The sequence below is a fragment of the Mesorhizobium sp. M0016 genome (assembly GCF_040324035.1).
Taxonomy (GTDB): domain Bacteria; phylum Pseudomonadota; class Alphaproteobacteria; order Rhizobiales; family Rhizobiaceae; genus Mesorhizobium.
Genome location: NZ_JAMYVM010000004.1, coordinates 54960 through 252500 on the forward strand (window position 1 = coordinate 54960; position 197541 = coordinate 252500).

The following is a 197541-nucleotide window of genomic DNA, read 5'->3' on the forward strand; positions in this document are numbered from 1 at the left end:
TTCGAGGAAGGTTCGGTCGCCGGTGCTGATAAACGCCTCGACCGGCGTTCCCGGGTAAAGCTGCTCGGCTTTCACGCCCTGCGGCAGCGTGTCGGTGATCTTCAGCCTGGCGCGGAAATACGCCTCATGCGTGGTTTCATCGATCAGCCGGTCGGCGGAAATTTGCGTCACCGTAGCCGGGACCTCAGGGGTGAGGCGCGCGTTCAGGGCGGACAGCCTGAGCTTCGCCGGCTGGCCGACGCGAACCAGGTCCACGTCTTTCGGCCGCAGCTTCGCGTCGACGATGAGGCCCGACGCGGTCGGCAGGATCTCCATGATCTTCTGCCCCGGCGCAATCACGCTGCCTTTGGAGTTGTAGATCGAGGATACCACGATGCCGGCTGCCGGCGCCTTGATCGTCGTGCGCCCCAGCACCGCCTCGGCTGCGGTGATCTGTTCGCCGATGTCGGCCAGGCTGGTGCGAACCTCGTCGAGCTTGGTCAGCGCGTCCTCGACGCGCTGCGTGGTCGCGCGCTCGACCTGCGCCTGGGCTTCGACGATCTGCGTCTTGGTCGCTGCGATATCCGCCTCCAGCGCGCCGGCCTGGCCGACCAGATCGGCCTCGCTGCGCAGAAGCTGCGAATATTCGCTGCGGTTGGTGAGACCCTTGTCGAGCAGGCCGGTCTTGATGCCGAGTTCCTTCTTCACGATCTCGGCCTGTTGCTGGATGGCGAGTTTCTGCGCCTCCAGTCCCAGCGCCGACTCACGATGCATGGCGACGCGCTGCGCCAGGATCGACTGCTCGGAGCGGAACCGGGCGAGCCTGGCCTCGAACTCCTTCTGCTGTTCGCGCACCAGATTGTCGAAATCGCGCTGGAACGGCGCGGGTGCTGCTTCGGCGATCGGCGCCAGCCTGTCCGATCCGTCGCGCTCGGCCTCAAGTCGCGCGGCACTTGCCCTGAGCGCGATCGTCTGTCTGGTCAGCCGGTTGAGGTCGGTCTCGGCCGCCCTGCGGTCGAGCAGGACCAGCGGTTCGCCTTGTTGCACGCGGTCGCCTTCATGCACCAGCAACTGCTCGATGATGCCGCCCTCGGGGTGCTGGATGAGGATGTTGCCGCCCGTCGCCGAGATCGTGCCGGAGGTGATCACCGCGCCGGAGAGCGGCGCGTTCGCCGCCCAATAGCCGAAGCAGCCGACGAAGAGCGCTATGGCCACGTAGCCGACGACGGCCATGCGGCGGAAGTCGGTGCGCGGTCGACCTTCGAAGGCGAGGCTCTGCTGCATCATCGTCTATGACCCGAAGCGGACGCTGTGCGGGCGCACGGTCGGCACGAACGAGCCTGTCACCACCGCGCTCCCGGCCTTGCCGGCCGCCGGTTGCCTCAGCACCTCGCTCGCAGGGCCGAAAGCTTCGACCATGCCGTTGCGCAGGACCATGACGCGGTCGCAGGCCGCGGCGATCGAAGGGCGATGCGTGATGACGACTGTCGTGACGCTTACACTTCGCGCGGCCGAAAGCATCCCTTCGAGCGCCGCCTCCCCACTGCCGTCGAGATGGGCGTTGGGCTCGTCCAGCACCAGCATGCGTGGCTTGCCGTAGAAGGCGCGCGCCAGCCCTATCCGCTGGCGCTCGCCGCCCGACAGCACGGTATGCGACGGGCCTATCATGGTCTGATAGCCGTCGCGCAGCGTGAGAATCAGCTCATGCGCCTCGGCGCGCCTGGCCGCTTCGACGATCGCGGCGTCATCGGCGTCGGGTTCGAAGCGGGCGACATTTTGCGCGATCGATCCCGGGAAAAGCTCCACCTCCTGCGCGAGATAGCCGATATGCCTGCCAAGCTGGGTTTCGTCCCAGCTCCTCAGGTCGGCGCCGTCGACCCTGACCGCGCCGCCGGTCGGCTGCAGCGCGCCCACAAGCAATTTCGCCAGCGTCGATTTGCCGGCCCCGCTCGGGCCGACGATCGCCACCGCTTCGCCGGCGCCGATGGCAAAATTCAACCGCTTGAGGATGGGCTCCGTGCCGAAAGCCGCAGTCGGCGCGATGAAGAACAGATCCTGCACCGAAATCGCGCCCAATGGATCGGGCAGTGCGAGCTTGCGCCCCTGTGCTGGTTGCGCCGCAAGGGCGGTGTCCAGCCGCTTCCAGCATCGCTTGGCGTCGACGATCTGCCGCCAGGATCCGATCAGCTGGTCGAGCGGCTGCAGCGCGCGCGACGACACCAGCGACGAAGCGAAGATCATGCCGGCGGTCATCTGCCCTTGTAGCACCAGCCACGCGCCGGCGCCGAGGATCGCCAGTTGCAGCATCATGCGCAGCGCCCGCGACGTCGCGCTGAAGATCGCATTGGCGCTTCCGGAACGGTCATGCAGGGTCAGCGCCTCAGCAACGTGTTGTCCCCAGACCGCGGCGGCATTTTGCACCATGCCCATGGCGCGCAGCGTGTCGGTGTTGCGGGCGAAGGCCTGCTCCGCCTGGCTGGCCACCGCCGAGCGTTCCGCCGACATGGCATCGTTCCTGCCGATGGCAAGCTGGTTGGCCACAACCAGGAGAAACAGCAGCACGGCGCCGGCGAGCGTCAGCCAGAACAGGACGGGATGGATGAAATAGAGCAAGGCCAGGAAGACGGGCGCAAACGGCAGGTCGAACAACACCGCCACGCCGCGCGACCTGATGAAGGCGCAAGTCGTGGCAAGGTCGTTCAGCGGCGACAGCCCGCTGCCGGCATGTCTGGCGCCAAGCGAGGCGGCGAATGTCCGCGCGCCCAGTTTCTGGTCGACGGTGGCCGCAACACGTTGCACGTAGATGGCGCGGACCGCGTCCAGCAGGCCGAGGAAGGCGAGCGCGAGGACCGCCATGGCCGAGAGATAAAGGAGCGTCTCGACGCTGGAGGACGGCAACACCCGGTCATAGACCTGCAGCAGATAGAGCGGGATCACCAGGAGCAGGATGTTGATCAGCAACGAAAAGATGCCGATATCGGCGATGCCGCGCAGGAAAACCGGGCGCAAGCCGATGGCCGCATCCCTGAGTGGCGCGCGGTCCCGTGACATCTAGACCGCGTGCTCGGCTGTCGTGCTCAGATGGCTCTGCTGCAAATCGTTCAGCGTATAGGCGTGGATATAGTCGATCTTCATTTGCGCGGGCGTCGCCAGATGGTCGGGCGGCGCGCCGGCTTGACCGCCGACCGCAAGGTCGACCAGCATATACATGGGCTTGTTCATATCGGACGGCGTCGCCGCTTCCGCGACCTGGACGCCATCATAGGTCCAGACCAGCTTGTCCGGCGTCCACAACAGGCCATAGGTGTGATAGCCGTCGGTGTTGGAGACATTCACCGTCGACCCGACCGTGGTGTGGGTTCCCGTCTCATTTGTGTGCGCGGTCATGAGAAGCGCATTCGGGTTCTGCCCATACATTTCGATCACGTCGAGTTCCGGGGGCCATGAACCGTCTTCGGGCAGAAGCCAGAAGGCCGGCCACGCGCCGGCGTTTTCCGGGAGATCGGCCCGCATTTCGAAATAGCCATAGGTCTGCGAGAAGGTGTCGTGCGTCGTCAGTATGCCGGAAGTGTATTCGTAATTGTTGATCAGCGGCTTGATGTCGTCGGGCGCATGCGCCGCGGTTATGGTGAGCACGCCGCTTGCGACGCTGAACGGATGGACCGAGCTGGTCGGCGCATAATTGGCGTCGATATACCATTGCAGCTCGCCGTTCTGGGGCTGCGAGCTGCCGTTCTGCGCCCCCCACCAGAAATTGGAATCCCAGATGCCGCTCTGGCCGTTCCACAGCCTCAGCGTGTTGAAATCGTCGTTGAAGGACAGCGTCATGCCGGTCTTGTCGATCGGCAGCTCGAACTGCCCGGGCTGAAACTTGTCGATCGTGGTGTTGTGAAACACCAGCACCTCGCTCGAGCCGAGGTTCAGCTGCACGTTCGATCCCACCTGGACCATATTGGCGTGGACGGCCTCGAACGAGGTGAAAGCATAGCCGTTGAGGCGCACCGTGTCGGTCGCGCCGAAATCGGAGATCAGGTCGCTGCCATTGCCCTTGGTGATGATGAAGGTGTCGGCGCCGGCGCCGCCGATCAGGACGTCATTGCCCTTGCCGCCGTCCAGCGTCTGGCTGCCAGCGCCGCCCGTTATGATGTTGTCCTGACCATTGCCGAAGGCATAGTGGCCGTCGCCGGTGACGACGAGGTTCTCGAAATTCGCGGGCAGCTTGTAGCTCATCCAGGTATCGATCGTGTCGACGCCCGCGCCGTAGTTCTCGACCGCTTTGTTGATCGTCGAATAGAGATGGTAATAGTCGTCGCCCGCCCCGCCATACATGGTGACCTTGACGTTGGTGTCGCCCCAGAAGGAATCGTTGCCCGAGGTGCCGTAGCGGTAAGGCGCGCCTCCAGTCGCCGAGAACCAATGGGTGGAAGCGCCGGTATACGGAAGTGGAATGCCTTTGGCGTTGAGGACTGTGGTCATTCCGACACTCCTTGCGCGTGCTGCCTTGGTCGTTCGACAACCTTCGAGCGACCATTTCGGATCAACTCTTAAATTGATCCGTCGTTCAAGGGAATCATTCTATAGTACACCAAGGAGATCGTCGCCCATCATTTAATAGATAATGCCGAAGGCGTTAAGCTGATCCTAATACAACTTTGTAGGAGAGACTTACAATTTTAATAAATTGTGAGATCCGGGCCGAAAAGTTAGGCAACCTGTCAATGATGCATGCAATTTGACGCGACACGACCGCCTGCCTGAGGCGGCGGTCGAAGTCGCGGGCGGATGGCCGCGGGCAAAGGGCTCAAGAAAATTTGACAGGCTATGTCGGACCGGGTGAGGTTCACCCGTCCTTGGGGCATCGAACAACGAAACCACAAAGGATACCGAAGAGATGCCAAGCACCGTACGTTTGCACCGCGTTCTGACGACCAGCCCGGAGAAGGTCTACCGCGCATTCACAGAAGCCGACGCGCTGGCGAAATGGCTTCCGCCGAACGGCTTCACTTGCACGGTACACAGCTTCGACGCGAAAGTCGGTGGCGCCTTCAAGATGTCGTTCCGAAACTTCACGACGGGCGGCAGCCATTCCTTCGGCGGCGAATATCTCGAACTCGTTCCCGGCGAGCGCCTGCGCTACACCGACAGGTTCGACGACCCCAATTTGCCCGGCCAGATCGAAGTGACCGTGCTCCTGAAGAAAGTGTCGGTCGGCACGGAACTCGACATCACGCAGGCCGGCATTCCGGACGTTATTCCGGCTGAAGCCTGCTATCTCGGCTGGCAGGAGTCGCTGCGCAATCTGGCAAAGCTCGTCGAACCCGAGATCAATCAGTAGAGCCCATCGGATCGGCGGCGCCGCCCAGCCAGTCCGCGCCGCCGACAATGCCGAGCCGAGGACTCATCCCTCACGGCCCGGTGCAGATCGGCAACGGTTGCGGCGGCGGTGGCGGGTTGTCCTTGGCGTATTGCGCGATGATCGGCTCAAGGCTCTTTCGCGGCCAGAATTTCGGCTTGCCGATCTCCTTCAGGCAGGACGCATTCCAATAGGCGCCCGATTTACCAACGGCGGTGATGTCGCGCGATTCCGGGTAGATATAGAGCGTCGTCGGATTGCCCTTCACCATCGAAATGATCTGGTCGGCGTCGGACGGCGACCAGCTGGTGCAGCCATTGCTGCGGCCGCCAGCATAATCCACCAGCTTGCCGTATGGCACGAAGCCGTCATGGTCGGCATAGGAGCTGTTCGGGTTTTTGCGCAGGCACATGCCGCGCAACAGCCGCGCCGCGTGGCCACCGATCACCCGCTGCCTGGCATTCGCCGTCTCTCCCTCACCGTCGAACTGGATGAAGGTGCGCAGCAGCGCCTGGTCCTTTTTTGCGCCGATGCGGTAAAAACCCTTGAATGAGGTCTTTGCCTCGCCGGTCATATAGGCGCCGCCGGTCGTCAAGGACGAGTCCAGGGCATTGCCGAAGTTTTTCGCGCAGCGTTTGCCGTTGGAGAAATCGACCACGCCCTTCAGATTGCGGCCGCCGCCATGGCCCGACGAGATCGCCCTGAACGACTGCTTGGCCTCGCAAATGACGTAGTAGCGCCGCCCTAGCACGCCATTGCCGAGATCGCCGGGGCGCGTCGCATCCATGGCGAAATAGCAGCCATTGTGGACCGGGCCTTGCGCGACCTTTTTCAGGTAAAGCGCGCGCGCCCGCTCCAGCACCACTTGCGAAATCTCGCCGTCGTCATTGCCGACATGGGCCTGCAGCCAAGCCGGTATATCGGAGGACGCGGCAAAAGACCGGGCAGACATCGTCAAGGCGATGCCGGCGATGGCGAGGAGGCCAAAGACAAAGACAGCCAGAGATTTCAACCGCACCGGACAACCCTCCCGCCCGAACCGTTCTGCGATTCTCGGAAACCCATCATAAATCGTCGCGCGCCGATCGGCGAAACACATCTTGTTCAGAACCGCGCAAGCAAGTCAGGTAGCTGCCTGTTCGCCTTTCAGAGCGCCAGGCTGCCCTGTTCCGCCTCCGCGGCATTGGGGTCGCCCGGCGCCGTCGCCCAGGCGAGCTCGACCAGCGTCACCGTGCGGCGGCCGGTGCCGTCGAGCTGGCAGACGATGAGGCCCTGCTCCTCGATATAGGTGAGCAGCCGCCGGGCGCGCCGCAGCGAATGCGAGCCGTAGGCGCGCGCGATCGCCGCGTCGCTCGGGCACGGCCAGCCCTCCTTGGCGGCGCGGGCGATCATCATGAACACGCCCTGCATGTCCTCGGGCAGCAGCGAGGCGCGCACGGAAACGTCCTGCCAGGCGTCATCGCCTGCCATGTCTGCGCCGAGCCCGGCGCGGGCACGCGTCAGCATGCGACGGAATTCTGAGAGGTCCGGCACCACCGAAGCGAGGCCTTCGATGCGGCAGCGGACGACGAACTCCTGATAAAGCACGCCGATGACGCGGAAACCCGCATCGGGCTGCGCCAGGATGGCGCGCAGGACACGGTCCACCCGCTCTCGCCGCTCGGCCATATCCTCGGCGCTTACCGCCGGTTCCGCAGGTTCCGGGCGGATCTCCATCGCCGCCGATTTGGCCGCCATCAGCTGGTCGAGCAGCTCCGGCGACGCCATCCGGCGCGGCGCGCGCATCGTCTCGGGCGGCGGCGCCGCCAGGATGATGGCGCGCGCGTCTTCAAGCGCTGTTTCCGGCATTGCCATCAGCCGCGGCGTACCGTTGCGCGGGCTGGTCTCGGTCTGGCCGATGCGCACGCCCAGCGGACGGCGCGACAGCGCTGGGCCCAACGCCATGAAGTGCCCGCGCTCCAGGTCTCGAAACGCCTCGGCCTGACGCCGTTCCATGCCCAGAAGGTCGGCGGCGCGCGCCATGTCGATATCGAGGAAGGTACGGCCCATGAGGAAATTGGACGCCTCCGCCGCGACATTCTTGGCGAGCTTTGCCAGCCGCTGCGTGGCGATGATGCCGGCAAGGCCGCGCTTGCGGCCGCGGCACATCAAATTGGTCATGGCGCCGAGCGAGAGCTTTCGCGCCTCGTCGGACACTTCGCCGGCCACGGCGGGCGCGAACAGCTGCGCTTCGTCGACCACCACCAGCATCGGATACCAATGCTCGCGGGCAACCTCGAACAACCCGCCGAGAAAGGCAGCGGCGCGCCGCATCTGGTTCTCGGCATCGAGCCCTTCGAGATTGAGCACCGTGGAGACGCGGTGGATGCGCGCCCGCTCGCCGGCTGCTTGCAGGCCACGCTCCGTATGCTCCTCGGCATCGATGACCAGATGGCCGTAATGGTCGCCCAGCGAGACGAAATCGCCTTCCGGGTCGATGATGGTCTGCTGCACCCAGGGCGCGCTCTGCTCCAGGAGCCGGCGCAAAAGGTGCGATTTGCCGGAGCCGGAATTGCCTTGCACCAGAAGCCGGGTCGCCAGCAGCTCCTCAAGGTCGAGCGCCGCCGGCGCACCCGCCGTCGTCTGTCCCATCTCGATGGCTACGGTCATGTCACGACTCTCCTTGCGGACAGGGCTTATCAACCCGGCCGCGAGCCGTCGAGCGCGCCATGGCAACTCGCCCGCTGTTCCACACCTATGCTGCCAAAGCGCCACACATCAGCCCATCTGCCCAAAGGGAAGCACATCAAGCGGAGTTGACCGGCGGCAGAAGCGGCGCGTCCAGCCCGTCGAAGGGATCGCGCCAGGCATCGATGGCTTCGAGCCGGCGATACCAACCCAGAACAGAGGGATAGTCCGCCAGCGGCAGGCCGGCTGCATCGTTGAACGGCAAAAACGTCGCCATACGGAGATCGGCATAGGAGAGCGACTTGCCCACAAGCCATGGCCGCTTGGCGAGCTCCGCCTCGAGAATCGCTGCCGCGATGCGGAACTCCGCCAGCCCCTCCTCGACCTTGCCCTGGTCGACGGGCCCAATCCCGTAGCGCTGCTTGGTTCCGCGCTCGAAATGCACGATGTCGCAGGCCCGGACGAAATTCTCCTTGCCCCAGCTCAGCCAGCGGATCATGTCGGGTTGGTCATCGCCGCCGCGCCAGAAATCCGAACCCGCTTCGCGCGACAGAAGGCAGGCTATGGCGTCTGCTTCCCACAGGCTGCCGCCCGGCCATGCCAATATCGGCAGGGTAAGATTGGGATTGAGCTGACGAAACCGCTCAGCCTGCCCGGGCGCCATGGGTGCCGCAAACTCACACTCGACCTTGGCCTGCAGATGACGTGCAGTTGCAACCGCGAGGCGCGGATTGGGATTGCGGCTGAAGTACAGTTTCATGTCCCGTCCTGGACGCTGTGGGCTCGATCCTATCAAACACGCAAACGTGCCCTCCAGGCAATCTGGTCGGACCACGATTCCGCTGGCACACGCCGTCGTTCGGCGTATTATTTCCTTCGGGAGAGGGTTCTTGGCAGGAGGAAGCCATGAACGTAGTGCCGAGCGTACCTGTCATCGACGTGACAACCCAGAACCTTGTTTCCTCTGCGCTTTCCAGATTCCGCGCCGGCGATACCGTCTCGACCAGGGCGGCGCTCGACGCCATCCGCCGCATGGATCCAACCTGTGTCGACAGCGACGACGATCTCGTCGAACTCGTCGTCATGGCGGCAATTGGTAAGACCATGGCGGTTGTGTTCGACCACCGCTCCCGCTAGCCCTGTTGGACGAACCTGTCCCGTTCAACTCGCTTGAGCTCGAGTGGGTTCGGTTGGCGAGCTTTTACAGCTGCAGCCCGGAAGCGGACGTCTTCGTGCGCGAAGGCCGGCAATAGCATAAGCGGGTAAACCTCAGATCCCCAAGGGATGTGGCATGTAGCCGACGAAGCCGCCGATCTTCCAGTGGCCCGCCACCTTCCTGCAAAAATACAGCGTCTGCCATTTCAGCTTGTCGACGCTGCCATCGGCCTTGGCCACCGAGCCGTTGAACTTCTTGTGCAGCACGGCGCGGTCGCCATCGACATCGATGTCGCGCATGTTGGTGACGCGAAACAGCGCCTCGCGCAGCGGCTCGGCGAATCTGGCCGCCGCCGTCTCCTTGGCCTGGCGCAGCCATTCGTCGCGATAGACGGCAAGGCTCGGGAATTGCAGACGCCAGGCGTCGGCATCGCTGAGGAAATGCGCATGCATGCCGAAGAAGCTGTCGGCGAGGAAATCATCCTCGACCATCGACCAGTCCTGACCGATAAAGGCGTCGATGTCGCGCCGCACCAACATTTCCCAGAGCGCGTGGCGATCGGCATCGCCCTCTGGAAACGGGTTCTTGTCGAAGGTCATTGAAATCTCCTGTCGGGAAAATGCGACGCGCAAGATGCTGGCGAGCCTGCGATAAAGCAACACGCGTTTGGAAAAATGCTGCTTTCCAAAAAGCCCCCTATGAGGATCACCGGGACAGGCGTAGAGCGGTCGTCGAAAACGGGGCGCGGCCCGCCATTCTGAACAGGAGTTTCCTTTGCCTAAAGAGTGTTTTGGAACATCCCACGTGCCGCTGTCGCCGGCCGTGCGCGCCGGGGATTTCGTCTACATCTCAGGCCAGGTGCCGGTCGACAGCGACCGCATCGTGGTCAAGGGCGGCATCACCGAGCAGACCGAGCAGGTGCTGCAGAATGTGAAGGCGGCACTCGCGCTGGCCGGTTGCACCATGGACGATGTCGTCAAGACCACGGTCTGGCTCGAGGACGCGCGCGACTTCGGCGCCTTCAATGCCGTCTACGCCAAGCACTTCCCGAAGAATCCGCCGGCCCGCACCACGGTCGAATCGCGGCTGATGATCGACATCAAGATCGAGGTCGAAGCCGTCGCCTACCGGCCGGTTTGACCAGCCGGGGCATGATCCCGAAAAGTGGAGACGGGGTTTTCTCGGACAAACGGAAACCGTTTTGTCCAGAGATCATGCCCCAAAACGAAGAGAGGCAGGCGCCGATGCAGTTCGATCTCCTGATCAAGGGCGGCCGCCTGATCGATCCGGCCTCGGGCCTGGACGCGCCGCGCGATGTCGCCGTTGCGGGCGGACGCATCGTGGCCATCGAGGCGGCGATCGATGCCGAGCACGCCACCAAGATAGTCGACGCTCGTGATTGCATCGTCACGCCCGGCCTCATCGATTTGCATAGCCATGTCTATTGGGGCGGCACCTCGCTGGGCGTCGACGCCGACCGGCTGGCGGCCAAGAGCGGCACCACGACCTTCATCGATGCCGGCAGCGCCGGCGCCGGCAATTTTCTGGGCTTTCGCCGCCATGTCATCGAGCGCTCGAAGGTGCGCATCCTGGCCTATGTCAACATCTCCTTTGCCGGCATATTCGGCTTCTCGCAAAGCGTCTCTGTCGGCGAATGCAGCGATCTCAGGCTCTGCGAGCCACGCGAGACGGTGGCCGCGGTGCGCGAGCACGCCGGTGTCGTCGTCGGCGTAAAAGTGCGCTCCGGCAAGCATGCCGGCGGCACCAGCGGCATCGCGCCGGTGGACCTCGCGCTGGAAGCCGCCGACCGGGCCGGCCTGCCGCTGATGGCGCATATAGACGAGCCGCCGCCCGGCCGTTCCGAGGTGCTGCCGCGCCTGCGCAAGGGTGACATCCTCACGCACTGTTTTCGCCCGTTCCCCAACGCGCCGGTCTTCGCCTCCGGCGCGGTGCGGCCGGACATGCGGCTGGCCCGCGAACGCGGCGTCATCTTCGACATCGGCCACGGCATGGGATCGTTCGACTTCGCCGTGGCGAAAGCGATGCTGGCCGAGGGCCTCGCGCCCGACGTCATCTCCAGCGACGTGCATCTCTATTGCGTCGACGGTCCGGCCTTCGACATACTGGTCTGCATGTCGAAGCTAATGGCGCTGGGCATGCCGCTGGTCGAGGTGCTGCGCGCCGCCACGCAAAGGCCAGCCGAGGCGATCGCCAGGCCGGAGCTTGGGACGCTGAAAGTTGGCGGTGTCGGCGATGTCGCGGTGCTGAGACTGCGCCCCGGGCGCTTTACCTTCGTCGATGCGGTCGGTGCGGCGCTGATCGCGGATCAGCGGCTGGTCTCAGAAGGCATTGTTATCGGCGGTGTCTGGTGGCCGAACGAAGCGCCCGACCACAACGAGACCGAGCGCTTCGCGCCGCATGCGGCACATACGCATGTCGAGGTCGCGGCACGGCATTTCGGGCGTGGATAATCTCCCTCCTTGAGGGGGAGATGGCCGGCAGGCCAGAGGGGGTCGGTTCGACCGGACGCGACCTTCCTTGCCGAGAATGAAGGTCAGCGCTCCACGCGTGGCGACCCCCTCTGTCGCCTTCGGCGACATCTCCCCCTCGAGGGGGGAGGAGATCGCTAGCGCCCTGCGTTACTCACCGCCCCAAACACCGGCGTCGCAATCCCTTCCATCCGCGCCTTGATCTGCAGCGCCACATATTTCGAGTAAAACCGCGACAGCGCCAGATTGCCGCCGTGGAACCACAGCGCGTCCTGCGCCGTCGGCTTCCACATGTTGCGCAGCTCGCCTTGCCAAGGACCGGGATCGCCCTTGACGCCGGAGCCGAGGCCCCAGCATGGCCCGACCTTGTCGGCGACCTCGCGCGAGACGATGGCCGCCACGGTCTCGTTCATCGACTGGTAGCCGGTACAGGCGACGATCGCATCGACGGCCAGCTCGCTGCGGTCGTCGAACAGGATGCCGGTCGGCGTCAATGAACTGATGCCGACGCCGCTCTTCACTTTGATCTCGCCATTGATGATCAGTTCGCAGGCGCCGACATCGATGTAGTAGCCGGAGCCGGTGCGGTAGGCCTTCATCAACAGCCCGGTCTCGTCCTCCCCGAAATCGATGGCGAAGCCGGCGGCGCGTAGCTGGTCGTAGAAGTCTGCGTCGCGTGCCTTGATCACCTCGTAAAGATCCCGCTGGCCCTTGGGTACAAGCGCGAACGGCGTGGACGCGACGATCAGGTCGGCCTTGTCGGTGCTGATGCCGCGCGCCAAAGCCTTTTCCGAGAAGATCTCGAAGCCGACTTCCATCAGAGTGTCGGATTTCACCACTGTCGTCGGCGACCGCTGGATCATGGTGACGTCTGCGCCGCTCTCCCAGAGGTCGACGCTGACATCGTGCCCCGAGCTTGCCGCGCCGATGACAGCGACACGTCTGCCGCGGAATTTCTCGCCGCTTGCATACTGGCTGGAATGCAGGAGTTCGCCCTTGAAGGTCTCGGCGCCGGGCAGCGCGATCTGGCGTGGCGGGCCATAGGCGCCGGTGGCAAAGACAATGTGCTTCGGCTTCAGCGTGATCTGCCGGCCGACGCGGTCGACCACCACAGTCCACACCTTCTCGGCCTCGTCATAGCTGGCGCTGAGGCATTTGGTGGCGACCCAGTAGTTGAGCTCCATCACCCTGGTGTACATCTCCAGCCAGTCGCCCATCTTGTCCTTGGGCGTGAACACCGGCCAGTTCTCCGGGAACGGAATGTAGGGCAGATGGTCGTACCAGACCGGATCGTGGAGCACGAGCGAGCGATAACGGTTGCGCCAGGAATCGCCGGGGCGCGCATTTTTCTCGATGATGATGGTGGGCACACCGAGCTGCCTCAGCCGCGCGCCGAGCATGATGCCGCCCTGCCCGCCGCCGATCACCAGGCAATAGGGCTGCTCGGTGGCGCCGAGGTCGCGCGTCTCGCGCGCCCGCGCCTCCGCCCAGGTTTCGCGCTTCGGATCGGCCTTGTGACGGATACCAAGCGGCCGCGCCGGTCCCTTTTGTTCCTCGAACCCCTTGAGCTCACGCACCGCCGTGAACAAGGTCCGGCAGCGGCCGTCCGTAAGGCGCACAATCCCTTCGCCCCGCGCGACCGCCGTTTCGAACGTGAACCAGGCCTCGACGGTGCCCTCATCCGAGGTCGCCTCGCCGGACAGCGTCCAGTGTGAGGGCTTCGTTTCCGCCAGCGTCGCTTGCAGCATGTCGCGGATCTCATCGCGGCCTTCCATCGTGGTGATGTTCCAGGTGAAAGCCAGCAGATCGCGCCAGTAGCAATCCTCGACGAACAGGTTGGCGGCCGCCTCGGCGTCATCAGCTTCCAGCGCCCGTGCAAGCGCGCAAAGCCATGTCGCCGCCTGTTTCGATGGTGCCATGTCGAGCATCTGTTTTTCCCTCGTTTTGCGTTCCCATTGTTTCGAAAGACGGAGCCGCCGCAAGAGGGGTCGCGATATCATGGCGTCGGTTTCTAGCGGCCCGGAACGGAGCCATCTCCCGGAAATCTTTATAGGAATTTTATATCTTTCCTCCCGGCCCCGTCTCGAACCTTTATGGCGATCGGGTCCATATTCCATCTCGAGCAAAACGCTGCGGACGCCGTGACCCCAGAGTTACGGCGGGCCGTTCTCATGGAATTTCTGGCTCGCCAGTCGCTGGCGCCAAATACAAGCAGAAGCAAGGACCAACACAAATGGACATCGTCGTCATCGGGATCGAGGTTTTGTTCTTCGGTCTTTCCCTCGCCTACATCAAAGCTTGCGACGCTCTTTAAGCGGAAGGATCGCACCATGCTTGTCGATTACATCCTCGGTGGCGGCGTGACCTTGTTCCTGCTCGTCTACCTGACATACGCCCTCGTTCGCCCAGAACGCTTCTGAAGCAAGGCACGGAAACCCATGACACTCAACGGATGGATACAGATCCTGGTTTATTGCGGGATCGTCGTTTTGCTGGTGAAGCCGCTCGGCGGCTACATGTACCGCGTCTTCAATGGCGATCGCACCTTTCTCTCGCCCATACTCGGGCCCGTTGAGCGCGGCCTCTACCGCATTTCGGGAACCAGCGAGCGCGAGGAGCAGCACTGGACGACCTACGCGGCAGGAATCATCTTCTTCAGCCTTGCCAGCTTCCTGGTGCTGTACTTTCTGCAACGCCTGCAGGGCGTCCTGCCTTACAATCCGGCCGGGATGGCATCGGTCGAACCCAATCTCGCCTTCAACACTGCCGTCAGCTTCGTCACCAACACCAACTGGCAGAATTACGGCGGCGAAAGCACGTTGTCCTACCTCGTGCAGATGGCCGGCCTGACTGTTCAGAACTTCATGTCCGCCGCCGTCGGCATTGCCATTGCGGTGGCGCTGATCCGCGGCTTCGCCCGCGCCTCGGCCAAATCGATCGGCAATTTCTGGGTCGATATGACCCGCTGCACGCTCTACATCCTGCTGCCGCTCAGCATCGTGCTCACCCTTGTCTATGTCTGGCTCGGCATGCCGCAGACGCTCGGGCCTTATGTCGACGCCACCACGCTGGAGGGCGCCAAGCAGACGCTCGCCCTTGGGCCGGTCGCCTCGCAGGTCGCCATCAAGATGCTCGGCACCAATGGCGGCGGCTTCTTCAACGCCAATGCCGCGCATCCTTTCGAAAACCCCGACGCCATCTCCAACATGATCCAGATGGTGACGATCTTCGCGCTGGGTGCTGCACTCACCAACGTCTTCGGCCGCATGGTCGGCAACCAGCGCCAGGGCTGGGCGATCCTGGCCACGATGGGTGTGCTGTTCATCGCTGGCGTCGTTATCTGCTACTGGGCGGAAGCCGCGGGCAATCCGCTGGTCCATGCGTTGGGCGTCGACGGCGCCAACATGGAAGGCAAGGAGAGCCGCTTCGGCATTGCCGCTTCGGCACTATTCGCCGTCATCACCACGGCTGCGAGCTGCGGTGCGGTGAACGCCATGCATGACTCGTTCACAGCACTTGGCGGCCTGATCCCGATGCTCAACATGCAGCTCGGCGAAGTCATCGTCGGCGGCGTCGGCGCCGGCTTCTACGGCATCGTCATGTTCATCGTCATCACCGTGTTCGTCGCCGGCCTGATGGTTGGCCGCACGCCCGAATATCTCGGCAAGAAGATCGAGGCCAAGGAGGTCAAGATGGCAATGCTCGCCATCCTCGCTCTGCCGTTGGTCATGCTGGTCTTCACGGCAATAGCGGTCGTGCTGCCAAGCGCCGTCGCCTCGATGGCCAATGGCGGTCCGCATGGCTTCTCCGAGGTTCTTTATGCCTACACTTCGGCGGCGGCCAACAACGGCTCGGCCTTTGGCGGCCTTTCCGGCAACACGCCCTGGTACAACGTCACGCTCGGCATCTCCATGTGGGTGGGTCGCTTCTTCGTCATCATTCCAGCGCTTGCCATTGCCGGCTCGCTAGCGACGAAGAAGACGGTTCCGGCTTCCGCCGGCACCTTCCCGACCGACGGCCCGCTGTTCGTCGGCCTGCTCGTCGGCGTCATCCTGATCGTCGTCGGCCTGACCTTCTTCCCGGCACTGGCGATCGGACCGATCGTCGAGCACCTGGCTGCCATCAACGGCCAGACATTCTGAGGCTTGTCATGTCCTGGTTCTACCCAAAACGCATGAAGGCCCGGCCGCGAGCCGGCCCACGAGCCGGCAATGAGGGGGAGGAAACGCCCCCTCCCTTCCCCGGCGTGTCCACCTTCCTCGGCATTGCGGCAGTCATGATCGTGATCTGGCTGCTGGCCTATGGTCCGCCGCCCCTCTTTTCGGCATCCGATCGGTCGGTGCCGGCCAACAGTTCAGATACTGGAGCCACCAAATGAGCCAGTCCAAATCCGCGAGCATCATGGATGCCCGCATCCTGTGGCCGGCCATCGGCGGCGCCTTCAGGAAACTCGACCCCCGCACGCTGGTCAGGAACCCGGTGATGTTCGTCGTCGCCATCGTCTCGCTTCTTACCACGGTCCTGTTCGTCAAGGATCTCGCCACCGGCGGCGGCGATTTCGGCTTTACGCTGCAGATCATCATCTGGCTGTGGTTCACCGTGCTGTTCGCCAACTTCGCCGAGGCCGTCGCCGAAGGCCGCGGCAAGGCGCAGGCCGATTCGCTGCGCAAGGCGCGCACCGAAACCCAGGCCAAGCTGCTTGCCGGCGAAGACCGCTCCAGGTTCAAGCTGGTGCCCGGCACCAGCCTGAAGGTTGGCGACATCGTGCTGGTCGAAGCCGGCGACATCATCCCGTCCGACGGTGAAGTGATCGAAGGCGTGGCCTCGGTCAACGAGGCGGCAATCACCGGCGAGTCCGCACCCGTCATTCGCGAATCCGGCGGCGACCGTTCGGCGGTCACCGGCGGCACGCAGGTTCTGTCCGACTGGATTCGCGTGCGCATATCAGCCGCCTCCGGCCACACCTTCCTCGACCGCATGATCTCGCTGGTCGAGGGTGCCTCGCGCCAGAAGACGCCCAACGAGATCGCGCTCAACATCCTGCTCCTCGGCATGACGCTGATCTTCGTGCTGGCCACCGCCACGATCCCGAGCTTTGCCTCCTATTCCGGCGGCTATATCCCGGTGACGGTGCTGGTCGCGCTGTTCGTCACCTTGATCCCGACCACCATCGGCGCCCTGCTGTCGGCCATCGGCATTGCCGGCATGGACCGCCTGGTGCGCTTCAACGTGCTGGCCATGTCCGGCCGTGCCGTCGAAGCGGCGGGCGACGTCGATACGCTTTTGCTCGATAAGACCGGCACCATCACGCTCGGCAACCGCCAGGCCACCGAATTCCGCCCGGTCAAGGGCGTCACCGAACAGGAACTGGCCGATGCCGCGCAGCTCGCCTCGCTCGCCGACGAGACGCCTGAGGGACGCTCGATCGTCGTGCTGGCCAAGGAGAAATACGCCATCCGCGCCCGTGACATGGCAACCTTGCATGCCAGCTTCGTGCCCTTCACCGCGCAGACCCGGATGAGCGGCGTCGACATCGATGGCTCGTCGGTGCGCAAGGGCGCCGTCGATTCGGTTCTCGCCTATGTCAGCCAGTCGACATCGGCCACTCACGGCACGCGCCCCGGCAGCGACACCGTCAAGGATCTCCAGGCGATCGCCGACGAGATCGCCAAGTCGGGCGGCACGCCGCTGGCCGTCGAGCGTGACGGCCGCCTGCTCGGCGTCGTCCACCTCAAGGACATCGTCAAGGGTGGTATCCGCGAGCGCTTTGCCGAACTGCGCAAAATGGGCATCCGCACCGTGATGATCACCGGCGACAATCCGATGACTGCGGCGGCGATCGCAGCCGAAGCCGGCGTCGACGATTTCCTCGCCCAGGCCACGCCCGAGGACAAGCTGAAGCTGATCCGCGACGAACAGGCCAAGGGCAAGCTGGTCGCCATGTGCGGTGACGGCACCAACGACGCGCCGGCCTTGGCGCAGGCCGACGTCGGCGTCGCCATGAACACCGGCACGGTTGCCGCCCGCGAGGCCGGCAACATGATCGACCTCGATAGTGACCCGACCAAGCTGATCGAGATCGTCGAGATCGGCAAGGCGCTGCTGATGACGCGCGGCTCGCTGACGACCTTCTCGATCGCCAACGACGTCGCCAAATACTTCGCCATCATCCCGGCCATGTTTGCCGTCTTCTACGTTGCGCCGGGACATACAATCGGCCCCCTGCAAGCGCTCAACATCATGCACTTGGCGACGCCGCAGAGCGCCATCCTGTCGGCCATCATCTTCAACGCGCTGATCATCATCGCTCTGATCCCGCTGTCGCTGAAAGGCGTCAAATACCGCGCCATCGGCGCCGGCGCGCTGCTCAGCCGCAACCTGCTGGTCTACGGCCTCGGCGGCATCATCGTTCCCTTCGCCGGCATCAAGGCGATCGACATGATCGTCACCGGCCTCGGCCTCGCTTAAGGAAATACGTCCATGCTCACTCAGATAAGACCCGCTGTTATCATGATCGTCTTTTTCACCGTTTTGACCGGCCTGATCTATCCCCTGGGCATGACCGGCATCGCCCAGGCGCTGTTTCCGCACCAGGCCAATGGCAGCTTGATCGAGAAAAACGGCACGGTCATCGGCTCCGAACTGATCGGCCAGGGCTTTGCCGACGACAAGTATTTCCATGGCCGCCCCTCGGCTGCCGGCGACGGATACAACGCCGCAGCGTCCAGCGGCTCCAATCTCGGTCCAACCAACCCCAAGCTGATCGACCGCATCAAGGGCGATGTTGCAAAGCTGAAGGCGGAGAACCCGAACCGGCCGGTGCCGATGGATCTGGTGACGACGTCCGGCAGCGGCCTCGATCCCGCCATCAGCCCGGACGCCGCCTATTTCCAGGTCGCTCGGGTGGCTAAGGCCAGGGGCTTCGACGAAGCCAAGGTCAAGGCGCTTGTCGACAGCCATGTCGAAGGCCGCGAACTCGGCTTCCTCGGCGAGCCGGTCGTCAATGTGCTGGCGCTCAACCTGGCACTGGACGATACCAAGCAGTGAGAGACAATCTCTGAAGCCAGGGGCCGGGGATCGACACGATCCTCGGCGCCGTTCATGATCGAGCCTGATGCCGGACGCCAGAAGCAACGATACCAGACCCTCTCCGGACGCGCTGCTCGAGCATGCGGAACGGGAAGAGCGCGGCCGTCTGCGGATATTTCTCGGCGCTGCCCCCGGCGTCGGCAAGACCTATGAAATGCTGATGGCCGGCCGCGCCAGGCTGGCTGACGGCGTCGACGTAGTGGTCGGCGTCGTGGAGACCCACGGCCGCAAGGAAACACTGGCGCTGGTCGAAGGCTACGAGGTGATCCCGCGCCAGAAGGTCGACTACAGAGGCCGCGTGCTGGACGAGATGGACATCGATGCCATTCTCGCCCGCCGGCCGGCGCTGGTGCTCGTCGACGAACTCGCCCACACCAATGCGCCCGGCAGCCGCCACCCCAAGCGCTATCTCGACGTCCAGGAAATCCTGACGCGCGGCATCGATGTCTACACCACGCTCAACATCCAGCATGTCGAGAGCCTGAATGACGTGGTGGCGCAGATCACCCGGGTCAGGGTGCGCGAAACGGTCCCGGACTCCATCATCGACCAGGCCGATGACATCGAGATCATCGACCTCACGCCCGACGACCTGATCAAGCGGCTGAAAGAGGGCAAGGTCTATTTCCCCAACACTGCCCAGCGCGCAGTCGAAAACTATTTCTCGCCGGGCAATCTGACCGCGCTTCGGGAATTGGCGCTGCGCCGCACCGCCCAGCGCGTCGACGAGCAGTTGCTCAACCACATGCAGTCGCACGCGATTCCCGGCCCTTGGGCGGCGGGCGAAAGGGTGCTCGTCTGCGTCGATGCGCGTCCGGGCGGAGCGTCTCGTGTCCGCTATGCGCGCCGGCTGGCCGACCGGCTGCGCGCACCGTGGACGGCGCTGCATGTCGACACGCCGCGTTCGGCCGCCATGTCGGAGGAAGACAAGGACCGGCTGGCCACGCTCTTGCGCCTGGCCGAGCAGCTCGGCGCCGAGGTGACGACCATTCCGGGCCAGAACGTCGCCCAGGACATCGTCCGCCACGCCACAGTGAACAATTTCACCCATATCGTCGTCGGCAGGCCGACCCGCTCGCGCTGGCGCGAACTGATCGAGGGTTCGCTCACCTACGATCTGATCCGCAATGCCGGCGATATCAGCGTCCATGTCATTTCAGGAACGGAGCGCGACAACGAGGCCACGTCGAGGGTCAAGGCGGCGGCCGAGCAGACGCCATTTCAAATCTGGCCTTATCTTTTCTCGACCGTCTATGTCGCCGGCGCGCTTGCCGTCAGCGCCGTCCTCGATCAGTTCCTCGACGTTCGCAACCTTGCCAGCGTGCTGCTGCTGGCGGTGCTGACATCGGCAGTGACCTTTGGCCTGTGGCCGGCGCTGTACGCCTGTTTCCTCAGCGCCATTGCCTTCAACTTCTTCTTTCTCGAGCCGCGCTACACGATGACGATCCGCGATCCGGAGAGCATCGTTGCCTTCGCCGTCTTCCTCGTCGTTGCCGTCATCGCCAGCAATCTGACGGCGCGTGTGCAGCGTCAGGCAGCCGCCGCCCGTTCACGCGCCCGGGCGACCGAGGACATCTACCTCTTTTCCAAGAAACTCGCCGGCGCGGGCACGCTCGACGACGTTTTGTGGGCCACCGCGTTCCAGATCGCCTCGATGCTGAAGCTGCGCGTGGTGCTGCTTTTGCCGGAAGAAGGCACGATCACCGTCAAGGCCGGTTATCCCCCCGACGACACGCTGGCCGAGGCCGACATCGCGGCTGCACGCTGGGCTTGGGAACACAACCGGGCTGCCGGCCGTGGCGCCGATACCCTGCCCGGGGCAAAACGGCTCTACCTGCCCTTGCGGACCGGCCGTACCGCCATCGGCGTCGTCGGCCTCGACAATGACAAGCAGGGGCCGCTGTTGACGCCCGAGCAACAGCGCCTGCTCGACGCGCTGGCCGACCAGGCGGCGGTTGCCATCGAGCGCATCCAGCTGGTCGCCGATGTCGATCGCGCCAGGCTGGCGGCCGAGGCCGACCGCTTGCGCTCGGCACTGCTGACGTCGATCTCGCATGATCTGAAGACGCCGCTGGCGGCCATCATGGGCGCGGCCGGCACGCTCAGGGAATTTGCGCCGGCACTGCCCGAGAACGATCGGGCCGAGCTGCTGACCACCGTGCTCGACGAGTCCGAACGGCTGAACCGCTTCATTGCCAATCTGCTCGACATGACCAAGATTGAATCCGGCGCCATGGAGCCGAATTTTGCTCTCCACTATGTCGGCGATGTCGTCGGCTCGGCCTTGCAGCGGGCGCGCAAGATCACTGCCGGGCACAAGACCGAGGTTGATATTCCGGCCGACCTGCCGATGCTGAAGCTTGATCCCGTGCTGTTCGAACAAATGCTGTTCAATCTGCTCGACAATGCCGCGAAATACGCGCCACAGGGATCGACAATCCGGCTGCAGGGCTGGGCCGACAATGGCTCCGTCGCGCTGCAGATCATGGATGAGGGACCGGGCATTCCGTCCGCCGACCTGGAGCGCGTCTTCGACAGCTTCTACCGGGTGCGCAAGCGCGATCAGGTCCAGGCCGGCACCGGGCTCGGCCTGTCAATCTGCCGGGGCTTCATCGAGGCGATGGGCGGCACGATCATGGCGGCGAACCGCAGCGATCGCCCGGGCGCAGTCTTCACAATCCGCATGCCGAGGTTGGTACAATCGTCCGATACGGACGTATCAGGTGTGGACGAGCAAGCATCTGGTGATCCGGCATGACAAATTCCAACGTCAGCATACTGGTCGTCGATGACGAGCCGCCGATCCGCAAACTGCTGCGCGTCGGCCTCGGCAGCCAGGGTTATGCGGTCAGCGAAGCGCCCAACGCCAACGCTGCGATCGAACTCGTCGATGCACAAAAGCCGGATCTGATCCTGCTCGATCTCGGCCTGCCCGGCATGGGCGGCCTCGACCTCCTGCGCAAATGGCGCGGCGACGGCCTCGACGTGCCCGTGGTCATCCTGTCCAGCCGCACCGACGAAGCCGGCATCGTCGCGGCGCTCGAACTCGGCGCTGACGACTACATCACCAAGCCGTTCGGCATGAACGAGCTGGTCGCCCGCATCCGCGTCGCGCTGCGCCACAAATTCCACCAGCAGGGCGAAAAGCCGGTGTTCCACACCGGCGATCTCAGCGTCGACCTGGTCAAGCGCATCGTCAAGGTCGAAGGCAAGGAGATAAAGCTCTCCCCCAAGGAGTACGACATATTGCGCATTATGGTGCAGCATGCCGGCAAGGTGCTGACCCACCATTTCCTTCTGAAGCAGGTGTGGGGCGATTCGACCGACGTGCAGTATCTCAGGGTCTATGTCCGCCAGCTCCGGCAGAAGATCGAAAAATCACCCGACCAGCCGCGCTACATCACCACCGAGACCGGCGTGGGGTACCGGCTGCGCGAGGTTGAGTAGCCGCGCGCTCGCTGCTCAGTCCGCCGAGAGTTCCGCGGTCCGTGCCAGTGCGCCGCCGAATCCGTTGAGCGGGATGGTGAAACTCACCGCTTGACCGGTGTCGGCCGCGAAGGCGTCGATCTTCAGCGTGGTGGCTGCCTTGAGCAGCGGCGTGACGCTGGCATCGAACGCCACCGGCACCAGGCAGCCGACGGCCTGGCAGGTGTTGAACGGCAGGCTGCCTTCCAGCTTCTGGTCGTCGATGGTCAGGCTGACGCCTTTGGCGAGCGCCAGGCCGAACGGCAGCGCCAGCGTTCCGGCGGCATCCTCGCCGCTCTTGCTCGACAGCTCGATGGCCAGCAGGCGCTGGTTGGACTGCTTGTTGAACTGCTGATGCGACAGGCTGCAAACCTTGGCCGTGCCGGTTACCTGGCAATTGACCGTCCAGTCGCCATGTGTCTCGGACAGCGCCGAGGCGCCGCCAGGCAATGTCGGGCCGGCAGCAGGGGCGGGCGCTGCGGCGGCAGGCGCCGCCTTGTCGGTCTTGGTTTGCGCCGCGACTGCCACCGGGCCAAGAATACAGATGCTGCCCAGTAGCGCCGCGAAATATACTTGCCTGCTTTTCATCAATATGCTCCCGATTGTGCCTCGAGTCAGCCGCGATTGAGCCCGAGATCCGCGCCCGATAGAGCGGTCAATCGATCTTTTCTGTCAAGTGCGGCAGGCCGCATCCTCAGGGATTTCGCCAACCCGTGGCAGATCGGCCAATGGCAGACCGGCCCATGGCAGATCGAGACGAACGCCCTATATAGAGAGGAGGTTATATCTGTACGGGAATGAACTGATGTCGACGCTTCGCCTATCGACAGTTCTCATGTCGGCAATGCTGGCGGCGGCAACGCTCGCCGGCATCATGCAATCTGCTGCGGCTCAGTCCGTCAATCCCAGCGCCAACCGGCTGATCCAGCAGAACCAGCTGCAGCAATTGCGCAACAGCCTGCAGCGGCAGCAGTTCCAGCAACAGCAGCAGCAATATCGCGAGCAGGACCGTCGGATCGTGCCGCAGCCGCGCCCCGAAGTGCCCGTCGTCCGGCAAGCTTGTCCGATTCAGATCGTCAACAACCAGATTGTGCGTGTTTGCCGTTGATATCGGTCGCCTGCGATTTACTTAGTCGACTTATTTACTAAAAATGCCATTGCCTCGCGGGCATATCAGGGGTTTGCAGGCGGCGTGCGGCTGTGCGCCCGCCCACCGGATTTCAGCACATGGCGACGACGAAGAAAAAGGCGGTACGCAAGGCAAGGCGAGGCGAACGCATTCGCCAGGTCGCCGCCATTCCCTTTCGTCTGGACGTTTCAGGCAATTTCGAAGTGATGCTGGTGACGTCGCGAGCGACGAAGCGCTTTATCGTGCCCAAGGGCTGGCCGATGAAAGGAAAGAGCGGGCGCAAGGCCGCCACCATCGAGGCGCGCGAAGAAGCCGGCGTGCTCGGCAAGACCCGCAAGGCGCCTGCCGGCAGCTATTCCTACTGGAAACGGCTGGAGCACAATTTTGTGCGCGTCGACGTCGTCGTCTATCTGTTGGAGGTGTCCGAGGAACTGGCCAACTGGCAGGAGGCCAAGAGCCGCCAGCGGGCATGGCTCAAGCCGCAGGACGCGGCGTTGCTCATCGATGAGCCGGATCTCTCGACGCTGATGGCCAACCTGGCGCCGCCTCAGCCGGCAGTGCCGGACCCGGCCTGACCAACCTCACTTGCCCTCGTCCCCTTCAGCGGGACCCTCATCCCCCTCAGCGGGAAATGGCCGCAGCGGCGTGCCCGTATAGGCCCACAGCCATTCGCGCGGCAGCGGCCCTTTGTTGCGCTCGCTTTGCTGCGACTGTTCCCATGCATGCGCCAGGATGCCGACCGAGCGCGAGAGCACGAACAGGCCGCGCGTCAACGGCGGCGGAAAGCCGAGCTCGCCATAGATGACGGCGGTGGCGCCGTCGATGTTGAGCGGTATTTTCTTCCCCTTGCGCCGTGCCACCTCTGATTCGACGGCCTCGGCGATGTCGGCAAAGCGTCCGCTGACGACGCCGCGCGCGGCAAACTCGCGCGTCACTGCGATCAGGCGCGGCGCGCGCGGATCGACCGGGTGGAAGCGATGGCCAAATCCCGGCACATAGCCTTTCTCCTCGGCGAAGAAACGGTCGAGCCGTGCGGCTACGGCTTGGTCCAGCGCAACACCCTGGTCAAGTGCCACGGCAATGTCGCCATAGAAGGACAGCGCCTGTTCGCCGGCGCCGCCATGCACGTCACCCAGCACGTTGACGGCGGACGCCATGGCGCTGTTGATGCCGACGCCGCAGGTGATGGCCATGCGTGCAATGGCGATCGACGGCGCCTGCGGCCCGTGGTCGACGGCCGCCCCCAGCGCAATGCCGAGCAGCGCCGCCTGCTCCTTGCTCGGCAATTCGCCGCGCAGCATCAGCCAGATCGTTGCCGGGAAGCTGACGCGGCCGATCAGCTCCTGGATTTCATAGCCGCGCAGCCGGATGATGCCGGGGCTCATCTCGATGATGCCGGTCTGCCACCACTCCTCGCCGCGCTCGCGGCCGGTTTTTCTCTCGCTCACGCGCTTCTCCTGGCGCGCGGCGGCAGGGTGGAAAAAACCTCGTCCATATGCTCACCCAGCACCGGTGGCGGCAGGACCGGCAAGGGTGCCGCGCCATCGACCATGAAGCCGCCGCGCACCACGGTCAGCGGCTGCGCCATGCCGGGCAGACCCTGGAAACGCGTGGTCATGTCGCGCTCGACGACCTGGCGCTCGCCAAGCACTTGGGGGATCGTCAGCACCCGGCCCGCCGGCACGCCGGCGCGGTTGAATTTTTCCTCCCAGGCTGCGGCCGAGGCGCTCGCCAAAGCCGTCTCGATCAGCACCTTCAGCACAGCGCGGTTCTGCTTGCGCGTCTCGCGCTCGGCAAAGCGCGGATCGTCGGCCAGTTCCGGCTGGCCGATCAGCCGGCAAAGCGTGACGAACTGCTCCTGCTTGTTGGCGGCGATGTTGAGCAGGCCGTCGCCGGTGCGAAACGCGCCGGAGGGCGCAGCCGTCATGTTCTCATTGCCCATCGGCTGCGGCTCGACGCCGGCGGTCAGATAGTTGGACACCGGCCAGCCCAGCGCCGACAGCGTGCATTCGAGCATCGAGACATCGAGAAACGCGCCCTCGCCCGAGGTCTTCTGCTTGACCAGCGCCGCGGCAATGGCGAAGGCCCCGACCAGCCCGCCCAGCGTGTCGGCGACGGGATAGCCGACCCGCAAGGGTGCTGTCTCCGGCGTGCCGGTGATGCTCATGATGCCGGACAGCCCCTGGATGATCTGGTCGTAGGCCGGATTGTCGCGCATCGGCCCGCTCTGGCCGAAACCGGATATGGCGCAATAGACGAGACCGGGGCGGACCGCTTTCAGCACCTCATAGCCGAGACCCAGCCGCCCCATCACGCCCGGTCGAAAATTCTCGACCAGCGCGTCGGCCGAGGCGACGAGATCGAGGAAGCGTTCGCGGTCGGCTTCGCTCTTGAGATCCAGCACCACCGATCGCTTGCCGGCATTCTGCGCCAGGAACGACGCGCCCATGCCCGCATTGTTGAGCGCCGGCGAGGCGCCGAGCTGGCGCGCCAGATCGCCGCCTTGCGGCGTCTCGACCTTGATGACATCGGCGCCGAGCAGCGCCAGCTGGTAGGCACAATAAGGGCCCGCCAGCACATTGGTCAGGTCGAGGATGCGGATGCCGGCAAGCAGATCGGTCATGATGCTCCAGGTTGCTCAGGCATCGCCCGGCACATGCTCCGGCCCGCGCCGGCGCCGATGCTCGATGAAGGCCCAGATATGCGGCCCGGCGAGACCGATGAAGGCGAGGATCAGCAGCACCAGCGACAGCTTGTGGGTGTAGAACACCGACCAGTCGCCGTTCGAGATCGTCATCGCCCGGCGGAACTGCGTTTCGGCGAGCGGCCCCAGGATCATGCCGATGATGACCGGCGCTGTCGGGAAATCGAAGCGCCGCATCAGGAAGCCGGCGGCCCCCAGGAGATAGAGGATGACGAGGTCGATCGGCGATTGCGAGATGCCGTAGGTGCCGACGGTGGCGAACACCAGGATGCCGGCATAGAGCTGCGGCGCCGGGATTTTCAACAGCCGTACCCACAGCCCGATCAGCGGCAGGTTGAGGACGACCAGGATGACGTTGGCGATGAACAGGCTGGCGATCAGGCCCCAGACCAGATCGGCCTGCGTCGTCAACAGCAGCGGTCCCGGATTGATGCCGTAGCTCTGGAAGGCCGACAGCATGATTGCGGCGGTCGCCGAGGTCGGCAGGCCAAGGGTGAGCATCGGCACCAGCACGCCGGCGGCAGACGCATTGTTGGCGGCTTCCGGTCCGGCAACGCCCTCGATGGCGCCGACCGTGCCGAACTCCTCCTTGTGCTTCGACAGCTTCTTTTCGATGGCATAGGACAGGAAGGTCGGGATCTCGGCGCCGCCGGCAGGCATGGCGCCGATCGGGAAGCCGATAAAAGCGCCGCGCAGCCATGGCTTCCACGATCGTCCCCATTCGGCCGCTGTCATGTAGAGCGAGCCCTTGAGCGGCACGATCTCGTCCTTGCCGGCATAGCGGCGCGAGGCCATGTAGAGCGTCTCGCCGACGGCAAACAGGCCGACCGCGGCAATGATGACATCGACGCCATCGAGCAGTTCGTTCATGCCGAAGGTGAAGCGCGGCTGTCCCGTCTGCAGGTCGACGCCGATCATGCCGATGACGAAGCCGATGAACAGGCTGGTGAGGCCGCGCACGGAGGACGAGCCGAGCACCGCCGAAACCGTGATGAAGGCGAGCACCATCAGCGAGAAATATTCGGCCGGACCAAAGGCCAGCGCGAACTTCACCACCACCGGCGCCAGGAAGGCGACGCCCATCGTGCCGATGGTGCCGGCGACGAAGGAGCCGATCGCCGAGGTCGCCAGTGCCGCGCCGCCGCGACCCGAGCGGGCCATCCTGTTGCCTTCCAGCGCGGTGACGATGGTGGCGCTTTCGCCCGGCGTGTTGAGCAGGATCGAGGTCGTCGAGCCGCCATACATGGCGCCGTAATAGATGCCGGCAAACAGGATGAAGGACGCCTCCGGCGCCACCTGGTAGGTGATCGGCAGCAGCAGCGCGATGGTCAGCGCCGGCCCGAGGCCGGGCAGCACGCCGATGGCCGTGCCGAGCGTGGTGCCGACCAGGCACCACAGCAGGTTCATCGGCGAGAAAGCGACGGAAAATCCGTGGGCGAGATGGCCGAGCGTCTCCATGGCGTCAGCCCCTCGCAGTGGCGATGATCGCGTCGATCACCGTGTTCAGCTGGTTTTCGATGAAGCCGGCGCCAATGTTGACGCCGAGCGCCCTGGCAAAGCCGAAATAGGCGGCAAGCGCCAGGATCAGGCCGGTCAGCGCATCGCGCAGCGTGTGCTTGCTGCCGAAGCCATAACAGACGAGCACGAACATGATGACCGAGGCGGCGGTGAAGCCGAGCGGCTGGATCAGCACCAGATTGGCGACCAGGCCGGCAACGACGATGCCCATGGCCTTCCAGTCGGTCGGCGTTTCCTTTTCCTCCTGCGGCTGCCAGCCGCCGCGCAGCGCGGCGACGATGAGCAGCAGCGAAAGCACGATCATGCCGGTCATGGTGATGTAGGGAAAGACGGTCGGCCCGACCTTGGAATAGAGCGGCGAAACCGGGATCGCCAGGGTCTGCCACGCCACGGCCGCAGCACAGGCGAGAAGCCCGATGCCGATCAACAATTCGGGCATGGCAAGGCGCGGGGGCGCCGGCTGCTGGTCGCTGGTGCTCATCGATGTCCTCCCGAGATGGCCGGCATCCTCCCGCCGGCCGCATCCGCAGTTTCACTCCCAGCGCATGATATGTCCATGCCGCAGGCGAATGTCGGAAGGGGCGGCCGTGGCCGCCCCTGAAGACATCAGGCGAGGCCGAGATCCTTGAGGATCGCGGTGATACGGGCGGTGTCGTCGACGAGGAATTTCGCATAATCGTCGCCGGTCAGAAGGATGGGCGTCCAGTTGCGGTTCTTGCATTCGGCTGCCCAGGCATCGCTCTTGGCCATGGTCTCGATCATCGTGACCATCGCCGCCTTGTCGGCGTCGGAGACGCCGGGCGGTGCGAAGACGCCGCGCCAGTTGAACAGTTCGACGTCGATGCCGGCTTCCTTCATCGTCGGTGCGTCGATGCCGTCCTGGCGCTTGTCGGCGGAGATCGCCAACAGCCGAAGCGCGCCCGCCTTGACCTGCTCGGAGAACTCGCCGAAGCCGGAAATGCCGGCCGCAACCTGGTTGCCGAGCAGCGCCGACAGCGCCTCGCCACCGCCGGCGAAAGGCACATAGGAGAGGTTGGTTGCCGGAACGCCGACCGTCTTGGCGATCAGCCCGAACAGGATGTGGTCGGAGCCACCGGCCGAGCCGCCGGCCACCGGAACCTTGGTCGGATCCGCTTTGAGCGCGGCGACGAAATCTCCGGCCGTCTTGAACGGCGAATCCGCCGGCACCACCAGCGCCTCGAACTCGCCGGTGAGGCGAGCGATGGGCGTCACTTCGGAGAGGTTGTTGGCCGATTTGTTGGCGATGATGGCGCCGACCATGACCATGCCGGCCACCATCAGCGAATTGCCCTTGCCCTTCCACTGGCTGATGAACTGCGGCAGGCCGACAGTACCGCCGGCGCCGCCGACATTGGTGATCTGCGAGCCGGAGATCAGTTTTTCACTGCGCAGCACCTGGTCGATGGTGCGCCCCGTCTGGTCCCAGCCGCCGCCGGGCGCGGCCGGCACGAAGATCTGGATCTGCGGTGCATCCTGAGCGAGGGCGGGCGTCAAATGCGTTGCAACGAATCCGGCAGCGCCTGCGGCCGCGGTGCTCATCAAAAATCTGCGTCTGTTCAGCATGGGATTCCTCCAAATCACGACACCTCCTCCGGTGCCTGCCAGAAACGTAGCCTGAAAACAGACCCGCTCGGCAAAAATTCATGCCGATTTCGGTACGTTCTGTCAACAGGAACGCTGTTCTACTAGACAGAACCATGGATGTGCGGCACAATCGCTTCGGCCGGCCTTTGTTCGAGCAGGTAAACTGGAATGAAACTGTTCGTGAGATGACCGAAGCGCGATCCCAGCCGTTGCCGGCCGATGGTGTTGCCGCGCTCGACCGCGCGATCGCCATTCTCGACGCGTTCGCGACCGCCGACCGCTCGCTCAGCCTGGCCGAGATCGCGGCGCGCACCGGGCTCTACAAAAGCACCATTTTGAGGCTGGCGAACTCATTGCTGCGCGGGCAGTTGCTGGAGCGGCTCGACGATGGCCGCTACCGCATCGGACCCGCCACCTTCCGGCTTGGCGCGCTTTACCAGCGCTCGGTCGTGGCGGTCGACATCCTGCTGCCGATCATGCGCGATCTTGCCGAACGCAGCTGGGAAAGCGTGGCGTTCTATGTCCGCTCGGGCGACGCCCGCACCTGTCTCTACCGCGTCGAATCCAAGCACCCGATCCGCTACACGATCCGGGAAGGCGACCTGCTGCCGTTGCTCACCGGCTCGGGCGGCCGCGTGCTGGCAGCGTTTTCAGGCCAGCCGGGCGAACCATACGAGACCATCCGCAAGGCCTGCCACTATCTGTCGATCGGCGACCGCGACCCTGAGACGGCGGGCGTCTCGGTGCCGGTGTTCGGACCGGGCCGCGTTCTGCTCGGCGCCTTGACGCTCGCCGGCCCGTCGACACGCGTCGACACGGCGTTCCTGCGCCGCATGACACCGGACCTGCTGGAGGCCGCCGCTCGCGCCACCCGCGCCTTCGGCGAGGATGCCTCGATGCTGGAGCAGGCAGCGCGCCTAGCCGGCGCTGAAACCGTGATCGGCCTCAGTTCGCCTTGACCAGCACCACACGGCGGTTCTTGGCGCGGCCGGTTTCGCCGTCATTGCTGGCGACGGGCGCCATCATGCCGGCGCCGGCGGCGGTCAGCCGGCCGCCATCGATGCCGTATTTCGAGACCAGCGCCGCCTTCACCGACTGCGCCCGCCGCGACGACAGATCGATATTGTAGTCGAACGCGCCCTGGTTGTCGGTATGACCGACGACGATCACCGCCATGCCGGGCTCGTTGGTCAGAAGCGTCGAGATCTCCTTCAGCGTCGGTTCCGATTCCGGCTTGATGTCGGCCTTGTCGGTGTCGAAGAAGATGCCGTAGAGCGAGATGGAGCCGGTGGCCGACAGCGAATCCGCCATCTTGGCCGCTTCGACCACCACCATCTTCTTGTCGCGCGCCTTGGGCTCCAGCACCTGAACGACGGCGATGGTGCGGCCGTTGAGTTCCTTGCAGTAGAGGTCGTCGATCAGCGAATAGGCCTGAACCGTGACATAGGCGTCGCCGCCGTCCTGCGGCAGCTTGGCGGCGAAGAAGCGCTGGTCGTTGATACCGGTGGTTACCGCACAGGCGCCATTGGAAAAGGCCGCGTCCTTGACGTCGCTTTCATGGAAGAAATACATCATCAGGCTCATGTCGCCGCCGCCACCGCTCGACGACCGGTCGGCGGCGCCGCCGCACTCTTCCTTCTTGCATTCGAACAGGACTTCGCCGCCGGCGGCCGCGATCACATCCTGGTAGTTGCGCAGCACTTCGAGCGGGGAGCGCTCGGCCGGCAGCACATAGGCGATGCGGGTCAGCGCGCCTTCGACCTCAGCCTTCTTGTCCGGCGCGAACACACGGTTGTTCATCGTGTCACGGGCATCCGGATCGGCGCTCGGCTTCAGCGGCGACAGCGGCACTGTAAAATCGGTATAGGCGAATTTTTCGTAGGAGACGATGAACGACCCCTCGTAGCGCTTGGCCAGATGATTGTCGGCACCGCCCTCGATGTCGGCGGTCGGCACCGTCGCATCGGCGCCCGCCAGTTGCACGGCCGCCAGGAGCAGCAGCCCCGCCCAGAAAAGCTTCAGAAATATCGCATTGATCGCACCCATGGTCGGCTCCCCCAAAGAGCAATTCCAGGAAAAGTGTGAGCGGTTTTCCCACAGGAATTGCGTAGCTAGATTAGAATAGCCAACCCTGGCAGAACGTGGAAATTGCGTCGATGAAGCGCTTCACACCCGCCGTTCGAGCAGGATCGTCAGCCCGTCGTGATAGGTGGTTTCCAGGACCTTGGTGTAGCCGCACTTTGCCGCAACGTTCAACGAGCCGGTGTTTTCCGGATCGATGATGCAGACGGTTCTCGCGCCGGCAAAGGTTTCGTCGCCCCAGGCCAGGGCCCTTCTGACGACTTCGCTGGCAAGACCCTTGCCATGCGCTTGCGGCGCCAGCGCCCAGCCGGCTTCCGGAATGCCCTCGAGCGACGGCTCGATGTCGCGCTTCAGGTCGTGGAATCCGGCTTCGCCGATGAAGCGACCGCTGGCCTTGTCCTCGACCGCCCAGAAGCCGTAGCCGAGCAGCGACCACAGGCCGGCATGCCGCAGGAACCGCATCCAGCTTTCCTCCCGCGTCCGCGGCTTGCCGCCTATGAAACGGGTGGTGACGGGGTCGGCCCACATGACGGCATAGTCGTCGAAATCTTCGATCCGGTGCGCCCGCATGATGGTCCGTTCCGTTTCGAGAACCGGGACGCCGGCTGTTTTTGGACTGCCCATGAAACTCTGCCTCCGTTGACGGTCAGCGCTTAGCAAACCAGCGCGCCCGGACAAGGGCCAAGCCGGATCATCATTCAGCCAGGGAAGCTTCCGAACGGCCCGGCGCGACCAGGCGGTCGAAGCGAACAGCGTCGGCTTACTTTCAGCCGTGCCAGACCATCTTCATGTAGAGCCCACCGCGCCGCAATTCGTCCAGCATCTGGTCGAGCCGCTTCTGCCTGGTGTCGCTGCGTTTGGCGCGGGCGACCCAGCCGAGATAATCGTTCTTCTGGTAGTCCGGCCGCGCCTCGTAGGCCGCTGTCAGTCCTTTTTCGGTCAGGGCGATGCGGATGTCGTCCGGCATCGGGTTCAGGGCGCGCTTCAGTCCGGTCATTTCAGAAAACCCCAGCTGTCAGGATGGCGACGCCGATGGTCCAACCCAGGTCCGCCTCTGGGAATTCTGCCGAACGATGCTACCTTTCGCAACCGGTCCGGCAAGGGCCGGTCTCGATACCGCCAATGGGAGGAGAACGCCATGGACACCACCGATCTCGTGCTTGCCATTTTCCATCATCTGCTGGTGTTGTCGCTGGCCGGCATCATCGGCGCCGAATTTGTCCTGATCCGCGGCGACCTCTCCGCCGCCACGCTCAAGCGGCTTGCCGGCATCGACCGCCATTATGGCATCATCGCCATGCTGATCATCATCATCGGCATCTGCCGCGTCATCTACGGCCTGAAGGGCTGGGAATTCTACGTCTACAACTGGGTGTTCTGGGCCAAGATGGCGGCATTCGGCATCGTTGGCCTGCTGTCGATCATCCCGACCATCCGCTTCATCTCCTGGAACCGGCAAGCCAGTGCAAATCCCGGCTTTCAGGTGCCGGTTGCGGAACTCGCCTCGGTGAAGACCTATGTGCGCGCCGAAGCCTTCATCTTCCTGCTGATCCCGATCTTCGCGGCGGCGATGGCGCGCGGCTACGGTTATTGAAGCAACGCCAACACCAAACCCATCTCCTCCGGGCATACTCCCCACTGATCGCCATGGTTGCGCACGACTGTATTTTGCAGTTTGCGTCAGGCGACAATCTGTTAGCTTGCCTTTGTTGCACCCTCGCTGCCTGACCTGCACAGCGATCGGAGATTGATATCCTGGGAGGAGAATTACGATGAGGAAAATTGTAGCCGCCCTGGCCGCCGCCGCGGCCGTCACGCTTTATTCGTTCACCGCCAGCGCACAGACCTATCCCGAGCGCACCATCACCGTCGTCGTGCCGTTTGCGGCCGGCGGTCCGACCGACACGGTTACGCGGCTCGTCGCCGAAGCCATGTCGAAGGATCTCGGCCAGCAGATCATCGTCGAAAATGTCGGCGGCGCCGGCGGCACGCTGGGCGCCGGCCGCGTCGCCAACGCCGACCCGGATGGCTACACGCTGCTCCTCCATCACATCGGCATGGCGACCAGCGCGACCCTCTACAGAAAACTCGCCTACGACACGCTGAACGCCTTCGAGTATGTCGGCCTCGTCACCGAGGTGCCGATGGCCATCGTCGCCCGCAAGGACCTGGAGCCGGCCGACCTGAAAGGGCTGGTCGAATACGCCAAGACCAACAAGGACACCATCACCGTCGCCAATGCCGGCATCGGCGCTGCCTCGCATCTGTGCGGCATGCTGTTCATGAGCGCCATCGGCACGCCGCTGGTCACCGTGCCCTACAAGGGCACCGGTCCGGCCATGACCGACCTTCTCGGCGGCCAGGTCGACATTATGTGCGACCAGACCACCAACACCACCAAGCAGATCCAGGGCGGCACGATCAAGGCCTATGCCGTCACCACGCCGGAGCGCCTCGACGTGCTGAAGGACGTGCCGACGACCATCGAAGCCGGCCTGCCCGCGGTGCAGGTCGGCATCTGGCACGGCCTCTATGCGCCGAAGGGCACGCCGGCCGAGATCACCGGCCGACTGTCGAAATCGCTCCAGGTCGCGCTGAAGGACCCCAACGTCATCGCCCGCTTCGCCGAACTCGGCACCAAGCCGTCGTCCGAGGCCGACGCGACGCCGGCAGCGCTGAAGGCCAAGCTGGAAGGCGAGATCATGCGCTGGAAGCCGATCATCGAAGCCGCCGGCCAATACGCCGACTGAGGCTTGAACGGGGCGCTGCCGGCGCCCCGTTTTCGCTTCGACGTCCGTTTTCACATTTGCAACGGCAAGCCCGTTGCAAGGGTCAGGGGAGGACCGCCATGAAACCTTTCGCCATCGACAGGGCAAACGGCCTGTGCGCCGCGCTGTTCATCTTTTTCGGCGCCTTTTTCGCGATACAATCGCTCGGCCTCGAAATCGGCACCGCCTTCCGCATGGGACCGGGCTATTTCCCGCTGGTGCTGGCGATCGTGCTGATCGTGCTCGGCGCCATCATCCTCGTCCAGGCGGTGCGCGTCGAGGGCGAGCCGATCGGCCCCATTGCGTGGCGCGGCATGCTGTTCATCCTGCCGGCGCCGATCTTTTTCGGCATGACCGTGCGCGGCCTCGGCTTCGTCCCGTCGATCTTCCTGACGGCGCTGATCGCCTCTTTTGCCAGCGCCCGCATGAAGCCGCTGACGGCACTTCTGCTGTCGGCCGGCCTGACGCTGTTTTCGGTGCTGGTCTTCAGCTACGCGCTCGGGCTGCCATTCCAGCGCTTCGGCCCCTGGTTGCCCCAATGGCTGGCATTGTGAGGCGCTGAGATGGACCTCCTCAGGAACCTCGAACTCGGCTTTTCGACGGCCACCACGCCGGCCAATCTGGGTTTTTGCCTCATCGGCGTTCTGCTCGGCACGCTGATCGGCGTCCTGCCCGGCATCGGCGCCACCGCAACCATCGCCATGCTGCTGCCGATCACCTTCCAGATCGGCGACCCGGTCTCGTCCCTCATCATGCTGGCCGGCATCTACTACGGCGCCCAGTATGGCGGTTCGACCACCGCCATTCTCATCAACATGCCCGGCGAATCCTCCTCGGCCGTGACCGCCATCGACGGCTACCAGATGGCCAGGAACGGTCGCGCCGGGGCGGCTCTGGCGATCGCCGCGATCGGCTCGTTCTTCGCCGGCACGGTGTCGACCTTCCTGGTCGCCGTCTTTGCCCCGCCGCTGACGGCAATAGCCCTGCAATTCGGCGCGGCCGAATATTTTTCGCTGATGATCGTCGGCCTCGTCTCGTCCATCGCTCTCGCCCATGGCTCGATCGTCAAGGCGCTGGCGATGGTCGTGCTCGGCCTGCTGCTCGGCATTGTCGGCACCGACATCTACACCGGCACGCCGCGCTTCACGCTCGGCATCCGCGAATATGCCGACGGGCTGAACTTCGTGGCGGTGGCGGTCGGCGTCTTCGGCGTCGCCGAGATCCTGCGCAATCTCGAAAACGAGCACGAGCGCTCGGTGATGATCAAAAAAGTCTCCGGCCTGATGCCGACCCGCGACGACTTCAAGGCGATGGCAGCACCCATCGTGCGCGGCACGATCATCGGTTCGGCGCTCGGCATCCTGCCCGGCGGCGGCGCGGTGCTTGCCGCCTTTGCCTCCTACACGGTCGAAAAGCGCGTGTCGAAACACCCGGAGGAGTTCGGCAAGGGCGCCATCGCCGGCGTCGCCGGACCGGAATCGGCCAACAATGCCGGCGCCCAGACCTCCTTCATTCCGATGCTGACGCTGGGCATTCCGGCCAATCCGGTCATGGCGCTGATGATCGGCGCCATGATAATCCAGGGCATCGTGCCCGGCCCCAATGTCGCGATCGAGCAGCCGGCGCTGTTCTGGGGCATCATCGCCTCGATGTGGATCGGCAATCTGATGCTGATCGTGCTGAACCTGCCGCTGATCGGGCTATGGGTGAAGCTGCTGACGATCCCCTATTATGTGCTCTTCCCGATCATCATGGCGTTCTGCTCGATCGGCGTTTACAGCGTCAACACCAACGCCTTCGATCTCTACGCGGTCGCATTCTTCGGCCTGCTCGGCTACATCCTGACCAAGCTGCGTTGCGAACCCGCACCCCTGCTGCTCGGCTTCGTGCTCGGCCCGCTGCTCGAGGAAAACCTGCGCCGCGCCATGATCCTGTCGCGCGGCGACCCCTCGACCTTCGTGACGCGGCCGATCAGCGCCGGCCTGCTGCTCGTCGCACTGGCCGTGCTCGTCGTCGTCTTCCTGCCGTCGGTCAAGAAGAAGCGCGAAGAGGTGTTCGTGGAGGAAAGCTAGTTGTCGGGACGCCGGGCGCCGCGATTTCCACGAGCGGCGCCGGCACGTCTGTCGTCTTCACCTCGGCCTTGCAGAGATCGGCGATGACGCAGGCCGGGCAATCGGGCTTGCGCGCCTTGCAGACATAGCGGCCATGCAGGATCAGCCAGTGATGCGCATGGCGCATATACTCGTCCGGGATGATCCGCAGCAGCCCTTGCTCGACCTGTTCGGGCGTCTTGCCTGGCGCCAGGCCGAGGCGGTTGCCGATGCGGAAAATATGGGTGTCGACCGCCATCGTGTGCTGGCCGAACGCCATGTTGAGCACGACATTGGCGGTCTTGCGCCCGACCCCCGGCAGCTTGACCAACTCATCGCGCTCGCTGGGCACCTCGCCGCCGTAATCGCGTATCAGCGCCTCCGAGAGCGCCACGACATTCTTGGCCTTGTTGCGCCAGAGTCCGATGGTGCGGATGTACTCGCCAACCCTGGCTCCGCCCAGCGCCAGCATCTTTTCAGGTGTGTCGGCGACCTTGAACAACGCCCGCGTCGCCTTGTTGACGCCGGCATCGGTCGCCTGCGCCGACAGCACCACGGCCACCAGCAGCGTGAAGGCGTTGACGTGCTCGAGCTCGCCCTTCGGCTCGGGCCGCTGCACCGAAAACCGCCGGAAGATCTCATGCACCTCGGCGGCGCTGTAGAGCGAACGGAGCCGCGCCGGCCGCGGTCGCGGCTTGGCATTCGAGCCGTCGCGCCGCCCGGGCGGCAGTTCACTTTTGGATAGGGAAAGATTTTTGGACTTGGGGCTGGCCATTTCCCTCCTATAATATCCTGGGATGAGCGACACAAACGCCTCGTTTCAGGCCGACGAGCCATTCTTCCAGGCGCTGCTGACACCGCACCGCTCGCTGGGCCGCACCGGCTTTGCCGTGCTGATGGGCGCGCTGCTGTTCGGCTGGGTGGTGACCGGGGCGTTTTTCCTGTCGCGCGGCGCCTGGCCGGTGTTCGGCTTCTTCGGCCTCGACGTCATCGCCGTCTACATCGCCTTCCGCGCCAACTATCGTGCCGCCCGTGCCCGCGAGGAAGTGTCGGTGTCGCGCACCAGCCTCGACATCCGCAAGACGGCGCCCTCGGGAAAGTCGGAAGCGCATCGCTTCAACCCGTTCTGGGCGCGCTTTTCCGTCGCTCGCCATGCCGAGATCGGCATCACCAGGATGACGGTGGAAGCACAAGGACAGAATGTGCCGATCGGGTCATTCCTGGACCCTGACTCCCGCGAGAGTTTTGCCACTGCATTTTCACGTGCTCTGACAAAAGCCAGGACGCGTTAGAGTCGGCGCGTCAGAACCGGTAGCGTAAAATCCTGCCGACCTTGCGCAATGCGGGAATGTGTCTCCAGAGCCCGATGAACAGTTTTGCGGACCAGCTCATATGCGCTGTGCGTTCCGCGCTGTAGGCCGAGATATCGTCGACAAAGCGCAGCTTCGGAACGGCACGCTCCAGTACCTGCGGGTCGTCGATCGCCCAGTGAACCTCGGCGCCCGTCGCCCTGATGGTCGGATTGAGGCGCAGCATCTTCAGGCCGAAGTGGCTGTAGGCGTCGAACATCAGCTCGCCGCCGGCAAGATGCGCGACAAGGCGTGACAGCAGCCGTGGCCCCTCCTCTACCGGGAGATAAGGCGTCAACCCCTCCATCACCAAGACGGCCGGACGATTGCTCGGCACTTCTGCCAGCCAGTCTGGGTCGGTTACCGAAGAGCCGACGAGGTGGTAGTGGTCCCGGGACGGGTAAAGCTTGCGCCGGAGCGCGATGACATCCGGAAAATCGACATCGAACCACTCCACGCCTTCGGGTGGATCGACACGGAAAATGCGCGTATCGAGCCCGCAGCCGAGATGCAGCACGATGGCGCCGGGATTTCTGGCGATGAAGTCCTGAACGCGGACATCATACGTCTTGGCCCGGATCGCCAGGCCGATGCCGAGATTGGTGTCGACCTTGAGGCGCGAGAAATCATAGTCGATCTTGCGCACGGCCTCGTCGGCGAAGCGATCCCCGAGCAGCGAATGCGGCAGCCGGCTTTCCAGTGCCTTGCCATAAAGCGTCATCAGCAAGGTCTCCCTTGCTCCGCTCAGATTCACCCTTTCGCCGGCCATTGGCATCTCCCGGGGCGCAATCCAGTATTTATCTGGGAACAGGCGGCAACAAGGCAAGTTTCGGGTGGTTGCAAGGGGCGGAAAGACCGATATTCGCGGTCAAGGAGATATTGCCATGAACGCCCAGATGACCATGAATACGCAGATGAAACCGACAGCGATCCTGCAGCACGACATCACCCCCAACGGCAGCGACTACGAGGTCGTGCGCCACGCCATCGAGAAGATCAGCCTCGACTATCGCGACCAGCCCTCGCTGGAAGCCTTGGCCGCTGATGTCGGCGAGACACCCACGGGCCTGCAAAAGCTGTTCACCCGCTGGGCCGGCCTGTCGCCAAAAGCCTTCCTGCAGGCGGTCACCCTCGACCATGCCCGCAAACTGCTCGATTCCGGCATGCCGCTCCTCGAAACATCGTTCGAACTCGGCATGTCCGGCCCCGGCCGGCTGCACGATTTGTTCGTCACCCACGAGGCGATGTCGCCGGGCGACTACAAGACGCGCGGCGCTGGCCTGACCATCCGCTACGGCTACCACATCTCGCCCTTCGGCATCGCCCTGATCATGGTCACCGACCGTGGCCTTGCGGGGCTCGCCTTCAACGATCCGGGCGGCGAGCGGGCGGCTTTCGCCGACATGTCGGGCCGCTGGCCGAACGCCACCTATGTCGAGGACATGAGCGCCACCCAGCCCTATGCGGCGCGCATCTTCGATCCGACATTGTGGCGCGCCGACCAGCCGCTGCGCGTGGTGATGATCGGCTCCGACTTCCAGCTGCGCGTCTGGGACGCGCTGCTCAGGATCCCGATGGGCAAGGCCTGCACTTATTCTTCGATCGCCTCCAGGATCGGCGCGCCAAACGCCAGCCGGGCGGTGGGGGCGGCGGTCGGCGCCAACCCATTGTCCTTCGTCGTCCCTTGCCATCGGGCGCTGGGCAAGTCCGGCGCACTCACCGGCTACCACTGGGGCCTGACCCGCAAACGCGCCATCCTCGGTTGGGAAGCGGGCCAGACCGCGTCCTGAAGCTGCCCGCATCAAACAACACCGGCGAAATCCCTTCGCCGGTGTTTTTCTTTTTGCGAGCTCCCGGCGCAAAACATCCGCACGCTCTGGCAAGCCGCCGGCTTACAGGTTAGCTTCCCGGCATTCCGCAGGAGGCTTTCTTGATCATCGTTGTCGGCTCGATCAACCTCGACCTTATCGCCAATGTCGACCGCCTGCCTTCGCCGGGCGAGACGGTCCGCGGCTCCGGCTTCACCACCGCGCCCGGCGGCAAGGGCGCCAACCAGGCGCTGGCTGCGGCGCGCGCCGGCGCCAAGGTGCGCATGGTCGGCGCCGTCGGCAAGGACAATTTCGCAACCGAAGCCCTCGCTTTGCTCGTGGCCGGCAAGGTCGATCTCTCCGGCGTCGGCCAGAGCTTCGCCTCCACTGGCACGGCGCTGATCCTCGTCGGCGCCGATGGCGAGAATGTCATCGCCGTCGTGCCGGGCGCCAATGATTCGGTGCTGCCCGGCGATCTCGCCAAGGCTTTCCTTGCGAAGGGCGACGTCGTCCTGCTGCAGCACGAGATCCCGTTGCAGACTGTCGATGCAGCGCTCGACGCCGCACGCGCCGCCGCCGCGGTCACCGTGCTCAACACCGCGCCGTTCCGTAGCGAGGCGGCAGCGTTGCTCGGCAAGGCCGACTACGCCGTCGCCAACGAAACCGAATTCGACCTTTACGGCGAGGCGCTGTCGCTGAAAGGCCGCGACCGCCCGGCGCGCATGCGCGACTTCGCCCGCAAGACCGGCCGCACCATCGTCGTCACGCTCGGCGGCGACGGCGTGCTGGCGGCGACCCCGGAGGATTTCCTGACCGTGCCGGCGCTGAAGATCACGCCGGTCGACACCGTCGGGGCCGGCGATACTTTTTGCGGTTATCTCGCCGCCGGGCTGGCGTCCAACCTGCCGCTGGAGCAGGCTCTCACCCGCGCCGCCGCTGCCGGCTCGCTCGCCTGCCTGAAGCCCGGCGCCCAGCCGGCCATCCCGCTGGCGGCGGATGTCGACACCGCCCTGCGCAACAACGCCGGATGACAGCCCTGCGCCCCGCAACGAAGCACGCCATGCCCCCCGCCGGCGACATCTGCCGGATGTCCGCTGTCGACCTGGCCGAGGCGATCCGGCTGCGCCGCCTGTCCGTGCGCGAGTTGGTCGCCGCATTCCTCGACCGCATCGACGCGGTAAACCCGCTGGTCAATGCCATCGTCTCGTTGCGCGAGCGCTCCGACATCCTGCGCGAGGCCGACGCGGCGGACGCGCATCTAGCGCAAGGCGGGCCGGCCGGCTCGCTGTTTGGCCTGCCGATGGCGATAAAAGACCTCGCCATGACGCGCGGCTTGACGACCAGTTTCGGCTCGCCGATCTTCGCCGATTTCGTGCCGCAGGAGGATGATTTCTTCGTCGAGCGCATCCGCAAGGCCGGCGGCATCATCATCGGCAAGACCAACGTTCCCGAATTCGGGCTGGGATCCAACACCTACAATAATGTTTTCGGACCGACGCTGAACGCGTTCGATCCGGCGCTGACCGCCGGCGGCTCGAGCGGCGGCGCAGCGGTCGCCCTTGCGCTCGACATGGTCCCGGTCGCCGACGGCAGCGATTTCGGCGGCTCGCTCCGCAATCCGGCGGCGTGGAACAATGTCTTTGGCTTCCGCCCGTCGCAGGGGCTTGTCCCCGGTGGGCCGGACCTCGAAGTCTTTCATGCCCAGATGGGCATCGACGGGCCGATGGGCCGCAGCATCAGCGACATGGCGCTGCTGCTCGATGTGCAGGCGGGCTACCACCCGCACGCGCCGCTGTCTTGGGAGAAACCCGGCTCGTTCCTCGAAGGGCTGGCAACGCCGGCAAGCGGCGGCCGCGTCGGCTGGCTCGGTGATCTCGGCGGTCACCTGCCGGTAGAGCCTGGCATCCTCGATCTGTGCGAGGCCGCACTCGGCCGCTTCGCGGAGGCATCCTTCCTGACCGAGCCCTTGCTGCCGGATTTCGATTTCGAGGCACTGTGGCAAGCCTTCGTGACGCTGCGGCAGGCGAGCAGCGGCTCGGCGCTGAAAGTCCATTATGACGACCCGCACAAGCGCGCCCTGCTGAAGCCGGAAGCCGTCTGGGAGGTGGAGAACGCCATGCGGCTGACGGCGCCGCAGATCCGCGCGGCCTCGGTCATCCGCACCTCCTGGCACCGGACGCTGCTGTCGCTGTTCGAGCACTTCGATCTCATCGCGCTGCCGACGGCGCAGGTCTTTCCTTTCGAAGTCTGCACGCATTGGCCAAGTGAGGTCGCCGGACGGACGATGGACAGCTACCATCGCTGGATGCAGGTTTCGGCCTTCGCCACGCTCGGCGGCTGTCCGGCGCTCAACGTGCCCGTCGGCTTCGACGACAAAGGCCGCCCCTTGGGCATGCAGCTGATCGGCCGGCCGCGCGGCGACCTCGCCGTGCTCAGGGCCGGAGCGGCCTATGAGGCGACCCTGCCTTGGCAGGTGGGGGCGTCCTGACGCGAGGGGCGGCACGATCTGCGACCGGCTTGCACCAGCCCCGCCGCCATGCATTGATTGCAGCCAGCCGCCTAAGCGCATCCTCGAGGAAATCTCCATGTCGCTGGAACTCTACGCCGCCTATGTCCTTGCCTGCATCGTCATCATCCTGGTGCCCGGTCCGACTGTCACGCTGATCATCGCCAACAGCATCCGCCATGGCTACCGCGCCGGCCTTGCCAATGTCGCCGGCACGCAGGCTGGGCTCGCCGTGATGATCGCCATTGTCGGCATCGGCCTCAACACGCTGATATCGGGCATGGGCCACTGGTTCGAATGGGTACGCCTGATCGGCGCCGCCTATCTGATCTGGATGGGGGTGCAGATGTTCCGCGCCAAGGGCACGCTGAACGGCGACGGCACGGCGAGAAAGCCGCGTGGCGGCTTCTTCCTGCAGGGTCTGCTGGTGGCGCTCAGCAACCCCAAGACCCTGGTGTTCTTCGGCGCCTTCTTCCCGCAATTTATCGCCCCGCAGGGCAATTACACGCTACAGATCGTCGTCATGGGCCTCACCGCGATGATCTTTGCCGCCGTCTCGGATTCCACCTATGCGCTCGCCGCCAGCCGCGCCGGCCGCCTGCTCTCGGCAAGCCGCATTAAGCTGATGTCCAGGATCAGCGGCAGCTTTCTGGTCGGCGGCGGCCTGTGGCTAGCTTTTTCGAAGGCGAAGTAACAACCGTGGACGGTCGTTTCCAACGGCAGAATGAGCCCGTACGTGAAGGCTGATTGAAAGTCAGTCTCCACGCCACCACATGACTTTGTGCTGGGGATTCTTTCAAATGTCATGGACTTATAGGGATTTGAAAAGGAACGCGCCCGGCGTGGTCCTGATCGTCGCCATGTTCGCGATGATGGTTCCTTCGGCGCTCTACAAATGGACGAATGACGCGAGCCCTATCCGGTCAGTCGAGCCAATCCACGCAACGGTCAAAAGCGCCCAATCGGACCACGACCACACCCTTTATCTGGTTTCGCTCGAAAGCGGTTCGTCCATTCTTGTCGATGACGACCGGCCGCATCTGATCGGCGCGACGGCAAACATGGAGCGCGTCACGCGCGAGAATGGAATGGTCTTCTATCGATTTGCAAAGTGAACGGCGGCGGCGCCTTCCTTCTCCCCCTGTGGGAGAAGGTGGATCGGCGCGATAGCGCCGAGACGGATGAGGGGTGTTCCAGCGGAGTGAGACGTGGGCGTTCCCTGGAACACCCCACATCCGTCGCCTTCGGCGACGCCGCCCGGGGGCGAGCCACTTGTCTCGCCCCGTCCCTTCGGAACCCACAATGGGAGAAAGGAAAGACAGAGCTAAAGCCGCCCCAGCCTCTCCACCAGCAGCGCAAAAAAGGCGTCATGGTCGATGTCGCGCATCACCATGGCGTTCTTCGGCCGCTTGGTCACGCCCCACCAGTCGATGACGGTCATGCCCATGGTGAGCTCGGAGGTGGTTTCCACGGTGACGTTGCAGTTGCGGCCCTTGAACAGCTCCGGCTTCAACAGATAGGCGATGACGCACGGGTCGTGCAGCGGGCCGCCATCGGTGCCGTATTTCTCCTCGTCGAAGCGCTCGAAGAACTCCAGCATCTCGGCCGTCGCGGTGCCGACCCGGGTGCCGAGCTGGCGGATGGCCTGCGTGCGCTTGGCCGTGGTCAGCGCCTTGTGGGTGACGTCGAGCGGCATCATGACGATCGGAATGCCGGATTTGAACACCAGGTCGGCGGCTTGCGGATCGACATAGATGTTGAATTCTGCGGTCGGCGTGACATTGCCGCCTTCGAAGAAACCGCCGCCCATCAGTACGATTTCCTTGATGCGCGGCGCGATCTTCGGCTCACGGATCAGCGCCAGCGCGACATTGGTGAGCGGGCCGAGCGCGCACAGCGTGATCGTGCCGGCCTCTTCCTTCATCAGCGTCTCGACGATGAAGTCGACCGCATACTGGCCCTGCAGCTTCATCTTCGGATCGGGCAGTTGCGGGCCGTTGAGGCCGGTCTTGCCATGCACTTCCTCGGCGGTGACCAGCTCGCGCGCCAACGGGCGGATGGCGCCTGCATAGACCTTGATGTCGGGCCGGCCGGCCAGTTCGCAGATTTTCCTGGCGTTCTTTTCGGTCAATTTCAGCGGCACGTTGCCGGCAACAGCAGAGATGCCGACGATCTCCAGCTCGGCGCTGCCGAGCGCCAGCAATATGGCGACGGCATCGTCCTGGCCGGGATCCGTGTCGATGATGATCTTGCGGGTCTGGGGCATTTCATTTCCTTATGCGGGGGAGTCTTTTTGGCGGGGGTGTTCGGCGGCTTGAACTTGGCCGCGGCGCGGACCATATCAAGACCATCGGGAAAAATGCCATCCGGGTTTTTCCAGTTTATGTCGCTCCAAAGAGGACAGTGTAACATGAGCCGAATGACGCCCTTCTCCAGCCCGCTTCTCCTTGGTTTCGATGCCATGGAAAAGACCCTGGAACGACTGGCGAAATCCGGTGACAGTTATCCTCCCTACAACATCGAGCGCCTCAGCGGTGCTGACGGCAAGGCCGAAAGGCTGCGCATTACGCTGGCTGTCGCGGGTTTCGCCGAAAGCGATCTCGATGTCACCACGGAGGAAAACCAGTTGGTCGTGCGCGGCCGTCAAACCGACGACACCGAGCGCGAATTCCTCCACCGCGGCATCGCCGCGCGCCAGTTCCAGCGCTGTTTCGTGCTGGCAGACGGCATGCGGGTGATCGCAGCGGAACTGAAGAACGGCCTTTTGTCGATCGATCTCGATCGGCCGGATACCGAACGGCTGGTACGGAAAATAAATATATCGGTGAAAGACTGATCTTTACCGATGGCTCTCATGCGGGATGGCCTTGAGCGGCGTCCTCGCGCCAAGGAGGCTTGAAATGACCAGAACTGACGAAACCATCACCATGACCAGCGGCGAATTCGCCCATCTCGGCGAAGGCTCGGTCGCTTATCTCCGCAAGGTCTCGAGCGACGAGCTGCTCGGGCGCTTCCCCAACCTCGGCGAAATAGCGCCTGGTATGGTCCTGTGGGCCCTGTTTGCCGCCAACGGCCAGCCGATCCTGCTTTCGGATGCGAAAGACCGGGCTTTGGCCGGCGCCATGGAAAACGACCTGACCACTGTCGCCATTCACTAAGGCGACTGCTGGCGGTTGAAATGGAGAGGGCCGCCTTCGGCGGCCCCTGGAAGACTTAAATCCGAAGAACTTCAGGCGGCGTGCGAGGCCTGCGTGTCCGAAAGCAGCGCGTGGATGGCGACCGCGTCGCGCGTGCCTCTGATCTTGGCCACCGTGTCGGCGTCGCGCAAAACCCTGGCGATGCGCGACAGTGCCTTGAGGTGATCGGCGCCGGCGCCTTCCGGGGCCAGCAGCAAAAACACCAGATCGACCGGCTGGTCATCCAAGGCCTCGAAATCGACCGGCGTCTCCAGACGGGCAAAGACGCCGGCGATGCGCTTCACCCCGGCGAGCTTGCCGTGCGGAATGGCGATGCCGTTGCCGACGCCGGTGGAGCCCAGCCGTTCGCGCTGCAGGATGGTGTCGAACACTTCGCGCTCCGGAATGCCGGAAATCGCCGCCGCTCTCTCGGACAGCAACTGCAGAAGCTGCTTTTTGGAGTTCGCCTTCAACGCCGGCAAGATCGCCGGAACGTTGAGAAGATCGCTCAGATCCATATTTGAAATCCCTTATTCGCCTGCCGTCGCCAGTCCTCGCCCCTCGCGCGGCTGGCTATTATCCCTGTGCGACCATTGTCGTCACCTGTGCGACCATTGTCGTTGTCGTCACGCCTGTGCGACTTTGGTCGTCGACGGGTCGATCCAGCCGATATTTCCGTCCGGCCGCCGATAGACGATGTTGAGGTGGTCGTTTCCGGCGTTGCGGAAGACGAAAACCGGGCTGTCCTTGGTGTCGAGTTCGATGACCGCCGACGCCACCGACATGGTCTGCAGCGTCATGGTTGATTCGGCGACGATGGCCGGGGCGTAGTCCTCCGGAATGTCCTCATCGTCATCGGTCAGCGGCGCCATCACCGTATAGGCGATGTCGGTGATTTCGCCATTTCCATTGCCTGAATTGTGCGATTTCAGACGGCGTTTGTAGCGCCGCAACCTGGTTTCGAGGCGGTCCGCGGCCGCCTCGAAGGCAAGTGTCGGATCCTGGGAATCGCCGGTTGCCTGCAGCGAAGCGCCGGAATCCAGCCTGATCATGCAATCGGCCGAGTAACGCGACCCCGATTTGATGACCGTGACGTGCCCTGAAAAACCGCGATCGAAATATTTTCCAATCGCCTCGCCGACACGATCGGTAATGCGCGTACGCAGCGCATCGCCGATATCCATGTGTTTACCCGATATGCGCAATTTCATCTGAAAACTGACCTTCCTTGCTCAGGCTTCAAACTGGCCAGAGTTTATACTCGTGATCCGTGCGCACAAGCTTTGCGGCGTCAACTCGCGCCGATTTTAGATCCGAACTTTCCGGTTGATCACAATCCGCCTTATTGGCCGTCCCGTGGCCTTCATCGTGACGGACCATCCGCATGCGGGCCGCGAGCCCGTCTCATGCGGGCGGGCTTCTAGACACTTCATTGCAGCTTGTCAATTAATGCATGTCGCCCAGAAGTGCGCTGCGGTTCTGGGACAACGACATGCATCAAAACAAAGACTTAAAGCGCGTCGTATGAATCCGTTTCAGCGCGATGTCGCTTTAAGGTCGGAAAGTTGTGGAATCCAGCCATAGCAAAAGCCTTGCCGGGCAAGCAGACCTAGCGCCCCGCGCTCGCCAGAGCGCGCTTTTCACGCCGCCGCTGCACCGACGAGGGAATATTCATACCCTCCCGGTACTTGGCCACCGTGCGCCGGGCAATATCGACGCCGCTTTCCTTCAACATGTCGACGATTGCGTCATCGGACAGCACATCGGCGGGCTTTTCCTCGTCGATCAGCTGCTTGATGCGGTCGCGCACCGCTTCCGAGGAATGCGCATCACCGCCGCCCGACGCCGCGATCGAAGCCGTGAAGAAATAACGCAGCTCGAACACGCCACGCGGCGTCAGCATGTATTTGTTGGCCGTCACCCGGCTGACGGTCGATTCATGCATGCCGATGGCATCGGCCACCGTGCGCAGGTTGAGCGGCCTGAGCTGACGCACGCCATGGACGAGAAAAGCGTCCTGCTGGCGCACGATTTCCGACGCCACTTTCAGGATCGTCTTTGCCCGCTGGTCGAGACTGCGCGTCAGCCAGTTGGCATTCTGCAGGCATTCGGCCAGGAAATCCTTCTCCGCCTGATTCTTCGCATGCGGCGAGACCTGGGCGAAATAGATGTGATCGACAAGCACGCGCGGCAGCGTCTCGGCATTGAGCTCGACCGTCCAGCTGCCGTCATTGGCGGCGCGGACTTCGACATCGGCGACGATGGCGTCGCTGGCGCCGCCCGAAAACGCCATGCCCGGGCGCGGGTCGAGCGCGCGGATTTCGGCCAGCATGTCGAGGAGATCCTCCTCATCGACCCCGCAAAGCCGCTTCAGCGTCTGGAAATCGCGCCGCGCCAACAGTTCGAGGTTGCCGACCAGCATCTTCATCGCCGGATCGAGACGATCGCGCATGGCAAGCTGCAGCGACAGGCATTCGGCAAGGTCGCGCGCAAACAGGCCGACCGGCTCGAATGTGTGGCAGGCTGCCAGCACGTTGGCCACCGTCGCCTGATCGGCGCCGAGCCGTTTGGCGATCTCGGCGGGATCGGCGCGCAGATAGCCGGCCTCGTCCAGGCCGTCGGCCAGTTCGGCTGCGAGCAGCCTTGCGGCCGGATCGGCAAAGGCAAGCGCGATCTGCTCGCCGACATGCTGGCGCAGCGTGATCGCCGCGGCGGCCATGTCGCCGACGTCGAAGCCTTCGGAAGAACCGGACGAACTATTGCCGGTGGCCGACTTCCACTGCGCCGTCAGGTCCGGACCGAGCCGCTCGCTGGTGCCGGGATCGTCGGGGAACAGATTTTCCAGCGAGCTGTCGAGCTTGTCGGAGATCGCTTCGGCGCTCCACGCCGTCTCGTTTTCGAACCAGTCGCCATCGGCGGCAGGCTCAGGAGCGGCATCGCCCTTCTGCACCTGGTCGCTTGCGGCGTCATCCTGGGGCTCGGCGCGCTCCAGCAGCGGATTGCGCTCGATCTCGTCGTCGATGAAGTGGTCGAGCTCGACATGGGTGAGCTGCAACAGCCTGATCGACTGCATCAGCTGCGGCGTCATCACCAGCGACTGGGATTGTCGTAGCTGTAGTTTCGCCGCCAACGCCATGGTTCGGTTTCAAACGCCCTTCTGCACCCGGAAGCCTACACATCAGAAGCTGCCGGAAAATGAATTTTTCCGACCTTCCATAGAAACTGGCCCGGCTTTTGCTTGTCAAGGCGAACGATGGCAAAAGGCCCCTACCGAAGCATTATCTCACGCAAAATCGGAGAAAAAAGCCCGGCGGGGCGGCAAAAATCACGTCAGGAAACAAATTTCACGCTCAGAGCGTGAAACCTTCGCCGAGGTAGAGCCGGCGCACATCGGGGTTCGCCACCACCTCGTCGGCACGGCCATGAGTCAGCACCTGGCCGGCATGGATGATGTAGGCGCGGTCGATGAGGCCGAGCGTTTCGCGCACATTGTGGTCGGTAATCAGCACGCCGATGCCGCGCGCCGTTAGATGACGAACCAGCTGCTGGATGTCGGCGACGGCAATCGGGTCGATGCCGGCGAACGGCTCGTCGAGCAGCATGTAGGCCGGGCGCGTCGCCAAAGCTCGGGCGATCTCAAGACGCCGCCGCTCGCCACCCGACAGCGACATGGACGGCGACTTCCGCAGATGGCTGATGTGAAATTCCTCGAGCAGTTCGTCGAGATTGCGCTCGCGCACCTTGCGGTCCTTCTCAACCACTTCGAGCACGGCGCGGATGTTCTGCTCGACATTCAGGCCGCGGAAGATCGAGGCTTCCTGCGGCAAATAGCCGATGCCGAGGCGGGCGCGGCGGTACATCGGCATCGAGGTGACGTCGAAACCGTCGATCTCGATCGTGCCCTCATCGACCGGTACCAAGCCGGTGACCATGTAGAAACAGGTGGTCTTGCCGGCGCCGTTCGGCCCGAGCAGCCCGACAGCCTCGCCGGCGCGCACGCCGATGGTGACACCGCTGACCACCTTGCGGCCCTTGTAGCTCTTGGTCAGACCCTTGGCGATCAGGGTGCCCTTGAACTTCGAGGAATCAACGGTGACTGTGGCCGGTGCTGCAAGTTTACTGGCCGCCCGTCCCGGAAGGCGGGTCAGCAGCGAAGACACGCCAGTCATTCGGGCTTCGGGGCCTCGGATTTCGGTGGCGGCGTCATCGACATGATGACGCGCCCGCCGCAGCCATCGACCTGAGCAAGGCCGCTTTTCATCTGCACGGTGAGCTTGCAGCCCTTGAGGACGTTGGGTCCTTGGGACAAGACGACCTCCTTGCCCGACAGAACAAGCACCTGCGTCTTCATGTCGAACGTGGCGTTGTCGCCGGTGGCGATCTGGTCATTCGACTTGATGTAGACTTTGTTCTTGACCACCAGATGGTCGATATTGGCCGAACCGGTCATCGCCGAAGCGCCGGCGGCAGCACCTTTGGCGGCGTTGGGGCCCTTGACGTAGTAGACCTCCATGCTGCCGGCCTTGAGCAGCGTTGGCCCTTGCGTGACGGTGACGTTGCCGCTGAACAGCGCCATGCTGTCGGCCTGGCGGACCTCAAGTTTGTCGCTCTCGATCTGGATCGGCTGGTCGCCCGACAGTTTGAGCCCGGACTGGCTGCTGGCGCTGGACTGAGCCCAGGACGGCGCCATACCCAGCAACAGCAAGGCCGAAGCTGCGGCGACAAGCCGTGCCGAATTACTGGGACGCATTCGTTTCTCCGCTCTTTGCCTCTGCCGCCTTCATAGTGGCCGGATCGATGTGAACGCTTACCTTTTTCTCGAAAACGATGACCTTGCCATTGTCTTCGACCGACATTGAACCCGCGGTGATCCGCGAGCCGTTACGGCTGACATCGACCGCATCACCTGTCTTCATAGAGCCTTTGCCCATATCGAGGAAGACCGATTTGAAGATGGCAGCGACGCCGTCGGTGGTGGTGACGGTAACGTCGCTGGTCATGTCCATCGTGTTGGCGTTTCTGTTGTAGATCCCGCGCTTGGCGTCGACGGTCGCCACATTGTCGGCCGTCAGCGGCAATTTGGCATGGATGCCTTCGAGTTCGATGATGTCCTGCTTGCCGACATCCTGGATGGCGCGCAAGGCCGTCAGCGAATAGGGCAGCTTGTCCTTGGTGAAGCCGTTGAGCTTCGGATTGGCCATCACCAGCTTGCCATCCGCGAAAGCGGTGCCGTCTGCCTGTATCGAAATGTTGATCGGCGCCGCCAGATAGGAATAGACCGGAAACGCAACCGCGATCCCGGCGGCAAGCACCGGCACGGCAAACTTAAGCACGCGCACGCGGCGCGAGTGGCGCTGGGCGCGGTCGAAGGCGTCGCCGCGCGTGCCCGCTGGCGCCGTGGGCGCCAAGGCCGCATCGGCATTGGTCGGTTCGTTCGATCGCGCAAGCATGACTGACTTCTAATAAACCCTTGTCCGCCAAAACACCTGCTATAGGTGGGTTGCCGGCCCCCGCAAGCAAGCACAAGCGGAGGAAAACCGCAAAAATGTGACGGCCGCTGTTTTACAGACGGAACTCAGGCGACACAATTTCGTCACTTCATAGCAGAAACGAACGCGCCGCGTCATTTTTTCCTGAAATGCCTCCGTCGTGAAGGTCGCTTCGTCGCAGGCTCTTGAGGAAGAGGTAGCCGGGCGCGGACGCTTGCTTTAAAAGCATCGCTTCCCACCGACTGTGAGGCAGACCATGGCACTGAGAGCCGACGACCTGATCGACCGCCGCCGCTTGCGGCGCAAGCTGACCTTCTGGCGCGGTGCCGCCATTGCCATCGTGGCCCTTGGGGTGATTGCGCTTGCAAGCTGGTTCTATGGGGGCGACCTCGGCGGTTCTTCCGTCGACCACATCGCCAAGGTCAGGATCGAAGGCACCATCACCGAGGACGAGGAACTGATCAAGCGGCTGGAAACCATCCGCACATCCTCGCAGGTCAAGGGCGTCATCCTGGCGATCGATTCGCCCGGCGGCACCACGGTCGGCGGCGAATCGATCTACGAGGAGGTGCGCAAGCTTGCCGCCGACAAGCCGGTGGTGGCCGAGGTCGGCACGCTGGCCGCATCGGCCGGCTACATGATCGCCAGTGCCAGCGACCATATCGTTGCCCGCAAGACGTCGATCGTCGGCTCGATCGGTGTGCTCATCCAGTATCCCGATGTCAGCGGTCTGATGGACAAGGTCGGCATCAAGCTCGAGGAAGTGAAATCCTCGCCGCTGAAGGCATCGCCCTCGCCCTTCAAGCCGACCAATGAAGACGAGCGAGCCATGGTCCGCAAGCTCATCCTCGACAGCTATGACTGGTTCGTCGGCATCGTCGCCGAGCGCCGCAAAATGACCCGCGATCAGGCACTGGCCCTTGCCGACGGCTCGATCTTCACCGGCCGCCAGGGCCTTGCCAACGGTCTGATCGACGCTGTCGGCGGCGAGAGCGTGGCGATCGACTGGCTGGCGACCAAGGGTGTCGACGCCAAGCTCAAGGTGGTGGAATGGAAGGACACCGAGCGGCGTGGCGGCTTCCTGTTCTCGAAAGCAATAGCGCGCAGCGTCGGCAGCGCGCTCGGCATGTCGGAGGCCGGCGGCGACGTGCTTCACGAAATTGGCGCGGATCGCTTGTTTCTTGACGGTCTCGTTTCCGTCTGGCACCCTTGATCTGCCGGTTGGGGCGAGTAAAAAAGCAAATAAAATCATCCTGATAATTTGACCGCAGCGCTTTCACGGGGACCTTTCTGATGATCAAATCCGAGCTTGTGCAGATCATTGCCACGCGCAACCCGCATCTTTTCCTGCGCGACGTCGAAAACATCGTGGGAGCGATCTTCGACGAGATCACCGATGCCCTAGCGGAAGGCAATCGGGTCGAGTTGCGCGGCTTCGGCGCTTTTTCGGTGAAGAATCGCCCTGCCCGCACCGGCCGCAACCCGCGCACCGGCGAATCCGTCGAGGTCGAGGAGAAGTGGGTGCCGTTCTTCAAGACCGGAAAGGAATTGCGTGAAAGGCTGAATGGCGGCAAGTAGGCGCGGACCACGCGCCGACCTTATCAAGGCCTGCCTTCTCCAGGGAATTTCTATGTTGAACCGCTTCATACTTATCGTGGTCTTCGTGCCGCTCGCCGTCATCCTGATTGCGCTGGCCGTCGCCAACCGCGAGCTGGTCGCCTTCACGCTCGACCCGTTCAACCCCGGCAATCCGAAACTGACGCTGACCTTGCCGCTGTTCATCTTCCTGTTCGTGGCGCTCGCCATCGGCATGGTCGTCGGCAGCCTGGCGACCTGGGTCAAGCAGGGCCGCTACCGCAAGCTGGCGCGCCAGCGCGGGGTCGAGGCCGAGAATTTGCGCCAGGCGGTCAGCCGGGTACCCGCCGCACCGCAAGGCTCGGGCCAGGGTCCGGCGCTGCCGAAGCCAACGGCCTGAAGCCGAAGCTTTTGTCTTCGCGGAGTTTTGCATGCTGACCATTTCGGCCGACGCTGTCGACCAGGCGCTGACCTTTCCCGGGCTGGTCGAGACATTGCGCGCGGCCTTCCGCGAGGGTGCTGTGCAACCCGTCCGCCATCATCACGGAGTCGAACGGCCCGACGGTGCCACTTCCACGCTGCTGTTGATGCCGGCGTGGACCGACTTCCATGCGGCCGGCACGTCGGTCGGCGGTCATATCGGCGTCAAGATCGTCACCGTATCGCCCGACAACAACGCCATCGGCAAACCGGCGGTGATGGGGCTCTATCTCCTGCTCAACGGCGCCACCGGTGAGCCCGAAGCGCTGATCGACGGCCAACGGCTGACACAGTGGCGCACCGCTTGCGCCTCGGCGCTGGCCGTCTCCTATCTCGCCCGCGAGGACGCATCGCGGCTTCTGGTGGTCGGCGCCGGCGCGCTGTCGCCGTTCCTCGCCAAGGCGCACTCCGCGGTGCGGCCGATCAAGACCATCCGCATCTGGAACCGCACGCCCGCCAATGCCGAAAAGGTCGCGGCTGATTTGCGCGCGGACGGTTTCAACGCCGAGGCCGCAAGCGATCTCGACGCCGAACTCGCCGAGGCCGACATCGTCTCATCGGCGACGATCACGACGACGCCGCTGGTCAAGGGTGCGCTGCTCAAGCCGGGCGCGCATGTCGATCTGGTCGGCGGCTTCACGCCGACCATGCGCGAAAGCGATGACGACGCGATCGCGCGCGCCCGCGCCTATGTCGACACCCGCGCCGGCGCCACAAAGGAAGCCGGCGACATCGTCCAGCCGCTCGCCTCCGGCGTGCTGAAGCCGGAAGCCATCGTCGCCGATCTGCATGAGCTGGCGCGCGGGGAAAAACAGGGCCGGCAGAGCCCCACTGAGGTCACGCTGTTCAAGTCGGTCGGCGCCGCGCTTGAGGACCTTGCCGCCGGCATTGCCGTCTACAACGCGCTCAAGCAGTAGCGTCTGCGCCGGTTCTGCGATCGAAGTTCCTGATCGCTTCCGCGCCGACCGGGGTGAAGAAGTTCACCAGATTGCCATCGGGATCGCGCAGCAGCAGCGACCGGTTACCCCATGGCATCGTCGTCGGCGTCTGAACGAAATCGCCGATGATTTTCGCCAGCCTGCTGTACTCAGCATCAACATCACCGACGCGAAACTCGACGATCGCTGAGCGATTGGCGGACGGCTGCGCCACATCAGTTCCGAACAGGGCCAGCGTGCGGGTGCTGCCGATCGCCAATGTGCAGGACGACGTTGCCAGTTCGGCGAAGTCGTCTGTCAACCAGGTTGCGGTAAGCCCGGTGATCGTCTCGTAGAATGCCACCAAGGGCTTCATCTGGTCGGTAATGATGCGGATCCTGGGCAAGCGCGTCGCTATCTGAAGACAATCGCTTGTCGCACAAGGCTGCTGACAACTTGGTGTCAGCAGCCTTGTCACGGTGTGCCTTGCCCATCCGGCGGCTGGATGCTTCAGCCTGCCTTCATGGCCTTCGCGCCCATCGCCTCGGCGATCAGCGCGAAATCATGCGCCGTAATTTCGAACAGGCCAAAGCGCAGTTGATAACCCCAGTTCGATTTGCCCGCGGTGAAGTCGAGCTGCTCGAGCAGCGGCTTGATCGGCGCCTCCTCGGCCTTGGCCCATTCGACATCCCTGCGGAACGGCGTGAAGCCACCGCCCATGTCGCCCTGGTAAGGCTCGCCTTCGCGCACGGTGCCGATTGCCGTGAAAGCCTGCAGGCCGTCCTTCTCGCGCAGAATTGTGGTCGGCGAGTAGTAGATGATGCCGTCGCCGGGCTTGATGCGGCGCAAAGGTGCCGCCTTGCCGTGGTTGACCTGCATGAAGCCGGCCTCGCGGCCGCGCCGGACATGTTCGGCGGAAGCGACCGCGATCCAGTGTGCACTCATTGCTGTTCCCCATTGGCCTGTTCTCCATCGTTCAGCCAGTAGACGCGCAGCCGGTGCTTGTCGGGATCGAGCGCAACGAAGGTGCGGCCGAAGTCCATGTCGGTCGGCGTCTGCAGGATGGTCAAGCCGCGTCCTGCCCAGTCCGTGTAGGCGGCGTCCACCGCATCAGGCCGGTCCAACGCGAAGACGAGCTCCGCACCGCCGCCCGCCGCTGCGGCCGCCGGCTCCACGGTGTGGCGCGACCACAGGCCGAGCTTGAACCCATTGTCGAGCACGAACAGCACGAAGGTCGGCGACGTCTCCACCGGCTGGCGTCCCAGCAGCGCACCGTAGAAGGCGCCGCTCCGCTCCGGGCTGTCGACATAAAGGATGACGAAATTGGGGGTGTTCATGTCTGCTCTCCAGGTTTCGATTGGAGGAGCATAGGTGACCCCACTGTCAGATTCTGGCAGCAGCGTCTTGTGGGCGCGTGGAAAGGAGCATTAAGCGCCAGGCTGGCGCTCCGGTGCGTCCAGCGTCGCGCGCCATTCCTTCAGCAGCGCCTGCCGACGACGCGGATAGCGGATATCTGTGGTGTTGAGCCCCGACATCCGGTCGGCGCGAAAATGTCTGAAATCCTGCCGCGTCTCGCACCAGGCCACCACCACCCGCACCTTGTCGAAAAAGCCGAGCGCGAATGGCCAGATCAAGCGCTCGGAGGCGGCGCCGCCGGCGTCGCGGTAAAGAAAGCCGAGTTTTCTCTCGTTGCGGATCGCCTGGCGCACCAGGCCAAGGTCGATGCTTTCGACAGCATCGCCGTGCGGCCCGACCAAAAGCGCGGTCGCATCGAGGTCCTCACGCAGATCGTCCGGCAGCACAGCGGCGATCTTGGCCAGCGCGTCGGTGGCGGCGGCCGACAGCCGCTTGTCCGGTTGTCTGGCAACCCAACGCGATCCCAGAACGATGGCCTCGATCTCCTCGTCGGTGAACATCAGTGGCGGCAGCATGAAGCCGGGTTTCAGCACATAGCCCAGCCCAGCCTCGCCCTCGATCGGCGCGCCTTGCCCCTGCAGCGTGGCAATGTCGCGGTAGAGCGTTCGGATCGAAACGTCCATCTCGCCGGCAAGCGTGCGACCGCTCACCAGCCGGCGATGCCGGCGCAGGATCTGGATCAGGTCGAGCAGGCGTTCGGAACGGGACATGATTCGAGATTTGCCTGTTTCCTCAGCGAGGTCCACCACCTCAGACATTCGCACGCTCGACCATTTTGTTTGCGCAGCCGGTGACCCTATGCCAAAAGCGGCCTGCCGCCTCCGGAGACGCTCCTGCTTGAAGTCTTTTCGCGACAAACGCCGCGACAACCGTCCGCCCGCAAAAGGCAGGACCGAACATGCGCGGCCACAGCCGGAGACCGTACCAATCCGACCCGAAGCCAGACAGCAACGCCACGAAACAAAACCGGACGACCGGTCTGATCCGAAGCCCGCCCCCCGTGTCCTGGCGCGTCGCGAAGGCATCCTGCCCACTGAGCGCCTGCCGGTGATCCTCGAAGTGGCGCCCAATCAGGATTATGCACTGCTCGACAGCGGTGCCGGCGAGAAGCTCGAACAATACGGCCCCTACCGCATCGTGCGGCCCGAGGGACAGGCGATCTGGCAAAAGGCCTTACCGGCCAGGGACTGGGACCGCGCCGACGCCATCTTCACCGGCGACACCGACGAGGAAGGCATCGGCCGCTGGCGGTTCCCGAAGGTACCGCTGGGCGAGACCTGGCCGATGAAGCATGACGGCATCGACTATCTCGGCCGCTTCACCTCGTTTCGCCATGTCGGCGTCTTCCCCGAGCAGGCTTCGCACTGGGACCATATGGCCAGCCTGATCGCGGCGGCCAAGCGCCCGATCAAGGTGCTGAACCTGTTCGGCTATACCGGGCTCGCGTCTCTGGTGGCCGCCCGCGCCGGCGCCGAGGTCACCCATGTCGATGCCTCCAAGAAGGCGGTCGGCTGGGCGCGCGAAAACCAGGAAATGGCCGGTCTCGGCAGCAAGCCGATCCGCTGGATCGTCGACGATGCAGTGAAATTCGCCGAGCGCGAAGAGCGCCGCGGCAGCCGCTACGACATCATCCTGTTCGACCCGCCTGCCTATGGCCGCGGACCCAAGGGCGAGGTCTGGCAGTTGTTCGAGGACCTGCCCGGCCTGACCGACCTTTGCCGCGCGATCCTGACGCCGAAACCGGTCGCCATAGTGCTGACCGCCTATTCCATCCGCGCCTCCTTCTTCGCCATCCATGCCTTGATGCGCGACACCTTTGCCGGCATGGGCGGCACGGTTGAATCAGGCGAACTGATCATCCGCGAGCAGTCCGCCGGGCGGGCGCTGTCGACATCGCTGTTTTCGCGCTGGGTGGCCTGAATGCCCCGGAGACCTGAATGCCCGGGAGTCCCGAATGAATGAGCGGCACGCCGGCGCGCCCGGGCAGGTCAAGGAAGTCACCAGCCTTGCCAATCCGCTGATCAAGGACATCAAGGCGCTCGCCCAGAAGAAATTCCGCGACCAGCAGAACGCCTTCATGGCCGAAGGGCTGAAGCTGGTCATCGACGCCCTCGACCTCGGCTGGTCGATCAGGACGCTGGTTTTCGCCAAGGCCGGACGCGGCAATGCGGCGGTCGAAAAGGTGGCGGCGCGCACGGTTGCCGCCGGCGGCACCGTGCTCGAAGTGTCCGAAAAAGTGCTGGTCGCCATCACCCGCCGTGACAATCCGCAAATGGTGGTCGGCGTCTTCCGGCAAAAACTGCTGCCGCTAAGAGACATCCGCGCTCACGACGGCGACGTCTGGGTGGCGCTCGACCGGGTGCGCGATCCCGGCAATCTCGGCACCGTCATCCGCACCGTCGATGCCGTCGGCGCCAAGGGCGTCATCCTGGTCGGCGAGACTACCGATCCTTTTTCTGTCGAGACCGTGCGCGCCACCATGGGCTCGATCTTCGCCGTGCCGGTGACCAAGGCGACGCCGGAAGCATTTCTGGCTTGGCGAAACAGCTTCTCGGGCCTGGTGGTCGGCACCCATCTGAAGGGTGCGGTCGACTACCGCTCGGTCGATTTCTCCCGAGGACCGGTGCTCTTGATGATGGGCAATGAGCAGCAGGGCCTGCCCGACAATCTGGCGGAAAGCTGCGACCGGCTGCTGCGGATTCCGCAGGCCGGCCGCGCCGATTCGCTCAATTTGGCGGTCGCCACCGGAATCATGCTGTTCGAGATCCGGCGCGGCGCTCTGAAACTTGCCCCCGAGGACGCCACATCGTGAAATCATGGTCTCCCTATGCGCTGCTGGTGGTGGTGGCAATCGCGCTCGACCAGTGGATAAAGCATCTGATCGAGACCGGCCTCGCCTTTCAGGAAAAGCTCGACCTGATGCCGTTCCTGGCGCTGTTTCGCACCTACAATACCGGTATTGCCTTTTCGATGTTCTCGTCTTTCGGCGACACCGGCCTGGTCGTCATCGCGGTCGTCGTCGTCGCCTTCGTGCTTTATCTGGCAACGCGTACGCCATCCGGCCATGTGCTGGCCCGCATCGGCTTTGCCCTGATCATCGGCGGCGCGATCGGCAATCTGATCGACCGCGCCGTCTACGGCCACGTCATCGACTATATATTGTTCCACACGCCGGTATGGTCCTTCGCCGTCTTCAACCTCGCCGATGCCTTCATTTCGGCCGGCGCGGCGCTGGTCGTCTTCGACGAGTTCATCGGCTGGCGGCGCGAGGCCAAGCCGCAAGGCCCAGAAGCCTGACGGCCCGACTCTTTTGACCAATTGACCTCGCCGGACGGTCGCCGCACAGTTCGGCCAGAGCCAGCCTTTGCGAAGCCGAGGAGAAGAGATGCCTGAAACCTTCAAAGCCATCCTCGTTTCGCGCGACGCCGAAAAGAAGCAGTCGGTCGAGATCGTCGATTTCGGCGAAGCCGATCTGATGGAAGGCGACGTAACCGTCGCGGTCGAGGCGACGACGGTCAACTACAAGGACGGGCTGGCCATCACTGGGAAAGCGCCAGTGATCCGCCGCTGGCCGCTGGTGCCGGGCATCGATTTCGCCGGAACCGTCCTCTCCTCATCGCATGCCGACTGGCGCAAGGGCGACAAGGTCATCCTCAATGGCTGGGGCGTCGGCGAGACGCATTTCGGCGCCTATGCCGGGCGCGCCCGCGTCAACGGCGGCTGGCTGGTGCCGTTGCCCGACGGCATCAGCGCGCACGATGCGATGGCGGTCGGCACCGCCGGCTATACGGCCATGCTCAGCGTCATGGCGCTGGAGCGGCACGGCATCCTGCCGGATCGCGGCCCGGTGGTGGTGACGGGTGCAGCCGGCGGCGTTGGGTCGGTCGCAGTCTCGATCCTGTCCAGCCTTGGCTATCACGTCATCGCCTCGACCGGCCGCAACGCCGAAAGCTCCTATCTGATCGACCTCGGTGCCGCCGAAGTGATTTCGCGCGAGGAACTCTCCCAGCCGGCCAAGCCGCTGGCCAAGGAGCGCTGGGCCGGCGGCATCGATGCCGTCGGCAGCCACACGCTGGCCAATGTGCTGTCGATGACCGCCTATGGCGGCGCGGTCGCCGCCTGCGGCCTGGCGAGTGGCATGGATCTGCCGTCGAGCGTCGCCCCGTTCATCCTGCGCGGCGTCTCGCTGCTCGGCATCGATTCAGTGATGGCGCCAAAGGCTGTGCGGCTGGAAGCCTGGCGCCGCATCGGCAGCGATCTTGATCTCAAGAAGCTCGCCGGCCTGTCGACGACCATCGGCTTCGACGGCATCATCACCGCCGCCCACGACATCGTCGAGGGCAAGATCAGGGGGCGCATGGTCGTGGATATGTGAGGCCCCGAAGCCACCAGAACGGGCGGCAAAAATGCATGACCGCTAAAATTCGAACGATCCGCCGCGCTTTTCCATAATCTCTATCTGGCAAGGAGTTCCGCATGATCGCGGAGTCCGCCAGGAAAGAGAAGAGCCGCGCCGAAAGCATCGACGGGCCGAACCCGGCGACGCCCAAGCGGCAGCATGTTGCCGCGCCGCCGCTGGCGCCGGATTTGCCGCGCCCCACGTCCGAGGGCCTGCCGTTCCTGACGGTGGTCGCCAGTGTCGTGCTGGCGGGCCTCTCCCACCTCACCGGTGCGCCGATCTTCATCACCCTCGGCCTGCTGGCGACAGGCCTTGCCGGCGTCGCCATGCACCTGCGCAACCGCCGCACCGTCCACCGCGCGACGGCCTTGCTCGACGAAACCGCCGCGCGCAGCCGCGCCGAGATCGAGACGCTGGCCGACCGCATGTGGGAGATGCAGGAGAGCGAGGAGCGTTTTCGCGGGCTGATCGATGCGCTCGGCGATCTCGTCGTCCACCGCGACCGCGACGGCCACATCGTCTATGCCAACATGGTTTTCGCCGGCCTCGTCGGAACCGATCAGCGCGACCTTGCCGGCAGGACTCTGGCCGACCTCGGCATCGATGTCGGTATCGTTCCCGACGCCGCCTTTTCGGATCACGAATGCCTGAGTTCCACCGACGTCTCCATCCGCACGCCGAACGGTCCGCGCTGGTTCTCGTGGATCGAACTGTCGGTGCGCGACAAGGATAGCGGCGCCGTCTCGCACCGGGCGATTGCCCGTGACATCACCGCCCGCAAGCGCGCCGAATCCTCGTTGATCACCGCGCGCGAGCGCGCCGAATATGCCAGCCAGGCCAAGTCGCGCTTCCTCGCCACCGTCAGCCATGAGATCCGCACGCCGATGAACGGCATCATGGGCATGGCCAAGCTACTGGCCGACACCAATCTGTCGCCCGAGCAGCGCACCTATGTCGGCGCCGTCTCGACCTCGGCCAGCGCGCTTTTGGCGCTCATCGAAGACCTGCTCGACTATTCCAAGATCGAGGCCGGCCGCTTCGACCCGGAACCGCAGCCGACATCGTTGCGTGAAATTGCCGACAACATCATCGAACTGATGGCGGCGAAAGCCTTCGCCAAGAACATCGGCCTCGGCTGTCATGTCGAGCCCGACGTGCCACAGATGATCATGGCCGATCCGGGAAGAGTCAGGCAGGTGCTGCTCAACCTGATCGGCAATGCGATCAAGTTCACCGACACCGGCGGCGTGCTGGTTTCGGTTGCACGGGCCCGCACCGAGACCAGCGACCGCATCTGCTTCACCGTCGCCGACACCGGCCCTGGCCTGCGCGAAGAGGATATGGAGCGCATCTTCGAGGAGTTCGAACAGTCCGACGGCACCTCGACCCGCACCCATGGCGGCGCCGGCCTCGGTCTGGCCATATCGAGGCGCCTGGTCGCCGCCATGGGCGGTGCCATTTCGGTGTCGAGCCGGCTTGGCGAGGGATCGGAATTCGTCTTCGAGATCCCGGCCGCAGGAGCAACCGAAGCACCGCAGAACCGGCAGAACATCCTGGCCGGCCGGCGCGCCGTGATCGTGTCGAAGAACGCCGTCGAGGCCGACGCCATCGCCCGCACCATCCGCGCCCATGGCGGCGCCGTCGAGGTCGCCGCAACCGCTTCCCAGGCGACGCCCTTCGCCGAACATTGCGATGTGCTGTTGATCGACGCGGCCCTGGAGGACGGCGACGGCAGACTGCTCAAGCGCCTGCGCCAGAGTGGCTTTGCCGATTGCGAGGCGATCACGCTGATCGCGCCGACCGACCGCGGCATGCTTGGCGAATTCCGCACCAGCGGCTACGCCACCTTCTTGGCGAGGCCGGTGCGCGGCGAAACCCTGCTGCGCGTGCTGCTGACCAGTCATGCCCCTGCCTTGCCGCCGCCCAAGCCGGAAAAGACCGGCGCGTCCTCGCTTCGTGCCCATGGCGGGCGCCAGCAAGGTTTGTCGGTGCTGATCGCCGAAGACAACGACATCAACGCCATGCTTGCCCGCGCCACGCTTTTGAAGGCGGGACATCGCGTGAAAGTGGTCGGCAATGGCAAGGCCGCGGTCGAGGCGGTGACCGAAGCCGGGCTGAAAAATCGCTTCGATGTGGTGCTGATGGATTTGCACATGCCGGTTATGGACGGGCTGGACGCGATCGCCGCCATCCGCCGCCACGAGGAGGAAATGGCTGTGCCGCCGGTTCCGATCATGGTGCTTTCGGCCGACAGCCAGGAAAAGACCCGCCACGCCGTGCTCGCCCATGGCGCCAGCGGCTTTGTCACCAAGCCGCTCGATCCCGACGCGCTGGTCCATGCCGTCGAGGGCCAGGTGGCCGCCTGAATTCATGTCGCTCAAAAGTGGCCCCGGTTTTGAGAAGACGACATGCACAAAACAAAGACTTGAAGCGCGTCGCGTGAATCGTCCCAGCGCGACGCGCTTCAAGGCGACGCTGGCGCAATCCTCGCGTCACGTAGGTAGCCGAATGAGGGTTTTCGCCAGCCGACGAAGTATTGCCCGTCGCGCCGTATCACGGTACTGTCACAATCCTGTTGCACCTACACCGTATCCCCGTGCCAAGAGGGATGGCTCGAAGGAGAATCACTCGTGCATACAGTTATGCCGGAATGTGACACTCGGCCCAGCGCAGGCGGCGCTTTGCTCGCCGCGCGGAACGCCGATGCCGTCGCAACAGGCGCACCGCTGGGCCGTATCGGCAATCTCGAAGTGCGGCTTGCCCGCAATGAGGCCGAAATCGCCGCCGCCCAGGAAGTGCGCTACCGGGTGTTTTATGACGAGCTTGGCGCCAGGAAGGACCTGTTCCAGGCGCAGGACCGGCGCGACGCCGACCGCTTCGACCCGCTGTGCGACCATCTCCTCGTGCTGGACACTTCGATCTCCGGCCCCGAGCATCGCCGCATCGTCGGCACTTACCGCCTGCTGCGGCAAGAGATTGCGGCGACCGCCGGCGGCTTCTATTCCGAAGGCGAGTTCGAACTGACCAAGCTGATCGCCCGCCATCCCGGCCAGCGCTTCCTTGAGCTCGGCCGCTCCTGCGTGCTGCCGGAATACCGCTCGAAGCGCACCATCGAGGCGCTGTGGCAAGGCATCTGGGCCTACATCAACCACTATGAGATCGGCGTGATGACCGGTTGTGCCTCGTTCCCTGGCACGGTGCCGGCTGCGCATGCCGAGGCGCTCACCTACCTTGCCCATCACTGCCGGACCAACTCCGCCTGGGATGTGCGGGCGGTCTCCGGCCGCTATTGCTCGATGGATCTGATGCCGATCGAGGCAGTCAACGCCAAGGCGGCGATCGCGGCCATGCCGCCGCTGGTCAAGGGCTATCTGCGCGTCGGCGCCCGCATCGGCGACGGCTGCGTCATCGACCGTGAGTTCTCCACCGTCGATGTGTTCGTGGTGATGCCGGTCAAGGAAATCGGCGCCCGCTACGTCAACTATTATGGCGGGGAAGCGCAGCGCTTTGCGGCGTGAGGCAGTAGGCAGTAGGCAGTAGGCAGTAGGCAGTAGTGAAGGCTGCCGGGATTCCTGACCACTGACTACTCCCTACTCACTAATCCCCTCCCTACGGAATATCCTCCGGTCGCCGTCCCGGGCGGCTCTTGTAGGACGGAAAGGTCCAGCCGAATTTCAGCGCGCCGCCGCGCACCAGGAAAGCCGCGACGAAGCCGGCAATATCCGAGGCGAGCGGCGGCAGGCCGGCAAGATCGCAAAGTGTGTAGAGGCCGGCGCCCGCGAGTGCGGCGGTGACGTAGATTTCGGGCCTGAGCAGCACCGATGGCTCGCCGGCCAGCAGATCGCGCAGGATGCCGCCAAATGTGGCGGTCAACACGCCCATAACAACGGAGACGACCGGCGAGCCGGTGATGGCCAGCCCCTTGGCCGCGCCCATTACGGAAAAGGCCGCCAATCCGATGGCGTCGAGCCAGAGCAGCCATTTCCAGCGGGATTCGACGCGGTGGGCGATGAAGAAGACCAGCACCGCAACCGCCGCGCAAACCAGCACATAGCCGGAGTTGGCGACCCAAAAGACGGGCAGGTTGAGGATGACGTCGCGAAGCGTGCCGCCGCCAATGCCGGTGACGCTGGCCAGAAACAGGAAGCCGATAATGTCGAGCTGCTTGCGCGAAGCCGCCAACGCCCCGGTCGCGGCAAAGACGGCGACGCCGGCATAGTCGAGGAGGTCGATGGGTGTCAGGGACATGAGGTAGTAGGGATTGGGAATTAGGGAAAGTATGAATAACACGAAGCCGCGCGATTGATACGCCTGCCTATTCCCTATTCCCTATTCCCTATTCCCTACTGCCTACCCTACTCACGCATCCTTCTCGGCCTGCTCGTTCACCGGCCCCGGCTCGACCGGCGCTTCGGTGGCCGCGATCTTGGGGCCGCCCTTGGCGACCCCGACCATGGCCGGCCGCAGCACGCGCTCGCCGATCGAATAGCCCGGCTGCACGACCTGGACGACGGTGTTGGCCGGCACATCGGGATTGGGCACTTCGAACATCGCCTGGTGGAAATTCGGGTCGAACTTCTCACCTTCCGGTTCGAGCTTCTTCACCCCATGCCGTTCCAGAGTCGACAGCATGGCGCGCTCGGTGATCTCGACGCCGTCGATCAGCGCCTTGAAGCCGGCATCTCCGGCCGCTTTCGCCTCGGCGGGGATAGCGTCGAGCGCGCGGCGCAGATTGTCCGACACCGACAGCATGTCGCGGGCGAAATTGGCCACCGCATAGGCGCGCGCATCATGCACGTCGCGGGCGGTGCGGCGGCGCAGATTCTCCATCTCGGCCGCGACGCGCAGCGCGCGGTCCTTCAGCTCCTCGTTTTCCTTCAGCAGCCGCACCAGCGCTTCATAGTCGCCGTCGATGCCGCCTTGCGTGCGCTCGGCCTCGGCCGTTTCGATATCCTCGGGCGCGCGTTCGTCTTTTGTCTGGTCGCTCATCGCCATTTCCCGTCATTCGAATGGTTTGGATTTGCGCCCGATATCGAGGTTTGGCGGCCAAAAATCAAGGGGCAAGCCCAGGAGGACGCCCCACAGCAGGCAATGTTGCGGGCTGCCCGTCGGACTTGGTGCGGGGCGCAAGGACGTTCAAAATTAATTCAAACTTTACCGTAACGGCAGCCTTTGCTTGCCAATACCCCGCTATGGGGAACCATTCAAAGCTTGGAGGAGTTTTGAAACCGACACAGGATTTGAGACAATGGACCGCAATACTGGCAACAGAAGCGAAGAGCTCGCCGCCGACATCAGGCGCCAGTTCGGCACCGAGGCGACGACGCGCTTCTTGCGCACCTTGCCGGCCTTCCGCACCGAGGCCGACATTCCCGCCCGTTTCCGGGACCTGCTCGACCGGCTGGACGGCATAGAAGCCAGCATGGCCGGCGGCCAACGCCGTCAATAGCGATGCTATCGCGCGACAATTACGCGCAGTAATTTTGCGTGAGCTTTTCCTTGCGGCAGCGGGACGCCCCGCCTATGCTTCCTGATGAACATGATTTCCCCCGAGACGGCCGCCAACAGCAAGCGCGCCTGGTTGAAGATCCTGGCGCGCTACAAGAAGCCCGACCGGCGACGCAGCACCCTCGAACTCGCCATCACCCTCATTCCTTTCGTTACGCTGTGGGCGCTGTCTTCGGCAGCCTATTCCTATGGCCACTGGTGGGGCTTGATCCTGATCCTTCCGGCCGCCGGTTTTCTGGTGCGGATCTTTATGATCCAGCACGATTGCGGCCACGGCTCCTTCTTCGCCAACCGCACTGCCGACGACTGGATCGGCCGCGCGCTCGGCGTGCTGACGCTGACCCCTTACGATTGCTGGCGGCGCGCGCACGCCACCCATCACGCCAGCGCCGGCAATCTAGACGAGCGGGGAATGGGCGACATCAGGACGTTAACGGTTGCTGAATACCGGCAACTGTCTTGGCGGGGACGCCTTGCCTATCGTCTCTACCGCCATCCCCTGGTGATGTTCGGCCTCGGGCCGATCTGGCTGTTCATCTTCGAGCAGAGGCTGCCCGTCGGCATGATGCGCGGCGGCCTGACGCCCTGGGTGTCGTCGATGACCACCAATCTCGGGATCGCGGTCGCGGCAGCGCTGCTTATCTGGCTGGTCGGCCCCGGCGCTTTCCTGATCGTCCATTTGCCGATCGTGATCCTGGCCGGATCGGCCGGAATCTGGCTGTTCTACGTCCAGCACCAGTTCGAGGAGACGGAATGGGCGAACGACGAAGAGTGGGAATTCCAGCGTGCCGCCCTGCACGGCTCGTCCTATTACGATTTGCCGCCGGTGCTGAACTGGTTCACCGGCAATATCGGCGTCCATCACGTGCACCATCTCTCGGCCAAGGTGCCGGGGTACCGGCTGCAGGAAGTGCTGCGCGACTATCCGGAATTGCGCGGCATCGGCCGCGTCACGCTTCTCGACAGCCTGCGCTGCGTAAAGCTGGCGCTATGGGACGAGAATCGCCGCAAGCTGATCTCGTTTCGCGAAGCGCGGGCCTTGGCCTAAAAGCAATCCCAGCAAAGTGTGATGCGGTTTTCCCGGGAAAAGCGCGCAGCGCTTTCCCTCGGGATCGCATAAAACAAGAAACAAACCGCCGCACCAAAGGCGCGGCTGCATCTCCCAGAAGATATGCTCAGGTGGCCTTGCGCTCCTCGCGCATCAGGACCTTGCAGCCCTGATCACGTCAGCCGCCTTTTCGGCGATCATGATGGTCGCTGCATTGGTGTTGCCGCCGATCAGCGCGGCTTCCTCCCTGGCGGATACTTCCGTCCGGACAGCCAAGAGATCACAGTCTTTGTAAAGACAGGCGAAATTACCGCTGCGTCAGCTGTTGCGAACGCGCCGCCAGGAGTATTTCGGCCCCTTCGGCTCCGACGCTTCGGTCGGCTGATAGTAAAGGCCCAGCCCGCCTGTGCGGCCTTCTTCGAGGCGCTTCAGCAGAACCGGGTTGGAGATCTCGAACTCGTCGAAGCCGAGGCGCAGCATATGCGGCAGCTGGTCGACGAGCACCTGGCCCGTGGCGCGGACCGCGCCCTCGAAATGGTAGCGGCTGCGCAGCAATTCGCCCTTGGAAAACGAGCGGCCGTCGCTGAAGGCCGGGAAGGCCAGCGCCACCAGCGACAGCTGGTCGAGCAGATCCACAATCTTTTCCAGCTGGTCGCCGGGCTGCAGCGCGACGCCAAGCCGCTCCTTGGCCGAGCGCCGCACTTCGGCATCGAGGCCGAGAAATGCCTGCAACGGCAGGATGAAGCGGCCATTGCCCGCCAGTGCATCCGCACTTTCGGCATGTGTCCACTCGTCCTCGCGAAAACCCGTCCGGGTCCAGAGGCGGGTCTCCGCTGTCGTCGGTTCAGTCATCGAAAATTCCTAAAAGCCCCAAAATCGAAGTCCGCGAAAGCCGGTCCACACGGCCTCCGGGCGGAAGCCGCCGTTGCAGGCCAGCCTCACCTGAATATCACCATAGCTTAAAGGGATGCGTCGGTCAGCGATACTTCCAGTCCCGACAGATGGATGCCGCACTCGGTCTTGGCATGACCGGCCCAGCGTCCGCTTCGCGCATCCTCGCCCGGCTGCACCGGCTGCGTGCATGGGAAGCAGCCGATCGACAGATAGCCGTACGCAACCAGCGGATTTTCGCGCAGCGCATGCGCGCGCATGTAGTCAGCCTGGTCGGATGTCGTCCAGTGCGCCAGCGGATTGACGCGTACGCGCGGGCCGACCGCCTCGAACACCGGCAGCGCGGCTCGCGTCGCCGCCTGGAAGCGCTTGCGGCCGGTCAGCCAGGCCCGGAAGGGGGCGACGCCGCGCGCCAGCGGCTCGACCTTGCGCACGTCGCAGCAGGCATCGGTATTGCTCTGGTGCAGATTGCCGGTCGGATCGACCCGCTCGAGCGCCGCGTCTTCGGGCTTGATCACCCTGATGTTGGTCAGCCCGAAATCGGCGACCAGCGCATCGCGATAGCCCAGCGTCTCCTCGAAATGCTTGCCGGTGTCCAGGAAGATGACCGGCAGCGTGCGGTCGACCTTGGCGATCATATGCAGCAGGACGGCGGAATCCGCGCCGAAGGACGACACGGCGGCGATCTCGTCATGAAACAATTCGCTCGCCGCGCGTTCGATGATGTCGAGCGGGCTCAGATGTCCATACAGCGCGTCGAAGCCCGCCGCTTTGGCGGCGATGCTGTCGTCGACGTCGACGATGCGGTCAAGCGGCCTTGGTTTCGCCAGCATAGAGCGCCTCCTTGAACGGCGCGGGACCGACACGGCGGTAGGCGTCGATAAAACGTTCACTGGGACCGAGCCGAAGGCCGAGATAGGTGTCGACGATCTGCTCGATGGCGTCCGTGATCTCTTCCGAAGAGAAGCCGCGGCCGATGATTTCGCCAACCGAGGTGTTCTCGTCGGCCGATCCGCCAAGCGTCACCTGGTAGAGTTCGGAGCCTTTCTTCTCGACGCCGAGGATACCGATATGGCCGACATGGTGATGTCCGCAGGCATTGATGCAGCCGGAAATCTTCAGCTTCAATTCGCCGATCTCGCGCTGCCGCTCCAGCGAGGCGAAGCGAAGCGAAATCTCCTGCGCGATCGGGATCGAGCGCGCTGTCGCCAGCGCGCAATAATCGAGGCCAGGGCACGCGATGATGTCGCTGATCAGGTTGGAATTGGCCGTCGCGAGGCCAATGTCGACCAAAGCGTCGTAGACCGCTTTCAAATCGGCGCGCGCCACATGCGGCAGGATCAGGTTCTGCTCATGGCTGACGCGCAGTTCGTCGAACGCGTATTTCTCGGCGATGTCGGCGACCGCTTCCATCTGGCTGTCGGTGGCATCGCCCGGCACTTCGCCGATACCTTTCAGCGAAATCGTCACCGCGGCATAGTCGGGATGGCGATGCGTCACGACATTCTGGTCGAGCCAATCCGAGAAGCTTTTGGAATCGAGCCGCGCCAGCTTGATCGCCGCGTCGCCTTCCGGCCGGGCGGTCAGTGCCGGCGGCGCGAAATAGGCGTCGATGGCACGGATGTCGGCTTCCGGCAGCTTCAGCTCGGCGTCCTTCAGCTCCTGCCATTCGGCCTCGACCTGGCGGGTGATTTCCTCGACGCCGGTCTCGTGGACGAGGATCTTGATGCGCGCCTTGTACTTGTTGTCGCGGCGGCCATAGAGGTTGTACACGCGCAGGATCGCCGTGCAGTAGGACAGCAGGTCGGCTTCCGGCAGGAAGTCGCGGATCTTGCGCGCCACCATCGGCGTGCGGCCCTGGCCGCCACCGACATAGACGGCAAAGCCGAGCTCGCCGGCGGCGTTCTTCTTCAGATGCAGACCGATATCATGCGTCTGGATGGCGGCGCGGTCGCGCTCGGCCCCGGTCACCGCGATCTTGAACTTGCGCGGCAGGAACGAGAATTCCGGATGCACAGACGACCATTGCCGCAGGATCTCGGCATAGGGGCGCGGATCAGCGACCTCGTCGGCGGCGGCGCCGGCAAAGTGATCGGCGGTGACGTTGCGGATGCAATTGCCGCTGGTCTGGATGGCATGCATCTCGACGCTGGCGAGATCGGCCAGGATCGCCGGAATGTCGGACAGCGCCGGCCAGTTGAACTGGATGTTCTGGCGCGTGGTGAAGTGGCCGTAGCCCTTGTCGTATTTGCGCGCGATGTGGCCGAGCATGCGCAGTTGCGCGCTGTTCAGCGTGCCATAGGGCACCGCGATGCGCAGCATGTAGGCGTGCAGCTGCAGGTAGACGCCGTTCATCAGCCGCAGCGGCCGGAACTGATCCTCGGTGATCTCGCCGGACAGCCGGCGTTCGACCTGGTCGCTGAACTCGGCGACGCGGGCCTGGACAAAATCGTGGTCGAACTCATCGTAGCGGTACATGTTTCGTCTTTCAGGGCGCGTCCGCCCGTATTTTGTTACGCTGCCCGCGCAGCCTGCTTGCCCAGATCTTCCCGGATGGTCGGGCCGGCGGCGCGGATCTTTTCGCGCAGCCGCATCGGCACGACGATGCCATTGACGACTTCAGCGTCGATCAGATTGACGTCGACAACCTGATTGTTGGCGTTGGCCTTGGCGCCGATTGCTTCCAGCCTGTCCTCTGCCGCTTGGTCATGGGCAAGGTCGGCATGGTCGACCGTCTCGGCCCAGCCACCATCGGCGTACCAGACGGCGATGCCGTCGGAGAGGCGGTTTGCGGTCAGTATCTTCATGGCTCGACCTCTGCGTCGGCCGCGTTGGCGGCGCCCTCATAGTTATGTGCCGCGAGCGGCTCGGAACGTTCAAAGTTGGCGCCGGCAACCGCGTCGCCGATGATGGTCATCACCGGACCGGCCAGATCGGCGCGCGCTTCCAGCGACGGCAAATCGGCCAGCGTGCCGTGGAAACGGCGGCGGTTCTGCAAGCTGGCATTCTCGACCACGGCAACCGCCGTGTCCGGCGACAGGCCGGCCTCGATCAGTCGTCCGGCGACTTCGGCGGCGACCGAGCGGCCCATATAGACGGCGACGGTGGCGCCGGAAATGGCGAGCTTGGCCCAATCCGGCAGCGAATTGCCCTTCAGATCATGGCCGGTGGTGAACACCATCGACGAGGAGACGCCGCGCAGCGTCAGCGGCAGCTCGAAGTCGGCGGCGGCGGCAAAGGCGGCGGTGACGCCGGGGACGACATCATAGGCGATGCCGGCATCGCGCAGTGCGGCCATCTCCTCGCCGGCGCGGCCGAACACGAGCGGGTCGCCCGACTTCAGCCGCACGACGCGCTTGCCCTGCCTGCCGAGATCGACCAGCAGCGCATTGATCTCGGCCTGGCTCTTGGTGTGGCATCCCTTGCGCTTTCCGACCGGCAGCCGCTCGGCGTCGCGGCGGCCCATGGCGACGATCGCCTCCGGCACCAGCGCGTCATAGACGATGACGTCGGCTTCCATCAAAAGCCGATGCGCGCGCAGCGTCAGAAGATCCTCAGCACCTGGCCCGGCGCCAACCAACGCGATATGGCCCGAAGCCGGAGCCTTCGACAGCAACAGATCGGCGGCGGCGTCATGCGCCTGCGAAAGCTCGCCGGCTTCGACGGCGCGCGCCGGTGCACCCTGGAAAAAACTGCTCCAGAACTGGCGGCGGGCGTTGCCTTTCGGCAGCAGCTTTTCGGCGGCACCCCGGAACGAGGCGGCAAGCGCTGCCAGCGGCCCGAGCGACGGCGACAGCATGCGGTCGATGCGGCTGCGCAGCATCTGCGCCAGCACCGGACCCGCGCCTTCCGTGCCGATGGCGATGGCGACCGGGGCGCGGTTGACCAGCGCCGGGGTGAAGAAATCGCATAGCTCCGGCCGGTCGACGGCATTGACCGGAATGCCAAGGCGGCGCGCATCGTGGGCGACGCGGCGGTCGAGCGTCTCGTCGCCGCTGGCGGCAAACACCAGGACCGCGCCTTCGAGATGCGCGGCGTCGTAGGGGGCGTCGATACGGATGGCGCCGGTCGTGGCGATGAAGCTCAGCAATTCGGCGTCGGCAACATCGGCAATGATGCGAAGCACAGCACTCGACTGATCAAGTAGCCGCGCCTTGGCCAACGCTTCGCCTCCGCCGCCGACGATGGCCACGGCTTCGCCTTCGACCCGCATGAAGACCGGGAACGCGGTGAGCTTGGGATTGGTGTGCGGCATGACGAACAGATTCCGGAACAATTCGGCAGTTTTAGGCGCGGACGCGAAAAAGCTGAAGGAACCCACTCGCGCATCCCCTGACGGGAGGCAATCGGTTTTCCGCAAGCCAAAGGGCCAAGAGAAAAATATTCCACATCCGCATATCAGGCGGATTCAAGCTGCTGCCGCAGGCCTTGTTCTGCGGCTCTTTTATCCGGCAGGCGGCCAAGCTGCAAAATTGTTTTTTCTAAATTCTACTAATTTAGTAGATTAAAGCCGTCACCTCGGACATTGCTCCGATGGACGTTAGATCGGGCTGGATATGGCTGCGTGCGATCTCGGCGAACGAAGTGGAACGTTCCCGCTTCGCCACGCGTTCTGCCCCTGCCGTAACAGACAATCGTCGGCTGGATTTGAACCTTCAAGCAGGAGCCCGCAAATGAGCAAGATCAACCTGAAACATGGCCTTCTGGTCATGGTGGCCGATGGCGAGAAAGCGCTGTTCCTGAAGAACGAGGGCGACAATCTCTATCCGCACCTGCAGCTCTTCCAGGAGATGAACCAGGACAATCCGGCAACGCGCGAACAAGGCAGCGACAGTCCCGGCCGCTACAATGACGGCCCCTCCGTGCATCGCAGCGCGGTTGAGGAAACCGACTGGCACCGGCAGGGCAAGGAACGCTTTGCCGAAGAGATCGCGGACCGGCTCTACAAGCTCGCCCATCACGGCATCTTCGACGACATCGTGCTGGTCGCGCCGCCGCTGGTGCTCGGCACCATGCGCAAGAAATTGCACAAGGAAGTCACCGACAAGGTGCAGGCGGAGATCCCAAAGACACTGACCAACCGCCCGCTGATCGACATCGAGGCCATGCTGCAGCAGGCAGCCTGACGCTATCTCATAGATCATTCGCGCGCGCAGCGTTTTCGCTGCGCGCGCCTTTCGTTTTTCGGCGCCTCTGGCCACCAATTTACGTCTCGCGGGTTGCGTCGCCCGCACCCCCTCCACCATATTGCAAAGGCGGCGGCTGCGGGCGGCGCACACCCGACATTTCCCGAAAGGCGCTCCATAGACAATGCCGCATGACACGCCCCTTATCGCCACCATCGTCGCCGGTCTGGGGCTGGCATTCATCTTCGGGGCGCTCGCCAACCGTTTTCGCATCCCGCCGCTGGTCGGCTATCTCGTCGCCGGCGTGCTGGTTGGACCGAACACGCCGGGTTTCGTCGCCGATGCCGGTCTTGCCAATGAGCTGGCCGAAATCGGCGTCATCCTGCTCATGTTCGGCGTCGGCCTGCATTTCTCGCTGAAGGATCTTCTCTCCGTCCGCGCCATCGCCGTACCCGGCGCCATCGTCCAGATCGGCTTTGCCACCGCGCTGGGCGCCGGCCTTGCCTGGATGCTCGGCTGGTCGATGGGCGCAGGCCTCGTCTTCGGCCTAGCGCTTTCCGTCGCGTCCACAGTGGTGCTGTTGCGCGCGTTGCAGGAGCGACGGCTGATCGAGACCGAGCGCGGCCGCATCGCCGTCGGCTGGCTGATCGTCGAGGACCTCGCCATGGTGCTGGCGCTGGTGCTTTTGCCGGCGTTGGCCGGCGTGCTCGGCGGCCAGCCGCAGGTCGATGACCATGCGAGCCTTTTGTCGCTGCCGGCCAGCTTCGGCATCTGGGGCGTCGTCGGCCTCACGCTGGCCAAGGTCGTCGCCTTCGTCATCGTCATGCTGGTGGTTGGCCGCCGCGTCATTCCGTGGATCCTGCATTACGTCGCCCATACCGGCTCGCGCGAACTGTTCCGGCTGGCGGTGCTGGCGATCGCGCTCGGCGTCGCCTTCGGCGCCGCCAAACTGTTCGGCGTCTCGCTGGCGCTCGGTGCCTTCTTCGCCGGCATGATCATGAGCGAATCCGAGCTCAGCCACCGCGCGGCGGAGGAATCACTGCCGCTGCGCGACGCCTTCTCGGTGCTGTTCTTCGTCTCAGTCGGCATGCTGTTCGATCCGTTCAGCCTGATGAGCAATGGCTGGCCGATCCTGGCGACGCTGGCCATCATCGTCATCGGCAAGTCGCTGGCCGCCTTCGTCATCGTCATCGCCTTCCGCTATCCGCTGGGAACCGCCTTGATGATCTCGGCCAGCCTCGCGCAGATCGGCGAATTCTCCTTCATCCTGGCGGAGCTCGGCGTCGGGCTGAAGCTGTTGCCGCAACAGGGACGCGACCTGATCCTGGCAGGCGCCATCCTGTCGATCCTGGCCAATCCGCTGATGTTCCTCGCCCTCGACTGGATGAAGCCATGGCTGGACGCGCGCGCCGCCAAGGCAGCACCACCGGAAGAGGCCAAGCCGGTCGGCCCGGCGACGCAGCCCGGACAAGTGGCCTCGGTGGCCGCCGCGGCAAAAGAGGATGGCCCACCGCCACGCACAACGCTTTCGGGCCACACCATCCTGATCGGCTACGGCCGCGTCGGCAGCCTGGTCGGCGCGGCGCTGAAACAGGCATCGCTGTCCTTCCTGGTCATCGAGGACGCCGACAAGACGCTGGCGAGGCTGAGAGACGACGGCGTCGAAATCGTCTCCGGCAACGCGGCCAATGCAGGTGTATTCGCCGCCGCCAATCCGCAGGGCGCCAGGCGATTGATCCTTGCCATCCCCAACGCGTTCGAGGCCGGGCAGATCGTGCTCAGGGCACGCGCCGCGAATCCCGGCATCAACGTCATAGCGAGGGCCCATTCCGATGCCGAGGTCGAGCATCTCAAAGGCCTCGGCGCCGACACCGTCATCATGGGCGAACGCGAGATCGCCCGCGGCATCGTGCAAGAAGTGCTGGAGCAAAAGCCGATGCCGCGCCCCGAAGCCATTGAGCCCTCCCCGGCCTGAGGCTTGCCACAGGCGCATCGATCATCCAACGAAGGCGGAGCCGCCATTGTGCGCGACGCTGGCGAGATACTTTGCCGGCGGCTTGCCAAGCGCCTTCTTGAACATGGTGATGAAGGCGGTGACGGAGGCGTAGCCGAGATCGCCCGAAACCTGCTGGACACTCGCACCGGAGGCCAGCTCCCTTATGGCGACGATCAGATGCAATTGCTGGCGCCAGCGGCCGAAGCTCAGGCCGGTTTCCTTCACCACCAGACGGGCAAGACTGCTTTCACTCAGCGCGACGCGATTGGCCCACTCGGCAAGCGTGCTGCGGTCGGCCGGGTCTTGCGCCAGCGCCTCGGCGATCCGCCGCAAGCGCGGCTCGGCGGAGATCGGCAGATGCAATAGCTGAACCGGCATGCGCGGCAGTTCGGAGAGCAGGATCGTGGTCAGCAGCACGTCCCTCGCCTCATCCTCCTCCACGCGATCGGCCAGCTCGATGATCAGTTCGCGCAACAATGGCGAGATCGACAGCGTGCAGCAGCGGTCCGGCAGATCGGCGGCTCCCGGCTCGATATAGACGAAGAAAATCCGCGCATTGGCGGTGGCGATATTGCTGTGTCCCATGCCACCGGGAATCCACACCCCGCAATGCGGCGGCACCATCCACAGACCGCTGGGCACGCGGCAGGTGACGCCACCGCCGAGCGCGAAGACGAGCTGGCCCTTCCGATGCCAATGGGTCGCCACTTCCGCTTTGGTTTCGGTGACATCGACGCGAACCGCAATTGCAGGAGCGATCACATCATCGACGTCGAAATTGGCCCAGGGGTAGCGGAGAGGCTGTCTCATGATTGACGGCTTTTAGCGACTATTCGCCATGATAGCTAAATTCTTTGATCCGGGAAGTCGATAGGCTCTGGTTCGTGGCTGGCATTTCACAAACCGGCAGGAAGGCTTCCCATGCGCGCCCTCGTCATCTCTCCCGACAGCCCCACCGGACTGACGTTTGCCGAGGCCAACGAACCTCAACCCCTCGCCAACGAAGCGCTTGTCTGCGTCCACGCAACCTCGTTGAACCGCGGCGAACTGCGCCTGCTCACCATACGCCCAAAAGGCTGGATACCTGGCCAGGACGTGGTTGGAGTAATCAAGCGGGCGGCAGCCGATGGCTCCGGGCCTGCCGTCGGCGCCCGGGTTGTGGCTTTGGTGGACGAGGCCGGCTGGGCCGAACGGGTCGCCGTTCCGACCGACCGTCTCGCAGTCATCCCGGACGAGGTCAGCTTCGGGTCCGCCGCCACGCTTCCGGTCGCGGGCACGACGGCGCTCAGGGTCTTGCGCCATGGCGGCGACCTCGCGGGACAGCAGGTGTTGATCACCGGCGCCAGCGGCGCGGTCGGCGGTTTCCAGATCCAGATCGCCCGCGAGCAAGGCGCCGCGGTGACTGCAATCGCCGCCGCCCGGCACGCCGAGGATCTCCGCGGTCTTGGTGCTCACGAAGTCGTCGAGTCGATCGAACTGGCCGAAGGGCCATTCTCTCTGATCACCGAGTCGGTCGGCGGCCAAAGCCTCGCCCATGCCATCGAACGCGTCGCCCCCGGCGGCACCATCGTCATGTTCGGTTCGAGCAGCGGCGAACTCACGCCGGTTGGTTTCAGACAATTCGTTCCAGGCCATGAGGGAGCGAGGCTTCAGACTTTCGCCTACTACACATCCGGTCCAGCCATTGGCGCGGACATCGCCTCGCTGCTCGCTCTGGTCGCGGCTGGCCGGCTGGAAACCCGCGTGTCCATGACCGTGCCGTGGACAGACATCGCCCAGGCTCTGGACGCCCTGCGACAGCGCAGCTTCAGCGGCAAGGCTGTTCTCACCATCGCCGAATGAGCAGTCTGTCAGCGCTCAGACGTGCTGGCCGCCATTGATGTGGATTTCCGAGCCCGTCACATAGGACGCCTGCTGCGAGCACAGGAAGAAGATGATGTCGGCGACTTCCGAGGTGGCGCCAAGGCGCCTGAGTGGGATCGTCTCGACGATCTTGTCGGTGCCAGGCGACAGGATCGCGGTGTCGATCTCGCCCGGCGCAATCGCATTGACGCGGATGCCGTGCGGGCCGAAATCATGCGCCATCTCGCGCGTCAGCGAGCCGAGTGCCGCCTTCGAGGTCGCATAGGCGGTGCCGGCGAAAGGATGCACGCGCGTGCCGGCGATCGAGGTGACGTTGACGATCGAACCTTTTGCTGCCGCAAGCTCCTTGAAGAGACCACGCGCGAGCATGATCGGCGCGAAGAAATTTACCTGGAACACATCGCGCCAGACATGCATCGGCGTGTCGATCGAATCCATGCGGCTGTTGCCGTCCTTGAGCTTCGGCGAAATGCCGGCATTGTTGACCAGCGCGTGTAATTGCCCGCCATGCGCTTCCAGCCGGTGACGGATCTCCGAGACGGCGATGCCGACATCCTCCTGGTCGGCGAGATCGACCTTGATGTGGTCCTCCGGGCCGGCCGGCCACGGGCAATCCTCGGCAAAAGCCTGGCGCGAACAGGTGATGACCCGCCAGCCCTCACGCGAAAAGCGCTTGACCGTGGCATGGCCGATGCCGCGGCTGGCTCCGGTCAGCACGATGGTTTTTCTGATGTCGGTCTCAGCCATGTCTGTCACTCCGGCCGGAGATGTAGCCGAATGCCGCGAAGGTGGCGAGAGGCCGAATTGTCACCGCAGCTCTCATATGAGGAACGGATTGCCAGCTCGCATTTGATTCGAAGCTAGAATGACGAGCCGCTCAGCCGCCGCCGAGAATATCCAGGATTGAGGTTTTCCGCTTCTTGGTCGGGCCGCCGACGCTGCCCGGCGGTACCGGATGCTTGATCGAGGCCGTGGTGCCGCCGTCGCCCGGCATGTCGAAACCGTCGGCATCGACGGTTTCGGCCGGACGGCGGACCGGTGCTTGTGCGGGTACAGCAGCAGGTGCCGGCGCGGCAGCAGGCTCAGAACGGCTGACGGCCACGGCAGGCAACGGCGCTGCCTGATTGTTATCGACTGACGGAATATCGTCGGGCACGATGGTATCTGGAGGCGTCGATTTCCAGGTCCCGGGCAGCGGCCTGACCGGCACGCCTTCATGCGCCGCCACCATGAATTCGTGCCAGGCCTGTGCCGGCAACGCGCCACCGGTGACCTTCTTCATCGGCGTGCCGTCATCATTGCCGAACCATACGCCGGTGGTGAGGTTTGCGGTGTAACCGACGAACCAGGCGTCGCGCGAATTCTGGCTGGTTCCGGTCTTGCCGGCAGACGGCCAGGCGAAGGCCGCCTTCTTCGCCGTGCCGATCTCGACCGTGCCAGTCATCATCGAGTTCATCATGCCGACAATGTTCTGCTTGACGACGCGCGGCGCGCTGCCGCCATTGTCGTCATAGAGCACCTTCCCTTCGGTCGTGGTGATGCGGCGGATGAAATGGATGTCGGGCTTGTAGCCGCCATTGGCGAACGGCACATAGGCCGATGTCAGCTCCAGTGGCGTCACTTCCGAAGTGCCGAGCGCGATCGAGGTGTTGGCGATCAGATCGGACTGGATGCCCATGCGGTGCGCCGCCTCGACCACCGCGTCGGGGCCGACCTCCATGGTCAGCTGGGCCGCGACAGAATTCAGCGATTTCGCCAGCGCGGTCGCCAGCGTCACCTTGCCGAAATATTTGCCGCCATAATTGTCGGGCGTCCACTTGCCGATCCTGATCGGTGCGTCGTTGCGCACGCTGTCGGGCGTGCGGCCGGCTTCCAGCGCGGCCATATAGACGAACGGCTTGAACGCCGAGCCCGGTTGACGGCGTGCTTCGGAAGCACGGTCGAACTGGCTGGTCGAATAGTCGTAGCCGCCGACCATGGCGCGCACGGCGCCGGAATTGTCGATCGACACCAGCGCGCCCTGGCTGACATTGAGCTTCTTGCCGCTCTCATCGATCAGCCGGCGGATCGACTGTTCAGCGAGCTTCTGCAGGTTGAGGTCGACGGTGGTGTCGACGACGATGTCGCTGCGCACGTCGCCGATCAGGTCGGGCAGCTCTTCCATGATGGTGTCGGCGACGTAGTTTTCCGAACCGGTCCAATAGGACGGCGCGCGCGTTGCCGGCGCGCTCATCGCCGAGGCCAGTTCCTTGGCGCTGATCTTGCCTTCGTCGCGCATGGCGGCCAGCACCAGCTGCGAGCGCTCCTCCGCCGCCTTCGGATCCCGCGCCGGCGACAGCCGCGACGGCGCCTTCAAGAGGCCGGCGAGAAGGGCCGCCTCCGAAAGTGTGACATCGCGCGCGCTCTTGCCGAAATAGCGGCGCGAGGCCGCCTCGACGCCATAGGCGCCCGAGCCGAAATAGACCCGGTTGAGGTACATTTCGAGGATCTGGTCCTTGGTATGCTTGTGCTCCAGCCACAGCGCCAGCAGTACCTCCTGCACCTTGCGCTCCAGCGTGCGGTCGGGCTTCAGGAACAGGTTCTTGGCCAGCTGCTGGGTCAGCGTCGAGCCGCCCTGCGAGAAACGGCGGCCCAGAACGTTGGTCACCATGGCGCGCGACAGGCCGATCGGGTCGATGCCGAAATGCGAATAGAAGCGGCGGTCCTCGATGGCGATGACGGCTTCGGGAATGTAAGGCGACATTTCGTGCAGGCCGACCGCCTCGCCGCCGCTCATGCCGCGGTTGGCAAGCAGTTGCCCGTCGACCGAGACGATCTTGATGTTGGGGGCACGGTCGGGGATCGACCAGGTGGTCGCCGCCGGCATCTTGGCGCCGTAATAGACGACGATGCCGGCCACCGCGATGCCGCCCCAGATGCAGAGCACGAAGCACCAGTAGAACATCCGGGCCATGACGCCGAACAGCCCGCGCCGGGCTTTGCCGCGCCGGCCGCGCGAGGATGATTTTGCTCTGGAGGTTTTGCGCGCCGTGGAGGATTTGCGATTGCCCGGCACGACGCGATCCTCCTCGTTCACCGAGAAACCGGCCGCGGATTTCGCCTTTGGCGATCCCTCGAAGCTGGGTTCGATGCGACTGTCTCTGCGGTTCGCCATGCGTTGCGCTGTCTTCCCGGTGTCAATGGCGCTCGGGTTGGAGGGTAGATGCGGCGGTTTAAGGGCGCGTTAAAGCAGGGTTTATGCACCCTTCTGAAATTCCTTAAGAATTTCTAAAATCCGCTGCCGCCAACTGGGTCCGAAAGCCGCATCCTCGCGGCCTGTCTGCCGCAAAAGGCAGAGGCCCTGGCTACCCCGAATATTTCAATTCTGCTGGATCGAAATGCCCTTGTCGTCGATCTTCAGTTCGACGCCCTTGGGCTTGGTCTGTTCGTGATAGACATATGCACCGAGCGCGATGACCACGACAACGAGCGCGCCGACAAGGAGATAGAGAGTGTTCTGTTTCACGGCGCGCTCCTTTGGCAGCAATTCCAGGAAAGCACAGGCTTTCTCCTGAGGAATTGCGTTGAATGAAAACTTAGAGCGTCAAGCTCGCTTCAGAACCTTGACCAGCACCAGCAGGATGACAGCGCCGATCGTGGCGTTGATGATGGCAGCCAGAATGCCGCCGCCGATTGCGAAGCCCAGCCTTGGAAACAGCCAGCCGGCGATCAGGGCGCCGATAATGCCGACGACGATGTTGCCGATGAGGCCGAAGCCGAAGCCCGAGACGATGAGGCCGGCGAGCCAGCCGGCAATGGCGCCGATTATGATGAAGATGAGAAGGCTTGCGATGCCCATGACGCGTTCCTCCAGGAAGAGAGGCTACGGAGCGGAAGGCCCCGAATCGGCCTCGATATCAACGACTTCAGGCTATGCGAAAGCAGTTGCACCCGCCAGCGGCGCTCATTGATCGTCGTCATCGTCGCTGGAGACTGGCCGCCAGCTGGTCGGGTCGACCTTTTTCTGGGTATCGCTGTCGGTGTAGACCCACCAGGCGCCGTCGCGATATTGCCCGACGGATTCGCTGACGACGCCGGCGCCGTCCTTCCACAGAACAGTGACCTTGGATCCATCCGTCGGGGCGGTCGCTATCGGTTTGCGGTCTGCCACGTCATCCCCCTCATTGAGTCGACAGAACGCCACGACGCGTGTCTGGTTGCAAGGCTGCCGGAAGCGTTATCCGAAGGCCATCAGCTGTGGGCAAAAATATCCTCTTCGTCCCAACCCATCAAATCGAGCTTGGCACGCGTCGGCAGGAAGCGGAAGCAGGCGTCGGCTTCCTTGGTGCGCCCGTCCCGCGCCAGGCGTCCAGCCAGCACCTCGCGCAGACGGTGCAGATAGAGAACGTCGGAAGCGGCATATTCGAGCTGTTCGGGCGACAGGGTCTCGGCCGCCCAGTCCGACGATTGCTGCGCCTTCGACAGGCCGACGCCAAGCAGTTCGAAGCAGATGTCCTTCAAGCCGTGCCGGTCGGTATAGGTGCGGGTCAGCCGCGAGGCGATCTTGGTGCAGAACACCGGCTCCGGCATGACGCCGAAGGCATTGTACAGCACGGCGAGGTCGAAACGGCCGTAGTGGAACAGTTTCGATATGCCGCGGTTGCGGAGCAGGCTGACGAGGTTCGGCGCTTTCTTCTGGCCGGGCGCGATCTGGATCACGTCGGCCGAGCCATCGCCGGGCGAGATCTGCACCACGCAAAGCCGGTCGCGGTGCGGGTTCAACCCCAGCGTCTCGGTATCGATGGCCACCGCGTCGACATTGTAGTGGGCGAGGTCGGGCAGATCGTTCTTGTGGAAGCGGATGTCGGGCATAGTTGTCTCCGGATCGCGGCGTAACTCGTCCTCGCCGCGATCCGCTGAAAAATCAACAAGAAAACTTCCCAGCCTCCTCAGCGCGTCAGCGCATCGAGAATGCGCGCCCAGGAGCGCTGGCCCTTGTGGAAGGAGGTCAGCTCGTATTTCTCGTTGGGCGAGTGGATGCGGTCGTCGTCGAGCCCGAACCCGACCAGCAGCGATTCCATGCCGAGATAGGTCTGGAAGTCGCCGACCACCGGTATCGAGCCTCCGCTGCCGGTCGTCACCGCTGGCTTCGGCCATTCATCCGACAGCGCAGTCTTGGCCTTGGCCAGGAATGGCGAGTCGTAGGAAAGCTGAATTGCCGGCCCGCCGCCATGCGGGTGGAATTCGACCGAACAGTCCCTGGGAATGCGCGCCTTGACGAATTCCCGGAACGCGGCGCGGATCTTCTCGGGGTCCTGCTTGTGGACGAGGCGGAAGGAGATTTTCGACGACGCTTCCGCCGCGATCACCGTCTTGAACCCCTTGCCGGTGTAGCCGCCGATGATGCCGTTGAACTCGGCCGTCGGCCGCGCCCAGGTCAGTTCCATCACCGAGCGGCCTTTTTCGCCCGACGGGATCGAGAGGCCGATCGGTCCGAGGAAGGTTTCGGCGGTCTCGCCCAGAGTTTCCCATGATTTCAGGATCTGCGACGGCGTTTCCTCGACCCCGTCATAGAAGCCGGGAATGGTGATGTGGCCGTTCTCGTCATGGATGTCGGCGAGGATTTTCGCCAGGATGCGGATCGGGTTGGCGGCGGCGCCGCCATAGAGGCCCGAATGCAGGTCGCGATCGGCGGCCTTGACGGTGACCTCCTCGCCGACCATTCCGCGCAGCGAAACGCAGATCGACGGCGTTTCGCGGTCCCACATGCCGGTGTCGCAGACCAGAGCGAAATCGGCCTTGAGCTCATCGGCATTGGCCTCGAGGAACGGCTTCAGCGACGGCGAACCGGACTCCTCCTCGCCCTCGAACAGGATGGTGATGCGGCAGGGCAGATTGCCATGCACCTGCTTCCAGGCGCGGCAGGCCTCGACGAAGGTCATCAGCTGCCCCTTGTCGTCGGCCGAGCCACGGCCGGTGATTACCTTGTGACCGGGCTCGATCTCCTTGACCGCCGGCGCAAACGGGTCGTTCTCCCAAAGCTCGATCGGATCGACCGGCTGCACGTCGTAATGGCCATAAAACAGCACATGCGGCGAACCGGCGGGGCCTTCATGGTGCGCAACCACCATCGGGTGTCCCGGCGTGTCGCGCACCGAAGCGTCGAAGCCGATCAGCTTGAGGTCCGCCACCAGCCATTCGGCGGCCTTGCGGCAGTCGGCGGCATAGTCTGAATCGGTGGAGATCGACTTGATGCGGAGCAGGCCGAACAGGCGCTCCAGGCTCTGGTCGAGATTTTTGTCGAGACGGTCGAGGACGGAGGAAATGGTGGACATTACTGCGGGCCTTTCTTTTCGGTGCCGGGACCGTAAAGGCAGCGCATCAAAACGAAAAGCCCGCGATCGTTGGACCACGGACCGTAAACACTTGTCAGAAGGCAAAAAAGAACCGCCGTGGTGGAGGGGAACCACGGCGGTCTTTTACTCGAAACGATGCGGCAGCCCGGAGAGGGGGGATAGGCTGCCGCAATTGTCCGGGATAGGCGGGGGACGGGCCTTGCTCCGGACTCGGCGAAAACTGCCGATGACCTTTATTTGTGTCTCGGATCGTGGCGTTTCAAGGGCACAAAAATTACACTTTTGTAACATAGCCGTGAGCGCCGAGGCAAACAGCAGCAGGACCTATCGGCAGGCAGGCTCTGTCAGCATGTCGCCGCAACACCTGTTGGAAGCCCGCCTTTGCCATGGACCGCGCCGTCCTGCCGCGCTATCCCTGCCGGCATGAAAAAAGGCGACCATCTCTTCCTTATCGACGGCTCCGGCTACATCTTTCGCGCCTATCATGCGCTGCCGCCGCTGACCCGCAAATCCGATGGGCTGCCGGTCGGCGCGGTCTCCGGCTTCTGCAACATGTTGTGGAAGCTGATGCAGGACGCCCGCAACACCGATGTAGGCATCGTGCCGACGCATTTAGCGGTCATTTTCGATTATTCGTCGAAAACCTTCCGCAATGATCTTTACCCGGAATACAAGGCCAACCGCAACGCACCGCCCGAAGACCTGATCCCGCAATTCGGTCTGATCCGCCAGGCAACCGTGGCCTTCAACCTGCCTTGCATCGAGATCGAAGGCTACGAGGCCGACGACCTCATCGCCACCTATGCCAGGCTGGCGTGCGAGGCCGGCGGCGACACCACTATCATCTCCTCTGACAAGGATCTGATGCAGCTGGTCGGACCCACGGTCGGCATGTACGACCCGATGAAGGACCGCCAGATCGGCATCCCCGAAGTCATCGAGAAATGGGGCGTGCCGCCGGAAAAGATGATAGACCTGCAGGCGCTGACCGGCGACTCCGTCGACAATGTGCCGGGCGTACCCGGCATCGGGCCGAAAACGGCGGCGCAGCTTCTGGAACAGTTCGGCGACCTTGACGGGCTGCTCGCCCGGGCCAGCGAGATCAAGCAGGACAAGAGGCGCGAATCCATCATCGCCAATGCCGACAAGGCGCGCATATCGCGCCAGCTGGTGACGCTGAAGAACGACGTGCCGGTGACCGACGGGCTCGACGATTTCGTGCTGCATGCGCCGGATGGGCCGAAGCTGATCGGCTTTCTCAAAACCATGGAATTCACCTCGCTGACCCGGCGCGTTGCTGAAGCGACCAGCACCGAAGCCGGCGATGTGCAGGCTGTCGCCGTCACCGTCGAGCGCGCCGACACCGCGCACGGCCCCGATGTCGGTTCCGGCATAGCGGCGCCTGCGGCAACACAGGATGAAGCCAAAACCGAAACCGCCAGGGCCGGCGACGCCCCTTCGCTGCTTGCCGCACTTCGCCTGGAAACGGCCGCTGCGGCCAAAATCGATCCCGCCGCCTATGTCGCCATCCGCGACACGGCGACGCTCAAGACCTGGCTGGCCCAAGCCAAGGAGACCGGGATCGTCGCCTTCGACACCGAAACCACGTCTTCCGATCCGATGCTGGCCGACCTCATCGGTTTCTCCCTGGCGATCGGCCCCGGCCGCGCCGCCTATGTGCCGCTCGCCCACAAGAGCGGCGCCGGCGACCTGCTCGGCGGCGGCACGCTGGAGAACCAGATTCCGGTCCGCGAGGCGCTGGCGCTGCTGAAGCCGCTGCTGGAAGACAAATCGGTGCTCAAGATCGCCCAGGACGCCAAATACGACATCGTCGTCATGAGCCGCCACGGCATCGATATCGCACCCTTCGACGACACGATGTTGATTTCCTATGTGCTCGACGCCGGCACCGGCCACCACACTTTGTCCTCGATTGCCGACAAATGGCTCGGCCATGCCACGACGCCGCTCAAGGACCTCGCCGGTTCAGGCAGAAGCTCGGTCGGGTTCGAGCAGGTCGACATCGACCGGGCGACCGCCTACGCCGCCGGCCATGCCGACGTAGCGCTGCGGCTATGGGAGGTGCTGAAGCCGCGGCTGGCCGCCAAGGGCCTGGTCTCGGTCTATGAGCGGCTGGAGCGTCCGCTGGTGCCGGTTCTGGCGCGTATGGAGCAGCGCGGCATCTCGGTCGACCGCCAGATTCTGTCGCGGCTCTCCGGCGAGCTGGCGCAAGGCGCGGCACGGCTGGAAGAGGAAATCTACGGCCTTGTCGGCGAGCGCATCAACATCGGGTCGCCAAAGCAACTCGGCGACATCCTGTTCGGCCGCATGGGCCTGCCCGGCGGCTCCAAGACCAAGACCGGGCAATGGTCGACCTCCGCGCAGCTTCTGGAAGACCTCGCCGCCGAAGGCCACGAACTGCCGCGCAAGATCGTCGACTGGCGTCAGCTGACCAAGCTGAAATCGACCTACACCGACGCGCTGCCCGGTTTCATCCATCCCGACACCAGGCGCGTGCACACATCGTATGCGCTGGCCGCAACGACGACGGGCCGGCTGTCCTCCTCCGATCCCAATCTGCAGAACATCCCGGTGCGCACCGCGGAGGGACGCAAGATCAGGACGGCCTTCATCGCCGACAAGGGCCAGAAACTGGTCTCGGCCGACTACAGCCAGATCGAACTGCGCGTGCTTGCCCACGTCGCCGAAATCCCGCAGTTGAAGCAGGCCTTCGCCGATGGCGCCGACATCCACGCCATCACCGCCTCGGAAATGTTCAACGTGCCGGTCGAAGGCATGCCTTCCGAAGTGCGCCGCCGCGCCAAGGCAATCAATTTCGGCATCATCTACGGCATCTCGGCCTTTGGGCTGGCCAACCAGCTGTCGATCCCGCGCGAGGAGGCCGGCGCCTACATCAAGAAATACTTCGAGCGTTTCCCCGGCATCCGCGACTATATCGAGGCAACAAAAGCCTATGCCCGCGAGCATGGCTTCGTCGAAACCATCTTCGGCCGCCGCATCCACTATCCTGAGATCCGGTCGTCAAACCCGTCGATCCGTGCCTTCAACGAGCGCGCCTCGATCAACGCCAGGCTGCAAGGCACCGCTGCCGATATCATCCGCCGCGCCATGGTGCATATGGACGAGGCGCTGGAAAAGGCCGGCCTGTCCGCCCGCATGCTCTTGCAGGTGCATGACGAATTGATCTTCGAGACGGTTGAAGCGGAAGTCGAGGCGACGATCCCCGTGGTGCGCAGGGTGATGGAGAACGCGCCGATGCCGGCCATCTCGATGTCGGTGCCGCTGCATGTCGATGCCCGCGCAGCGAACAACTGGGACGAGGCGCATTGAAGGTGCGATGATTGTCTTTGTCACCGGAGACCTGCTGGCCGCCCAGGAAAGCTATATCGCTCAAGGCGTGGCAGAGGGCAATCAAGAGGGCCTTGGCACCGGACTTGCGCTGAAGATTTCGAAAAAGTGGCCGAATGTGCAGGCTGCGTTCAAGAAATATGCTCGGACCGGCAGGTTTATTGGGGGTCATATCTGGACATTGGAGCCAGACGGCAATCAGCCGGGCTTCATTTATCTGGCAACCCAGCCAGATATGTATCACGCCACGCTTCCCTATTTACGGAAAGCAGTTCGCGGGCTTGTGAAATGGGCCGACAAAAACCGGGTAGAATCCATCGCCTTGCCAAAAATCGGGTCTGGCCTTGGCAAATTATCTTGGCTCGACGAGGTGAAACCCCTGCTTATGGAGCAGCTAACACCTGGGCCTACGCGGTACGTCGTCTATGAGACATTCTTGAACGAATTCGAGAATAGCGCACCGCCTCGGCTCAAGTAGGAAGCAAGCTAAGCCGCTTCAGCCAGGCACTTGGCACACGTCCCCCGAAACTCGATGACCGCCTTCTTCGCAGCAAACCCGGTCGAGCGCACCCATTCGTCCAGCCGGTGGCCGACGTCATGGTCGGACATCTCCATCACCTGCCCGCATGTGTCGCAGATAGCGAAGGCTGTCATCGAATGCGTATGGTCGTGCGGTTCGGCGCAGGCGACGAAGGAGTTGAGGCTTTCCAACCGGTGCACGAAGCCTGACTTCACCAGGCTGTCGAGCGCCCGGTAAACCTGTAGCGGCGCGCGGAAACCGCGCTCGCGCAGCTGGTCGAGAAGCGTATAGGCGCTGAGCGGTCCGCTGGCGGCCTCAAGCTTCTCGAGCACGCTCAGCTGATTCTTCGTCAGCACATCCCTTGCCGCCATGATCCCGTTTTCCGATCGTTTAGAGCATGATGCCGAAAAGTGTGGAGCGGTTCTCGGACGACATCATGTTCTATCTGTTTGATCCAGCGCCGCTCGCAAATCATTTCTGCCATGCGACGGTCTCAATTCCCTTGAGATAGCGACGAAGCAGGCATTTTGCCACTGTTTCCGTTATCGCCATCGACACCATGACCACCACCGCCGATTGACGGCACCGACCACATTCAAAATACTGACAAAATTCGCAACGAAAGGTGCCGCACTTGCAAATTCGATCGGGCTTGGGGAAGCAATTATGATCAAACTGACACGACGGACGCTGCTCGTCGGCACGTCGGCGCTTGTGGCTGCCGGTACGGTTTCGTTCCGCGCTCTCGCCGCCTCGCGCACCTATCACGCGCTGCTGGTTGCCTGCACCGACTATCCGAACCTGCCGCAGAAGAACTGGCTGATCGGGCCGAAGAACGATGCCGGCCTAGTGCGCGACTATCTCCTGAAGAACACGCCCGATCCGGTGAAGTTCTCGGCCGAGAACGTGATCCTGCTCGCCAAGGACGTCGAAGGCGCCAACGGCCCGCCGACGCATGCGGCGATCAAGGCCGCTCTTGCCGACCTCGCCGGCAAGGTGCAACGCGACGATTTCGTCTATCTGCATCTGTCGGGCCACGGCGCCCAGCAGCCGCAAGCCAAGGCCGGTGACGAGACCGACGGCCTCGACGAGATTTTCCTGCCGTCCGATATCGACAAATGGATCAACCGCGAAGAGGGCGTGCCGAACGCGCTGGTCGACAACGAGGTCGGCGCCGCACTCGACGCCATCCGCGACAAGGGCGCCTTTGTCTGGGTGGTGTTCGACTGCTGCCATTCCGGCACCGCGACGCGCGCCGCGGAAGTCGATGACGAACTGGAGCGCAAGGTCGAGTTCGCCGACCTCGTCGGCGGCGACGACGCGGCGAGAGCAGCCGCGGTGAAGGCCTATGACGACATCTCGGCAAGCGCATCGCGCGGTTTCGACGAGAATGGCGGCCGCAAGCCGGCCTTCAACCTGACGCCGACCGGCGCAGAGCCGATCGCCAGGGGCAAGCTGGTCGCCTTCTATGCCGCGCAGACGGTCGAGACGACGCCGGAAATGCCGCTGCCCAAGGGCACGCCCGACGCGCCGCGCTTCGGCCTGTTCACCTTCACCATCCTGTCGAAATTGGCCGAGAACCCCAACGTCACCTATCGCCAGCTCGGCCAGGCCGTGCTGCAGCAATATTCGGCCGACGGCCGCACAAGGCCGACGCCCCTGTTCGAGGGCGAACTGGACGCCCGCGTGTTCGGCACCGACAAGACCGACGCCGTCATGCAATGGCCGATTGCCGTCAAGGACGGCGATGTCGCGATCGGCGCCGGGCTGCTGCAGGGTCTGACCCCCGGCAGCAAGCTCGCCATTTTGCCTTCGGCGCTGTCGAAGCTCTCCGACGCCGTCGGCTATCTCGAAGTGAAATTGGCAAAAAACCTCGAAAGCCAGCTCGCACCGGTCGAATTCGACGGCAAGCCGGCGCTTGCGCCGACGGCGGTGCCCGCCGGCGCCTATGCGCGCGTTGCCGAACTCGCAGTCGACTACAAGCTGCTGGTGGCAAAGCCGGCGCCGACCGCAGGGCTCGATAAAGAAACCGAGCTGGTCAATTCGGTTCTGGACGAATTGGTGGCGAAGCCGAAGTCCGGCTTCCACATCGCGCTGGTCGAGCCCGGCAAGAGCGCCGATCTGCGGCTTGCGGTGCTGCGCGAAAAATCCATGGACGGCGCTGCCGCCAACGCCAGCGACGAACCGGCGCTGTGGTTCCTGCCGGCGTCCGGCGACATCAGCCTGAAGGACGGCAGCAAGCCGCCGCGCATCGTCATCCATCAGGATGGCCGCGACAAGCTTGCGGAAAACACAGCCAAGACCCTGACCACGATCTTCCGCGCCACCGGCCTGTCGCGGCTCGCCGCGGCGTCCGACTACCGGCCGGACGAGGTCAGCGTCCAGTTCCTGATCAAGCGCCAGGACAGCGATGCGCTGGAGCCGATCGAATCGTCAACGGTGCCGCGCGTTTCGCCGGGCGATCAGGTACACATTGCGGCCAAGAACGGGTCCGACGAGTTCGTCGACATCAACGTGCTGTATATCGGCAGCGACTATTCGATCGCCCACATCGTCGCCGAGCGGCTGGCGCCGATCAACCAGCAGGCCGACCAGGGCCTGAAGGAAGGGCTGCTCGCCTTCACCGACACCAGCTTCGGCATGGAGCGCATGATTGCCGTGCTGACCGAGGCGCCGCCGCAAAGCGAGAAAGAGGATCTGAGCTTTCTTGCCCAGGAAGGCGTGCGCGCCGTGACGCGTGCCGCATCGGGAACGCCTGGTTTTTCCGACATGCTGGCCGACATCGGCATGGCACCGGCAACGCGCTCCGTGATGCGGCTTGCCGACGAGAGCGGTCCCAAAGGCGCGGTGATGATCTTCCCGATGGAGACGGTGCCCCGCGCCTGACCTGACATCGCTTCGCCGGCTCTTGCCGGCGTGATATATGAACATTCCCGGCTCGCGACACTTCTATGCGCCGCGGCTGAATGCAACAGATGAGGACATCAGTGACTATCCCCGTGCTCTCCTGGCGTGCAGCGACGGCCGGCCTTGCCGGAAGCCTGTTGCTGGTTGCCAGCGCCTCGGCGGACGAGAATTGCGGCCTGTGCGCCAAGCAGATCGTCACCAACTCCGAGCTCGCCACCTGCTTTCTCGACCAGTACGACCAGATCGCCAAGACCGGCAACACGGCCGTTGTCGTCGATCTCTCCAGCTGCGCCTCGCGCGGCGTGGTCGAGCCCTTGCCGTCACCCAGCAAGGCGGCTGCCGAACCGGACGTGCAGTTCATGATTTCGCGCACGCAGCTCGATTGCCTGAAAAAGAAGCTGGAGACACCCGGCATCGTGCTCGATCCCACCGCCATCATCCGACTGGACAGCTGCGGATGAAAAAGCCGGGGGGCACTGCAACGCAAAAATCGCCAGCCACATCGGCGCCTCCGCCGGCCAAGAAGCCGGCGACCTTGCCCGAAACCACCGAAGGCTTTCCGTGGCCGAGCAGTCACGAGATCAAGAAGGAAGCCAACCCCTTCACCGACCGCGACTGGCGCATGCTGATCTACGCCTGGTCGGGTCTCGCCGTGCGCCTGGCGATCATCTTCACCTTGGCCTTCTCGGTCTTCCAGTTTCTCGCAAACCAGGAACAGAAGCGCGTCGAGCAGACGATGTCGCTGGTCGAGCTTTGGGAAAGCAAGGATTTTCAGCAGGCGCAGCGCGCGCTCAAGGAGCGCCTCTCGTCGCTCAACGCCAAATACGACAATCTGCTCAGCGCCACGCCGTCGCCAACCGAGGAACAGGTTTTCCGGCAACGCATCGGCATCGAGGCGATGACTGCCGGCGGCGGCACCATGCCGATCGCCGATTTCAACGACAATTTCGACCGCATCGTCTATTTCCTCAATCGTCTCTCCATCTGCGTCGAGGGCAAGCTCTGTTCGCGCGATGTCGCCGATGCCTATTTCCGCGACTATGCGGTGTCGTTCTGGAGCTATTTTGCCGGCTACATCGAAAAAGAACGCAAGGCCGGTTCCGCCAATTATGCCCAGGCGATCGAGAATTATGTGCGTCACGGGTCGCCGCCGTCCGCCGACTCCAAATAGCGGCGCAACAAGGTGCCGGTCAGCTCCCATGCCCTGCGTGCTTTCCGGTGGCTGGTCATGCTCGGTCTTCTGGCGCTGGCGTCGGTCGCCCGTGCCGAGGACCTCGATTTCCATCTCGATCTCAACACCGGCGGCCACAGCGCCAGGGTCACCGACCTTGCCTTCACGCCGGACGGCGAGGAACTGGTCTCCGCATCTGACGACAAGACCATCCGCATCTGGGACTGGCAGAGCGGGGTGACGCTCCGCACCATTCGCGGCTATCTTGGCAATGGCAATGACGGCAAGGTCTTTGCGATTGCCGTGTCGCCGGACGGCAAGACGATCGCCGCCGGCGGTTATTTCGGCGCCGGCATCGGCGACAAGCCCCCTTATGGCGATATCAGGCTGTTCGATTTCGCCACCGGCAAGATCAAAACCGTGCTCAAGGCCGCCGACTATGCCATCTATGATGTCGCCTTTTCACCCCACGGAAACACGCTCGCCGCCGGCGGTGGCGATGGTTTCGTCTACCTCTGGCGGGCGGACGACAAATCCGCGTCGGGCTGGACGCTGGCGGAAAAACTCGATGCCGATTCCTGGCGTGTGGAAAAGCTCGCCTTCGCCGCTGCGGGAACCCGGCTGGCAGCGACGACCACCGACAATGGCATCCGGCTCTGGGACGTCGCCAAGTCAGAGGAAATCGCTTTGCCCGCCGAGGCCGAACCGCTGCGCGATGTCGGCGTCGCCGCACTCGCCGTGTCATTGGATGGCAGCCTGTTCGCCACCGGCAGCAAGGACGGCGACGTCCAGCTCTGGCAGGCCAGCACCGGCAAATTCGTCCGCGCCATGCCGAAGCAGGATTTCCAGATCGGCGCTCTGAGCTTCGCCACGGGTTCGCGGCTTGTGGCGTCATGCAGCTATCGCTGCGCCGACAAGCATCGCTCGGTGGTCTGGAATACCGACAGCGGCGAGCAACTGCTCGACTATAACGGCCATGACGGCACGGTCTTTGCTGGCGCCGGCAATGCCGACGGCTCGCTGGTGGCGACAGCCGGCGGCACCCGCAACGCCATCCAGGTCTGGAACCCCATGACCGGCGAGCGCAAGGCGCTGCTGCAAGGGGTCGGCGAACCGGTGACGGCGATCGGGATCGATGCGGCGAGCAGCTCCATCGCTTGGGGCAACACCAACCCCTGCCCTGAACGCGTGTCCTGTCCCGAGCTGCAGGGCACGCTGGACAAGGTGCTGGCGCTACCGACGGCCGAGCGGTTCTTCGAGGACCCGGTGGCGTTTGCGGAACAGGGCGCCTATGCCCGCGCGGCACTCGCACAGGGTGAGTGGTCGCTCCGTGCTGCCCCCGGCGGCAAGGACGGCCTGGAGAATGCCGTGCTCGAAATCGCGAGCGGCGGAAAGGTGATGCACAGCATCGAGAATGCCGCCACCAATGGCTTCGTCCATTCGGCTTACACGCTGATCGGCAATGGGCTTGGCCTGATCACCGGCGGCAGCGACGGCACGCTGTTGGAATACAAAACCGCGACCGCCGAGCTATCGGGTGAATTCACCGGCCACACCGGCGAGATCAACGCCATGGTTGCCGCCGAGAAGGAAGGGCTGTTGGTCACCGGCAGCGCCGACCAGACCGTGCGGCTGTGGAATTTGAAGACACACAAACTGATAGTGTCGATGTTCTTCGCCGGCTCCGAATGGATCGCCTGGATGCCGCAGGGCTACTATTATTCCTCCGCCGACGGCGACAAGTTGATAGGCTGGCACGTCAATCAGGGTCGCGACCACGAAGGGCGTTTCATCAGCGCCGGCCAGCTGAAAAAATATCTCTGGAGCCCGGAAATGGTGCGCCGGGCCATCATCCTGCGCAGCGCCGAACAGGCGGTTCAGGAAATGCGCCCCGGCGTCGACCGCCAGCTGGAAAAGCTGCTCGAGCGCAAACCGCCGGAATTCGGCATCAAGCTTGCCGCCGACCAGAGCAACGTCCGCGAGGGCTATGTCGCCGTCGAGATTTCGGGCGCGCAGGAAGCCGGCGCCGATGTCGCCGGATTTTCGATCCTGTCGAACAGCCGCAATGTCGGCAATGTCACGGCGCGCTCGGCCGATGGCGGCAAGAGCACCATCGTCGAAGTGCCGGTCGAGAATGGCGAAAATACCATTCGCATCACCGGCACCAACGAGTTCGGCTATCTGACCGAGCGCAGTGTCACAGCACTTGGCAGGAAAACCGAAAAGCCCGCCAACAAGGGCAAGCTCTACGTCGCCGTGATCGGCGTCGACAAATATCCTTTCCTCACCGATGCATGCGCCGGCCACGCCTGCGATCTGCGCTATCCCGTCGATGACGCCACCGAATTCCTCAAGGTGATCTCGCAGAAATCCGCGCCCTTGTTTTCGGCGATGGAGACGCTGGTTCTGGTCAACCGCGAAGCGCTGGATGAGGCGCCCGATTCCGGCAAGGACGTGTTCAAGGTCGCCAGCGCCGACACCATCCTGGAACCGGATTCCGACACGATCAACGACCAGCTCGCCGACTTTCTCGACAGACCCGGCGAGAACGACACCACCATCATTTTCGTCGCCGGTCACGGCATCAACATCGACGAAGATTATTATTTCATCCCCACGGACGGCCGCAAACAGGATGCCGACCGCTGGAAGCGCTCCTCGCTGGTCGACTGGGGCGACATCCAGAAATCGGTTGAGCGGGCCAAGGGCATGCGCTTCATGCTGCTCGACACCTGCCACGCCGCCAACGCCTTCAACCCGCGCCTGGAAAAAGACGCGCAGGACGCACGCATCGTCGTCTTCTCGGCCACCGCTGCCAACAACACCGCCGCCGAACTGCCCGAGCTCGGCCATGGCGTCTTCACCTATTCGATCCTCGAAGGCCTGCGCGGCCGGGCCAAGACCTCCGACGGCGGCGTGACGCTGTTCGGCCTCGCCGACTACATCTCGCGCGAAGTGCTGCGGCTGACCGCGTCCAAGCAGAAGCCGTTCTACTATGTCGGCGGCGTGGAGAACATTGTGCTGGCTGAGCCGTGAGAGGTCGGCACCCAGGCACCCGCCTCTGGCCTGCCGGCCATCTCCCCCGCAAGGGGGGAGATCAGTCTCTTCATTGCTGGAGATCTATTTTCAAGGTTGGTGATTGGCGAAAGTCGAGGCGACATCCAATCTCCCCCCTTGCGGGGGAGATGTCCGGCAGGACAGCGGGGGGTGCCTGGGCACGGACCAGCATTCTGATCTTTGCCACCGCCTTGCTTATCCTCTCAGTGCTTCAAGCGTCTGCCGCCCCCATCACCTGCCCGCCCGGCGACACAAACTTCCCGTCCTTCTACTCCGACCCCACACTCTTCACCGACGCCATCGCCGCCGTCGCCAGAATCGAGCCGTCCAACCAACGCCTCACCGGCATCACAGTCCCCCACCACCTGCTCGTCGCAGATCTCGTCGCACTCGGTTTCCACGCCGCGTCCGGCTTCCGCTACAAGCGCATCGTCATCCTGTCGCCGGACCATTTCCATAAGACGCAGAAACTCTTCGCCACCACGACGCGCGGCTTCGACACTGTGCTTGGCCCGGTCCTGGCCGACACGGCAGCCCTGCGCCTTATCCAGGCGAACAGCGAGATGGTCGAGGACTCCTGCCTCTTCGCCAAGGAGCACGGCGTTCAAGCCATGCTGCCCTTCCTGCACCATTATTTTCCCGAGGCAACCATCGTGCCGGTGGCGATGTCGGTCAAGGCGAAGCGCGGCGACTGGGACCGGCTGGCGCAGGCGCTGAAAGCGATCGTCGACAAGGACACGCTGATCGTCGAATCCACCGATTTCTCACATTATCTGCCGCAGCACGAAGCCAGGCGTTTCGACCAGCAGACGCTGAACATGCTCGCCGCCGGTTCGCTCGACGGCATCACGGCGCTGCGCCAGCCGGATCACGCCGATTCGGTCGGTGCGCTCTATATCCAGACCAGGCTGCAGCGCGAACTGTTCGGTGCTGCGCCGCTGGTCGTCGCCAACGAGAACTCGCAGGCGCATTCAAGCGACTATGTCGAGCGCACCACCAGCTATGTCGTGGCGCTGTTCGGCGCCTTCGGCCCCGGCATCAACAATCCTGCCCGTCCCGACGACAAGCTCTACTATTTCGCGGGCGACGTGAATTTCGGCCGCGCCATGAAGAAGATCCTGGTCCGCGACGGTGTTGCCGAGAAGATCGTCGAAAGCGTGCTGGCCCTGACCCGCTCGCGGCCGCTGATCGTCAATCTCGAAGGCGTGATCCTGCCCAACGTCCCTGAGGCGATCGACGACATGACGCTGGCCATGCCCGCAGACCTCGCCATCGACATGCTCAAGAAATTGCATGTCGCCGCTGTCAGCCTCGCCAACAATCACGCCTACGACCTCGGCCCGTCAGGCTATGCCGAGACGCTGGCCGCACTCGATGCGGCCGGCATCGCCCATTTCGGCCAGGGCGAGACGCTGGCGCTTGCCGATCTCGACTTGGTCGGGCTGACCGACATCGATACCAACGGCTCCAGGAACACCGACCTTCTGACGCCTGCTTTGCTCGACCGGCTGCTGCACGACAATGCCGAGCGGCCGGTGATTGCCTTCGTCCATTGGGGCCGCGAGTACAAGACGGAGCCGTCGCCGCACGAGGAGATGCTTGCCGACCAGATGCGGCTGCGCGGTGTCACGGCAATCGTCGGCGGTCATCCACATGTATCGAGCGAGGCGATCCTGCCGCTCGGCGGTGGCGATGTTGCGGAGATCTATTCGCTCGGCAATTTCCTGTTCGACCAGAAAGCCGAACGATCGTCCGGGTCGATGCTGGAACTCAGGGTGTTCAGCCAGGGCACGATCTTTGCCCGGCTGATCCCGCTGCCCAATTTTTTCGAGATGGGCTCGAAATGACGCGATTCCCGAAAGGACGTGACAGGACCTCAACAGCCTTGCAGATCTTCCGGCAGATAGCAGACCGCCGGCTTGGTGCTGGTTTCGAACAGCGACTGCTTCGGCCTGAAATAGAAGAACGTGGCCGGCTTGCTCTCCCGTGTGCTGCCATCGGCGAAATGGGCGGCGATGCTGAAGCGATGGATCGACGACATTGACGACCACATTTTCAGCCGTGCCGTGTAGGCGCTGAGATGCTTATTGCCGCGCACCGGCATGGGGATGCTGTAATCGGTCTTGCCGATCGGAAATTCGATGTTCTGGTAGCGCAGCGCTTCGGGCGACGCGCCGCCGCCATCGCCGCATTCGGCGAGCGATTCTGGAACCTCGATGCTGACCAGCGAGACGATGACGCGAAACGGCTCGCTCTGTTGGTAGATAGCGCCCTGTTCGTCCGCCCAGGAATAATCGAGCTTGCCAATCCCGGTCACGCTCATTTTCTCGACGCTGCCGCTGATGTAATCGACAACGTCGCCGAACTTGACCTTGTTGGCCACCTGGGCGCGGCAGACATCCAGGCTGTCCCTTGACGGGCAAGTGAAGCGCTCGGTCTCGAGCGTGGTTGTGTCGACGCCGGCTTCAATCAGCACGTTCTTGATCGAGACGTCGACGCCGTCGCCGAAAGTGCCGATGTCCTTCGTGAACGTGCGGCTCGGCTCGCCGGTCGCGTTGTCCTCCTCGTCGGTCCTGGTGAACTGGATCGACATCTTCATGTCTTTCACGTCGCCCCAGCCATTGTTGACGATCGAGAAGTCGGGGCGGAAGCCGACGCAGCCATAATGCTCGCTGATCGACAGCATCGGCTTGCGGTAGGCCTCGCTCGCGGCCACCTTCATTTCCAGGCTGTCGATCTTGACCCTCGACTGGTCGGTGGTCTTGAGGTCGACTTCGGCGAAGGCCGGCGCCGTCTCCCAGTCCATGCCTTCATAGACATTGCCGGTACGAATCTCTCCGGTGCCGTTCCAGGCATCATTGTACTGGTCCGACACCGGATAGATCGCGATGTCTTCGTCGCGCACCAGATGCTGGTACTGCATGTCGGCCTGCTGCGTCATGCGCTGGTCGACGGCAATGCCGATCTCGACCTTGTCGGCGGAACCGCCGCCGGTCTGCGCCTTGAGCAACCCGCCCACTCTGGCATCTGCCAGCACGTCGGGGCGCGCACCGCCGATCTCCTTGCCCATCGCCCATTGCGACCAGTAGACGGTGCCGCCGGGCAACCGGGTGCGGCCCTTGCCATCCTTCAGCCCATCGGCAAAAGAGCCGACGAATATCTTGCCTGTCTTCGTCTCCAGCCTGCCCTCGCCATTCGGCACACCGGCCCTGAATTGCCCTTCATAGCGATTGCCGTCGGCATCGACATGGATCGCATGGCCGTCGAGCTGGCCGGCGACCCAATGGCCGTCGAGAATCTCGCCCGAACGCAGCTCCAGCCGGCCTTGTCCTTCGGGGCGGCCATTCCTGATCTCGCCGAAATAGCTGGAATAGATCGTCTTGGGGTCGTAGCTCGCCGAGCCGCGTACGCGCCAGACCAGCCTGCCCTTGCCGTTGACGGTGCCGTCGGCTGCGACGGTGCGGTCCGGCGACACGCCGGCTGCCGGCTCCCAGGTGAAATCAAGACCCAATTCCGGGTGGGAATCCCAGACCCGTACATTCTTGCGCAGCACCGAACGTGTTTCGCTTTGATAGAGGATTTGCACCCGCTCGGCCCAGGCGCCATCGGGTGCGGCACCGCCTTGATCGGCCATAGCGGAAAAGCATGTCAGTGCGGCCAGCATGGATGCAGCCGCCATCGCTTTGACCCCGAAGATCATTCTTGCCCGCGCCATCTTACCCAACCCCTTGGATCGCCTAGCGTAAGCACCGCTGCAACACAGTGCAAGAGAGGTGTTTCGATACAAAAAAAACCGGCGGCAGGAACGTCCCGCCGCCGGTTTGGTAGTGCTGGTTATCGCCGCTGTTTGCCGGCGAAAGATCATTCAGCCTTATTTGTACAGGCTGTTGATCCACGCCACGTTGGCGGCGTTCAGGCGCACCGCAGTGTTGGCGTTGGGGCTTTCGGCCACGTTCACGCCGGTGACGACGCGCTGCTTGGCGCCATTATCATAGGCGTAGACCGAGCTGCCGCTCGATCCCGGATAGGTGTCGCAGTCGTACTGGAAATACTCCGCGCCGACGTTTTCGGCTTTCACTTCGCAGGTCGCCTTCCACATCGTTCCCATCGGCTTGTCGCCGGGGTAGCCAACGATGTTTGCGGTGAAATCGCCGAGGTTCTCATAGTTGGCATAACCCAGCCAGCCGAGATTGGTGCCGACATCCTGCTTCAGCGTGATGATGCCGAGATCCCACGGAATGACCGAGCCGTAGTAACCCTGATAATTGTCGATGAAGCCCTGCAAGATATAGACGCTCTCGTAGCTGAAAGCGCCAAACGGTGCATCGTCGGCGGTGTTGCCGTTGAGCGACGGCACGAAGATGACGTCGTCGAGCCAAGCCTTGTCTTCATTGCTGTAGAGGCAATGCGCCGCGGTGAGCACCGTGCGCGGACCGATCAGGGTTCCCGAGCAGCTGCCGTAACCGCTCTTGGCTTTGCCTTCGATATAGCCGATCGCGGTGAACGGGTACGTCTTGGTGTTCTTGATCTGCTCGCGGTCGTCGGCCCCGAACACCTGGCGGCCGGCTTCGTCGCCGCCCGTCAGCCCGGTCTTGTTGGCCGCTGGTGCGTTAGCGGGCGCATTCAGTTCCTTGATGACAAGGTCCTTCAGCGTCTCGCCGGCATCGATCTTGATGTCCTTGCCATCGGCGGAACGTCCGACGATGCCATAGGATTTGACCGCCGTGCCCTCGTCGGTCAGCGGCGCTGCCCGGCTGGCTTCATCTTCGATCAGTTTCGGCGGCGCGATCGGCTTTGCACGGCCGGGCTGGTAGTCGCCCGTTCCGAGATCGCGCATGCTTTCGCCATTGCCGGCATTCGCTGAGCCGGGATCGGCGGCGAAGGCAGGCATCGTCCACAGTGCGGTGGATAGCAGTGCGGACGCAATGATAGTGCTTGTCAGTTTCGTCATGGTGAGACTCTCCCAAAAGTCAGCAAGGAGTGGAGCAAAATACAGAAATATTGTCGAGATCGTGGTGGAGTTAAAAAATTAGTTTGGTTACCCGCCCGTATCGGATCATCGGTCCGGGCGGCCTCGTTAAAGCCCTCCGCCAAACGCACCCGCGTCGATATACTGCCTAAAATAATCCAACATTGGCAATGACAAATCGCTTCCACGTAGCCCGTGGGGGGCTATAGGGTTTGGGTGGGCTCTGCCCGATGGGGCACGATTAGCAAAAGTCGTATTTCGGTTTTATGACCGCGCGGATGTCGTTCGTTCTGGCAGAAGGCGATCGAGGTACCGGTACCGCTTCTGTTGGTTATGCGTCATGGCGGCATGGCTCGGCATTTTTCATCTCAGGAGGGTTTCAAGGTGAACATTATCCATCGGTTCAGGCCGCTTGCCGCTGCATCGCTGCTGGGCATCGCGGCCGCTTTCCCCGCCGTCAACGCGCTCTATGCAGCCGACGACGCCGCCAGGCCGGAAGCGGCGGTCTCGCCGATGCAGCGCGTCGCCGAATCCCGGGACAAGGCCAAGGCCGAGAATCCCGACGGGGCCGACCGCGTCTATGGCGGCAAGGAAGCCGACAAAGGGGCCTATCCGTTCCAGGTGGCGCTGCTGACCAGCGCCCGGCTGGACCCCAGCCCGGCCTCGCAGCCGAACGCGCAATTCTGCGGCGGCAGCCTGATTGCTCCGCAATGGGTGCTGACGGCGGCGCACTGCCTCAACGACAAGGGCCGGCCGATTTCGCCCGACACGGTGACCGTGCTGACCGGCGCCACCGATCTTACCGAAGGCAAGCGCTACAAGGTGGTCGAGGTCATCGTCAACGAGGGCTACAGCGAACAGACGCTGGACAATGATCTCGGCCTGCTCCGGCTGGCGGAGCCCGCCGATGCGCCGGTCATCAAGATCACCAATGAGCCGACGCCAGACAGCGGCAAGACCACGGTCATCGGCTGGGGCAAGATGCAGGACGGCACCTTCCCGACCGCGCTGATGGTGGCCGATCTCGATCTCGAGCCGAGCGCTGCCTGCAACAGCGGCATCAAGTCGATCTATGCGCATGACCTGAAGGCGGCACTTGGCGATCTCTCGCATCGGATGCGTTATTCGGAAAAGGGCATCGATGCCGCCGCCAATGCGATCGCCGCCGATATGTCGGATCCGCTGACCAAGAACATGATCTGCGCCGGCACCGACAGCGGCGAACGCGACGCCTGCAACGGCGACAGCGGCGGTCCGCTGTTCATGACCGGCGCCAACGGTCCGGTCCAGGTCGGCGTCGTCTCCTGGGGCGAAGGTCCGTCCGACGGCACCGCCGCTTGCGGCCACAAGAATGCCTATGGCATCTACACGCGATTGGCCAACTATACGGGTTGGATCGAAGCCAAGATGAAGACCCCGGCTCCCGCAGCCGCGGCGGCGCCCAAGGCCGGTCTCGGCACGGCCAAGAAGCCCTGAACTGGCCCGAAGCTTGATAAACGCAAAACGGCGGGATCTTTCCCGCCGTTTTGATTCATGTCCGGTGCCGGCTGTTCCGCTTACTTCCGCGGCGGGCCTTTGCGCTCGGCCGACGCCGCCCACAGATTGATGTCGGACTCGCGTGCGTAAGTGTCGATTTCGGCGAGCTCGGCATCGCTGAACTCGAGCACCTTGAGCGCGCCGACGCAGTCCTCGACCTGTTCGGGCCGGCTGGCGCCGATCAGCGCCGAGGTGACCCGGCCCTTGCGCAGCACCCAGGCTAGCGCCATCTGCGCCAGCGTCTGGCCACGCTTGCCGGCGATCGCGTTCAGCGCCTGGATGTTAGCGATGGTCTTTTCGTTGATGAAGGCGGGCCGCAGCGACTTGCCTTGGCTGGCGCGGCTACCCTCGGGGATGCCGCCGAGATATTTGTCGGTCAGCATGCCTTGCGCCAGCGGCGAGAACACGATCGATCCGACACCGAGCCCTTCCAGCGTATCGAGCAGTCCGTCCTCTTCGACCCAGCGGTTGAGCATCGAATAGCTCGGCTGATGGATGATGCAGGGCGTACCGAGCTGCTTCAATATGTCGGCGGCCTCGCGCGTGCGCTGCGAATTGTAGGACGAGATGCCGGCATAGAGCGCCTTGCCGGAACGCACCGCATGGTCGAGAGCGCCCATCGTTTCCTCAAGCGGCGTATCCGGATCGAAGCGGTGCGAATAGAAGATGTCGACATAGTCGAGCCCCATCCGCTTCAGGCTCTGGTCGAGGCTCGCCAGCACATATTTGCGGCTGCCCCATTCGCCATAAGGCCCTGCCCACATCTCATAGCCCGCCTTGGTCGAGATGATCAGCTCGTCCCGATAGCCGGCGAAGTCGGTGCGCAATATCTCGCCGAAGGCGATCTCGGCCGAGCCGGGCGGCGGGCCGTAATTGTTGGCGAGATCGAAATGGGTGATGCCGAGATCGAAGGCCTTGCGCGCGATCGCCTGCTTGGTGTTGTGCGGCGTGTCGTTGCCGAAATTGTGCCACAGGCCGAGCGAGATCGCCGGCAGTTTCAGGCCGGATCGCCCACATCTGTTGTAGAGCATTTTCTCATAGCGGTGTTCAGCCGGCTGCCAGCGCATGGGTACAGATCCTGGATTGTATGGGTGTCGGCGCGAGCGCGCCGACACCCTTCTACCTCATTTCTGCTTCGCCAACAGTCCTTTTGCGTCCTTGACGCCGAGTGCAGCCGGCCGCTCGCAGCTGGTCTGCATGGCGACGAACTTGCCGGTCTCGCCCGACCGCAACAGGCCGGTCATGACATCGACGGCATGCAGCGCGAGCTCCATCGAGCAACGATGCGGCCGGCCCTCGGCGATCGCCAGCGCCATGTCGGCAAGGCCTGCGGTGCGGTAGTTGGCCATCATGCCCTGGCCGTGCATTTCGTTGGGCACGCCGAACGGATGCTGCCATTTCGGCAGTTTCTTCACCGGTTTTGCCGCCTTGGTTATGCGCACGTCGCCACCGAAGAAATTCGGATCCGGCACGAACACCGTGCCCGTCTCGCCATAGAGTTCCATCGGCGCGTGACCATGCGCCCAGACGTCCCAGCTGGTGTTGAGCGTGATCACGGCGCCGTTCTCGAACTCCAGCAGGCCGTGGATCGTCGTCGGCGTGTTCACCGGGATTTTTTCGCCCGCGCGCGGTTTCGACGAGATCGTGCGTTCCTTGGCAGGCGTCGTCGCGAAGGCCGCCACCTGCTTCACCGGCCCGATCAGCTGGATCAGGTTGGTGATGTAGTAGGGCCCGATGTCGAGCACCGGCCCGGCGCCCGGCTGGAAGAAGAAATCGGGATTGGGGTGCCAGTGCTCCATGCCGTGGCCCATCACATGACAGGTGCCGCTGGTGATCTTGCCGAGCGCGCCGGTGTCGATGAGGTTGCGCACCAGCTGGTGCGCGCCGCCGAGGAAAGTGTCCGGAGCCGAACCGATGCGCAGCCCTTTCTTCTCGGCCCGGCTCTTGAGGTCGAGGCCTTCCTTGACCGACAGCACGAACGGCTTTTCCGAATAGACGTGCTTGCCGGCATCGAGGATCTGCTTCGACACCCCGTAGTGCACCGCCGGGATGGTGAGGTTGACGACGATGTCGATCTCGTCATCCTTGAGCAGTTCTTCGACGGTCTCGGCGCGCAGCTTGAACTCCTTCGCCCGTGCCTTGGCCGCGTCCATGTTGATGTCGGCGCAGGCGCGCATCTCAATGCCGCGAAACAGCGGCGCCAGCGAGAAATACGCTTTCGAGATGTTGCCGCAGCCGATGACGCCGATACCCAGTTTCTTTGCCATGATGATTGTTCCTAGTAAGCCTTGACGGATGCGAGCGAGCGGCTGGCGAAGCGCTCGATATCGTTGGGGTTGTCCTGTTCCATGACGTAATATTTGGCCGCGCTCTTCGCCCGAAGTGTCTTGATCAGGCCGGCCCAGTCGATGGTGCCGTGGCCGACATCCGCCCAGCCGTCCTCGTCAAGGCCTTCGCCTGACTTGGCCATGTCCTTGACATGGACGGCGCTGATGCGCTTGCCGTGCTTTTCGATCCACGGCAGCGGATCAACGCCACCGCGGACTACCCAGGCGACGTCCATCTCCCAGCCGATGTCGGGCGCAGCCGACAGGATGTGATCCTGCGGCACCGAGCCGTCGGCGAGTGTCTTGAACTCGAAATCATGGTTGTGCCAGGCAAAGCCGTAGCCGGCTTTTTTTGCGGTCTCGCCGACCTTGGCCAGACGCTCGCCAAAGCCGCGCCAGCCGGCAGCGTCGGCCGGCCGCTGCTCGGCCAGCAGATAGGGACAGATGACGAGCGTGATGCCGAGTGCGTCGGCTGTTTTGCGTACCCCGTCGAAATCATTCTCCAGCGCATCGATCGAGAAATGTCCGGTCGGCATCGAAAGCCCGTTCTTGTCGAGTTCGGCGCGGAACGCCGTGGGGTCGTCATAGACGCCGCCGAAACCTTCGACTTCCTTGTAGCCGAGCTTGCCGAGCATTTTCAGGATGCCGTCCCACGGCTGGAAATTGCGGGCGCTGTAGAGTTGGAATGACCAGTTCATCGTCTCTGTCCGTTTCTTGGGTGGTTAAGGCTTGGGGATGTTTTCGGGGGATCGTTTCGGTCGTTCTTGGGAGGATGGTTTGCGGATGATTCTAGAGGGTCACAGGCGATTGCCGGTCGCAGCGTCGAACAGCGAGGCGCGCGCCGGATCGAAACCGAACTGGATCGGATCGCCGCTGCGCAGCGTCCGTTCCGCTTCGACGCGGAAGGAGAAGTTGCGGCCGGCAAGCTTGGTCCACACCAGCGTGTCGGAACCCATCGGCTCAACGATCTCGACCGAACCGCCGGCGGAAAACGGCATCGACTTCGCCGCGTCACCGAAAGCGATATGTTCAGGCCGGATGCCCAGCACGCAAGCGCCGGCCGGGCGCTCCGTGCCGTCAAAGGTATAGCGATCGAGCGGCACCGAAACACCGTCGGTCCTGAACACTGGAGCAGCACTGGCCTCCAGCTCCCCTTCGAGGAAATTCATCGCCGGCGAGCCGAGGAAGCCGGCGACAAACCGGTTGACCGGCCGGTTATAGATCGTCTGCGGCGCGTCAAGCTGCTGGATGACGCCGCCGCGCATGACCGCGATACGGTCGGCCAGCGTCATCGCCTCGATCTGGTCGTGGGTGACGTAGATCATGGTGTTCTGCAGCTTGCGATGCAGAAGCTTGATTTCGACGCGCAGTTCCGAGCGCAGCTTGGCGTCGAGATTGGATAGTGGCTCGTCGAAAAGGAAGACGTCGACGTCGCGCACCAGCGCCCGCCCGATCGCCACGCGCTGGCGTTGGCCGCCGGACAAGGCCGCGGGCTTGCGCTGCAAAAGCGGCTCGATCTGCAGGATCTCGGCGGCGCGGGCGATGCGCTTGGCGATCTCGTCCCTGGGCACGCCGGCAACGCGCAGGCCGAACGACAGGTTCTTCTCCACCGTCATTTGCGGATAAAGCGCATAGGACTGGAACACCATGCCGATGCCGCGATCCTTGGGCTCTTCCCAGGTGACGTTCTTGCCCTTGATGAAGATGCGGCCTTCGGAAATATCGAGCAGCCCGGCGATGCAGTTGAGCAAGGTCGACTTGCCGCAGCCCGAGGGACCGAGCAGCACGATGAACTCGCCCTCTGCGACCTCGAGATTGAGGGTCTGCAGCACCGATACAGAGCCGAAATTCAGGGACAGGTCCTGGATCGAAACGCTGGTGCCGTTGGCTGCCGTCATCGCCATCACCCTTTCACCGCACCGGCGGCGATGCCGCGCACGAAAAGCTTGCCGGAAATGAAGTAGACGATGAGTGGCACAAGGCCGGTCAGGATGGTGGCGGCCATGTTGACGTTGTACTCCTTCACGCCTTGCACCGAATTCACGATGTTGTTGAGCTGCACCGTCATCGGATAGGTGTCGGGGCGGGTGTAGACGACGCCGAACAGGAAGTCGTTCCAGATGCCGGTCACCTGCAGGATGATGGCGACGACGAAGATCGGCAGCGACATCGGCGCCATGATCCGCAGGAAGATGCCCCAGAAGCCGGCGCCGTCGACCCGTGCCGCCCTGAACAGCTCTTCCGGCATCGAGGCAAAATAGTTGCGGAACAAAAGCGTGAGGATCGGCATGCCGAAGATGGAATGGACGATCACCAGGCCGCTGAGGCTGCCGTAGAGGCCGATCTCGCGCAGGATGATGACGATCGGATAGATCATCACCTGATAGGGGATGAAGGCGCCGACGATCAGGATGACGAAGAATGTGTCGGCGCCCTTGAAGCGCCAGTTGGCCAGCGCATAGCCGTTCACCGAGGCGATCGCGATCGACAGCAGCACTGACGGCACAGTGATGCGCACCGAATTCCAGAAGCCGCGCGAAAGCCCGTCGCAATTGAGGCCGGTGCAGGCCGTCGCCCACGCCTTCACCCACGGTTCGAACGTGATTTCGAGCGGCGGCGAGAAGATATTGCCCATCCGTATCTCGGGCATGCCCTTAAGCGAGGTGACCACCATCACATAGAGCGGCAGCAGATAGTAGACTGCCACCACGATCAGCGTGCCATAGAGGAAGATGTTGCGGCGCGAGAAGACATGCCGCGGCTTCGGCCCGCGCGGCCCCGAGGCTTCGCGCTCGGCGGCACCCGCGCTGGCGGGCAAAGGGACGGCCGGGTCAGCCACGCTTCCTGCCTCCGAATTCAAGGTAGGCCCACGGCACGACGACGATCACCACCGAGAGCAGCATCATGGTCGAGGCGGCAAAGCCCTGGCCAAGATTCTGTGCGAAGAACATGTAGTCGTAAACATATTTGGCCGGCACTTCGGAGGCGATTCCGGGGCCGCCGCTGGTCTGGGCGACAACGAGGTCGTAGACCTTGACGATGCCCGACGCGATGATGACCAGCGTGGTGATGAAAACCGGCCGCATCATCGGGATGACGATGAACAGATAGGTCTTCCACATCGGGATCCCGTCTACCCGCGCCGCCTTCCAGATGTCCTCGTCGATGCCGCGCAGGCCGGCCAGCATCAAGCACATGATGAGCCCGGTGCCTTGCCACAGCGCCGCAATCGAAATGCCGTAGATGACGATGCTGGAATTGTATAGCGGGTCGAAGTTGAAGCTCGTCCAGCCGAGGTCCCGCACCACATGCTGGATGCCGAAATCCGGATTGAGCAGCCACTGCCAGACCAGGCCGGTGACGATGAAGGAAAGCGCGAACGGATAGAGGAAGATGGTGCGGAACGTGTCCTCGAAACGGATCTTCTGGTCGAGAAGCGCTGCAAGCAGGAAGCCGATGACCAGTGAGAACACCAGCGAGATCGCGCCGTAGATCAAAAGGTTCTCGATCGAGATCAGCCAGCGCGGCGTCACCCACAGCCGGTAATACTGATCGAGCCCGGCGAAATTCAGCCGTGGCAGCAGCTTCGAATTGGTGAAGGAATAGAACACCGTCCAGACGGTGCCGCCGACGAAAACCACCGACGCGGTGAGGATCATCGGGATCGAGGCGACCTTCGCATTGAGGTTGCGGAACAGCGGGTTGGGGCGTTCGCTCTTGCTCATCTCGTCAGCCGGCTGGGTAAGGGCGGTGCTATCCCGGCCCTGCTTTCGCAAGACCGGGAGCGAGGTGTATTGCCTCCAACGTCAGTCTGCCGAAGCGATGAGGTCGGCGAAGCGTTTCTGCGCGTCTTCGATGGTCAGGTCCGGCTTGGCGAAGAATTCGGCGAAGAGATCTTCCTTCTGCTTCTGGGTGTCCTGCGAAAGCAGTTGGTCAGTCCACGGGATGACGGCGCCCTTGGCGAGGATCGCCAGACCCTTCTTCATGCAGTCGTTCGCCGCATTGAGATCGACGTCACCGCGCACCGGCAGCGAGCCCTTCTTGAGATTGAAGGCGACCTGAGTCTTAGGGTCGAGCAGCGTCTCTGCCAACACCTCCTGCGCCTTGGACTTGTCGGCATCCTTGAGCAGCGGGAAATAGAAGGCGTCGCCGCCGGTGGCGATCACTTCGTTCAGACCGAGGCCCGGCAGGCAGGCATAGTCCTTGCCGGCGACCTTGCCGGCAACCTGGAACTCGCCTTGCGCCCAGTCACCCATGATCTGGCCACCGGCCTTGCCGGTGATGACGAGATTGGTTGCCTGGTTCCAGTCCTGCACATTGGTGTTCTTCGCCATCTTGCGGGCATCGTCGGCGGCCTTGAAGACCTTGGCGATCTCGGGCCCGGCGGCGAACTTGGCATCCTTGTCCTTGTAGACCTTAAGGAACGCGTCGGTGCCGCCGACCGCCGCCAGCAGCACGTCGAAGGCGCCGGAAGATTGCCAGGCCTGTCCGCCGACAGCGAGCGGGATGATGCCCGCCTTTTCCAGGGCGGGCGCTGCCGCCACGAATTCATTCCAGTCCTTCGGCAGCGGCACGCCGGCCTTCTCGAAGGCTTCGTTCGACAGCCACAACCACTGCCAGGAGTGGATATTGACCGGCACGCAATAGATCTTGCCGTCGATGGTGCAGCTGTCGAGCAGGCTCTTCGGCCGCACGATTTCCGTCCACTTGCCCTTGGTGGCGACATCGGTGAGGTCGCGCATCAGGCCGGCCTGCACCAGTTCTTCGGCCTGCCGGCCGTGATTGAACTGGGTGGCGCCCATCGGATCGCCGCCGGTGATGCGGCTGATCATGATCGGCCGTGCCGTGCCGCCGGATCCGGCAATGGCGCCGTCGACCCAGTGATTGCCGGTCGCGTCAAAAGCCTTCGCGAATTCCGCAACCGCCGCCGCCTCGCCGCCCGATGTCCACCAATGGGTCACTTCCAGGTCGGTGGCGGCCGCCGGGCCGGCAAGCTGAAGCGCGGCCGTCGCGGCAAGGGCAGCGGTCAAAAGTCTATAGCGCATTTCGGTTCCTCCCAGAATCTGAAACGTTACAGATTTTCGATACGGCAATTATGCGGTGCGTGCAACCCCTGAGATAAACGCGCTCGAATGTTTTTTCGAGGCGCGAACAAATTCGTTGCGTGCGAACCGGCAAACTGCGCGCAAAACCGGGTGCTGCGCTGCAAAATCATGCTGCAGCGCAAGAAAACCGTCTCGAACCTGATTGTCGCGCTACGTTTCTGGCCGCCAAAACCCTGCCAAAACCATGGCTTGAGAGGCCCACGCGCTGCGATGTTGGAAATCTGTAACGTTTCAGTATATTGAGGCCTGACTGCGAAGAACCGTGCCACATCGTCATCGAAGCGATTGTCGGCTGGTCCGGCGGCTGCTATGCGCCTGACGGGGCGGGACGAATGGACAGGGACCAGACGGACAAGGACGACGAGGCGTCGGCGCATGAGCGGCCGACGCTGAAGACGCTTGCCTTCATGACCGGGCTCGGCGTCACCACCGTCTCGCGCGCGCTCAAGGATGCACCCGAGATCGGCGCCGAGACCAGGCGGCGGGTTCAACTCGTCGCGAGGCAGATCGGCTACCGGCCGAACCGCGCCGGCGTGCGCCTGCGGACCGGCAAGACCAATGTTATCAGCCTCGTGCTCAATACCGAGCGCGAGATCATGAGCTTTGTCTCGGACATCATCTACGGCGTCTCGGAGGTCATTGCCGACACACCCTATCACCTGATCGTCACGCCCTACTCGCGCTCGCAGGATCCGCTGGACCCGGTAAAGTATCTGGTCGAGTCCGGCTCGGCCGATGGCGTCATCATCTCACGCACGCAGCCCAACGATCCGCGCGCCCGCTACATGCTGGAGCGCGGCATACCCTTTGCCACGCATGGCCGCACCGACATGGGGCTTGTCCACCCCTATCACGACTTCGACAATTACGCCTTCGCCGCCGAAGCGGTGCGCCATCTGGCCGGCGTCGGCCGGCGCCGGCTGGCGCTGGTAGCGCCGCCGGTCGGGCTCACCTATTACGACCACACGGTCAATGGCTTTGCCGACGCACTGAGCGAGGTCGACGCCAGCGAAGTGCCGTTCAACGCTGTTTCGATCGACCAGTCGATCGATCAGATCAGGACGCGGACCGCGCAGTTGATGCGCCGCGACGTCAGGCCGGACGGTTTCGTCAGCAGCGCCGCCGCAGCAACGCTGGCCATCGTCGCCGGCATCGAGGATGCCGGCCTGAAACTCGGCCGCGACGTCGATGTCGTGTCCAAGCAATCGTCGGAACTGCTGCATCTGTTCCGCCGGGAGTTGCTGATCGTCAACGAAGATTTCCGCCTCGCCGGCACCGAGCTTGCCCGCGCCGTGCTGGGCTGGATAGGCGGCGCGGCACCTGGCTCTTTGCAGACTGTGGTCAAGCCAGGCGACGTCGTCGCGTATCAGGGCTGACTGGCACGACCTGAGAGGTCCGCCTCACCTGACCCTATCCGGCCGCTCCACTTCCCCATGGCCCATGGAAAGCGCCCTGCTCGCCGATGCGCTCGAAGCCATGCGCGCCGAAGAAGTCGCGCTGCGCCTGGATCAGGTTCGAGGTGCCGCGGCCCTGGCGGTAGCTGTCGAAATAGGCAAGTGCCGACGCCAGTGCAGGCACCGGCGAGCCTGCTTCCGATGCCTTGGCAACGGTGCGCCTAAGCGACGGATGCGCCTCCTGCATCATGGTGGTGAAAGCCGGCGCCATCAAAAGGTTGGTGGACGCGCCGCCCGAGCCGAAGGCTTCCGCCATGGTGTCGAGCATCTGCGAGCGGATGATACAGCCGGCACGCCAGATCTTGGCGATGGTCGGCATCGGCAGGTTCCAATTGAACTCCTTCGAGGCGGCGCTCATCACCGCGAAACCTTGTGCATAGGCGGCGATCTTGCCGGCGAGCAGCGCCAGCTCCAGGTCTTTCAGAAGTGCCGCCTTGTCGCCGGAGATCTTGGTGACGCCGATATTGCCATAGGCTTTTTCGGCCGCCTGCCGCTCATCCTTGATCGAGGACAGCACGCGGGCCGCCACCGCCGCCTCGATGGCCGTCGCCGGAATGCCGAGCTGCTGCGCCTCGATGACAGACCATTTGCCGGTGCCCTTCTGGCCGGCACGGTCGAGGATGATGTCGACCACCGGCTTGCCGGTCTTTGCATCGTCGGCGGCCAGCACCTTGGCCGTGATCTCGATCAGATACGAATCGAGCCGGCCCTTGTTCCAGGTTTCAAAGACGGTGCCGATCTCCTTCGGCCCCATGCCGAGGCCGTCGCGCAGGATGCCATAGATCTCGGCGATCATCTGCATGTCGGCATATTCTATGCCGTTGTGGATGGTTTTGACGAAATGCCCGGCGCCGTCGGTCCCTAGCCACGCAGCGCACGGTTCGTCCTTGAACTTGGCCGAGATCGCGGTCAGCACGCGTTCGACGCGCTTCCAGGATTCTTCGGTGCCGCCGACCATAATCGACGGCCCATGGCGCGCACCTTCCTCGCCACCGGATACGCCCATGCCGATGAAGGTAAGGCCCGAACCGGACAGTTCCGAAAAGCGCCGCATCGTGTCGCGGAAATTGGCGTTGCCGGCATCGATGACGATGTCGTTGGCCGACAGCACGCCGCGCAGCGCTTCGATCTGCTCGTCGACCGGCTTGCCGGCCAGCACCATGATGATGACCGGGCGCGGCGGCTTGATCGCGGCTGCCAGTTCTTCCAGGCTGTAGCAGGGCACCACCATGTCCCTGAGCGAACCGGCGCCTTCGAGGAAGGCATCGGTGCGCGCCCTGGTGCGGTTGAAGACGGCGATGCGGTGCCCGTGCTCGGCAATGTTGAGCGCGAGGTTGGAGCCCATTGTGCCAAGGCCGATCAGGCCGATTTCGGCTTTTTCCATCGTTTCTTCCCTGCTTCGGATTTTGTTGAGGCCGCGTTTTCCGGGATGCCCATTTTTCGGCGAGATGATTGACGGGCCTTTCGCGCCACGTCAACCGCCTCGCCGAATTGCGTTGCGTCGGCGTTGTGTCAGACCGAGTCAGGAAGGGTCCGTTGGTGACCAGGCGCCGCCTTGCCGATCGAACATATGACGTTAGGTTGAACTTATGGCAGTCAAACGGATGGACAATGTCGGAATCGTCGTCGATGACCTCGACGAGACGATTGCTTTCTTTCGCGAGCTCGGCCTCGAACTGGAAGGGCGGGCGACGATCGAAGGCGAGTGGGCCGGACGTGTCACCGGGCTCGGCGATCAGCACGTCGAGATTGCCATGATGCGCTCACCGGATGGCCATAGCCGGCTCGAGCTCTCCCGCTTCCTCACGCCGACTGTCGTCGCCGATCACCGCAACGCCCCGGTCAACGCCCTGGGCTACCTGCGCGTCATGTTTACCGTGGACGACATCGACGACACGCTGGAAAGGCTCCGCAAGCGTGGCGCGCAGCTGGTCGGTGAAGTCGTCCGTTACCAGGAGGTGTATCGGCTCTGCTACATCCGCGGGCCGGAAGGGCATCTCATCGGGTTAGCCCAGGAACTCGGCTGAGCGAGTTGAGAGCCCGACGCGGCTTTCCGGGAGCCAAGTTGCGCTCAGGCGTCGGGTACTATTCTCTTACCAGGGACGAGGAGTGCAGCTCTCCGCGCGGTATGTAGCCAGGACTGCGTCCATGGCCGTGCTGTATTCGGGAAAGCTTGGAATGAGCCCCAATTCGATGGCCTGGGCGACGCATAAATCGCCGGCAGCGGAGGAATTTGCCTGAAAGAGGCAATTTTTCAACTTTGTCATTGAAGCCGGAGGAGGAGGGTTGATTGAACTATAAATGATCGAGCCTGAACGAATGGATACAACCTTGACATCGTCCTTATTCCATCGAGCAGGGTCAAAGATATAATTGAGATTGCTTTTGCCGTCAGGGTGTTTTGCCGCACCGTAGATGGCAATGACAGTCACATTGGCATCATGCGCATCGCCTTTCATATCCGAATCCGTGGCCGGCATCTTGAGCCCGAGCTCGAGCTCATAGGCAAGCTCCGACAGGGCTTCGCCATCGCCTTCTCGCGCCAAGGGCCAAAGTACCGCCCATTGCTTTTTACATTGCTCTTTGGCGTAGGAATCTCGGGCAAACTTCAGGCGCTCCTCACGGGTCAAACTCGGCTGCGTCAAGCTTTTTTTACCTGTGAGATCGCACCCGCCGACAAGAAAGAAGACCAGAAGACCGCAACATACTTTCGCTATAGACCGAGCTGATACGACGGCTGATCGAATTGTTTTTTGCCACAAAGAGTGCACCGTCAGAGGCATCGCTCGATCCCGAACATATCAATGCACCAGTAAAAGCCAATGAACCGCACAAGGCGACTCGTAGCTTATGCGGAAAACGAAAGCATAGCCATTTGGTATATTAGTCGGCGCGGATATCGATCGGCGCTTCGATCTTTATCACTTCGAAATCCGAAACCAGAATATCGAGCCGCGCCGTCCAGCGGCCTGGAATCGGAATGACGAGATTATCGACCCGCCAAGTGCCGTCGCCTGGCTTGGTCGCCGGACGCTTGATCGGCTCGATCCCCGAATCGGGCTTGGACAGCACCAGCGACACTTCCTTGGCGTCGAGCGGGCCGAAATCGCCATCCATGATGACGATGGAGGCGGTGACCTCCCCGGTATGGCCGGGCGTGATGTCGATGTCGGCCATCGCCTTCATAGTGTGGATATGGGTCGACGTCGGTTGTGCCGCGGCGATTGCCAGGGCCCGTGGCGGCGGCGTGAAGCGCCAGCCGGCGGCAACGCCGAAGATCAGGAGCACGATCAGCATTTCGACTGAGATCGAGCGGCTAAGCCGTCGCCGCACTTCCGTCGCTCCGGCCTCGGCCAAGGCGGTGAGCCGCCATCGATTGACCGCCGCCAGCGTGAACAGAAACACCAGCAGCGCCAGCTTGATCAGCAGCAGCCGGCCATAGGCGGTGTTGACCAGTGCCGCCGGTGTCTGCACCTGGATGATGGCGAGCACCACACCGGCGGCGGCAAGCACTACCACCACGGGCATGATCGCGCGCGAAAACCGCCGCAGGAACGCCCCGGCTTCCACCGATTGGCTGCTCAACGCCAGGCCGAGCGGCAGCAGTGCTCCAGCCCAGAAAGCGATGCCGGCGCCATGCAGGAACACCATAGGCCGCGTCAGCCATTGCGGTTCGGCTGCACTGGCATGGCCGCTGGCGGCAAGGGCTGCACCCACACCGGCCAGCCCGGCGAGCGCCAACGGCCTGGCGCCAGCACGCGATCCGACCAACGACAGCAGGCCAAGCCCGAGCGCCGCCAGCGAAATCAGCACCGTCCAGCCGAAGCTGGTGCCAAGCGCCGTCCGCCAGACCACCGGTTGCGCCAGCCGGGCGAGTGGCGCGCCCAGCGCGTCCAGCCCCTGGAACCCGAGCGACAGGGGTGCTGCGACCAGCCCGCACAGGATGGCGGCAATGACGAAGCGCTGGCCTGAGCGCTGGCCTTGCGCCAGCCATGTCAGCGCGAAGGCGCCGCCAATGCCGAGGAAAAGCCCGATGTAGAGAAGAACCTTGCCGGTCCAGATCGCTGACCGCAAATCTATATCGACAGCTTCCCCCACCGCCGGCGCCGCACTTGGCGCGCCAACGGAAAACAGCACCGAGCCGCCGACCGGATGGCCATCGGCGGAAATCACCCGCCAGCTCAAGACATGGGTGCCCGGCCCGAGCTTTTGTGGATTGCCGATCTCAACCGTTTGGTCGCTCAACCGAAACGAGGTCAAAGCGACAGGCGTACCGTCGGGCCGCACCAAGGTCAGCACCAGCGGCGACACAGGCTCGCTGAAGGTCAGCGAAAATTGCGTCGGCGCTCGCTCCAGAACCGCGCCGTCGGCAGGCTCGGCCTTGATCAGCGCCGCATGGGCAAAGGCCTGGTTTGGCGTGGCAAGGACGGCAAGCAGCAGGATCGCGGCCAGCAGGCCGAAGCACCTGCCGGCTGTCCGTTCTATCCGCTGAAAACAGGCCACGTTCATGCCATCCACCAAAACAGTGGCGCGCCGCTTCGAAGCAGCGCGCCGCCAATGCATCATTTCTTCGGCAGCAGGTTGAGGCCGGGCGCCGGATCTTCCAGCGCATCCTCATCCTGACCAGCCGCCGGAATCTCTATCCAACGCGTGGTGGCCCCATCGCATTCCTGCACCACCGGAAAATAGAGTTTTTGCCCGGCCGGCAGATCGGCGGCCAACGTGCCGCGGAAGACGAACTCGTCATAAAATTCATCCGGCAGGCTGCCGCCGCTCCAGTCGACTTCCTTGACGCCCGAGGTCACCGCCTCGCCATAGAGCTGGTAGGATTTCTCGTACTTGCCTTTCTTGACCTGCAGCGTCCAGCCGGGCTTGGGCATCGGCTTCACCCCGATCACCCCTTCCGGGATCTGCACGCGCACGGCAATCGTCGCCTTGCCTTCGCAGCCATGCGGCACGCGCAGCACGGCCTTGTAGGTCGAACCGACCGGCGCTTCCTGGGTTTCGAGCGTGATATGGCCGAAGGCAGCGCTTGTCCCCAGGACAAGGAATGCAGCGGCCGGCAAAAGATACTTGTTCATGATGGTCCCTCTCGAAAAATCGGTTGGCAAATTGATTGGTCAGTCGTTGTCTTCGAGGGGTGGCGCGCTGCCTATGGCTTGCACGGCAAACTCGACGGTCACGGTTCCGGCCTTCTCGAAAGTCAGCGTGGCGGCAAACATCTGGCCTTCTTTAGGCGGCTGCTTCAAATCCATGAACATCACGTGGTAGGCGCCAGGACCCAGCGTGATCTTGCCGCCCGCCGGAATGTCCAGGGCGCCACTGACCGGGCGCATGGTCATGACGCCATCCTTCACCCCCATTTCATGCAGTTCGGCCTTCCCCGAAATGTCGGAGGAAATCGACAGCAGCCGGTCTGGTGCGCTGCCCTTGTTGACGATGGTGAAATAGCCGCCGGCAACCTTGGCGCCGGCTGGCGTGGCACGGGACCAGGGATGCTCGATCTCGATGTCACCGGCCTTGAACTCATGCGCAAGGACGGAATGGGCGCCGACGAACAACAGTGCAAAGGCAAAGAGGGCGCTGCCGAGACGCTGCTCGATAGTGGTGAAGATAGGGGTGCTGCGGCGCAACGCGCCGGCATGACGAAAACGGGACATGGGTAGGCTCCATGAATATGAGGTCGCGCCTTTGTCCGGCTGCGAACGAGTTTATCATTGGATGATTATCGCCCGCGCGGGTTACGCCAAGCGAGCGGCGGTTTTTCAGCCCGCAAGCGGCGGGGCGCGCGGATTGGCCGGAGAGCGCTCACGCGTAACGTCGGGATGCCTGACTGCCGGCGGAAGAAACGCGACTGTTTCAAAAGACAGGCTCACCGGCGCCACGCCGACGCCTGCCGGCGGCGCATAGGCGACGGAGGCCATGCTGCAGCCGAGCATGCAGCATGCCGGCATGTGCGGCTGGTGCGGATCGCCGCCGGGAAGCTGGACCGCCCCCTCATGTGTACAGATGACGTTGCCGAAAACGTCGAGTTGCGAGGCATCCGGCGCAATGCCGAAAGCAAACACGCCGAGCGTCGACTGGAGCAGCAGCACACAGGCCGCGACAAAGGCGGCCATCATGCTCCATCTCTTACGCCGGAAGTCCAAAGACCTGCCTCTTCACGCAGCAACGCTTGGATATCTAGCACGCGGCATGTCGGCGGAAAATCGCCAAATCATCGCTGCGGCAACGCGGCGCGTTAAGAAGCAATCCGACCGATTTCCGGGATCGACGTCAACAGCGTGTGGCGTGCCGACTTCAGATGCTTGCGGCAGGCGGCGTCGACCTTGCCGAGATCGCGCGATTTCAGCGCCGCGATGTAGGCGAGATGCTCGCTCACCGCGACTTCGTTGCGCTCGCGCTCCTGCGCCTTGTTCCACTGGTAGTGGTAGTGAAAGATCATGGCGATGACGTCGTAGAAATCGACGATGAAGCGGTTGTGCGACGCCCGGTGGATCAGCCGGTGGAAGCGCTCGTCTAGCTCCGAGAATTCGTTGAAGCGGATGGCGATTTCGCTGGCCAGAAGCCGGTGCTCGTCTTCCAGCCGGTCGAGATCCGCCCAGACCGGACTATCCCCAGGCAAGGCGGCAAAGGCCGCCGCCGAGCGTATCTCGAACATCTCGCGGATTTCAGTGAGTTCGAGCGCAAAGGCTCGCGTAAACCCCTTCAGCACCCAGTGGCTGTTGCGCCGCTTCTCGATCAGGCCGAAGCGGGAGAAGCGGATCAGGAACTCGCGCACGCTGGTGGTGCCGACGCCGATCTCGCGCGCCAGTTCGAGCTCGTTGATCTGCATGCCGGCCTCTGCACCGCCGGCCAGCAACCTGCGCATAAACGACCGCTCGATGATCTGGGCCAGTGTGTCTGTCTCCTCCTCGGGGAAGAAATCATCCGGCTTCGGCGTCCTGAGCACTGTCTTGCTGCGTTTGTTCCACGCGATCAGCCCGGTCTCTTCCATGCGCGCCAGAATGGTGCGCACGGTGGTCCGGCTGACGCCGAGCAAAGTGCCCAGTTCCGGCTCCGACGGCAGGCTCTGCGTCTCATCGAGCAGCCGCAGACCCCTGTTGTAAGCGTCCTTGTAGACGTTGTTGCTTTTCGACATCCCTGCCCCGTTGCGCGCCGGCGCTTGCTGTGGCTGGCTTGAAGCGCGATATCACATATGTCCTGGCGCTCACCCGGCAAAGCAAAACGCTCTGCGTGTCAGACGCCGCTCCCCACAAGCCAAGCGTCCATCGGACGCATGGTCTCCTCCTGAAAAAACAATTGACGCACAAATGTTTTTTCACGATAAAAGACATTATATGTAAACAGACGCGTGTCAATCCGCGCATCCCCAGGAACAGACCCAGGAAACTGCCCGTGAACGCCTCGAACAGCATTCTTCTGTCCCCCGCCGACAATGTCGCGGTCGCCAATGGCCGCATCGAGATCGGCACCCCTCTGCCCGGCGGCGCCGTCGCCACGGCCTTGATCGAGCCCGGCCACAAGGTGGCGATCAAGCCTATCGCCGCCGGCGAGGCGGTGGTCAAGTATGCCCAGGCCATCGGCCGCGCCACCCAGGACATCGCGCCCGGCGACCACGTCCATTCGCACAATCTGGTCTTCGAGTCCGGCCGTCTGCCGGTCGTGCCGCCGAGCGAAGCGGAGCATGCCACCGAAGCTGACCGCGCCCGGACATTCATGGGCTATCGTCGCGCCGATGGCCGTGCCGGCACGCGCAACTTCATCGGCATCATCGCCAGCGTCAATTGCTCGGCCACCGTCTGCCACGCCATTGCCGACGAGGCCAACCGCGTGCTGTTGCCGAAATATCCGGGGATCGACGGCTTCGTCCCGATCGTCCATGGCCAGGGCTGCGGCATGAGCGGCACCGGCGACGGCATGATGGTGCTACACCGCACGCTCGCCGGTTACACCCGCCATCCGAATTTCGGCGGCGCGTTGATGGTCGGCCTCGGCTGCGAGGTCAACCAGCTCACCCTTTACGGCCAGAAGGGTGCGGCGGCGGGAAAACGCCATTTCAACATCCAGGACGCCGGCGGTTCGCGCAAATCGGTCGCAAAGGCGATGGGCGTGCTCGCCGAAATCGCCGAGGAAGTCGGCCAGTATCAGCGCGAGCCGATCCCGGTCTCGGAGATCGTCGTCGGCCTGCAATGCGGCGGTTCCGACGGCATGTCGGGCATCACCGCCAATCCCGCGCTGGGAGCGGCGGTCGACATCCTGGCCGGCGTCGGCGGCATCGGCATCCTGTCGGAGACGACGGAGATCTATGGCGCCGAACATCTGCTCGCCTATCGCGCGGCAACGCCGGAGATCGCCAAGAAGCTCGACGGTTTCGTCAAATGGTGGGAGGACCATGTCGCCAAGCACGGCGCCTCGATCGACAACAACCCCTCGCCCGGCAACAAGCGCGGTGGCCTGACCACCATCCTGGAAAAGTCGCTGGGCGCCGTGGCCAAAGGCGGCCAGACTCCGCTCAACGGCGTCTTCGGTTATGCCGAAAAGGTCACCGGCAGTGGCCTGGTGTTCATGGACACGCCCGGTTACGACCCGGTCTCGGCGACCGGTCAGGTGGCGGGCGGCGCCAACATCATCGTCTTCACCACCGGCCGCGGCTCCTGCTTCGGCTGCCGGCCCACGCCGTCGATCAAGGTCGCCACCAACTCGACCATGTACCACCAGATGGAAGAGGACATGGACGTCAATTGCGGCGTCATCGCTTCGGGTGAGAAGACCATCGCCGGCATGGGCCGGGAACTCTTCGAACTCATCGTCGAGACGGCATCGGGCCGCAAGACCAAGAGCGAGGCGTTCGGCTACGGCGACAACGAGTTCGTGCCGTGGCACCTCGGCGCGACGCTCTAACCACCGACGAAAAAAAACGGGCTGCAACGACGGCTCACAAGGGGAGGCTTTGGATGGACAAACGCCGCATCGGCACGACTGCGCTCGAGGTAACCGAGATAAGCTTCGGCGGGGCGGCGATCGGCGGGCTCTACCGGGCCTGTCCGCGCGAAGCGGCGATGGAGACGCTGCAGACAGCCTGGGATGCCGGCCTGCGCTATTTCGACACCGCGCCCTTCTATGGCTTCGGCCTGTCGGAGCGGCGGACCGGCGACTTCCTGCGCTACAAGCCGCGGGATTCCTATGTGCTGTCGACCAAGGTCGGACGGCTGTTCCGCCCGGTGCCGGAAGACCAGGTTCCCGATCATTCCTATGTCGACCCGCTGCCCTTCGCGCTCGACTACGACTACTCGTATGACGGCATCATGCGCTCGGTCGAGTTCTCCTATGCCCGGCTCGGGCTGAACCGGATAGACATCCTGTTTGTGCACGACATCGGCACCTACACACATGGCGTCGAGAAGACGAAGCTGCACTTTCGCCAGCTGATGGACGGCGGCTTGAAGGCGCTGGACGAGCTTAAAACGTCGGGTGTAATTTCCGCCTATGGGCTCGGCGTCAACGAGGTGCAGATCTGCCTCGACGTGCTGCGCGAAGCACCGCTCGACTGCATCCTGCTGGCCAGCCGCTATTCGCTGCTCGACCGCTCGGCTGAAGCCGAGTTGCTGCCGCTGTGTCGTGAGCGACAGACTTCGCTGATCATCGGCGGCGTCTTCAACTCCGGCATCCTGGCGACCGGACCGGTGCACGGTGCGCATTTCGACTATCTGCCGGCGACGCAGGACATACTCGAGCGTGTAGGCGCGATGGAGAAAATCGCTGATGAGGGCGGATATCCGCTGGCGGCGGCTGCATTGCAGTTTCCGCTGCAGGAGCCTGTCGTGGCCAGCGTGCTGACCGGAACGGCCAAGCCCGCCAACCTGACGCGCAACCTCGACCTGTTCGACATCCAGGTGCCGCAAGCGGAATTCGCCCGCTACGCTCCCTACACCATCGTGCAGGAGCTCGGCTGACGAAACGCCACGATCACGGTTCTCAAGAAGGAATGAATATTCCATATTGACTCGACGGTGGAATTAATATTCCATGATGATCAAGGAGGATCGGGAGCGTCTGGACGTGGCACTGAGGATCGGCAGGGAGGTTTCCCCGCCAAGCCATGCGCAGGCCGATATGAAACACCGCTTGCGTCGGCCGGACCGATGCACTATCAATAGCGGCAACTGTTTTTTATTGATAAAGTTCTGTTTGGGCCGCGCCTATCCAAATGGAGCTTCCGTAACCTTCACCGGGCGATCTAGGGAGGATTCCTAATGAAATTCGTGACCAGCATTCTCAACCGCCGCTCACTGATGGCACTAGCTGCCGCCTCGATGCTTGCCGGCACGCTGCACACGGCGCCGGCTTCGGCGGCGGAAGTGACCATTCCGATCATCGTCAAGGACACCACGTCCTTCTACTGGCAGATCGTCCTGGCCGGCGCCCGCAAGGCCGGCAAGGATCTCGGCGTCAACGTACCCGAACTCGGCGCCCAGGCTGAAACCGACGTCAACGGCCAGGTCTCGATCCTCGAGAATGCCGTCGCCGGCAACCCGGCCGCGATCGTCATCGCGCCGACCGAATTCAAGGCGCTCGGCAAGCCGATCGATGAAGCGGCCAGCAAGGTCAAGGTCATCGGCATCGACTCCGGCGCCGACTCCAAGGCGTTCACCTCGTTCCTGACCACCGACAATGTGCAGGGCGGACGCGTCGCCGCTGACGGTCTTGCAGCAGCCATCGGCGAAGCCAATGGCGGCAAGATCGAGGGCGACGTCGCCCTGATCACCAACGCGCCGGGCGCCGGTTCGCTGGAGCAGCGCAAGCAGGGCTTCACCGAGCAGCTGGCCGCGAAATATCCGGGGCTCAAGCTCGTCGCGGACAAATATGCCGACGGCCAGGCAACGACCGGTCTCAACATCGCCACCGACCTGATCACCGCCAACCCGAACCTCAAGGGCATCTTCGCGTCCAACCTGATCATGGCGCAGGGCGTCGGTCAGGCTGTCGCCGAGAATAACCTTGGCGGCAAGCTGGCGCTGGTCGGCTTTGACAGCGACGAGAAGCTGATCAAGTTCCTCAATGACGGCGTCATTTCCGCGCTCGTCGTCCAGGATCCGTACCGGATGGGCTATGACGGCATCAAGACCGCGCTCGCCGCCTCGAAGGGCGAGAAGGTCGAGGCCAATGTCGACACCGGCGCCAACCTGGTGACCAAGGCAAACATGAAAGACCCCAAGATCGACGCCCTGCTCAACCCGAAGCTCTGAGCCCGTCAGGCAAAAATCGTTTCCGGGGCCTCGCGCCCCGGAAACACCGGATACAAGCTTGAATATCCACCGGCTTGAATCACCTCGACGATGTGGCTGACTGCATCGCGACGTGCCAATCGTAAGGCCAATCTGGGAGGATTGTCATGACGCCCACGGCGCAGGAACTGCACCCGGCCCCAACGCTAGCGCCCGGCAGGACGATCCTCGAACTGCACGGGCTGGAAAAACGCTATCCCGGCACGCATGCGCTGAAGCCCGTTCACCTTGCCTTCAAGGCAGGTGAGATCCACGCCATCGTCGGCGAGAACGGCGCCGGCAAATCCACCCTGATCAAGCTTCTGACCGGCGTCATGCCGCGCACCTCCGGCGATGTCATCTGGGAGGGCAAACCGGCAGCGCTGGCAACCCCGCACGAGGCGATGGCGCTGGGCATCAACGCCGTGCATCAGGAGGTCGTGCTCTGTCGCCATCTCACCGTCGCCGCCAACATGTTCCTCGGCGAGGAGAACTCGCGCTTCGGCATCCTGCAGCAGCGCGCCATGGTCAAGGAAGCGCAGAAGATCATCGACGGTCTCGGCTTCGATCTGCCGGCGCATGTCATGCTGGGTGACCTCACCATCGGCCAGCAGCAGCTGATCGCCGCCGCCCGCGCCACCGTGCGCGGCACCAAGTTCCTGATTTTCGACGAGCCGACCGCCTATCTCACCCGCAAGGAAGCCGACCAGCTGTTCACGCTGATCCGCAGGCTCAAGGGCGAAGGCGTCACCATCATCTACATCAGCCATCGCATGGAAGAGGTGTTCGAACTCGCCGATCGCGTCTCGGTGCTGCGCGACGGCACGCTGGTCGGCACCCGCAACATTGCCGAGACCAATGACGCCGAGCTGGTCAAGATGATGATCAATCGCTCGATCGAGCAAGTCTACCACAAGGAGCATTTCACCCCCGGTGCCGTGATCGTTGAAGCGAAAAACCTGTCGGGCAAGGGCTTCGAAGACGTCTCGATGACAGTGCGTGCCGGCGAGATCGTCGGGCTCTATGGCCTGATCGGCGCCGGCCGCAGCGAGTTTGTCACCACGCTTTATGGCCGCCACAAGAAGTCGGCCGGCCAGATCCGCTGGCAAGGCAAACCGGTGCTGATCAATTCCGAGCACGACGCGATCAAGCTCGGCATGGCGCTGGCGCCGGAAAGCCGCCGCGACCAGGGCCTGTGCCTGAACCTGCCGGTCGGCCTCAACCTCAACCTGCCGATCTACAAGCGCATCTCCAACAACCTGCTGATTTCGAACACGAAGGAAAAGGCTGAAGCCGATCGCCAGATCGCCGGCCTCCGCATCAAAACGCAAACACGCGGCGCCCTGGCCTCCAGCCTGTCCGGCGGCAACCAGCAGAAGATCGTCATCGGCAAATGGCTGGCGCACGGCGCTAAGCTGTTCATCTTCGACGAGCCTACGGTCGGCGTCGATGTCGGTACCAAGGCCGAGATCTACCGCCTGTTCGGGGAACTGTTGTCCAAGGGCGCCGGCATCATCCTGATCTCGTCCTATCTGCCCGAGGTTTATGAGCTCGCCGATACGCTGCACGTGTTCCGGCGCGGCAAACTGGTCGCCAGCCATGGCTTTCGCGCCGCCAGCCACGAAGACGTGCTGACGCAGGCGATCGGCTGACAAAACAAGAAACGGGAGGAACCATGAGCATCGAAACCGTCGCGATCGAAAAACCGAAACGGAACTACAACGTCCTGTTCGGGCTGACGCTTCTGGCGTTGCTGGTTCTGCTCTGGATCGTGCTGTCGGTGGCGACGCCGAGCTTCGCCTCCTCCAACAACATCGCCAATCTTTTGCGGCAGGGCTCGATGATCGCCATCATGGCGGTCGGCCAGACCTTCGTCATCATCACCGGCGGCATTGACCTCTCGGTCGGCGCCGTGGTCGGCTTCGCCACCGTCATTGTCGCCATGATGATTAATGCCGGCTTCCCGATCTGGGTCGCCATTCTGGTGACGCTGCTGGTCGGTGTTGCCATCGGCCTGTTCCATGGCTTCGGCATCGTCAAGATGGGCCTGCCGCCCTTCATCATCACGCTGGCGACGCTGACCTCGTTGCGCGGCATCGGCCTGTTGATGACCAACGGCAACTCGATCAACATCAACAGCGACAGCTTCACCGCGTTCTCGCGCAGTTCCTTTGTCGGCATCCCCAATCTGTTCTGGATGGTGATCCTGGTCGGTATCCCGGCCTACATCTTCCTGCACCACAGCCGCTGGGGCCGCTATCTCTTCTCTGTGGGATCCAATGCCGAGGCCTCGCGCCTCTCGGGCGTCAATGTCCAGCGCACCATCTACATGGCCTACACGCTGTCGGGCCTATGCGCGGCCTTCGTCGGCGTGCTGCTGGCGGCGCGCATCGGCATCGGCAACCCGACCCAGGCCGAAGGTTGGGAGTTGCAGGCGATCGCCTCATCGGTGATCGGCGGCACCTCGCTGTTCGGCGCCGTCGGCTCGGTGCATGGCCCACTGCTCGGCGCCTTCATCCTGGCCACCATCAACAACGGCGCCAATCTGCTCAACGTCAACTCGTTCTGGCAGCGCATCATCACCGGCGCGCTGATCATAATCATCGTCTATTTCGACGGGCTGCGCCGTCGCGGCAAGTAATTCTCCCTGACCTTCTGCGCCGGCCTGCTTAACAACGGACCGGCGCCTTTTTTGAGAAACACTGGAATTGCCGAATGAAAGCTGTTGTCTGCCGCTCGCCCGGCGAGCTTGTCCTGGAAGACCGGCCGGCGCCAGGAGCGCCGCCTGCCGGCTGGGCGCTGGTCGCCGTCAGCCATGTCGGCATCTGCGGCACCGACTACCACATCTTCGAAGGCAAGCACCCGTTCCTTGCCTATCCCCGCATCATGGGCCATGAAGTGTCGGGCACCGTCGTCGAGACCGGCGAAGATGTCGACCTTGCCGTGGGCGAGCCCGTCATCATCAATCCCTATCTCGCTTGCGGAAAATGCATCGCCTGCCGGCACGGCAAGCCGAATTGCTGCGTCAGGATCGAAGTGCTTGGCGTCCATCGCGACGGCGCCATGGCCGAGCAGATCCTGGTGCCGGCGCAGAATCTTTATCCGGCAAACGGCTTGTCGCTGGCCGATGCGGCGGCGGTGGAATTCCTCGCCATCGGCGCGCATGGCGTGCGGCGCGCTCGCGCCGAACCAGGCGCCCGCACGCTGGTCATCGGCGCCGGGCCGATCGGCCTTGGCGCAGCGCTGTTTGCGCGCATCGCCGGGCTCGATGTCAGCCTGCTCGACATGAGCACGGAGCGGCTGGATTTTGCAAAAGGCGAACTCGGCTTCGCCACGCTCGACGGCTCACAAAAAGCGGCAGCCGAACTGGTGCGCGAGGCAACCGGCGGCGAAGGGTTCGACATCGTCTTCGACGCCACCGGCAACACCGCCTCGGTGCAGTCGGCCTTCGCCCATGTCGCGCATGGCGGCACGCTCGTGCTGGTCAGCGTCGTCAAGGATGACATCGTCTTTTCCGACCCGGAATTCCACAAGCGCGAAATGACATTGATCGGCAGCCGCAACGCGCTGAAAGTCGATTTCGACCACGTCGCCGCCTCGATCCGCAACGGCGCCGTGCCGCTGGCAAAACTCGTCACCCACCGCACCACGCTGGCCGGCACGCCGGATGATCTCACCCGCTGGGCGCATGAGAAATCGGGGTTGATCAAGGCTGTGATCGAGGTGGGGTAAGACATCCGAAAAATTTGGTGGAGCGATAAGTGCCGAGTTAAGGCAGATCGCATACCTCGGCGATTTGCGAAAAGGCCCGTCGCTTCCTCATCCACGGGCGGAGCAAGGAGCGAAGCGACGCGGCGCAGACCCGAGGTTTCATTCGGTGACGTCTGCGCTAGAATCCAGCGGTGCAAAAAGAGGCGTCCATTCGCATCTCCTACCTGCACCGCTGCGGCGCGCGACAGTCGCGGCATGGGTCCTCGAGTCTCCGCGTCCGCTGCGCCCGTGGATGAGGGAAGTGAGCGGCTAAGCCGCCCGCTTCCACCCATCCCTGATATGCCTGTATCCCTCGCGATAAACTGCCTCCGGCGTCTCGGAAAAATCCCGCCACACCTTGGTCGCCGCCGCCAGATCCTTCAGCGACCTGCCAAACGCCTCGATCGTCAGCCAGTCGTCATAGCCGCTCTTGCGGATGGCCGCGAAAGTCTCTTTCCACGGAATGTTCCCGCGCCCCGGCACGCCGCGATCGTTCTCCGAAATGTGGATGTGCACGACATTCCGCCGGTGCTTCATGTAGGCGCCGATCGGGTCGGCTTCCTCGATATTGGCGTGGAAGGTGTCGTACATCGCCTTGATGTGCGGCCGGTCGATGGCATCGACGTGCTCGGACAGATCGGCCATCGTGTTCAGCAGATAGCACTCGAAACGGTTGAGCGCCTCCAACCCGATGGTAACGTTCCGCTTGCCGGCATGATCGCCAATGGCGCGTTGCGAGGCGATCGAGCGCTTCTTCTCGGCAGCGGTCGGCCCGCTGCCGGAGAAGGCCCCGAGCGTCGAATGCAGCGGCCCGCTCAGCGTACTCGCGCCGAGCGCCTGGGCGCAATCGATCGCCCATTTCATGTAGCCGATGCCGGCCTTGCGGGTCGCGGCATCCGGCGAAATCAGATTCATCGCCGGGTCGCCCATCGCCGTAACAGCCGTGCGCTCCAACCCGATGCGGTCGAGCAAATCGCCAAGGTTCTTGTAGTCCTCTGGCGTGCCTGAGAAGATCGGTATCTCGACGCCGTCGAAGCCGGTCGCCTTGATGTCGCGCAGCAACGGCTCGTGTTTCTTAGACACGGAAGTCGTCCACAAAAACATGCACATGCCGATTTTCATCGACAGCCCCTCCCCGTTTGACGGCGCGCGCTGGTTTCTTTCGCACCTCGCACCATGCGCCCTCATTCGGCCGCTTCGCGGCCACCTTCTCCCCGAAGGGAGAAGAGACTTGGCGCCGGCGCTCCCTAAAGTTTCGTCCACGCCCCGTTCTTCTTCGATGACTTCACGCAGGCCTCGATGAACGCCATACCTTCGACGCCGTCCTGGATGGTCGGGAACACCACGTCCTTGCCCGGCTTGCCGCCCTTCTTGCGTGCCGCGCGGATCGCCCGCGCCGCCTCCTGGTAGATGTTGGCGAAGCCTTCGAGATAGCCTTCCGGATGGCCAGACGGAACGCGGCTGACGCGTCCCGCAACTGGCAGCGCGCCGGCGCCGTTGCGGGTGAGCAGCTGCTTGGGCTGGCCAAACGGCGTGTACCAGAGATAGTTCGGATCGGCCTGCACCCATTCCAGCCCGCCTTTAGAGCCATAGATGCGCAGCTTCAGCCCGTTCTCGTGGCCCGGCGCCACCTGGCTCGCCCAGATCATGCCCTTGGCCGGATGCACCTTGCCGACCGGCTTGAAGCGCAGCATGACATTGACATTGTCGTCGAGCAGTCGCCCCGGCACGAAAGCGTCGAGATCGGCCGACAGGGAATCGAGCTCCAGACCCGAGACGAAGCGCGCCAGATTGTAGGCATGCGTGCCGATGTCGCCGAGCGCGCCGCCCGCGCCCGCCTGCTTGGGGTCGGAGCGCCACGCCGCCTGCTTCTGGCCGGTGGCGGCAAGATCCTCGGTCAGCCAGTCCTGCGGGTACTCGGACTGAACGATGCGGATGTCGCCAAGCTGCCCCTTGGCCACCATCTCGCGCGCCTGCCGGATCATCGGATAGGCAGTGTAATTGTGCGTCAGCACGAACACCTTGCCGGTCTTTTCAACCACGGCCGCGAGCTTCTTGGCCTCGGCCAAAGTCGTCGCCAGCGGCTTGTCGCAGATGACGTGGATGCCCGCCTCGAGGAAGACCTTGGCCGCCGGCACGTGCACATTGTTGGGGGTGACGATCGCCACCGCCTCGATGCCGTCCGGGCGCTTGGCCTCGGCCTTGGCCATCTCGGCATAGGAGGCGTAGCTGCGCGCCGGGTCGAGACCGAGTTCGGCGGCGGAAGCCTTGGCGCGCTCGGGATTGGCCGACAGGGCGCCGGCCACCAGCACGAAGTCATTGTCCATGCGCGCCGCGATCCGGTGCACCGCGCCGATGAAGGCGCCTTGGCCGCCGCCGACCATACCATAGCGGATCGGGCCGCCCCCCGCTTCCGACTTCGATGCGCCGACCATGTCTTTCTCCTGCTTGTGTCAAATACCCATCATGGCGCGCAGCATCTTCTTGTCGGTGGTGCCGCCGGCGAAATCATCAAAGGCCTTTTCCGTCACCCGGATAATGTGGTGCTGGATGAAGGGCGCGCCTTCGGCCGCGCCGTCCTCCGGATGCTTGAGGCAACACTCCCACTCCAGCACCGCCCAGGAATCGTAGCCATACTGGGTAAGCTTGGAGAAGATGCCGCCGAAATCGACCTGCCCGTCGCCAAGCGAACGGAATCGCCCCGCGCGATTGGTCCAGCTCTGATAGCCGGAATAGACGCCTTGCCGCCCCGTCGGATTGAACTCGGCATCCTTGGCATGGAAGGCCTTTATCCGCTCGTGATAGATGTCGATGAATTCGAGATAGTCGAGCTGCTGCAAAAGGAAATGCGATGGGTCGTAGTTGATGTTGCAGCGCTTGTGGCCGCCAACCGCATCGAGGAACATTTCGAAGGTGGCGCCGTCGAAGATGTCCTCGCCGGGATGGATCTCATAGCCGACGTCGACGCCGTTCTCGTCATAGACGTCGAGGATCGGCTTCCAGCGCTTGCCGAGTTCGGCAAAGGCCTCCTCGATCAGCCCGGCCGGCCGCTGTGGCCAGGGATAGAGATACGGGAAGGCCAGAGCGCCGGAAAACGTCACCGAGGTTTTCAGGCCAAGATTCTTCGAGGCCTTGGCGCCGAACTCCATCTGTTCGACCGCCCATTTCTGCCTGGCCTTGGGGTTGTTGTGCACCGCAGGCGGTGCAAAGCCGTCGAACTGGGCATCATAGGCCGGGTGCACCGCCACCAGCTGCCCTTGAAGATGCGTCGACAGTTCGGTGATCTCGACGCCGGCATCCGAGCAGATGCCTTTCACCTCGTCGCAATAGGTCTTGGAAGATGCCGCCTTCTTGAGGTCGAACAGGCGTGCATCCCAGGTCGGGATCTGCACGCCCTTGTAACCGAGACCGGCCGCCCATTTGGTGATCGAGGCCAGCGAATTGAACGGCGCGGTATCCCCCGCGAACTGCGCCAGAAACAGCCCCGGACCCTTCATTGTCGACGGCATCGGCATCCTCCCAATTCATTTTTCCAAGGACCAAGCATAGCGCCTGATGAAAGCAGGGCCAGCCTCTTTGGTCTCTTTCGACGTGCATTCTCGTATCGGCATTCTGGTATTACCAAATACCGAAAATGGGTCAAGCCATTTGACTCACGCGCAAAGCTGCCAGGGCATTCCATTTTTGGCGATATATACCAGCATAATCAATACGGTACACAGATGCCGATATCGCATGGCGGCGGTTCTTGCCGCGCGACAAAAATTGCTGTAGACCTCCATTAGGGCCCAATTGGTCGAACCAGTTGCGCAAAAACGCTGGAGCGCCTTGGGGAGGAAACACGCGACGCGCCTTGTGGGGCGCATCGCAGGCGAACTGGCACAGACGAATTCTGGGAAGGATAGACCATGCATCTTTCGACGCACAACTGGATGCGCGCGGAACCGTTGGAGGTGACGCTGAAGCGCATCAAGAAATTCGGCTACGAGTCGATCGAGATTTCCGGCGAGCCCGAGCAATACAAGACCAAGGAGACCCGCGCGCTGCTGAAAGAATACGGCATCCGCTGCTGGGGGTCGGTGACGCTGATGCTGGGCGAACGCAACCTTGCCGCCAGGGACCAGGGCCAGCGCGAACGCTCGGTGCAGTACGTCAAGGACGTGCTGACCATGGTCAGCGAACTTGATGGCGAGATCATAACGCTGGTGCCCGCGACCGTCGGCAAAGTGGTACCGGACGGCACCGAGGAAGAGGAATGGAAGTGGGTGGTCGACGCCACCCGCGAATGCTTCACCCATGCCAAGAAGGTCAGCGTCAAGATCGCGGTCGAGCCGCTCAACCGCTTCGAGACCTATCTGTTCAACCGCGGCGCGCAGGCGTTGGCCCTGGCCGATGCGGTCAGCCCCGAATGCGGCGTCTGCCTCGACGCCTATCACATCCATATGGAAGAATTTAACGTCCATGACGCGATCCGTCAGGTCGGCAAACGGCTGTTCGACTTCCACGTCGCCGACAACAACCGCTTTGCCGCCGGCCTTGGCCAGATTGATTGGCCACGGATCGTGCAGACGCTGAAGGAAGTCGGCTATGACGGCGCGCTGACCAACGAATTCGTCGCGCCCGTCGACCGCACACCCGCCGCGCCCTATCCCGACATGGTCGACCGGAATCCGGTCGACATTTCTCCCGAACAGCTGAAGTTCATCCAGGATCACGGCTCCAGCGTGCTGACGGAGAAATTCTACACCGACCAGATGCGCATCACGGCCGAAACGCTGCTGCCGCTGATCAAGTAGCCGATCGGGATGCGCATCAAAACGGTCCAGGCGTGGTGGGTCCGCGTGCCGATTGAGGCCGCGAAGCAGCATCGCAGCGACTTTGGCCAGGTGACGACGTTCGACGCCGCCATCCTGCGCATTGAGACTGACGACGGGCTGATCGGCTGGGGCGAGGGCAAGAACGCCGCCGGCAGCGCCGGCAGCTATGGTGCGCTGGTCTACATGCTGAATCACGAGGTCGGGCCGCAGCTGATCGGCCGCGACCCCGCCGACATCGGCATGATCTGGGAGATGCTCTACAACGGCGTGCGCCATGACAGTGCCGCGCGCGCTGGCCATGCCATGCCGCAGCTGGCGCGGCGCGGCATGAGCATTGCGGCAATCAGCGCCGTCGATATCGCGCTCTGGGATATTCTGGGCAAGTCGTTGGGACAGCCGGTGTGGCGGCTCATCGGCGGCCGCAAGCTCGACCGCATGCCGGCCTACGCCTCCGGCGGCTGGGCTGCCGCCGACGCTATCGGCGAGCAGCTCAAATCCTACATCGCCAAAGGCGGCTTCAAGGCGCTGAAGATGCGCGTCGGCGCCATGGACGGCGCCCCGCACATTTCCGCCGCCCGCGTCCGCGCCGCACGGCAGGCGCTCGGTCCTGACGTCGAGTTGATGGTCGACGCGCACGGCACCTATACGGTGGCCGAGGCCAAGCGCTTCATCAGCCTGGCCAGCGATCTCGACCTCGCCTGGTTCGAGGAGCCTGTTATCGCCGACGACAAGGCTGGTATGGCCGAGGTGCGCGCCTCGGGTTCGATCCCGATCGCCACCGGCGAAAGCGAAGCGACGCGCTACGCCTTCCGCGATCTCGCGGTGCTGAAATCCGCCGATATCTTCCAGCCGGATCCGGCCTTTTGCGGCGGTATCAGCGAGGCGATGAAGATCGGCACCATCGCCAGTGCCTTCAATCTGCGCTTTGCCCCGCATCTGTGGGCCGGCGCCCCATGCTTCTTCGCCGGCCTGCATGTTTGTGCGGCCTCGCCTGCCAGTTTTACCGTCGAATATTCGCTCGGCGCCAACCCGATGATCCACGATCTTATCGAAGAGACTGTCGAAGCAAGGGACGGTATGATAGCGATCCCTGAAAAGCCGGGTCTGGGATTCACCATTTCGGAGCGGTTCCTGGAGGCGCACGCGCAACGCGGTTGACGATGAAAGAAAAGAACCTTCTCGCCGAGCTCGCCGCCTATCTCTTCGCCCATTCGGACAAGGAGACCGGCCGCACGCCTTCGGAGCGCGAACTGGCGGAGCATTTCGTCGTCAGCCGCGGCCAGATCCGCGAGGCGCTGGCCATTCTGGAGGCCATGCGCATCGTCGAGCGCCGCGCCAAATCCGGCATTTATGTCGACACCAGGCAGGCCAGTGTAGAAGCCTTGGCTCTTTTTGCCCGCGCGGGCCTGCCGCTCGATCCGGTGCAGATCTACGAGACCGTCGAACTGCGCAAGATCCACGAGATCAAGGCCGCCGAACTTGCCTGTTCGCGTGCCACCGAAGAGAATTTCGAACGCCTGCGGGAGATCCTGAAAGCCTCGGAGGAGTGCATCGCCGCCGGCGAAGGCCTCGCCAAGGAAGACCGCGAATTCCACCTCGAAATCGTGCGGGCGACCAAGAACGGCGTCTTCCACAATATCTGCAGTGTCTATTACCTGATGGGCGAGCAGCGGCTGCCGATCTACTTCAACGATCCCGAGCGCTCAGTGCGCTCGCATGCCGAGCATATCCAGATCTACGAGGCGCTGCTGCGTCGCGACGGCAATCTCGCCCAGGCGCTGATGAGCGCCCACCTGCAAGGCGCGGAAAGCTACTGGAAGGGGATCATCGAGGGCCGGGAGGCGCAAGCGCAAAGCCTGGCACTTGAGAAGGTCTAGTGCAATTCCAGGAAAGGTGTGAAACGGTTTTTCTGGGAAAAGCGCGCGGCGCTTTCCTTTGAGAATTGCGACTAGCGAGAGCCCCATGCCCAGAATCCTGTCGACGCACACGCTGCACCCGCGTGCCTCCGCCATGCTGGCGGGCGCCGGCGAACTCGTCGTCGCCTCAGCGCTCGATGCGGCAACGCTGACGGCCGAGGCGAAGCATGCCGACGTCATCATCGTTCGCGCACCGCTGCCGCCGTCGCTGTTCGAAAACGCCACGAAACTCAGAGCAGCGGTCCGCCACGGTGCCGGGCTCGACATGGTGCCGATGGAGGCCGCGGCCGCGGCCGGCGTGCTGGTCGCCAACGTGCCGGCGGTCAATGCGCGTTCGGTCGCCGAATATGTGATGTTCGCGGCCCTTGCCCTGCTTCGGCGCTTCCGTTCGGTAGACCGCGACTTGCGCGCCAAGGGCTGGAGTGCCGGCCGCGACCACGCCAGACATGCCAGCGAGCTTGCCGGCAAGACCATCGGCATCATCGGCTTCGGCGCCATCGGTCAGGCGGTCGCCCATATCGCCGCGCACGGCTTCGGCCTCGACGTCGTGGCGACGACCCGCAGCATGCAGCCGGCACCCGACAGGATCGGCTTCCTGTCGATCGATGCGCTGATCGAACAAAGCGACATCATCGTGCTCTGCTGCCCGCTGACGCCGGAAACGCGCGGCCTGATCAGCCGCGAACGCATTGCCCGCATGAAGCCGGACGCGCTTTTGATCAACATTTCGCGCGGACCGGTGATCGACGACGAGGCGCTGATCGAGGCCTTGCGCCAAGACCGGATCGGCGGCGCCGCACTCGACGTCTTTGCCACGCAGCCGCTGCCGGCAAACCATCCCTATTTCGGTTTCGACAATGTTATCGTCACCCCGCATATGGCGGGGATTACCGAGCAATCGATGATGCGCATGGGCGTGGGCGCGGCCGGCGAGACCTTGCTGGTGCTGGCCAACCGGCTGCCTGTCAATCTGCGCAATCCCGACGTGGTCGAGCATTACCGCAGACGGTTCCCGGCGGACGCGTGAACCATGTCCGGTTTTCGCTTCGCATCTCTGGTTCTCGCAGTGTCGTCGATCGTGGCCTTACCTTCGCTCGCGGCGGCACAAAGCAGCGATTATGTCTATTGCAGCAATGGGATCGTCTGCATGATGGCGCCCTGCCCGTCAGGCAATGCGCTGGATCTGACCACCGGCAATGTCGTTAAAGGCGTGGAGCTCAACACTACGGAATTGCCGCCGCTGGACAGATCGGCACCTGACCTCTCCGACAAGCTTTATGCTGGAAAACTCGTCGTCCGAGGATCGATCCAGCATCGCGGCCAGCCGAACGATCCGCCGATGCTGGTCGTTACCAAAATCGAACGCTCCTCCTCCAAGAAAAGCGAGCGCAAGCGCTGCGCGGCACGTTGACTGCCGACCTACGGCTCGCTGCCTCGGAGCAGCCGCTCGACTTCAGCCGCGATGCGCAGCAGATGGTGGTCGTGGCCATTGCGCGCCACCAGCATCAGTCCGGCCGGCAGCGTCATGCCGGGCATCGGCAGCGAGATCGCGCAGAGGTCGAACTGGTTGGCGACCTGGGTATTGCGCAGCAGCAGACCTTCGGTGCGTTCACGCAGAGCCGTATCCTCGGCCATCGAAACGATAGTCGGCGCTGTCACCGGCGTGGTCGGCAGAGCTAGCACATCGACCGAACCCAACCGCTCGTCCATGGCTATGCACAGTGCCGCGCGACGACGCATTGCCCTGATATAAACCGGCGTCGGTATGGCCGCCGCCCGCGACAGCGGCCCGCTGACATGGGGATCGACCGGCACCGATGCGCCCGTCGCCAGCCAGTCGGCATGGATTTCAGAACCTTCCATGGCCGCGATCGAGCCGCGTTTGGTGGCCAGGCGCAGATCGGCAATGAGGTCGTCGATCGAAATGTCCGTGAGCCACGCGCCTGCCTGCTCGATCCCGGCAAGGCTGCGATCGAACGCGGCGGCAATCTCCGTTTCCGTGTCTTCGAAAAGCAGGCCGCGCGGAATGCCGACACGAAGCCCGGCAAGCGCTAACGGCAGGTGCAGTTGCGGCATCTGTTCGCCCGTCATCGCGGCGTCAGCCAGGGCACACGCAGCAACACTCAGCGCCAGCGGCCCGATCGAATCCAGCGTCGCGGAAAGGGGATAGGCACCAGTCAGCGGCACGCGCCGCGCCGTCGGCTTGAAACCGACGACGCCGTTCAGCGATGCCGGGATGCGCACCGAACCGCCGGTGTCGGAGCCGATGGAAATGTCGCTCGTCCCCTCGCCAACGGACACGGCGGCGCCCGACGACGAACCGCCTGGAATGCGGCTGGTGTCGGCGGCATTGCCCGGTGTGCCGTAGTGCATGTTGTCGCCGATAGCGGTGAAGGCGAATTCGGTCATGTTGGTCTTGCCGATGATGACGGCGCCGGCCTGGCGCAGACGGCTGACGACCGCAGCGTCGTGCCGACGGGGCGCGGTGTCCCTCAGCATCAGCGACCCGGCCGTGGTCGGCTCGCCGGCGACATCGAACAGATCCTTGATCGACACGATGGTGCCGTCGAGCGGCCCGAGCGATACGCCGGCCTTCTTGCGCGCATCGGTGGCCTCGGCCGCTGCGCGCGCCGCCTCGGCATAGAGTTTGGTGAACACCTTCTCGCCTGCCGCGCAACTGGCAAGACGTGACAGGATGATCTCGAGACGATCGCGGATTGATTGCATGTCGATGTCGGATTCCGTCAAGGTGGAGCGTCTTTAAGGCATATGGGCCGCTAGGTCAGCGGAAGGAATAGCCCGGACAGCGTGCCTTTGCACCTGCCAGCGATAGGAAGGGACTGATGCTGTACAAAGGCAGCTGCCACTGCGGCAAGGTTGCGTTCGAATTCAAGGCGCAGCTGACCGGCGCCGTGCGGTGCAATTGTTCGATCTGCTCGCGCAAGGGCGCGCTGTTGGCCGCCATCCCGCATGACAGCCTGACGGTGCTGGCGTGGGGCGACGATCTCGGCACCTACACATTCGGCAATCATGCAATGGCGCATCGCTTCTGCCGCACCTGCGGCATCCATCCCTTTGCCGAGGATGTCAGTCAGGGCAGCGAACGCAGCGCCTACATCAACCTCAACTGCGTCGCCGATTTCGATCCCACCGGCCTGCCGGTCTTCGACTTCGACGGCCGCGCGGTCTGACCCTACGGTGGCCTCTCACCACAAAAGCAACGCCCCGAAAACCTTGATAGTTCTCGGGCCCGCTGCTTCAGCCAAGGATGGCTATCGGCTATTCGACGCGCTTAGGGCCGCGCGCGAACACAACGATCGCCGCCAGCAAGGTCGCAGCGCCACAATAGGCGAAGGCGCTGGCCACACCGGCATTGTCGACCACCAGGCCGCCGAAGACAGCGCGTTTCTGGCGCTCGCCGTTTCTTGCGTCTTTCCCGCTCGCGCCTTTGCCCTCGAGGACAGCTATCTCCCGGCCGACAAGATCCCCTATGTCGCCGAAGTGCCAGACCAGCCGCATCGCCTTGGCCCGTTGTGGGGTGACCGGGCCAAAGGCCCGGCGGGCACCTTGCTGAAAGTTCCCGGCAACTGGCGCGCGCCGGTTCATGCGCACACCGCCGACTATCGCGCGGTGGTCATCAAGGGACTGTGGGCGCATTGGCAAATGGACGGCGGCGAAGCGACGAAGGTCGAATTGCCGCCGGGATCCTACTGGACCCAGAAGGCCAACGAGATGCACGACGACGCCTGCCTCTCAGAGACGGAGTGCGTGATCCTGCTGATCAACGATACGCCTTACGAGACCTACTTCCAGAAATAGTCAGGCGGCGCCGTCGTTCGACCGCAACTAGCTGGCGTGCCGCAAGCTCACGCCGCTGCCCTTGTCGAACAGCACCACCTTGTCCTGATTCCAGGCAAAGCGCACCGGCTGCTCGATCTGGACATCGGTTCTGGCCGGCACCGTGGCGCGCAGCGTCGTGTCGCCGACCCGCAGAGTCAGGATCTTTTCCACGCCATGGTTCTCGACATCGTGGACGCGTGCCTCGACCGGCGCACCGCTTTCAAGATACACATCCTCAGGTCGAATACCGAAGACGAGCGGGCGACCGTCGGTCGCACCGCCCGCCTTGGCACCCCCAGAGAAAGGCAGTTCGAAATTTAGCGGCGCCATCACCGCGCGGCCGTTGACCAGCTTGCCATCGATCAGGTTCATCGGCGGCGAGCCGACGAAGCTGGCCACATAGGTATCGCGCGGATTGTTATAGATCTCGTGCGGCGTGCCGGTCTGGATGATGCGGCCATGGTTGAGCACGCCCACCTTGTCGCCCATCGACATCGCCTTGATCTGGTCGTGGGTGACGAACAGGAAGGTGGCGCCAAGCTGGATCTGCAGGTTCTTCAGTTCCGTGCGCAGCGCCTCGCGCAGTTTGGCGTCGAGCGCCGACAGCGGTTCGTCCATCAGGAACACGCGCGGCTTGCGCACGATGGCGCGGCCGATCGAAACGCGCTGCATCTCGCCGCCGGACAGACGATCGGTCTTGCGGTCGAGCAGATGTTCGATCCTGAGTGTTTTGGCGGCGCGGTCGACACGATCCTTGATCTCGGCGTCGGGTCCTCCGGTCAAGCCGGAGGATGACAGCGTGAGAGTTGAGAGGGCGACGCACACCGACCGTCGCGGACGGGCGCGAGCGCGACCTGCCGGATAGCGTCAGCTGCTGATCATCGCGCTGTCTTGTTGAGAGCGGTGACGATCAGCGCGAGAATCACCGCCGCGGCGGCGATTTCCCACACGAAAGCCTGCTTGTAGAAAGGCGGCGTGGCGAGCTGCGCCTTGCCGGCGAGAGTGTTGGGGTCCGGTGGATTGAGGAAGAAGACGCCGTAGAGATGCGCCGCCGTGATCGATACCAGCAGCGCAATGCAGAAGACCAGCGCCACGACCAGCGCTACGGTCACCACACTGCGCACCTTGACGCCCGGCTGGGCCAACGGCAGCAGGTTGTTGATGAGCCCGGCAAGCACCACGAGACCGCTGCCGACCGCGTACAGGCCGATGGAAAAGGGTTGAAAGATCAGCACCAGCGCCAAGACGCCGAGGCCAATGATGAAGAGCTCGAGGCGGAACGCGCCGGCGCGGCTCATGCCGGAAGAACTGTCGCTCATGACCGCACCGCCTTTCCGGCGCCATCGAAGACATGGGTTTGCCTGGGATCGGGGCGTAGATTCAGCGCCTCGCCGACCTTGACCCACTGGCTTCTCGTCACCACGACGCGGATGTCGGCGCCTGCCGCCGTGCGGGCATGAATAAGGGTTTCGGCGCCCATGGGCTCGATGAGCTCGGCTCTGGCGGAGATGGTGCCACGGTCCCCCGTATCGGTCACGGTGAAAGCACGGGGGCGGACACCGATCGTCACCTTGCCGGGCTGCAGGCGCGCGACCGCCGCGTCCGTGCGGATCGCCAGACTAATGCCGGCAACGGTCATGTCCGCCGTGCCATCGGCGAAGGCCTTGAGGTCGGCCTCGAGAAGATTCATCTGCGGCGTGCCGATGAAGCTCGCCACGAAAGCATTGGCGGGCTTGGCAAATACCTCGTGCGGTGAGCCGACTTGCTCGATCAGGCCGTCCTTCATGATGGCGATGCGGTTGGCCATGGTGAGCGCTTCGAGCTGGTCATGGGTCACGATCACGGTCGCTTTGGAGAGGCCCTGCAGCACTTCCTTGATCTGGCCACGCATGGTTTGGCGCAGTTCGACATCGAGACGCGACAAGGGCTCGTCGAAGAGGAAGCAATTGGGGTCGCGGACGATGGCGCGGGCCATGGCGGCGCGCTGCTTTTCGCCCTCGGATATCTGGTTCGGCAGCCGGTCGAGAACGTGCTCCAAGTGAAGGATCGCGGCGACGCGGTTGACGCGGGCAGTCCGCTCAGCCCCGGAAATGCCGTCATGATAGAGCGGGAAGGCGATGTTCTCGGCGATCGATGCCGACGGGTAGAGCGCGTAGAACTGGAACACCATGGCGATGTTGCGCTTTTCGGGCGGCAGTTTGTTCATCACCTTGCCGGCGACGACGACCTCGCCGTCAGTGACGCTTTCCAGCCCGGCGATGACGCGTAAGGTCGTCGTCTTGCCACAGCCGGACGGGCCGAGAAGGCAGACGACCTCACCGGCGGCCACCGACAGGTCAACGTCCTTGACCGCGGTGAAGGAGCCGAAGCGCTTGGTGACTTTGCGGAGTTCGATGGTTGACATCTCAGCGCTTCACCGTGCCGAAGGTAACACCGCGCAACAGATGGTTTTGCAAGAAGAAGGTGACCAGGAAGACTGGGACGAGGAACAGGGTTTCGATGGCGGCAAGCAAAGTCCAGTCGGTGCCGCGTCCACCCGACGACACGGCCTGGTTCATGGCGACCGGGACCGTCCTCGTGTCAGGCCCCGAGAGCAAGAGGGCGAAGAGGAACTCGTTCCAGGTGAGGATCAGGCCGAACACGAACGTGGCGGCGAGCCCGGCAATGACCTGGGGCAGGCAAATCTTGAAGAACACCCGCATTCCGGACGATCCGTCGAGGCGGGCGGCATCCTCGACGTCTGGCGACAATTCATCGAAGAAGCTCTTCATCATCCAGATGGTGAAGGCCAAGTTGAAGGCGGTGTAGAGCATGATGATGCCGAGATACGAGCCCGACAGGCCCACTACGCGGAACATCAGGATCACCGGAATGATCACCACAATCGCCGGCAGCATGCGCGTGGTCAGGATGATGAACAGGTAGGTGTCATTGCCTTTCAGCGGATAGCGCGAGAAGCCGAAGGCCGCCAGGGTGCCGATGACCAGCGCCAGCAGCACCGAAGCCGAGGCGATGAAGATCGAGTTGAAGAAATAACGGTCGAATCCTGTCGCTTCCGGGGCACCGCCCGACGTCATCGAGCGAGAAAAGACGGACCCAAAATTTTCGAGCGTGGGCTTGAACACAAAATGATCCGGAATCAAGCCGAACAGCGACGTGGGCGACAGCGTCGGAGGCACCAGAAGCGCGTCGCCCTGCGGTTTGAAGGCGGTGAATATGATGAACAGCACCGGCAGAAAATAGATAAAGGCGACGACGGCCACGGCGAGCGTCCGCCCCCAGCCGGCCTCGTCTACTCCGCTGGCCCTGCGGAAGCCGAGCTTTCCCAATATCGATTCGGTCACGGGTTAGGCTCCCTGCGTACGGCGGTTTGCGAGGTACAGGTAGAGGTTGGTGAGAACGATCACCATGAACAGCATCAGATAGGAGATCGACGCGCCCTCACTCGTCTTGTTCTGCTCGTTGGCGATGCGGATCAAGTGATAGGAGATCGTCAGCGTGTCGTTGCCGCCCTTGGTGAGGAGGATGACGAGATCCGCCAGCTTGAATGCCTCGATGGTGCGGAAGAGAAGGGCCAACATCAGAAGGCCGCGGATGTAGGGGAAGGTGATCATCCAGAATTGCCGCCAGCTGGAAATACGGTCGATGGCAGCGGCCTCGTAAAGGTATTTCGGCACCGAGACGAGGCCCGCCAGCACAAGGAGCATGACGAAGGGCGACCACATCCATGCGTCGGCGAAAACGATTCCCGCCACGGCACCGACTTTGTTGCTCATCAGGATGAACTGGTTGCCGGAGATGGAATTGATGACGTAGCTGAGAATCCCGAATGTCGGGTCATAGTAGTAGGTGAAGAACACGCCAGAGGCGACAACCGAAAGCATCATCGGTGTCAGCACCAGGATCAACAAATACTTGCGCAGCGGAAATTGCTTGGCGAACAGGATGGCCAGCAGAAAGCCGACGATCATCTGCGCGGAGACGGTGAACACGACGAACATGGCGGTATTGATCAGCGCGCCCCAAGTCGCGTGAGCAGCGAGATCGTTGGTAAGGATCCGGATGTAGTTCCCGAGTCCGACGAAGCGGATCGTCTGCTGGTTTGCCTGGTAGGCGAAGAACGAAAGGCCCAGCGACCACAGCAGGGGGAAGATATTCATCACAAACAGAACGGCGATTGCCGGAGCGACCAGCAAGGCGCCGAAGTAGTGGCGGCGATACGCGTTGACGGTAAATGCGGCCGCGACCAACGCCACCGCGGCGCCCACCACCCAGAAGGAGACAGCCGCAGGCAAGCCCGCCATTGATATGGCCGACACGACGACAGCGACAGCAATGGCGAGTTTCCAGTTGTGGGCAACAACCGCGGTAAGGCGTGGTGTCAGCAGCGTGCTTGAAACAGCGGTCATGAGAGTCCGAAATATGGAGCGCCTGAAGTGGCAATGACGGGGAGCGGCTTTTGCCCGCTCCCCGCAGCTATGTCGGAAGGTTACTGGATAAGACCATCGTTCTTCAGGAGGTCCTCCTGGAACTTGGCGATGTTATCCAAGGTGGTCTTGGCGTCCTGCTTGCCAGTGATGGCTAGGTCGTACTGGTCCTGCTGCTGGGTGAGCAGTTCGAAGAACTGCGGCACGTGCCACATGTCCTTCTGCCAGTCGAGCGAGTTCGCCCAGGCGCGGTCCCACGGACGATAGGTCACATACTTCGGATCGCTGTAGACCGACTTGATCGCGGACTGGCCGCCGCCGGCGGCGAACTGGTGCTGGATATCAGGCGAGAGCCACCACTTCACGAAGCCAACCGCTTCCTTGATTTGCTCAGGCGTCGTCCAGGTGGTGAGAACGAAAGGCTGTCCGCCGATCTGTGACGTACGATTCACCTTGCCGTCGGCACCGCGCAGGCCTGGCGCCAATCCGAACACCAGCTTGTCGGCAACCTTCGACGTCTTGGGATCGAGCGAGGCTTCGGCGAGACCGATCCAGTCGATGTTCATGGCCACCTTGCCTTCACGGAACAACTGGTCCGAGACGAAGATGTCCATGGTGCCGGTCTTGACCACCGGCGGCATGAACTTCAGCAATTTGAGGAAATGCTCCATGCCCTCGATGGACTTCGGGGAGTTTACGACGCCTTCGGCATGTCCGGTCGGGGCCTTGGTTTCATCCCAGATGCCGCCGCCATGCTCCCAGACGAACGTGTGGACCGAGCTCGTCGAGAAGTCGTAGCCTTTGCCTGCCTGATAGGCGATGCCATAGAAATCGTCATCCAGCACCTGGCCGGCGAGCTTGTCGCCCTTCTTGCGCTGGAAGAATTCGCCAACATGCTCGAACGTGTTCCAGTCCATGGCGTCGATTTCTTCGCCGGTGCAGGGCAGCTTCTCATTGTACTTCGCCTTGTAGGCGGCCTGCTCGTCGTTGTTGCAGAGCACGTCCTTGCGGCCGTAGGTGACCAGCACGTCCGGGAACTGCGGGAAGCCGTAGTAGTTCGGCGTGCTGTTGGGATAGGTCGAGTAGGCGTTGAGCACGGCGGGATGCATCGACTCCATCGTCGCCTTGAGTTCCGGGTCGGCATCGATGAGATCGTTGATCTTGCGGAAGTAGCCGCCTTCGACGAAGGCGCCCAGCCACTGCGAGTCCGACACGATGAAGTTGTACTTCTTTTCGCCCGAGGTCAACGAGGCGTTGACGCGGGTGTAGAAATCCGGCCACGGAATGAAGTCCACATCGAGCTTCACAGTATTGCCAGACTTCGGCTTGTACTGCTCGTCGAAGAACTTCTTCATAATGCGGGTCGGGGGCCAATCCGGCACCGCCATCGTCAACGTCACTTCTTCGGCAGAGGCATAGGTCACGCCTCCCACCAGTAGTGTGGCAGCGAAGCTTGCGGCTGTCGCTAGCCCTTTCAGTTTGGTCATCGCCGTCATTCGCGTTTCCTCCCTTGGTTAACCGGATTGCTTCTCGCCGTTCGAGTCAGGTCATTGCCTGGCCGCTCGCGGCGCGGAAGACGTGGATTTTCCTGTTATCGATGGCGATCGATGCCGAATCGCCGGTCCTGATGGTGGCGGCGATCGCTTCCGGCAGCACCATGCGCAACATCTCGCCGCCGGCCTCGACCGAGACGATCGTTATGTCGCCGAGCGGTTCGACCAGATGCACCTTCGAGGCAACCCCGGCTTCGCCCTTGGCGGCGAGCCGAATGTCGCTCGGGCGAATGCCGATCAGCGCGGCCTCGTTGGCATCGGCAGTCTTTGGCGCCGTCGCCGGAACCAGAGTCCCGAGCGGCGTGTCGAAAGATCTGGTGTCGGCGCGCACCGAGGCCGTGAACAGATTCATGTGCGGCGAGCCGATCTTGCTGGCGACATAGGTATTGATCGGCTGCTCGTAAAGCTCGTCTGGCGTGCCGATCTGGACGATGCCCCCATCGCGCATGACGGCGATCGTCTCGCCCATCGAGAGAGCCTCGAGCTCGTCGGGCGTGGCATAGATCACGGTCATGCCGAACTGGCGGTGCAGCCGCTTCAGCTCGGCGCGCGTCTCGTGCCGAAGCTTGGCGTCGAGATTGGTGAGCGGCTCATCGAGCAGAAGAATCTTTGGCCGGCGGATCAGGGAGCGGCCGAGCGCGACGCGCTGCTGCTCTCCGCCGGACAGGGTTGCCGGCTTGGCCTTCAGGCGGTGTGTCAGCTTCAGGATCTCGGCGGTCTCTTTCACCCGCTTGTCAATCTCGGCGCGCGCGGCTTTCTCCTCGCGCAGCGGGTAGGCGAGATTGTCATAGACCGTGAGGTGGGGGTAAAGCGCGAAAGACTGGAAGACCATCGAGATGCCTCGGCCGGCGATCGGCGCATGGGCCATGTCGCGGCCGCCGATCTCAAGCGTGCCGGAGTCGGCCTGGACGAGGCCGGCGATAGTGCGCAGCGTCGTCGTCTTGCCAACGGAGCTCGGCCCGAAGAGTACGAAGAAGCGGCCTTCGTCGACGGCGAAGCTCAGGTCGTTGATGGCGCGCACGGATCCATAGGCCTTGCTGAGCCCATCGAGGCGCAGCGCAATCCCCTTGCCGTCACTGGCGCGAGGCGACGTCTGCGTCACGATGCGCCACCTCGTGCGGACGGAACACGCGCCATCCGTATGATTCTCCTCGCCCTGCCGAAATGGACTGCGGCTGTCATTCTCGATCCGCCTTTTCTTTCCTGATCTGGTATTACCAATTTTGGATAGCCGTCAAGCTCTTTCTTGGATCACCACCGGACCTTGTATAACCGGATTTTTCACGTATCCGACTGTTTTCCCTGAATTTTCCTACTCGTTGATATAGGAGAGCCTTGTTTCGGCACTGCCATCCCGGTTAACACCAATAGTGGGCATCCAAATCTGGTCGAACCAGATTGGCGCTATTTCGCCAATGCCGCTGTCGGGGCCGCATCGATTTCAGCCGTTGATTCCGCCACCGCGGCGCGCACAAGGGCGCCCGCCGCCCATTGCGCGACCGACCGCATGCCGCGGCTATCGAGCTCCCATATATCCTTCAGCACGATCAGCACTTCGACGCCGAACATCATCGACAGCGCCTGTGCCAGTCGCTTGAACTCGCGCGGCGGCAGCCGGCCCTTGAGCGGTGCGATGGCGTCCTTCAGCAGCTGGACGCGATGTCCGCGCGTGAATTGCGGTTCGCCGTCCAACGTGCCCGCCTGCCGCTGCGCCCATTGGTCGAGCGACAGTTTCAGCGCCGCCTTGAAAGTTGCCTCGAAAGCCTCGATGCGCGGCATGGCGGTGTCGAACAGTTCGGCGACGCGGCGCCCGGCATCGGTGGACGTCGATTGCCAGGTCAGGATCGGCCCAAGCCCCTCGTCGACCACCGCCTGCACCAGGGCTGCCTGGCTTGGGAAATAGCGATAGGCGGTTGCGCGCGACACTTGCGCCGCCTCCGCGACTTCGCTGACAGACGGGGTGACGCCCGCCTGCATCAGCCGCGTCGCCGTCTCCAGCATCAGCCGTTTTGTGCGGGCCCGCGGGCCGCGTTCGGCAGCCTCGTTGGCGTCGTCGTTCCCAGCGGCTTGTTGACGTGAGACTTCCATGTCAATACGATACGCGCGTCTCAAAAAATTGCAATGACCTTTGCCTACCGAAAGGCCGGCAAAGGGCGACAGGCGGCCCGGCGCCGGTCGGCCGGTGACGGGAGAAACGCGATGAAGCGCATCTACGTGGTGGGCACAGCCGACACCAAGGGCGAGGAACTTGCCTTCCTGGCCGATGCTATTGCCGCCACCGGCAGTTCGGTTGCCCGTGTCGACATCGGAACGCGCGGCGCCACCGTGCCGGTCGATATCCCGGCCAGCGAGGTCGCGGCGCATCATCCGGATGGAGCCAGTGGCGTGCTCGGCATCGATGATCGCGGCACGGCAGTGGCCGGCATGGGCGCCGCCTTCACCAGTTTCATTCAGTCGCGCGACGACATATCAGGCGTGATCGGCATTGGCGGCGGCGGCGGCACGTCGATCATCACTGCCGGCATGCGCGCGCTGCCGCTTGGGCTGCCCAAGATCATGGTCTCGACGCTCGCCTCCGGCGACACCGCGCCCTATGTCGACGTCTCCGACATCATCATGATGCCATCGGTCACCGATATGGCGGGACTGAACCGGCTGTCACGCGTCGTGCTGCACAATGCGGCGCAGGCAATCGCCGGCATGGCCGCCAGGCCGGCGCCGACTGCCACCGGCAAGCCGGCACTCGGGCTCACCATGTTCGGCGTCACCACGCCTTGCGTGACCGCCATCGCCGACCAGCTGCGCGCCAACTACGACTGCATGGTCTTCCACGCCACCGGAACCGGCGGCCGCTCGATGGAGAAGCTCGCGGACTCGGGCCTGCTCGCCGGCGTCATCGACATCACCACGACGGAAGTCTGCGACCTGTTATTCGGCGGCGTGCTGCCGGCGTCGGAGGACCGCTTCGGCGCCATCGCCCGCACCAAGCTGCCCTATGTAGGCTCGGTCGGCGCGCTGGACATGGTCAATTTCTGGGCGCCGCCGACCATTCCCGAGAAGTTTAGGGGCCGGCTGTTCTACGAGCACAATCCCAACGTCACACTGATGCGCACCACGGTGGACGAATGCCGCGGTATAGGCGAGTGGATCGGCACCAGGCTCGCTCGCTGCGAGGGCCCTGTGCATTTCCTGATCCCCGAAAAAGGCGTCTCGGCACTCGACATCGAGGGCGGCGCCTTCTTCGACCCCGAAGCCGACGCCGTGCTGTTCGATGCCGTCGAGCGCACCATCAAGCCGAACGCCGCGCGCCGGGTCACACGCCTGCCGTTGCACATCAACGATCCGGAATTTGCCAAAGCCGCAACCGCGGCCTTCCTCGACATCGCCAGATAGTGAGAGCCAACAAATGCCCGCAATACCGCGCAAGGACATATTGAAGAAGTTCAAGGCGATGATCACCGACGGCGTGCCCATCGTCGGCGGCGGCGCCGGCACCGGCCTGTCGGCGAAGGCCGAGGAAGCCGGCGGCATCGACCTCATCATCATCTACAATTCCGGCCGCTACCGCATGGCCGGGCGCGGCTCGGCTGCCGGCCTGCTCGCCTATGGCAACGCCAACGAGATCGTCAAGGAAATGGCCTACGAGGTGCTGCCGGTGGTCAAAAAGACGCCGGTGCTGGCCGGTGTCAACGGCACCGATCCCTTCGTCATCATGCCGCTGCTGCTTGCCGAGCTGAAGACGATGGGCTTTTCCGGCGTGCAGAATTTCCCGACCATCGGCCTGTTCGATGGCAGCATGCGCCAGAGTTTTGAGGAAACCGGCATGGGCTTCGGGCTGGAGGTCGACATGATCGCCGAGGCGCACAAGCTCGATCTTCTGACCACGCCCTATGTCTTCAACCCCTACGAGGCGCGCGCCATGACAAAAGCCGGCGCCGACATCGTCGTTGCCCATATGGGAGTGACGACCGGCGGCTCGATCGGAGCCACGTCGGCCAAGTCGCTCGACGACTGCGTGGTCGAGATCGACGCCATCGCCAACGCGGCGCGATCGGTGCGCAAGGATGTCATCCTGCTTTGCCATGGCGGACCGATCTCCATGCCGGACGACGCGAGATACATCCTCGACCGCTGCAAGGGCCTGCATGGCTTTTATGGCGCGAGTTCGATGGAACGGCTGCCGGCTGAAGCCGCGATCGCCAGGCAGACGGCGGATTTCAAGGCCGTCACGCTGCACGACCAGAAGAAAAAGAAGGGATGAGATCATGACCGACAAGAGCAAGGTATTCGTATACCCGAAGGACGTGAGCGCCTTCGGCTTTGACTGGGGCAAGCTGTCGCTGACAGTCGCGCCGGAAGTAAATGGCGCGACGCGCTTTTCCGGCGGCGTCGTCGACCTGCCGTCAGGCAAGGGCCACACGCGCCACAACCATCCCGGCGCGGAAGAGATCATCTTCGTCATCTCAGGCAATGGCGAGCAGATGGTGGAGGACGAGGAGGGCAATCCGGTCGTCGCCAAGGTCGGCCCCGGCTGCACCATCTATGTGCCGGAAAGCCGTTTCCATTCGACACTGAACACGGGCGATGGGCCGATGCAGCTCTTCGTCGTCTATTCGCCGGCCGGACCCGAACTGGTGCTGCGGGAGTTGCCGGATTTCAGGTTGATCCCGGCGGGGAAGTAATCGCGAAAGGCCCCCTTCATCCGGCCGCTTCGCGGCCACCTTCTCCCCGAGGGGAGAAGAGGCAGAAGCCAGCGCCGGCGCAAACTCCTCTCCCCTCGGGGAGAGGTCGGATAGCCCCGAATTGCCCTTCGCAATTCGGATGGCAATCCGGGTGAGGGGGTAGCGCCGAGCTAGGCTATCCCACCTCTATTCCACCCCCGCGCCCGATCCCCAAACATTACATATCCCGTATCCGTCACCGCCAACGTGTCCTCCAACTTGATGAACCCCCGCGTCGGGTGAAGCATGGTCGTCTCCACCGACAGCACCATGTTTGTCTCCAGCGGCTTGGCGGCATAGGTGCCTTCATAGGTCACCGGATGGTTGGTCATCAGGAACGGAGCCTCATGCGTGATCAGGCCCATGCCGTGGGCGAAGAAATCGGTATAGGGCGCGACCTTTGATTTCTTCAGAACGCCCTCGGCATGCGAAATCATGTCGCCGCCGATGGTGCCCGCCTTGACCTTCGAGAACGCCGCCTGCTGGACAATCTCGACCTCGGCCAGGAGATCTTCCAGCTCGGCATCCGGTTCGCCGAGAATGCCCATGCGGCAGAGGTCGCCGATATAGCCGTGATAATTGCCGCCGGAATCGATCGACAGCACCTCGCCCTTGTTCCACGCCTGCGGTGACGCCGCGCGGTTGTGGCTGGCACCCAGCGTCAGCAGGCAGTATTCGAAATGCGCGCCGCGATTGGTTTCCTCGCGCCTGAGCTGCTCGATCATCTCGGCCTTGGTCGTGCCTTCATGCGCCCACTGGATGGTCGCCAGCATGGAATCCGTGATCAGCTCGGAGGCAATACGCAGCTTTTCCAGCTCGGCGTCCGTCTTGATGGCGCGCATGCTCTCCAGCATGTCGGTCGCGTCGATCAGCCTGGCATCCGGTAACGCCCTGCGGATCAGCGCATAGGCGTCCGACGGCAGGAAGGCCGGCTCGATGCCGATGCGGGCGCCTGCGTTGCCGATCTTGCTGATGTGCTCGACCGCAAGATTGGCAGCATCGAGCGTGCCCCAGCAGGCGGCATGCAGCGTCGGCGTCCAGAACGGGCTGTTCTGGTGCTCGGCGCCTTCCATGCGGTTGCCGATGTAGGCGGCATGACCGGGCCCGCCCTTTTCATAGAGGACGATAGGCAGGTAACGGCTATGGCCGATCGCATCCATGGCGGCAAAGAAGATGAACTTGTAACCGCCGAGCAGATACTGCGTGTTGTGCTTGGACGTCGCGAGCAGAACATCGATACCGGCCTCTTCCATCAGCCGGTCGACCCTCGCCTGGTCGAACGGGATATTGCTGACGGCGCTCTTGCCCGGGGCAATGTTCATCTTTCTCTCCCTGATATCAGTGGGATCGCCGGCCGTACTGCGTCCAATCCCTTGGCTTCGATCAAATCTGCACCATTTCGTTAACTCTGGTCCAGCCAGAAACAGGTTAGATTGCTTCGGCAGGCTGTCACCACTCGTCATTGCTGCACACTAAGGCAATCTGGTCCTACCAGAACACCAGAATGAAAGGGCCACCTCTAAAACTGGTCCAGCGGACGAAAATTTCAAAGCCAAGCAAGGATGCGCCAATTCCGTCTCTGGCGAAACCCTTGGCAAGGGTCATAATCGCCGCGAGGATGCTGGCGGGTGCGGCCAGCTTCGAGGGGTGCGCCCATCTGGTCGCGGAGAGGACGGAGGTTGATCATGTCGGATATTTCCAGACGCACGCTGCTTGGCGGCTCAGTTTTACTGCTGGCCTCCACCGCCATGCCCACATTCAGCTGGGCGCAGACGCCGAAGAAGGGCGGCCGCCTCGTGCTTGCCGCCGATTCCGAGCCGCGCAACCTCAATCCGGCCATCGTCGCCTCCAACGGCGTCTTCTTCATCTCCAGCAAGATCGTCGAAACGCTGGCCGAAGCCTCGTTCAAAGGCAAGGACGGACTGGAACCCCGCCTTGCGCTCTCCTGGGAAGGTGCTGCCGATGGGCTGTCGGTGACCTTCAAACTGCGCGACGGCGTCAAATGGCATGACGGCGAGCCGTTCACCTCGGCCGACGTCGCCTTCTCCGCGCTGCAGATCTGGAAGCCGCTGCAGAATCTCGGCCGCACCGTGTTCAAGGATCTGGCCAGCGTCGACACCCCTGACGATCTGACCGCCGTCTTCAAATTCGCCAAGCCAACGCCGTTCCAGCTGATCCGCAATGCGCTGCCGGCGCTGTCAAGCGTGGTGCCGAAGCACATCTACGAGGTCGGCAAGATCGAGGACAACCCGGCCAACAATGCACCCATCGGCACCGGGCCGTTCAAGTTCGGCGAATACAAGGCCGGCCAGTATTACAAGCTGACCAGGAATGCGGATTACTGGGCCAAGGACGAGCCGTATCTCGACGAGATCATCTATCAGGTGCTGCCGGACCGCACGTCCGCCGCGGCCGCACTCGAGGCCGAAGAGATCCAGCTCGCCGCCTTCTCCGCCGTGCCACTGGCCGACCTCGACCGCATCTCCAAGGTGCCGGGCCTGAAGGTCATCTCCAAGGGCTATGAGGGGCTGACCTATCAACTCGTCGTCGAGATCAACCATCGCCGCAAGGAACTGGCCGACGTGAAGGTGCGCCAGGCGATCGCGCATGCCATCGACAAGGACTTCGTCGTCAAGACGGTGTTCCTCGGCTATGCCGCCACCGCCACCGGCCCGGTGCCGAAGAACGATCCGCAATTCTACACTGCCGACGTGCCGATCTATCCATTCGACGTCGCCAAGGCCAACGCCTTGCTCGACGACGCGGGGTACAAGCGCGCCGATGACGGCAAGCGTTTTGCGCTGAAACTCCTGCCGGCACCCTATTTCAACGAGACGAAGCAGTTCGGCCACTATCTGCGCCAGGCGCTGGCGGCAATCGGCATCGACGCCGTGATCGTCAACAACGACTCGGCCGCGCACATCAAGGCCGTCTACACCGACCACGCCTTCGACCTCGCCGTCGGCCCGCCGGTGTTCCGCGGCGACCCGGCGATCTCGACCACCATCCTGGTGCAGAGCGGCATTCCCGACGGCGTGCCGTTCTCCAACCAGGGCGGCTACAAGAACGCCGCGCTCGACGCGCTGATCGCCAAGGCTTCGGAGACGCTGGATACGTCAGCGCGCACCGACCTCTACAAGGAATTCCAGAAACAGGTCGCGGCGGACCTGCCGCTGATCAACGTCGCCGAATGGAGCTTCATCAGCGTCGCGCGCGATACCGTGGGCAACATCGCCAACAACCCGCGATGGGCGGTGTCGAACTGGGCGGACACCTATCTGGAATCGTGACACATTTGCGCGGATGAAAGTTCGCAAAGAAATTGGTGTGAAGGCATGGCGTAGGGCCGCGTTTCGTCACACCCCCCTCTGTCCTGCCGGACATCTCCCCCGCAAGGGGGGAGATCAGCAGCTTCGCTGTCGCGTACATTCGGCATCGAAGATTGGCGAAGGCAGAGGCGACATCCAATCTCCCCCCTTGCGGGGGAGATGTCCGGCAGGACAGAGGGGGGTGCCTAGACACCGCACCTCTCCCGACTGGCGCAGCGCTATGCCTTTCCCATGACCCGCGCCCTCACCCTCATCCGCCGTCGCCTCGTCGGCAGCATCTTCGTGCTGCTGATCGTCATCATCGGCACATTCCTCCTCCTGGAAGCTGCGCCCGGTGACGCGGTCGACGCCTACATCGTCTCGACCGGCGGCGACGCCGGCATGATCGAATTGCTGCGTCATCGCTGGGGCCTCGACCAGTCCGAGCTGACACGGCTCGCGAACTATCTCTGGGCGCTGCTGCATTTCGACCTCGGCCAGTCCGTTACCTTCTCGCGGCCAATTCGCGATGTTATCCTGGAACGCCTGCCGACGACACTGCTCCTGATGGTGACCGCCACCGCGCTCTCCTTCGGTTTGGGCTCGGCGCTCGGCATCTACGCCGGCGCCAGACCCGGCAGCTTTCGCGACCGCTTCCTGTCGATCGGCTCGCTGGCGCTTTATGCCGTGCCGGGTTTCTGGCTTGGCCTGGTGCTGATCGTCGTCTTTGCCGTCGACCTGCGCTGGCTGCCGATCGGCGGCATCGAGACGCTCGCCTCGGACAAGACCGGGCTTGCCCGCGCCACCGATATCGCCGTCCACCTCGTCCTGCCGGTTTCCGCGCTCGGCTTCATCTATCTCGCGCTCTATCTGCGCATGATGCGCGCCGGCATGGGCGAGGCGTGGCGGCAGGATTTTGTGCTCGCCGCCCGCGCCAGGGGGCTGTCACGCCGCCGCATCGTGCTCGCCCATGTCGCCCGCAACGCGCTCTTGCCGCTGGTCACCATGCTCGGCCTGCAATCGGCGCAGATGCTGGGCGGCAGCGTCGTCATCGAAAGCGTCTTTGCCGTGCCCGGGCTCGGCCGGCTGGCGCAGGAAGCGGTCGCTTCGCGCGACACGCCGCTGCTGCTCGGCATCATCCTCACCAGCGCCGTCCTCGTCATTGCCGTCAACCTTGCCGTCGACATCGCCTACGCCTTCCTCGACCCGCGCGTCGGCGCCGGCGAGGCCAGCGCGTGAGCGCGCTGCCGCGGTTCCTGCGCCGGCCGGAAGCGGTCGCCGGCGCGATCATCCTGGCGCTTCTGTTCGCCATGGCGCTGTTTGCGTCGCTGCTCTTCCCCGGCGACCCGCAGGCCATTGCCGGACCAGCACTGCTGCCGCCCTTCCAGGACTGGTCGCTGCCGCTCGGCACCGACCGGCTCGGCCGTGACGTGCTGGCCGAACTGTTCCACGGCGCCCGCACCTCGCTGGCGGTCGGCCTGGCGGCGGCAGCGGCGGCACTCTTCATCGGCGCGGTCGTCGGCACGCTGGCCGGTTTTGCCGGCGGCCTTGTGGACGAGGGGCTGATGCGCATCACCGATGCCTTCCAGACCGTGCCGAGTTTTCTCCTGGCGCTGGCCTTCGTCAGCGTCGTCGGGCCGTCGCTCGGCGTCGTCGTCACGGCAATAGCGCTTGGCGCCTGGACCGGACCGGCGCGTGTAGCGCGCGCCGAAGTGCTGTCGATCCGCGAGCGCGATTACGTCGCCGGCGCTCGCGTCATCGGCATGCATCCGCTTGAGATCGCTTTTCGCGAGGTGTTGCCCAACGCGTTGCCGCCGGTGCTGGCCTTGTCCTCGGTGATCGTGGCCGCCGCGATCCTCACCGAGGCGGCGCTGTCCTTCCTTGGTCTCGGCGACCCCAATCGCGTTACCTGGGGCGGCATGATTGCCGAGGGCCGCACTGTGCTGCGAACCGCGCCCTTTCTGTCGATCGCTCCGGGCATTGCCCTGGTGCTGACCGTGCTCGGCGTCTATCTCGCCGGCGAAGGCGTGGTCGAAACGACGGCGGTGCGGAGGAGCCTGTCATGACCGCACTGGCTGAGGTACGCGACCTGTCGGTGCGCTATCGGCGGGACGGGGGCGAAGTGACGGCACTGAAGGGGGTCAGCCTGGATGTTATTGCCGGCGAGCGGCTGGCGATTATCGGCGAAAGCGGGTCGGGGAAGAGCACGCTGGCGCTGGCGGTGGCTGGACTGCTGCCGGCGAGCGCCAAGATTGAAGGGCATTTCAAGTGGCAATTTCAGGCGCCGCGATCCTTCCCACCCCCTTCTGTCCTGCCGGACATCTCCCCCGCAAGGGGGGAGATCAGCAGCTTTGCCGACGGCTTCCCTTCTGCAACGTTCGTGGTTGGCGAAGGCGGAGATGAGAGAGCAATCTCCCCCCTTGCGGGGGAGATGTCCGGCAGGACAGAGGGGGGTGTGACGGAACGCCGACCTCTCAAATTAACCGAACCCAGTACGCTCCCCCTTCCCGGTCGCGACATTGGTTTCGTCTTCCAGGACCCCTCCGCCAGCCTCGACCCCGTCATGACCGTCGGCAAACAGATCGCCGAAGTCGCCCGCACCCACCTCGGCCTCGACTGGCCACAAGCTTACGCCAAAGCCAAAACCCTGCTCCAACGTGTCCGGCTGCCCGACCCACAAACCGCCATGCGTGCTTTCCCGCACCAGCTCTCCGGCGGCCAGAAGCAGCGCGTTGCTGTTGCCGCGGCCATTGCAGCCGGTCCGAAACTGCTGATCGCCGATGAGGCGACCAGCGCGCTGGACACCATTGTGCAAGCCGAAATCGTCAGCCTCATTCGGCAACTGGTGGCGGAGGACGGCATGACGCTGCTGTTCATCAGCCACGACATCGCGCTGGCCGCCGAACTCGCAGAGCGTATCGCTGTATTCCGGAACGCCGAACTGATCGAACTCGGCCCGACGGAGCAAATCATAAACGCCCCGCGCCATGCCTATACACGAACGCTGCTCGACGCCCATCTCGGCCTCGACGCCGATCCGCTGCTACGACGGGCGCCGGCATGAACTTGCTCACCGTCTCCGGTCTTACCAAGCGATACCGTCGTGGCGGCAAGGCCATCGCGGCCGTCGACGGTGTCTCCTTCGCCATCGAACCCGGCGAGACGCTGGCGCTGGCCGGGCCCTCCGGCGGCGGCAAGTCGACGATCGCGCGGCTGGTGCTTAGGTTGATCGAGCCGGACGCCGGCACCGTCCAGTTCGAAGGCGATGACTTTCTGCTCTTGAAGGGTGCGGCCCTGCGCACCAAGCGCGCGCGCCTGCAAATGGTGTTCCAGGATCCGCTCGCCGCGTTCAACCCGCGCGCCACGGTGGCTCGCGTGCTTGACGATCCCTTGCGCATCCATGCCATCGCTTCCCGCGCCGAGAGGCCGGCCCGCATTGCTGCCTTGCTGGATCGCGTCGGGCTGGCAGCCGATCTCGCCCCGCGCGCCATTCACGAAATCTCCGGCGGCCAGCGCCAGCGCGTCGCCATCGCCCGCGCCATTGCGACAAACCCGTCGCTGATCGTGCTCGACGAGGCAGTGTCGGCGCTCGATGTTTCGGTGCGCGGACAGATCCTCGAACTGCTGCTCGACCTGCAAGCCAGGGAACGGATCGCCTATCTCTTCATTTCGCACGATCTCGGCGTGGTCCGTGCGATCGCTCACCGCGTCGTCCTTCTCGACGCCGGGCGGATCGCCGAGAGCGGCGACGCCCGCACCATCATCGACGGGCCGCAATCGGCGGTCGGCAAGGCGCTGGTGGCGGCCGCGCCAAGATTGAACAGGATCCGGCCATGATCCCGCAAAGTGCAAACCCGTTTGCGGACAAGATCATGGTCAAAGGCAAGGACACATCATGACCGATCCCGAAGCACCCAGAGCCGAAAAACTCTCGCGCGAACTCGATTTCGCCTTCCGCAACCGCGCCGATCTCTACCGCCTGTTTCTCGACGAGCTGACCGGCGAACTCGGCGCGGAAAAGGCCGAGGCGATCATGATTCGCACCATCGAGCAGCGCGGCAAGGAGGTGGCGGCCGCCGCCTTCGCCCGTTTCGGACCTAACGACGCGCCGGCCATCGGCGAGGCATTTTTGGCCGTCAGCCCGGATGGCGGCCTGATGTATCCGACCGATGTCGAGCGCGGGCCGGACCACATCGCATTCAAGGTGAAGCGTTGTCCGCTGAAGGACGCCTGGGTCGAGGCCGGTGTCGGTGATGAAAAACTCGCCACGCTCTGCCGCATCGCCGGCGCTTTCGACCGTGGTCTGTTCGAGGCAACGGGCGTGCGCTTCGACAATGTCACCTGGACGCCGGGCCACGGCCCCGGCTGCTGCCACATCGCGCTGACCAACCGGGATGCCGCCGGATAGCCAATGCTGATCAGTCGGCGGCAAACACATGCAGCTCCGTGCCCGCCTGTTCGGCAGCAGTGCGCAGGTCGGCCTTCGGTTCGCTGTCGGTGACGATATCGGCAATGTCGTCGAGCCCGCAGATGCGTTCCAGACTGCTGCGGCCAAACTTGTCGTGGGTCACCACCAGCACCGTCGACAGTGAACGCGATATCATTGCGCGTTTAACGGCCGCGGCGCCCGAGATCATGTCGCTCGGGCCATCGGCGCTTATCCCCGATGCCCCGATAATGGCGACGTCGGCATTGTAGCGGCGCAGGAACTCGACGGTGTCTTCGCCCAACACGCTGCCTTCCCGGCTATCATAGGTCCCGGGGCAGAGCAGCACCCGAAAGGTCGGATTGGCGCCCGCCACCGAGGCCACGCCGGTGGAATTGGTGATGATGGTCAGGTCGCGCTTCAGCTGCGAAAGGTTGCGCGCCACCTCATAGGTGGTCGAACCGCCATCGATCATCACGATCTGGCCCTTCTCGACAAGGCTTGCCGCGCCGCGGCCGATGCGGGCGCGCTCCTCGATCAGGGTCAGGCCACGCTCCGAAATCACCGGTTCTGATGTCACCAGCGAGATCGTCGCACCGCCATAGGTGCGGTTGATCAGCCCGGCATCGCCGAGTTCGATGAGATCGCGGCGGATGGTCTCGCCGGCGACGCCGATGCGCCGTGCGAGCTTGGAGATGCGTATCGACGCCGACCGGCGCACTTCCGAAAGGATAAGCGCGTGCCGCTCCTTCTTCGTCAGTCGGCCTTGGTCCATGACTATTCCATTCCCTTTGCAGCAATCAGCGCGTCGCCAAGCTCGGCAAATCCCTCCGCGCCGCGACCGCTTGTGACGAAGGCGGGAGACGCCGGAAGCTCGCCGGCGAAGTCCAGCACATTAGCGACGCCGACGCTGTTGGGGAAGAAGCCGAACATTGGTGCATCGTTTGGACTATCGCCGACGAAGACAATGCTGTCCTTGTCGTGGTCGATATCTATACCGAAACAGTCCCGCAAGAATAGCCGGCTTGTCGACAGTTTGTCGTATTTGCCGAACCAGCCATTGACGTGGATGGACGAGATTTTCGCCGTCGCGCCGTAGCGCTGGAAGATGCCGACGATCTTCAGAACCTCGGTTTTGGGCAGCGGCGCCACGTCCTCGCAAAAATCGATCGCCAGATCGGCCTCGCGATAGGCCTGGTCGGCCGCGACCGCCGCACCCGGAACTTCGCGCAGAACGGTTTGCTCGATCTCCTTGAGGCGCGCGGCATCGGCCTGCCGTTCGGCAGCGCTCTTGGCGTAGTGGCGAACAATCCGCTTTTTGGCGTCGTCATAGCGGAAATAGAAGGCGCCGTTCTCGCCGATCACGCCATCGACCGGCCATTGCCGCGCGATCAGGTCGCACCAGCCGGCAGGGCGGCCGGTCACCGGCGCGACAAGAAAGCCGGCCTGCTTCAGCCGCTCGAGCGCCGCATAGGCTTTTGCCGGCAGCCGTCCCTTGTCGGTCAAGGTGTCGTCGATATCGGTCAGAACGACGGCGATGTTGCGCCGGTCCAGCGCGGTGAAGTCGGCAAGCGGACGCAGCACCCGCTCAGGCTCCCGCCGCAACCGTTTCGAGCGAGGCAGCCGCGACGTCGAGCATGGTGAACCTGTCGCGGATCAGCCGGGCATTGGCGACCGCCTCGTCGTAGAAGCCAGCCGGTATGGCAACCTCCTGCGGCGTGGTCGGCGCGCCGGCGGCGCGCAGTGCTGCCGCGATCTCGCGCGCCGGGCGTGCCACCCGCACCAGCCTTTCACGATGCGAGCGCCATTGCTTGGCCAGCATGGTGTTGATGGCGTTTGCCCGTTCGCGGTCCAGCAGCTTGGGCTTGAATGCCGCCCAGCAGGAACGTCCGAGCGTTTCGCCGAAGATCTCGATGAAGCGTTCTGGCGTATCCGCGGACGGCGCGAGCTGCAGCTCCGGCAGTGCCAGCACGCGCTCCTGCAGCCGCGCCATCGTCAACGTCGTCACCGCTATGTGTTCGCCGTGATGCGCCTCAGGCAATCCCTGGCCCCGCATGTCGATATAGTGGGCGATCAGATGTTCGCCCTGGCTGGCCGGATAAGAGCCGCCGCACAGCGTCATGCCGAGACCGGACATGACCAGCGTGCGCACCAGCACTTCCATCGCCTCAAGGTCGCCGGTCCCGAGTTCGCCGGCATTGGCGATGAGCGCCTTCTCGTCCTCGGCCAGAAGCATGAACGGCGCCTGCCTGTAGGGCGTGCCGAGCAACAGATGCGCCATCAGCCAATCGGTCTGCGCGGTCGGCCGCGCCATCGAATCGCCGAAGCCGGCAGCGATCAGCCGGTGCGGCGCCCGCGCCATGACATCGAGATCGAGGAAGACGCCGACCGGCAGGCTGGCCGTCAGCGATTTCTTGAGGCCGTCCTCGGTGATTGCCGCCGACACCGAGGTGTAGCCGTTCATCGATGGCGCGGTGCCGAACACCGCATAAGGTTTTTGGGTGAGATGGGCAGCATATTTGGTGATGTCGTTGATCGAGCCAGATCCGACCGCGACTAGGCCGCTGGCGTCTTTCGTGCGTGCGATCACCGATCGCACCGCGTCCATGTCCGGATGCGGATGGCGCGGCAGGATGATCTTGTCGACATCGCTGCTGCCACGCAGTGCGATCGACACCCTCTCACCCAGCGCCAGCCCTGTGTCGGGATCCATGACCACGGCGAGCTTGCGGCCGAGCGGCAGCGGCTTGACCAGCGCATCGGCCTCGTCGCCGAGACCGCGCCCTATGACGATGGTCTTCAGCGGCACCGACAGCATTCCCTGGCTGTCCGGGTCAGGCAGCGTGCCGGCAATAAGGCGATCGAGCATTTGTCTGGACATAGGATGCAGTCCGGTCAGTCAGCATGAAGCGGGGTCAGGGCATCGAACAAGGTGCGATACCGGCGGTAACTTCTGTCGTAGGCGGCCTTGGCGGAAGGATCAGGGTCGATCGTCTCGACGTGGCCGGCCAGCCTTTCAGCCGCCTGCTGCACTGAGGAGGTAAGGCCGACGGCCGCGGCGGCAAGGATTGCCGCACCGATCGGCGAGGCATCGGCCGCATCCGCGATCTCGACCGGCCTGCCGCTGACATCGGCCCGGATTTGCCCCCACACCCGGCTGCGCGCGCCACCGCCTGAGAGCCGGATGCGCCCGGTTGTTATGCCGAGCTCGTCCAGCCGGTCGACAACGTCGCGCATGGCGAAGGCGCAGCCTTCCAGCACTGCGCGAGCGCAGGCCGCTTTGCCGTGGAAGGATGTCAGGCCGTAGAAAGCGGCACGCGCTTCGGCGATCCAGCGCGGCGCCATGGCACCGGACAAGGCCGGCAGGAACAGCAAATCGTCGCTGCCGGCAACCACCGTCGCCGCCAGTTCCGACATCGCCGCCGGCGAATCGACGCCGAAGGTTGTTAGAAACCACGTCACCGCGCCGCCCGAGAGCCATCCGGGATTGGAGATGAAATAGCCGTCGCCGAGAAAGCCATGGGTCTCCACCAGGCCGCCGGGGTCGAGGCGAAGCGTGCCGGACACCGCGCCGACCACTTCGGCCGTGCCGAGATTGCAGGCGACGACACCGGGCACGACGACCCCGGCGCCTATGGCGGCCGAAAAATCATCGCCGGTGCCGACCGCCAGCGGCGTGCTCACAGGCAGACCGGTGAGCTCGGCGCCGGCGTGCGTCAAGGCGCCGGCGATCTCAGATGCATCGTCGATGCCGGGCAATTTATCTGCATCGATGTCGAAGGCGGCCAGCAGATCGCCGGCATAGTTGTGCTCCTTCAGTCCATAGAGCATGGTTGTCGAGGCCAGCGCGTGATCGATGACGGCACGACCGCACAGCGCCGCGACCACGAACGATACCGGTTGATGCCAGAGCGCCACCCGGCGCGCTTCGGGCAGGTTGCGCGCTGCCCAGCGGATTTTCGCCGCCATATGCGTGGCATCGAGGACAAGACCGGTGCGCTCGCGGATGAAGTCCGGATCGATGCCGGCGATCTCTCCTGCCGCCCGCCGGTCCATCCAGATGATGCACGGAGCCAGCGCCTCACCATTGCCATCGACCGCGACGCAGCCGTCGAGCTGGCCGGCAATGGCAATACCCTTGATGTCGGACGGCGCAAGCCCAGCCTTGTCGAGCGCGCCGGCAATGGCCGGCTTGAGCGCCGCCAGCCACAGCGCCGGGTTCTGTTCGGCCCAGCCGGGCGCCGGGAAGGCCGGCTGGTACAACACAGCGGCCTCGCCACGCAGCCGCAATTCGTCATCGACAACGATCGCCTTTAGGCTTTGTGTGCCGAGATCGATGCCGATGACTGGCATTAGACACGCTCGCAATCCGCGAGGACATCCCGCAGTTGCGAGAGGATAGAACCTTTCGTCGGCGAATAGGAGCCATCGAAAACCGCTGTGCCAATGGTAAAAGCGTTGGCGCCGGCCAGCTTGATTGCCTTGATCCGATCGGCTGATGCCACAGCGCCGGCGACGATCAGATGCCGCGACGGACCAAGCCCGCGCCGGGCTGCGCGCACCAGTTCGGCCGGGTCGGCCTCGGTGGCGCGATAGGCGAGGATGTCGCATCCCGCACAACCCTTCTCGGCGAAGGCCCGGCAGTCGGCCTCGACATCCTCGGCCGAACCGCCGAGCTTGGTCGGATGGCCGACCGGCCGCCCGGGAAAAGGGTAGTATTCGGTGCCGCTCCCCTCCAGCAACGCCATGATCTCGTCGACCTGGGTACCACCGAGCAGGCGCTGGATGCCGAGATCCCTGGCGATGCGCGCGGAATTAAGGCAGGCCTCAGCCGTCGTCGAGACAACTTCCATGTAAGTGGTGGCGCCTGTCCGGCCAATGGCGACAGCGAGCTTGCGCAGCACATCCGGCGCGACGCCAATATCCTTGAAGCCGACATGCTTCAGGCCGACCGGCTCAATCAAATCGACCAGGTCGAGACAGTCCTCGACCGTGCGATCGTTGCGCGTCAGCATGAAGATGAAGTCCATCCGAAAGGTCCCTCGCCTGGTCGGGAAAGCCGGTTTGCTGCCGGTCTGTTAACACCTCCCAACCATTTGTTGCAAGGTGCCACATTTTGATTTGCAGTACCACACATTTTATGACAAAACGGGCGCCGGCCCGCCAGGCACGACTTCTAGGGAGAGGGAAGAATGCTCAAGCCGCTGAGACGTACCGCGTCCAGACTGCTCGTCGCAGTCGTATTTGTGTGGCCCCTGACGTGGCAAGTGACACAAGCGGACGCGTGGGATCTGAAAGAGGCGTCGAAACCCTATAGCGGCCAGACCATCCGCATGGTCGGCGAGGCGCTGCCGCCGCTCGAAGCGCTGAAGAAGATGGCGCCGGAGTTTGAAAAACAGACCGGCATCCATGTCGAAGTCGAGATGTACGAGCACTCGGAAGCCGTCAACAAGGTGCAGCTCGATCTCAACTCGCACCGCGGCCGCTACGACGTCATCATCCAGCCGCATCGCGAACTCGGCAAGTTCGCCACCAACAACCATCTGGTCGAAATCGCCAAGATGATGGCCGACCCGGCTTTGCGCGATCCGAGCTTCGAGCCGGAGAAGCAGCTCTACCAGACCGCCTGGCACGAAATCTCCTGGTATGACGGCAAGGAGTACGGCTTCCCCTTCACAGTGCTCAACATGTTCATGTGGTATCGCTCGGACCTGCTCGCCGATCCCAAGGAGCAGGCAGGCTTCAAGGGCAAGTATGGCTACGGCCTCGCTCCCGCCAAGGACTGGAAGCAATACCGCGATATCGCCGAATGGTTCTATCGCCCCGACCAGGGTTTTTACGGCACCGCCCTGCAGGGCAAGCGCCATGAGGCACTGTGGTATGAGTGGCTCAATTTCCTTTATTCCTTCGGCGGCGACGTGCTCGACGTGAAGAGCGGCTCGGCCTGCGGCCCGGTCATCGTCAACAGCCCCAAGGCCGTCGCCTCGCTCGAATATTACAAGAGCCTGCTGCAATTCTCGCCGCCGGACAGCCTCAACTATTTCTGGGATGATGTCATGGCGCTGATGCAGCAAGCCAAGGTCGCCGAGCTGATCATGTGGAACGACGCAACCTATGCCGTGTCGGTCGACACCACGGCCTCCACCGTGGTCGGCAAGGTTGGCTTCGATCTCGTGCCGCAAGGCGACGGCGGGAAGATCGGCCAGGTCGAGGGCTGGACCTATCTCATCCCGGTCTATTCGAAGAACCAGCAGGCCGCCTTCCTCTTCGTCCAGTGGATGATGGGCTATGACCGCCAGCTCGAACAGCATCTCAATGGCGGCGCTTCAGGTCGGCCAGATGTCTATGCCTCCGCCGAGGTGCAGAAGCTGCCCTATGCCAAGGCTTCGATGGAGGCCAACGAGCATGCGGTGCCGAAGGCGACGCTGCCGCAATCGGCCGAGATGACCGACATACTAGTGCGCGAACTGTCATCCTACCTCGCCGGCGAAAAGGAGGCGCAGGCCGCCCTCGACACCGCCGCCACCGACATCTCGACACTGCTCGGTTCTTGCGCACCCATGACCTATCCGGCACGATAGGCCTTGAGATGTCGCGCAGAGGCTACCCGCACAAGCGGGTAGCCGTTCTTGTCCGCAGGAAACGCCCGTGACGAACCGCACTCCATCGCCGCGCGGAATGCCGCTTCTCGACCGTGGGGTGGGGCCGCTCTTGATGCTGCCGGCGACGCTGCTCGTCGTCGTCTTCCTGGTCGGCCCGTTCTACTACATGGTCTACACCGCGCTGACCGACCTCAGCTTCGCCGACGCCAGCCATGCCGGCGCCTTCGTCGGTTTCGACAATTTCCGCAAGCTGATGCGCAACGACCCATTCTTCTGGGCATCGTTCCTGCTGACGCTGAAATTCGTCATCATCGCCGTCGGCCTGGAATTCCTGCTCGGCTTTGCGCTGGCCTTCCTGATCTTCCGCTTCGTCGCCAGCCAGCGGCTTCTCACCACACTGCTGCTCATCCCGATGATGATCGCGCCGGTCGCCGTCGGGCTGATCTGGCGGCTGCTGTTGCAGGGCGATTTCGGCATGCTCACCTTCTACATGCGCAAGGTCGGCCTGCTGGCGCAGAATTCGGCGGTGCTTTCGGCACCCGACCTGGTGTTTCCGACCATCGTCGCCATCGATGTCTGGCAGTGGACGCCTTTCGTCACCCTGATCATGCTCGCCGGGATGATGAGCCTGCCGCGCGCGCCGTTCGAGGCGGCGATGATGGATGGCGCCAAACCGTTCCAGATTTTCCGAAACGTCATGCTGCCGCTGCTGCGGCCGGTCATCGCGCTCGTGCTGCTGCTGCGCGGCATCGACGCCTTCAAGGAGTTCGACAAGGTTTTCCTGATGACCGGCGGCGGACCGGGAACGCTGACCGAGCTGGTCTCGATCTACGCCTACCGCGTCAATTTCCGTAACTGGGACCTCGGCTACGGCGCCGCGGTCGCCTTCATGATCTATCTCGTCGTGCTGATCCTGTGCTCGGTCTTCTACAAGGCCGTCTACTGGTCGAGCCGCAAGCAGGTGGGGGCGTTTTGAGGGCGCTGCGATGATCGATCAGTCCACCAACCGCGCCTGGAAAAGCTTTGCCTGGGCGGTGTTGCTCGTCGCCGTCGTGGTGGCGCTGACGCCTTATGTCTGGATGGTGCTGGCGTCGTTCAAGAACCGCGTCGATCTTCTGTCTTCTGTGCCGAAATGGATTTTTTCGCCGACGCTTGCCAACTATCCCGCCGTCTTCATCGACAAGGGATACTGGCCGCTGGCGATCAATTCGGTGCTGATCTCGGTGTCGTCGACCATACTCTGCATCGTCATCGGCGCGCCAGCGGCCTATGGCTTTGCCCGCTCGGATTTTCCCGGCAAGGAAGACCTGTTCTTCTTCTTCCTGACCACGCGCATGGCGCCGCCGATCTCAATCGCCGTGCCGCTGTTCCTGTTCTTCACCTCGCTGGGCCTGATCGACACCATCTACGCCGTTGTGATCGCCCACACCTCCTTCAACCTGTCGCTCGTCGTCTGGATGATGCGCGGCTTCTTCGCCGAAATCCCCAGGGAGATCGACGAGGCCGCGATGATGGACGGCCGCTCGCGGCTCGGCGCATTCTTCTTCGTCGTCGCGCCGCTGGCCGCACCCGGCATCGGCGCCACAGCGGTGCTCTGCTTCATCCTGTCGTGGAACGAGTTCCTCTATGCCTTCATCCTCGTCGCTTTCGACGGGCGGCCGCTGACCGTCGGCATACCGGGGCTGGTGACGCCGCATGGCACGCTCTGGGGACAGGTCGCGGCAGTCGCGATCGTGGCAACGCTGCCGATCGTGCTTTTCACGTTCCTTGTCCAGAAACAGCTCGTCCGCGGCCTCACCTTCGGCGCGGTCAAGGGTTGAAGGGATCTTTTATGGCAATTGTTTTCGACGGCGTCACCAAGGCCTTCCCGGACGGGACGGTGGCGCTGCAGGCGCTCGATCTTGCTTTCGAGCCCGGCGAATTCCTGGTTCTGCTCGGCCCGTCCGGTTCCGGCAAGACGACAGCCTGCCGGCTGCTCGCCGGGCTGGAGCGGCCGACCGCCGGGCGCATCATGGTCGAGGGCCTCGATGTCACCGACCTGCCGCCGCGCCTGCGCGGCATGGGCATGGTGTTCCAGAACTATGCGCTCTACAGCCATAAGAGCGTCTACGAGAACATCGCCTATCCCTTGCGCATCCGAAAGATGCCGGCCGCCGAGCTTGACCGCTGCGTCCGCGCCATGGCCGAGCTGCTCGAAATCACCCGTTACCTCGACCGCCGCCCTTCGCAATTGTCGGGCGGCCAGGCGCAGCGCGTGGCTGTGGCCCGCGCACTCGTCTGGCAGCCGAGCCTCTGTCTGATGGACGAGCCGCTGTCCAATCTCGACGCCTTGTTGCGGCTCCACATGCGCACCGAGCTGAAGCGTCTGCATCGCGAGCTGAAAAAGACCTTCGTCTTCGTCACCCACGACCAGGAAGAGGCGATGACGCTGGCGACCAGGGTCGCGGTGTTGCGCGAAGGCGCACTGATCCAGTACGACGACCCGCGCGAGATCTATCGGCGGCCTGCCAATCGCTTCATCGCCGAATTCATCGGCCGTCCAGCGATGAACACGTTCGATGGCGATGTCCGCGCCGGCGTCTTCCACGCCAGCGGTTTCACTTGCCCGCTTCCGGGAAAGCCTGATGGTCCCATCGTGCTCGGCATTCGCCCGGAGCAGATCCAGCTTGTCGACGCGACTGCCGGCGACGCCATCCTGTTTGCCGTCGACGTCGTCGAACCGGTCGAGCCGGACGTGCTGATCTTCGCCAATAGCGAGGCCAACGCGCTGATCGTCAGGACTGTGAATGACGATCGCGCTTTCGATCCCGGCCAGCCGCTTTATCTACGCTTTCCGCCGGCAGCGCTGCACACATTCGATGCTGTGTCGGGAGCGCGGCTGCCGTGAGCACGCTGCTCGCTTTGGTGCCGCTGGCCGCCGCAGCCTTGGTCTGGTGGCTGTTCTACAGCTTCAACCGGTCGCGGCGCTGGTTCTCGACAGGCGAACTCATCTTCTGGGACGCCATTGCACTGGTAACCCTGCAGCTTGTCTGGCTGATCTGGTTCTGAATGCGCATTCCAGCAACGCAGATCAGTAGCCCAGCGCACAACCGTCCTTGCGAGGATCGGAGGCACCGGTGAGCGTGCCCTTTTCCCAATCGATCAGCACCAGCTGGCCGCCGCCATGCGGCTCCTCGGCGATCGAAACCTGATGACCGCGCTGACGCAGGCCGGCGATCGCCTCAGCCGGAATCCCGCGCTCGGCCAGCACGGCATTGTCCTTGTAGAACACCCGTGGCGCATCCAGTGCCTGCTGCGGGTCCATCCCGAAATCGATCATGTTGGTCAACAGATGGACATGGCCGAACGGCTGGTAGCCGCCGCCCATCACCCCGAACGGCATCACCACCTTACCCCCTCGCGTCGCCATGCCAGGCATGATGGTGTGCATCGGTCGCTTTCGCGGCGCGATACGATTTGGATGGCCTTCCGTGAGGCGAAAACTGCTGCCGCGATTCTGCAGCACGACGCCTGTCTTGGGACCGACGACGCCGCTGCCGAAGGAACCGAAGGTCGAGTTGATGAAGCTGACTGCATTGCGGTCGCGGTCGACCACGGAGATATAGACGGTGTCGCTGCGCGGCAGCTCAAGCCGCGGCAGATGCGTCATGGCGAGGGCCGGATCGATGGCGGCGCGCAGCCGCTCCGCACAAGCTGCCGACAGCAGTTGTTCGACGGGGACCTGGACGAAATCCTGGTCGCCGATGAAAGTATCGCGGTCCTGGTAGGCAAGCCGGCCGGCTTCGATCTCGAGATGCAGCCGCTGGGCACTGTTCGGCTCCAACGAACCAAGGCTGAAGCCCGAAAGCACATTCAGCATGATCAGCGCCGTCATGCCCTGATTGTTCGGTGGCATCTGATGGATATCGTAGCCGCGATAGGACGTATTCACCGACGTGACGTAGTCGCCTTGGGTCTCGGCGAAATCCTCCAATGCATGCAGCCCGCCCAGCGCGCGAAGACGTTCCACCAGATCGTCCGCGACTTCACCTTCATAAAACCCTGCACGGCCTCGGTTGGCGATGATGCGCAAGGTGTCCGCCAAGTGCGGCTGCCGATGCACATCGCCGGCTTGCGGCGCCCTTCCCTCGGGCAGGAATATGCGCGCGGCATGTTCATCGGCTGAGAGCAGAGCGACCTCGTCGGCCCAGTCGAAGGCGACGCGATCATGAACGACATAGCCTTGTTCGGCATAGCGAATGGCTGGCGCCAGCGCGGCGTCGATGCCCTTTTTTCCGTGGTCCTCGAGTAGCCGGCACCATGCATCGATGGCGCCTGGTATGGTGACGGCATGCGGTCCGGCCGCAGGCAGTTCGCAATGCCCCCGCTCCAGATACCATTCGGCGGTTGCCGCAGCGGGCGAACGCCCCGAGCCGTTGAAAGCGAGAACATCGCCCTCGCCTTTGGGACTGTAGAGCACAAAACAGTCGCCGCCGATGCCGGTCGATTGCGGCTCGACGACGCCTTGCACCGCCGCAGCGCACACAGCGGCATCCATGGCATTGCCGCCGGAGCGCAGCATGTCGATGGCGGCCAGCGTCGCCAGCGGATGCGATGTCGCCGCCATCGCTTCTGTCGCGCGAACTGGCGAGCGGCCGGGGGACTGAAAATCACGCATGCAATCGCCTCCAATGATTTCGCGCCCGCCGGCCGCAGCCTTCAATGCTTGATGCGGTCGCGCATGGCGTACCACAACATCCCCAGCACATAGAGCGGGCCCCGCAGCGCCGTACCGCCCGGGAACGGCATCGGCGTCAGCGTCGAGAACAGGTCCAGCCGCGAGGCGTCGCCCGTAATCGCTTCGGCCAAGAGCTTGCCCGACAGCGTTGACAGGATGACGCCCTTGCCGGAATAGCCATGCGCGAAATAGACCTCGCCATAGTGCCCGACATGCGGCAGCCGCGACGTGGTCACCGACACCAGGCCGCCCCAGGCATGATCGATGCGGCAGCCCTTCAATTGCAGGAAGGTGGCCTCCATGTGCGGCCGCACGAAGCCGGCAATGTCGGCCGGCGGCGATGGCGTGTAGCGCTCGCCGCCGCCGAACAGCAGCCGACCGTCCGCCGACATGCGGTAGTAGTTGACGACGAAGCGCGTGTCGGACACCGCGACATTGGCCGGGATGACATTGTGTTTGCCCTCCAGCGGTTCGGTGGCGACGATGTAGTTGCCGACCGGCATGATGCGGCTGTTGACGCGCGGCTCCAGCCCATGCAGCAACGCGTCGCCGGCCAGCACGACATGTTTGGCCCTTACCGACCCCTGCGCCGTCGAGACCCGGATCGAAGGCTCGCGCTCCAGCTTTACCGCGACGGAATTTTCATGGATGACGACACCGGCCGCCACGGCGGCACGGGCAAGGCCGAGCGTGTAGTTCAGCGGATGCATATGGCCGCCAAGCGGCTCATACATGGCGCCATGATACGGCGTGTCCACCTTGCCGCGTGCCTGCGCCGCCGACAGGATCTCGACGTCGTGGAACTTCATCACGCTCTCGAGGCATTTGGCCTCGTCTTCGAGATCCCTGAGGTCGGAGCCATTAACGGCACCGACGAGATGGCCGGTCAGCCGCAGATCGCAGTCGATGGCGTGGCGCTCGATGATGTCGAGCACCAGGCCCCGCGCCTCGAAGGCGAGGTCGAACAGCGCCTTCGCCCGCTCGGGGCCGTAGAGCTTGACCAGCCCCTTGGCGCCTTTGCGCAGGCCGGGGATCATCTGGCCGCCATTGCGGCCCGACGCGCCCCAGCCGATCTTGCCGCCTTCGAGCAGCACCACCTTCAGGCCGCGCTCGGCGGCGTGTAGGGCGGCCGACAGGCCGGTGCAGCCGCCGCCGACCACCACCAAATCGGCGTCGACATCTCCCGCCAGCGCCGGATGGTCCGGCGCCGGATTGGCGGTGGCGACATAATAGGATTTGCCGATATCGAGGCCCGAATTGAAACCCGTCGAGCTGGAGGCCATGATCACACCTTCAGCAGCAAATGGTCGCGTTCCCAGCTCGTGACCACGCTCTGGAACAGGTCGAGTTCGACGCTCTTGACGCGCAGATAGGTCTGGAAGAAATCCTCGCCCAGCAGTGCCCGCACCGGCTCGCAAGCGGTGAAACGATCAAGCGCCTCCTCCATGGTTTTCGGCAGCGTGCTTTTGATCTTGTAGGCATTGCCAGATGCCTCGGCCGAGCGCGCCAGCTTCTGCTCGACGCCGAGATAGCCGGCAAGCAGCGAACCGGCGATCGCCAGATAGGGATTGCAATCCGCTCCCGGCAAGCGGTTCTCTACCCGCCGGGCGGCGCGGCCACCTGCCGGCACGCGCAGGCCGCAAGAGCGGTTGTCATGCGACCATTCGATGTTGGCCGGTGCGCTGTGGTTCGGCCGGATGCGGCGGAACGAGTTCACGTTGGGTGCGAATAGCGGCATGATCTCGGGCACATATTTCTGCAGGCCGCCGATGAAATGGCCGAACATTTCGGTGTCTGCATCATCTCTGTCGGCAAACAGCGCGGCGCCCGTCTTCTCATCGACGACGGACATGTGCAGGTGCATCGAGCTTCCCGCCTGCGCCGCGATCGGCTTGGCCATGAAGGTGGCGTGCATGCCGCTCTGCTGCGCCGCCTGGCGCGTCAGCCGCTTGAACAGCAGCACCTGGTCGGCCAGCGGCACCGCGTCGCCATGCAGCAGATTGATCTCCAGCTGCGCGGTGCCGGATTCATGGATCAGCGTGTCGAGCGGCAGACCGGCGGCCGCGGCATAGTCATAGACGCGCCTTATCACCGGCTCGAATTCTTCCAGCGCCACCATGTCATAGGGATGCTGCGAACCCTCGGCGCGGCCATTGGCGCCGACCGGTGCTGTCAGCGGCTGGTCGGGATTCGGATTGGGCGCGGTCAGATAGAATTCGACTTCCGGCGCCACCACCGCGCGCCAACCGCGCTTCCGGTAGAGATCGAGCACGGCGCGCAGCACATGTCGTGGCGAGGCCATCCAGGGCTTGCCTTCCATGTGGAAGGCGTCGGCGAAGACATAGGCTTTGCCAGGGCCACCGCCCGGCGCCAGGCACAGCGTCGACATATCAGGCACCATGCGCATATCCGGGTCTTGATAGGCAAAGCCTTCGTCGATCGAACCGGAGTAGCGGCCATCGATGCTGACCAGGAAAGCGCTGCTCGGCAGGTAGAGTGCGCGGTCTTCCAGCGCCTTGAGGAATTTTGCTGTCGGCAGCGCCTTGCCGCGCAGCACGCCATTCATGTCGGGCACCAGGCACTCGACCTCCGTGATGCCGTGCTGGGCGAGCCAGGCCTTGGGATCGTTGCCGGTGAAGAGAGCGGTGTTGGTATTTTTGTCCTGCATTTTGGTTCACGTACCTATGAGAGAGAGAGTATGGCTTGCGCGGCCACATCCGTTCCAGGGGTCAGCGCCATCTTGGCAGCATTGTCCCTGAGGCGGGCGCGCATCGCATCGTCGGCCAGCAGGCCGAGAATGGCTCTCTCCAATCCCCCTTCGGTCCAGGCGTCGCGGCCGATATGGTCGCCCACGCCCGTCTCTCCCGCGCGTTGCGCATTGTCATGTCCGTCCCAGCAATAGGGCATGATCAGCGACGGCACGCCGAAGCGCAGCGCCTCGCAAAAACTGTTGTTTCCTCCGTGATGAATAAACAGGTCCGACTTCGCCACCACCGAAGGCTGCGGAAACCAAGCGTCGAGATAGACATTGTCCGGCACCGCGCGATAGGCGTCGCGCAGGCCGCCGGCATTGACGATGAAGCGCGCCGGCAGCCTGTCGAAGACGGCGAGCATGCGCTCGATCAGCCCGACATCCATCGCGCCGAGGCTGCCGAAGCTGACATAGACCAGCGGCCCGCCATTGCGCGGAAACACCGGCACCTCGAATGGCCCTTCCGAACGCACGCAGCCTTCGAGATAGACAAAGCGTTTGGGGTCGAGCGGCTCGGCCCGCTCACGCCGTACGATCGCTGGCGTCAGCAGCAGATTGAGGTCGGGTGATGTCTCGAGGAACAGGCCCTTGGGCAACGGCGCCAGGCCGGCATCCGCGCGAAAACGGTTGAAGCACTCATGCGCGGGTGCGGAGGCCGCGAGATAGCGCGCTTCGAACGCCGCACGTTGCGGGTCGTCGGCACCCATCCCCGAGAGATAGGGCGGCACCTCGGCATCCGGCAGTTCCGTCTCGGCACAGGAGACGACGCGCACCCACGGGCAGCCGGCGGCGGCGATCGCCGGGAACATGATGACGTTGTCGAGCACCACCGCGTCCGGCTTCAGCCGCGCCAGCAATTGGCGCAGCGGCGCCTCGGCGTTGACGGCGGTGTCGACGATCGCTTGCCAGGTCGGCGCGACATAGGTCTCGAGCTGGTCGATCGGGCTCAGCCGGAAATGCGGCAGGTGCCGGCGCACGAAGGCCTGCCAATAGCTCTGGCGGTCGCTGTCGCTCAGCGGCTCATCCGTCGGCAGATGGTATTCCTGGAAGCCATAGTCGGTAAAGACGCCGGAGAAGCCGGCATGGCAGATGAAGACGGGGCGAGCGCCCCGTGCGCGCAATGCCTGTGCGATACCGACGCAATTCAACGCGGCGCCGAAACTGGCTTCGGGAAACAGCGCGATGGTCGGGCTGGCTTTACGCGTCAATTATTCCTCTTCAATCCGGCCGGCTGATCATGCCGAACAGTGCGGGAGCTCCGCGGCTGGCTGCTTGCGGTCGCTGGCTGCGGGAGAGCCGCAGGTGGATGCGAAGCAGATCGGCAGCCACCTCATACTGCCGGCTTTCAAGATAGTCGAGTATGCCCGAGTGTTCGCGCAACGATTGCCGCAGCCGAAACACGTTGACGCCGGAATAGATGCCCGGCAGCCGGCGCAGGCGGAGATGATCGGCCAATGCATCCGACACAAAACGGTTGGCGCAGCCCTCGGCGATCATGCCATGAAAATCCATGTCCAGCCGCTGGAACTCGCGCGTGTCGAATGTCTCGTCCGGCAGCGCTGCAAGCGCTTCCATGCCTTGCCGCAACATTGCTGCCCGCGCCCCGTCCAGCCGAAAGCCTGGCGTCAGGATGGCCGCCGGCTCTAGCACCAGGCGGAACTCGTAGCTTTCGCCTTGCGCCTCCGGATCGTCCGGCGCGCGGCGAAACAACCAGGATTGCCCAGGCGCACGATCCAGAAGATTCTCGTCGGTCAGTTTGTTAAGTGCTTTTAGTACCGTCTTGCGATCAGCGTCGTAGCGTCGCATCAGCCCCGCGATGGTCACCGTCTGGTCCAACCGTCGCGCCGAGCGGTCGCGCAGGATGGCTTCGGCGAGCTCGTCTTCCTCCGCACTGGGTAGTTCGGCGGCAATGGCGGGCTGGGCGGCGAGGTCGACCGTCAGATGATAACCGCTGTCGGCCTCCCAGCGCGCCACGCCCCGTTCCGCGAGCAGGCCGAGTGCCGCGCGTACGGGCGTGCGCGAGACATTGCACAGCGAGGCGATCTGCTGTTCGGGCAGGCGGGCGCCAGGCTCGAAGCCACGCTGCCGCGCCACATCCAGGATGCGCTGCGCCAGATCGAGATGGTTGGTGCGAGGTCGTCTGGCTACGGCTTGCATGACTTTTCTCGAATGCGAATGTGGCGCATTGGTCTGGCTGATCGCCGGAACAGGGACAATCGGCCAAATTCTTCCGTCGGTTGACAGATTATGGATTGACGTACTTTTTTCTGCAATAGTACTGTCGGCACAATCGGCGAGAAAAGACCGAGGGAACAGGATCGAGGCAGGCGCGCGCGTCGCCGGCCTTGGTCCGGCAAATGATTTCGACGATCAAACCGAATGGGAGACTGCCATGACCGCTACCAGCCTGCGGCGCCGTGCGCTCAATACATCCTCAATCGCTCTCGGTCTCGCCCTGACGCTCTCGGGGCCGGCCGCCGCAGCCGACCTCGTTATTTCGAACTGGGATGGGTACATGGCACCCGACGCCATGGCCGCTTTCAAGACCGCCACCGGCGTTGCCGGCGAAGTGGTGGTGCACGCCACCAATGAAGAGATCATGGGCAAGCTGATTGCCGCCGGCGGCAAGGGCTATGACGTGGTCTTCGTCTCCTCGCCCTTCGCCGAAGTATTAAACAAGCTTGGCCTGACCGAGCCGATCGACCATGCCAAGATCCCCAACCTCGCCAACCTCTATCCCGAAGCGACCAAGCTGCCGCACGATGCCGGCAACGCTTTCTCCGTGCCTTACACCTGGGGCACGACGGGCCTCTGCTACCGCTCTGACCTTGTCAAGACGGCGCCCACGAGCTGGAGCGACCTGCTCGCCCCTTCCGACGAGATGAAGGGCAAGACCACCATGCTGGCGACCGATCGCTGGCTGCTGGCCGCCGGGCAGCTCGACAAGGGCTATTCGGTCAACGAGACCGACCCGGCCAAGATGGCCGAGGTCAAGGACCTCTTGATCTCCGCCAAGAAGACCCTGCTCGCCTATGACGACACCACCTTCTATTCCAAGCTGGTTTCCGGCGAGGCGCTGATGGTGCAGGCCTGGGACGGCTGGTGCAATTACGGCATCGCCGACAAGCCGGAGATCAAATACGTCATCCCTAAAGAAGGTTCGGACCTGTGGGTCGACACGATGGTGGTGATGAAGGCGTCCGAGCACAAGGACGACGCCTTCAAGTTCATCAACTTCATGCTCGACGCCAAGAACCACGCCTGGGCGGCGCAGAACATCGACTACAAGGTGCCGAACAAGCCGGCGATGGAAAGCCTGCCGGCCGACTTCCTGGCCAAATTCCCCAACATGGCGATGCCGGTGGCCGATCTCGTCAAGTTCGAGCAGTTGCGTGACGTCGGCGAAGCCCAGCGCGACTATTCCAAGATCGTCAGCGAGATCAAGGCCGCGCAGTAAGCGGCGCAGACTTCACGGCCGGCAGCACTTCTGCCGCCGGCCCTGAGCGGTACCCGAGAAATTGTCCCAGACCCGACTTCGTTCCTCTCTGCTGATGGCCCCGGCGCTGGTCTGGCTGACCGCGCTGATGGTTATCCCATGCGCCCTGGTGCTGGCGCTCGCCTTCTTCCGGCGCGGCGTCTATGGCGGCATCGACTACACTTTGACGCTGGAAAATTTCGGGTTGGTCTTCGACCCGCTCTATGCCGGCATCTTATTCAAATCGGCGCGTATCGCCGGCACCGCGACCCTGATCGCGGTGGTGATCGGCTATGCCGCCGCCTATGCGATCGCGGCCGCCCCGCGCCGGTGGCAGCCGGTGTTCCTGTTTTTCGCCGTGCTGCCGTTCTGGTCCAACTACCTGATCCGCACCTATGCCTGGATCGTGCTGCTGAACCGCGAAGGCCTGATCACCCAGCTCTTGCGCTGGTTCGGCTACACCGGCGAACCGCCCTCGATGCTCTATACCGAAGGCTCGGTCATCGCAGGCCTCGTCTACAACTATCTGCCCTTCGTCATCCTCGCCTGCTACGCGCCGCTGTCACGCCTCAACCCGGAACTGGCCGAGGCCTCACGCGATCTCGGCGCCTCCGCTGCCACCACCTTCCGACGTGTCATCCTGCCGCTGACCGTGCCCGGCATCGCTGCGGGTGCTGTCTTCGTCTTTGTGCTGTCGATCGGCAATTTCGTCACCCCGGCGCTGCTTGGCGGCGGCCGCTTCCAGATGATCGGCAACCTCGTCTACGACCAGTTCCTGACCGCCAATGACTGGCCGTTTGGCGCGGCATTGGCGATGGCGCTGATCGCCATCATGCTTCTGGTGCTGATGGCGCAGGCGCTCGCCGCCGACCGCGCCGCGGGGCGTGCGACTGAGGCAAGGGGCGACGCCGATGGCTGAGCGCTGCGCAATTCTTGCTTTCTCCCCGTTCACCGGGAGAAGGTGCCCCGAAGGGGCGGATGAGGGGCGGCGTCAACCTTTGCGACGCTCAACGCTGCCCCCCGTCTGCCTGCCGGCATCTTCTCCCCGTGAACGGGAAGAAGGACTCTGGTCGTTCGCTTGCGTTCCAATTGTCGGAGGCCGGCGATGACCCATTCCTTCACCCGTACGCTCGGCATGCGGACGATCCTCACCCTCGTCTTCGCCTTCCTCTACATCCCGATCGCCGTGCTGGTGGCGCTGTCCTTCAACGAAGGCGGATTGCCGACGGCATGGTCGGGCTTTTCGCTGAAATGGTATGCCTCGCTGGCCGGCAATTCCGCCATCCTTTCCGCTGCGCTCAACACGCTGATCGTGGCGTTGGTCTCCACGGCCATCGCCACGCTGCTCGGCACGCTGCTGGCCATCGGCATCGAGATGCGCCGGCAATACGGCAGGGGTCTCGAGGCGCTGATCTTCGCACCGATGATCATCCCCGACATCGTCCTGGCGATCGCTCTGCTGTCGTTCTTCTCCATGCTAAACCTGACCATGGGCCTGCACACCATCATCCTCGCCCATGTCGTCTTCAACCTCGCCTTCGTCTGCTCGGTGGTGCGCGCAAGGCTAAAGAGTTTCGACTGGTCGATCGTCGAGGCCTCCGCCGACCTCGGCGCCTCGGCTCTGACCACCTTCCGGCGTGTGACATTGCCGGTCATCGCGCCGGCAGTGGTCGCCGGCGCTCTGCTTGCCTTCACGCTCTCGGTCGACGAGTTCATCATCGCCTTCTTCACCGCCGGTGCCGGCCGCGCCTCGACGACGCTGCCGATGCAGATCTACGCCATGATCCGCTTCGGCATCACGCCGGAGATCAACGCGCTGGCGACGATCGTCATGGCGGTATCCATCACCGCGCTGACCCTGTCGCAGCGGCTCAACCGTGGGATAATCGGCCAATGAGCGAACCGCGCACGCTGCTGGCCATTGATAACGTTTCGAAGAAGTTCGGCCGGGTCACCGCCGTCGACGGCATCTCGCTCGACATCCGCGAAAACGAGTTCTTCGCGCTGCTTGGACCCTCCGGCTGCGGCAAGACCACGCTGCTGCGCATGCTGGCCGGCTTCGAGACGCCAACCGACGGCCGCATACTGCTCGATGGCAAGGACATCGCCCGGACCCCGCCCAACAATCGGCCGGTCAATCTGATGTTCCAGTCCTACGCGCTGTTCCCGCATATGAGCGTGCGCGCCAATGTCTCCTACGGGCTGGAGATGGAGCGCTTGCCGAAAGCTGAAATCCGTTCCCGCGTCGAGGCCATTCTGGCCACCACCGAGCTTGTCCCCTTCGCCGACCGTAAGCCTGAGCAATTGTCGGGTGGCCAGAAGCAGCGCGTCGCGCTCGCCCGCGCGCTGGTCAAACGGCCTCGGTTGCTGCTGCTCGACGAACCGCTGGGCGCGCTGGACAAGAAACTGCGCGGCGCCATGCAGATGGAGCTGAAGCGCCTGCAGCACGAAGTCGGCATCACCTTCGTCATCGTCACCCACGACCAGGAAGAGTCACTCGTCATGGCCGACCGCATGGCGGTGCTCAAGGACGGCCAGTTGCTGCAATGCGACACGCCGCACGCGATCTACGAGCATCCCACCGACCGTTTCGTCGCCGACTTCATCGGCGTGATGAATTTCGTACCGGGCAAGGTGTCTGCGGATGGCGTGATCGCCGCGAACGGCGCGCGCATCACCGGCAAGGTTCCCGCCAAGCTCACACCCGGCGCTTCCGCTGTCGCTTCGGTGCGACCCGAGCGCATCCGGCTGTTCCCGTCACCCGAGACCGCCAACCGCACCGCCGGCACGGTCGAGGCGCTGGCCTATCACGGGCTGGACCTGCAGCTGCATATCCGCACGCCCTTGTCGCCAAAACCGTTCCTGGTGCGCGTCACCGCCGATGCCGCCGACCGCCGGCCGGCCTCCTCGGGCGACCAGGTCGAACTCGGCTGGGACGCCGCCGATGTCAGAATTTTTCAGGAATAGGAGAGCTTGATGGCGCAGAAGACGATCGCGTTTTTTCCCGAAGCGGCCTACGGCCCAGCGCTCAATTCGGTCGGCATCGCGCAAGCGGTCGAGGCGCGCGGCCATAAGGCAGTGTTCCTGTCCGACCCCGGCTTTGTCGATGTCTACAAGGGTTACGGCTTCGAAGCGCATCCGGTGAACCTGTCGGAGCCGATGCCGCCCGAGCAGATGGCGAAATTCTGGGAAGACTTCATCAACGGCCACATCCCGAACTTCCGCAAATCGCCCTACGATCAGGTCGACAATTACGTGAAGGATTGCTGGACCGCGATTGTCGACAGCGCCAAATGGGCGCAGAAGGATTTGCCGCGAGTCCTGGCCGCCATCAAGCCTGATGTCATTTGCGTCGACAATGTCATCCTGTTTCCGGCCATCAAACAGTTCGGCAAGCCTTGGGTGCGCGTCATCTCCTGCTCGGAAAACGAGATCGAGGATGAGGACATCCCGCCGCATCTCTCGGGCTGCGGCGAGAACGACCATGTCGGCCACCAGCGCTACCGCGATCATTTCAACGCGGTGATCAAGCCCATCCACGACGACTTCAACGCCTTCCTCACCGCAAACAATGAAGCGCCATACCCGGTCGGTCAGTTCTTCGAGGCCTCGCCCTATCTCAATCTCCTGCTCTATCCCGAAGCGGCAAAGTTCAAACGCCGCCATCCGCTTGATACGACGAAATTCCAGTATCTCGAAGGCTGCGTGCGGCAGGAAAAGCCATACGCCGTGCCGACCTTCGCCGAGAACAATGACGGGCCGCTGCTCTATGTCTCCTTCGGCAGCCTCGGCGCCGGCGATGTCGATTTGTTGAAGCGCATAATCGCAACACTGGGCAAGACCCGTTACCGCGCGCTGGTCAATGTCGGCGGCTACAAGGACCAGTACACGGATGTGCCGGGCAACGTCATCGTCGAGAGCTGGTTTCCGCAGCCTTCGGTCATTCCGCAAGTCGATGCGGTCATCCACCATGGCGGCAACAACTCGTTCACAGAGTGCCTCTATTTCGGCAAGCCGGCCATCATCATGCCCTATGTCTGGGACGGCCACGACAACGCCACCCGCGTCCAGGAAACCGGCCACGGCTTCGGCATGCCGCGCTACGACTGGAGCGACGCCCAGCTGATCAGCAGGATCGAAGCCTGCCTGACTGACCCCAAGATGAAGATCAGGCTGGCGAAGACCTCGGCGCAGATGCAGGCCCAGAACGGGCCTGAGAAGGCAGCCGGGCTGCTGGAGGCGCTGCTGTGACCTCCTCCGCCCCGCATCTCTACCAAGCCTCCACCCGCACCGACCTCGTCGACTGGGGCGCCCAGTCCGACGCGCTGGACGGCGCGTCGCACTCGACCGGCAGGCTTGTCCACAAAGGACCCAACAACCAGCCGGAATCCGGCATCTGGGTGTGCACGCCCGGCCGCTGGCGGCTCTCGATTCCGCGCGACGAATTGTGCCATTTCGTCGCCGGCCGCGCGACGTACCGGTCGGATGCCGGGGAGGTGGTAGAAGTCGCAGCCGGGACCGTGGTCATGTTCCCTGCCGGCTGGACAGGCGAATGCACCGTGCATGAGACCATGCGCAACGTCTACATGCTGGCTTGAACAGCAACGGAGCTTCCCAATATGCCGACACCGCACTGGCCAAAGGCCTCGACCGTGAAACTGGAGGACTGGGGCGGGGGCAGCAACACGCTTGCCGGCTCGCCGCGCGCCTCGGGCAGGATCCTCTCGCAGAACCCGGACGGCTCAAGCGAATGCGGCCTGTGGTCGTGCACGCCAGGCAGCCGCAAGGTTACCTTTGCCGCCGACGAGTTCTGCCATTTCCTGTCGGGCCGCGGGACCTATGTCCGCGAGAATGGCGAAGAGATCCCGGTCGAGGCCGGCACGCTGGTGTTCTTCCCCGCCGGCTGGGCCGGCACCTCCACCATCACACAAACACTGACCAAGGCCTTCATGTGCCGCTGAGCACTTTTTTAAAGGAAATCGCTATGACCACGCCCATCATGCAATCCCCGCTTGCCATCACCGACCTCGTCGACTGGGGCGTCATCCCGACCATGATCGAGGGCGAGTCCCACACCTCGGGCAAGCTGCTCTACAAGGGGCCGGAGGGCCGTTCGGAATGCGGCCTGTGGGTCTGCACTCCCGGCAAATGGCACTGCCATGTCACCCGCGACGAGTTCTGCCACTTCCTCGAGGGCCGCTGCACCTATGTGCACGAATCGGGCGAGGTCATCGAGATCGATCCGGACACGGCGGCGTTCTTCCCGCAGGACTGGAAAGGCGTCTGCACCGTCCATGAGACGATCAAGAAGGTCTACATGATCCGCTGAGCGGGCTTGAAAGGACGACCATGGATTTCTCCGCTGACCGGCCGACCTTCTTCGTCAATCCGGACTACCGGCCGATGGCCGGCACGGCAAAACCGGTGATCGATCCGGCGACGCTGGAGACCGTCGGCTCGATCTCCGCCGCAACGGACGGTGAGGTCGATGCGGTGCTGTGTGCCGCAACCACGGCACAAGCCGCCTGGAAGAAGCTCGATGCCAAGAGCCGGGCAAAGCATCTGCATGCGGTCGCCAACGCCATCGAGGCGGCGGACTTCACCCGCTGCGCAGAGCTGATGGTCCGCGAGATGGGCAAGCCTTATCCCGAAGCGATCGGCGAGATCGCCAATTGCGCGCCGATCTTCCGCTACTATGCCGAGATGGCGCGCGACGATGCCGGCAAGATCGCCGGCACGACCCAGGCCGGTTCGTTCCAGTATGCGCGCTACGAGCCGTATGGCGTCTCCGTGCACATCATGCCTTACAACTTCCCGATCCTGCTGATGTGCTGGACCGTCGCGGCCTCGCTTGCCGCCGGCAATGGCTGCGTCATCAAGCCGGCCGAAGCGACGACGCTGTCGACGCTGGACTACATGACGGTGTTCCGTTCACTGCCGGAAGGGCTGGTCGCCTGCCTGCCTGGCACGGCCGCCACCGCGCAGGCGCTGATCGCCTCCGAACGCATCCACGCTGTCGCCTTCACCGGCTCGGTCGCCGCCGGCAAAGCCGTGGCAGTCGCCTGCGCCGAGCGCATGAAGCCTTGCGTCATCGAAGCCGGCGGCAGCGATCCGCTGATCATCAGCGAGCACGCGCCGCTCGACGTGGCGGCAGCCGGCAGCGTCACCGCCGCCTTCCACCTGACCGGCCAGGTCTGCACCTCGGCCGAACGCTTCTTTGTCGTCGACTCGGTTCACGATCGCTTCGTCGAGCTGTTCGCCGAGAAGACGCGGGCGCTGCGCATCGGCAATGGCATGGACAAGACCGAGATCGGCCCGCTGGTCAGCGAAGCCGCCCGGGCGAAAGTGATGCGGCTGGTCGATGATGCTATCAGCAACGGCGCTATAGCCGTTGCCGGCGGGCGCATTCCGCCGGCGCACAACACTGGCTGGTTCTACGAGCCAACGATCCTGACCGGCGTCACCCCCGATATGGCGATCGTGCGCGAAGAGTGTTTCGGACCGGTCGCCGCGATCTGCCGCGTCAAGGATTTCGACGAGGCGATCCGGCTTGCCAATGACAGCCCGTTCGGCCTCGGCGCCTCGGTGTTCACCACCGACCTCGCCGAGGCGCATGAGGCGGCCGAGCGGCTCGAGGCCGGCATGGTCTGGGTCAACAACCCGCTGATCGACAATGACGCCTTGCCCTTCGGCGGCTGGAAGGCATCAGGCCTTGGCCGCGAGCTGGGACGCCAGGGACTCGACGCCTTCCGACGCTCCAAGATGGTCATCATCGACCACAGACCGGCGATCCAGGACTGGTGGTACCCTTACCCCGACAGCTGGTTCCGCGAGACAGGCGGCCGCAAGCACGTGTGAGCCCGGCCAGTCCACAACGTAAGCTGATGCTTACGCATCTGCCGAGATAGGCCGGCTATTTCAACGCTTGAAGCTTGTCGATCGCGGCAGTGAATCCGGCAAGCGAGACCGGAATGGTCACCGGCTTGCGCGTCACCGACTCCATGCCGATGTTCAGGTTGGTTCCCGATTTCATCGCCTTGACGAGGTCCGCCGACAAAGGGGTCGCGGCATAGGCGCCGTTCTGGTCGCTGGTCTGGATGGCAATGGTCGTCTTCTGCCCCTGGTCGATCTGGTACGAGGCGCCGGAAGGCAGGAACAGCCCGTGCGGCAAGGCCAGCAGCATGGCGAGGTTGCCATTGCCGTTGTCGCGGCGAACCGTAACGGTAAGAACGCGCTGCCCCGTCTTGGCCTCGGTAAGGTTTTGGGAGACCTGGCATTGAAGCTCGATGCCGGCCGATCCGCTGGCGCAGTTTAGCGCCCATGGATTGCCTTCTGCAGGCTTGGTCTCGGCGGATGTGGTTGACTTCGGCTCTTCGGCAAGCGCCGACCCTGCCGTCACGACCAGCCATAGCGCGCCGACCCAGGCGGCCCGGCCACAAACGGTTCTCAGCAATGAAGCCACCCGATCCTCGTCGTGTCAGGGTTTCGCCGAGCGCGTTGATACAACAGCCGAGCCTGGCGGGGAAGCCAATACGGTACATGAGCTCGGGCTAAATTACTGTTGCTGAATTGTCACAATAAACAACTTTGAAATCTTGTACGTGTAAAGCAAACAATCATGCTCGCTATACACTGGGATTCGGATAGTATTAGCGACGGAGCGTGTACTCGTCGGGGTTCGCAAGGGATGGAGACGACCGAGAAAACTCGGCAGATCAATGACATGGCGACGCACGGAAGAAGCTTCCGGGCGAATAGCAAGTATCGCCGGTCAGGTTTTTCCAGGCATCTCTGGAAGACGACTGCGCTGTCCACTCTGGCACTTGCCCTTTCCGGCATAGCCGCCCATGCCGGCGACACCGGACTGTGGCAGCCGCAGGTCCGCGCCATCATCGGCGCCAACAACAATGGCGGCAACACGGCGATCGAGGGTTTCCTGCCGCTGAAGCAGAACCTCGAATCCGTTCTCTTTCTCGATGTGCGCTCGAAATACGATTTCGACGACGGCTTCGGCCAGGACGTCGGCCTCGGCGTTCGCCGCATCGTGAATCCGGATCTGATGATCGGCGGCTACGCCTATCTCAACATCCAGAACCACGACAGTCACCAGTTCGTCGCCTCGACGCTCGGCCTCGAGGCCATCACCTCAAAATACGATGCGCACGTAAACGTCTATCTGCCGATCAGCGGCGACCGCAGCATGGCCGGGCAAGAGTCGAGCCTGTCGCTGGTCGGTCATCAGCTGATCGAGCAGATATCGGCCATCGCCCACCGCGATTACGCGGCCTGGGGCATCGAGGGCGAGGTCGGCGTTCAGGTGCCGCTCAACCTGCCCGAGAACCATTCACTGCGTTTCGATGTCGGCGCCTACCATTTCGGCGATCCCGACGGCGACGACGGCAGCATCACCGGCGCCAAGGCCGGCCTGGAATATTCGATCGGCGACGTCATCGGCAAAGGCACGTCGCTGACCTTCACCGGCGAGGTGCGCAACGACAACCGCGATGACACCCAGTTCGCCGGCAGCATCCGGCTGACGGTGCCGCTCAACGCTTTCGACAAGGGCTCGTCTTCGGCCGATGACGGCGCCGAGCCGGTCTATCCGGTCAGCCCCGGCCTGCGCAAACGCGTCAACGAGCGCGTGCGCGGCGACATCGGCGTACGCATCGAGAGCCAGGACAAAGTTACCGGCACGTCGACGCGGGTGGCGATCAATGCCGCCACCAACACGGCATTCGGCCAGTTCTTCTTTGCCGATGGTGACAACGACGCGCTCGGCCTCGGCACGATCGGCGACCCGACCACGCTCGACAATGCGGTCGCCGGCGCCGGCGCGAACGGCGTCGTCGTCGCGCTCGGCGGCAAGGGCAACATTACGACAGCCGGTGTGACGCTCGCCAACGGCCAGACCGTCATCGGCGGTGGCGGGGGCGTCCAGGCGCGGCTCGTCGACGGCAGCATCGGCACCTACAATTTCGGCGGATCCAACGGCACCCTCCAGGGCACCAACCCCGCCAACAACGTCCTGACGCTCGCCAACGGCAACACGCTGAGCGGCATCATCATCACCGGCGGCAAGGACGGCATCTTCGGCAACAACATCGCCGGCGCCACGCTGACCAAGGTCACCGTCACCGGCACGGTCGGCCACGGCGCCGACTTCACCGGCACCTCGACCGGCGTCAATGGCTCGAACTTCACCGCGACCGACAACGGCCTCGACGGACTGCATATCGAAGGCGACGGCGCCTATAACTTCACCGGCACGACGCTGCTGCAGGGCAATGGCGACGACGGCCTGGATATAACCGGCCACGGCACCTACACTTTCGCCACCCTCAACGCGCTCGACAACAACGATGCCGGCATTACCGTTAAGGGCACCGGGGTCGCCGGCTCGATCACCATCACCGGCGGCCAGGTGTCGGGCAACAAGGCGCTCGGCGACGACGGCGTCGGTGTCTTCATCGATCCGATCACCGCCCATATCGTGCTGGATTCGATCACCCAGACCGGCGGCGCATCGGGCGTCGTGCTCGAGAATCTTTCGGGCAGCTTCACCGTCAACGGCGCGACGACGATCTCGAACACGACCGGACCGGGCATCGCGATCACGGATTCGCCGGCCGCGATCCGCTTCGGCGACATCGACATCACCAATCCCGGCACCGACGGCATGGTGTTTGCGGGCGCCAACACATCAATAATTGCCGGCAACATCGTCATTGCTGGCCTCGGCTCCGGCGTCGGCCTCGATTTCTCCGGCAGCCAGACGAATTTCACCGCGCAGTCGCTCAACATCACTGGCACAGGCGCCGCCGGCTCGATCGGCATCGATCTGTCTTCCCCGAGCGCGGGCGGGGCAACGATCGTCATCACCGATGGCGGCGCGATCGCCAATGTCGACACCGGCGTGCGCTTCGGCATTTCCGGCTCGCCGGCCAATTCGGCCAATGCCCAATTCAGTTTCGGCGGCGGCTCGATTGCCGGCATCACCGCCTCCCTCGACGCGCGGGGGCTCAACCAGACGCTCGGGCTCTATGCTTTCGGCTCGACGACCTTCAGCGGCCCGCAGCTGTTCGACCAGCAGAATGTGATTTTCGTCGGCGGCGTCGGATCATTGGGTGACGGCTCTTCCACGTCTAGTCTGCTTGCGATTAACCAGGCTGACCTTATCACCAACGGCACCGCGATCTTCGTGCTGGTCAATGACGGGACGCCCATCGACGCCTCTGGCGGCTTCTCGCTGAATGCCGGACAGACAATGGCTTCGTTCGGCAACGGGCGTACTTTCTCGCTCGGCGGCATTCCCGTCAACGTCACCGGTGACAACGTCAAGCATGACCAGGTCGTCGCGGATCCAGGCGGCGCAGCCACGCTGACCAATACCGGCACCGGCGACGCCGTGACGCTGGCCAACAACACGTCGCTGCTCGACTTCAACATCGCCGGTGTGGCGAACGGCAATGGCGTGCATGGCAGCGGCGTCAGCAATGTCACGATGTCGGGGCTGAATGTTTCAGGCGCCAGCCTGAACGGCGTGCTGTTCGATGGCGCCATCAACAATGTTTCCGCCGACAATTTGAACTCAAGCGGCAATACCGGCAGCGGCCTGCTCATCGACAATGGTGGCGGAACTTACAGTTTCACCGGCACGACGACACTCTCGAACAATACCGGCCACGGCCTGTTCATCGTCAGCGGCGGAAACTATGGATTCGAGACGCTCGATGCAAAGGACAATGGCGGCTTAGGCATCTTCGTCAACTCGACGGGCGGCGGAAGCCTGACGACGACCGGCGGCACGGTTTCGGGCAACGGCCTCCAGGCCGTCTATGTCGTCACTTTCGGGCTTATCAACCCGATGGCGCTCAATGTCACGCTGGACATGGTGAGCCAGTCCGGCGGACAGAGTGGAATCGGCCTGGGCAACGTCGGCGGCAATTTCTCCGTTACCGGCACGACGACGACCTCCAACACCCTTTTCGACGGCATTTTCATCACAAACAGCGCCGCCACGGTTGATTTCGGCGGCGCGGCCACCATCACCCAGCCATCGCGCGACGGCATCTCGATCAACAACAGTTCCGGCGCCACCACGTTCGGCACGGTGACGATCAACCAGGCCGGCGTGAACGGGATCCTCCTCAATGGCAATTCCGGCGCGGTAACGTTCGGCGACGCCAGCATCGGCCAGCCGACCCAGAGCGGCATCGACGTCCAGGGCGCCAACGGCACGATCAGCTTCGCCAACATCGACATCACCGGCCTGCCCACAGGCAAGACCGGGCTCGACCTGTCGGGCAGCCAGTCGACCTTCACCGCCACGTCGCTCGACATTGCCGGAGCTGGCACTTCCACGGGCATCGACCTTTCCGGCACCACCGGCGGCTCGGTGACGATCGGCACCGGTGTGATCTCCGCCGGCACCGGCGTCCAGATGGGCACCAACGGCGCGGCAGGCACCAGCGCAAACACGACCTTCTCGTTCGGCGCCGGTGTCGGCACCAGTTCGATCACCGGGACGACCGCCTCGCTCGACATGCGCGGCCTGCTAGCCGGCAACGGCACCTATGCCTTCAACGCCACCCATCTGGTCGGCCCGCAGCTGTTCGACACCGCCAACGTCATCTTCGTCGGCGCAGCAAACACCGGGACCGGCTCCGGCGCGAGCGTTGGCGACCTTATCAACGCCGACGCCGCCGACGGTCTGACGACCGACGCCAACACCATCTTCGTCCTTGTCAACAACGGCGCTGGAACCATCAACACCGATGCCGACGGCTTCACGCTTGCCGACGGCCAGCAGATCGTCTCCTTCGCCAACGGCAACACCGTCGCTCTCGGCGGGCCGCCGGCCAACGTCACCGGCGCCGAGGTGGTTACTTCGGGCACCCAGGTCGATCCGTTCGGCAATGGCGCCGCCACTCTCAACAACTCGGCCGGCAGCACCATCGATCTCGCCAACGGCAACCGCGTCGCCGACCTCAGCCTCAGCAATGCGGGTTCGGGCTCGGCGATCAACGGATCGAATGTAAACGCGGCCACCATAACCGGGGTGACGATCAGCAGCGCCGTAACCGGCATCGACCTGACCGGCGCAACGGGTGCGATCAACATCACCAACACGACGATGGGCGGCGTCAGCGGCACCGGCCTGCTGGCCAGCAACTTCGGCGGCACCGGCACCTTCAACAATTTGGATATCACCGGCGCCGGTATCGGCGTCAGCGTCACGGGCGGTTCCACGGGCACGCTGACCTTCGACAATGCGAGTTCGATCGCCGGCACGACGGGCACGGCGCTCAGCATTCTTGGAGCAACGCCTAACCTCACCTACAACGGCACCATCAATCAGACGAGTGCCGCGAGCGCGGTCATGATCAGCGGCATGACCGGCGGCTCCGCCACCTTCGCCGGCCAAATCACCGCCAGCACCGGCGCGGCTAACGCCATCGACCTGACCGGCAATGCCGGCGGCACGATCAATTTCACCGGAGGGCTCGACCTCACCACCGATGGCGGCCTTGCCTTCAGCGCCATCAATGGCGGCACGCTCACCGTCACCGGCACCAACACGACCGCATCTGGGCTCGGCCCTGTCGAAAACGGCATCCATCTCGGTGGCGCCGGCGGTTTGACCATCGGCGCAGGCGGCGTCATTTTCGACAGCGTCACCGTCGACGGCTCAGGCGGCGCCGTGCAGACCGGCATCCTCATCGAAAACACCAGCGGCGGCAGCGTCACCTTCGGCGCTGTCGACATCAATCGCGTCAATGGCGACGCCATCCGCCTCACCAACGTGGCCAACGCCGTTACCTTCAATGGCACGACGACGATCGACACGGTTGTTGGCGGTGGCCCCGGCTTCGTGGTGCAAGGCAGCGCCGCGACGGTCAATGTCAACAATCTGGTGACGACGCTGGTTTCGGGCGACGACGTCAGCCTGACCAACAACACCGGCACGATCAACATCGGCGGCACCATCACCGGTTCCGGCACCGGCAACGGCGTCGTGGTTTTTGGCGGCAGCGCCGCGATCACGGTCTCGGCCAACATCTCCAGCTCGGCAACAGCACCAGGCACGGCGGTCAAGATCGACGGCACCATCGGCGGCTCGGCCCAGTTCAGCGGCAGCGTCACGTCGACCGGCACCGGAAATCTGTTCGCCATCGGCTCGACATTGCCCCCGGCAGGCGGTGCGTTCAGCTTCACCGGCCCGACCCTGTCGGCGAGCGGTGGCGGCGGCGCGGTGGTCGGTGGCCTGATCGGCACCGCAACGTTGAATGTTACCACCCCGCTATCGATCACCAATGCCTTGGGCACCGGCCTGTCCGTCTCCGGTGTCGCGAGCACCGCATCGGCAACCTTCGGGGCGGTGACCGTGACGGGCGCCGGCGGCATCGGCATCAACATTGTCGGCAATGCCGGCCCGGTGACCTTCGGCACGACCCAGGTCACGCTGGGCACCACGAGCGGCACTGCCGGCATCAACTTCGCCGGCACCAACAACGATGTCAGCTTCGGCACGACCACCATCGACGATGTCGGCGCCAACCAGACCGGCATCGACTTCAGCGGCTCCTCGACGACGGCCGATTTCGGCCTGACGACGATCACCGGCCTGGGCGACCTGACCTCGCGCGGCATCGACCTGTCGTCGACCACCGGCAACAAGGTCATCACCTTCCTGCAGGGCTCGAAGATCGACAATGTCGGCATCGGCGTCGAATTGTCGTCCGGCCAGACCACGGCGACCTCCGCCAATGCCAACTTCACCTTCGGCGACGGCGATTCGACCGACGGGCTGGAATCCTTCATCATCGCCGCCGCCGGCGGCTTCACCGTCAACACGGTCGGTCTCGATCCGACGCTCGGCAACTACGATTTCGACGACGTGTTCTTCACCGGCAGCGCCAACCTCGCCACCGCGCCCGGTTCGATCACGCTGGTCTCGCAGTCGGGCGGCTTCATCGCCGCCGGCACGACCGGCAATCTCAGCATGGGCGTCAACACCATTTCGCTCGCCGCCGCCGATGCGCTGACCGGCACGCAGAACTTCGCCTTCGTCGGCACGATCAATCTCGGCGCCACCGCCTTCACGCTCGATTCCGGCCAGACGATCACCGGCTTCGGCAACAGCAATGTGGTTTCGACCGGCACGATCCAGCCGGCCAACGTCCAGGGCAATTTCGGCGCCACCGGCGGCAACATCACCGGCGACGAGGCCGTGGTCAGCGGGACGGCCAACCTGATGCAATTGCTCGGCGACAACGCCGTGCGCCACACCGCTTTCGACTTCAGCAGCGCGACCGGTGCCGCCTTCCTCATCGATCAGAGCGCGGTCGGCTTCAGCAATGCCAGCGGCATCACCATCGAAGGCGTGACGATCAGCAACGTCGCCGCTGGTCAGACGGCCATCCAGGTCGCCGGCCTCAACGGCAATCTGTCGATCATCAACAACAACATCAACGTTGCCGGCACGCTGCTCGACGTCAACGGCGGCACCGGCGCCATTTCGGTGTCGCGCGGCATCCTGCCCAACAGCGCCACTCCGGGAACGCTGACCGGTGGCGGCATCAATATCGCCAACCGCACCGGCGGCGCGGTGACCTTCACCGACCAGGTGACGATCACCGGCGGCAACGGCGTTTCGATTTCGGGCGGCAGCGCGGCAGCTGCGGTCAACTTCAATGGCGGCCTCGACATCACGACATCGTTGGCCACCGGCCTCAGCCTTTCGGGACTGAATGGCCTCACCGTCGCCAATGCCGGTTCGACGACGATCAACGCCACGGGCCAGACCGCGCTGTCGCTGCAAGGCACACTCGGCGCCGGCGGCGTCAATTTCGACAGCATCACCTCGAGCGGCGCCACCAGCGGCATCATCCTCAACGGCGTCACCGGGGCGGTGAATGTCTCCGGCGCAACCAGCATCACCGGCACCGGCAGCTTCGGCATCGACGTCACCGGCGCCAACACCGGCACGTTCACCTTCAACACGGTGACGGTGAACAACGTCGCGACGACCGGCGGCGGCATCAACTGGGTCAGCGGCAACCTCAACATCGCCGGCCTCGCCAACATCGACACGAGCAGCGGCGTCGGCTTCTCGCAAAGCGCCGGCACGGTGAACTTCCTCAACGGCCTGACCATCGATACCACCAGCGGCACCGGCATTGTCGGGACCGGTGGCGTTATGGGCATCACCGCTTCCGCTGCAGCCCAGACGGTAAATTCGACCAGCGGCCAGGCGATCAACCTCATCAACGTCGCCGCCAGCATTGCGCTCGACTCGACCTCGTCGGGCGGCGGCACCAACAATGTTGGCCTGGCCAATGTCACCGGAACAGTCAGCCTCGGATCCGGCGCATTGAGCGGCGCTTCGGGCGTCGCATTCCAGCTCACCGGCGGTGCTGCGACCGTCAGCTATGGCGGCACGGTCACCAAGACCACCGCCGGCAAGATCGTCGACATCTCCGGCGTCACCGGCGGCACGGTCACACTGTCCGGCGCGCTCAGCGCCACCGGCGGTTTCGACAATGGTATTTATGTCCACGGCAACTCCGGCGGGACCATCACTCTCAGCGGTGGCACGAAGACGCTGACCACTGGCGCCAATACGGCGGTCGACTTGACGACCAACACCGGCGCGACGATCAACTTCGATACGGGTGGCCTGATGATTACCACCACCTCCGGCACGGGCTTCAACGCCAGCGGCGGTGGCACGGTCAGCGTCGGCGCGCTCCTCAGCGACAACAGCATCACCACGACGGCCGGCGGCACCGCGTTGAACCTCAATGGCGTTACGATTGGCGCTGCGGGCATGAATTTCGACAGTGTTTCGGCCACTGCCGCCGCAACCGGCATCTCGCTGACCAATATCGCCTCGTCGGGCGGCGGCGCCATCATTCTCGGCACGGTCAACCTGCAAGGCATCACCACGCGTGGTGTCGATGTTTCCGGCACGCTTGGCGCGGCGCTGTCCTTCAACGATCTCGACATCGGCCTGAACAGCACGACAGGCATCGCCTTCGACCTCAATGGTGCGGCGATCAACGCGGCGATCACCGCCAATGATTTCGACGTGACCAACGCGGCCGCCGCCGGCAGCACCATCGCCGTCGACCTGCGTGGCGCCACTGGCGGCCAGACGGTACGCCTCGGTGATGCCGTGGTCGGCGGCGCCAGTTCGAGCATAGCCGGGGTCAACACCGGCGTGTTCCTCAACAGCGCCACCAACCTCGCTTTCACCTATGGCGACGGCGAATCGGCGACCGACCAGCTCTCGACCATCGGCGCCAATGTAGGCATGGACGCCTCCAGTGCGCCGGTTGCCGGAACCTACAATTTCCAGGACGTGAACTTCCAGTCGACCCCGGGCTTGGGCTTCGGTGTCGGCAAGGTCTATTTCGTCGGCGCTTCCGCGACCGGCGACGGCAGCGGCCGCGACCAGAACAATCTGGCGACGTTGACCACCGCCGAAGCGGCAGCAGTCTCGACGGACATTCTCGTCCTCGTCAACGATGGCGGCGTCATCACCGCGGCAGGCAGCAATGGCAACGATACGCTCGCGCTCGCCATCGGCGAGCAGGTGCGCGGCTTCGGCAACGGCAACATCAACCTGGCGCTGACGGTGCCCTCCACCATCCAGCTCGCCAGCAACAGCATCTCGATCATCGACCAGACGCCCAACGGCGCCGCGACGCTGACCACGAGTGCCGGCAACAATGTGATCACGCTCGGCGCCAGCGGCAATATCATCGACGGTTTCATCCTCGATGGCAGCCCGGCGGGCGCGGCGCGCGGCATCAAGGACAATGGTGGCGGTGCGAATACCGTCATCAGCAACATGACGATCAGCAATTTTGCCACGCAGGGTATCGAGATCACGCCGTCAAACAGCACGACGATCAACAACGTTACCTTCTCCGGCAACGCCAGCGATGCGTGGCTGAACGCGTCCAACAGCACCATCACCAACGTCACCAGCACCGGCGCCACCGGCATTGCCTTCAGGCTCGACAACACCGTCGGCACGACGACGCTGACCAACGTCAACATCACCACCGCAGCGACCGGCACCGGCATCGCCTTCGGCGGCGCGTCGGGCGCTGGCGGCACGATTGCCGGTATCAATGTCGATATATCGGGCGGCAGCGGCCTTTCGGTGACCGGCGGCAACGCGGTGATCAGCTTCGACGGCGCCAGCTCCATCATCAGCACGTCGGGCGCGGCGGCCACGATCTCGACCCGCGCTGGCGGCAGCTTCACCTTCGCCGGCTCGGTGATCGCCAACGGCGCTGCGAGCGGCATCAGCATTTCCGGCGCGACGGCGGCCAATACGGTGAGCTTCACCGGTACGGTCGATCTCGGCACCACGACGCCGATGACCGGCACCGCAGTCGCAATCAACAACGGCGCCACGGCCTCGACCGTCAGCTTCGCAAACCTCGACATCGTCACAAACGGCACCACCGGATTCAGCGCCATCAATGGCGGCACGGTCAATGTGACGACCGGCACGGTGAGCTCCACTTCCGCGCAGGCGGTCAACCTCAACGGCATCGCCACCACCACCGGCATCAATTTCACCTCGACCAATTCGACCGGCGGCACCAACAACGTGTCGCTGACCAATGTCACCGGCGCCGGCACTGTCAGCCTCGGCTCCGGTGCGCTCGGCGGCGCGACCGGCGCGGCCTTCCTGGTCACTGGCGGCTCGGCCAACATCAGCTATGCCGGCTCGGTCACCAAGACCACGGCCGGAAACGTCGTCAGCATCTCCACCCGCACCGCCGGCACCACGACATTGTCGGGCACTCTCAGCGCCACCGGCGGCGTGGCCAACGGCATCCTCGTCAACGCCAACACCGGCGGCACGATCAACTTCTCCGGCGCCAGCAAGATACTGACCACCGGCGCCAACAATGCCGTCGACCTGACGGCGAACACCAACACGGCGGTCAACTTCACCGGCGGCGGCCTGGCCATCACCACCACATCCGGCACCGGCTTCAACGCCACGAGCAACGGCACTGGCACCGTGACCGTTACCGGCTCGGGCAACACGATTTCGACGGGCAGCGGCGTCGCGGTCAACCTTGACAGCGTTGCTATCGCGGCGGGCGGCGTGACCTTCGCTTCCACAAACAAAGGCGCCGGCGGCACCAGCGCCGTCATCCTCGATACCGTCACCGGTTCGGGAGCGATCGACCTCGGCACCGGCGCGCTGGTGGGCGGAACAAGCGCCGTGATCCGTATCGGCGATGGCCTAGGCACCGCCAACAGCGGCGGCACGGCGGCCTTCACCTATGCCGGCACCATCACCAGCGGCACCGGCCAGGCCATCAACATCCAGGATCGCGCCCTGACCGCCGGCAACATCACCCTGTCGGGCAACATCACGCATAATGCGGCGGGCCAGATCGGCATCCTGCTGGACGACAATGTCGCCGGCGTCATCACCTTCTCCGGCGCGTCGAAATCGATCACCTCGACCACGGCGGCTGGCGTCAGCCTGAGCGACAATGCCGGCGCGACGATCAACTTCACCAATGGCGGGCTGGTCATCGCCACGACCAGCGGCGCCGGTTTCAGCGCCACCGGCCCCGGTCCGGCAGCCACCACCGGCGGCACGATGACGGTGCAGGGCACCGGCAACACCATCGTGTCCGGCACGGGCACGGCCCTTAATGTCGCCAACACGACGATCGGCGCCGGCGACGTGACGTTCAGGAGCATTGCGTCCAATGGTGCAGCCAACGGCATCGTGCTCAACAACACCGGCACCAGCGGCAATCTGGTGGTGACCGGCACCGGCGCGACGGGGGGCAGCGGCGGCACGATCCAGAACTCGACCGGCGATGGCGTCAGCCTGACCGACACTCAGGATGTCAGCCTGAGCAACATGATTATCAGCGACAATGCGGGCAACGGCATAAAGGGCCTGCGCGTCAACGGTGTGGTGCTCAACGGTCTGACCCTGAACAGCAATGCCGATGCCAACACCGAGTCCGGAATCCTGTTCAACGAACTTACCGGCAACGCCTCGCACGTCACCACGTTCACCAACCTCACGGTCTCCAACTCATTCACCCATAACGTGCAGGTCATCAATTCCGGCGGCACGTTGGCGAACCTGGTGGTGAGCGGCGGCACGTTCTCGAACAACGGCGCCTCAAACAATGCCGGCAGCGACTTCATCTTCGAGGCGGACGGCGCCGGTGCCGCCGGCGCGCCGACGATGACGCTGACCGTCGACGGCGCAACCTTCACCGGCAACAACGCCTATCCCGGACCGGGAGTCATCCCTGGAACCGGTCTGTTCGTCATTGCCAATGACGGCACCGTCAACGCTCACATCGGCGAGACCACGGGAAATCTATTCAACAATCTGAACAACGGCATCAACCTCACCCAGAGCAGCAATTCCGGCGCCGGCACGGGCGGCAATCTGAATTTCACCGTCCGGAACAACACCGTCACCAACAGCGACTCGACGGCCATCAACGTGTTCAGCAGCGGCGACCTCGCACGGACGCTTGACGGCACAATCGCCAATAACGTCATCGGTACGCAAGGCGTAGCAACCTCGGGATCGCGAACCGGCAACGGCATCAGGGTTGGGCATGAAAGCCTCGGCGTCGCCAAAGTGCTGATCGACAACAACATTATCCAGAGCATCGGCGTCAACGGCATAAGCGGTGGCGACAGCGTCTCGATCACGCAGCTCGTGCAGCCGGGCACCGTGCACGCGACGGTCACCAACAACACCATTCGCGACAATGCCGACAGCCGCGGCATCACGGTCACCGCCACATTTGCCGGCGCTATCATCAATGCCGACGTTCATGCCAACACCATCACCAACGTCAACAACGCCAATGCCATCCGCTTCCTCGCGGACGGCCTCGGCGGCGCCGACGGCACGATCAACGTACCGCAGGCGAGCGAGGCCGGTATCGAAACCGTCAATGGCGGGGCAACGGCACTGACGGACACCCGGACGTTCTTCAACCAGCCGCTGCCACTGCTGCCTGCCGCGACACCGTAGTCAGCAACCTTGGATTTCGTCCTAGGAAATATATTTTATGAATCTGATATCGACTTGTTGTCTTACTTAGGCATAATACAAGAATTCAAACAGTAAGCCGCCAACGGAGGGAACGGGGATGAGTGAGCCTTATTTAGGTGAAGTCAAGATCATTTCCTGGAACTATGCACCGCGCGGCTGGGCATTTTGTAACGGCCAGTTGTTGCCGCTTAACCAGAACCAGCCATTGTTCTCACTTCTTGGCACCAGGTACGGCGGCAACGGCCAGACAAATTTTGCCCTTCCGGATATGAGGGGACGTGCGCCGGTTCATACGGGCGGCCCTATCGGTGCAATTGTCGGCGGCCAGGGCGGCGAAGAGTTTCACACGCTCACGCTCGGCGAAATGCCGACACACAACCATTTCGTCAACGCATCGAACACTGCCGGCAACGTCAACAATCCATCCGGCGCGCTGTTGGGGGCGAACGCCAGCCCGATCTATCAGCCGCCTGGCAGCGCGGTGGCTATGGCGAAGGAAAACATCACTTTCGTCGGTGGCGGCCAGCCGCATGAGAACAGATCGCCCTATCTCGTCTTGAATTTCATCATTGCCCTGCAAGGCATATTCCCGTCGCGAAATTAAGAGGACGCTTCGATGAGCCAACCTTTTGTCGGCGAGATCAGGATGTTCGGTGGCAATTTCCCTCCGAATGGCTGGGCGTTCTGCCAAGGCCAGTTGATGCCGGTCTCCGAGAACGAAACCTTGTTCAATCTGATCGGTACGACCTATGGCGGCGACGGGGAGGAAACATTCGCCCTGCCCAACCTCGCATCCCGCATCCCCGTCCATGCTGGCAAGGGCCCGCTGGTCAGCCAGACCTATATCATCGGAGAACTGGGCGGGGTCGAATCCGTCACTGTTTCAACCCAACAAATGCCGAACCATTCCCATACCTGGACCGGTTCGTCGAATATCGCCAAGAATCCGGGTCCGTCCGGCGGTGTCCTGGCGACATCGAGCCTGCTGACGCCCTATGTGGGTATCGCACCTGATGGCAACATGGCCGCCGGAGCCATTTCGCCGGCCGGCGGCAGCCAGCCTCACGACAATATGGTGCCGTTCCTCGCCGTCAGTTTCATCATCTCGCTATTTGGCATCTTCCCCCAGCAAAGCTAGAGACTTGCCATGACCAATCCGTTCGTCGCCGAAATTCGAATTTTTGCCGGAGATTTCGCCCCGACGGGGTGGGCGACCTGCGATGGCCAGCTCCTGCCAATCTCGCAGAATACGGCGCTGTTTTCGCTGCTGGGCACAGTTTACGGCGGCGACGGCAAGTCGACCTTCGCGTTGCCGAATATGGCTGGCTCCGCGCCCATGGGGCAAGGACAGGGCAATGGCTTGTCGGAGCGGTTTCTCGGCGAGACGGGTGGCGAAACGTCCATCACCCTTCTGCAAACGGAAATGCCGCAACATAATCATTTTGTCGCGATGTCCACCGAGAGTGGCGCCCAGGGAACTCTTACCGATGCGGTTGTTCTGGGGAAGTCGGGGGGCGGAACGCTGTATCAGAACAACACTTCGCAAAATCTGGTCCAGATGGACCCCCAGGCACTGAGCATGGCGGGCAGTACGTTGCCTCACAACAACCTGCCTCCCTATCTGGCGATGACGTTCATCATTGCCATGCAAGGCGTTTATCCGGCGCGTCCGTAAGCGCCACTCCATGATCCAGCTTCCGATTGTGGACAACGGGCCTGTTATATTTTGCTGGGTGCGCGCGGCGCGGATTGATCTGACGTTCCGCCCGATGGCGGACGCCGATCTGCCGTTCCTGTCGGCGCTCTACGCCTCGACCCGCGCCGAAGAACTTGCCGTCACGCCGTGGAGCGATGCGCAGAAAACGGCGTTCCTCGACATGCAGTTTCAAGCGCAGCACGCGCATTACCAGAAATACTATCCCAACGCCGACTGGCTGGTGATCGAGCAGGCAAGGCAAGATATCGGTCGCCTGTATATCGAGCGCTCGGCGAGCGAGCATTGCATCATAGATATCGCCTTCCTGCCGGCGCATCGCGGCAAGGGGTCTGGCGGTGCGTTGCTCGCCGATCTCATCGATGAGGCCGCCGCCGTCGGCAAGTCGGTCTCGATCCATGTCGAGAAGAACAATCCAGCGCGGCGGCTCTACAAACGCCTCGGCTTCACCGTTGCCGAGGACAAGGGCCTCTACGACCTGATGATCCGTTCGCCGTAAGGGCCGTGCCGGTCGTCACGTGCCGCGATACCAGGAGACGATGGTGAAACGTTCGTTGCGCGTGACCGGGGTGACTTCATGCGTCGTTTCCGAACGAAAGGCGACGAGAGAGCCCGGCAACGCGGGCATGGCAACGCGCAGGCCCGGGCCGCTGTAAGGCCCATGCAGGACCAGCGAGCCGCCTGCATAGCTTTTTGGCGAAGGGTTGTCCGATTGACGGTTGAGAAAGATCACCGCCGAGATCTTTCGGAACCGCGACTCGTCGTGAATGAGCGGCGTGTTGCCATCCTGGTGCGGCACAAAGAAATCGCCTTGCCGATAGTGAAGGAACTGAGGTTTCTCGACCTGGCCGAGCAGCAGCCCGAAATGCCGCTCCAGAGCCGCCTTCTGCTGCGCCAACAGGGCACTCACTCGCTCTTCAGTGGCCTGCGAAACATCGGCGCGCACGGTCTTTCGGATCTCCGGCCATGCCATCTTCTGGTCGGCACGCCCCAGCAGGCCGGCCGGACGGCCCACGGCCGCCCGAATTTCCGCGCACAGTGCGCTACACGCCGCTCCGTCAAATACGTCCGCAATCTCGATATAGTCGATCATATGTCGAGCCGCCGCGCTGCCAAATCGCCCTGATGGCCGGAGCGTCCCCGTGGCCGATCCGGTCGAAAAAAATCAGTTGAATACCGCCTCGTAAAGCCGCCCTGCCTCATCGGCAGCGATCGGCACGATGAAGATCTCATGGGCGCCGCTTTTGCCGTTGAACCGATAGATAGCCTGCGGCAGCGCCGCGTCGCGCGGCCCCCTGAACAGCAGCGTGAAGCCACCGCCGTCGCGCGGGCTGTTGGCAATGGGCTGCACCGCGCTCAGTTCCATCGTGAGCGTCTGACCGCCGGCTTCGACGGAAAAGCTCTGCCCCTGCTCGAAATCCGAAAGCGATGCCATGCGCCTGCCCTGGTTCGTCTGTCTTTCAGACGGCTCTCTTGAGATGTCTATCCCGTCAGCCAATCTCGCCGCTTCATGGCGTGCTGTCTATAGAGCTCGATCACCAGAAGTACAAAAGAGCACGATCAAACAAACAGATAGATTTATCTTGGCCACGTAGGGTGAAGCAGCCGTCAACGCGTTGCGCACCGGCAGCCACTGGCCTAAACCGGAATGGTATAAGAGGAGAACACTAGGGATGACTGACGCGAAAACAGACACGGCCCCGGCCGGAAGCACCGCGACCAACGCGCTGCCGCTGTTCTACAAAAAACCCGAGGCGCTCAATCCGCTGCGGCACGGCTCACTCGGCCTTACGGCGCGGGCCGATTTCTCCTTTGCCCGCACCGCGCACGCCATCCCCGTCGTCGCATCGGAAATGCCCGCGGCGATGCGCTCCTATCCGATCGTTTTCATTGGCGACGCCAAGGCGCCTGTCATCATCACCGGTCTGCGCCAGGACCAGAACCTGTTCGTAGGCGCCGACGGCAAATGGGCGGAGCCGCATTACATTCCCGCCTATGTCCGCCGTTACCCCTTCATCCTCGCCGATGAATCGAAAACGACCGGCCGCCTGACGTTGTGCATCGACCGCGCCAGCGAACGCGTCGTCGAGCAGACGCCTTCGTCCAAGGGCGGCGACGAGACCGCGCCCTTCTTCGACGGCAACGAGCCGGCCGAGGCCTCGAGGCAGGCGCTCGCCTTCTGCAGCCAGTTCCAGACCGACTTCAATGCGACTCGCGCCATGATCGACAAGATCGACGCGCACGGCCTGTTCGCGCCGCGGCAGAGCAAGGTGACGCTGGAGGGCGGCGAGACCCTCAACCTCACCGACTTTCAGGTGATCGACGAGCCGGCCTTCAACAAATTGAGCGACGAGGCGTTTCTTGATCTCAGGAAATCCGGCGCGCTTGCGCTGCTCTATTGCCATCTCGCCTCGAGCAACAGCTGGACCTCGCTGGCCTTCCAGGCGTCATTGCGGCGAGCTGGCTGACGCGGCCCGCGACGAAAAGCTTCGGCAAGGCGCGGGTTGTTTAAATCAACGGTTCGCGCCTTCGCACGACGATCTCTCCGCGGCTCGAATCATGCTGTTGTCGTGCAGATCGCTTGCCATGACGGGTTGGCGAACTTCCTAATGCTCGACGTATAGCTTTCGCGAATGCGCCGAGGCGGCATCAATCCCCCGGTTCGCGGACCTCTCAATAAAGCCGAGCACGCCAACCTTGCTGCCCTCCTCAATCGTTGAATAGTCGGTCGCGGCCATAGATCGCGGTCCGAACGCAAAAAGCCCGCGTGAAGCGGGCTGTTTTTGATGTTGGTTGCGGGGACAGGATTTGAACCTGTGACCTTCAGGTTATGAGCCTGACGAGCTACCGGGCTGCTCCACCCCGCGTCACCTCCAGGGCAAGCTCTTGCTTGCTCCGGACTCTCCAGGGCAAGCTCTTGCTTGCTCCGGACTCTCCAGGGCAAGCTCTTGCTTGCTCCGGACTCTCCAGGGCAAGCTCTTGCCTGCTCCGGATCTGAAGCAAGCGTTTGCTTGCTTATCTGGACGTAAGCCTGGGCCTATGAACAGGATGGCTTACACATAGGTATATGGCTGACCAAATGAAAGGGCCGCTTGCGCGGCCCGTGATCCCTTGGCGGGCCTTTTCGTAGAGAGAAGATTTCAGTTTCATCCGGTTTGCGGATGAGAGTTCAACGTGCGTTTTGCAGACCTGGCAGCGACCTACTCTCCCGCGTCTTGAGACGAAGTACCATCAGCGCTGGAGCGTTTCACGGCCGAGTTCGGAATGGGATCGGGTGCAGCCGCTCCGCCATAACCACCAGGTCGGCAAAACGCACGTTATATCGAGAAGCTGTTTTTTCGTGCCAAGGCGACGTTTGTGTCTAGCTAACGGACAAAGTCCGCAAGCGCGACTGCGCGTCGCCGGTTTTCCGGCGCCCTCGCGGAGCATAGGCCCTGTTAAGGGCCGCTCATGCGTGAGCGCTGGTCAGATCATCGTGTTCACGATGAGCATAAGGAATGAGAACGATCAAGCCGATCGAACTATTAGTACCGGTAAGCTTCAAGCGTTGCCGCTCTTCCACACCCGGCCTATCAACGTGGTCGTCTTCCACGGTTCTCAGGGAATACTCGTTTTAAGGTGGGTTTCCCGCTTAGATGCCTTCAGCGGTTATCCCGTCCGGATATAGCTACCCTGCTATGCGGCTGGCGCCACAACAGGTCCACCAGAGATCCGTCCATCCCGGTCCTCTCGTACTAGGGACAGATCCTTTCAATATTCCTACACCCACGGCAGATAGGGACCGAACTGTCTCACGACGTTCTGAACCCAACTCACGTACCGCTTTAAATGGCGAACAGCCATACCCTTGGGACCTGCTCCAGCCCCAGGATGCGATGAGTCGACATCGAGGTGCCAAACAACCCCGTCGATATGGACTCTTGGGGGTCATCAGCCTGTTATCCCCGGCGTACCTTTTATCCGTTGAGCGATGGCCCTTCCACGCGGGACCACCGGATCACTATGACCGACTTTCGTCTCTGCTCGACTTGTCAGTCTCGCAGTCAGGCAGGCTTATGCCATTGCACTCAGCGAACGATTTCCGACCGTTCTGAGCCCACCATCGCGCGCCTCCGTTACTCTTTAGGAGGCGACCGCCCCAGTCAAACTACCCACCATACATTGTCCCGGACCCGGATAACGGGCCGCGGTTAGACATCCATAGTAATAAGGGTGGTATTTCAAGGGTGGCTCCACCTGAGCTGGCGCCCAGGTTTCAAAGCCTACCACCTATCCTACACATGCCACTACGAATGCCAATGTAAAGCTATAGTAAAGGTGCACGGGGTCTTTCCGTCTAACCGCAGGAACCCCGCATCTTCACGGGGAATTCAATTTCACTGAGTCTATGCTGGAGACAGCGGGGAAGTCGTTACGCCATTCGTGCAGGTCGGAACTTACCCGACAAGGAATTTCGCTACCTTAGGACCGTTATAGTTACGGCCGCCGTTTACTGGGGCTTCGATTCAGAGCTTGCACCCCTCCTCTTAACCTTCCAGCACCGGGCAGGCGTCAGACCCTATACGTCGTCTTGCGACTTCGCAGAGCCCTGTGTTTTTGATAAACAGTCGCTACCCCCTGGTCTGTGCCACCCTCCTCTACTTGCGTAGAAAAGGGTCACGCTTCTTCCGAAGTTACGCGTGCAATTTGCCGAGTTCCTTCAGCATAGTTCTCTCAAGCGCCTTGGTATACTCTACCTGACCACCAGTGTCGGTTTCGGGTACGGTTTATAAGGAGGAGCTATTTCCTGGAACCGCTCCGCTGCCCGTTCAATCCGATAAGATTGGACAACTTGTGCGATCCGTCACTACCTCCAAGCCCACGAATATTAACGTGGTTCCCATCGACTACGCGTTTCCGCCTCGTCTTAGGGGCCGGCTAACCCTGCTCAGATTAGCTTTAAGCAGGAACCCTTGGTCTTTCGGCGGGGGAGTCTCTCACTCCCCTTACGTTACTCATGTCAGCATTCGCACTTCTGATACCTCCACCACCCCTCACGGGTATGGCTTCGTCAGCTTACAGAACGCTCCGCTACCGCTTGGCCCTTGCGGACCAAACCCTAAGCTTCGGTGTATGGCTTTAGCCCCGTTACATTTTCGGCGCAAAGACCCTTATTTAGACCAGTGAGCTGTTACGCTTTCTTTAAATGATGGCTGCTTCTAAGCCAACATCCTGGTTGTTTTGGGATCCTCACATCCTTTCCCACTTAGCCATAACTTGGGGACCTTAGCTGTAGGTCAGGGTTGTTTCCCTTTTCACGACGGACGTTAGCACCCGCCGTGTGTCTGCCGACTAGTACTCCCAGGTATTCGGAGTTTGGTTAGGTTTGGTAATCCGGTGAGGACCCCTAGCCCATCCAGTGCTCTACCCCCTGGGGTATTCGGTCGACGCTCTACCTAAATAGATTTCGCGGAGAACCAGCTATTTCCGAGTTTGATTGGCCTTTCACCCCTAGCCACAAGTCATCCCGAACTATTGCAACAGTTATGGGTTCGGTCCTCCAGTAAGTGTTACCTTACCTTCAACCTGCTCATGGCTAGATCACTCGGTTTCGGGTCTAATGCGACGAACTGAACGCCCTGTTCAGACTCGCCTTCGCTGCGCCTACACCTAGCGGTTTAAGCTTGCTCGTCACACTAAGTCGCTGACCCATTATACAAAAGGTACGTGGTGACCCTTGCGGGCTCCCACTGTTTGTAGGCAATCGGTTTCAGGTACTCTTTCACTCCCCTTGTCGGGGTGCTTT

The 197541-nt window shown here is 63.4% G+C and carries 183 protein-coding genes, 1 tRNA gene and 2 rRNA genes (2 of these 186 running past the window's edge); 94 read left to right on the forward strand and 92 right to left on the reverse strand.

Annotation, left to right across the window (positions count from 1 at the left end; genetic code table 11):
* The 3 genes in view from NKJ88_RS07600 to eglC are tightly spaced (at most 3 nt apart) and all read right to left on the reverse strand, a layout consistent with a single transcriptional unit that may run on beyond the window.
* On the reverse strand, window positions 1-1266 hold the 5' portion of the coding sequence (locus NKJ88_RS07600; RefSeq protein ID WP_027049751.1) for an HlyD family type I secretion periplasmic adaptor subunit. Its footprint begins 54 nt before the window's first position; the window shows 1266 of its 1320 coding nt (coding positions 1-1266); the start codon lies at window positions 1264-1266; the stop codon falls past the left edge of the window.
* 3 nt (window positions 1267-1269) lie between these two features.
* Window positions 1270-3030, reverse strand: coding sequence for a type I secretion system permease/ATPase (locus NKJ88_RS07605; protein ID WP_050485790.1), 1761 nt, complete (start codon window positions 3028-3030; stop codon window positions 1270-1272).
* A complete protein-coding gene (gene eglC, locus NKJ88_RS07610; protein WP_023817186.1) occupies window positions 3031-4455 on the reverse strand; it encodes an endo-1,3-1,4-beta-glycanase EglC in 1425 nt (474 codons plus the stop codon).
* Between the two features lie 415 nt (window positions 4456-4870).
* On the opposite strand from eglC, the gene NKJ88_RS07615 reads away from it, so the two are divergent.
* Complete coding sequence (locus tag NKJ88_RS07615) at window positions 4871-5314, forward strand: SRPBCC family protein (RefSeq protein ID WP_023683102.1); 444 nt, start codon at window positions 4871-4873, stop codon at window positions 5312-5314.
* Between the two features lie 70 nt (window positions 5315-5384).
* On the opposite strand, the gene NKJ88_RS07620 is transcribed toward NKJ88_RS07615, so the two are convergent.
* The 3 genes from NKJ88_RS07620 to NKJ88_RS07630 form a co-directional block, all read right to left on the reverse strand.
* Window positions 5385-6350, reverse strand: coding sequence for a hypothetical protein (locus NKJ88_RS07620; RefSeq protein WP_023707579.1), 966 nt, complete (start codon window positions 6348-6350; stop codon window positions 5385-5387).
* Window positions 6351-6478: 128 nt separating this feature from the next.
* A complete protein-coding gene (locus NKJ88_RS07625; RefSeq protein ID WP_023691930.1) occupies window positions 6479-7981 on the reverse strand; it encodes a helicase HerA domain-containing protein in 1503 nt (500 codons plus the stop codon).
* A 136-nt stretch (window positions 7982-8117) separates the two neighbouring features.
* On the reverse strand, window positions 8118-8759 hold the full coding sequence (locus tag NKJ88_RS07630) for a glutathione S-transferase family protein (RefSeq protein WP_352443890.1): 642 nt from the start codon (window positions 8757-8759) through the stop codon (window positions 8118-8120).
* Between the two features lie 146 nt (window positions 8760-8905).
* On the opposite strand from NKJ88_RS07630, the gene NKJ88_RS07635 reads away from it, so the two are divergent.
* Window positions 8906-9136 (forward strand): hypothetical protein, encoded by a 231-nt coding sequence (locus tag NKJ88_RS07635; protein WP_023669703.1) that lies wholly within the window; start codon window positions 8906-8908, stop codon window positions 9134-9136.
* A 132-nt stretch (window positions 9137-9268) separates the two neighbouring features.
* Here the strand turns inward: NKJ88_RS07635 and NKJ88_RS07640 are convergent, their stop codons facing one another.
* A complete protein-coding gene (locus NKJ88_RS07640) occupies window positions 9269-9754 on the reverse strand; it encodes a hypothetical protein (protein WP_023669704.1) in 486 nt (161 codons plus the stop codon).
* A gap of 175 nt (window positions 9755-9929) precedes the next feature.
* On the opposite strand from NKJ88_RS07640, the gene NKJ88_RS07645 reads away from it, so the two are divergent.
* Both NKJ88_RS07645 and NKJ88_RS07650 read left to right on the forward strand, forming a co-directional pair.
* Entirely contained in the window at window positions 9930-10295 is a 366-nt protein-coding gene (locus tag NKJ88_RS07645; protein ID WP_023707576.1) for a RidA family protein, read from the forward strand.
* 104 nt (window positions 10296-10399) lie between these two features.
* Entirely contained in the window at window positions 10400-11626 is a 1227-nt protein-coding gene (locus NKJ88_RS07650) for an amidohydrolase/deacetylase family metallohydrolase (protein ID WP_023704185.1), read from the forward strand.
* 155 nt (window positions 11627-11781) lie between these two features.
* On the opposite strand, the gene NKJ88_RS07655 is transcribed toward NKJ88_RS07650, so the two are convergent.
* Complete coding sequence (locus NKJ88_RS07655; RefSeq protein WP_023704186.1) at window positions 11782-13572, reverse strand: flavin-containing monooxygenase; 1791 nt, start codon at window positions 13570-13572, stop codon at window positions 11782-11784.
* A 402-nt stretch (window positions 13573-13974) separates the two neighbouring features.
* On the opposite strand from NKJ88_RS07655, the gene NKJ88_RS07660 reads away from it, so the two are divergent.
* The 7 genes from NKJ88_RS07660 (at window position 13975) to NKJ88_RS07690 (ending at window position 22180) form a co-directional block, all read left to right on the forward strand.
* A complete protein-coding gene (locus tag NKJ88_RS07660) occupies window positions 13975-14064 on the forward strand; it encodes a K(+)-transporting ATPase subunit F (RefSeq protein ID WP_023669708.1) in 90 nt (29 codons plus the stop codon).
* Between the two features lie 18 nt (window positions 14065-14082).
* Complete coding sequence (kdpA, locus tag NKJ88_RS07665; RefSeq protein ID WP_352443891.1) at window positions 14083-15786, forward strand: potassium-transporting ATPase subunit KdpA; 1704 nt, start codon at window positions 14083-14085, stop codon at window positions 15784-15786.
* Window positions 15787-15794: 8 nt separating this feature from the next.
* Entirely contained in the window at window positions 15795-16022 is a 228-nt protein-coding gene (locus tag NKJ88_RS07670; protein ID WP_023710829.1) for a hypothetical protein, read from the forward strand.
* Window positions 16019-18112, forward strand: coding sequence for a potassium-transporting ATPase subunit KdpB (gene kdpB / locus NKJ88_RS07675; protein WP_352443892.1), 2094 nt, complete (start codon window positions 16019-16021; stop codon window positions 18110-18112). The genes NKJ88_RS07670 and kdpB overlap by 4 nt, the downstream gene beginning before the upstream one ends.
* 12 nt (window positions 18113-18124) lie before the next feature.
* Window positions 18125-18691 carry a potassium-transporting ATPase subunit KdpC gene (gene kdpC, locus NKJ88_RS07680; protein ID WP_023735106.1) on the forward strand — a complete coding sequence of 189 codons (567 nt, stop codon included), beginning with the start codon at window positions 18125-18127 and terminating at the stop codon, window positions 18689-18691.
* Window positions 18692-18758: 67 nt separating this feature from the next.
* On the forward strand, window positions 18759-21491 hold the full coding sequence (locus NKJ88_RS07685; RefSeq protein ID WP_286489163.1) for a DUF4118 domain-containing protein: 2733 nt from the start codon (window positions 18759-18761) through the stop codon (window positions 21489-21491).
* On the forward strand, window positions 21488-22180 hold the full coding sequence (locus NKJ88_RS07690; protein WP_023699131.1) for a response regulator transcription factor: 693 nt from the start codon (window positions 21488-21490) through the stop codon (window positions 22178-22180). The genes NKJ88_RS07685 and NKJ88_RS07690 overlap by 4 nt, the downstream gene beginning before the upstream one ends.
* Window positions 22181-22195: 15 nt before the next feature.
* Here the strand turns inward: NKJ88_RS07690 and NKJ88_RS07695 are convergent, their stop codons facing one another.
* Window positions 22196-22786: an invasion associated locus B family protein gene (locus NKJ88_RS07695; protein WP_023669715.1), complete on the reverse strand. Its 591-nt coding sequence runs from the start codon at window positions 22784-22786 to the stop codon at window positions 22196-22198.
* Window positions 22787-23033: 247 nt separating this feature from the next.
* Here NKJ88_RS07695 and NKJ88_RS07700 point away from each other — a divergent pair, with 247 nt between their 5' ends.
* Complete coding sequence (locus NKJ88_RS07700) at window positions 23034-23306, forward strand: hypothetical protein (RefSeq protein WP_023669716.1); 273 nt, start codon at window positions 23034-23036, stop codon at window positions 23304-23306.
* Window positions 23307-23425: 119 nt separating this feature from the next.
* The gene (locus NKJ88_RS07705) at window positions 23426-23902 is read left to right on the forward strand and encodes an NUDIX hydrolase (protein ID WP_023669717.1); all 477 of its coding nucleotides are present in this window, start codon (window positions 23426-23428) and stop codon (window positions 23900-23902) included.
* 6 nt (window positions 23903-23908) lie between these two features.
* Here the strand turns inward: NKJ88_RS07705 and NKJ88_RS07710 are convergent, their stop codons facing one another.
* From NKJ88_RS07710 to NKJ88_RS07730, 5 genes are all read right to left on the reverse strand, one after another.
* The gene (locus NKJ88_RS07710) at window positions 23909-24775 is read right to left on the reverse strand and encodes a citryl-CoA lyase (protein ID WP_031199646.1); all 867 of its coding nucleotides are present in this window, start codon (window positions 24773-24775) and stop codon (window positions 23909-23911) included.
* Entirely contained in the window at window positions 24772-25950 is a 1179-nt protein-coding gene (locus NKJ88_RS07715; protein WP_031199647.1) for a CaiB/BaiF CoA transferase family protein, read from the reverse strand. Before NKJ88_RS07715 ends, NKJ88_RS07710 begins: the two co-directional genes overlap by 4 nt.
* A 15-nt stretch (window positions 25951-25965) precedes the next feature.
* Complete coding sequence (locus tag NKJ88_RS07720) at window positions 25966-27489, reverse strand: tripartite tricarboxylate transporter permease (protein ID WP_023686551.1); 1524 nt, start codon at window positions 27487-27489, stop codon at window positions 25966-25968.
* A 4-nt stretch (window positions 27490-27493) separates the two neighbouring features.
* Complete coding sequence (locus NKJ88_RS07725) at window positions 27494-28030, reverse strand: tripartite tricarboxylate transporter TctB family protein (RefSeq protein ID WP_023683087.1); 537 nt, start codon at window positions 28028-28030, stop codon at window positions 27494-27496.
* Between the two features lie 125 nt (window positions 28031-28155).
* The gene (locus NKJ88_RS07730; RefSeq protein WP_023686552.1) at window positions 28156-29133 is read right to left on the reverse strand and encodes a Bug family tripartite tricarboxylate transporter substrate binding protein; all 978 of its coding nucleotides are present in this window, start codon (window positions 29131-29133) and stop codon (window positions 28156-28158) included.
* 206 nt (window positions 29134-29339) lie between these two features.
* On the opposite strand from NKJ88_RS07730, the gene NKJ88_RS07735 reads away from it, so the two are divergent.
* Window positions 29340-30113: an IclR family transcriptional regulator gene (locus tag NKJ88_RS07735; protein WP_023683085.1), complete on the forward strand. Its 774-nt coding sequence runs from the start codon at window positions 29340-29342 to the stop codon at window positions 30111-30113.
* Here NKJ88_RS07735 and NKJ88_RS07740 read toward each other — a convergent pair.
* The 3 genes from NKJ88_RS07740 to NKJ88_RS07750 all read right to left on the reverse strand — a co-directional run bounded on the left by NKJ88_RS07740 (window position 30100) and on the right by NKJ88_RS07750 (window position 32233).
* On the reverse strand, window positions 30100-31200 hold the full coding sequence (locus tag NKJ88_RS07740; protein WP_352443893.1) for an OmpA family protein: 1101 nt from the start codon (window positions 31198-31200) through the stop codon (window positions 30100-30102). The two genes, NKJ88_RS07735 and NKJ88_RS07740, sit on opposite strands and share 14 nt — an antisense overlap.
* 120 nt (window positions 31201-31320) lie before the next feature.
* The gene (locus NKJ88_RS07745) at window positions 31321-31860 is read right to left on the reverse strand and encodes a GNAT family N-acetyltransferase (RefSeq protein WP_023686555.1); all 540 of its coding nucleotides are present in this window, start codon (window positions 31858-31860) and stop codon (window positions 31321-31323) included.
* A gap of 142 nt (window positions 31861-32002) precedes the next feature.
* Window positions 32003-32233, reverse strand: coding sequence for a YdeI/OmpD-associated family protein (locus NKJ88_RS07750; RefSeq protein WP_023683083.1), 231 nt, complete (start codon window positions 32231-32233; stop codon window positions 32003-32005).
* 141 nt (window positions 32234-32374) lie between these two features.
* On the opposite strand from NKJ88_RS07750, the gene NKJ88_RS07755 reads away from it, so the two are divergent.
* The 4 genes from NKJ88_RS07755 to NKJ88_RS07770 all read left to right on the forward strand — a co-directional run bounded on the left by NKJ88_RS07755 (window position 32375) and on the right by NKJ88_RS07770 (window position 36076).
* Window positions 32375-32830: a DUF2214 family protein gene (locus NKJ88_RS07755; RefSeq protein WP_023735112.1), complete on the forward strand. Its 456-nt coding sequence runs from the start codon at window positions 32375-32377 to the stop codon at window positions 32828-32830.
* A gap of 178 nt (window positions 32831-33008) precedes the next feature.
* Window positions 33009-33986: a tripartite tricarboxylate transporter substrate-binding protein gene (locus NKJ88_RS07760; RefSeq protein WP_023683081.1), complete on the forward strand. Its 978-nt coding sequence runs from the start codon at window positions 33009-33011 to the stop codon at window positions 33984-33986.
* Window positions 33987-34084: 98 nt separating this feature from the next.
* A complete protein-coding gene (locus NKJ88_RS07765) occupies window positions 34085-34558 on the forward strand; it encodes a tripartite tricarboxylate transporter TctB family protein (protein ID WP_023683080.1) in 474 nt (157 codons plus the stop codon).
* A 9-nt stretch (window positions 34559-34567) separates the two neighbouring features.
* Window positions 34568-36076: a tripartite tricarboxylate transporter permease gene (locus NKJ88_RS07770; RefSeq protein ID WP_023683079.1), complete on the forward strand. Its 1509-nt coding sequence runs from the start codon at window positions 34568-34570 to the stop codon at window positions 36074-36076.
* On the opposite strand, the gene nth is transcribed toward NKJ88_RS07770, so the two are convergent.
* Window positions 36036-36869, reverse strand: a complete 834-nt coding sequence (gene nth / locus NKJ88_RS07775) for an endonuclease III (RefSeq protein ID WP_023683078.1) — start codon at window positions 36867-36869, stop codon at window positions 36036-36038. The two genes, NKJ88_RS07770 and nth, sit on opposite strands and share 41 nt — an antisense overlap.
* 22 nt (window positions 36870-36891) lie before the next feature.
* On the opposite strand from nth, the gene NKJ88_RS07780 reads away from it, so the two are divergent.
* The gene (locus tag NKJ88_RS07780; RefSeq protein ID WP_023669732.1) at window positions 36892-37386 is read left to right on the forward strand and encodes a DUF2244 domain-containing protein; all 495 of its coding nucleotides are present in this window, start codon (window positions 36892-36894) and stop codon (window positions 37384-37386) included.
* Window positions 37387-37396: 10 nt separating this feature from the next.
* Here NKJ88_RS07780 and NKJ88_RS07785 read toward each other — a convergent pair whose 3' ends face one another.
* The gene (locus tag NKJ88_RS07785) at window positions 37397-38212 is read right to left on the reverse strand and encodes a class I SAM-dependent methyltransferase (RefSeq protein WP_352443894.1); all 816 of its coding nucleotides are present in this window, start codon (window positions 38210-38212) and stop codon (window positions 37397-37399) included.
* Window positions 38213-38327: 115 nt separating this feature from the next.
* On the opposite strand from NKJ88_RS07785, the gene NKJ88_RS07790 reads away from it, so the two are divergent.
* From NKJ88_RS07790 to NKJ88_RS07810, 5 genes are all read left to right on the forward strand, one after another.
* On the forward strand, window positions 38328-39233 hold the full coding sequence (locus tag NKJ88_RS07790; protein ID WP_352443895.1) for a methylated-DNA--[protein]-cysteine S-methyltransferase: 906 nt from the start codon (window positions 38328-38330) through the stop codon (window positions 39231-39233).
* A gap of 140 nt (window positions 39234-39373) precedes the next feature.
* The gene (locus tag NKJ88_RS07795) at window positions 39374-40282 is read left to right on the forward strand and encodes a ribokinase (RefSeq protein WP_023744094.1); all 909 of its coding nucleotides are present in this window, start codon (window positions 39374-39376) and stop codon (window positions 40280-40282) included.
* A complete protein-coding gene (locus tag NKJ88_RS07800; protein WP_352443896.1) occupies window positions 40279-41739 on the forward strand; it encodes an amidase in 1461 nt (486 codons plus the stop codon). Before NKJ88_RS07795 ends, NKJ88_RS07800 begins: the two co-directional genes overlap by 4 nt.
* Before the next feature lie 97 nt (window positions 41740-41836).
* Window positions 41837-42451, forward strand: coding sequence for a LysE family translocator (locus NKJ88_RS07805; protein ID WP_352443897.1), 615 nt, complete (start codon window positions 41837-41839; stop codon window positions 42449-42451).
* A gap of 106 nt (window positions 42452-42557) precedes the next feature.
* A complete protein-coding gene (locus NKJ88_RS07810) occupies window positions 42558-42872 on the forward strand; it encodes a hypothetical protein (RefSeq protein ID WP_023728527.1) in 315 nt (104 codons plus the stop codon).
* A gap of 209 nt (window positions 42873-43081) precedes the next feature.
* Here NKJ88_RS07810 and NKJ88_RS07815 read toward each other — a convergent pair whose 3' ends face one another.
* Entirely contained in the window at window positions 43082-44023 is a 942-nt protein-coding gene (locus NKJ88_RS07815) for a nucleoside hydrolase (RefSeq protein WP_023691960.1), read from the reverse strand.
* Window positions 44024-44167: 144 nt separating this feature from the next.
* Between NKJ88_RS07815 and NKJ88_RS07820 the strand changes: the two genes are divergently transcribed.
* Together NKJ88_RS07820 and NKJ88_RS07825 are read left to right on the forward strand one after the other, a co-directional pair.
* Complete coding sequence (locus NKJ88_RS07820) at window positions 44168-44593, forward strand: Hsp20 family protein (RefSeq protein WP_023669741.1); 426 nt, start codon at window positions 44168-44170, stop codon at window positions 44591-44593.
* Window positions 44594-44657: 64 nt separating this feature from the next.
* Complete coding sequence (locus NKJ88_RS07825) at window positions 44658-44915, forward strand: BQ00720 family protein (protein WP_023683072.1); 258 nt, start codon at window positions 44658-44660, stop codon at window positions 44913-44915.
* 71 nt (window positions 44916-44986) lie between these two features.
* Here the strand turns inward: NKJ88_RS07825 and ptsN are convergent, their stop codons facing one another.
* The 6 genes from ptsN to lptC form a co-directional block, all read right to left on the reverse strand.
* Window positions 44987-45451: a PTS IIA-like nitrogen regulatory protein PtsN gene (ptsN, locus tag NKJ88_RS07830; protein WP_023669743.1), complete on the reverse strand. Its 465-nt coding sequence runs from the start codon at window positions 45449-45451 to the stop codon at window positions 44987-44989.
* A 108-nt stretch (window positions 45452-45559) separates the two neighbouring features.
* Complete coding sequence (gene hpf, locus NKJ88_RS07835; protein WP_023751408.1) at window positions 45560-46144, reverse strand: ribosome hibernation-promoting factor, HPF/YfiA family; 585 nt, start codon at window positions 46142-46144, stop codon at window positions 45560-45562.
* 398 nt (window positions 46145-46542) lie between these two features.
* A complete protein-coding gene (gene rpoN / locus NKJ88_RS07840) occupies window positions 46543-48069 on the reverse strand; it encodes an RNA polymerase factor sigma-54 (RefSeq protein WP_023820574.1) in 1527 nt (508 codons plus the stop codon).
* Between the two features lie 214 nt (window positions 48070-48283).
* Window positions 48284-49102, reverse strand: coding sequence for an LPS export ABC transporter ATP-binding protein (gene lptB, locus NKJ88_RS07845; protein WP_023669746.1), 819 nt, complete (start codon window positions 49100-49102; stop codon window positions 48284-48286).
* Window positions 49099-49683, reverse strand: a complete 585-nt coding sequence (locus tag NKJ88_RS07850; protein WP_352443898.1) for an LptA/OstA family protein — start codon at window positions 49681-49683, stop codon at window positions 49099-49101. Before NKJ88_RS07850 ends, lptB begins: the two co-directional genes overlap by 4 nt.
* The gene (gene lptC, locus NKJ88_RS07855) at window positions 49670-50383 is read right to left on the reverse strand and encodes an LPS export ABC transporter periplasmic protein LptC (protein WP_023751409.1); all 714 of its coding nucleotides are present in this window, start codon (window positions 50381-50383) and stop codon (window positions 49670-49672) included. Before lptC ends, NKJ88_RS07850 begins: the two co-directional genes overlap by 14 nt.
* Before the next feature lie 295 nt (window positions 50384-50678).
* Between lptC and sppA the strand changes: the two genes are divergently transcribed.
* The 4 genes from sppA (at window position 50679) to lhpI (ending at window position 53394) form a co-directional block, all read left to right on the forward strand.
* Window positions 50679-51635, forward strand: a complete 957-nt coding sequence (gene sppA / locus NKJ88_RS07860; protein ID WP_023747044.1) for a signal peptide peptidase SppA — start codon at window positions 50679-50681, stop codon at window positions 51633-51635.
* An 80-nt stretch (window positions 51636-51715) separates the two neighbouring features.
* Entirely contained in the window at window positions 51716-52000 is a 285-nt protein-coding gene (locus tag NKJ88_RS07865; RefSeq protein ID WP_006200394.1) for an integration host factor subunit beta, read from the forward strand.
* A gap of 52 nt (window positions 52001-52052) precedes the next feature.
* Entirely contained in the window at window positions 52053-52397 is a 345-nt protein-coding gene (locus NKJ88_RS07870; RefSeq protein ID WP_023698203.1) for a lipopolysaccharide assembly protein LapA domain-containing protein, read from the forward strand.
* A 31-nt stretch (window positions 52398-52428) separates the two neighbouring features.
* Entirely contained in the window at window positions 52429-53394 is a 966-nt protein-coding gene (gene lhpI / locus NKJ88_RS07875; RefSeq protein WP_352443899.1) for a bifunctional Delta(1)-pyrroline-2-carboxylate/Delta(1)-piperideine-2-carboxylate reductase, read from the forward strand.
* Here the strand turns inward: lhpI and NKJ88_RS07880 are convergent.
* The 4 genes from NKJ88_RS07880 to NKJ88_RS07895 all read right to left on the reverse strand — a co-directional run bounded on the left by NKJ88_RS07880 (window position 53384) and on the right by NKJ88_RS07895 (window position 55520).
* Entirely contained in the window at window positions 53384-53800 is a 417-nt protein-coding gene (locus NKJ88_RS07880; protein ID WP_031197718.1) for a VOC family protein, read from the reverse strand. The genes lhpI and NKJ88_RS07880 overlap by 11 nt on opposite strands.
* Before the next feature lie 104 nt (window positions 53801-53904).
* Window positions 53905-54339 carry an EVE domain-containing protein gene (locus NKJ88_RS07885; protein ID WP_023820570.1) on the reverse strand — a complete coding sequence of 145 codons (435 nt, stop codon included), beginning with the start codon at window positions 54337-54339 and terminating at the stop codon, window positions 53905-53907.
* Complete coding sequence (locus tag NKJ88_RS07890; RefSeq protein ID WP_023712334.1) at window positions 54336-54731, reverse strand: VOC family protein; 396 nt, start codon at window positions 54729-54731, stop codon at window positions 54336-54338. The genes NKJ88_RS07885 and NKJ88_RS07890 overlap by 4 nt, the downstream gene beginning before the upstream one ends.
* A 90-nt stretch (window positions 54732-54821) precedes the next feature.
* Window positions 54822-55520 carry a helix-turn-helix transcriptional regulator gene (locus NKJ88_RS07895; protein ID WP_352443900.1) on the reverse strand — a complete coding sequence of 233 codons (699 nt, stop codon included), beginning with the start codon at window positions 55518-55520 and terminating at the stop codon, window positions 54822-54824.
* Between the two features lie 127 nt (window positions 55521-55647).
* Between NKJ88_RS07895 and NKJ88_RS07900 the strand changes: the two genes are divergently transcribed.
* From NKJ88_RS07900 to olsB, 6 genes are all read left to right on the forward strand, one after another.
* Entirely contained in the window at window positions 55648-56730 is a 1083-nt protein-coding gene (locus NKJ88_RS07900) for an RsmD family RNA methyltransferase (RefSeq protein ID WP_023686575.1), read from the forward strand.
* Between the two features lie 34 nt (window positions 56731-56764).
* Window positions 56765-57622 carry a TrmH family RNA methyltransferase gene (locus NKJ88_RS07905; RefSeq protein ID WP_023683061.1) on the forward strand — a complete coding sequence of 286 codons (858 nt, stop codon included), beginning with the start codon at window positions 56765-56767 and terminating at the stop codon, window positions 57620-57622.
* Window positions 57619-58107 (forward strand): signal peptidase II, encoded by a 489-nt coding sequence (gene lspA, locus NKJ88_RS07910; protein ID WP_023686576.1) that lies wholly within the window; start codon window positions 57619-57621, stop codon window positions 58105-58107. Before NKJ88_RS07905 ends, lspA begins: the two co-directional genes overlap by 4 nt.
* 88 nt (window positions 58108-58195) lie before the next feature.
* Entirely contained in the window at window positions 58196-59185 is a 990-nt protein-coding gene (acuI, locus tag NKJ88_RS07915; RefSeq protein WP_023747042.1) for an acrylyl-CoA reductase (NADPH), read from the forward strand.
* Between the two features lie 101 nt (window positions 59186-59286).
* Complete coding sequence (locus tag NKJ88_RS07920) at window positions 59287-61575, forward strand: response regulator (RefSeq protein ID WP_352443901.1); 2289 nt, start codon at window positions 59287-59289, stop codon at window positions 61573-61575.
* Between the two features lie 276 nt (window positions 61576-61851).
* On the forward strand, window positions 61852-62727 hold the full coding sequence (gene olsB, locus NKJ88_RS07925; RefSeq protein ID WP_023683057.1) for a l-ornithine N(alpha)-acyltransferase: 876 nt from the start codon (window positions 61852-61854) through the stop codon (window positions 62725-62727).
* 91 nt (window positions 62728-62818) lie between these two features.
* On the opposite strand, the gene NKJ88_RS07930 is transcribed toward olsB, so the two are convergent.
* Window positions 62819-63451 carry a trimeric intracellular cation channel family protein gene (locus tag NKJ88_RS07930; protein ID WP_023686579.1) on the reverse strand — a complete coding sequence of 211 codons (633 nt, stop codon included), beginning with the start codon at window positions 63449-63451 and terminating at the stop codon, window positions 62819-62821.
* Between the two features lie 117 nt (window positions 63452-63568).
* The gene (gene grpE / locus NKJ88_RS07935) at window positions 63569-64198 is read right to left on the reverse strand and encodes a nucleotide exchange factor GrpE (RefSeq protein WP_023691975.1); all 630 of its coding nucleotides are present in this window, start codon (window positions 64196-64198) and stop codon (window positions 63569-63571) included.
* A gap of 259 nt (window positions 64199-64457) precedes the next feature.
* Between grpE and NKJ88_RS07940 the strand changes: the two genes are divergently transcribed.
* Window positions 64458-64658: a hypothetical protein gene (locus NKJ88_RS07940; RefSeq protein ID WP_023669766.1), complete on the forward strand. Its 201-nt coding sequence runs from the start codon at window positions 64458-64460 to the stop codon at window positions 64656-64658.
* An 84-nt stretch (window positions 64659-64742) separates the two neighbouring features.
* Window positions 64743-65765, forward strand: a complete 1023-nt coding sequence (locus tag NKJ88_RS07945; protein WP_023686581.1) for a fatty acid desaturase — start codon at window positions 64743-64745, stop codon at window positions 65763-65765.
* Window positions 65766-65918: 153 nt separating this feature from the next.
* Here NKJ88_RS07945 and NKJ88_RS07950 read toward each other — a convergent pair whose 3' ends face one another.
* The 6 genes from NKJ88_RS07950 to cysG all read right to left on the reverse strand — a co-directional run bounded on the left by NKJ88_RS07950 (window position 65919) and on the right by cysG (window position 70911).
* Window positions 65919-66041: a hypothetical protein gene (locus tag NKJ88_RS07950; protein ID WP_023728539.1), complete on the reverse strand. Its 123-nt coding sequence runs from the start codon at window positions 66039-66041 to the stop codon at window positions 65919-65921.
* A 42-nt stretch (window positions 66042-66083) separates the two neighbouring features.
* Entirely contained in the window at window positions 66084-66617 is a 534-nt protein-coding gene (locus NKJ88_RS07955) for a DUF934 domain-containing protein (protein WP_023686582.1), read from the reverse strand.
* A gap of 107 nt (window positions 66618-66724) precedes the next feature.
* Entirely contained in the window at window positions 66725-67489 is a 765-nt protein-coding gene (locus NKJ88_RS07960; RefSeq protein ID WP_023698193.1) for a phosphoadenylyl-sulfate reductase, read from the reverse strand.
* The gene (locus NKJ88_RS07965; protein WP_023683051.1) at window positions 67464-69134 is read right to left on the reverse strand and encodes a nitrite/sulfite reductase; all 1671 of its coding nucleotides are present in this window, start codon (window positions 69132-69134) and stop codon (window positions 67464-67466) included. The genes NKJ88_RS07960 and NKJ88_RS07965 overlap by 26 nt, the downstream gene beginning before the upstream one ends.
* Before the next feature lie 35 nt (window positions 69135-69169).
* Entirely contained in the window at window positions 69170-69463 is a 294-nt protein-coding gene (locus NKJ88_RS07970; RefSeq protein ID WP_023686584.1) for a DUF2849 domain-containing protein, read from the reverse strand.
* A complete protein-coding gene (gene cysG, locus NKJ88_RS07975; protein ID WP_023686585.1) occupies window positions 69460-70911 on the reverse strand; it encodes a siroheme synthase CysG in 1452 nt (483 codons plus the stop codon). Before cysG ends, NKJ88_RS07970 begins: the two co-directional genes overlap by 4 nt.
* Between cysG and NKJ88_RS07980 the strand changes: the two genes are divergently transcribed.
* From NKJ88_RS07980 to NKJ88_RS07990, 3 genes are all read left to right on the forward strand, one after another.
* A complete protein-coding gene (locus NKJ88_RS07980; protein ID WP_155923307.1) occupies window positions 70910-71164 on the forward strand; it encodes a hypothetical protein in 255 nt (84 codons plus the stop codon). The genes cysG and NKJ88_RS07980 overlap by 2 nt on opposite strands.
* A 165-nt stretch (window positions 71165-71329) precedes the next feature.
* Window positions 71330-71782 (forward strand): baeRF12 domain-containing protein, encoded by a 453-nt coding sequence (locus NKJ88_RS07985; protein WP_023686586.1) that lies wholly within the window; start codon window positions 71330-71332, stop codon window positions 71780-71782.
* A 184-nt stretch (window positions 71783-71966) separates the two neighbouring features.
* Window positions 71967-73757, forward strand: coding sequence for a cation:proton antiporter domain-containing protein (locus tag NKJ88_RS07990; protein WP_023686587.1), 1791 nt, complete (start codon window positions 71967-71969; stop codon window positions 73755-73757).
* A gap of 21 nt (window positions 73758-73778) precedes the next feature.
* Here the strand turns inward: NKJ88_RS07990 and NKJ88_RS07995 are convergent, their stop codons facing one another.
* Window positions 73779-74588, reverse strand: coding sequence for an AraC family transcriptional regulator (locus NKJ88_RS07995; RefSeq protein ID WP_023686588.1), 810 nt, complete (start codon window positions 74586-74588; stop codon window positions 73779-73781).
* Between the two features lie 111 nt (window positions 74589-74699).
* On the opposite strand from NKJ88_RS07995, the gene NKJ88_RS08000 reads away from it, so the two are divergent.
* Window positions 74700-75620, forward strand: a complete 921-nt coding sequence (locus tag NKJ88_RS08000; RefSeq protein ID WP_023686589.1) for a zinc-binding dehydrogenase — start codon at window positions 74700-74702, stop codon at window positions 75618-75620.
* A 15-nt stretch (window positions 75621-75635) separates the two neighbouring features.
* On the opposite strand, the gene NKJ88_RS08005 is transcribed toward NKJ88_RS08000, so the two are convergent.
* From NKJ88_RS08005 to NKJ88_RS08035, 7 genes are all read right to left on the reverse strand, one after another.
* Window positions 75636-76388 (reverse strand): SDR family NAD(P)-dependent oxidoreductase, encoded by a 753-nt coding sequence (locus NKJ88_RS08005; protein WP_023686590.1) that lies wholly within the window; start codon window positions 76386-76388, stop codon window positions 75636-75638.
* 130 nt (window positions 76389-76518) lie between these two features.
* Window positions 76519-78795, reverse strand: coding sequence for a transglycosylase domain-containing protein (locus NKJ88_RS08010; RefSeq protein ID WP_023824633.1), 2277 nt, complete (start codon window positions 78793-78795; stop codon window positions 76519-76521).
* 204 nt (window positions 78796-78999) lie between these two features.
* On the reverse strand, window positions 79000-79146 hold the full coding sequence (locus NKJ88_RS08015; RefSeq protein ID WP_023686592.1) for a hypothetical protein: 147 nt from the start codon (window positions 79144-79146) through the stop codon (window positions 79000-79002).
* 78 nt (window positions 79147-79224) lie between these two features.
* Entirely contained in the window at window positions 79225-79479 is a 255-nt protein-coding gene (locus NKJ88_RS08020; RefSeq protein WP_352443902.1) for a GlsB/YeaQ/YmgE family stress response membrane protein, read from the reverse strand.
* 105 nt (window positions 79480-79584) lie between these two features.
* Window positions 79585-79791, reverse strand: coding sequence for a hypothetical protein (locus NKJ88_RS08025; RefSeq protein WP_023683046.1), 207 nt, complete (start codon window positions 79789-79791; stop codon window positions 79585-79587).
* Window positions 79792-79871: 80 nt separating this feature from the next.
* Window positions 79872-80492: a ribonuclease D gene (locus NKJ88_RS08030; RefSeq protein ID WP_023698188.1), complete on the reverse strand. Its 621-nt coding sequence runs from the start codon at window positions 80490-80492 to the stop codon at window positions 79872-79874.
* 77 nt (window positions 80493-80569) lie between these two features.
* Window positions 80570-81955 carry a M20/M25/M40 family metallo-hydrolase gene (locus tag NKJ88_RS08035; protein WP_023686593.1) on the reverse strand — a complete coding sequence of 462 codons (1386 nt, stop codon included), beginning with the start codon at window positions 81953-81955 and terminating at the stop codon, window positions 80570-80572.
* Between the two features lie 444 nt (window positions 81956-82399).
* Between NKJ88_RS08035 and polA the strand changes: the two genes are divergently transcribed.
* Together polA and NKJ88_RS08045 are read left to right on the forward strand one after the other, a co-directional pair.
* Window positions 82400-85327, forward strand: coding sequence for a DNA polymerase I (gene polA, locus NKJ88_RS08040; RefSeq protein ID WP_352443966.1), 2928 nt, complete (start codon window positions 82400-82402; stop codon window positions 85325-85327).
* 7 nt (window positions 85328-85334) lie between these two features.
* A complete protein-coding gene (locus NKJ88_RS08045) occupies window positions 85335-85823 on the forward strand; it encodes a macro domain-containing protein (RefSeq protein ID WP_023691986.1) in 489 nt (162 codons plus the stop codon).
* Between the two features lie 8 nt (window positions 85824-85831).
* On the opposite strand, the gene NKJ88_RS08050 is transcribed toward NKJ88_RS08045, so the two are convergent.
* Window positions 85832-86236, reverse strand: coding sequence for a Fur family transcriptional regulator (locus NKJ88_RS08050; RefSeq protein WP_023686595.1), 405 nt, complete (start codon window positions 86234-86236; stop codon window positions 85832-85834).
* 295 nt (window positions 86237-86531) lie between these two features.
* Here NKJ88_RS08050 and NKJ88_RS08055 point away from each other — a divergent pair, with 295 nt between their 5' ends.
* From NKJ88_RS08055 to amrB, 5 genes are all read left to right on the forward strand, one after another.
* Window positions 86532-88751, forward strand: coding sequence for a caspase family protein (locus tag NKJ88_RS08055; RefSeq protein WP_352443903.1), 2220 nt, complete (start codon window positions 86532-86534; stop codon window positions 88749-88751).
* 101 nt (window positions 88752-88852) lie between these two features.
* Window positions 88853-89233: a hypothetical protein gene (locus tag NKJ88_RS08060; protein ID WP_245261352.1), complete on the forward strand. Its 381-nt coding sequence runs from the start codon at window positions 88853-88855 to the stop codon at window positions 89231-89233.
* Window positions 89230-89943 carry a DUF4760 domain-containing protein gene (locus NKJ88_RS08065; RefSeq protein ID WP_352443904.1) on the forward strand — a complete coding sequence of 238 codons (714 nt, stop codon included), beginning with the start codon at window positions 89230-89232 and terminating at the stop codon, window positions 89941-89943. The genes NKJ88_RS08060 and NKJ88_RS08065 overlap by 4 nt, the downstream gene beginning before the upstream one ends.
* 57 nt (window positions 89944-90000) lie before the next feature.
* Window positions 90001-92979: a hypothetical protein gene (locus tag NKJ88_RS08070; protein WP_352443905.1), complete on the forward strand. Its 2979-nt coding sequence runs from the start codon at window positions 90001-90003 to the stop codon at window positions 92977-92979.
* A gap of 149 nt (window positions 92980-93128) precedes the next feature.
* The gene (gene amrB / locus NKJ88_RS08075; RefSeq protein ID WP_023751424.1) at window positions 93129-94847 is read left to right on the forward strand and encodes an AmmeMemoRadiSam system protein B; all 1719 of its coding nucleotides are present in this window, start codon (window positions 93129-93131) and stop codon (window positions 94845-94847) included.
* 29 nt (window positions 94848-94876) lie between these two features.
* Here the strand turns inward: amrB and NKJ88_RS08080 are convergent, their stop codons facing one another.
* Entirely contained in the window at window positions 94877-96715 is a 1839-nt protein-coding gene (locus NKJ88_RS08080) for an MORN repeat-containing protein (protein ID WP_352443906.1), read from the reverse strand.
* 156 nt (window positions 96716-96871) lie between these two features.
* Window positions 96872-97951, reverse strand: a complete 1080-nt coding sequence (locus NKJ88_RS08085; RefSeq protein WP_352443907.1) for a trypsin-like serine peptidase — start codon at window positions 97949-97951, stop codon at window positions 96872-96874.
* 402 nt (window positions 97952-98353) lie between these two features.
* On the opposite strand from NKJ88_RS08085, the gene NKJ88_RS08090 reads away from it, so the two are divergent.
* Window positions 98354-99445 carry a S1 family serine peptidase gene (locus NKJ88_RS08090; RefSeq protein ID WP_023713445.1) on the forward strand — a complete coding sequence of 364 codons (1092 nt, stop codon included), beginning with the start codon at window positions 98354-98356 and terminating at the stop codon, window positions 99443-99445.
* An 80-nt stretch (window positions 99446-99525) separates the two neighbouring features.
* On the opposite strand, the gene mgrA is transcribed toward NKJ88_RS08090, so the two are convergent.
* From mgrA to NKJ88_RS08125, 7 genes are all read right to left on the reverse strand, one after another.
* Window positions 99526-100572 carry an L-glyceraldehyde 3-phosphate reductase gene (gene mgrA / locus NKJ88_RS08095; protein WP_023669798.1) on the reverse strand — a complete coding sequence of 349 codons (1047 nt, stop codon included), beginning with the start codon at window positions 100570-100572 and terminating at the stop codon, window positions 99526-99528.
* A 57-nt stretch (window positions 100573-100629) separates the two neighbouring features.
* Window positions 100630-101772: a Gfo/Idh/MocA family protein gene (locus NKJ88_RS08100; RefSeq protein ID WP_023669799.1), complete on the reverse strand. Its 1143-nt coding sequence runs from the start codon at window positions 101770-101772 to the stop codon at window positions 100630-100632.
* An 11-nt stretch (window positions 101773-101783) separates the two neighbouring features.
* Window positions 101784-102530 (reverse strand): sugar phosphate isomerase/epimerase family protein, encoded by a 747-nt coding sequence (locus NKJ88_RS08105; RefSeq protein WP_023669800.1) that lies wholly within the window; start codon window positions 102528-102530, stop codon window positions 101784-101786.
* 99 nt (window positions 102531-102629) lie between these two features.
* Window positions 102630-103730 carry an ABC transporter ATP-binding protein gene (locus tag NKJ88_RS08110; RefSeq protein ID WP_023824640.1) on the reverse strand — a complete coding sequence of 367 codons (1101 nt, stop codon included), beginning with the start codon at window positions 103728-103730 and terminating at the stop codon, window positions 102630-102632.
* Between the two features lie 5 nt (window positions 103731-103735).
* Window positions 103736-104671, reverse strand: a complete 936-nt coding sequence (locus NKJ88_RS08115; RefSeq protein WP_023669802.1) for a carbohydrate ABC transporter permease — start codon at window positions 104669-104671, stop codon at window positions 103736-103738.
* Complete coding sequence (locus tag NKJ88_RS08120) at window positions 104664-105557, reverse strand: carbohydrate ABC transporter permease (RefSeq protein WP_023704232.1); 894 nt, start codon at window positions 105555-105557, stop codon at window positions 104664-104666. The genes NKJ88_RS08115 and NKJ88_RS08120 overlap by 8 nt, the downstream gene beginning before the upstream one ends.
* An 81-nt stretch (window positions 105558-105638) precedes the next feature.
* Complete coding sequence (locus NKJ88_RS08125) at window positions 105639-106877, reverse strand: ABC transporter substrate-binding protein (RefSeq protein ID WP_023683028.1); 1239 nt, start codon at window positions 106875-106877, stop codon at window positions 105639-105641.
* Window positions 106878-107269: 392 nt separating this feature from the next.
* On the opposite strand from NKJ88_RS08125, the gene NKJ88_RS08130 reads away from it, so the two are divergent.
* Window positions 107270-108313, forward strand: a complete 1044-nt coding sequence (locus NKJ88_RS08130) for a LacI family transcriptional regulator (RefSeq protein ID WP_023824641.1) — start codon at window positions 107270-107272, stop codon at window positions 108311-108313.
* Between the two features lie 34 nt (window positions 108314-108347).
* Here NKJ88_RS08130 and gnd read toward each other — a convergent pair whose 3' ends face one another.
* A complete protein-coding gene (gene gnd / locus NKJ88_RS08135) occupies window positions 108348-109775 on the reverse strand; it encodes an NADP-dependent phosphogluconate dehydrogenase (RefSeq protein ID WP_023824642.1) in 1428 nt (475 codons plus the stop codon).
* Between the two features lie 205 nt (window positions 109776-109980).
* Between gnd and NKJ88_RS08140 the strand changes: the two genes are divergently transcribed.
* Window positions 109981-110418: a VOC family protein gene (locus NKJ88_RS08140; RefSeq protein WP_023669807.1), complete on the forward strand. Its 438-nt coding sequence runs from the start codon at window positions 109981-109983 to the stop codon at window positions 110416-110418.
* 66 nt (window positions 110419-110484) lie between these two features.
* Here NKJ88_RS08140 and NKJ88_RS08145 read toward each other — a convergent pair whose 3' ends face one another.
* The 6 genes from NKJ88_RS08145 to NKJ88_RS08170 form a co-directional block, all read right to left on the reverse strand.
* A complete protein-coding gene (locus tag NKJ88_RS08145; protein WP_155923308.1) occupies window positions 110485-111174 on the reverse strand; it encodes a hypothetical protein in 690 nt (229 codons plus the stop codon).
* A 100-nt stretch (window positions 111175-111274) separates the two neighbouring features.
* On the reverse strand, window positions 111275-112900 hold the full coding sequence (locus tag NKJ88_RS08150) for a copper resistance CopC/CopD family protein (RefSeq protein ID WP_023714137.1): 1626 nt from the start codon (window positions 112898-112900) through the stop codon (window positions 111275-111277).
* A 53-nt stretch (window positions 112901-112953) separates the two neighbouring features.
* A complete protein-coding gene (locus NKJ88_RS08155) occupies window positions 112954-113472 on the reverse strand; it encodes a YcnI family copper-binding membrane protein (protein ID WP_023683022.1) in 519 nt (172 codons plus the stop codon).
* Between the two features lie 39 nt (window positions 113473-113511).
* Window positions 113512-114051: a copper chaperone PCu(A)C gene (locus NKJ88_RS08160; protein WP_023824644.1), complete on the reverse strand. Its 540-nt coding sequence runs from the start codon at window positions 114049-114051 to the stop codon at window positions 113512-113514.
* Between the two features lie 105 nt (window positions 114052-114156).
* Window positions 114157-114513, reverse strand: coding sequence for a DUF2946 family protein (locus tag NKJ88_RS08165; RefSeq protein WP_023713447.1), 357 nt, complete (start codon window positions 114511-114513; stop codon window positions 114157-114159).
* A 119-nt stretch (window positions 114514-114632) separates the two neighbouring features.
* Complete coding sequence (locus NKJ88_RS08170) at window positions 114633-115532, reverse strand: GntR family transcriptional regulator (protein WP_023735133.1); 900 nt, start codon at window positions 115530-115532, stop codon at window positions 114633-114635.
* Window positions 115533-115789: 257 nt separating this feature from the next.
* Between NKJ88_RS08170 and NKJ88_RS08175 the strand changes: the two genes are divergently transcribed.
* From NKJ88_RS08175 to NKJ88_RS08200, 6 genes are all read left to right on the forward strand, one after another.
* Complete coding sequence (locus NKJ88_RS08175) at window positions 115790-117295, forward strand: UxaA family hydrolase (RefSeq protein WP_023728563.1); 1506 nt, start codon at window positions 115790-115792, stop codon at window positions 117293-117295.
* 53 nt (window positions 117296-117348) lie between these two features.
* Window positions 117349-118347: an aldo/keto reductase gene (locus NKJ88_RS08180; RefSeq protein WP_352443908.1), complete on the forward strand. Its 999-nt coding sequence runs from the start codon at window positions 117349-117351 to the stop codon at window positions 118345-118347.
* Window positions 118348-118647: 300 nt separating this feature from the next.
* Entirely contained in the window at window positions 118648-119640 is a 993-nt protein-coding gene (locus NKJ88_RS08185) for an ABC transporter substrate-binding protein (RefSeq protein WP_352443909.1), read from the forward strand.
* Window positions 119641-119786: 146 nt separating this feature from the next.
* On the forward strand, window positions 119787-121310 hold the full coding sequence (locus tag NKJ88_RS08190; RefSeq protein ID WP_031197627.1) for a sugar ABC transporter ATP-binding protein: 1524 nt from the start codon (window positions 119787-119789) through the stop codon (window positions 121308-121310).
* 23 nt (window positions 121311-121333) lie between these two features.
* Window positions 121334-122299 (forward strand): ABC transporter permease, encoded by a 966-nt coding sequence (locus tag NKJ88_RS08195; protein WP_023683015.1) that lies wholly within the window; start codon window positions 121334-121336, stop codon window positions 122297-122299.
* Window positions 122300-122373: 74 nt separating this feature from the next.
* Complete coding sequence (locus tag NKJ88_RS08200; RefSeq protein ID WP_023683014.1) at window positions 122374-123390, forward strand: zinc-binding alcohol dehydrogenase family protein; 1017 nt, start codon at window positions 122374-122376, stop codon at window positions 123388-123390.
* A 288-nt stretch (window positions 123391-123678) separates the two neighbouring features.
* Here NKJ88_RS08200 and NKJ88_RS08205 read toward each other — a convergent pair whose 3' ends face one another.
* From NKJ88_RS08205 to NKJ88_RS08215, 3 genes are all read right to left on the reverse strand, one after another.
* Window positions 123679-124530 (reverse strand): sugar phosphate isomerase/epimerase family protein, encoded by an 852-nt coding sequence (locus NKJ88_RS08205; protein ID WP_023683013.1) that lies wholly within the window; start codon window positions 124528-124530, stop codon window positions 123679-123681.
* Between the two features lie 125 nt (window positions 124531-124655).
* Entirely contained in the window at window positions 124656-125843 is a 1188-nt protein-coding gene (locus NKJ88_RS08210; protein ID WP_023683012.1) for a Gfo/Idh/MocA family protein, read from the reverse strand.
* Between the two features lie 18 nt (window positions 125844-125861).
* The gene (locus tag NKJ88_RS08215; protein ID WP_352443910.1) at window positions 125862-126917 is read right to left on the reverse strand and encodes a sugar phosphate isomerase/epimerase family protein; all 1056 of its coding nucleotides are present in this window, start codon (window positions 126915-126917) and stop codon (window positions 125862-125864) included.
* 399 nt (window positions 126918-127316) lie between these two features.
* Here NKJ88_RS08215 and NKJ88_RS08220 point away from each other — a divergent pair, with 399 nt between their 5' ends.
* The 5 genes from NKJ88_RS08220 (at window position 127317) to NKJ88_RS08240 (ending at window position 131552) form a co-directional block, all read left to right on the forward strand.
* Complete coding sequence (locus NKJ88_RS08220; RefSeq protein ID WP_352443911.1) at window positions 127317-128204, forward strand: sugar phosphate isomerase/epimerase family protein; 888 nt, start codon at window positions 127317-127319, stop codon at window positions 128202-128204.
* Window positions 128205-128213: 9 nt separating this feature from the next.
* Window positions 128214-129383, forward strand: coding sequence for a mandelate racemase/muconate lactonizing enzyme family protein (locus NKJ88_RS08225; protein ID WP_023683009.1), 1170 nt, complete (start codon window positions 128214-128216; stop codon window positions 129381-129383).
* A gap of 2 nt (window positions 129384-129385) precedes the next feature.
* Window positions 129386-130102 carry a FadR/GntR family transcriptional regulator gene (locus tag NKJ88_RS08230; protein WP_023686625.1) on the forward strand — a complete coding sequence of 239 codons (717 nt, stop codon included), beginning with the start codon at window positions 129386-129388 and terminating at the stop codon, window positions 130100-130102.
* Between the two features lie 85 nt (window positions 130103-130187).
* The gene (locus tag NKJ88_RS08235) at window positions 130188-131168 is read left to right on the forward strand and encodes an NAD(P)-dependent oxidoreductase (RefSeq protein WP_352443912.1); all 981 of its coding nucleotides are present in this window, start codon (window positions 130188-130190) and stop codon (window positions 131166-131168) included.
* Window positions 131169-131171: 3 nt separating this feature from the next.
* A complete protein-coding gene (locus NKJ88_RS08240) occupies window positions 131172-131552 on the forward strand; it encodes a hypothetical protein (protein WP_023824650.1) in 381 nt (126 codons plus the stop codon).
* Between the two features lie 8 nt (window positions 131553-131560).
* On the opposite strand, the gene NKJ88_RS08245 is transcribed toward NKJ88_RS08240, so the two are convergent.
* The gene (locus NKJ88_RS08245) at window positions 131561-132868 is read right to left on the reverse strand and encodes an amidase (protein ID WP_023824651.1); all 1308 of its coding nucleotides are present in this window, start codon (window positions 132866-132868) and stop codon (window positions 131561-131563) included.
* A 116-nt stretch (window positions 132869-132984) separates the two neighbouring features.
* On the opposite strand from NKJ88_RS08245, the gene NKJ88_RS08250 reads away from it, so the two are divergent.
* Window positions 132985-133332, forward strand: a complete 348-nt coding sequence (locus tag NKJ88_RS08250; protein WP_023669842.1) for a GFA family protein — start codon at window positions 132985-132987, stop codon at window positions 133330-133332.
* Between the two features lie 217 nt (window positions 133333-133549).
* Window positions 133550-133960, forward strand: coding sequence for a DUF4437 domain-containing protein (locus tag NKJ88_RS08255; protein WP_027048960.1), 411 nt, complete (start codon window positions 133550-133552; stop codon window positions 133958-133960).
* 27 nt (window positions 133961-133987) lie between these two features.
* Here the strand turns inward: NKJ88_RS08255 and NKJ88_RS08260 are convergent, their stop codons facing one another.
* The 8 genes from NKJ88_RS08260 to NKJ88_RS08295 form a co-directional block, all read right to left on the reverse strand.
* Entirely contained in the window at window positions 133988-134779 is a 792-nt protein-coding gene (locus tag NKJ88_RS08260; RefSeq protein WP_348524262.1) for an ABC transporter ATP-binding protein, read from the reverse strand.
* 80 nt (window positions 134780-134859) lie between these two features.
* On the reverse strand, window positions 134860-135300 hold the full coding sequence (locus NKJ88_RS08265) for a hypothetical protein (RefSeq protein ID WP_023728570.1): 441 nt from the start codon (window positions 135298-135300) through the stop codon (window positions 134860-134862).
* A complete protein-coding gene (locus NKJ88_RS08270; protein ID WP_352443913.1) occupies window positions 135297-136385 on the reverse strand; it encodes an ABC transporter ATP-binding protein in 1089 nt (362 codons plus the stop codon). The genes NKJ88_RS08265 and NKJ88_RS08270 overlap by 4 nt, the downstream gene beginning before the upstream one ends.
* A 1-nt stretch (window position 136386) precedes the next feature.
* On the reverse strand, window positions 136387-137325 hold the full coding sequence (locus tag NKJ88_RS08275; RefSeq protein WP_023728572.1) for a carbohydrate ABC transporter permease: 939 nt from the start codon (window positions 137323-137325) through the stop codon (window positions 136387-136389).
* A 3-nt stretch (window positions 137326-137328) separates the two neighbouring features.
* Window positions 137329-138390 (reverse strand): carbohydrate ABC transporter permease, encoded by a 1062-nt coding sequence (locus NKJ88_RS08280; RefSeq protein WP_023835039.1) that lies wholly within the window; start codon window positions 138388-138390, stop codon window positions 137329-137331.
* An 80-nt stretch (window positions 138391-138470) separates the two neighbouring features.
* Entirely contained in the window at window positions 138471-139904 is a 1434-nt protein-coding gene (locus NKJ88_RS08285; RefSeq protein WP_023728574.1) for an ABC transporter substrate-binding protein, read from the reverse strand.
* Between the two features lie 46 nt (window positions 139905-139950).
* The gene (locus tag NKJ88_RS08290; protein ID WP_352443914.1) at window positions 139951-141063 is read right to left on the reverse strand and encodes an ABC transporter ATP-binding protein; all 1113 of its coding nucleotides are present in this window, start codon (window positions 141061-141063) and stop codon (window positions 139951-139953) included.
* 302 nt (window positions 141064-141365) lie between these two features.
* Complete coding sequence (locus NKJ88_RS08295; RefSeq protein WP_023669850.1) at window positions 141366-142049, reverse strand: TetR/AcrR family transcriptional regulator; 684 nt, start codon at window positions 142047-142049, stop codon at window positions 141366-141368.
* 111 nt (window positions 142050-142160) lie between these two features.
* Here NKJ88_RS08295 and NKJ88_RS08300 point away from each other — a divergent pair, with 111 nt between their 5' ends.
* Genes NKJ88_RS08300 through NKJ88_RS08310 form a run of 3 tightly spaced genes read left to right on the forward strand, consistent with a single transcriptional unit; the run spans window position 142161 to window position 144643 of the window.
* On the forward strand, window positions 142161-143354 hold the full coding sequence (locus NKJ88_RS08300) for a Tm-1-like ATP-binding domain-containing protein (protein ID WP_352443915.1): 1194 nt from the start codon (window positions 142161-142163) through the stop codon (window positions 143352-143354).
* Between the two features lie 13 nt (window positions 143355-143367).
* Window positions 143368-144222, forward strand: coding sequence for a phosphoenolpyruvate hydrolase family protein (locus NKJ88_RS08305; protein ID WP_352443916.1), 855 nt, complete (start codon window positions 143368-143370; stop codon window positions 144220-144222).
* A 4-nt stretch (window positions 144223-144226) separates the two neighbouring features.
* Window positions 144227-144643, forward strand: coding sequence for a cupin domain-containing protein (locus NKJ88_RS08310; protein ID WP_023698983.1), 417 nt, complete (start codon window positions 144227-144229; stop codon window positions 144641-144643).
* A 170-nt stretch (window positions 144644-144813) separates the two neighbouring features.
* On the opposite strand, the gene NKJ88_RS08315 is transcribed toward NKJ88_RS08310, so the two are convergent.
* Window positions 144814-146004 carry a M24 family metallopeptidase gene (locus NKJ88_RS08315; protein ID WP_352443917.1) on the reverse strand — a complete coding sequence of 397 codons (1191 nt, stop codon included), beginning with the start codon at window positions 146002-146004 and terminating at the stop codon, window positions 144814-144816.
* A gap of 363 nt (window positions 146005-146367) precedes the next feature.
* Between NKJ88_RS08315 and NKJ88_RS08320 the strand changes: the two genes are divergently transcribed.
* From NKJ88_RS08320 to NKJ88_RS08345, 6 genes are all read left to right on the forward strand, one after another.
* A complete protein-coding gene (locus tag NKJ88_RS08320; RefSeq protein ID WP_352443918.1) occupies window positions 146368-147972 on the forward strand; it encodes an ABC transporter substrate-binding protein in 1605 nt (534 codons plus the stop codon).
* Between the two features lie 270 nt (window positions 147973-148242).
* Complete coding sequence (locus NKJ88_RS08325; protein ID WP_352443919.1) at window positions 148243-149229, forward strand: ABC transporter permease; 987 nt, start codon at window positions 148243-148245, stop codon at window positions 149227-149229.
* A complete protein-coding gene (locus tag NKJ88_RS08330; protein ID WP_023835044.1) occupies window positions 149226-150056 on the forward strand; it encodes an ABC transporter permease in 831 nt (276 codons plus the stop codon). Before NKJ88_RS08325 ends, NKJ88_RS08330 begins: the two co-directional genes overlap by 4 nt.
* A complete protein-coding gene (locus NKJ88_RS08335) occupies window positions 150053-151054 on the forward strand; it encodes an ABC transporter ATP-binding protein (protein ID WP_023835045.1) in 1002 nt (333 codons plus the stop codon). The genes NKJ88_RS08330 and NKJ88_RS08335 overlap by 4 nt, the downstream gene beginning before the upstream one ends.
* Window positions 151051-151827: an ATP-binding cassette domain-containing protein gene (locus NKJ88_RS08340; protein WP_023824653.1), complete on the forward strand. Its 777-nt coding sequence runs from the start codon at window positions 151051-151053 to the stop codon at window positions 151825-151827. The genes NKJ88_RS08335 and NKJ88_RS08340 overlap by 4 nt, the downstream gene beginning before the upstream one ends.
* A 58-nt stretch (window positions 151828-151885) precedes the next feature.
* The gene (locus NKJ88_RS08345) at window positions 151886-152398 is read left to right on the forward strand and encodes an L-2-amino-thiazoline-4-carboxylic acid hydrolase (RefSeq protein WP_023824654.1); all 513 of its coding nucleotides are present in this window, start codon (window positions 151886-151888) and stop codon (window positions 152396-152398) included.
* A gap of 10 nt (window positions 152399-152408) precedes the next feature.
* Here the strand turns inward: NKJ88_RS08345 and NKJ88_RS08350 are convergent, their stop codons facing one another.
* Genes NKJ88_RS08350 through NKJ88_RS08370 form a run of 5 tightly spaced genes read right to left on the reverse strand, consistent with a single transcriptional unit; the run spans window position 152409 to window position 157446 of the window.
* A complete protein-coding gene (locus tag NKJ88_RS08350) occupies window positions 152409-153191 on the reverse strand; it encodes a DeoR/GlpR family DNA-binding transcription regulator (RefSeq protein WP_023824655.1) in 783 nt (260 codons plus the stop codon).
* 2 nt (window positions 153192-153193) lie between these two features.
* Window positions 153194-153997, reverse strand: coding sequence for an HAD-IIB family hydrolase (locus NKJ88_RS08355; protein WP_023824656.1), 804 nt, complete (start codon window positions 153995-153997; stop codon window positions 153194-153196).
* Between the two features lie 7 nt (window positions 153998-154004).
* The gene (locus tag NKJ88_RS08360) at window positions 154005-155297 is read right to left on the reverse strand and encodes an iron-containing alcohol dehydrogenase (protein ID WP_081726918.1); all 1293 of its coding nucleotides are present in this window, start codon (window positions 155295-155297) and stop codon (window positions 154005-154007) included.
* 14 nt (window positions 155298-155311) lie between these two features.
* Window positions 155312-156769: a xylulokinase gene (locus tag NKJ88_RS08365; RefSeq protein WP_023824658.1), complete on the reverse strand. Its 1458-nt coding sequence runs from the start codon at window positions 156767-156769 to the stop codon at window positions 155312-155314.
* Entirely contained in the window at window positions 156769-157446 is a 678-nt protein-coding gene (locus tag NKJ88_RS08370) for a beta/alpha barrel domain-containing protein (protein WP_023672934.1), read from the reverse strand. Before NKJ88_RS08370 ends, NKJ88_RS08365 begins: the two co-directional genes overlap by 1 nt.
* Window positions 157447-157683: 237 nt before the next feature.
* Here NKJ88_RS08370 and NKJ88_RS08375 point away from each other — a divergent pair, with 237 nt between their 5' ends.
* The 5 genes from NKJ88_RS08375 (at window position 157684) to NKJ88_RS08395 (ending at window position 162066) form a co-directional block, all read left to right on the forward strand.
* On the forward strand, window positions 157684-158997 hold the full coding sequence (locus tag NKJ88_RS08375) for an ABC transporter substrate-binding protein (RefSeq protein WP_023824659.1): 1314 nt from the start codon (window positions 157684-157686) through the stop codon (window positions 158995-158997).
* A 67-nt stretch (window positions 158998-159064) separates the two neighbouring features.
* Entirely contained in the window at window positions 159065-159994 is a 930-nt protein-coding gene (locus tag NKJ88_RS08380; protein WP_155923309.1) for a carbohydrate ABC transporter permease, read from the forward strand.
* Window positions 159995-160004: 10 nt separating this feature from the next.
* A complete protein-coding gene (locus NKJ88_RS08385) occupies window positions 160005-160838 on the forward strand; it encodes a carbohydrate ABC transporter permease (RefSeq protein ID WP_023686650.1) in 834 nt (277 codons plus the stop codon).
* A gap of 11 nt (window positions 160839-160849) precedes the next feature.
* Complete coding sequence (locus NKJ88_RS08390; RefSeq protein ID WP_023685718.1) at window positions 160850-161905, forward strand: ABC transporter ATP-binding protein; 1056 nt, start codon at window positions 160850-160852, stop codon at window positions 161903-161905.
* Window positions 161902-162066 carry a hypothetical protein gene (locus tag NKJ88_RS08395; RefSeq protein ID WP_023701459.1) on the forward strand — a complete coding sequence of 55 codons (165 nt, stop codon included), beginning with the start codon at window positions 161902-161904 and terminating at the stop codon, window positions 162064-162066. Before NKJ88_RS08390 ends, NKJ88_RS08395 begins: the two co-directional genes overlap by 4 nt.
* 22 nt (window positions 162067-162088) lie before the next feature.
* Here NKJ88_RS08395 and ggt read toward each other — a convergent pair whose 3' ends face one another.
* The 5 genes from ggt to NKJ88_RS08420 are packed head-to-tail and all read right to left on the reverse strand — an operon-like array spanning window position 162089 to window position 168644.
* The gene (gene ggt, locus NKJ88_RS08400; protein ID WP_352443920.1) at window positions 162089-163675 is read right to left on the reverse strand and encodes a gamma-glutamyltransferase; all 1587 of its coding nucleotides are present in this window, start codon (window positions 163673-163675) and stop codon (window positions 162089-162091) included.
* A gap of 41 nt (window positions 163676-163716) precedes the next feature.
* Window positions 163717-165018, reverse strand: a complete 1302-nt coding sequence (locus NKJ88_RS08405) for an NAD(P)/FAD-dependent oxidoreductase (RefSeq protein WP_031199672.1) — start codon at window positions 165016-165018, stop codon at window positions 163717-163719.
* A gap of 2 nt (window positions 165019-165020) precedes the next feature.
* Window positions 165021-166403, reverse strand: a complete 1383-nt coding sequence (locus NKJ88_RS08410; RefSeq protein ID WP_023824662.1) for a glutamine synthetase family protein — start codon at window positions 166401-166403, stop codon at window positions 165021-165023.
* A 14-nt stretch (window positions 166404-166417) separates the two neighbouring features.
* Window positions 166418-167695: a glycosyltransferase gene (locus tag NKJ88_RS08415; protein ID WP_023824663.1), complete on the reverse strand. Its 1278-nt coding sequence runs from the start codon at window positions 167693-167695 to the stop codon at window positions 166418-166420.
* A 10-nt stretch (window positions 167696-167705) separates the two neighbouring features.
* Window positions 167706-168644, reverse strand: a complete 939-nt coding sequence (locus NKJ88_RS08420) for a GntR family transcriptional regulator (protein ID WP_023824664.1) — start codon at window positions 168642-168644, stop codon at window positions 167706-167708.
* A 235-nt stretch (window positions 168645-168879) separates the two neighbouring features.
* Here NKJ88_RS08420 and NKJ88_RS08425 point away from each other — a divergent pair, with 235 nt between their 5' ends.
* From NKJ88_RS08425 to NKJ88_RS08465, 9 genes are all read left to right on the forward strand, one after another.
* Window positions 168880-169944: a polyamine ABC transporter substrate-binding protein gene (locus tag NKJ88_RS08425; RefSeq protein WP_023698839.1), complete on the forward strand. Its 1065-nt coding sequence runs from the start codon at window positions 168880-168882 to the stop codon at window positions 169942-169944.
* 94 nt (window positions 169945-170038) lie between these two features.
* Window positions 170039-170881, forward strand: coding sequence for an ABC transporter permease (locus NKJ88_RS08430; protein WP_023824665.1), 843 nt, complete (start codon window positions 170039-170041; stop codon window positions 170879-170881).
* Between the two features lie 186 nt (window positions 170882-171067).
* Complete coding sequence (locus NKJ88_RS08435) at window positions 171068-171859, forward strand: ABC transporter permease (RefSeq protein WP_023707562.1); 792 nt, start codon at window positions 171068-171070, stop codon at window positions 171857-171859.
* The gene (locus tag NKJ88_RS08440; protein ID WP_023824666.1) at window positions 171856-172929 is read left to right on the forward strand and encodes an ABC transporter ATP-binding protein; all 1074 of its coding nucleotides are present in this window, start codon (window positions 171856-171858) and stop codon (window positions 172927-172929) included. The genes NKJ88_RS08435 and NKJ88_RS08440 overlap by 4 nt, the downstream gene beginning before the upstream one ends.
* 9 nt (window positions 172930-172938) lie before the next feature.
* Window positions 172939-174213 (forward strand): glycosyltransferase, encoded by a 1275-nt coding sequence (locus NKJ88_RS08445; protein WP_023824667.1) that lies wholly within the window; start codon window positions 172939-172941, stop codon window positions 174211-174213.
* Entirely contained in the window at window positions 174210-174560 is a 351-nt protein-coding gene (locus NKJ88_RS08450) for a cupin domain-containing protein (protein ID WP_023672949.1), read from the forward strand. The genes NKJ88_RS08445 and NKJ88_RS08450 overlap by 4 nt, the downstream gene beginning before the upstream one ends.
* 21 nt (window positions 174561-174581) lie before the next feature.
* Entirely contained in the window at window positions 174582-174923 is a 342-nt protein-coding gene (locus tag NKJ88_RS08455; RefSeq protein WP_352443921.1) for a cupin domain-containing protein, read from the forward strand.
* Between the two features lie 23 nt (window positions 174924-174946).
* On the forward strand, window positions 174947-175291 hold the full coding sequence (locus tag NKJ88_RS08460; protein WP_023824669.1) for a cupin domain-containing protein: 345 nt from the start codon (window positions 174947-174949) through the stop codon (window positions 175289-175291).
* A gap of 20 nt (window positions 175292-175311) precedes the next feature.
* On the forward strand, window positions 175312-176820 hold the full coding sequence (locus tag NKJ88_RS08465; RefSeq protein WP_023824670.1) for an aldehyde dehydrogenase family protein: 1509 nt from the start codon (window positions 175312-175314) through the stop codon (window positions 176818-176820).
* Window positions 176821-176875: 55 nt separating this feature from the next.
* Here the strand turns inward: NKJ88_RS08465 and NKJ88_RS08470 are convergent, their stop codons facing one another.
* Window positions 176876-177424: an invasion associated locus B family protein gene (locus NKJ88_RS08470; protein ID WP_031196023.1), complete on the reverse strand. Its 549-nt coding sequence runs from the start codon at window positions 177422-177424 to the stop codon at window positions 176876-176878.
* Between the two features lie 261 nt (window positions 177425-177685).
* On the opposite strand from NKJ88_RS08470, the gene NKJ88_RS08475 reads away from it, so the two are divergent.
* The 5 genes from NKJ88_RS08475 (at window position 177686) to NKJ88_RS08495 (ending at window position 192255) form a co-directional block, all read left to right on the forward strand.
* A complete protein-coding gene (locus NKJ88_RS08475; RefSeq protein ID WP_352443922.1) occupies window positions 177686-190021 on the forward strand; it encodes a hypothetical protein in 12336 nt (4111 codons plus the stop codon).
* A gap of 118 nt (window positions 190022-190139) precedes the next feature.
* Window positions 190140-190646, forward strand: a complete 507-nt coding sequence (locus NKJ88_RS08480; protein ID WP_023672955.1) for a phage tail protein — start codon at window positions 190140-190142, stop codon at window positions 190644-190646.
* A 12-nt stretch (window positions 190647-190658) separates the two neighbouring features.
* Complete coding sequence (locus tag NKJ88_RS08485) at window positions 190659-191180, forward strand: phage tail protein (RefSeq protein ID WP_352443923.1); 522 nt, start codon at window positions 190659-190661, stop codon at window positions 191178-191180.
* A 9-nt stretch (window positions 191181-191189) separates the two neighbouring features.
* A complete protein-coding gene (locus NKJ88_RS08490; RefSeq protein ID WP_023685706.1) occupies window positions 191190-191717 on the forward strand; it encodes a phage tail protein in 528 nt (175 codons plus the stop codon).
* Window positions 191718-191727: 10 nt separating this feature from the next.
* Window positions 191728-192255 carry a GNAT family N-acetyltransferase gene (locus NKJ88_RS08495; protein ID WP_023835059.1) on the forward strand — a complete coding sequence of 176 codons (528 nt, stop codon included), beginning with the start codon at window positions 191728-191730 and terminating at the stop codon, window positions 192253-192255.
* Between the two features lie 15 nt (window positions 192256-192270).
* Here the strand turns inward: NKJ88_RS08495 and NKJ88_RS08500 are convergent, their stop codons facing one another.
* A complete protein-coding gene (locus NKJ88_RS08500; RefSeq protein ID WP_023733650.1) occupies window positions 192271-192849 on the reverse strand; it encodes a 2OG-Fe(II) oxygenase in 579 nt (192 codons plus the stop codon).
* 72 nt (window positions 192850-192921) lie between these two features.
* Window positions 192922-193191 (reverse strand): DUF6916 family protein, encoded by a 270-nt coding sequence (locus NKJ88_RS08505; RefSeq protein WP_023672960.1) that lies wholly within the window; start codon window positions 193189-193191, stop codon window positions 192922-192924.
* A gap of 238 nt (window positions 193192-193429) precedes the next feature.
* Between NKJ88_RS08505 and NKJ88_RS08510 the strand changes: the two genes are divergently transcribed.
* Window positions 193430-194224: a SapC family protein gene (locus NKJ88_RS08510; protein WP_023698851.1), complete on the forward strand. Its 795-nt coding sequence runs from the start codon at window positions 193430-193432 to the stop codon at window positions 194222-194224.
* Between the two features lie 322 nt (window positions 194225-194546).
* Here the strand turns inward: NKJ88_RS08510 and NKJ88_RS08515 are convergent.
* From NKJ88_RS08515 to NKJ88_RS08525, 3 genes are all read right to left on the reverse strand, one after another.
* A tRNA-Met gene (locus NKJ88_RS08515) sits at window positions 194547-194623 on the reverse strand.
* Window positions 194624-194943: 320 nt separating this feature from the next.
* Window positions 194944-195058, reverse strand: a 5S ribosomal RNA gene (gene rrf, locus NKJ88_RS08520).
* 201 nt (window positions 195059-195259) lie between these two features.
* Window positions 195260-197541: ribosomal RNA gene (locus tag NKJ88_RS08525) — 23S ribosomal RNA — on the reverse strand (it continues 520 nt past the right edge of the window).

Coding starts and splice junctions, on each gene's coding strand:
- NKJ88_RS07605 (WP_050485790.1), bottom strand. CDS start 3,030: ATGTCACGGGACCGCGCGCCACTCAGGGATGCGGCCATCGGCTTGCGC.
- eglC (WP_023817186.1), bottom strand. CDS start 4,455: ATGACCACAGTCCTCAACGCCAAAGGCATTCCACTTCCGTATACCGGC.
- NKJ88_RS07615 (WP_023683102.1), top strand. CDS start 4,871: ATGCCAAGCACCGTACGTTTGCACCGCGTTCTGACGACCAGCCCGGAG.
- NKJ88_RS07625 (WP_023691930.1), bottom strand. CDS start 7,981: ATGACCGTAGCCATCGAGATGGGACAGACGACGGCGGGTGCGCCGGCG.
- NKJ88_RS07630 (WP_352443890.1), bottom strand. CDS start 8,759: ATGAAACTGTACTTCAGCCGCAATCCCAATCCGCGCCTCGCGGTTGCA.
- NKJ88_RS07635 (WP_023669703.1), top strand. CDS start 8,906: ATGAACGTAGTGCCGAGCGTACCTGTCATCGACGTGACAACCCAGAAC.
- NKJ88_RS07640 (WP_023669704.1), bottom strand. CDS start 9,754: ATGACCTTCGACAAGAACCCGTTTCCAGAGGGCGATGCCGATCGCCAC.
- NKJ88_RS07650 (WP_023704185.1), top strand. CDS start 10,400: ATGCAGTTCGATCTCCTGATCAAGGGCGGCCGCCTGATCGATCCGGCC.
- NKJ88_RS07655 (WP_023704186.1), bottom strand. CDS start 13,572: ATGCTCGACATGGCACCATCGAAACAGGCGGCGACATGGCTTTGCGCG.
- NKJ88_RS07660 (WP_023669708.1), top strand. CDS start 13,975: ATGCTTGTCGATTACATCCTCGGTGGCGGCGTGACCTTGTTCCTGCTC.
- kdpA (WP_352443891.1), top strand. CDS start 14,083: ATGACACTCAACGGATGGATACAGATCCTGGTTTATTGCGGGATCGTC.
- NKJ88_RS07670 (WP_023710829.1), top strand. CDS start 15,795: ATGTCCTGGTTCTACCCAAAACGCATGAAGGCCCGGCCGCGAGCCGGC.
- kdpB (WP_352443892.1), top strand. CDS start 16,019: ATGAGCCAGTCCAAATCCGCGAGCATCATGGATGCCCGCATCCTGTGG.
- kdpC (WP_023735106.1), top strand. CDS start 18,125: ATGCTCACTCAGATAAGACCCGCTGTTATCATGATCGTCTTTTTCACC.
- NKJ88_RS07685 (WP_286489163.1), top strand. CDS start 18,759: ATGCCGGACGCCAGAAGCAACGATACCAGACCCTCTCCGGACGCGCTG.
- NKJ88_RS07690 (WP_023699131.1), top strand. CDS start 21,488: ATGACAAATTCCAACGTCAGCATACTGGTCGTCGATGACGAGCCGCCG.
- NKJ88_RS07695 (WP_023669715.1), bottom strand. CDS start 22,786: ATGAAAAGCAGGCAAGTATATTTCGCGGCGCTACTGGGCAGCATCTGT.
- NKJ88_RS07700 (WP_023669716.1), top strand. CDS start 23,034: ATGTCGGCAATGCTGGCGGCGGCAACGCTCGCCGGCATCATGCAATCT.
- NKJ88_RS07705 (WP_023669717.1), top strand. CDS start 23,426: ATGGCGACGACGAAGAAAAAGGCGGTACGCAAGGCAAGGCGAGGCGAA.
- NKJ88_RS07715 (WP_031199647.1), bottom strand. CDS start 25,950: ATGACCGATCTGCTTGCCGGCATCCGCATCCTCGACCTGACCAATGTG.
- NKJ88_RS07720 (WP_023686551.1), bottom strand. CDS start 27,489: ATGGAGACGCTCGGCCATCTCGCCCACGGATTTTCCGTCGCTTTCTCG.
- NKJ88_RS07725 (WP_023683087.1), bottom strand. CDS start 28,030: ATGAGCACCAGCGACCAGCAGCCGGCGCCCCCGCGCCTTGCCATGCCC.
- NKJ88_RS07730 (WP_023686552.1), bottom strand. CDS start 29,133: ATGCTGAACAGACGCAGATTTTTGATGAGCACCGCGGCCGCAGGCGCT.
- NKJ88_RS07735 (WP_023683085.1), top strand. CDS start 29,340: ATGACCGAAGCGCGATCCCAGCCGTTGCCGGCCGATGGTGTTGCCGCG.
- NKJ88_RS07740 (WP_352443893.1), bottom strand. CDS start 31,200: ATGGGTGCGATCAATGCGATATTTCTGAAGCTTTTCTGGGCGGGGCTG.
- NKJ88_RS07745 (WP_023686555.1), bottom strand. CDS start 31,860: ATGGGCAGTCCAAAAACAGCCGGCGTCCCGGTTCTCGAAACGGAACGG.
- NKJ88_RS07750 (WP_023683083.1), bottom strand. CDS start 32,233: ATGACCGGACTGAAGCGCGCCCTGAACCCGATGCCGGACGACATCCGC.
- NKJ88_RS07755 (WP_023735112.1), top strand. CDS start 32,375: ATGGACACCACCGATCTCGTGCTTGCCATTTTCCATCATCTGCTGGTG.
- NKJ88_RS07760 (WP_023683081.1), top strand. CDS start 33,009: ATGAGGAAAATTGTAGCCGCCCTGGCCGCCGCCGCGGCCGTCACGCTT.
- NKJ88_RS07765 (WP_023683080.1), top strand. CDS start 34,085: ATGAAACCTTTCGCCATCGACAGGGCAAACGGCCTGTGCGCCGCGCTG.
- NKJ88_RS07770 (WP_023683079.1), top strand. CDS start 34,568: ATGGACCTCCTCAGGAACCTCGAACTCGGCTTTTCGACGGCCACCACG.
- nth (WP_023683078.1), bottom strand. CDS start 36,869: ATGGCCAGCCCCAAGTCCAAAAATCTTTCCCTATCCAAAAGTGAACTG.
- NKJ88_RS07780 (WP_023669732.1), top strand. CDS start 36,892: ATGAGCGACACAAACGCCTCGTTTCAGGCCGACGAGCCATTCTTCCAG.
- NKJ88_RS07785 (WP_352443894.1), bottom strand. CDS start 38,212: ATGGCCGGCGAAAGGGTGAATCTGAGCGGAGCAAGGGAGACCTTGCTG.
- NKJ88_RS07790 (WP_352443895.1), top strand. CDS start 38,328: ATGAACGCCCAGATGACCATGAATACGCAGATGAAACCGACAGCGATC.
- NKJ88_RS07800 (WP_352443896.1), top strand. CDS start 40,279: ATGACAGCCCTGCGCCCCGCAACGAAGCACGCCATGCCCCCCGCCGGC.
- NKJ88_RS07805 (WP_352443897.1), top strand. CDS start 41,837: ATGTCGCTGGAACTCTACGCCGCCTATGTCCTTGCCTGCATCGTCATC.
- NKJ88_RS07810 (WP_023728527.1), top strand. CDS start 42,558: ATGTCATGGACTTATAGGGATTTGAAAAGGAACGCGCCCGGCGTGGTC.
- NKJ88_RS07815 (WP_023691960.1), bottom strand. CDS start 44,023: ATGCCCCAGACCCGCAAGATCATCATCGACACGGATCCCGGCCAGGAC.
- NKJ88_RS07820 (WP_023669741.1), top strand. CDS start 44,168: ATGAGCCGAATGACGCCCTTCTCCAGCCCGCTTCTCCTTGGTTTCGAT.
- NKJ88_RS07825 (WP_023683072.1), top strand. CDS start 44,658: ATGACCAGAACTGACGAAACCATCACCATGACCAGCGGCGAATTCGCC.
- ptsN (WP_023669743.1), bottom strand. CDS start 45,451: ATGGATCTGAGCGATCTTCTCAACGTTCCGGCGATCTTGCCGGCGTTG.
- hpf (WP_023751408.1), bottom strand. CDS start 46,144: ATGAAATTGCGCATATCGGGTAAACACATGGATATCGGCGATGCGCTG.
- rpoN (WP_023820574.1), bottom strand. CDS start 48,069: ATGGCGTTGGCGGCGAAACTACAGCTACGACAATCCCAGTCGCTGGTG.
- lptB (WP_023669746.1), bottom strand. CDS start 49,102: ATGACTGGCGTGTCTTCGCTGCTGACCCGCCTTCCGGGACGGGCGGCC.
- NKJ88_RS07850 (WP_352443898.1), bottom strand. CDS start 49,683: ATGCGTCCCAGTAATTCGGCACGGCTTGTCGCCGCAGCTTCGGCCTTG.
- lptC (WP_023751409.1), bottom strand. CDS start 50,383: ATGCTTGCGCGATCGAACGAACCGACCAATGCCGATGCGGCCTTGGCG.
- sppA (WP_023747044.1), top strand. CDS start 50,679: ATGGCACTGAGAGCCGACGACCTGATCGACCGCCGCCGCTTGCGGCGC.
- NKJ88_RS07865 (WP_006200394.1), top strand. CDS start 51,716: ATGATCAAATCCGAGCTTGTGCAGATCATTGCCACGCGCAACCCGCAT.
- NKJ88_RS07870 (WP_023698203.1), top strand. CDS start 52,053: ATGTTGAACCGCTTCATACTTATCGTGGTCTTCGTGCCGCTCGCCGTC.
- lhpI (WP_352443899.1), top strand. CDS start 52,429: ATGCTGACCATTTCGGCCGACGCTGTCGACCAGGCGCTGACCTTTCCC.
- NKJ88_RS07885 (WP_023820570.1), bottom strand. CDS start 54,339: ATGAGTGCACACTGGATCGCGGTCGCTTCCGCCGAACATGTCCGGCGC.
- NKJ88_RS07890 (WP_023712334.1), bottom strand. CDS start 54,731: ATGAACACCCCCAATTTCGTCATCCTTTATGTCGACAGCCCGGAGCGG.
- NKJ88_RS07895 (WP_352443900.1), bottom strand. CDS start 55,520: ATGTCCCGTTCCGAACGCCTGCTCGACCTGATCCAGATCCTGCGCCGG.
- NKJ88_RS07905 (WP_023683061.1), top strand. CDS start 56,765: ATGAATGAGCGGCACGCCGGCGCGCCCGGGCAGGTCAAGGAAGTCACC.
- acuI (WP_023747042.1), top strand. CDS start 58,196: ATGCCTGAAACCTTCAAAGCCATCCTCGTTTCGCGCGACGCCGAAAAG.
- NKJ88_RS07920 (WP_352443901.1), top strand. CDS start 59,287: ATGATCGCGGAGTCCGCCAGGAAAGAGAAGAGCCGCGCCGAAAGCATC.
- olsB (WP_023683057.1), top strand. CDS start 61,852: ATGCCGGAATGTGACACTCGGCCCAGCGCAGGCGGCGCTTTGCTCGCC.
- grpE (WP_023691975.1), bottom strand. CDS start 64,198: ATGAGCGACCAGACAAAAGACGAACGCGCGCCCGAGGATATCGAAACG.
- NKJ88_RS07940 (WP_023669766.1), top strand. CDS start 64,458: ATGGACCGCAATACTGGCAACAGAAGCGAAGAGCTCGCCGCCGACATC.
- NKJ88_RS07945 (WP_023686581.1), top strand. CDS start 64,743: ATGAACATGATTTCCCCCGAGACGGCCGCCAACAGCAAGCGCGCCTGG.
- NKJ88_RS07955 (WP_023686582.1), bottom strand. CDS start 66,617: ATGACTGAACCGACGACAGCGGAGACCCGCCTCTGGACCCGGACGGGT.
- NKJ88_RS07960 (WP_023698193.1), bottom strand. CDS start 67,489: ATGCTGGCGAAACCAAGGCCGCTTGACCGCATCGTCGACGTCGACGAC.
- NKJ88_RS07965 (WP_023683051.1), bottom strand. CDS start 69,134: ATGTACCGCTACGATGAGTTCGACCACGATTTTGTCCAGGCCCGCGTC.
- NKJ88_RS07970 (WP_023686584.1), bottom strand. CDS start 69,463: ATGAAGATACTGACCGCAAACCGCCTCTCCGACGGCATCGCCGTCTGG.
- NKJ88_RS07980 (WP_155923307.1), top strand. CDS start 70,910: ATGACGAACAGATTCCGGAACAATTCGGCAGTTTTAGGCGCGGACGCG.
- cysG (WP_023686585.1), bottom strand. CDS start 70,911: ATGCCGCACACCAATCCCAAGCTCACCGCGTTCCCGGTCTTCATGCGG.
- NKJ88_RS07985 (WP_023686586.1), top strand. CDS start 71,330: ATGAGCAAGATCAACCTGAAACATGGCCTTCTGGTCATGGTGGCCGAT.
- NKJ88_RS07990 (WP_023686587.1), top strand. CDS start 71,967: ATGCCGCATGACACGCCCCTTATCGCCACCATCGTCGCCGGTCTGGGG.
- NKJ88_RS07995 (WP_023686588.1), bottom strand. CDS start 74,588: ATGAGACAGCCTCTCCGCTACCCCTGGGCCAATTTCGACGTCGATGAT.
- NKJ88_RS08000 (WP_023686589.1), top strand. CDS start 74,700: ATGCGCGCCCTCGTCATCTCTCCCGACAGCCCCACCGGACTGACGTTT.
- NKJ88_RS08005 (WP_023686590.1), bottom strand. CDS start 76,388: ATGGCTGAGACCGACATCAGAAAAACCATCGTGCTGACCGGAGCCAGC.
- NKJ88_RS08010 (WP_023824633.1), bottom strand. CDS start 78,795: ATGGCGAACCGCAGAGACAGTCGCATCGAACCCAGCTTCGAGGGATCG.
- NKJ88_RS08020 (WP_352443902.1), bottom strand. CDS start 79,479: ATGGGCATCGCAAGCCTTCTCATCTTCATCATAATCGGCGCCATTGCC.
- NKJ88_RS08030 (WP_023698188.1), bottom strand. CDS start 80,492: ATGCCCGACATCCGCTTCCACAAGAACGATCTGCCCGACCTCGCCCAC.
- NKJ88_RS08035 (WP_023686593.1), bottom strand. CDS start 81,955: ATGTCCACCATTTCCTCCGTCCTCGACCGTCTCGACAAAAATCTCGAC.
- polA (WP_352443966.1), top strand. CDS start 82,400: ATGAAAAAAGGCGACCATCTCTTCCTTATCGACGGCTCCGGCTACATC.
- NKJ88_RS08045 (WP_023691986.1), top strand. CDS start 85,335: ATGATTGTCTTTGTCACCGGAGACCTGCTGGCCGCCCAGGAAAGCTAT.
- NKJ88_RS08050 (WP_023686595.1), bottom strand. CDS start 86,236: ATGGCGGCAAGGGATGTGCTGACGAAGAATCAGCTGAGCGTGCTCGAG.
- NKJ88_RS08055 (WP_352443903.1), top strand. CDS start 86,532: ATGATCAAACTGACACGACGGACGCTGCTCGTCGGCACGTCGGCGCTT.
- NKJ88_RS08065 (WP_352443904.1), top strand. CDS start 89,230: ATGAAAAAGCCGGGGGGCACTGCAACGCAAAAATCGCCAGCCACATCG.
- NKJ88_RS08070 (WP_352443905.1), top strand. CDS start 90,001: ATGCTCGGTCTTCTGGCGCTGGCGTCGGTCGCCCGTGCCGAGGACCTC.
- amrB (WP_023751424.1), top strand. CDS start 93,129: ATGTCCGGCAGGACAGCGGGGGGTGCCTGGGCACGGACCAGCATTCTG.
- NKJ88_RS08080 (WP_352443906.1), bottom strand. CDS start 96,715: ATGGCGCGGGCAAGAATGATCTTCGGGGTCAAAGCGATGGCGGCTGCA.
- NKJ88_RS08085 (WP_352443907.1), bottom strand. CDS start 97,951: ATGACGAAACTGACAAGCACTATCATTGCGTCCGCACTGCTATCCACC.
- mgrA (WP_023669798.1), bottom strand. CDS start 100,572: ATGCGCTGGCAGCCGGCTGAACACCGCTATGAGAAAATGCTCTACAAC.
- NKJ88_RS08100 (WP_023669799.1), bottom strand. CDS start 101,772: ATGGCAAAGAAACTGGGTATCGGCGTCATCGGCTGCGGCAACATCTCG.
- NKJ88_RS08105 (WP_023669800.1), bottom strand. CDS start 102,530: ATGAACTGGTCATTCCAACTCTACAGCGCCCGCAATTTCCAGCCGTGG.
- NKJ88_RS08110 (WP_023824640.1), bottom strand. CDS start 103,730: ATGACGGCAGCCAACGGCACCAGCGTTTCGATCCAGGACCTGTCCCTG.
- NKJ88_RS08120 (WP_023704232.1), bottom strand. CDS start 105,557: ATGAGCAAGAGCGAACGCCCCAACCCGCTGTTCCGCAACCTCAATGCG.
- NKJ88_RS08125 (WP_023683028.1), bottom strand. CDS start 106,877: ATGCGCTATAGACTTTTGACCGCTGCCCTTGCCGCGACGGCCGCGCTT.
- NKJ88_RS08130 (WP_023824641.1), top strand. CDS start 107,270: ATGGACAGGGACCAGACGGACAAGGACGACGAGGCGTCGGCGCATGAG.
- gnd (WP_023824642.1), bottom strand. CDS start 109,775: ATGGAAAAAGCCGAAATCGGCCTGATCGGCCTTGGCACAATGGGCTCC.
- NKJ88_RS08140 (WP_023669807.1), top strand. CDS start 109,981: ATGGCAGTCAAACGGATGGACAATGTCGGAATCGTCGTCGATGACCTC.
- NKJ88_RS08145 (WP_155923308.1), bottom strand. CDS start 111,174: ATGCCTCTGACGGTGCACTCTTTGTGGCAAAAAACAATTCGATCAGCC.
- NKJ88_RS08150 (WP_023714137.1), bottom strand. CDS start 112,900: ATGAACGTGGCCTGTTTTCAGCGGATAGAACGGACAGCCGGCAGGTGC.
- NKJ88_RS08155 (WP_023683022.1), bottom strand. CDS start 113,472: ATGAACAAGTATCTTTTGCCGGCCGCTGCATTCCTTGTCCTGGGGACA.
- NKJ88_RS08160 (WP_023824644.1), bottom strand. CDS start 114,051: ATGTCCCGTTTTCGTCATGCCGGCGCGTTGCGCCGCAGCACCCCTATC.
- NKJ88_RS08165 (WP_023713447.1), bottom strand. CDS start 114,513: ATGATGGCCGCCTTTGTCGCGGCCTGTGTGCTGCTGCTCCAGTCGACG.
- NKJ88_RS08170 (WP_023735133.1), bottom strand. CDS start 115,532: ATGTCGAAAAGCAACAACGTCTACAAGGACGCTTACAACAGGGGTCTG.
- NKJ88_RS08180 (WP_352443908.1), top strand. CDS start 117,349: ATGGACAAACGCCGCATCGGCACGACTGCGCTCGAGGTAACCGAGATA.
- NKJ88_RS08185 (WP_352443909.1), top strand. CDS start 118,648: ATGAAATTCGTGACCAGCATTCTCAACCGCCGCTCACTGATGGCACTA.
- NKJ88_RS08190 (WP_031197627.1), top strand. CDS start 119,787: ATGACGCCCACGGCGCAGGAACTGCACCCGGCCCCAACGCTAGCGCCC.
- NKJ88_RS08195 (WP_023683015.1), top strand. CDS start 121,334: ATGAGCATCGAAACCGTCGCGATCGAAAAACCGAAACGGAACTACAAC.
- NKJ88_RS08200 (WP_023683014.1), top strand. CDS start 122,374: ATGAAAGCTGTTGTCTGCCGCTCGCCCGGCGAGCTTGTCCTGGAAGAC.
- NKJ88_RS08205 (WP_023683013.1), bottom strand. CDS start 124,530: ATGAAAATCGGCATGTGCATGTTTTTGTGGACGACTTCCGTGTCTAAG.
- NKJ88_RS08210 (WP_023683012.1), bottom strand. CDS start 125,843: ATGGTCGGCGCATCGAAGTCGGAAGCGGGGGGCGGCCCGATCCGCTAT.
- NKJ88_RS08215 (WP_352443910.1), bottom strand. CDS start 126,917: ATGCCGTCGACAATGAAGGGTCCGGGGCTGTTTCTGGCGCAGTTCGCG.
- NKJ88_RS08220 (WP_352443911.1), top strand. CDS start 127,317: ATGCATCTTTCGACGCACAACTGGATGCGCGCGGAACCGTTGGAGGTG.
- NKJ88_RS08225 (WP_023683009.1), top strand. CDS start 128,214: ATGCGCATCAAAACGGTCCAGGCGTGGTGGGTCCGCGTGCCGATTGAG.
- NKJ88_RS08230 (WP_023686625.1), top strand. CDS start 129,386: ATGAAAGAAAAGAACCTTCTCGCCGAGCTCGCCGCCTATCTCTTCGCC.
- NKJ88_RS08235 (WP_352443912.1), top strand. CDS start 130,188: ATGCCCAGAATCCTGTCGACGCACACGCTGCACCCGCGTGCCTCCGCC.
- NKJ88_RS08240 (WP_023824650.1), top strand. CDS start 131,172: ATGTCCGGTTTTCGCTTCGCATCTCTGGTTCTCGCAGTGTCGTCGATC.
- NKJ88_RS08245 (WP_023824651.1), bottom strand. CDS start 132,868: ATGCAATCAATCCGCGATCGTCTCGAGATCATCCTGTCACGTCTTGCC.
- NKJ88_RS08250 (WP_023669842.1), top strand. CDS start 132,985: ATGCTGTACAAAGGCAGCTGCCACTGCGGCAAGGTTGCGTTCGAATTC.
- NKJ88_RS08265 (WP_023728570.1), bottom strand. CDS start 135,300: ATGAGCGACAGTTCTTCCGGCATGAGCCGCGCCGGCGCGTTCCGCCTC.
- NKJ88_RS08270 (WP_352443913.1), bottom strand. CDS start 136,385: ATGTCAACCATCGAACTCCGCAAAGTCACCAAGCGCTTCGGCTCCTTC.
- NKJ88_RS08280 (WP_023835039.1), bottom strand. CDS start 138,390: ATGACCGCTGTTTCAAGCACGCTGCTGACACCACGCCTTACCGCGGTT.
- NKJ88_RS08285 (WP_023728574.1), bottom strand. CDS start 139,904: ATGACGGCGATGACCAAACTGAAAGGGCTAGCGACAGCCGCAAGCTTC.
- NKJ88_RS08295 (WP_023669850.1), bottom strand. CDS start 142,049: ATGGAAGTCTCACGTCAACAAGCCGCTGGGAACGACGACGCCAACGAG.
- NKJ88_RS08300 (WP_352443915.1), top strand. CDS start 142,161: ATGAAGCGCATCTACGTGGTGGGCACAGCCGACACCAAGGGCGAGGAA.
- NKJ88_RS08305 (WP_352443916.1), top strand. CDS start 143,368: ATGCCCGCAATACCGCGCAAGGACATATTGAAGAAGTTCAAGGCGATG.
- NKJ88_RS08310 (WP_023698983.1), top strand. CDS start 144,227: ATGACCGACAAGAGCAAGGTATTCGTATACCCGAAGGACGTGAGCGCC.
- NKJ88_RS08315 (WP_352443917.1), bottom strand. CDS start 146,004: ATGAACATTGCCCCGGGCAAGAGCGCCGTCAGCAATATCCCGTTCGAC.
- NKJ88_RS08320 (WP_352443918.1), top strand. CDS start 146,368: ATGTCGGATATTTCCAGACGCACGCTGCTTGGCGGCTCAGTTTTACTG.
- NKJ88_RS08325 (WP_352443919.1), top strand. CDS start 148,243: ATGACCCGCGCCCTCACCCTCATCCGCCGTCGCCTCGTCGGCAGCATC.
- NKJ88_RS08335 (WP_023835045.1), top strand. CDS start 150,053: ATGACCGCACTGGCTGAGGTACGCGACCTGTCGGTGCGCTATCGGCGG.
- NKJ88_RS08340 (WP_023824653.1), top strand. CDS start 151,051: ATGAACTTGCTCACCGTCTCCGGTCTTACCAAGCGATACCGTCGTGGC.
- NKJ88_RS08345 (WP_023824654.1), top strand. CDS start 151,886: ATGACCGATCCCGAAGCACCCAGAGCCGAAAAACTCTCGCGCGAACTC.
- NKJ88_RS08350 (WP_023824655.1), bottom strand. CDS start 153,191: ATGGACCAAGGCCGACTGACGAAGAAGGAGCGGCACGCGCTTATCCTT.
- NKJ88_RS08360 (WP_081726918.1), bottom strand. CDS start 155,297: ATGTCCAGACAAATGCTCGATCGCCTTATTGCCGGCACGCTGCCTGAC.
- NKJ88_RS08365 (WP_023824658.1), bottom strand. CDS start 156,769: ATGCCAGTCATCGGCATCGATCTCGGCACACAAAGCCTAAAGGCGATC.
- NKJ88_RS08370 (WP_023672934.1), bottom strand. CDS start 157,446: ATGGACTTCATCTTCATGCTGACGCGCAACGATCGCACGGTCGAGGAC.
- NKJ88_RS08385 (WP_023686650.1), top strand. CDS start 160,005: ATGATCGATCAGTCCACCAACCGCGCCTGGAAAAGCTTTGCCTGGGCG.
- NKJ88_RS08390 (WP_023685718.1), top strand. CDS start 160,850: ATGGCAATTGTTTTCGACGGCGTCACCAAGGCCTTCCCGGACGGGACG.
- ggt (WP_352443920.1), bottom strand. CDS start 163,675: ATGCGTGATTTTCAGTCCCCCGGCCGCTCGCCAGTTCGCGCGACAGAA.
- NKJ88_RS08405 (WP_031199672.1), bottom strand. CDS start 165,018: ATGGCCTCCAGCTCGACGGGTTTCAATTCGGGCCTCGATATCGGCAAA.
- NKJ88_RS08410 (WP_023824662.1), bottom strand. CDS start 166,403: ATGCAGGACAAAAATACCAACACCGCTCTCTTCACCGGCAACGATCCC.
- NKJ88_RS08420 (WP_023824664.1), bottom strand. CDS start 168,644: ATGCAAGCCGTAGCCAGACGACCTCGCACCAACCATCTCGATCTGGCG.
- NKJ88_RS08425 (WP_023698839.1), top strand. CDS start 168,880: ATGACCGCTACCAGCCTGCGGCGCCGTGCGCTCAATACATCCTCAATC.
- NKJ88_RS08430 (WP_023824665.1), top strand. CDS start 170,039: ATGGCCCCGGCGCTGGTCTGGCTGACCGCGCTGATGGTTATCCCATGC.
- NKJ88_RS08435 (WP_023707562.1), top strand. CDS start 171,068: ATGACCCATTCCTTCACCCGTACGCTCGGCATGCGGACGATCCTCACC.
- NKJ88_RS08440 (WP_023824666.1), top strand. CDS start 171,856: ATGAGCGAACCGCGCACGCTGCTGGCCATTGATAACGTTTCGAAGAAG.
- NKJ88_RS08445 (WP_023824667.1), top strand. CDS start 172,939: ATGGCGCAGAAGACGATCGCGTTTTTTCCCGAAGCGGCCTACGGCCCA.
- NKJ88_RS08455 (WP_352443921.1), top strand. CDS start 174,582: ATGCCGACACCGCACTGGCCAAAGGCCTCGACCGTGAAACTGGAGGAC.
- NKJ88_RS08460 (WP_023824669.1), top strand. CDS start 174,947: ATGACCACGCCCATCATGCAATCCCCGCTTGCCATCACCGACCTCGTC.
- NKJ88_RS08465 (WP_023824670.1), top strand. CDS start 175,312: ATGGATTTCTCCGCTGACCGGCCGACCTTCTTCGTCAATCCGGACTAC.
- NKJ88_RS08475 (WP_352443922.1), top strand. CDS start 177,686: ATGGCGACGCACGGAAGAAGCTTCCGGGCGAATAGCAAGTATCGCCGG.
- NKJ88_RS08480 (WP_023672955.1), top strand. CDS start 190,140: ATGAGTGAGCCTTATTTAGGTGAAGTCAAGATCATTTCCTGGAACTAT.
- NKJ88_RS08485 (WP_352443923.1), top strand. CDS start 190,659: ATGAGCCAACCTTTTGTCGGCGAGATCAGGATGTTCGGTGGCAATTTC.
- NKJ88_RS08490 (WP_023685706.1), top strand. CDS start 191,190: ATGACCAATCCGTTCGTCGCCGAAATTCGAATTTTTGCCGGAGATTTC.
- NKJ88_RS08495 (WP_023835059.1), top strand. CDS start 191,728: ATGATCCAGCTTCCGATTGTGGACAACGGGCCTGTTATATTTTGCTGG.
- NKJ88_RS08500 (WP_023733650.1), bottom strand. CDS start 192,849: ATGATCGACTATATCGAGATTGCGGACGTATTTGACGGAGCGGCGTGT.
- NKJ88_RS08505 (WP_023672960.1), bottom strand. CDS start 193,191: ATGGCATCGCTTTCGGATTTCGAGCAGGGGCAGAGCTTTTCCGTCGAA.
- NKJ88_RS08510 (WP_023698851.1), top strand. CDS start 193,430: ATGACTGACGCGAAAACAGACACGGCCCCGGCCGGAAGCACCGCGACC.